Consider the following 164,807-nt stretch of genomic DNA (forward strand, 5'->3'; position numbering starts at 1 on the left):
AACGTGCTACTCCGAGTCGCTCACGGACTGGAGTGCTCCGACCAGGCTCAGATAGTCCAGTTCCACCGCCTTGCACATGTCCTTGAAGTGCTTGTGATCCGCGAGATGCATGAATTCGAGCGATGCGCAGAGTTCCTGCTCGATCGAGGGAAAGTCGAGCGCGGAGGTAGGGCACGGTTCCTCGCGGTGCGACATGCCGTGCAAGAACTTCACGATGCGGCGTGCAAGTACGGGGTCCAGATTCTCCGCCCGCTGGATCGCATCGACCTTCTGCTGGAAGTCATCAAAGGCCGGTGCCCGAAAGGAAATGAACCCTTCGAGTAGGCGTCGCGCCGCATTCCCCATCAGCGGGAGCGTCTCAGCATCACTGGTTAGGACAGAGTGTCCGACTCTGAAGAAGAGGTAGTGATACTCGCTCGGGTGCCGGATGAGACTACCGGGCATCGGGCGGAGGCCACTCGTGCGCTGACCGGTGGTGCGGTCGAGCGTGGCTACCATCTCCAGGACAGCGACGGCTGGGAAGGCAATTTCGTTCGCGTTGCCCTCTCGAATCCTCTGAGTCGAGGCCTTGCGCGCATTCCTGCGCTGACGAAGCTGCAAGCGGAAGTACTCGTAGTCATGAGTGAGAACCATGACTTGGGCGAAGTCCTTAGTGCGTTCCTCGGCGAGCGCGAAGCCAGCGAACAGCGATTCCTTATCCATGCTGGTTACGGGATCGTCGATTACGACGATGGACTTCGATGGGTCAACGCCGTCAGCGTCCAAAGTCCGCAGGAAATAGGCAAACGCGATGGCATTCCGCTCGCCTTCGCTGAGCCTGGTTGCGGGTGTGGAGTCTCGAAGCACGACGTACCCCTTGCCGTCGTCTGAGACTTCAATGCGCAGATGCTTGTGTCCGAAGTGGTTGCGAACGTCGGCATCGATTTCGATTGCCATCCGGGAGGTGTCGTCCTGTGACTGCTCTAGCCGTGTAATCGTGAGCCTGAGTGCGGCCGCTCGGCGCTCGACCGCCGCCTCAGCTCTTTCCACGCGCTTCAGACGGTCGAGTAGACGGCGATACGCGGGCCCTTCAACAGCTGAGTAGTGCTCTTCGACAGTCTTCTGTGCCAGTGCTTTGCGGTCGCCCTGCTCATCGCAGGCGTCACGATTCTCCTGGATGACCAGATCAAGCTCGACGGTATCGAAGGTTGTGAATTCATCGTGGAGTCGTTGTTCCGTTGGAAGCGGGACAAGCGGGTCAGCGAGCCGCGCCGCGATGCGCTCCATCGCGAGCTTGATCTGAGAGAGGGTTCGTTCGCTCGTCTGGAGGGCTGCGTCCTTTGCCAGCTCGTAGCGCGCGCGAAAGTCGCTGAGAAATGCGGCCGAATCCGGCAGAGCCGCGTTCCACTGAGCGATCTTGCTCGCCCTCTCGTCCAAATACTCCAACGCCTTCTGGAGTCGGGCGCGTAGGTTGTTCATTGCCTCACTGAAATGGAGGTGGTAAGACTCCAGCACTTCAGTTGTGAGCGTCCCCGCGCTGCAGAACTTGCATGTGTCCCCAGCACGGTGGACTTGAAGTCCGGCCTCCACCCAGGCCGATAGGAGACGGTCCTCGTTGAGGCGAGGAAGCACTTCCGACTCGACCGGCAGGCTAAGCAGTTCGTCATTGATCATGCGCCTTAGATCGCTGGCCAACGCGGGCCAGGGCACGAGCTTGTCGGTTGGCGACACGACGGCGGCGGATGCAGCAGCAACTTCCCGCACTAGATATTCATCCGTCAGCACCACGAGGGACGCGTCGGCGAGTAGAGTCCGTACTCTGGTGACCTGGAACGTGGTCGTGTTGTAGCGTGCTGGGTCGCTCGCGCTTAGCGCGGCGATGATGTCACCCTTGACCTGACGTTCTAGCGCGGTACGTTCGCGCTCCAGCGTTCTTCGAGTCGCGATGAGAGCATCCCCACGTCCTCGGAGCACATCCAGGTGCGCTCTCGCCGCGAAAAGCTCCGAGGTCGCCGCGACGTTCGCCGCGCCGATCTTCAGAATTGTCGGTGAACCACCGGAGCCATCAAGGAATAGGCCGAGGGAATCCTGCACATAGTGTCGGTTGTAGACGAACACACGCCATGGGAAGTTGCGTTCGTCAAGTCGAACCGACGAGTTCGCTCCATCCTTCCGTATCGCGGCAGTCACGACGGAACCATCAGCCTCACCACCGTGCGCGGCTAGCCTAAGAGCCTCCGAGAAAGTGGTCTTTCCGCTGCCGTTCCGGCCATAGATCACCGTCCGCTTGCCTAGAACACACGTTGGACTCGAGCCGGTAAATGGTTGGGTCGCCAGCGCCCTGAAAGTGGAATCGAGTGATATCGCTCGGAGCATCCCTGCGTCACCTACTCGATGATGTCCAGCGCGGGCAGTGACTTCACGATATTCACTGTCTCCACACTCACGGTCACGATCCGCGCGATCAGATCGAGGATGTATCGGGAGTCTCCCTGCTCCTCTGCCCAATCGTTAGGGTCGTTAACGATCCCAGATACCTTGTCAGTCTTGACCTGGTAACGCTCGACAATCCAGTCCAGTGCAGAGCGGGAGCCGAGCATGTACTCTTGCGCTTCCTCCGGGATACCGGAGATGGTGATGTCGGAGTTGTAGATGATCGTCGTCTTATCGGTTGTCCGCCCCTTCTTTAGGTAGCGCATCTTCTCGACTCGGTCGCTCGCGAAATCAGACCGCGACTCAACAATCGGATAAGGCTCGACTGTTTCGTAGTTGAGATGCAGATTTGCGAGCTTGCGACCAGCCTCGACGAACGCGGCAAAGTCCGCCACCTTCGGAATCCGCGGCAACGTCTTCGCAAGGTCCGCAGCGAACCGCGTCCGGTAGTCCGGGCTGTGCAGGACTCCGTAGATGTAGAAGAACACGTCGTCCTTCGTGACCGCCGCCCCAAAGGAGCGTCGGTAGTCAGCGAGAATGGCGTCGGTCAGGTTGTCCGCGCGATGCTCGTGATCGTGGTCTTCTCCCAGGCCAATGAAGAGCGAATCCTCGATGCTCGCCTCGTTGTAGGTGTACCTCGGAAAGAACTGGCCGCTGCCAGATCCCCAGAACGCCAGATCAGGGATAGAGCGCACCGCAAAAAGCGAGAAGGGATGGCCCGACCCTGGAGCAGTGAGATACATCCCCATGTTCTCCGCATCCGGTGTCGGGAACATGAGCGGAAGCCGACCCACAATGTGGTTAACCTGCCGGTCGAAGTAGACGTTGGTTCCGCTGAACGGCCGGTACTCGGCTCGAACGACCCGGGACTCGTCTACCTCTACCTTCCTCCCCGAAGCGAGTCGGTTCCTGAGACTGAGAGTCCAGCTAATCTTCTTGGGATCAGGGTCAAACACTGCAGCAGCAGCCTCCTTCGCGGATGCGCCCGGGTGATCCGCAACATAGGCCACCGCCTCGGTCACGAGACGGTTAAAGTGGCCCGCCAGGAGCCGCACGTTCCGAAGGAGAGCGGTACGTGCCTGGTTGTATACCCATGCGTCCCGACCCGTCTCCAAGCCTCGGCTGTAGCTTTCGAAGTAGGTGATGCCACCAGCGTCTTCCGCACGTTTCGACCCGATGGCCGGGAAAGAGGTGAAGTGGTCAGAACGCTGGTTGATCCAGTCGCCCGCCGCATTTGGGGTGATCTCCTCCCAGTCAACCGCCGCATAGGAACCCGCGGCCTTCACAATCTGCAGCTTCTCCTCACGGCTCAGGTAGTCTCCGATATCCCTATACTTCAGCGTTGTCGGACGGCCAGCATGTCGATTCTTGACGAAGAGGAACAGCGCGACCGTTGTCCTTGACCCCTGACCGAACACGTTGTCTTTCTCCTTGCGGCGCTGCTCGCCCGAAGTTCGAGCATTGCCACGCAGGTTGAAAACGTAGAGGCTAGAGAACTCCTTCATTAGGCGTTGACGCATCTCGGATGCTGTCGTGCCATCAATGAAGCCGCCATTCGAGACGAACGCCACAATGCCGTGGTGTCCGACTCGGTCCGACGCCCAACGGATCGCGCGAACGTAACTGTCGTATACGGCGTTGTTCCCACCTCGGCCGCGCTCAGATGAGTACGTCTCAGCTACTCGCGCGTCTAGGGTCGGATACCTGAGATTCTGATTGCTCTCATTGCCGGACTCTTGACCCTTGGAATACGGTGGGTTGCCGATAACCACACGGATGTCAAGAGCTTTCTGTGCCTCAACACGCTCGTTGTTCTCGGGGAAGATTCCGCCACCATCGAGTTCGTCGTCGTCCTCGTTCATCTGGAATGTGTCCGTCAAGACGATGCCGTTGAACGGCTCGTACTCCCCGCTGGTGAGGGCGTGGTACGTCTCCTCGATGTTGATGGCTGCGACGTAGTACGCCAGCAGGACAATCTCGTTGGCGTGTAGCTCGTACCGGTACTTGCGGGCGAGATCTTCCGGCTTGATCAGTCCTGACTGGAGCAGTCGGACGATGAAGGTGCCGGTTCCGGTGAACGGATCGAGGATGTGAACGCCTTCGTCAGATATTGACGCGCCGAACTCGGCCTTCAGCGCGTCGTCCACGGACTGGATGATGAAGTCCACGATCTCGTTAGGCGTGTAGACGATTCCGAGACGGTCGCTCGTGCCGCTGAAGGCCGTGCGGAAGAATTTCTCGTACAGTTCCTTGACGATGGTCTGCTTAGCAGCCGCGTCGGTGATCCCCTCCGCTCGGGTACGGACGGAGTCGTAGAACTTCGCGAGCCGTTTCGTCTCCTTCTCCACGTGCTGGCCTTCGAGGGCATCGATCATGCCTTGCATGACGAGGGAGACGGGGTTGTGATCCGAGAAGGAGTAGCCCTCGAAGAGCGCGTCGAAGACGGGCTTAGTGATGAGGTGCTGAGACAGCATTTCGATGGCGTCTCGCTCGGAGATGTAGGGGTTGAGGTTGTCCTGCAAGCCCTTGAGGAAGCGTTGGAACTCGACGCGGAGCGTCGCGTCTGATCCCTCCACGAGGGCAGTGATACGGGCGATATGGTCCTCAGCGATGCCTACGACATCCTTAGCCCAGGTCTCCCAATAGCGGCGCTCGCCAACGCGTTCAACGATCTTGGCGAGGATGGCTTCGCGCCACTGGTCCAGCTCGGGGAAGTCGAGCATGACCGCGCCGTGGTCGGTTCCGGTGGAGGAGGTGTCCCTCTCCTGCGAGGTGCCCTTCTTGCCGATGATCCCGACCTGGAGCTTGTCGGTCTTCTTCGTGAGGTCGATCTTGTTGACCTCAGCATCGAAGCGTTCGTCGTGCGCTCTGAGCGCCTGCAGCACCTGCCACACCACGCGGTACTTCTTGTTGTCAGAAAGAGCCGTCGCGGGGTCCACGTCGGCGGGGACACCGATCGGAAGGATCACGTAACCGTACTTCTTGCCTTCGAGCTTCCGCATGACGCGACCGACCGACTGGACCACGTCCACAACGGAGTCGCGAGGGTTCAGGAACATCACGGCATCGAGCGCAGGGACATCGACGCCCTCGGAGAGGCAGCGGGCGTTCGTCAGCAGGCGAGCGTTTCCCTCGCCGGGGTCTTCCTTCAGCCAGTCGAGCTTCTCGTTGCGCAGCAGCACGTTGTAGGTGCCATCGACGTGCTCGGCCTCGACAGTGACGAGGTTCTGAGAATCTTCTTCCCCGGAGTCGATCAGCTCGATTTCGCGGGAGACGACGTGCTCGAAGAGCTGCGAAATCTTCTTTGACTCCGCGATGTTCCGAGCGAACGCGACGGCGCGCTTCATCGGCTCCGGGTCCAGCTTGAACTCGTCCTGCGTGAGCGCGCGCTTGGAGAGGCCGTTCCAGCAGCCGACGATCTTGGCGGCGTCATCGAGGGTCAGCTCATTGTCCTCATCGGCGAGGAGACGCTGGAATCGCTTGGAGACGTAGCTCTCGTCTACGGCGAGCACGAGGACCTTGTAGTCGGTCAGTCTGCCGATGTTGACGGCCTCGCCGAACCCGAGCCGGTGGAACTCTTCCCCGTAGAACTCGGTGTTGTTCATGTCTGTCAGGACGGCTCCGGCTTCCTCGGCCTTGCTGCGGGACGAGTCGGCGTAGATCTTCGGCGTCGCGGTCATGTACAGGCGCTTCTTGCCGTGGATGTAGTCCTGGTCGTGGACGCGAACGAAGGCGGATTCTTCTTCACCAGCGAGAGTCACACCAGTGGTCCGGTGCGCCTCGTCGCACACGATGAGATCGAACTCGGGCAGCCCGAGCTTCTGCGCCTGCGCGACGACATCAATGCTCTGGTACGTGGAGAACACCACCGTCACCGTCTCGGGATCATCGGGGTGAACCTTGTACTTCGCGATAAGCCGCTCGGGGTTCGTGGTCGCCGGGTAGGCGAGATCCACCACCGGGGTATCTTCCTCGTTCTTGCGTTTCCCGACCGACACGTCGGAGCACACCGCGAACGACCGCAGCGGGCGCGACGCCTCGATCGTCCACTCTTTCAGCAGCTGCGAGAGCAACGCGATGGAGGGCACGAGGACCAGAACCGTGCCACCGGCAGGGACGAGCCGTTCCATGATGTTCAGGCTCGTATAGCTCTTCCCTGTTCCGCAGGCCATGATCAGCTTCCCGCGATTCGCCGTTCCGAATCTGTTGATCACATTGGTGATCGCCTTCTCCTGGTGAGGGAAAGGCTTCTTCTGCGGCTTCTTCGTCAGCTCGCCAGGACGCTGCAGAGAGAACTGCGACCAGTTGATGGATGAGTCGTCCAGGTCCTGCACGCGGAGGCGCGAGACGGGTGGATTCTGATTCTCGACCGCGTCTTCGGCGTTCCTGCCCCAGTTGTCTGAGGTCGAGACAACCATCCGTGCCGAGAACTCGGGAGCACCGTCATAGTTCTTGCTGGAGGCCGCAAGGAACGAGTCCAGCATCGGTTTCGTCACCTGGGTCGTCGGGGCGAAGAACTTCGCCTGAATGGCCGTGTGCGCCCCTGTGGCGCGCTCACGAGCCACCAGGTCGATCCCCGTGTCTGTGCGTCCGTCGCGACGCGGGTATTCGGCCCACAGCCACACTTCGTCGTACAGCTCGTAGTACTGCGGCTCGGTCTTCAGGTAGGCCTGCATCAACTTCTCGAAACGAGCACCCTTGTCGCGCTCGTCGTACGCAATTGAGCGCAGCTCATCGAGGACATCGTGAATAGTAGGCACGCAGGCGCTCCCTTGAAAGTTGACCACTTTCAACCTATCGGCGCTCTGAGCGGGATCGACGGAGCAAGACACGCGCGCCATGCACCGGACCGTGGGTCCAGGCTGGGGCAGGAACTGGCGGTCATTAGGCTCGTGCCATGGACTCCGACGACGAGTTGCCGCCACTCGATCCGGCGTACGCCAACGTTCCAGTAGATGCCGGAGCGCTCGACCGGCTCGATGGACCTCGGTGCGAGGCGTGCGGCTCACTGGAGCGCATGCGGCCTTCCGAGGGCATCAAAGGCCACTACTGGACATGCAGCGCGTGCGAGGCCGTGCGGCTCGCTTAGCGGCACTATGCGACCTCCAACCGACCGGTGACGTACGGGGACAGAACCGATTTCCCAAGATCCATCGTGACGGTGTTGTGAGGTGTCACGGCGCGTCTTGTACCTCGTGAACGTTGAGACTCGTCACGACCTTGTGAATGATGCGCCAACGGCGCGCACCGTACACCTTGGGTCCAAGCGGGAGCACTGTTATATCCAGCAGGGCGCGAACCAACTCGCGGCGTTGCTCAATCGGGAGCGCATCGAACGTCCGCCCCAGCTCTGCCCTGTATTCCGCGAACGCCGCGACATCTACGCGTCCCGCTCGGCGGACGCCGTGCCGGATGTCCGTCAGCATGGCCCCCTGGGCCTCGCTGGCCGCAGCCGTCCCGAGTTCCTGCAGCAACTTCGCCTTGCGCGCCTCTTGGCGTTTCAGGTTCGGCCCCACACTCGCGTACTTCGCTCCGTCCTCCAGCGCTAGGCCAATCTCTCGGATAGCCGCCTCTACGCGCTCTAGCTCGGCATAGACGGCGTTCGTCAGGTCGGGCGTGAACTGAGGGAACAGGTTCTCAGGGCCGAACGCGAACGCCGCCACAGCGGCCTCTCTCACCGCCCAATCCAGACCGCGCGAGATCCGAGGCTTTCCCGTAGCGGGGTCTTTCGTCGTCAGTTCGTGATCGGTGATTCGGGCGCTGACGTGCCGCTTGCCGGGGTCCGCCACGAACGCGAGCTTGGACACGCACCGATAGATCGGGATGCGCTCGTCGTGCTCGTCTCTCTTGCCTTGGATAGTGCTGGAGCGGAGCACATCGCCGCAGACGCCGCACTTGACGATGCCTGAGGCCAGATACGCCGACTTGCGCCCTGGAGCCGTGCGACGGGCGGCGCTCGTCAGCAGGGCGCGGGCCTCCAAGTAGACGGCCTCAGGCACGAGCGCTTCCCACTGGCCTCGGATGGGCTGGCCGTCGTCGTCGGCGCTCGTGAGCCACCCGCCCGCGCCGTCAGTTACGTATCCCGCGTTGGATGGGCGCAGCAGCGCAGCCCGCACGCTCGCGTAACTCCAGGCCTTGGCGCGCCGCACGGGCGTCAGAGCGGGGTCGCTGTTCCATCGCTGGATGATCGAGTAGAGCGATGCCGCCGTGCCGTTCTGGCGCTTCACGTAGTTGTCATCCAAGTTCAGTAGGTCACGATAGGCCCGCTGGATGGCGGCGCGCTCGACCGGCTCCGCGAGCATCGACCGCTCGGGCTTCCCTTTCTCCCACTGCCAGCCGAACGTCTTGGTCGTAGCGCGCAGCGTGCCCTTGGCCCTCATGCCTTCGTAGACGTTCCGCAGCGTCTCAGACTTCAGTGCGCTCTGGTACTCAGCGACGCTCTGCATCATCTGGAGGCTCAGCTTGCCGCCCGACTCGCCGGGGTCGATGATGCCGCCCGTCAGCAGATGGAACCGGACGCCCGCCTTCGTGGCCGCGATGCGGATTGCCGAGTTGTCCACGTCGTTGCGCCCGAGCCGGTCAACGGCCCGGCAGATGACGACATCGACGTGACCGCCAACGATGAGCCGCATGAGCTTGTCGAACCCGGCTCGCTCCGCTCCCTTGAACCCGGATACGCCGTCGTCAACGAGCGGTTCACACACGAGTTCGTATCCCGCGTGGTCGGCCAGCGCGAGGCCGGGAGTCACCTGGGACTCTATGGAGATCGACGCCTCGCGCGCCTGTTCTTCCTTGGTTCGCTTGCCCTTGCCGAAGTCATCGACTGAGACGCGGGCAGCTACGACGGCTCGGGGTCGCTGGGATGGCTTCACGTAAGGTTCTACGCCGCTCTGGGCTGTCTGAACAGGGGTCATTGCCAAATAGTGAAACACCGTCAGGGCCGTTGAGCCAGATCTCCTCGATCTCCGGGTCGTCGAGAAGCGGCTGCAGGGCGCCGAAACCCGAGACGGATGCCAGCACATCCCGCACGAGCGCCTGCTCGTCATCGATCATCGCCTCGCCGCGCTGCAGCGCCAGGTCGTTGTGCCTGCGCACCTCCAGCTGTGCGATCCGACGGGCCTCGTCAGGCCGGGCCGAGGGATCGGTGTTCTCCAGGCGCAGGCGCCGACGGACCCTCTCGGCGACGGCGACGGACGGATGACTCACGCGGGCATCCTGACAGAGATCGGCCATCCGGCGCGGAAGTTATCCACAGTGGACCAGTCCACGTTCCTATGGGCAGATCTACGGAAAACCCGACGGACCCGATCGCTAGACTCAGGAGCGCGCGGAAGTGGTGGAATCGGTAGACACGCAGGATTTAGGTTCCTGTGCCCCCGGGCGTGTGGGTTCAAGTCCCATCTTCCGCACAGCATCCCCCAAGCACTCCGCCGATATCGAACGACGGGAACTCACTTGCTTCACACCATGCTTCAGGCTCCGATGTCGCTGATCCCGTGGCTCGACCCGGCGAACATCATCGAGGGCGCGGGCGCCTGGGCGCTCGCGGTGGTCTGCTTCATCGTCTTCGCCGAGACGGGTCTGCTGGTGGGCTTCCTGCTTCCCGGTGACACGCTGCTCGTCATCTCGGGTCTGCTCACGCACACCAGCGACATCTTCGGCCTGAACATCTGGGTGGTCTCGCTGCTCATCGCCCTCGCCGCCTTCGTGGGCGGCGAGGTGGGCTACCTCATCGGGCACAAGGGCGGCCCGGCCGTGTTCGAGCGCAAGGAGTCGGGTCTGTTCAGCGTGAAGAACGTCGAGCGCACCAATGCGTTCTTCGACCGCTTCGGCGGCATCACGATCATCCTCGCCCGCTTCGTGCCGATCGTGCGCACCTTCGCCCCGGTCGCCGCGGGCGTGGGCCACATGCCGTGGAAGCGGTACTCGCTGTTCAACCTGATCGGCGCGCTGCTGTGGGGCTTCGGCCTGACGATGATGGGCTACGTGATCGCATACATCCCCTGGATCCGCGACCTCGTCGTCGACTACATCGACATCATCCTGCTGCTCGCCGTGGGCGGCACCGGGGTCGTGACGCTCTGGCACTACCTCGTCGAGCGGCACAAGGCGAAGAAGGCCGCCGCCCGCGGTGAGGACGTCGACACGGATGCTGCCGAGGCGAACGCGCTGAAACTGGACTCCGAGGTCTTCGACCGCGCACCCGACCTCGACGGCGACGGCAAGCACTGAGTCTGCGCGCCGGCTGAGGATCCCGCCGTCAGCCCGCCCTCTTCTTCGGAGCCGCCTTCTTCGCGGCTGCCTTCTTCGTCGCCGATGACTTCTTCTTCGACGCGGGCTTCTCGTCGTCCGCGTCCTCGTCCTCGGTCGCGTCCTCGGCGTCCTCCGCATCCGCCGCCGCCACCTTGCCGCCCTTCCTGGCCGCCTTGGTGCGCTCGACGCTGGCGCGCAGCGCCTCCATCAGGTCGATGACCTCGCCGCCCTTCTCGGGCTTGCCCTCGTCGCCGAAGGTCTCCGCGGCGTCGAAGCCCTCCCCCGCCTCGATCTTCGCGTCGATGAGGGTGCGCAGCTCCTTCTGGTACTCGTCGACGAACTCCTCCGGGTCGAAGTCGCTCGAATAGCTCTCGACGAGAGCCGCCGACATCTCGAGCTCCTTCTTGCTGATCCTCACGTCCTCGTCCAGCGCGGGGAACGCAGCCTCGCGCACCTCATCCGACCACAGCAGCGTCTGCAGCACGAGCACGTCGCCGCGCACGCGCAGAGCGGCGAGCCGGGTCTTCTGCCGCAGCGTGAAGCGCACGATCGCAGTGCGGTCGGTCTGCTCGAGGGTCTTGCGCAGCAGCACGTAGGCCTTCGGCGACTTCGAGTCGGGCTCGAGGTAGTACGCCTTGTCGAGCGTCAGCAGGTCGACCTGCTCGCTGGGCACGAACTCGACGACGTCGATCTCGCGGCTCTTCTCGGCCGGAAGGGAGGCCAGGTCGTCTTTGGTGAGCACGATCGTCTGCCCGTCCTCGACATACGCACGGTCGATGTCGGCGTACTCGACCGGCTGACCGTCGATCTCGCAGACGCGCTGGTAGCGGATGCGCCCGCCGTCCTCGTGGTGCACCTGATGCAGCGGCACGTCGTGATCCTCGGTCGCGGAGTACACCTTCACCGGGACGTTCACGAGTCCGAACGTCAGGGCGCCCTTCCAGATGCTTCTCATGCCCATAGTGAACACCAGGCCGCCCTGCTGCCGCGAGGGGCTTGCGGATGCCCAGTAGCCTGGCCCCATGGCATCCGGCGAGCAGGTCGTTCAGATCGACGGCCGTCGCCTGCGCATCACCAACCTCGACAAGGTGGTCTACCCGGAGACGGGCACGACCAAGGGCGAGGTGATCGCGTACTACTCGCAGATCGCGCCGCTCATGCTGCCGCACATGCGCGGCCGCCCCGTCACGCGCAAGCGGTGGGTAGACGGCGTCGGCACGGCGGATGCGCCGGGCGAGAGCTTCTTCACCAAGCAGCTCGAGCGCGGCGCCCCCGACTGGATCAGGCGGATGCCGATCGAGCACTCCGACGGGCCGAAGGAGTACCCGCTCGCCGATGACGTCGCCTCGCTGGTGTGGTTCGCGCAGATCGCGGCCCTCGAGCTGCACGTCCCGCAGTGGCGCTTCGCCCACTCGGGCGGACGCGGGATGCCCGACCGCCTCGTGCTCGACCTCGACCCCGGTCCGGGCGCGGACCTCGCGCAGTGCGCGGAGATCGCGCGGATCGCCCGCGGCATCCTGGGCGGGATGGGCCTCGAGCCGATGCCGGTCACGAGCGGCAGCAAGGGCATCCACCTCTACGCCCGCCTGCCCACCAGCGACGACGGCACGGGCCTGCAGTCGAGCGACGACGTCTCGGCGGTCGCGAAGGAGCTCGCCAGGCTGATCGAGGCCGACCACCCCGACCTCGCCACCCACGTCATGGCGAAGTCGCAGCGCGGCGGCAAGGTGTTCATCGACTGGAGTCAGAACAGCGCCTCGAAGACCACCATCGCCCCGTACTCGCTGCGCGGTCGCGCGCGCCCCTGGGTGGCGACTCCGCGCACCTGGGACGAACTCGACGACCCGGATCTGCGGCACCTCGAACTTCACGAGGTTCTGGAGCGGATGGAGGCCGGCGTCGATCCGCTCGCGGCTCTCGCACCGGCCAGCACCGCGCTCACCTCGTACCTGGCCAAACGCGACGCGAAGAAGACGCCGGAGCCCATGCCCAGCACGGCATATGCCGGCGCGGGCGGCGCGCCGCGCTTCGTGATCCAGGAGCATCACGCCAGCCGACTGCACTACGACCTGCGGATCGAACGCGACGGCGTGCTCATCAGCTGGGCCGTGCCGAAGGGCGTGCCCGAGACCGCTGATCGCAACCATCTCGCGGTGATGACCGAGCCGCACCCGCTCGAGTACCTCACCTTCGAGGGTGAGATCCCGACCGGCGAGTACGGTGCGGGTTCCATGACGGTGTGGGACACCGGCACGGTCTCCCTGGAGAAGTGGCGCGACAGCGAGGTGATCGGCACGTTCACCGGGCAGACCGGCGGCAGGCTCGGCTCGGCACGACTCGCGCTGATCCGCATGAACGGCGAGGGCGAGAAGTCGCAGTGGCTGCTGCACCGGATGAAGGATGCGGAGTCGCATCCTGACGCCGGTCACCGCTCCCCTCCTCGCCCCGAGAACCCGTCTCGCTCCGAGAAGCCGTCTCGCTCCGAGAAGCCGTCCCGCCCCGAGAAGCCGTCTCGCCCCGCACAGGACAAGAGCGCGGGAGCCGCCCCGCTCCCATCGTTCATCCCGCCGATGCTGTCCGAGTCCGGCACGCCGGGGCTCGCTCGTTCGCTCAGCGATCCGTCCTGGGCGGAGATCAAGTGGGACGGCATCCGCGCGGTCGGCACCTGGCAGCGCGGCGATGACGGGGTCGGCCGGTTCAGCCTGCGCGCCCGCAGCGGCACCGACATCACCGCACGCTATCCCGAGCTCACTGCCGACGGCGCCCCGCACCTGCCGGCCACCGACGCGGTGGTCGACGGCGAGATCGTCGCCTTCGACAGCGACGGCCGTCCGAGCTTCGCACGGCTGCAGAACCGGATGCACCTCACCAAAGGCCGCGAGATCGAGCGGGAGGTCGTGCGCACGCCGATCGTCTACATGCTCTTCGATCTGCTGCGCCTCGACGGATACGACGTCACCGGCATGCCGCTGCGTCAACGGCGCGAGCTGCTCGAGCAGCTCGCCGCCGACGTGGACGCGCCGGTGCAGGTGCCACCGGTGTTCGACAACCTCGAGGCGGCGATCGACGCGAGCCGGGAGTTCGGCCTGGAGGGCGTGGTCGCCAAAGACCCGGAGTCCCGGTACCGGCCGGGCCGCCGGTCGGGGTCGTGGCTGAAGCTCAAGCAGACGCACGCGCAGGAGGTCGTCATCGTCGGCATCCGCCCCGGTCAGGGCGCCCGTCGCAGCGGCATCGGCTCGCTGCTGCTCGCTGTCCCCTCACCGGAGTCGGAAGGCGGGCTGCGCTACGTCGGCCGGGTCGGTACCGGATTCACCGACCGGATGCTGCGCGACCTCTCCTCGCAGCTCGAGCCGCTGCGTGTGAAGAAGGCCGCACTGCAGGTCCCCGCCCCCGATTTCTCCGACGCGCTGTGGGTGCGGCCGGAGCTGGTCGGCGAGGTCGAGTTCGCGAACTGGTCGCCGGGCGGCATCCTGCGTCACTCCCGGTGGCGGGGGCTGCGGCCGGACAAGTCTCCTGACGAGGTGCGTCTCGAGAGCTGACCGCCCTCAGGCGTGCGCGCCCTCGCACTCCTCGTGATCGGCGGGTTCGAGCTGGAAGGTCGAGTGCTCGACGTCGAAGTGGTGCGCGAGGCAGCCCTGCAGCTCCTGCAGCAGCCACGATGACCCGCCCGACGCGAACACGGCGGACTCAACCTTCACGTGGGCGGTGAAGACGGGCGCGCCGCGGGTCAGCTGCCAGACGTGCACGTCGTGCACGTCGACCACACCGGGATACACCTTGAGGTGCTCGCGGATCTCGCTGACCGCCATGCCCTGCGGCGCCGACTCCGCGAGCACCGAGAACACCTCCCGCAGCAGCGAGATCGCGCGCGGCAGGATGAGCACTGCGATCAGCAGCGAGGCGATCGCGTCGGCGGGCATCCACCCGGTCGTGACGATCACGACGGCGGCGACGATGACCATCACCGATCCGATCAGGTCTCCGAGCACCTCGAGGTACGCGCCGCGCACGTTGATGCTCGTCTTCTGCGCACGGCTGAGCACCCACATCGCGATGGCGTTGGAGATCATGCCGATGACCGCGACGGTGAGCATGAGCGGGCCTGCCACCTCCGTCTCGCCCGGGTCGATCAGCCGCTGGATGCCCTGCACGGCGACCACGACCATCAGCACGATGAGGATGATGGCGTTGATCAGCGCGCCGAACACCTCCGCGCGCTGGTAGCCGAACGTGCGCCGGTCATCGGCGGGCCGGGCGGCGACCGCGGTCGCGATCAGGGCGATCACGAGGGCCGACGAGTCGGTGAACATGTGCGCGGCGTCGGCCAGCAGCGCCAGCGAGCCCGAGAGGATCGCGCCGATGACCTGCACCACCATGACGGTGGCGGTGAGCGTCAGCGAGATCGCCAGCACGCGCCGGTGGCCGGCGTCGCGGATCCCGCCTGCAGCGGGTGCGTGGTCGTGCATGCCTCCAGGCTAGGCCGGGTCGTCGCCGTCGAAGGCCCGTTCCGCTTACTCGGGAACGGTAACGCTTCTCAATAGCCGGGCGACCCGGGTGCTACAGCGCGGCGAGCAGCGGAATCAGCGCCTGGAAGGCGCGAGCGCGGTGCGACTGCGACTGCTTCTCGCCATCGGTGAACTCGCCGACCGAGCGCTCGGATGCCGGGTCCTGACCGTCCGGTATGAAGATCGGGTCGTATCCGAAGCCGCCCGAACCGGATGCCCGGTGCGCGAGGCGACCCGGCCAGATGCCCTCCACCGTGCGCTCTGCACCGTCCGCCGTCACCAGCGCGATGGTCGAGTGGAACTGCGCGGTGCGATGCGGGTCGGCGACGTCGCGGAGTTGATCGAGCAGCAGCTCGAGGTTGGCCGTGGCATCCTTCTTCTGCCCCGCCCAGTACGCCGAGAAGACACCGGGCGATCCGCCGAGCACGTCGACGCAGATGCCGGAGTCGTCCGCGAGCGACGGCAGGCCCGTGTGCGCGAACGCCGCGCGCGCCTTGATCAGCGCGTTCTGCGCGAACGTGACGCCGTCTTCGACCGGCTCGGGACCGTCATAGCCGATCACCTCGAGGTCGGGGCGGCTGGCGGCGACGATCTGCTGGAACTCCGCGACCTTGTGCGGGTTGTGGGTGGCGAGGACGACCCTCACTGCTGGACTCCTGAGCTCTCCTGGGTCCCTGAGCTCTCCTGGGTCCCTGTCCCTGGGCTCCCCTGGGTCCCTGTCCCTGGGCTCTCCTGGGTCCCTGTCCCTGGGCTCTCCTGGGTCCCTGAGCCTGTCGAAGGGCCCTCGCCCAGCGCGGCGAGCTGGTGCTGCTGCAGCGTGGCGCAGCCGTTCACACCGAGCTCGAGCAGGGCGTCGAGCTCGCGCTTGTCGAACGGAGCGCCCTCGGCGGTGCCCTGCACCTCGACGAAGAGCCCGCGGCCGGTGACGACGACGTTCATGTCGGTCTCGGCCCGCACGTCCTCGACGTATGCCAGGTCGAGCATCGGCTCGCCGTCGATGATGCCCACCGACACGGCGGCGACGGTGTCGAGCAGCGGCTTGGAGTTCTTGCCGATGAACTTCTTCTCGCGGCCCCACTCGATGGCGTCGGCGAGCGCGACGTACGCGCCGGTGATCGCGGCGGTGCGGGTGCCGCCATCAGCCTGCAGCACATCGCAGTCGATGACGATGGTGTTCTCGCCCAGCGCCTTCGTGTCGACGACGGCGCGCAGCGCACGGCCGATGAGCCGGGAGATCTCGTGCGTGCGACCGCCGATGCGGCCCTTCACGCTCTCGCGGTCGTTGCGGGAGTTGGTGGCCCTGGGCAGCATCGCGTACTCGGCAGTGACCCACCCCTTGCCCTTGCCGGTCAGCCAGCGCGGCACGCCGTTGGTGAACGAGGCGGTGCACAGCACCTTCGTGCCGCCGAAGCTGATCAGCGCCGAGCCCTCGGCGTGGGCGGACCAGCCGCGCTCGATGGTGATCTCGCGGAGCTGGTCGGTGCTGCGCCCATCGGCGCGGACGATGTCTGACATGGTGTCCTCTCGGAGCGGTTGGGGCTCAGCGACTCAGGGCGGAGCGGTTCAGGGCGGAGCGGTTCAGGGGCCGGCGATTCCGTGGCGACCGATTCAGGGGCGGCCGGGGCCGCGGTGACCGACCTCGTCGGCCTCGGCGTCGAGCAGATACGGCAGGTCGATCACGCCGGTCTGCACGAGCTGCACGTCGCGCACCTCGTGACCCATCAGCCGGTTCGCGAGGGCGGTGAAGTCCTCTGCCGAGTCGCCGGTCGCCTCGTACACGTAGCTCGCGACGGCTCCCTGCGAGGCGAGCTGGTCGTGCTTGACGAGCTGACGATAGACGTCGGCGGCGGTCTCGTCGTCGCTCGAGACGAGCGAGGCGCCCTCGCCCATCACGTAGCTGATCGCACCGCGCAGGAAGGGGTAGTGCGTGCATCCGAGCACGAGGGTGTCGACCTGGGCATCCCGCAGCGGCGCGAGGTACTCCTCGGCGACGGCCAGCACCTCCGGCGATCCGGTGATGCCGGCCTCGACGAACTCGACGAAGCGGGGGCACGCAGCGGTGAACACCTCGAGGCGCTCGTTCACCTCGAGCATGTCCTGGTACGCCCGCGACGCGATGGTGCCGACGGTGCCGATCACTCCGACGCGACCGTTGCGCGTCGTCGACACGGCGCGGCGCACGGCCGGGCCGATCACCTCGACGACGGGAACGTCGTACCGTTCGCGGGCATCGCGCAGCACGGCGGCGGATGCCGTGTTGCACGCGATCACGAGCATCTTCACGCCCTGCTCGACGAGCGCGTCGAGCACCTCGATGCTGTACCGCCGGACGTCCGCGATCGGCTTCGGCCCGTACGGGGAGTGCGCCGTGTCGCCGATGTAGACGAGTGATTCCTGCGGCAGCTGCGCGCGGATCGCCCTGGCCACCGTGAGCCCGCCGACGCCGGAGTCGAAGATGCCGATCGGTGCGTCGTTCATGATCCCACCAGCCTAGCCGCGCACCCCGCCGCGATTGCACGGCCGCGGCGCGGGTTCTAGGGTCGGACTGTGCCCGACTCCCCGCAGTTCCCCGTCGTCGTCATGGGCGAGGGGCTGATCGTCTTCGTTCCCGAGACCGACGGCCCGCTCGCCGAGGTGCCTCTCTTCCGGCGCTCGCTCGCCGGCGCGGAGTTGAACGTGGCGGTCGCGCTGTCGCACGTCGATGTTCCGGCCGCGGTCATCAGCCGGGTCGGAGAGGACGGCTTCGGCGAGTTCGTCGTCGCCGAGCTCGGCAGGCACGGCGTCGGCACGGATGCCATCGAGAAGGACCCGCATGCGGCCACCGGCCTCTATGTGAAGGAGCTCGCACCAGGTGCCGGGCGGCGCAGCACGCGTATGCACTACTACCGCTCCGCCTCCGCCGGCAGCCTGCTGTCCCCCGAGACGCTGCGCGCTCCCGCGGCATCCGCTCTGCTCGATGCGGCCCGGATCGTGCACACCACCGGGGTGACCTCGGCACTGTCCGACTCCTGCCTGAGCGCCCAGCGAGAGCTGTTCACCGAGCGACCAGGACAGCTGCGCTCGTTCAGCGCGCACTGGCGAGCCGCCCTCTGGCGCGGCCGCGAGGACGACGGGCAGCAGGTGGTCGCCGAGCTCGCGCGCAGCGCCGACATCGTGTTCGTCGACGTCGACGACGCGGCAGAGATCTTCGGCGCGCGGGGCGAGGATGAGCTGCGCGCTGCGGTGCCCGAGCCCCGTCTCCTCGTCATCACCCGCGCCGACGGGGCGACCGCCTTCGACGGCGCCGACCGCGCCGAGACGCCGCTCATCGACTTCACACTGGTCGAGCCCACCGGCGCGGCAGACGCGTTCGCCGCCGGCTTTCTCGCCGGCATCGTGAGCGGACTCTCACTCGCGGGCTCGCTGGCGCGCGCGAACCGCCTGGCGACCCGAGTGATGTCGAGCACCCGCGACCACGTCGGCTGAGCATGCCCTGATGCGGCGCCGTCAGGTCCCCGCAGCCCTGTTGTGTCCCTCGATGGCGTCTCGGGTGCGGCGCAGCACACCCCGGGACTGCTCGGCTCTGGACTGCACGATCCTCGTGAAGACGATGTCGACGACCGTCAGCTGGGCGGTGCGACTCGACATCGCCCCGATGCGGAATCTCGACTCGCGAGCCACCGTGCACAGCACATGGTCGGCGTGCGCGGTGAGGGGCGAATCCGGCACGTTCGTGATGGCGACCGTCGCCGCGCCGCCGGCTCGGGCGAGCTCGAGCAGCTCGACCGTCTCTCGCGTCGCGCCGCTGTGCGAGATCGCGACGACCACATCCCCGGGGCCCCGCGTCGCCGCCTGCACCAGCGCCAGATGCACGTCGGAGCCGAACCACGCCGGTGCCCCGATGCGCGCGAGCTTGAGATGCAGGTCCATCGCGGCGAGCGCCGAGGCGCCGACACCGAACAGGTCCACGCGCGCGGCGTCCGCGATGAGCGCGGCGACGGCATCGACGTCCTGCCCGCGCAGCGACTGCGCGGTCTGCGCGATGGCGCGGCCCTCCTGATACGCGACCTTCGCGATGACGCTCTCGATGCTGTCCCCGGCGACGACGTCATCATCGTCCAGACCGTGTCGCTCGCGATCGGCCTGTTCTCGGCTCAGCGCCTGCGCGAGCTCGAAGCGGAACTGCCGGTATCCGCTGAAGCCGATCTTCTGGGCGAAGCGCGCGATGGTCGCCGGCGATGTCTCGCAGAGCACCGCGAGGTCGGTTATCGACAGGTCGACCACGATGGTCGGGTCCGCGCTGATCCTGCGCAGCAGGCGCGCGTCGGCGGCGCTGACCCCGGCGGGGTCGATGCGCAGAGCGGCAAGCGGATCGGTCACGCCTGCTCGGTTCCGCTCATGTGCGACGCGAACGCCCGATCGGTCATGGGCGGATCTCGAGCCTGGCGAAGCCGCCTCGCGCAGCGGGAAGCACCAGTCCGTCCGGCGACGGGGTGAAGCGCCCGGCGATCCGCCGCGCCGGTCCCGCGATCTCGACGGGCACGCCGAACCACGACAGGATGCCGACGACGGCGAACATGAGATTCTCCCGACTGTCCGGGTCGAGGCCGTGTTCCGCCGTGGACGAGACGGGAACGGGGTCGAGCAGCGCGCGCAGTCGGTGCATGATCACAGGATTGCGCACTCCGCCACCCGACGCGAGCACGCGCCGCGCACCAGCGCCGCGCACGGCGTCTGCGATCGATATTGCGGTGACCTCCACAAGCGTGGCGGCGACATCGGCATCCGGAACCGATCCGCCGACCGCGGCGATCGCATCGTCCACGACGGAGAGGGAGAACTCGTGCCGGCCGGTCGTCTTCGGCGCGGGTCGCGAGAAGTAGGGATGCGCGAGCAGGCGCGCCAGCAGCGCGTCGTGCACGCGACCGGATGCGCTCAGCGCGCCGTCCGCGTCGAAGCGAGCGCGACCGTGAGAGCGTCGGGAGACGAACGCGTCGAGCAGCGCGTTGCCTGGTCCGGTGTCCCAGGCGCGCACGCCACCATCCGGCGTGATCACCTGGATGTTCGCGATGCCGCCCATGTTGACGGTCGCGACGGTCCCGCTCTGCACGGAGCTGCCGAGCCAGAGCCGGTCGAGCACGGCCATCAGCGGCGCACCCTCTCCCCCGGCGGCGATATCGGCGTGGCGCAGGTGGGAGACGACCGGGCATCCGGCGGCCTCCGCTATCAGCGAGGGCTCGCCGAGCTGCATGGTGCCGCGCACGCGCTCGCCGTCGATCCAGTGGTAGACCGTCTGCCCGTGCGAGACGACGAGGTCGAGCCCGTCGAGCGCTCGCACCGCGTCGGCGAAGGCCTCGCCGATGCGGGTGTCGAGCGCGCACCACGCGGCGGCGTCGAGCGGGGTGCCGTCCGCAGCGGCGAGGATCAGCCGGCGCAGTTCGTCATCCCAGGCGATGGTGTCGGCGTGTCCCGGCCGGACGATGAGCGTGTCGCCGCTGATCTCCGCGTCGACGATGAGCACGTCCACTCCGTCGGCCGAAGTGCCCGATTGCAGAGCGCACACTCTCACGGCGTCCGCCCCCTCATTCGCCGATCAGCATGCGACGCGCGCGCTGCGCCCCGAGCAGTCCTGCGCCGCGAACGCTGATCACCGCAACGCCGTCCAGCGGCGGTGAAGGAACTCCCACATCGACGACCGTGACGTTCGGAAGCTCACGGCCGATGCGATCGGCCAGCGTCCGCTGCGCCGACCCCGGTCCCAGCATGTCGGCGAGCACGAGCACGGGCGCATCGGCACAGGCGGCGACAGCGGTGCGCACCTCCTGATCCGAGATGCTCGTCGCGTCGAGTCGGATGACGGTCCCTCCGGCCGACAGCGCCCGCACGACGTGAGCGGCCGCGCTGTCGACGGCGAGACTGGAGCGACGGCGGATGTCGATGACGGCGGTCTCGGCATCCGGGATCGTGACGAACGAGCCCTCGACGGTCACCGCGCGCCGCACGACGGCATCCGGGTCGAACTCCTCGCGCGGCGCCACGCCGCGCGAGCGCACTCGCGCGGCCATCCTCGTCACGCGCGTCGCCGCCTGCTCGACCCTCGCGATCGGAAGCGACCCGTCTTCGAGTGCGGCGACGATGGCGTCGCGCACGGCATGGAAGTCACGTTCGTCCTGATCCGCGAGCATGGCGTCGCCCGGATTCGTCGGGTTGCCGACGCAGAGCAGGTCGGCTCCCGCGGCGAGCGCGGCGACCGCTCCCGGGCCGAGTCCCACGGTCTCGCGGATCGCCGCCATGTCGAGGGCGTCCGTGATGATCACCCCGTCGAAGCCGGCGTCGCGCAGCAGCCCGAGCACCTGCGGGTTGAGAGTCGCCGGCGCCTCGCCCCATGCGGGCACGACGATGTGGGCGGTCATGATCGCCATGGCCCCCGCACCGACCACCGCCGCGAACGGCGGCAGGTGCTGCGAGGTGATCTCGTAGATCGGCGCGTCCAGACGTGGCAGGTCGTGGTGCGAGTCGACGTGGGTGTCGCCATGGCCGGGGAAGTGCTTCGCGCACGCAGCCAGACCGACCTGTTGGATGCCTCGCACGGCGGCCGCCGCATGACGCGATACGAGTACGGTGCTGTCGCCGAACGAGCGCGTGCCGATCACCGGGTTGCGGGCGTCCGTGTTGACGTCGGCGACGGGGCCCAGCACGACATCGGCGCCGATCGCGTCGCAGCGGCGGGCGATCTCCGCGGCTGTCGCCCGCGTCGCCTCGAGGTCATCGACGGCGCCCAGCTGCGCGGCCCCGGGCACGGTCGATCCGGTCGCGGTCTCCAGACGCGTGACCGATCCGCCCTCCTCGTCGATGCCGATCAGCGCGGACGGTGCGACCTCGTGGATGCGCCGGCTCAGCTCGGCGGTGTCGCCCTGCAGGTTCTGGGCGAAGTAGACGACCCCGGCGAGTCCGTCGCCGAGCTCCTTCTCGAGCCATGCGGGCACCGTGCTGCCGAGGAAGCCGGGCCACACGACCCGGTTCGCGAGCCGTGTCAGGTCATCGGTCATGGTCATCCCTTCACCGCGCCCGCGACCAGGCCCTCGCTGAGACGGCGCTGCACGACCACGAAGAAGATCATCACGGGCACGGTGATCAGCGTCGACGCAGCCATGATGTAGCCCCACTCGTTGGAGTGCTCGCCGAAGAACTGGCGCAAACCGATCGACACGGTGTACTGCCCCTTCTCGCCGCCGAGAAGCGTCATCGCGAAGATGAACTCGTTCCACGCTGTGATGAACGAGAACACGCTGGTCGCGACGAGTCCGGGCATCACGAGCGGCAGCATCACCGAGCGGAACATCCGCGACCAGGACGCGCCGTCGATATAGGCCGCCTCCTCGAGCTCGACCGGGACTGCGGCGACGAAGCCGCGCAGCATCCAGATGCCGAAGGGCAGCGACAGAGCGACGTAGACGACCATGAGGCCCAGGATCGTGTTGAGCATGCCGAGGTTCTTCACCTGGATGAACAGCGGGATGACCAGCGCCTCGAGCGGCACCATCTGCACGATGAGGATCATCAGCAGCATCGAGGTGCGCAGCTTGAAGCGGAATCGGGTGACCGCGACCGACGCGAGCAGGGCGACGAGGGCGCTGACGAGCACGGTCACCAGGGCGACCACGGCGGAGTTGCGCAGGAAGACGTCGAACCCGCCCTCGGTGAGGACGTACGCGTAGTTGTCCCAGGTGAACTCACGCGGCAGCAGGCTGCCGCCGCCGCTGGATGCCTTCTTGTCGAAGGAGCTCATGATCATCCAGTAGACGGGGAACAGCGTGAATGCCAGCAGGGCGGCGACAGCGATCGCGATGCCCGTGCGGCGGAGAGGCGTGGACTTCCTCACAGCTGGTCCTCCTTGAGCAGGGTGCGGATGTAGACGATCGTGATGCCGAGCAGCACGAGTGTCAGCAGCACCGCGAGGGCCGATCCGAATCCGTAGCGGTTCTGGCCGAACGATTCCACATACGACCACACCCCGAGATTCAGCACCGACCTGTTCGATCCGGCACCGCCCGGCATGAGGAAGACCTGTGCGAACACCTTGAAGTCCCAGATCGTCGACAGGATGATGACGACCGAGAAGACCGGCTTCAGGGTCGGGAAGATGATCTGCCAGAAGCGTCGCCAGGCTCCTGCGCCGTCGATCTCGGCGGCCTCGATCATCTCCCTCGAGACGCCGAGGAGTCCCGCGAGCACGGTGATGGCGACGAACGGGAAGCCGTGGTGCACGACGTTCAGCAGCACGATGCCGTAGAAGGCCCAGCGGTTGGTGAACCAGTTGGTCGGCTCGTCCATGAACCCGGCGCCCTGCAGAACGCTGTTGAAGATGCCCCGGTCGGCGTCGAAGATCCACGTCCAGACGTAGGTGCCGGTGACGGCGGGCATGGCCCACGCGATCATGATCGCGCTGCCGACGATGGTGCGCCAGGCGAGATTCAGGCGCGCGAGCAGAAGCGCGACGAGGGTGCCGAACGCGACCGTGGTGAACACGGCGATGACGGCGAAGCCCACCGTGTTGGGGACCACGACGGTCCACAGCTGCGGGTCGGTGAGCGCTTCGACGTAGTTCTCGAACCCGATGAAGTTGGTGGATCCCTTGCGGATCTCACGGATGCCGTAGTCCTGGAACGACAGCAGCACCACCTGGATCAGCGGCCAGAGCAGCAGCACGCCGAGGATGACGAGGGCCGGTCCGAGCAGCAGCCATGGCCGGATGCGCGTGATGAGGGGGCGACGACGCGGAGAGACCGCGGCCGGGGAGGGGACGGTGCCCCTCCCCGGCGCGGGCTTCGCCGTGGAGATCACGGAGTGCACAGGTGTGCTCCTACTTGCTGTTGAGCAGATCGGTCATCTCGTCCGCAGCCGACTTCGCAGCCGCGTCGAGGTCCTTCTCTCCGCTGAGCACGGACTGCATCATCGTGTTGGTGGTCTGCTTCGCCTGCACGGCGCCGAACTGCGGGGTCACCGGCACCGAGGCACCGCCTTCGACCATCTGCTTCGCGAAGGGCGCGACCAGCGGGTCGGTCGACTTGAGCGCATCCGTCATGAGCGACTCCAGGCCCGGGAAGTATCCCGTCGAGTCTGCCCACTGGCTGGCCAGCTCACCGGTGGTCATGATCTTGACGAGCTCCCATGCCAGGTCGGGCTCCTTGGAGTCCTCGAAGACCGAGAGGTGCGATCCGCCGAGCACCGACGGGGCGATGCCGCCGTCCTGGCCGGGGATCACGGCGACGCCGATCTTGCCCTCGAGCTCGGGGTTGGCCTCGATGAGCGACTTCGGGGTCCACGAGCCGGAGATCATCGTCGCAACGGTGCCCTGCGTGAAGGCGTCGCGGACGTCGGTCTCCTTCCACGTGGTGGCGCCGGCCGTCGAGAAGCCGTGCTTCAGTGCGAGGTCGGTGTAGAAGGCGAGGCCCTCCTTGGACTCGTCGGAGTCGAGCTCCGACTTCCACTTGTCGCCGTCCTTGACGGCGACCTCTCCGCCCGCGGCCCAGACCCACGGGTAGACCTGGAACTCGGCGTTGCCCGGCACGGCGAAAGCCGCCATCTCGGGGTGAGCGGCCTTGATCTTCTCGCCGTTCGAGACGATCTCATCCCAGCTCGTGGGGGCCTCGAGACCCAGCTCCTCGTAGATGTCGGCACGGTAGACGATCGAGCGCACACCGGCGTACCACGGCATGCCGTACAGCTCGCCGTCGTACGTGCCGGCCTCCGCGAGACCCTTCACGAGGTCGTCGGCCAGGCCGTCCTCCTCGTCGATGTAGTCGTCGAGCGGCACGAGCGCGGCGGCATCGGCGAACTCCGGGGTCCACGTCGTGCCGGTCTCGGCGACGTCGGGCGAGGTTCCTCCGGCGATGGCGGTCACGAAGCGGTTGTGCGCATCGGCCCACTGCACCTCCTCGAACTTCACCTTGGCGCCCGTCTTCTCGGTGAACGCCTCCGAGACGGCGTCGAGGTAGGCCGACGAGTCGGGGTTGGTGCCCTGCATGATCCAGGCGGTGATGGTCTTGCCCTTGCCGTCGACGGGGTCGTCGCCATCGGCGGCGGAGCCGTTCGAGCACCCGGCGAGCGCCAGGGCGGCGATGGTGCCGAGGGCGAGGGTCGGCACGAGACGAGTGTTCATGTGCGTCCTTGTTCGTCATTGAAGAAGTGGTCCGGACGAGTTCCGAGCCTGCAAACAGCTTGCATCAAACGGGCATCCGGTGCAAATAACTTTCATGGGTTACGGCGACCGTAGACTGGCGCGATGAGCTCCGCGTTCCTCACCGACCGCTACGAACTGACAATGCTCGCCGCTTCATTGCGGGATGGCACCGCATCGCGGCCGAGCGTGTTCGAGTTGTTCTCCCGGCGCCTCTCCGGCGGCCGCCGCTTCGGCGTCGTGGCCGGCACCGGGCGCCTGCTGACGCTGCTGCGCGACTTCCGCTTCGGGGAGGACGAGTTGCGATACCTGCGCGACAACGACGTGGTGGATGCCGAGGCGGTGGCCTACCTCGAGAACTACCGCTTCACGGGAACGATCCGCGGCTACCGCGAGGGCGAGCTGTACTTCCCCGGCTCCCCCATCCTCACCGTCGAGGGCACCTTCGCCGACGCCGTCGTGCTGGAGACGCTCGCGCTGAGTGTGTTGAATCACGACTCGGCGGTCGCCACGGCAGCATCGCGCATGAGCATCGCCGCCGGTGAGCGTCCGCTCGCGGAGATGGGCTCGCGTCGCGCCGCGGAGCAGTCGGCGGTCGCCGCGGCTCGCGCCGCGTACATCGCGGGATTCGCGTCGACCAGCAACCTGGAAGCGGGGCGGCAGTGGGGCATTCCGACGATGGGCACCGCCGCGCACTCATGGACTCTACTGCACGACTCCGAGGAGGCGGCGTTCCGCTCGCAGATCGAGAGTCTGGGTACGGGCACCACCCTGCTCGTCGACACCTATGACATCCAGACGGGTGTCGAGACGGCGATTCGCATCGCCGGCACGGGCCTCGGGGGTGTGCGCCTCGACTCCGGAGATCTGCCGCTGGTCGCAGCGGCCGTCCGCCAGCAGCTCGACGAGCTCGGTGCGACCGAGACGAAGATCACCGTGACCAGCGACCTGGACGAATACGCGATCGCCGCTCTCGCGGCGTCTCCGGTCGACTTCTACGGAGTCGGCACATCTGTGGTGACCGGATCGGGCTATCCGACCGCGAGCATGGTCTACAAGCTCGTCGCCCGGCAGGACTCATCCGGCGGCTGGGTGGCCGTGGCCAAGGCATCCACCGACAAGGGCTCGAAGGGCGGCCGGAAGGCGGCGTTCCGCACCCTCGACGAAGGCGTCGCGACCTCCGAGACCGTGTCGGTCGCCGACGGCTTCGAGCAGGTCGACACGGCAGCCGAGCACCCTGACGCCCGCGCACTGCAGGTGGTTCTCGTCGACAACGGGGAGATCGACGCCGCGCACGAGTGTGCCGCGGGAACGGCATCCGCTCGCGAGCATCACCTGCGGGTGCGCGAGGAGCTGCCGGTGCGCGCGCTAGCGCTCAGCAAGTCCGATCCGGCGATCCCGACCCTGTTCGTCGACGCGCTGTAGCGGCCGCCCGGTCCCTGAGCAAGGAGCGCAGCGACGCACCGAAGGGTCGACGCGCGCTAGCGGCCGCCCGGCTGCGTCGCGTCAGGAGATCATGCTCTCGTAGATCTCTTTGCAGGTCGGGCAGATCGGGAACTTCTCCGGGTCGCGACCCGGGGTCCACTTCTTGCCGCAGAGAGCGCGCACCGGCTTGCCGGTGATGGCCGACTCGAGGATCTTGTCCTTCTTGACGTAGTGCGAGAAGCGCTCGTGGTCCCCCGGCTCGAGATGCTCTTCCTGCAGCAGCTCTTCGAGTTCGCGATCGAGCGTTGCCACGCCACCCTGATCGGGGCTGTCCAGCGGAGTACTCATGCCGAGATTCTATCCGCGTCTGCGGCGCAGGGGTCAGGTGGTCTCGACGAACTCCATCAGCCGTTCGCCGCTGCGCTCGAAGATCGCGGCGCCGACGGCCGCGCCTGCGAAGAGCACGACGACGCCGCTGATCATCCCGACCCAGAACGTCGTCGGCGCGTGCTGATCACCGTCGACGAGGGTCAGGGCGAACAGCCAGATCGTGGGCGTGCTGGCGAGCAGGGCGCCCACGAAGGTCAGCGCGGCACCGTACGAGCCGTGCGCCGATGAGCGCTGCGGCTGCTGGAACGGGCTGTCGCCGGGCCGCGAGACGGCGTAGGGGGCGACAACCGACGCGATGCTCGACATGCCCAGCCCGGTCAGGAGAAGGGCGGCTGTCACGCCGACCAGCGGCAGCATGAGATGCCAGTCCGTGGTCACCGCGAGGGTGACCGAGATTCCGATCGCGAGCACGGGGAGGGCGACGAGCAGCACGGGAACGAGCCGCCCGAGCCGGTCGGGCAGTCCGCGCACGCCGCTGGCGATGTGCATCCACAGCGCCGTGGAATCGTAGGCTGCGTCGTTGTGCGGCAGCCACCCGAAGAACAGGGCCATGAGCGGGACAGGGACGAGGGCGGCGAGCCACAGCGGCACTCCGGCCACGAGCAGCGGGAACACCGTCAGCACGCCGGCGATCGGCACGACGAGGAGGTTCACGATGTAGCGCCGGTCGCGCAGCCAGTACACCAGGCTGCGCGCGGCGACAGCGCCGAACGCGTTGGCCGGGAGCGATCCGAACCATCCCAGTCCCGACCGCTCGCGCGTCGCGTATGGCCGCTCGGACGCGGTGAGGAGGCGCCTGACCAGCATGTGCCACAGCAGCAGCATCCCGCCGATCGTCGCAGCCGCGACCAGGCCGCTCGCCCACGCCGCCCCCGTCTCGCCCGAGGCGACGTGGAACAGGAAGGCCTGCGGGGCCGCGAGCGGCGAGAAGCCGACGATGGTGGTGGCGGTGTGCACGGCCGGGGGAACCTGCCCGTCCCATCGCAGCGAGGCGAAGTACGCGGCGACGGGGAATGCGATGACGATCACCGGGAGCGCGAACAGGATGGTCAGCTCACGCGAGCGCCGCTCGGGCAGCATGATCGCACTCATCGCCATCCCGATGCGAGTGGCGAGCGAGATCGTCACCACGCCGATGACGCCGAAGAGCACCGCGGCCGCCCATGGCACCCCTGCCTGGATGACGACGATCACGACGCAGGCGGTGACGGCGACGAGGGCGAGGCTGGGCACGCTGATCAGTGAGGCGAGCACGAGAACCCAGCCGAGTCGATGCTCGTCGACGCCGAACGGCAAGAAGCGTCGTGGATCGAGCTGATCGGGTGTGCCCGTGAGCATGGGGCCGACGAAGAACGCCAGCATCAGCGCCGCAGCTCCGAGCACGATGACGGTCTGAGCCGTCGCCAGCGGCGCCGCCCCGAGGCCGAGGATGGCGATGCAGACGGCGACCGTCGCCGCGATGCAGGCCACGAGGGCCACGGCGGCGCGAATCGCACGCTCTCCGCGCAGCGCACCGACCAGCAGTGCGATCCTCAGTCGGAGAACGTGTGCAGCCACTCGAGCCCCTCCACTTCTCCGCCTGTGCCTGAGAGCTCGATGAACCGCTGGGTGAGCGTCTGCCCCGCACGGACCTCGTCGATCGTTCCCTCGGCGAGCACCTCTCCGCCCACGATCACGGCGACGCGCGAGCACACCCGCTCGACCAGATCCATGCCGTGGCTGGAGAGGATGACCGTTCCGCCGTGGGCGACGTACGAGCGCAGGATGTCGAGGATCACACCCGACGAGACCGGATCGACGGCCTCGAACGGCTCGTCGAGCACGAGAACGCGCGGCGAGTGGATCAGGGCGCCGGCGAGCATCACCTTCTTGGTCATACCCGCCGAGTAGTCCGAGACCACCCGGCTCAGCGCCTCGCTGAGGTCGAACGCGCGGGCGAGGTCGGCGGTGCGCTTCTCGATGACGGCGCGATCGAGTCCGCGCAGCTGACCGTAGTAGTACAGCAGCTGGCGTCCGGTGAGCCGGTCGAAGGTGCGCAGCCGGTCGGGCAGCACGCCCATGACGCGTTTCGCCTCGAGCGGCTTCTCGCGCTGATCGATTCCGCTGATGTGCACCGTGCCCGCGTCGGGGCGCAGCAGGCCGGCGATGATCGACAGGGTGGTGGTCTTGCCTGCGCCGTTCGGGCCGACGAGTCCGTAGAACGATCCGGCAGGGACGGTCAGGTCGACATCGTCGACGGCGTTCGTGTCGCCGAATCGCTTCACCAGACCGCGGATGCGGATGGCGTCGCGCGCCGCGGCGGGCTCATCGGCATCGCGGTCGTCGGCCGAGACGTCGCCGTCCGGATCAGCCAGCTCAGGCATCTCGAGGGCGGGGGCCGCGGCGATCTCATCCGCTGTGCGCGGTGGCTCGATCACTGTCCCGGCTGCTGCCGGAGCGCCCGATGCCGGCTCGTCGTATGCCGGAGTATCCGCTCCGACGACGACAGCGGATCCTGCGGCGCCGCCGCGCGGCGGTCGTGCCTCCGCCAGATCGGCGCTGTTCGACGCAGCGACCATCCGGCGCACCGGCTCGGAGTCGAGCGCGATGACCGCATCGGTGGTGACCTCGGGCATCACCCGAGCCAGCTCTGCGACCGCGTCATCCTCAGCAGCGGATGCCGTCTTCACCGCAGCCTTCGCGGTCGAGGCCTTCGAGGCGGATGGCGTCTTGGTGGACGACGTCTGGGTGGACGACGTCTTCGCGCCTGTCGTCTTCACGGCCGCCGTCTTCGCGGACGAAGGCTTCGCCGCTGCCGCCTTCCCAGTCGTCGTCTTCGCCGCCGCCGTCTTCGCGCCCGCTGTCTTCGAGGCCGTGGTCTTCGCGCCCGCCGACTTCGCAGCCGCCGTCTTCGACGCCGTGGTCTTCGCGCCCGCCGACTTCGCGCCTGCCGACTTCTCAGCCGTGGTCTTCGCGCCCGCCGTCTTCGCGCCCGCCGACTTCTCAGCCGTGGTCTTCGCGCCCGTCGTCTTCGCGCCCGCCGACTTCTCAGCCGTCGTCTTCGCAGACGTCCTCTTCGCCGCCGTGGGCGTCGACGATGCCCTGGCACCAGATGTCTTCGGGGATGCCCCCTTCGTCACGGACGTCTTCGTCGCGGCAGCGCCGGCCGGATCCAGAATCCCCGCCTGCTCCTCGATCGTCGAGTCAGCGGCCGAGTCCTTCTCCGCGTCTGCGGCCGCGTCCTTCGAGGCGGCTGCAGCCGCCTGGGCCTTCTTCGCCGTCTCGGCGCGCTTCGCCGCCGTGGTCTTCGCCGCCGTCGTCCGCGCGTCGGTCGTGCGGCTCGTCGTCTTCGTCGCGGCACCCTCGGCAGACGCCTTCTTCACTGCGGCTGTGCGACCGGCATCCGCCTGCGCCGCCTTCTTCGCTGCGGCCGACTTCGACGCCGCCGATGTGCTCGCGGCCTTCTTCACCGCCGCGGTCTTCGCAGCGCCACCACGCGATGCTGCGCCGCTGACAGTCTTGCTCGGGGTCCGCGCGGGCTTCTTCTGCTCGGCCGATGGCTCGGAGACAGCCTCGCCGGACCTCGTCGTGTCGTCGATTCGGGCGTCCTCGGGATCAAGCGGAGCAGTCACTCGTCTACGGTACCAATCGCCGCTGACAGCCTCCCGCGCTGCGAAACCGCGCGACATCGACGACGCAACCCCCTTGTGGCTCTCTGGGAGAAACGTGTGCAATCGATCACGAAAGGACAACGGGACCGCCTCCCCCCGGTGTCTCTCAGCAGCGGTCGGTAGCATTGCGGAGGCACGAAGAGGTGTCCCGTCGGTGAACCGACAGCGAACACAGTTCTTTCTTAGGAGATTCCGTGACTCTTCAGACCGTCATCCTCGCAGCCGGAATGGGCTCGCGCCTGGGTCGCGCCCTGCCGAAGCCGCTCACCGAGCTGAGCGACGGCCGCACGATCATGGGCCAGCAGCACGACAACATCCGCGCGGCCTTCGGCAAGAGCGCACGCATCACCACCGTCGTCGGCTATCGCGCCGAGACGATCATCGAGGCCTTCCCCGCCGCGAACTACGTGCACAACGAGCGCTACGACGTGACCAACACGTCGAAGAGCCTGCTGCGCGCGCTGAACGCCACCGGCAAGGGCGGCGTGCTCTGGATGAACGGCGACGTCGTGTTCGACCCGCGCATCCTCGGCCGTGCCATCGAGTTCATCGAGCGCGACCAGTCGTTCGTCACGGTGAACACCTCCAAGGTGAGCGACGAGGAAGTCAAGTACACCGTCACCGCCGAGGGCTACATCGACGAGCTGTCGAAGACCGTCAAGGGCGGCCTCGGCGAGGCGGTCGGCATCAACTACATCTCGTCGCGTGACAAGAAGGCGTTCATGCGCCAGCTGCAGCGCGTCGAGGATCAGGACTACTTCGAGCGCGGCCTCGAGCTCGCCATCGCCGAGGATGGCCTGCTGCTCGAGCCGATGGACGTCTCCGATCTGTACGCGGTCGAGGTCGACTTCGCGGAGGATCTGGAGCGCGCGAACCTCTTCGTGTGACCGGATTCGAGCAGAGTCGAAAGCCCCGCCCTGTCAAGGGGTCGGGGCTTTCGGCTTTCTCGCGGGCGCGGTGCATAGGATCGCCGCATGCGTGAGAAGGTCCACAAGATCCACTCGCTCCCCGAGGACTCCCCCTGGGACGGTCCCGTGCCGCCGGTCGGCTCGACGGAGCATCCGCTCAGTGTGCGCAGCCTTGATCGGGTGATGGGCGTGCAGCGCCCGCTGGTCGTGGCGCACATCCGCAGCATCCGTCGCCGTCATCCCGACGCGACACCCGAGCAGATCGTGCGAGCACTCGAGGCCCGGTACCTCGCCGCCGTCACGGCCGGCGGTGCCGCGGTGGGCGCCACAGCCGTGGTGCCCGGCATCGGCACGGGCATCACTCTCGCGCTGTCGGGCGTTGAGACCATCGGCTTCATGGAGTCGACGGCGCTGTTCGCGCAGTCGGTCGCCGAGGTGCACGGCATCGCGGTCGACAATCCCGAACGTGCGCGCGCGCTGGTCATGACGCTCATGCTCGGCAAGGAGGGCGTGGATCTGGTCTCGCAGCTCGCTCGGCAGGCGGCGGGAAGCGGCGGGACGCGCTCGTCGTACTGGGGTGAGATGGTGACGAAGTCGCTGCCGCGCGCAGCCATCGGCCCCATCGTCGATCGGCTGAAGTCAGCGTTCATCCGCCAGTTCGCCAAGCGCGGCGGCGCGTCCATCCTCGGCAAGGCGCTGCCGTTCGGTGTCGGCGCGGTCGTGGGCGGAGCGGGGAACCACCTTCTCGGGCGGCGGGTGCTGACGACCGCCCGTCGCGCCTTCGGCACCGCTCCCGCGACCCTCCCCGCAGAGCTCGAGCCGTCAGCGGGAAGCGAGAAGATCGAGACCCGGATGCTGAACGGCGCCCGGTTCCTCGGATCGAAGCTCCGTCGCTCGCCGCGAGAGGTCGAGTCACCCTCCACAGAGGAGTAGTGCGCGGCAGTTGCGCACAGCTCGGGCGCCGTCGTCGCGATCCGGAGTGCGGGGTCCGACCTCCTTCCTAGCGTGACGGGATGCTGCATCCCCTCGATCCGGAACAACCCGCTCCCCCGGTCGCGTACTGCGTGCCGTGGGTCATCAGCCGACGCGACCGCACGCACCCCGTGGTGCTCAACGCGGGTCGCGAGGCGGTCGACTTCGTGCGCGTCTTCCGCGACGACGTCGACCACCACCAGGTGGTCGACCTGTGGGGGCAGGTGCTGGCCGGCGAGACCGTCGAGCTGTGCCTGTGCGCGTCGGATCCAGACGAGGCAGTGGTCTCGATCGCCTGGTTCCGACAGCTGGACGGGCTGGAGTACGTGTGGCGATTCGTCGTGTGACGGCGGATGCCTGGTGGCTGGGCGGTCCGAGGCGAAGCGCCACAGTGGCAGGACAGTCAGACGCGGGTGCGAGCGGATCAGTTCTCGTCTTCGCGGCGGCGCAGCTCGCGACGGAAATCCGACTCGGAGTAGGGCTTGATCTCCTCGGGCAGGTCGGCTGCGGTGAGCCCTGCGAGAAAGCTCGACGCGTCCACCTCGAGCGCCGTGGCGAGCTGGATCAGCACGAACAGCGTGGGGTTGCCGGCTCCGCTCTCGATCCGCGCGAGGTGCGAGACATCCATGTCGGCGCGCTCCGCGAGCTTCGCGCGGCTGATCGTGCGCTTCGCTCGCAGCTCCCGCACGCGCATCCCGACCATCTCGGATGCTCGTGATCGGGCGGCTCTCATCCGTCCAGCATCCCGGCGCGGGGCATCTCGACCGCACGCATTTATGAACCAGCCTGCATGCGTACTCCGCTGTCGGCCCGCAGGAGCACAGGTTGACACCAAGACCACCGTCCACCATTCTCGCCAGAGTCAGACTTCTCCCCCAGGAAGGTCCTCATGCACGCATCGACCGAGACACCGCGCATCTCTCGACTCGCCCTGCTGGTGGGCGTCGCCGCCGCGACCGTCGGCATCATCTATGGCTACGACTCCTCGAACATCGGTGGCGCGCTGCTCTACCTGCGCGAGGACTTCGACCTCGACGCGACAGCCGAGGGCTGGGTCACGAGCACCGTCGTCTTCGGCGAGATCGCGGGAGCGCTGTTCGGCGGCGCGCTCGCCAACCGCATCGGCCGCAAGCCCACCATGGTGCTGGTCGCCGCGACGTTCACCCTGTTCTCGCTGCTCAGCGGCATCGCTCCGACCCTCCTGGTACTCGTGATCGCACGCTTCCTGCTCGGTGTCACGATCGGCGTCTCGGTGGTGGTCGTGCCGGTGTTCGTCGCCGAGTCCGCCCCCACCAAGCAGCGCGGCGCCTTCCTCGTGCTCTACCAGGTCGCGACGGTCGTCGGCATCATCCTCGGCTATCTGATCGCGATGGCTCTCGCACCGGCGCAGAGCTGGCGATGGATGCTGGGGGTCGCCGCGATCCCGGGATTGATCATCACGATCCTGCTGCTGCGGCTGCCCGACACCGCACGCTGGTACGTGATGAAGGGACGCCTCGCTGACGCCCGTCGGACCATCGCCCGCATCGAGGGGCCCGCCGTCGATGTCGATGAGGAGGTCGAGTCGATCACCGCCGGGTTCGCCAATGCGCGAGCATCCGGCTGGCGGGATCTGCTGCGCGGACCGTACCTGCGCGCCACGATCTTCGTCGTCGGCCTCGGATTCTTCGTGCAGATCACCGGGATCAACGCGATCGTGTACTACAGCCCGGCGATCTTCGAGTCGATGGGCTACACCGACGACGTCACCAAGCTCGGACTGTCCGCTCTCGTTCAGGTCGCCGGGCTCATCGCGGTGTTCATCTCGCTCGCGGTGATCGACCGGATGGGCCGCCGCCCCGTGCTGCTGATCGGCATCGCCGTGATGATCGTCGCCAACGCCCTGCTCATCGGCGTCTTCGCCGTCGGCGGCGGCTCGTTCGACGGCGCGCTCACTGTGCTCGGGTTCATCGGCCTCGTGCTCTTCACGGCGGGGTTCACGTTCGGGTTCGGGTCGCTGGTGTGGGTGTACGCCGGGGAGTCGATGCCCTCGCACCTCCGCTCGCTCGGCGCGAGCGTGATGCTCACGGCGAACCTCACCGCGAACGCCATCATCGGGGTCGCCTTCCGGCCCGTCCTCGAGCAGAGCGGCACCGTCGCGTTCGTGATCCTCGGCGCGATGGCCGTCGCCGCGTTCTTCTTCGTGCTGCGACTCGCCCCCGAGACGAAGGGGCGCCCGCTCGACGACATCAGCCAGTTCTGGCAGAACGGCGGCAGCTGGAGCCCCAAGGACTGACAGCGAGACCGCGCGCGCCGATACCCAAAGGATCTCCGGTTCCGTTGTGGCGAGCATCCAACAGCGGAACCGGCCCCGGCGCTAGTGTGGAATCCGTGACGGACACGCCAGACCTCTCGACCACCGCCGCCAAGATCGCGGATCTCCGCGCGCGCTTCACCGATGCGGTTCTCGAGCCCGAGAAGATCGCCCAGCAGAAGCAGCACGCGAAGGGCAAGATGACCGCCCGCGAGCGCATCGAGCTCCTGGTGGACACGGGCAGCTTCGTCGAGTTCGACGAGTACGTGCGTCACCGCACGACCTCGTTCGGCATGGATCGCAACCGTCCGTACGGCGACTCGGTCGTCACCGGCGTCGCCACCATTCACGGCCGCACCATCGCCGTCTACTCGCAGGACTTCACCACCTTCGGCGGCTCGCTGGGCGAGGTCGCCGGCGACAAGATCATCAAGATCATGGAGTTCGCGCTGAAGGGCGGGATGCCGATCATCGGCATCCTCGACTCGGGCGGAGCCCGCATCCAGGAGGGCGTGCTCGCGCTCAGCAAGTACGGCGAGATCTTCCGCCACAACACGCGCTCGTCGGGCGTCATCCCGCAGATCTCGATCATCATGGGCCCGGCGGCCGGCGGCGCCGTGTACGGCCCCGCGCTCACCGATTTCGTCATCATGGTCGACAAGACCAGCCAGATGTTCGTCACCGGCCCCGACGTCATCAAGACCGTCACGGGTGAGGACGTGGGCATGGAGGAACTCGGCGGCGCGCTCACGCACAACACCCGGTCCGGTGTCGCGCACTACCTGGCAGAGGACGAGGACGACGCTCTCGACTACGCGCGCACCCTGCTCAGCTACCTGCCCGACAACAACATGGCCGAGATCCCCGCCTACGACTCGCCCTTCGAGTGGGAGACGACGGATGCCGATCAGGTGCTGAACAAGATCATCCCCGACTCCCCCAACCAGCCCTACGACATCCACACCGTCATCCAGCACGTGGTCGACCCTTCGACAGGCTCAGGACAGGCGAAGGGTGAGTTCCTCGAGGTGCAGCCTCTGTTCGCGCCGAACATCGTGATCGGCTTCGGACGTGTCGAGGGCCGCTCTGTGGGCATCATCGCCAACCAGCCGTCGCAGATGGCCGGCACGCTCAACATCGAGGCGGGTGAGAAGGCCAGCCGCTTCGTGCGCTTCTGCGACTCGTTCTCGATCCCCATCGTCACGCTCGTCGACGTGCCCGGCTATCTGCCGGGCACGGACCAGGAGTGGACGGGTGTCATCCGCCGCGGAGCCAAGCTCATCTACGCGTACGCCGAGGCGACCGTGCCCATGGTCACCGTGATCCTCCGCAAGGCCTACGGCGGCGCGTACATCGTGATGGGTTCCAAGCAGCTCGGCGCCGACGTGAATCTCGCGTGGCCGACCGCGGAGATCGCGGTGATGGGCGGTCAGGGCGCCGTGAACATCCTCTACCGCGGCGAGATCAAGAAGGCCGAGGAGGCCGGCGAGGACGTCGCTGCCGTCCGCACGCGCCTCGCCAACGAGTACACCTACAGCGTCACCAGCCCCTTCCTCGCGGCCGAGCGCGGCGAGATCGACGGCATCATCGAGCCGGCGAGCACACGCGTCGCGATCGCGAAGTCGCTGCGCGCGCTGCGCGGCAAGCGCGCGGAGCTGCCGCCCAAGAAGCACGGGAACATCCCGCTGTGACCGACTCCGACGAGACCCCGCGCATGGAGATCGTCCGCGGCAACCCCACCGAGGAGGAGCTCGCGGCTCTCATCGCCGTCGTCGCCGAGGCGTACTCGCACGAGTCCGCCCAGGCCGTCGCCGATGTGCCGCGCGTCTCGGCGTGGCAGCGCACACAGCGCGGCATCCGCCGCCCGCTTCGCCGCGACATCCCCTGGGGCCGGTTCTCGGGCTGAGCCGGTTCTCGGCTGGGCGAAGCTCGGGCTGAGCGAAGCTCGCAGGACTGATATCTCGGAATGCGGGATAGCTTGTCCCCCGAAATACCTACAGACAGGCCGCTTGCGGGCCGAGACACTGATAGAGACGCTTCGCGTTAGGCGGCTGCTCTGTCCCCAGGGTAGACAGACGCAGCACCGCCCACCAGCGGACAGTTTTCGGGTAGCTGTTCCGCACCTGGCGAGGGGCCGGCAGACCTGCCGCCCCTCGCCTCTCTCATTCCGCCACGCGGCGGATCTCGTGCCAGAGGTCGACGGCGTCGTCGCTCGTGCCGTTCGCGCTGCGTCCGACGACCGTGACGGCGTTCGTGTCGTCACGGCCCGCTCGTATGATGACTCGATCAGAGTGCGCGCTGGCCAGTATGGCGGCGAGTTCATCGCGGATCTCGCCGACCCGCTCCTCGTCGATCCCCTCCAGGCCGCCTTCGTCGAATACGGTGACGGTCGAGCCGCGCCGGCGCACATCTTTGATCATCGACCTGACGGCATCGTTGATCAGGATCGCACCGCGCAGCTCGTCTCGGAGCGTCCCCTCGGCCAGACGAGCTTCGAGCCGCTCCTGCTCAGTGATCTCCCCCCGCGCCGCAACCGTTCGCGAGAGCACCGGGCCGGCGATGACCAGAGCGCGCTGAGTGCGCACTCTCCGCTCACGTTGACGCACGAGCTGCGAAGCGTGCCACGCGGACACTCCCCGCTGAACATCCGTCAGCCGATCGGTATCGCGAACCGCCCTGCCCCAGAACAGCACGAGCACCTGTGCGATGACCGCCCAGGTTATCGACCCCACCAGACCGAGCGTCAGCGCCTTCTCAAGGCCCATGTACATCCCCGCGGACAGGATCAAGATGCCCAGGGTGGTCCATCCGAGAAAGAAGCGCCGCCGTACGACGCAGGCCACGCTGAGCAGGCCTGTCGCGCCGATGTACCAGGTCGCGAACGGAGCGCCCCGCATCGACGGATCCAGCGACAGGCTGACCAGAGACGGCACGGCAGCGCCGGCGCCGACGACGAACGCTCCGGCCCAAAGGGGCATTCTCATACTCTGCGACGCACCAGAGAGCACAGCCACGAGCATCGCCGCGATGAACAGCAGGATTCCGGCGATCATCAGCAGCGGATTCGCCGGCTGATCAACCCACCAGATGCCGCGGGCAGCGAAATAGATGGCGAACCCGAGCGCGAGAGCAGTTGTCATGCTCCGGACTGTTCGCTTCATGATTCCTGCCAGCCCAGTTCGACGGTGGTTCCTGTGGAGTCCGTGATGATATTGGAGGTTCCAGCCACCGCCGCCATACGCGCGACGATGGACGCTCGGATTCCCAGCCGATCCTCACCGATGGCGCCGGGGTCGAACCCTGGTCCGGTGTCGGAGACGGCGATGGTCAGCCGACCCTCCTCGGGCGACTCGACAATGACGTGAAGGCCCCGCCCGTTCGCGTGCAGCACCGCGTTGTTGATCGCCTGTCGCGCGGCGAGGACCATGGCGCGTGCGACCCGGCCGGGAATCGTCACCGGTACGCCGCGTTCTTCCACGACAGCATCGGCGCCCTGCTCGGACAGAGTCCGTCGCAGCTCCGCCACGATCCGCGAGCGAGCAACGGGGGCGTCACTGCCCTCCTGTGCAATCGCGGCCTCGGTGTTCGCGAGTCTGGTGAGAGCCTCGCGCGCCATAGCGACCGCCAGCGCTCGTTCACGCGGGCTCTCGGCGCGCTCTGCGCTGATCAGCGCCGCGAGCACGCTGTCGTGCATCAGGGCCGACATCGCCATGCGCTCCTCCTCGGCGGCGGACGCGGCTGCCGCCTCCGCATATGTCTCGACAGCTCGCGCTCGCGCATCATCCACACCTGCGGCGACCTGGCGGAACATCCATCCCAGTGAGACGATCACCGAGCCCAGGATGAGCGTGAACGACACGTCGAACGCTGTCGTGATCCAGTAGCTCTGCTCGAAACCGCCCTGGACGAGACGAACGTAGCCGTAGACGAACGGCAGACCGATCGCCCAGAGGAACTGCAGCCGAGGCGAGAAAGCGAGCAGCGCCGCCACCACGCCGATGTTCACCAGAAAGAAGATCCATGGCTGACTCTCGGCTTCGTTCACGTTCAGATCGACCACGACCGGCCAGATCGCCAAGGCCACGACGTACAGCACCGCGAACGAACCGCACGCTTGACTGATCCACCGTCCTGAGAAGCATGCGACGATCATCCACAGCAGTGGTCCGAACACCATCACCATGACCGCCAGATGAGGCCCGTCCAGGAGGTCGATGCGGCTCAGAGCCCCCAAGAGCGCCTGCGCGCCCAGGGCCGTCGAACCGATTCCGCCGACCGTCGCCAGAATGCGCTCCATACGACGCCCGGTGAAGCGCTCCATACCGACGCCCACCTCCCCAGGCGACGGGAGGCTCGTCCATGCCTGGCTGATCGCGTCGCTGTCAGTGGACCTGTCAGCCGTCACTCGGCGCACCATCCGATTCGACGATCCCGTCCTCCATGGCGCGGCGCAGGAGATCCACCTTCGTGGGCGCCGGGCGCCCGACTTCGACGTACTTCACGCGGATGCGCGTGATGTTCTCCTTGGCGGTCGAGTACGCGACCCCGAGCCGCTCCGCGACGGCCTTCAGCGGCAGCCCGGCAGCGTACAGCCGCAGCACCTCGCGCTCCCGGGTCGACAGCTGCGCGTCGGCGAACTCGCGGTCACCATCGACGGCGCTGGCCCACTCGACGTTGTTCAGCGCCTCCCCCCGCGCGACGGTGCGGATGGCGTCGAGCACTTCACCGAGCGCCGACGACTTGCTGACCACCCCGGCGGCTCCTGCCGCGAGCGCCTCGCGCACCGAGGCGGGCCGATCGGCGACGCTGTGGATGACGACGCTCGCGCCGTCGGCTACCAGCGTCGCGACGTTCTCGGTGACGGTCGTGCCGTCACCGAGGGTCAGATCCAGCACGACGACGTCCACCGGCGGCGCGCCGGATGTCGAACGCCAGGTCAGGTACTCCTTGACCGTCCCGCCCGAGAAGACGACGCGCTGGTCGCCCTCGCGCAGGCATGCGGCTTCCAGGCCGAGGCGGACGGACTCGTGGTCGTCGATGAGGGCGACGGTGCTCATTCCGTCAGCCTACCGAGTGCAGGGGGGCGGGCCGTTCCCGAGCCCGTCAGCGGCTCAGCAGCGCGACGGCCTCGAAGTGGTGCGAGTGCGGGAAGAGGTCGAAGGCCCGCAGCGAGTCGACACCCCAGCCCAGCTGGCGGAAGGTGCCGAGATCGCGCGCGAGCGCGACCGGGTCGCAGGCGACGTACACGACAGCCTCAGGTCCGAGCGCGCTGATCGCCTCGACGACGCCGCGTCCCGCTCCGGCGCGCGGCGGATCGAGCACGACGGCGCCCGCGCGCGTCTCGTCCGGGATGCCGGAGAGGAAGCGGTCGACACGCGCGGTGACCGCGTGCACGTCGACGTCGGCGAGGTTGGCGGCCGCGTGCTCGGTCGCGCGCCGGTCCGATTCGACCGTGATGATGTCGCTCGCGCCGTGTGCGGCGAGTGTCGCCGCGAACAGCCCGACGCCTCCGTAGAGATCGAAGTGCGTGGCATCCGGATCCACCCGCCCGGCGAGCGCCTCGCCGACCGCGCCGTGCAGCGTCTCCGCGGCGCGGGGGTGCACCTGCCAGAATCCGGCCGCGTCGAGCTGGAACCGGCGCCCGCCCACCTGCTCGAACACCACCTCGGAGCGTCCGCGACGCGCGCCCTCGGGTCGCGGCAGGATCCGCACGCGTCCGTCGCCCGCCTCCACCAGGTCGACCCGGCCCGGCTTCTGCGAGCGCAGGCCGAAGGCGGCCGCCTCGACGGCCGAGCGCGCCAGCGGCAGTGTGGCGACGTCGATCACGCGGTGACTGCGCGCCGCGTACGGCCCCACGCGACCGTCGGCGTCGACGTGCAGCGAGACGCGGGTGCGCCAGCCGGTTCCATCGCCCTGGTCGACCGGCTCCACGGCGGGCGCGGTGATCCCGGTGCCGGCGAACTTGTCGAGCGCCTCCTGCAGCACCTGTCGCTTCAGCACCCGCTGATGGGCCAGATCGATGTGCCCGAGATCAGCGCCGCCCACCCGATCCGCCGGAGCGCGGGAGACGTCGGCCTCGGCCCAGACATGGTCGCGCCGGTGCGGCGATGCATGGAGCACCTCGCGGGTCTCGGCACGCCAGAACCGCTTGCCGTCCTCCCCCTCGGTGACCTCGGCGCGCACGCGCTCGCCGGGGATGGCGTCGGGCACGAACACGACGCGCCCCTCGTGGCGGGCGATGAAGGTGCCGCCGTGCGCGATGCCGGTGATGTCGAGGTCGAGCGTGCGCGCAGAAGAGGTCATCCCTCCAGGATTCCACACACCCCTGGGATCTCACCGGTTAGCGTGGGTGCATGCGCGTGTGCCTGGCATCCACCTCCCCCGCCCGTCTGATGCTGCTGCGGCAGGCGGGCATCGAACCGCTCATCGTGGCGCCTGCGGTCGACGAGGACGCCGTCGCCGCCGCTGCGACCGCCGAGAGGAGCGCGGCGCTCGCCCCGGATGAGCTGGTTCTTCTGCTCGCCCGCGCGAAGGCCGCCGATGTCGCGCACCGCATCCACGCCGAGCATCCGCGCTTCGACGGCATCGTGATCGGCGGCGACTCGATGTTCGCGATCGGCGGGCAGGTGCACGGCAAGCCGTACACGCCGGAGGCGGCGCGTGAGCGCTGGCAGCAGATGCGCGGCGCCACCGGCATCCTGCACTCCGGGCACTCGGTGTTCCGCGTCGGGCCGGACCTCGAGCCGGTCGAGGCGACCGCCGTCGCCGAGGCGGCGGTCACCTTCGCCGCCGATGTGACGGATGCCGAGCTCGAGGCGTACATCGACAGCGGCGAGCCGCTGCACGTGGCGGGCGCGTTCACCGTCGACAGTCTCGGCGGGCCGTTCATCACGCGCGTGGAGGGGGATCCGTCGACGGTCGTGGGCATGTCGCTGTCAACGCTGCGCCGGCTGGCACGCGAGCTCGGCGTCGTGTGGACCGATTTGTGGTCGCAGTCCTAACGGATAGCGGTATTTCTTGTGGAGAGTCGTCAAAAGGATCTGCGCCGACCTCGCTAGGCTGAAGCCCATGCCTGATATCGCCAAGGTGCTCATCGCGAACCGCGGCGAGATCGCCGTACGCATCATCCGTGCCGCCCGGGACTCCGGAATCTCCTCCGTCGCCGTGTACGCCGACCAGGACCGCGACGCCATGCACGCCCGTCTCGCCGATGAGGCCTACAGCCTCGACGGGGCGACGAGCGCAGCAACGTACCTGCAGATCGACAAGGTCCTCTCCGTCGCGCGTCGCGCCGGAGCCGACGCCGTGCACCCCGGATACGGATTCCTCGCCGAGAACGCGGAATTCGCGCGCGCCGTCATCGGCGCGGGCATGACCTGGATCGGCCCCTCCCCCGAGGCGATCGAAGCGCTCGGCGACAAGGTGACCGCCCGTCACGTCGCCGAGAAGGTGGGGGCACCGCTCGCCCCCGGCACCCCGGGACCGGTCGACGGCGCCGACGAGGTCATCGCCTTCGCCAAGGAGCACGGCCTGCCGATCGCCATCAAGGCGGCGTACGGCGGCGGCGGGCGCGGCCTCAAGGTCGCCCGCGAGCTCGACGAGGTCGCCGAGCTGTTCGAGTCCGCCACCCGCGAGGCGGTCGCGGCCTTCGGCCGTGGCGAGTGCTTCGTCGAGAAGTACCTCGACCAGCCCCGGCACGTCGAGACGCAGTGCCTGGCCGATGCCGAGGGCAATGTCGTGGTCATCTCCACTCGCGACTGCTCGCTGCAGCGCCGTCATCAGAAGCTCGTCGAGGAGGCGCCTGCGCCCTTCCTCACCGACGAGCAGAACGATCTGCTCTACTCGGCGTCCAAAGCCATCCTCAAGGAGGTCGGCTACGTCGGCGCCGGAACCTGCGAGTTCCTCATCGGCGCCGACGGCACCGTGTCGTTCCTGGAGGTGAACACGCGCCTCCAGGTCGAGCATCCTGTCTCCGAGGAGGTCACCGGAATCGACCTCGTGCGCGAGCAGTTCCGCATCGCCGCCGGCGGCACGATCGACTACGACGACCCGGCACCGCAGGGCCACTCGATCGAGTTCCGCATCAACGGCGAAGACCCCGGTCGCGGGTTCCTGCCGCAGCCCGGACCGATCAACGTCTTCAAGACCTTCGGCGGCCCCGGCATCCGTCTCGACTCCGGCGTCACCGCCGGCGACGCCGTGTCGGGGGCGTTCGACTCGCTGCTGGCGAAGATCATCGTCACCGGCCGCGACCGCGCCGAGGCGCTCGAGCGCTCGCGTCGGGCTCTCGACGAGTTCGAGGTGGCGGGCATGCCGACCGTGCTCCCCTTCCACCGCAAGGTCGTCAGAGACCCCGCGTTCGTCGCCGCCGACGGTGAGTTCGGCGTGTACACGCGCTGGATCGAGACGGAGTTCGTCAACGACATCCCCGCCTGGGACGGTGAGCTCGATGAGCCCGCCCCCGCGCCTGGCCGTCACACCGTCGTCGTCGAGGTCTCCGGCAAGCGCCTCGAGGTGAGCCTGCCCGACCGTGTCGTCGCCCCCGTCGCGGGAACCGCCGGTCGTCCGGCGGCGGTCCCGCCGTCGCGGCGCAGCCACACGGCGACCGCCAACGCCGGAGCGTCGGGCGACGCCGTCAAGTCGCCCATGCAGGCCACCGTCGTCAAGCTGGCCGTCGCAGAGGGCCAGCAGGTCGTCAAGGGCGACCTCGTGGTCGTGCTCGAGGCGATGAAGATGGAGCAGCCGCTGCAGGCGCATAAGGACGGCGTCGTCGGCAGCATCGACGCCACCCCGGGAACCACGGTGTCGGCGGGTCACCAGCTGCTGACGATCAGCTGACGACAACGGGCAGTCGGCGGCGCCGGGACGTCACGTCAGGCACTCGGCGCGGCCGCTGCCCACTCGTCGAGCAGCTGCTCACCCGCCGGTGTGCCGAGCACCGCGCGTGCCGAGGACGAATCGTGGAAGCCGCGCAGCACTGACCATACAAGCTGCGGGTGCGCCCTCAGCATCGCTGGGGCGACGGTGACCGTGGCAGGCACCCGCGTCCCGCCCGATGCGCGAACGCGGGCCGGATCGACGCGCAGGCGGATCAGCGGGAGCTGGTCCATCCCCCTGCGGGGCTCGGTCGGATCAGCCTCCACTCCGCGGAGGGCGCTCCACGGCAGATAGAGGGTCTCGGTCGCGCGAAGCAGGATGAGGCCGTGGGCGCCGATCCCCACCCCGAGCGGACGCCGCCCGAAAGAATCCGCGCGGTACTGGGTGATCGCCGCGCGAACGGCTGCGAAGACGAAGAGCGCAGCCGCTGCTGCGAGCACGGCGACTCCCAGGAAGGCCTCCGGCCGGCCGGACACCCCGATCCCGATCGCCACGACGGTCGCGGTCGTCAGCACGAGCGCCCAGATGACGCAGAGCAGGAGGATGACGACACCGGGGCGCCGCTCGAACAGGAAGTGCACGCGGACATCGAGCGTTCCCACGGACTCACGAGTCAGGCTCGCGGCGTCGACCAGTCTGGCGCGTCCCTTCAGGAACGGACGGCGAGCGGCCACGGCGAACGCCGTGAGCCCGAACAGGGCGACGACGGCGCCGGACCACAGTGGACCTTCGGCGCCCCTCGAGAATCCGATCATGGCGCCCGCGAGCACGAACAAGGCGAGGCCGAGCCCCAGCATGCCGGTGTTGCGCCGGCGCCGACTATCGCCCCATCTCGCCGGCCATTCCCGCAGCCGTGGCAGCGTGCTCGGGTCCGTCATAGGTCGTCTGCCGAGCGGAGTCAGACGACGCCGACCGCGTGCATCGCACGGGTCGCGTCGGTGATGCTGGTGGTGAGCGAGGGGTAGGCGGCGAACACCCGCGCGACCTGGTCGACGGTGAGCCGGCGCTCGATCGCCATCGCGATCGGGTAGATCAGCTCGGATGCCCGTGGCGCGACGATCACGCCGCCGACCACCGTTCCCGAACCGCGCAGGGCGATGATCTTCACGAAGCCGTCCTTGATGCCGAGCATCTTCGCGCGCGGGTTGGCCGCCAGGGGCAGCTTGTGGGCGATGCCGTCGGCCTGGCCGTTCGCGACGTCCTGCTCGGAGTAGCCGACCGTGGCGATCTCGGGTGCGGTGAAGATGTTGGCGGTGATCTTGCGCGTCTCGAGCGGGATCACGACGTCGCCCAGAGCGTGGAAGACCGCGGTGCGCCCCTGCATCGATGCGACGGATGCCAGCGGGAAGAAGTTCGTGCAGTCGCCGACGGCGTAGACGTTGGGCACCGAGGTGCGCGCCACTCGGTTGACGCGAACGTGACCGGCCTCGGTGAGCTCGATGCCCGCCTCCTCCAGGCCGATGCCGGCGGTGTTCGGGATCGATCCGACGGCCATCAGACAGTGGCTGCCCTCGACGGTGCGTCCGTCGGAGAGGGTGACCAGCACGCCGTCGTCGGTGCGCTGCACGCTGTCGGCGCGCGACTTGGAGAGCACCTGCATGCCGCCGCGCGTGAACACCTTCTCCAGCACCTTCGCGGCGTCCTCGTCCTCACCGGGCAGCACCTGGTCGCGGCTCGAGATGAGCGTGACCTTCGCGCCGAGGTTCATGTACGCCGACGCGAATTCGGCACCCGTGACGCCCGAGCCCACGACGATCAGGTGCTCGGGAAGCGCCTTCATGTCGTACAGCTGGGTCCAGGTCAGGATGCGCTCGCCGTCGGGCTTGGCCGAGGGCAGCTCGCGCGGCGAGGCGCCCACCGACACGATGACGGTGTCCGCCTCGACGCGGTCGAAGTCCGTGCCGCGGGGGCCCGTGGCGACGACGATGGCATTGGGGCCCTCGAGGCGGCCGTGTCCGGAGAGGATGCGCACGCCGGCCTCGAGCAGGGTGGCGCGCATGTCCTCCGACTGCTGACCGGCGAGCGCCAGCAGGCGCTTGTTGACGGCGGCCAGGTTGATGGCGATCTCGGGCTTGAGCGGCCTGTCGTCGGCGCCGCGCGCGTAGAACTGCACGCCGAGGTCGGTCGCGCCGGCGATGGCGACCGCCGCGTCGGCAGTGGCGATGAGGCTCTTCGACGGCACCACATCGGTGAGCACGGCAGATCCGCCCACGCCCACGCGCTCGACGAGCGTCACATCCGCTCCCAGCTGCGCGGCGGCGAGCGCCGCCTCGTACCCACCGGGGCCGCCGCCGAGGACGGCGACGCTCTGCCTGTTCGCGAAGGAAGTCTGAGACATGAACTCCATTCTTCCGCAATCCTGGCTCCCGCCCTGCCACCTTCCTAGAGTGGAGACATGCGTGACAACTCCCTCAACCCCCTGGACGACCCGACGGCCGATCCGTTCGCCGTGGCCGCCGACGCCGCCGCCGACATCGCTCGTCTGACCGGGGTCGACCATCACGACATCGCTCTGACCCTCGGCTCCGGCTGGGGCAAGGCCGCCGAGCTGATCGGCGAGACCGTCGCCACCATCCCCGCCACCGAGGTGACCGGCTTCTCCAAGCCCGCGCTCGAGGGGCATGTCGGCACGCTGCGCAGCATCCGCACCCCCGGCGGCAGGAACGTGCTGGTCATCGGCGCACGCACCCACTACTACGAAGACCACGGCGTGCGCCGGGTCGTGCACTCGGTGCGCACCGCCGCAGCCACGGGAGCGGCGATCATGGTGCTCACCAACGGCGCCGGCGGCATCCGCGAGACGTGGAAGCCGGGCCAGCCCGTGCTCATCAGCGATCACATCAACCTCACCGCCGACTCGCCGCTCGAGGGCGCGACCTTCGTCGACCTCACCGATCTGTACTCGATCCGCCTGCGCGAGATCGCCCGCACGATCGATCCCACCCTCGACGAGGGCGTCTACACGCAGTTCCGCGGTCCGCACTACGAGACGCCGGCAGAGGTGCAGATGGCGAAGGCGATCGGCGGCCACATCGTGGGCATGTCCACCGCTCTCGAGGCGATCGCGGCCCGGGAGGCCGGCATGGAGATCCTCGGCTTCTCGCTCATCACGAACCTCGCCGCGGGCATCCAGAAGACCCCGCTCAGCCACGGGGAGGTCATCGAGGCCGGCCGCGAGGCAGAGCCCGTGATCTCCGCGCTGCTCGCCCGAGTCATCGAGGCGCTGTGAGCGAGCGACTCTCCCAGGCGCGTGCCTGGCTGCGACAGGATCCGGATGCCGAGACCCGCGACGAGCTCGCCGGGATCATCACCCGCGCCGCCGGCGGTGACGCCGCGGCTCTGGCCGACATCGAGGACCGCTTCGGCCGACGGCTCGCCTTCGGCACCGCGGGCCTGCGCGGCGAGCTCGGTGCGGGCAGCAACCGCATGAACCGCGTGCTCGTCACTCAGGCGGCCGCCGGCTTCGCCGGCTACCTCCTGCAGCGCAGCACGACGAGGCCGACCGTGGTCATCGGCTACGACGGCCGGCGCAACTCCCGCCGCTTCGCCCTCGACTCCGCCGAGATCCTCGCCGGCGCCGGCCTGCGCGCGATCCTGCTGCCTCGGCTGCTGCCGACGCCGGTGCTCGCGTTCGCCGTGCGTCACCTGCAGGCTGATGCGGGGATCATGGTCACCGCGAGCCACAACCCCCCGAACGACAACGGGTACAAGGTGTACCTCGGCGGGGACGACGGCGGATCGCAGATCGTCGCGCCCGCGGATGCCGAGATCGCCGCGCACATCCAGCGCGTCGCCGATGCCGGCGACGTGGGTCTGCTCCCCCGGTCGGATGCCTACGAGCTCGCCGGCGAAGACGTCGTCGAGGCATACATCGCGGCAACCGCCGCCGTCGCTCCCGCGCCGTTCGGCGTGCAGGAGATGCGCTGGGTGTACACGGCCATGCACGGGGTGGGCTGGGAGACCTTCTCGCGCGTCGTGAAGGCGGCGGGCTACCCCGCACCGCGCATCGTCGACGCGCAGCGCGATCCCGACCCGACCTTCCGCACCGTCTCGTTCCCCAATCCGGAGGAGCCGGGCGCGATGGATCTCGCTTTCGCGCGAGCGCGGGAGGCGGATGCCGAGTTCGTCATCGCCAACGACCCCGACGCCGATCGTCTCGCGGTCGCCATCCCGGATGCTGCAGCCGTCGGCGGCTGGCGCCGGCTGACCGGGAACGAGATCGGACTGCTGCTCGGCTGGCGCGCGGCACGGTCCGCGCAGGGCACGGCGGGGGCATCCCTCGCCTGCTCGCTGGTCTCCTCCCCCGGGCTCGGCGCGGTCGCCGAGCGCTATGGACTCGACTTCCACGAGACGCTCACCGGCTTCAAGTGGATCTCCCGCGCGCCCGGGATGGTGTTCGGCTTCGAGGAGGCGCTCGGCTACCTGGTGAACCCCGACACCGTGCGCGACAAGGACGGCATCTCCGCTGCGATCGCGCTGCTCGGACTCGCCGCCGAGGCCAGGGTGCGCGGCACCGGCATCGCGGGTCTGCTCGACGAGCTCGGCGCTGAGATCGGTCACTTCGCGAGCGGCCAGGTGCCGGTGCGCGTCGATGACCTGGCGCTGATCGGCGCGACGATGGCGGCGATGCGTGCCCAGCCGCCTGCGGCGTTCGGCGCCCGCTCGGTCGCTTCGGCCGAGGACCTGGCTGCGGGTGCCGCAGGTGTGCCCGTCGGAGACGTGCTGCGCTACCGCCTCGACGACGGCTCGCGTGTGATCGTGCGTCCCAGCGGCACGGAGCCCAAGCTCAAGGTGTACATCGATGCCCGCGGCGACAGCTCTGCGGATGCCGCGGCCGCTGTCACCGACCTCGAAGCCGCCGTGCGGGATCTTCTCGCGGCGCGACGCTGAGTGCTGGCACTGATCGCGGCCGCGACGATCGTCGCGGCCGTCATCCAACGTGTCACCGGCTTGGCGTTCGTGCTGGTGCTGATCGGCCCGATCGTGCTCGCGTACGGCCCGGTCGAGGGCGTGACGATCGCCGTGTTCCTCGCGGTGATCGCCTCGCTCTTCGCCGTGCCCAGCGCATGGCGCGATGTCGACTGGCCTCGCACCCTGTGGCTGCTCGGTGCCGGGCTCGCCGCGGCTCCCCTCGGTGCGCTCACCGCGGCCGCGCTGCCTGAGACCGCGCTGCTGCTCCTCATCGGCGCGATGGGCGTGCTTGCGCTCAGCGCGCAGCACCTCGGAGCGGTCGCCCGCAACGTGCGCGGCCGTCCGGGCGCGATCGGAGCGGGACTCATCGCCGGATTCATGCACGCCTCCAGCGGGCTGTCCGGCCCGGCGCTGGCATCCTTCGCCCTGGGCGACGACTGGTCGCAGCGGCGCTTCGCGGCCAGCGCGCAGGTCATCTTCCTCGGCTACGGAGTCGCCTCGGTTCCGCTGCGCGGCCTGCCGGAGATCGCACCTCTGGAGCTGACCGTGCTCGCCGCGTGCACGGCCGCGGGGATCCTGCTCGGCGCCGTCGCCGCGCGGCGTGTGCCGCTCGCCCTCGCCCGCCGGGCGATGCTGCTGTGTGCCTGGGCGGGCACGCTCGTGATGCTCGGCCGCGCCACGGCGTCCCTGCTCACCTGACCTGCGTGCCGGCCGAGCGCTCAGCGCCGATAGCCTGGACGCATGCCCGTCACGCGCGCGAAGCGCATCCTCTCCCGGATCCTGTTGTCGCTGGCGGCCCTCGTCGTTCTGATCCTCGCGGGCACCCTCGTCTGGACGCAGGTCGGGGTGATGTCAGCGGAGTCGGATCCGCTGGCGCAGGCCGAGGCGAACCCGTCGATCAGGATCGAGGATGCGCCCGAGGGAATCGTCCTCTCCCCTGCCGAGGGCGGGTCGGAGATCGGCCTCGTGTTCATCCCCGGTGCGAAGGTGCAGCCAGAGGGATACATCGCGACGCTGCAGGATCTCGCCGCGGAGGACGGACTCACCGTCGTCATCACCCGCCCATGGCTGAACCTCGCGTTCTTCGATCCGCGCGGACTCGACGCATTCACCTCGGCCGCCCCGGACGTGGATTCATGGATGGTCGGCGGGCACTCGCTGGGCGGGGTGCGCGCCTGCCAGCTGGCGCCGGACGCCGATGCCCTGGTCCTGTTCGCCTCGTACTGCGCGAACGATCTGTCGGATTCCCGGATGCCGGTGCTGAGCCTGTCCGGGAGCGAGGACGGGCTGTCGACGCCCGACAAGATCGCGGATGCCAGGCATCTGCTGCCCGACGACGCCGAGCTCGTCGAGATCGCCGGCGCCTCGCACGCGTCGTTCGGCGCCTACGGCCCGCAGGCCGGTGACGGAGCGCCCACGGTCCCTGCCGACGTGGTGCGCGACCGGATCACCGATCGCATCGGCAGTCTCGCCGCCGCGCTGGGCTGACCGAGTCCGAGTCCAATCCGATTCAGTCGCGGTGCTCGCCACGTCGCAGCAGCAGCGCGCAGGACTCCTCGGTGATGAACGGCTCCAGCCGCTCGACCTCGAGCGGGCCGTCCACCTGCGCCAGCGTGTCACGCACCAGGCGCGCGTGCATGCCGCAGACCGTCGCCTGGTCCTGCGCGATCATGCCGCGATAGCGGCACGGCAGCATCTCGAAGCGCAGCGCCGACTCGTCGAGAACAGGGCTGAGGCCGGCGTCGTCGAGGTGCTCGTAGAGCACATCCAGCTGCGCTTCGGCATCCTCGTCCGCGTCCGTCGACGCCTCGCCGGGAGTCTGCGTGGTCACCGCGCGCAGCAGTGCACCGCGCCGACGGGCGCCGTCGACGCGACGGCGGGCAGCGGGGTTCGAATCCGCCTCGCGTACCGCGTGGTAGGCGATCGGCGGGCGGCCCCTGCTGCCCACCTGCAGTCGCTCCTCGCGCACGAGGCCCTCCTGCACCAGCACCCGCAGGTGGTCGCGCACGGTGTTGAGCGGCATCCCGCACCGTTCGGCGAGCTCGCCCACGCGCAGTCCGGGATGACTCTGCACGGCGCGCAGCAGACGCAGGCGGCTCGGCTGAGTGAGGCCGCGGTAATCGTCGACTCGACGTGGCACTCCTCCAGGCTACGAGCGTTTGATCGAAAGGGCGCCGAATAGAACCGGTGAAAACGCTGTCCTTCCATCGGAGACCGAGCGCAGACTCGAAGGGACGCAGACCCCACGAAAGGAACGTCATGAAGCTCTCGCCCGAGTCCGAAGCAGTCGTCGCCGCCACGGCCGGCGTCGTCGCCGAGCACGCCGAGCAGATCACGAAGGTGTTCTACCCCACCATGTTCGCCGCGCACCCCGAGCTGCTGCGGGTGTTCAACCAAGCCAACCAGGCCATCGGCGAGCAGCCCAAGGCGCTCGCGGCGTCGGTGGTCGCCTTCGCCGTGCAGCTCATCGACCCCGCCGCTCCGGACTTCACCCCCGTGATGCGCCGGATCGCCCACAAGCACGTCTCGCTGGGGATCAAGGCCCGCGAGTACACCATCGTCGGCCGGCATCTGCTCGACGCGGTGGGCACGGTCCTCGGCGACGCCATCACGGTGGAGGTGCGGGCGGCGTGGGACGAGGTGTACTGGCTGTTCGCCACCGCCCTGATCGCCGAGGAGGCACGCCTGTACGCGATGTCGGGCACCGACCCCGAGAACCCGTGGCGCGGCTACCGGGTGGTGGAGCGATTCGAGGAGTCGGAGGACATCTTCTCGCTGCTGCTCGCACCGGTCGACGGCCTCATCCCCTCGCATCGCACCGGTCAGTACGTCGCCATCGCGGTTGACCTGCCCGATGGCAGCCGCCAGCCGCGTCAGTACACGATCTCGTCGGGCCCGCGCGGAGACTCGATCAGAGTGACGATCAAGCGGGTGCACGGAGTGGGCGGGGCGCCCGACGGGCAGGTCTCGACGTGGCTGTGGCAGCACGCCCAGCCCGGCACGGTGCTCGATGTCTCTCAGCCCGCCGGCGACGTCGTGCTCGACGACGAGGACCACCCGCTCGTGCTCGTCTCGGCGGGCATCGGCATCACGCCGGTGGCGGCGATCATGGAGGACCTCTCGCGCCGTCAGCCCGCGCGCACGGTGCGGCTGTTCCACGCCGACCGCGCGCACGACACGCACGCGCTGTACGCGTCGCTGCGCCGCCAGGTGCTCGCGATGCCGGACGCCAAGGCGCAGAACTGGTACGAGCAGGACGCCGTCGGCGCACCGACCCTGCACCCGGCTCGTGACGGGTTCATGGACCTGACCGAGGTGGATCTGCCCGACGATGCGTCGGTGTTCATGTGCGGCCCGCTGCCGTTCATGCAGGCGATGCGCCGCACCCTCATCGCGCGGGGCGTGCCCGCCGACCGCATCCAGTACGAGGTGTTCGGCCCCGACCTGTGGGCGCAGAATCCGGAAGCCGCCTGAGCGTCATCAGGCGCAGGCGGCCGTTCGCCGGGGGCTTCAGCGCTCGAAGCCCTCGGCGATCATCTCCACGAGCTCCTCGCGCTCCTCGACCGGCAGGAAGGCCGCGGAGGCGGCGTTGAACTGGAAGGCCTCGAGGTCGTCGAGGTCGTACTCGAACGCGTCGACCAGCAGGGAGAGCTCGCGGGTCAGCGAGGTGCCGCTCATGGTGCGGTTGTCGACGTTCACCGTGACCGAGAAGCCGAGCTGGTAGAGCAGGTCGAACGGATGGTCGGCGAACTCCTCGCCCCACTGTGCGATCGCGCCGGTCTGCAGGTTCGACGACGGCGAGAGCTCGAGCGGGATCTCGCGGTCGCGCACCCAGCGGGCCAGGTCGCCGAACTGCACCTGCACCTCGTCGCCTTCGCGCTCGATCACCTGCAGGTCCTCCGCGATGCGCACACCGTGACCGAGACGCAGCGCGCGGGCGTCGAGCAGAGCGGACCGGATGGATGCCGGACCTGCGGCCTCTCCGGCGTGCACCGTGACGGGCAGGAACTCGCCGGCGAGATAGTCGAAGGCGGCACGGTGCTGCGAAGCGGGGAAGCCGTCCTCGGGGCCCGCGATGTCGAAGCCGACGACGCCGCTCTCGCGATGACGCACGGCTAGTTCGGCAATATCGCGCACGCGGTCGTTCTGGCGCATGGCCGAGATGATCTGACCGACCCGGATGCTGCGGCCCGCGGCATCCGCCTCGTCCTCGCCCTCTTCGATGCCGCGCTGCACGGCGCGCACGGCGTCGTCCAGGCTGAGGCCGCCGGAGACGTGCTGCTCCGGTGCCCAGCGCATCTCGCCGTAGATGACGCCGTCGGCGGCGAGATCGGCGACGAACTCCCGCGCGACACGGGTGAGCGCCCGCTCGGACTGCATGACGGAGGTCACCAGATCGAACGTCTTCAGGTACTGCACGAGAGAGCCGGCATCGCTCTGCTGCGCTATCCAGCGGCTCAGTCCCTTGGCGTCCTGCGCCGGAGTCGGGATGCCGGCCGCGTCGGCGAGCTCGAGGATCGTCCCCGGACGCACGCCACCGTCCAGATGGTCGTGCAGCGAGATCTTCGGCAGAGCGCGCAGTTCGTCGATCTTCATGGTGGTCCTCCTGGTCAGGCGGTGATGCGCTCGCGCACGATGGGCTGTGGGGCCGGCGTCGACGCGGCGTCCCCGATCTCATAGGCGCCGTCCAGTGCCTCGAGAGCGCGCGCGAAGCGCCCCTCGTCGTCGGCCGACAGGGTGAACAGCGGCTGCCCTGCGGTGACGGTCTCACCCGGCTTGACGGCGAGGTCGATGCCGGCGGCGAAGATCACCGGATCCTCGGCGCGCGCGCGTCCGGCGCCGAGGCGCCATGCCGCGATGCCGAACGGCAGCGCATCCATGCGGGTCACGACGCCGTCGCGGTCAGCGGTGACGACATGGGTCTCCCGTGCGGTCGGCAGCGGGGCATCCGGGTCGCCGTCCTGGGCGCGGATCATGGCCTTCCAGCTGTCCATGGCCCGGCCGTCGTCGAGCGCGGCCTCGACGTCGGCATCCGGCTGACCGGCCAGCGAGAGCATCTCGCGGGCGAGGGCGAGGGTCAGCTCGCGCACGTCTGCGGGGCCGCCGCCGGCGAGGATCTCGACCGACTCGCGCACCTCGTTGGCGTTGCCGATCGCGAGTCCGAGCGGGACGTTCATGTCGGTCAGCAGGGCTGTGGTCGCCACACCGGAGTCGGTGCCGAGCTCGACCATCGTGCGAGCGAGCTCTCTGGCGCGATCGATGTCCTGCATGAAGGCGCCGCCTCCGAACTTCACGTCCAGCACGAGAGCGTCCGTGCCCTCGGCGATCTTCTTCGACATGATGCTCGACGCGATCAGCGGGATCGCCTCGACCGTGCCGGTCACATCGCGCAGGGCGTAGAGCTTCTTGTCGGCGGGCGCGAGTCCGGAGCCGGCGGCGCAGATCACCGCGCCGACGTCCGACTGCATCTGCGCGAACATCTCGTCGTTGCTGAGAGCGGCGCGCCACCCGGGAATGGATTCGAGTTTGTCGAGCGTGCCACCGGTGTGGCCGAGGCCGCGGCCGCTGAGCTGCGGGACTGCGACGCCGAACACGGCCACCAGCGGAGCCAGCGGCAGGGTGATCTTGTCGCCCACCCCTCCGGTGGAGTGCTTGTCGACGGTGCGCTTGCCGAGGCTGGCGAAGCTCATCCGCTCCCCCGACGCGATCATCGCGTCGGTGAGCACGCGGATCTCGTCGCGCTGCATGCCGCGCTGGAAGATCGCCATGGCGAACGACGCCATCTGCGCGTCCGACACGTAGCCGCGCGTGTACGCGTCGATCATCCAGCGCAGGGCCGCGTCGGGCACCACTCCGCCGTCGCGCTTGGCGCGGATGACGTCGATCGCGTCGAACGCCTCGCTGGGTCCCTGAGCCTGTCGAAGGGTCATCGGGCATCCTCCAGATCGCGCGGACCGAAGGCGTCGGGCAGCACCTCGTCGATGGTGCGGATGCCCGAGACCGTCTCGAGCAGCATCTCCGGGCTGGAGTGCTCGAACAGCAGCTGACGGCAGCGGCCGCACGGCATGATCGTCTGCCCGTCGTTGTTCACGCAGACGAATGCGACCAGCCGGCCGCCGCCCGACATGTGCAGGCCGCCGACGAGAGCGCACTCGGCGCACAGGCCCACTCCGTACGAGGCGTTCTCGACGTTGCATCCCGCGACGATCCTTCCGTCGTCGACGAGCGCCGCCGCCCCCACCCGGTACCGCGAGTACGGCGCGTAGGCCTTGCGCATCGCCTCGGTGGCGACGTGCCTGAGCTCGTCCCAGTCGATGTCGGTCATCTGTTCTCCTAAGACTTGATGTACGGCTCGCCGTCGGCTGCCGGCGGGCGGGAGCGCCCGACGAGGCCGGCCACGGCGAAGATCGTGACGATGTACGGAAGCATGAGCATGAACTGGCTGGGCACCGGCGAGCCGATGACGCTGAGCACGCCCTGCAGGTTGCTGGCGAAGCCGAACAGAAGCGCGGCGAGCGTCGCGCGGATCGGATCCCACTTTCCGAAGATCACCGCCGCGAGGGCGATGAAGCCCGCGCCCGCCGTCATCTCCTGGTTGAACCTCGGCACCGAGACGAGCGTGTAGAACGCACCTCCCAGGCCCGCGACGGCGCCGCCGAGCAGCACCGCGCGGTAGCGGGTCGCCGCGACCTTGATGCCCACCGTGTCCGCCGCCTGCGGATGCTCGCCCACGGCACGCAGGCGCAGACCCCAGCGGGTGCGGTACAGCCCGAACCAGACCAGCGCGACGACCGCGTACATCAGGTACACGATGAAGGACTGCTGGAACAGGATCGGTCCGATCAGCGGGATCTCGCTGAGCAGCGGGATGGGAACGACCGAGAAGGTGTCCGGGCTGTTCATGGTCTCGGTGTTCGGGGTGAGCACCTGACGGAACAGGAACGTGGTGATGCCGATCACGAGCACGTTCAGCACGACGCCGACGATGACCTGGTCGACGTAGTACGTGATCGTGAAGACGCCCAGCACGAGGGCGACGAGCACGCCCGCGAGCATGGCTGCGACGAGTCCCGCCCACGGGGTGCCCGCGAGCGAACCGGCGATCGCGGCGCTGAACGCGCCGGCGAGCATCTGCGCTTCGATGGCGATGTTCACGACGCCCGCTCGCTCGCCGATCACGCCGCCGAGGGCGCCGAAGATCAGTGGGGTCGCGAGGGCGAGAGCGCCGGCCAGGAGGCCGATCATCGGCAGCGTCGCGCCGGCGCCGGCCCAGGCGAGGAATCCGATCAGCAGCACGGCGACGTAGACGACGATGAGCCAGAGGGGCAGACGGCGGTGCGCCATGACCGTCATCGCCGCGTATCCGGTGCACAGCGCCAGCAGCACCACGGCGATCCACGCGGTGGGTGTGGCCGGCAGCAGCACGTCGGGAACGGCGATGGCGGCGTTCTGCTCGGCGAGCCGGAAGGTCGTCGTCCCCGCGCGCGGCGCGAGCAGCGGCAGCAGGGCGAACAGCACCGTGAAGATGCCGAAGATGATCGGCGCCTTCCACGACACGACGGTCACGACACGCGGCTGGTCGATGTCGCCCTGCGGCGCATCGTTCACGGGCGTGGTGAGGCTCATGCCGACACCTTCTTTCCTTCAGCCGACTCTGCGCGACGGGTGCGTGCGGCCCTGCGGGCGCGACGGGACGGACGACCGGGCTGCGGCAGTCCGAAGATCGCGCGCACCAGCGGGGGTGCGGCGATGAAGAGCACGATCAGCGACTGCACCACGAGGATGATCTCGACCGGGATGCCCTGCGAGGACTGCATCGTGAATCCACCGGTCTTGAACGCGCCGAACAGCAGACCCGCGAACAGGATGCCGATCGGCGAGGACCGCCCGAGCAGCGCGACCGTGATCGCGTCGAAGCCGATGCCCGCGTCGATGCCGCCGCTGAAGCCGCGCACCTCGGTGCCCAGCACCTGGCTGACGCCGGCGATGCCGACGAGAGCGCCGGCGATGAGCATCACGACGAAGTACATGCGTCCCACATCGATTCCCGCGACCCGCGCCGCCGACGGGTTCTCGCCCACCGCCCGGAAGCGGAAGCCCAGAGACGAGCGCTCGAGCAGCCACCAGGTGAACGCGACGGCGACCAGCGCGAGCAGGAAGCCGGCGTGCAGCTTGTACGAGGGGCCCAGCAGCTGCGGCAGCACCGCGGTCTCCGCCATCGGCGCCGTCTTGGGGTTGCTCGACCCGGGCGCCTGGAGCAGGCCCTGGGTCGCCAGCATCCAGGCCAGCAGGTAGAACGCGATGTGGTTGAGCATGATCGTGGTGATCACCTCGTGCGCTCCGGTGCGCGCCTTCAGCAGGCCTGCGATGCCGGCCCAGAGGGCCGCGGCGATCAGGCCGGCGACGATCGCGACGATCAGGTGCAGTCCCATCGGCAGGTCCATCGCGGTGGCGACGTACCCGGCGGCGGCGGCGGCGAGGAGCATCTGCCCCTGGCCGCCGATGTTGAACAGGCCGGCGCGGAACGCGAGTCCCACACCGAGGCCTGCCGCGATCAGCGGAGTAGCGAACTTCAGGGTCTCGGTGAGCGGGCGGATGCCCTTCTCGAAGGTCTCGGCGTTGAAGTTGTACACCGCGCCGCGGAACAGCGCTGCGTAGGCCCCGGTCACCGCTTCCCAGATGGCGGCGAAGGTGTCGCCGGGCTGCGCGAAGAAGTACCCGGATGCGGCCTGCACCTCCTCGTTCGTGGCGGCGATCATGATCGATCCGACGATCACCGCGAGCAGCACGGCGAGCAGCGAGATGATGCCGTTGCCGGTGACGATCGCCTGCAGAGTGGTCTGCCAGCGGGACGGCGCGATCTTCGTCTCGGGCTCGGCGAGCGGGGCCTGCGACTGCGGCGCCGGTGTCTGGGTGGCGCTCACTTCGTCTCCCTCCGGTCGATCCGTGAATCCCATCCGCTCTCTCCGTTCGTGGCCGTGATGGGACGCGCACTCGTCGCGGCCTCCATCTCCGACATGCCTGCCATCATCAGACCGAGCTTCTCCCGGGATGTGTCTCCGGGCACGATGCCCATGATGCGGCCGCGGTACATCACCAGGATGCGATCGGCGAGCGCGGCGACCTCGTCGAGCTCGGTGGAGATGACGATCACCGGCACGCCCGCATCGCGCGTCTCGATGACGCGCTTGTGGATGAACTCGATGGACCCGACGTCGACGCCGCGAGTCGGCTGGGCGGCCACGAAGAGCGCGAGCTCGCGGCTCAGCTCGCGGGCCAGCACCACCTTCTGCTGGTTTCCGCCGGAGAGCCGCCCTGCCGCCTGATGCGGACCCTGGGTGCGGATGTCGAACTCGGCGATGCGGTCCTGGGCGAAGTCGTGCAGATCCGAGCGCTGCACCGTGCCGGCCTTGACGAACGGCGCGCCGTGGGAGCGGTCGAGCATGAGATTCTCGGCGATCGAGAACTCCTTCACCAGTCCGTCGACGCTGCGATCCTCGGGAACGAAGCCGACACCGGCATCCAGGATCTGCCGCACGGATCGACCGACCAGCTCCTGCCCGTCGAGACGGATGCTGCCGCGGACATTGTCCTGCAGACCCATGATCGCCTCGGTGAGCTCGGTCTGGCCGTTGCCCTGCACGCCGGCGATGGCGAGCACCTCGCCGCCGCGCACCTCGAACGACGCGCCGTCCACGACGACGATGCCCGTCGGGTCGGTGACGGTGAGATCGGTGACGGCGAGACCGTTGCCGCGCACGGCAGGAGCGCCCTTGTGCACGGTCAGCTCGACAGCGCGGCCGACCATGAGCGAGGCGAGCTCCTCATTCGGGGCGGTCGGCGACGCCTCGCCGACGACCTTGCCGAGGCGGATGACGGTGATGCGGTCGGCGACCTCGCGCACCTCGCGGAGCTTGTGGGTGATGAAGACGATCGAGGTGCCCTGCGCCTTGAGCTGACGCATCGTCGCCATCAGCTCGTCGGTCTCCTGCGGGGTGAGCACGGCCGTCGGCTCGTCGAACACCAGCACGCGCGCCTCACGCGAGAGCGCCTTGATGATCTCGACGCGCTGCTGCACGCCGACGGGGAGATCCTCGACGACGGCGTCGGGGTCGACGTCGAAGCCGAAGCGATCGGAGATCTCACGCACGCGCGCACGTGCGGCGTTCAGGTCGAGTCGTCCGCCGAAGGTGGTCTGCTCGTGGCCCAGCATGACGTTCTCGGCGACGGTGAAGACGGGGATGAGCATGAAGTGCTGATGCACCATGCCGATGCCGGCGCCCATCGCGTCGCCGGGTCCGTCGAAGTGCTGGACGACGTCGTCCAGCAGGATGTGACCCTCGTCGGCCTGGTACAGGCCGTAGAGCACGTTCATCAACGTCGACTTGCCGGCGCCGTTCTCACCGAGAAGGCAGTGGATCTCACCCGCCTCGACGGTGAGATCGATGTGGTCGTTGGCTGTCAGCGCGCCGAATCTCTTCGTGATGCCGCGCAGTTCAAGCTTCATGTTCTGATCCTATTCACGCAGGAACGGGCAGGCCGGCTTCGACCGAGTCCTGTTCAGGCAGAAACGGGGAGGCCGGCTTGCGCCGACCTCCCCGTTGCAGGAGCCTTACTTGCTCAGGTACGAGGTGACCTCGACCTTGCCGTCGATGATGTCCTTCTGCAGCTGCGTGACCTCGTCCTGCAGAGCCGAGTCCACCTTGTCGGCGAAGTTGTGCAGCTCGGCGATGCCGACGCCCTTGTTCTCGAGCGTGCCGATGTAGGCCTCGGCGTCGAACTCGCCCTCACCGCTGGAGAGCACGGCCTCGTAGGTCGAGAGATCCATGGCCTTCAGCACCGAGGTGAGCACCACGTCGGCGGTGGACGGGTCGGTCACGAACAGGTCGGCGTCCGCGCCGACCAGGGCGACGTCCTTGCCGGACTCCTTGATCGCCTGCTGAGCCGACTGGTAGATCGGGCCGCCGACGGGGAGGATCACGTCGACACCCTGGTTGAGGATGTTGACCGCGACCTGCTTGGCGTCGGGGTTCGCCTCGAAGCCGCCCGTGAACGAGCCGGTCTTGCCGTCCCAGCCGACGACCTGGACGTCCTTGCCCTTGACCTCGTTGTAGTGGTCGACGCCCTGCTTGAAGCCGTCCATGAAGATCGTCACGGTCGGGAACTCCATGCCGCCGAAGGTGCCGACCTTGCCGGTCTTCGAGTAGCCGGCGGAGAGGTAGCCGGCGAGGAACGCGGCCTCGGCCGTGTTGTACAGCAGCGGCTTGACGTTGTCGGCGTCCTTCTTGCCGTCGAAGTCGTTGTCGGCTGCATCGTCGACGAGGATGAAGTCGATGTCCTCGTTGGCGGTGGCGGCCTCCACGGTCGCCTGGGACAGCGCGAAGCCGACTGCGACGATCGCGTCGCAGCCCTCGTCGACGAGGTTCGTGACGTTCGGGGTGTACTCGGTCTCGGCGTTGGACTGCACGTCCTTGAGCTTGACGCCCAGCTCGTCAGCGGCCTTCTTCGCCCCCTCGAAGGAGAGCTGGTTGAAGGACTTGTCGTCGAAGCCGCCCATGTCGGAGACGATGCAGGGCAGGAAGTCGGACTCGCCCTTGCCGCCGCCGGCACCCGGCTTGTCTGCGGGAGCCTGGCCGCACGCGGCGAGACTGAGAACGACGCCGACCGCGACGGTGGCGCCGAGCAGCTTCTTGGTGATGGAGTTGGACACTCATGCCTCCCGGGTGATCTCCGCGGACATCGCGGATCGATCGAGGTTACCCAGTGTTACGCGCGTGACGCACGTGATGCTCAGGTGTGCTGGCGAAAGGTTACAAACCTGCAATGATGACCGCCCCTATGGCTTGGCCATCTGCAGCAGCGGACCTCAGAGCACGTCGCCCCGGCCGGTGAGCTTGAGCGACTCGACCACGCCCTTGACCCGCTGCGCGTGCTCGACCGTGGTCACCAGCAGTGCGTCGTCGGTGTCGACGACGACGATGTCCTGCACGCCGACCAGGCTGATCACGCGCGAGGTCTGGGATACGAGGATGCCGCTGGCGGCATCCGACAGCACGCGGGCCCTCGGGCCCAGCACGGCCAGATCGTTCTTGCGCCCGTTCGTGATCAGCTTGGTGAGCGAGGCGAAGTCGCCCACGTCGTCCCAGTCGAAGTGACCGGGCACGACCGCCAGGCGACCGCGCTCGGCGGCCGGCTCGGCCACCGCGTAGTCGATGGCGATCTTCTTCACGTTCGGCCAGATCCGGTCGACCGCGGGACCGCGCCGGTCACGGTCGTCCCATGCGTCGGCGAGCTCCATGAGTCCCGCGTGCAGCTCGGGCTCGTTGATCCTGAGCTCGTCGAGCAGCACGCTCGCCTTCGCGATGAACATGCCGGCGTTCCAGAGGTGCTCGCGATCGGCGACGTACGCCTTCGCCGTCTCGAGGTCGGGCTTCTCGACGAAGCGCTCCACGAGAGCCGCCTCGCGCGCCCCGTCGACGACGAGCTCCTCCCCCTTCTTGATGTACCCGAAGCCGATGGCAGGCTCCGTGGGGGTGATCCCGATCGTGCAGATGTAGCCCTCCCGCGCGACCTCCACGGCGTCGCGCACGGCGAATTCGAAGACGCGCGTTCCGCGGATCACGTGGTCGGCGCTGAACGAGCCGATGATGACGTCCGGATCGCGACGGTGCAGGATCGCGGCGGCGAGGCCGATCGCGGCAGCCGACTCGCGCGGCTCGGATTCGAGGAAGACGTTGGCGTCCGGGATGCCGGGCAGCTGAGCCTCCACGGCGGCGCGATGCGCCCGCCCCGTCACGACGGCGATGCGGTCCGCCCCGGCCAGCGGCTCCAGGCGGTCCCAGGTGTCGCGAAGCAGCGAATGACCCGAGCCGGTGAGGTCGTGGAGGAACTTCGGGGCATCCGCCCGCGACAGCGGCCAGAGCCTGCTGCCGATGCCGCCGGCCGGGATCACCGCGTAGAAGTCGTCGATTCGCGCCATGCGTCACACCTTAGCCGGGGAGGTTCCCGCCTCAGCCCAGCGATAAGGGTGCCCTTCGTCGCCCCCGGCCTTCTGACAGGAATAGGATGAATGAGGTCGGGCGTGCCCGGATGCATGCACGACGTCTCATCGATCAGGGAGGACGACGTGTCCACGAGCACACGCTTGACACCGTCGGTTTCGGAGACCACATCCCGGTCTCCGCGCGGCACACTCTATCGGGGCCGCGAAGGCATGTGGTCGTGGGTGCTGCATCGCATCACCGGCGTCGCGATCTTCTTCTTCCTTCTGGTGCACGTCCTCGACACGTCGCTCATCCGCGTCTCGCCCGAGGCGTACGACGCGGTGATCGGCACGTACAAGAACCCGATCATGGCCTTCGGCGAGGTCGTGCTGGTCGCGGGCATCGCGTTCCACGCGTTCAACGGCCTGCGCATCATCATCGTCGACTTCTGGTCGAAGGGCGCGAAGTACCAGCGCCAGCTGTTCTGGATCGTCATCGGGCTGTGGGCCGTGGTCATGGCGGGCTTCGTGCCGCGTCACCTCGCACTCGCATTCGCCGGATTCGGAGGAGGCAACTGATGTCCGCGCAGACCCTCGCACCCGCCCGCCGCCAGCGCGGCGTCAACCTCGAGAAGTGGGGCTGGCTGTTCATGCGCGGCTCGGGCGTGGTGCTCATCGTGCTGATCTTCGGCCACCTGTTCGTGAACCTGATGGTCGGCGACGGCATCCACGCCGTCGACTTCGGCTTCGTCGCCGGCAAGTACGCCACTCCGTTCTGGCAGTGGTGGGACGTGCTGATGCTGTGGCTCGCGCTGATCCACGGCTCCAACGGCATGCGCACGATCGTCAACGACTACGTCACCCACGAGAAGGCCCGCAAGGCTCTCGTCTGGGCGCTGGGCCTGGCGGCGGCGCTCCTCATCATCCTGGGCACCCTCGTGGTGTTCACGTTCGACCCCTGCGCGGGCGTCCTCGAGGACGGCTCGATGTGGGAGACCTGCCAGGCACTGGGCAAGTAAGCGAAGAAGGCAGATCATTGACTACGCAGACCTCTGACTCCGTCGTGCGCGACGGCGTGCATTACCACCAGTTCGACATCGTCATCGTGGGCGCCGGCGGCGCCGGCATGCGCGCGGCGATCGAGGCAGGTCCCGGCGCGAAGACCGCCGTGATCACCAAGCTGTACCCCACGCGCTCGCACACCGGTGCGGCGCAGGGCGGCATGGCCGCGGCCCTCGCGAACGTCGAGGACGACAACTGGGAGTGGCACACCTACGACACGGTCAAGGGCGGTGACTACCTCGTCGACCAGGATGCGGCGGAGATCCTCGCCAAGGAGGCCATCGACGCGGTCATCGACCTCGAGAACATGGGTCTGCCCTTCAACCGCACGCCCGACGGCAAGATCGACCAGCGCCGCTTCGGCGGCCACACCGCCGAGCACGGCAAGACCCCCGTGCGACGTGCCTGCTACGCGGCCGACCGCACCGGCCACATGATCCTGCAGACGCTGTTCCAGAACTGCGTCAAGCTGGGCATCAACTTCTTCAACGAGTTCTACGTGCTCGACCTGCTCACCGTGAAGGACGCCGCAGGCGCCACGCAGGTCGCGGGCGTCGTCGCGTACGACCTCGCCACCGGCGACCTGCACGTCTTCCAGTCGAAGGCCGTCATCTTCGCGACCGGCGGCTTCGGCAAGATCTTCAAGACCACGTCCAACGCGCACACTCTGACCGGCGACGGGGTGGGCATCGTCTGGCGCAAGGGGCTGCCGCTGGAGGACCTGGAGTTCTTCCAGTTCCACCCGACGGGCCTGGCCGGCCTCGGCATCCTCCTCACCGAGGGCGCCCGCGGTGAGGGCGCCATCCTGCGCAATGCCTCGGGTGAGCGCTTCATGGAGCGCTACGCCCCGACCATCAAGGACCTCGCTCCGCGCGACATCGTCGCCCGCAGCATGGTGCAGGAGGTGCTCGAGGGCCGCGGCGCAGGACCGCACAAGGACTACGTGCTGCTGGACTGCACGCACCTGGGCGCCGAGGTGCTCGAGACCAAGCTGCCCGACATCACGGAGTTCGCCCGCACGTACCTCGGCGTCGACCCGGTCGTCGAGCCCGTGCCGGTGATGCCCACCGCGCACTACGCGATGGGCGGCATCCCGACCAACAACGATGCCGAGGTCCTCGCCGACAACTCGACCGTCGTCCCCGGTCTGTACGCCGCCGGAGAGTGCGCGTGCGTCTCGGTGCACGGCTCGAACCGACTGGGCACCAACTCGCTGCTCGACATCAACGTGTTCGGCAAGCGCGCCGGCCGCAACGCCGTCGAGTACGTCAAGACCGCCGACTTCGTGCCGCTGCCCGAGAACCCCGCCGCGTTCGTCAAGGACATGATCGAGGGCCTGCGCAACAACCAGGGCACCGAGCGCATCGCCGTGCTGCGCAAGAAGCTGCAGGACGAGATGGACAAGGGCGCCCAGGTGTTCCGCACCGAGGAGTCGCTCACCCACGTGCTCGGCGTCATCGAGGAGCTGCGCGATCGCTACCGCAACATCCACGTCGACGACAAGGGCAAGCGGTTCAACACCGATCTGCTCGAGGCCGTCGAGCTGGGCTTCCTGCTCGACATCGCCGAGGTCGTCGTCTACGCCGCTCGCAACCGCAAGGAGAGCCGCGGCGGTCACATGCGCGACGACTTCCCGAAGCGCGACGACGAGAACTTCATGAAGCACACGATGGCGTACCTGGTGGGCGACGCGCACTCCTCCGACGCCGAGGACCACATCAAGCTGGACTGGAAGCCCGTGGTCATCACGAACTACCAGCCCATGGAGAGGAAGTACTGATCATGACCGATGTCGTAGAGGCACCCACCGACGCCGCGAACGATTCGGGAGTGCAGTCCTTCCTGGTCACCTTCAACATCCGCCGCTTCGACCCGGAGGTCGACGAGGAGCCGCGCTGGGTCGACTACGACGTCGAGCTGTACGCGACCGACCGCGTGCTCGACGCCCTGCACAAGATCAAGTGGGAGGTCGACGGCTCGCTGTCGTTCCGCCGCTCGTGCGCCCACGGCATCTGCGGCTCGGACGCAATGCGCATCAACGGCCGCAACCGTCTGGCCTGCAAGACGCTGATCAAGGACCTCGACATCTCGAAGCCGATCTACGTCGAGGCCATCAAGGGTCTGCCCCTCGAGAAGGACCTCATCGTCGACATGGAGCCGTTCTTCGCCTCCTACCGCGAGGTGCAGCCCTTCCTCATCGCGAACTCCACCCCCGAGAAGGGCAAGGAGCGCGTGCAGTCGATCACCGATCGGGCGATCTTCGACGACACCACCAAGTGCATCCTGTGCGCCGCGTGTACCTCGTCGTGCCCGATCTTCTGGACCGACGGACAGTACTTCGGTCCCGCCGCGATCGTGAACGCCCACCGCTTCATCTTCGACTCGCGCGACGACGCCGGCGATGTGCGTCTCGACATCCTCAACGACAAGGAGGGCGTGTGGCGCTGCCGCACGACCTTCAACTGCACCGAGGCATGCCCGCGCGGCATCGAGGTCACCAAGGCGATCGCCGAGGTCAAGCAGGCCGTCCTGCGCGGCGGCTCCCGCTGAGCGCAGACACCGACGTGCGCGCCCGACTGACTCGTTCAGCCGGGCGCGCTGCTGTGTGGGGGCGCCGCATCGCCGCTCTCTTCCCGGTGCGCGTGTGGCGGCACTTCCTGCGCCGCAACGGCTTCCTGCTGTCGGCTGGCATGGCGTACCAGGCGCTGTTCGCACTGTTCGCGCTGCTCTACGTCGCCTTCGCCGGTGCCGGGGTCTGGGTGGGCGGCAGCGATGTCGCGGTCGACGCCATGATCCGGGTCGTGAACGGCTACGTCCCCGGCTTCATCGGACCCGACGGCGTCGTCGCACCTGACGCGGTGCGGCAGGTGGCGAACTCCGCGACGGGCGCATTCACCCTGACCGGAGCCATCGCCGCGGTCGTCGTGGTGTGGACGGGAATCGGCGCGGTCACCTTCACCCGACGCGCGGTGCGCGGCATCTTCGGCCTGCCCTTCGACACCCGCAGCTACGTGCTGCTGAAGCTTCGCGATGCCGCTGCCGCGCTCGCGTTCGGAGTGAGCCTGCTCCTGGGCGCCGCGATCAGCTTCGGCGGCGTGTGGGCGCTGCGCGCGCTGCTCGAGGCATTCGGCCAGGAGGTGCCGAGTGCCACCGTCAGGACGCTCGTCTCGATCTCATCGGTGCTCGTCGTGATCGTGATCGACATCGCCGCCATCGCCGCGCTGGTGCGCTTCCTCACCGGCACGGTCATCCGGTGGCGTCGGATCCTGCCCGGCTCGGTGCTCGGCGGCGTCACGATGGCCGTGCTGCAGCTCGGCGCCGGTCTTCTGGCCGCGCACACGCCCGGCAACCCGCTGCTGGCGACCTTCGCGGTGATGGTGGGGCTGCTGCTGTGGTGCCGCGTGATCGCCGCCGTGATCCTGCTCGCGGCGTCGTGGATCGCCCTGAGCGCCGACGACCGCAACGAGCCACTGCGCGACAGCGGCCCCCTGCGCCCGCTGCGAGCGACGGCCGCACGCGGTCCGCGGCGGGGTGTCCGATCCCGTCGTTAGGCTGGATGCCATGCCCCACCTGCGTATCGCCTCTGTCAACGTCAACGGTGTCCGCGCGGCCGTCCGCAACGGGATGCACGCGTGGCTCGAGCAGGCCGACGTCGACATTCTCACGCTGCAGGAGGTGCGTGCCGACGACGAGCACCTCGCGACAGCCTTCCCCGACTGGCAGATCGTGCACGACAAGGCCACCGCGAAGGGCAGGGCCGGCGTCGCCGTGCTCAGCCGCACTCCCGCGCTGGCCTTCCGCACTGCACTCGGCGCCGACGACTTCGACTCCGCCGGCCGCTGGATCGAGGCGGACTTCCAGATCGGCGGGGCTCCGCTCACGGTCGTCAGCGCCTACGTGCACTCCGGTGAGGCCGACACCCCGAAGCAGGACGAGAAGTGGAAGTTCCTCGACGCGATGAGCGTGCGCATGGCGCAGCTGGGCACGGACGGCGCGCATGCGCTCGTCACGGGCGACCTCAACGTCGGACACCGCCCGTTCGACATCCTGAACTGGAAGGGGAACGTGAAGAAGTCCGGCTTCCTCGCGCGCGAGCGCGCCTACTTCGACCGCTTCCTCGGCGCCGTCGGCGAGAGCGTGGTGGGCCAGGAGGGCGTCGGCCGGGGCATGGCCGGGCAGCTCAGCGACACCCGCTCGTTCGCGTCGGAGGGCGGCGGCCTCGGACTCGGCTGGGTCGATGTGGGCCGCGCCCATCACGGCGAGGTGCCAGGGCCGTACACATGGTGGTCGATGCGGGGCAAGGCGTTCGACAACGACAGCGGATGGCGCATCGACTACCACCTCGCGACCCCTCCCCTGGCCGCCCGGGCCGTCGGGTACACCGTCGCCCGCGCGGCGACGTACGCGGAGCGCTGGAGCGACCACGCGCCCGTCATCGCCGACTACACCTACTGACCCTTCGACAGGCTCAGGGACCCAGGCGGCAGGCTCAGGGACCCAGGCGGCAGGCTCAGGGACCCAGGCGACAGGCTCAGGGACCCAGGCGGCAGGCTCAGGGATCCAGGCGGCAGGCGGCCAACGCGAGCCGCATAGGATTGCTTCGTGACCAAACCACGCCTCTACTCCGGAATGCAGCCCTCCGCCGACTCCCTCCAGGCCGGCAACTACATCGGGGCGCTCCTGCAGTGGCGTGACATGCAGACGTCGTACGACGCGTTCTTCTCCGTGGTCGACCTGCACGCGATCACCGTGCCGCAGAACCCGCAGGAGCTGCGCGAGAAGACCCGTCGCACAGCGGCGCAGTACATCGCCGCCGGCATCGAGCCGTCGAAGTCGACGCTGTACGTGCAGTCGCACGTGCGTGCGCACGCCGAGCTCGCATGGATCCTCAGCACCATCACAGGGTTCGGCGAGGCGGGCCGGATGACCCAGTTCAAGGACAAGTCGCAGCGCTATGGTCAGGACTCCACCTCGGTGGGGCTGTTCACCTACCCCGTGCTGATGGCAGCCGACATCCTGCTGTACCAGAGCGAGCTGGTGCCCGTGGGTGACGACCAGAAGCAGCATGTCGAGCTGACGCGCGACCTGGCCGAGCGGTTCAACAGCCGGTTCGGCACGACCTTCACGGTGCCGACCTCGGTGATCCAGAAGGACACCGCACGCATCTACGATCTGCAGAACCCGACCTCGAAGATGTCGAAGTCGGCCGAGAGCGACGCCGGTGTCCTGTGGCTGCTGGACGACCCGGCCAAGTCGGCGAAGAAGATCATGCGCGCCGTGACCGACAACGAGGGCTCGGTGCGCTTCGACCGCGAGAACAAGCCAGGTGTGTCGAACCTGCTCACGATCTACGCCGCCCTCACCGGCCGGCAGGTCGGCTCGATCGAGGACGAGTACGCCGGCCGCGGGTACGGCGACTTCAAGAAGGGGCTCGCCGAAGTCGTCGTGGACGAGTTCGGCCCCGTGCGCGATCGTGCGAACGCCCTGCTCGACGACCCGGCGGAGCTGGACAGGCTGCTGGCCGTGAACGCCGCCAAGGCCGACGAGGTCGCCGACGCGACGCTTGCGGACGTCTACGAGCGCGTCGGGCTGCTGCGCCGCGTCTGAGGAGCGAGATGACCGACCCCTTCGTCCCCCCTGGCGCTCCGGTCCCTCAGGGTCTGCCCGTTCCTCAGGCGCCGCCGCCCGGCGCGTACGGCGTGCCGGTGGGTGGCTATCAGGCACCTGTCGGCGGCTACTCGGCGCCCTCCGCTCCGGCGGCCTCCCGCGTGATGGGAGCCGTATCGCTCGTCGCCGCCCTGATCGCCGCTCTCGTCGCGCCCGCCGTGGCCGGCGTGCTCGCCCTGCAGATCGGGCTCGCCGTGTCGGTGGACGATCTCGTCGACCGCAGCGGCGACTTCGTGATCGCCGCCCTCTTCCCCGTGCGCATCGAGACGCTGTGGGCGGAGATCATGTTCTGGCTCGGCACGGTGCTCGGGCTGTTCGGCGTGATCGGCGGAATCGTGGCAGTGGCTCGCCGGCGCGGACGAGGGATGGGCATCGCCGCGATCGTGATCGCCGCACTCGGGCCCGGGATCTTCTTCCTCGCCGTCGCGATCATGTACGGCATCGGCAACGGCATCGCCTTCGACCCGATGGCCTGACGGCGATTGCGCGCTCAGCGCGAGTGGTGCCGCTGCTGCGCGGCCAGCAGCCCTTCGTCGACGAGCTGCTCCACGGCATCCGCCGCGTCGGAGATGAAGATCGGCAGCGTCTTCTGCTCGACGGACCCGAACGGTGCGAGCACCCAGTCCGCGGGATCCTGTCGCCCGGGCGGGCGGCCGATGCCCGCCCGCACCCGCAGGAAGTCGGGTGTGGTGAGGGTTCGGGCGATATCGCGGACGCCGTTGTGCCCGCCGTGCCCGCCGCCGATCTTCATGCGGATGCTGTCGAACGGGATGTCGAGCTCGTCGTGCACGACGATGACGTTCTCGGGCGCCACCGAGTAGAACCGCGCCAGAGCGGCGACCGGCGTGCCGGACGTGTTCATGAACGAGTTGGGCTTGGCCAGCACGATGCGATCTCCGCCGGGACGCACGCGGGTCTCGACCACCCGTGCGCCGGCCTTGTGCTCGCGGAAGCGCTCGCTGCGACGGTCGGCGAGCTCGTCGACGACCATCTGCCCGATGTTGTGGCGGGTCGTCGCGTAGCGGGGCCCGGGGTTGCCGAGGCCGACGATCAGCCAGGTGGTGGTCATTCGCTTCCCTCTCGAGCGGATATGACGGAGGGGACGCGATCAGCTCGCGCCCCCTCCGTGCAGATCGTCAGCGGATCACTCCGCGGCGGCCTCCTCGGCCGGAGCCTCGGCACCCTCGTCCTCGACCGGAGCGGCCGGGACGGAGATCGCGACCACGAGGGTCTCGGGGTCGGCGACGAGCGTGACGCCCTTGGGCAGCTTCACGTCGGCGGCGGTGATCTGCGCGCCCTCCTCGAGGCCCTCGACGGAGACCTCGACGTTCTCGGGGATGTCCGTGGCCTCGGCCTCGACCGACAGGGTCACGGCGTCGAGGGCCGCGATGGTGCCTGCGAACGACTCGCCGGTCAGGACGACGGGCAGATCGATGGCGACCTTCTCACCCTTCTTCACGACGAGCAGGTCGATGTGCTCGATGATCTGGTGCACCGGGTCCCTCTGCACGTCCTTGACGAGGGCGAGCTGCGAGGTGCCGTCGATCTCGAGGTCGAGCAGCGCGTTGGCGCGGCGGATGATGAGCGACACCTGGTGGCCGGGCAGGGCGACGTGCACCGGGTCGGTGCCGTGGCCGTAGATCACGGCGGGGATCTTGCCGGCGGCGCGCAGACGGCGGGCGAAGCCCTTGCCGAAGCTCGTGCGGGTCTCGGCGACGACCTTGTTCTCGTCAGACATGTTGTTCTCCTTCAGGCACGCGGGACGGGGCCGCGCGGTGGTCATGGTCTCGGAAGCCTCGGTGCGGACACGAGGAGGCGAGACGCTGCGCGACTGAAGGATTCAGCCGACCACCGGGCTCACGTCACCGCGTCGATCACGGATGCGCGCATGCGCGCGATCCCTCGCCGAGGAACTCCTCCATCGTACCCGAAAGCTCGATAGGCTGTGGGCATGCTCGATCCCGCTTTCCTCTCGCATGTCGTCTTCTGGGTCATCGGCGCGATCGCCGTCTGCGGCGTCGTGTCGTCGTTCGCCGCGATGTTCGCGATGGGACGCTCGGGCTACCGCGAGGACTGACCCCCTGGTGTCGCTCAGAAGAGCGACGCCAGCAGGTAGACCACCAGCACGATCGCGAACGCGAGCACCGACTGGATGCTCTGCTGCACGGTCCACGTCTTGAGCGTGGTCTTGACGTCCATCCCCATCAGGCGCCCGACCAGCCAGAACCCCGAGTCGTTCACGTGGCTGGCCATGACCGACCCCGCCGCCGTGGCGAGTGTGATCGCGACCACCTCGAGCGGGTTGAAGTCGCCGCCCAGCACCGCCGGCGCGATGAGGCCCGCCGCGGTGACCAGCGCCACGGTCGCAGAACCCTGCGCGATGCGCAGCACGGCGGCGATGACGTAGGCGGCCACCACCACCGGCAGTCCCATGCCGCTCAGCGTGTCCGAGAGCGCCTCGCCGATGCCCGACGAGCGCAGCACCCCTCCGAACATGCCGCCGGCGCCCGTGATCAGCACCACCGAGCAGATCGGACCCAGCGACGAGTCGACGATCTTCTCCAGGGCCGTGCCCTGTTCGCCGCGTCGCCAGCCGAGCACGACCAGGGCCACGAGCACCGTGATGGTCAGCGCCACGGGCGACTGGCCGATGAAGATGAGCGACTGCGACCACAGCTCGGTCGAGTCGATGACACCCGCACTGCCGAGCGTGCTGAGTCCCGTGTTGAGGAAGATGAGAAGCATGGGCAGGAGCAGCAGCATGATGATCGTCTTGACCTGCGGCGGGTTCGACGGCTGATCCTCGTCCTCGCTGCCGAACAGCGCAGGCACCGGCAGGATCCAGCGGCTGCCGACGAATCTCCCCCACAGGTAGCCGGAGAGGTACCAGACGGGGAGCGCGACGAGGAGTCCGACCAGCAGCACCAGGCCGATGTTCGTCTCGTACGCCGCCGAGGCGGTGACCGGACCGGGATGCGGCGGCAGGAAGACGTGCATCACTGAGAAAGCAGCCGCCGCGGGGATGCCGTACAGCAGCACGTTCGTGCCTGACACCCGGCGCGCGATGGCGAAGATGATCGGCAGCATCATGATCAGCCCCGCGTCGAAGAACATCGGGAAGCCGAGGATCAGCGAGGCCACACCGAGCGCGAAGGGCGCCCGCTTCTCTCCGAACACCCGCACGAAGCTGTCGGCGAGCGCGTGCGCGCCGCCGGAATGCTCGATGAGCCTGCCCAGCATGGCACCGAGTCCGACCAGCAGCGCGACGCTCGCGAGAGTGGTGCCGAAACCGCCGAGTGCGACCGTCAGCACCTGCTCGATCGGGATGCCCGCGACGATCGCGGTCAGCAGCGAGACGATCACGAGGGTGAGGAACGCGTGCAGCTTGAACCCGATGATCAGCACGAGGATCAGCGCGATCGCGCCGCCGGCGATGAGCAGAAGGGGTCCTGCGGCGAGGGTCTGGGTCCATTCGTCCATGTGACATCTCCCCTGCTTCCGTCGGCCACGGCGCGCGACCGATCGGTGGCCACACGCTAACAGAACGCCTCCGGTGGGGAACACCCCCGCGCGCGGCGACGCCCGCTCTGGCATCGGCTCGGCTGAAACGAAGGGATGCCGGGCCGTCGCGCACCGATAACCTGAGATCACGCCCTTCATCACCGAGGAGATCCCTGTGCCCACAGCCGCAGCCAACATCGGAGTCGTCGGACTCGCCGTCATGGGTTCGAACCTGGCCCGCAACCTCGCCAGCCGCGAGGGCAACACGGTGGCGGTGCTGAATCGCTCGCGCGCGAAGACCGACGAACTGGTCGCACTGCACGCCGACGCCGGCTTCGTGCCGACCTTCTCGTACGAGGAGTTCGCCGCCTCGCTGCAGAAGCCGCGCACCGCGATCATCATGGTCAAGGCAGGACTCGGCACCGACGCGGTGATCGACGAGCTCGTGCGCGTGTTCGAGCCGGGCGACATCATCGTCGACGGCGGCAACGCCTACTTCCCCGACACCATCCGCCGTGAGAAGGCGGTGCGCGAGACCGGCATCAACTTCGTCGGCGCCGGCATCTCCGGCGGCGAGGAGGGTGCGCTGCTGGGCCCGAGCATCATGCCGGGCGGATCCGACGAGTCGTGGGTGACCCTGGGCCCGATCCTGAAGTCGATCGCCGCGGTCGCCGAGGGCGAGCCGTGCGTCACGCACGTCGGGCACGGCGGTGCGGGCCACTTCGTGAAGATGGTGCACAACGGCATCGAGTACGCCGACATGCAGCTGATCGCCGAGGCGTACGACCTCATCCGTCGCGGCACGGGCAAGTCGCCGGCGGAGATCGCCGACGTCTTCGCCGAGTGGAACACCGGCGAGCTCGAGTCGTACCTCATCGAGATCACCGCCGAGGTGCTGCGCCAGATCGACGCGGAGACCGGCAAGCCGCTGGTCGACGTCATCGTCGACCAGGCCGGCGCCAAGGGCACCGGAGCATGGACCGTGCAGACGGCGCTCGCCCTGGGCGTCCCCGTCTCCGGCATCGCCGAGGCGACCTTCGCCCGCTCGCTGTCGTCGCACCCCGAGCAGCGCGCGGTCGCCGCTCACCTCCCCGGTCCTTCGACAGGGTCAGGAACCCAGGACTTCGTCGTCGACGACGTCGACGCCTTCATCGAGGACGTGCGCCTGGCGCTGTACGCGTCGAAGATCGTCGCCTACTCGCAGGGCTTCGACGAGATCCGCGCCGGCGCGGCCGAGTACGGCTGGAGCATCGACCTGGGCGCCGTGGCGAAGATCTGGCGCGCCGGCTGCATCATCCGCGCGCAGTTCCTCAACCGCATCGCCGAGGCCTACGCCGGCGAGCCCGACCTGCCTGCGCTGCTGACCGCACCGTACTTCGCCGAGGCGCTCTCGCGCGGTCAGGCCGCATGGCGCCGGGTCGTCATCGCCGCCGCGCAGGCTGGCATCCCCGCTCCGGCGTTCTCGTCGTCGCTGTCGTACTACGACGGCATCCGCGCCGAGCGTCTGCCCGCCGCCCTCATCCAGGGCCAGCGGGACTTCTTCGGCGCGCACACCTACCGCAGGATCGACAAGGAAGGCACCTTCCACACGCTGTGGTCGGGCGACCGCACCGAGATCCCCGCGGTCGACACGCACTGATCCCGGTCCCACAGGCCGCGCATAGGCAACTCAATGGATTCTCGGTGACGTCGGGCGCACAATGGAGCCATGAGCACCGAGCATCCCGACCTGCGACGCCCTGACGGAACCCCGCTGCGCATCCTCGCCGTCGACGACGAGCCCATGCTCACCGACCTGCTCGCCATGGCCCTGCGCATGGAGGGATGGGAGGTCCGCACGGCGGCATCCGGCCTGGAAGCCCTGCAGGTCGCCCGCGACTTCGAACCGGATGCCCTGGTGCTCGACGTCATGATGCCCGACCTCGACGGCATGAGCGTGCTGCGCCGACTGAGGGAGTCCGGCAATCTCGTGCCGGTCGTCTTCCTCACGGCGAAGGACGCCGTCGCCGACCGCATCGCCGGCCTCACCGCGGGTGGCGACGACTACGTCACCAAGCCGTTCAGTCTCGAAGAGGTCATCGCGCGGCTGCGGGCCGTGATCCGCCGTTCGGGTCAGGGGCAGGCCGACGACGAGCAGTCGATCCTGCGGGTCGCCGATCTCTCGCTCAATGAGGACAGCCACGAGGTGATCCGCGGAGACGACGAGATCGAGCTCACCGCGACCGAGTTCGAGCTGCTGCGCTTCCTCATGCGCAACGAGCGGCGCGTGCTGTCGAAGGCTCAGATCCTCGACCGGGTGTGGAGCTACGATTTCGGCGGCAAGTCGTCGGTGGTGGAGCTGTACATCTCGTACCTCCGCAAGAAGATCGATGCCGGCCGCACACCGTTGCTGCACACCGTGCGCGGTGTCGGCTACATGATCAAGTCACCGCAGTAGCCCATGCTCTCTCACCCGCTGAGCCTCCAGGCGCGGCTGATGGCCGCGGTGATCGGGTTCGTCTCGCTCATCCTCGTGATCGTCGCGATCATCACGAGTGCGACCCTGGGCAGGACGCTCGAGGACGATCTGCAGAGGAAGCTCAACGCCACCTCGAACGTCACCACGGCACTGGTCACCAACCAGGCCAAGGCCGCGGCCCTGCGCGGCGAGGCGCTCACCGCCGAGAAGGCGATCAGCGGCGGCATCGTCCAGACCGGCAGCCTGCTGCTCGCTGTGCTCCCCCCGGACGCGCCGGCGTCCGGCGTGATCGTCACACCCGACTCCAGCAGGACTCTTCCCGCTCACGATCTGCTGGAGCTGACCTCAGCGCTGCGGGAATCGGGATCGGCGACGGTCAGCCTGCACGCCGGCTCGTTCCGGGTGACGGCAGATCGCACCGACAACGACGTGGTGGTGATCACCGGACTTCCCCGCGCCGAGCTGCAGCACACCATGACCTCGCTGTTCACCGTGATCGCCCTCGCCACCCTGGGCGGGCTGATCCTGCTGGCCCTCACGACCGCCCTCACCATCAGCATGGGGCTGCGGCCCCTGCGCGCGGTCGCCGCGACGGCGTCGCGCGTAGCCGGCCAGCCCCTCGATCGCGGCGAGGTGAGCATCACGGAGCGGGTGCCGGACTACGAGGCCGATCCGCGCACGGAGGTGGGCAGGGTGGGAGTCGCGCTGAACACCCTGCTCGACCACGTCGACTCATCGCTCTCCGCACGCCAGCGCAACGAGGAGCGCATGCGCCGGTTCGTGGCGGACGCCAGCCACGAGCTGCGCACGCCGCTCGCTTCGATCCGCGGGTACTCCGAGCTGTCGCTGCGGGCGCTGCGGCAGTCGCAGGACGCGCCCACCCTCGAGAACACCACTTCCGCGCTGGAGCGCATCCAGGCGCAGTCGCTGCGGATGACGCGACTCGTGGAGGACCTGCTGCTGCTCGCCCGCCTCGACGAGGGCGCCGAGCTCGTGCACGGTGAGGTCGACCTGTCGCAGCTCGCCGTCGAGGCTCTCGCCGACGCACAGCCCACCGCCCCCGGCCACCACTGGAAGCTCGAGACCCCCGGTGAGCCCGTCATCGTCGCGGGCGACGTCGGGCGCCTGCACCAGGTGGTCGGCAACCTTCTCGCCAACGCCCGCACGCACACGCCGGAGGGCACGACCATCACGCTGTCGCTGTCGGCAACCGCTGAGGGTGCCGAGCTGCGCGTGCACGACGACGGGCCGGGCATCGATCCCGCCGTTCGCGACGAGCTGTTCGCCCGCTTCGCGCGCGGAGACGTGTCGCGGGCGCGGCAGACCGGCGGCACGGGGCTCGGTCTCGCGATCGCCAAGGCGATCATCGAAGGTCACGGCGGCGCCATCGCCGTCGAGAGCGCACCGGGCGACACGTCGTTCACCGTGCGCCTGCCGCGCGGCGAGCAGGCGGCCCCCGTGGAGTCCGCGGCAGGGCAGTGAGCCGCGAGCGTCCGGGTCAGTAGCCGGCGAACGCGTCGGTCGTGACGCCGCGCGCCTTCTGCAGCGCCGGCGCCAGGTCGGCGATGAGGCGCGGTGGCCCGGAGATGTACGCGTGCCGGCTCGCGAGGTCGGGCACGACGCACTGCAGGCCGTCGGCGTCGAGACGGATGCCCTGCGCCCACGTCCAGTGGGCAGGCAGATCCGCCGGCTCGTCGCGGGTGAACACGATCGTGCGGGCGCCGGTCGCGGCCAGCTCGTCGCGGAACGCGAGCTCGGCCGCCTCGGACGCCACGTAGACGAGCACGACGTCGCGCTCGCCACCCGTGGCCTGCAGCTGACGCAGCTGCGAGACGAACGGCGTCACGCCGATGCCGGCCGCGACCATGAGCACCGGCGTCCGCCCGCGCGGCAGCACGAAGTCTCCCCAGGTTCCGGTCACGGCCAGCACCGCCCCGGGTTCGGCCTCCTTCAGCGCTCGCTTGTAGCTCGAGGGATGCTTCTGATCGCCGTCCTTGTAGGCGATGCGCAGTGCGGGCAGGTCGGCGGGCGCCGAGACGATGCTGAACTCGCGGCGGGTGCCGCGGGCATCCGGATTGCGATGCGGCACCTCGAGCTCGAGGTACTGCCCCGCGACGAACTTCAGCCGCCCCTTGGTGCGGAACGTGAGCTCCTGCGCGGTCGGCGTGACGAAGCTGCGCTCGGTGAGCACGAGCCGCACCGAGCTGCGCAGGGCGAAGGCGAACGCGAGCAGGTTGCCGATCAGCAGCGCCCGCTCCTGACCCAGCGTGAACAGCGAGCCGATCGCGATCGGCCATCCGGCCAGCACGCCGACGAGCGCGGCGACGCTGTACTGCTGCCAGCGTCGAGGCGGGAGCGTGAGCGGCTCGGAGAGCATGAACGCACCGAGGAAGAGGTATGGCGTCTGCGTGAACGCCGCGAGCAGCGCGTCGGCCGCGTCGAACGGGATGCCGAACTCCTGCGACTGCACGGCCTGCCGGGCGACCGACACCGCGACGACCACGACGAGGAAGATGAGCACCAGACGCACCTTCTCGGTGCGCCACAGTACGATCAGACCGCTGAGAGCGACGAACAGCGCGAGCCAGGGGGTGCCCACCCACCAGGCCGAGAACGTGCCGAGGCCGAAGATCGTCACGACGGCCGCCCCGAACGCGGCGGGGTTGAGGATGTGCCGTCCGCGCCAGGCGATGAGGTACTTCGACAGACTCGCCAGCACACCGGCGAGCGCGCTCCCTCCCAGCCCCGCGGGAGTGACCGAGGGCTGCAGCACGAACAGGAGGATGAGTGCGGTCACCAGCGACGACTCGATGCGCCACGGCAGGCGCAGGATGCGCTGCGCGACCGCGTCGACGGCAAAGATGGCGAGGGCGAGCACCGCGAAGGATGCCAGGATCTCGCCGGCCGTCGGACCCACCAGCCCCGCGAGGGACAGCGCGAGTGCGATCGCCGCCAACGCGCCGAGGGCGAACAGCACGAGCCGGTACATGGAGATGGCGCCGAGGACGGCCAGCACACGCTGCCGCATGGCCAGGAACGCAGTGATCACGCTTCTACTCTTCCGTATCCTCAGCGGGCCGGCTCGGTGAACAGCTCGCCCGGGAGCCCGCGTGAGCGCTCGATCCGCCCGTCGCTCGACATCCGCACCCAGTCGGCGCCCCAGCGGTCGGCGAGCTCAGGACCGCCGGCGAAGAACAGGCCGCTCGCCGCGGCGTCGGCGTGCAGAGCGTCTGCCGCGAGAGCCCAGGTCGCGACCCAGGTGCGCACGGGAAGGCCCGTGCGTCCGTCGAGCACGTGATGCAGCCCGCTCCCCCACGCGCGCCGCGTGACCGCGGATGCGCAGAGGGCAGCATCCGTCACCTCCACCACCCCGATCGCGACGCTCGGATCGTACGGGTGCTCGAGTGCGACTCTCGCGGTGCCGCCGCGCACGCGGAGGTCACCGCTGCCGTCCACGGTCACTCTCCCTGGCAGGTGTGCGAGGGCGTCGGAGACGAGATCGACCAGCCGCCCCTTGCCGACGGCGCCGACGTCGATGACGGCCGGCTCATCGAGGGTCAGCGACATGTGGTCGGAACGCAGCATCCGCTCCCAGTTCTCCGGCGCCGCCCGCGGCGGTCCCGGGCGCAGCGTCAGCGCGGAATCGTAGCCGAGCGCTTCGAGCGCCGAGCCGATCAGCGGGCTGACGGCGCCTGCGGTGGCGCGACCGAGATCACGATAGATCTCGAGCATGGCCGCGGCGTCGGCGGCGGCATCCGGAGTGAGATCCGCCGTCCCGCCCTGCGAACGCAGCGACGAGATGACCGAGTCGCCCCGGAAGCGCGACCAGGTGGCGTCGAACGCCTCGATGATCGCGTCGACGCCCGCTCGAACCGCCCCGCTCAGAGTGTCGACGGTCTCGATCTCCCACTGCGTGCCGATGGCGTCGAACCGCCACGCGTGCATGCCGGGTCACTCGGCCGCAGTGGCGGCCTCGTCCTTGATCTTCACCACGGCCTGATCGAATCCGCCGCTGGTGAGCGACGATCCGGCGACGCGGTCGACCTGCAGCTCGTCGAGCTTCTTCCCGACCACGACATCCGAGATGCCCGCGATGAACTGGCCCTGGTAGTTCTTGGATTCCGGCGCCAGCGGGTCGCCGACCACCTCGACGGCGGTGACCGTGTCCTCCGCGATCGTCAGGGTGACCTCGATCGTCTCGACCGTCTCCGGCGTGCGATACGAACCCTCGGCCGTGTACGTGCCGTCGGCATAGGGGGCGGTCGCGTCGGTGCTGAGCGGGGACGGATCGCCCTTCCCCGCGTCGGCGTCCGCTGCCCCCGAGCACCCGGCGAGCACGAGCGCGCCGGCGAGGCCGAGCAGAGCGGATCCGGTGCGGGCTGCGGGGTGCGCGTTCATGCGTTCAGCTTCGGGCATCCGGCTATGAGAACTCCGGATGCCTCGTCGCGACTCAGTGAGAGATCAGGCGTCGCCGCCGAACATGCTCGTCACCGAGCCGTCTTCGAACACCTGCTTGATCGCGGTCGCGAGCAGCGGCGCGATGGGCAGGATCGTGAGTCCCTCCCACCGTCGCGACTCGGTGAGCGGGATGGTGTCGGTGATGACGACCTGGTCGATCGCGGCGTCCTGCAGGCGCTCGGATGCCGGGTCGCTGAAGACCGCGTGTGTCGCGGCGACGATGACCTTGCGCGCGCCGGCGCCCTTCAGCGCCTGCGCCGCCTTGACGATCGTGCCGCCGGTGTCGATCATGTCGTCGACGAGGAGGCAGGTGCGTCCCTCGACGGCGCCGACGATCTCGTGCACCGACACCTGGTTCGCGACCTTCGGGTCGCGGCGCTTGTGGATGATGGCCAGCGGCGCGCCGAGGCTGTCGGACCACGTGTCGGCGACGCGGACGCGGCCCATGTCGGGCGAGACGATCGTGAGCGTCTCACGGTCCTCGTCGGTCAGCGTGCCCTGGAAGTGCTCGAGCAGCACGGGCTTGGCGAAGAGGTGGTCGACGGGCCCGTCGAAGAAGCCCTGGATCTGCGCGGCGTGCAGGTCGACGCTCATCACGCGGTCGGCGCCGGCGGTCTTCAGCATGTCGGCCACCAGTCGGGCGGAGATCGGCTCGCGACCACGGCCCTTCTTGTCCTGGCGGGAGTACGGGTAGTAGGGGGCGACGACGGTGATGCGCTTGGCCGATGCGCGCTTGGCGGCATCGAGCATGATCAGCGTCTCCATCAGCCACTCGTTCACCGGCTCGCCGAACGACTGCACGATGAACAGGTCGCAGCCGCGGATCGAGACCTCGAAGCGCGCGTAGATCTCCCCCGAGGCGAAGGTGCGGTGCTCGACCGGGGCCGCCTCCTGGCCCAGGGCTGCGGCGACGGCGGCCGTGAGCTCGGGATGCGAGCGACCGCCGGCGACGACGAGCCGCTTCTTGGTCTTCGCGATGAGTCCAGGTGCGACGCCGTTCTCGCGCTCGAGTGCGGCCTTCTTCTTCTTGTTGCCCATGAGACCTACTCCGCCGATCGTTCGCGGGCCGCCGCATCGGCTGCGCCCGTGCCTGCTCTGTTCTTCTCGACCCACCCGTCGATGTTGCGCTGGGGGGCGACGCTCATGGCCAGGGCACCCGCGGGGACGTCCTTGCGGACGACAGCACCGGCACCGGTCTTCGCACCAGCTCCCAGCCTAACGGGCGCGACCAGCACGGTGTGCGACCCGGTGTGCACCTCGTCGCCGACAACCGTGCGGTGCTTGTTGACATCGTCGTAGTTGGCGGTGATCGTGCTGGCGCCGAGGTTGACGCCGCGTCCGATCGTGGCATCCCCCACGTACGACAGGTGCGGAACCTTGCTGCCTTCGCCGATCTCGGCGTTCTTCGTCTCGACGTATGCGCCGATCTTGCCGCCGGCTCCGAGCACGGTGCCGGCTCGCAGGTACGAGAACGGGCCGACCGTCGCGCCCGCGCCGATGACGGCGAGGTTCGCGTCCGTGCGCTTGACCACCGCATCCTCGCCGACCTCGCAGTCCACCAGCGTGGTGTCGGGTCCGACGGTGGCGCCTTCGGCTATGACGGTGGCGCGCAGGATCTGCGTGTTCGGCAGGATCGTCACGTCGGGCGAGAGCTTGGCATCGTCGTCGATCCACGTGGTCTCGGGGTCGACGATGGTGACGCCCTCACGCTGCCAGCGACGCACGATGCGCTGGTTGAGCAGGCGTCCGACGAGGGCGAGCTGGGCGCGGTCGTTGACGCCGAAGGTCACGGTGACGTCGGAGACGACCGATGCCGCCACGCGGTCACCGTCGCGGCGCAGCAGGCCAGGCACGTCGGTCAGGTACATCTCGCCCTGTGCGTTGTCGACGCCGATCTCGGGAAGGTAGCGGCGCAGCGTCGCGGAGCGGAACGCGTACATGCCGGCGTTGATCTCGCGCACCGACGCCTCGTCGGCGCTGGCGTCCTTCTGCTCGACGATGCGGTCGACCCCGCCGTCGGCATCGCGGATCACCCGCCCGTAGCCGGTGGGATCGTCGACGACGGCGGTCATCAGCGTGGCTGGGGCGCCCGATGCGCGGTGCTCGTCGAGGAACGACGAGAGGGTGCCGGCATCGGCCAGCGGGCAGTCGCCGGAGAGCACGAGGACGTCGCCGTCGAAATCCGCGGGCAGAGCGTCGATCGCCACCTGCACGGCCCGGCCGGTGCCTGGCACGTCGTCCTGGTCGACGAAGACCGCATCGGGGTAGTCGCCGGCGAGCGCGCTGACCACCTGCTCGCGCTCGTGCCGAACCACGACCTCGATGTGCGACGCGCCCAGCGAACGCGCCGTGGTGAGCACGTGACCGACCAGAGGGCGCCCGGCGATCTCATGCAGCACCTTGGGTCGGCGGGACTTCATGCGGGTGCCCTGGCCTGCGGCGAGCACGATGATGGCGAGATTGTTCTGCGTCATGCTCCGCCGCCAGGATTCGAACCTGAACCTCACAGCTCCAAAGGCTGTCGTGCTGCCGTTACACCACGGCGGACCACGGCCATCCGCCTCGCGAGGGGGCGACCGCGGGTCAATTCTGCCACGGCCGACCAGACCCTCCGTGCGGGCCGAGGTCCGGGCCGACACGGCGGACGCGGGATAATGGCGGGATGAGCGAGGCGGATGAGGTCGACCGGATCGTCGGCGCCTGGAACACCCAGCGCCCCGACCTGGACTTCTCGCCCCTCGAGGTGCTCTCGCGGATGGACCGCCTCTCGCGTCACCTCGACCGTGCGCGGCGCGAGGTGTTCCGTCGCAGCGACATCGAGCCGTGGGAGTGGGACGTGCTCTCGGCGCTGCGCCGTGCCGGCGCCCCCTTCCAGCTCTCGCCCAAGCAGCTGCTGCAGCAGACGCTGGTCTCGAGCGGCACGATGACCAACCGAATCGACCGCCTGGTGGGGCGTCGGTTCGTGCGGCGCGAGTCCGACCCGCAGGACGGGCGCAGCGTGCTCGTCACCCTCACCGACGACGGACGCGTGCGAGTGGATGCCGCGATCACGCGCCTCGTCGATGCCGAGGCCGTGCTGCTGCAGGCGCTCCCCCGCGCAGACCGCGAGCGGCTGGCCGGCCTGCTGCGCAAGCTCAGCCTGAGCTTCGACTCGTGAGCATCCCCATCCCAGGGGCCGGCCGCTGATGGCGATGCGCTCTCCGCTTCCCGTACGCGACGGCGTCGGCGCGACGCGGCTGCATCTGCCGCTGACCGGACCGTGGCCGACGGTCGGTGCGTACATGGCCGAGCGCTTCTTCCATCTCGAGCCCGAGCGGCTGCTGTCGCGCTTCGACCGCGCGGAGATCGTCGCGCGAGACGGCACGCCGCTCACCCGCGAGACTCCGCTGGGCGTGCACGAGTTCGTCTGGTACTACCGCGAGCCGCCGGTGGAGCGCGAGATCCCGTTCGACATCGAGGTGCTGCACCACGACCGCGATCTGGTCGTTGCGGACAAGCCGCACTTCCTGCCCACCACCCCGGGCGGCAAGTACCTGCAGAACTCGGCCCTTGTGCGGCTCCGCAACCTGCTCGGCATCCCGGAGCTCACTCCGATCCACCGCCTCGACCGCGCGACGGCCGGTCTGCTGATGTTCTCCACCCGACCCGAGACACGGGGCGCCTACCAGCTGCTCTTCGAGCGGCGGCAGGTCGAGAAGGTGTACGAGGCGGTGTCGGCGCTGCCCGGCGACTGGGATCCGGCATCTCCCGCTCTGGCCGGTCTGCCGTTCCCGATCGTGTATCGCAACCACATCGAGAAGCTGCGCGCGCACGTGTGCGTGCGAGTCGACGACGAGCGCGAGCCGAACTCCGAGACGCTCATCGAGATGCTCGCCTTCGACGACCACGTGGTGCACACGCTGCTTCGCCCGCACTCCGGTCGGATGCACCAGCTGCGTGTGCATCTGGCGTCGCTCGGCGCGGGCATCCTGAACGACGGCTTCTACCCCACGCTGCTGACCGAGAGACCCGACGACTTCGAGCGGCCACTGCAGCTCCTCGCGCGCGAGCTGCGCTTCCTCGATCCGCTGAGCGGGGAACCCCGTGACTTCATGACGCGACGAACCCTGCAGGACATCCCGGCCCAGGTCAGGCGGGAACCGCGCCCCGAGCGGCCCACGCGACCGCGGTGAGCGTGAACGGGCGATCCGGTTCATCGAGGTCCTCGCGGACGGCGGCACGCACGGCATCCAGCTGCTCGGCAGTCAGCGTCTGCACGTACTGTCCGATCGGCCCGATCCGCGCGGTGTAGCCCGACCATAGGTCGTCGACGTCCTCGTACCGGGCTGTCGCCGTGATCTCACTCGCGTGGATGTCGACGAGGCCGGCGCCGTCGAGCAGAGAGGCCAGCTCGCCTTCGCGGCGTCCCATCAGCTGGTCATCGACCGGAGTCACCCCGAGCACGCGGTGCACGGCCTTCCAGAAGTGCGCGAGGCCCTGCATGCGGGCGTGATCCCAGAAGCAGAGCGCCACGGCACCCTCCGCGCGGGTGACCCGAGCCATCTCGCGCACGCCCTGCTGTGCGTCGGACATGAATCCCACCGCGAGCGACGAGAGCGCGGCGTCGAACACGCCGTCCGGGAACGGCAGCGTCTCCGCCACCCCTTCGACGACCTCGGCCCCAGGCACCCGCTCGCGGCAGGCGGCGACGAACGGCGGCGAAGGGTCGATCGCCGCGACGTTCGCGGCTCCGATCCGACGAGCCAGCTCGATCGTGAGTCCGCCCGGTCCGCATCCGACGTCGAGTGCGCTGCCCGTGCGCACACCGGCGAAATCCGCGAAAGCCGGTGCCAGCGAGGGCAGGAAGCGACCGATCAGCCGGTCGTAGCCATCCGCAGCGTGGAACATCCCCGTATCCATGACATGCCTTTCACTCACCTGCTGCGAGGATGGCACTCTGCACGTCGCCGCGAAAGGTCTACCTGCGCATGATCCGGCGGGCGAGCCAGGTCCCGAGCGTCTGCGCGAAATGCACGAAGACGACGATCAGCAGCACCGCGGCCCACATCACGACCGGCTCGAACTGGCGGCGTCCGTAGGTGAGGGCGAAGTTGCCGAGGCCCCCGGCGCCGATGTACCCGGCCATCGCCGTCATGTCGATGAGCGCGACGATGACGAACGTGTAGCCCAGGACGAGCGGACCCAGCGCCTCCGGGATGACGACGGTGAACAGCGTGCGCCAGGGCCCGGCTCCCATCGCTCGCGCGGCCTCGATCACCCCCGGCGAGACGCCCACCAGATGCTGCTCGACGATGCGCCCGATGGCGAACATCGACGCGACCACCAGGGCCACGATCGCGGCGTTGGTGCCGATTCCGCTGCCCACGACCAGGCGCGAGAACGGGATCAGCACCGTGATGAGGATCACGAAGGGGATCGGCCGGAAGAAGTTGATGAACAGGTTCAGCACGAACGACACGGCACGGTTCTGCAGCATCCCGCCGGGGCGGGTGAGGTACAGGCCCACTCCGATCAGACCACCGAGGATCCCGCCGAAGAGCAGGGTCAGCGACACCATGTACAGGGTCTCGACAGCTGCCTGCCAGAATTCCGGAGCGAGTTCGACGAGACGATCCATCAGCGCTCCTCCTCCCGATCGATGTCGGTCACTTCGACGTGGCTGCCGATGCGCGCGAGGACGTCGTCGATGCGCTGCGTCTCGCCGCGGAGGGCGAGGGTCAGGTGGCCGAAAGCTCGTCCGCGGATGTCGTTGATGCCGCCGAACACGAGCTCGAACTCCAGCCCCGCCTCGGCGAGATCGACGAAGAGCTGGGCCTGCGATGGGCCGCCGTCCCGGAACGAGAACGTCACCAGCCGCCCGCTGTGCCGCTCACGCAGCACGGCCCGCTCGGCCGGTGACGGGATGCCCTTGACCACGGTGCCCACGAAGCGCTGCGAAGCCGGATGCCGGGGGGCTGAGAAGACCTCGAAGACATCCCCCTGCTCGATCACGCGCCCCCGGTCCATCACGGCGACCTTCGTCGCGATCGTCTGGATGACGTCCATCTCGTGGGTGATGACGACGATGGTGACCCCCTGCTCCTCGTTGACCCGTTTGAGCAGGGCGAGCACCTCGTGCGTGGTCTCGGGATCGAGAGCGCTGGTGGCCTCGTCGGCGAGCAGGATGGCGGGGCGGGTCGCGAGCGCACGGGCGATCCCGACGCGCTGCTTCTGACCGCCGGAGAGCTGCTCGGGGTACGAGCGCGCCTTGTCGCTGAGACCGACGAACGACAGCAGCTCGGTGACGCGGGCGTCGATGTCGGTCTTCGCCCAGCCGGCGAGCTTCAGCGGGTAGGCGATGTTGGCGCGCACCGTCTTGGCGGAGAAGAGGTTGAACTGCTGGAAGATCATGCCGATGCCGCTGCGCACCTCCCGCAGCTGGCGCTCGGAGAGCGCAGTGACCTCGATGTCATCGACGATGATCCGGCCCTGGGTGGCAGGTTCCAGGGCGTTGATGAGACGCACGAGGGTCGACTTGCCGGCCCCCGAATAGCCGATGATGCCGTAGACCTCCCCCTTCTCGATATGCAGGGTGACGTCGTCGACCGCGGTGACCTCCTCCCCCGCGCGCTGGGGGGACGGGTATCGCTTCGACACGTTCTCGAGCGAGACGATCGGCATGGGTGCACTCCGGCTTCGGGTGGGTGGGGATGATGGGCGTCGGCTGCCCCTGACAAGGAGAATCGGGCAGCGCACATGGCGCCGCCCGATTCTCTCAGATCCGTCCGGATCAGCTGTTGTCTGCGACGTCCTTCTGAACCGTCTTGAGCGTCTTCGCCAGCTCTTCCTGGGGGAGCTGAACCGTCACGCCGGTGCCGCCGGACGACTCCGCAAGCCCCTTCTGCACGGCCTCGTCGGTCTGGAAGATCTCGATGAGCTTCAGGTAGGTCTCGTTGTCGACATCGTCCGCACGTGAGGCGAAGATGTTCACGTAGGGGGCCGCCGCCGGGTCGGACGCGTCATCGGTGAACAGCGCGTCGTCGAACTCCAGACCGGCCTCTTCGACGAAGTCGTTGTTGATGATGGCGGCTGCGACGTCGGGCAGTGCCTCGGGAGTCAGCGCGGCCTCCAGTGCGGTCACCTTGACCTTGGACTTGGCCTCGTCGATGTCGGAGAGATCCGAGAACGGCGAGCCGCCGTCCTTGAGCTCGATGAGCCCGGCCGACTGGAGCACGAGCAGGCCACGGGCCTGATTGGATGCGTCGTCAGGGACGGCGACGGTCTCGCCGTCGGCGATGTCCTCGACGTCGTCGTACTTCGAGGAGTACAGGCCGAGCGGGTAGGTCTGCGTGGATCCGATGGCCACCAGGTCCTCCCCCGCCGCCTCGTTGTACTGAGCGAGGTAGATCACGTGCTGGAACTGGTTGAGGTCGATCTCGCCCTCGGTGAGCGCCGGGTTGGGAAGCTCGTACGATCCGAAGTCGACCAGCTCGACCTCGATGCCCTCGGCCTTGGCCGCCTTCTCGAACGCCGCCCACTGCGGGTCGCTCTTGCCGACCACGCCGATCTTGACGACGTCATCGGCGGCGCCGTCGGATCCGGCCTTCCCGGCGTCGGCGGATGCGCAGCCGGTGAGACCGGTGACGAGGAGGGCCGCTGCGGCGGCAGCGGCGAGGGTGGTGAAGCGACGTGACATTTTCGGGTTCTTCCTCTCGTGGGGGACTCCGAAAACGTACGCGGCGTCGAGCACTCGCTCAGAATCCGCTCGTCACACAGCGTCACGCTCGGCACTGGCCGCCATGGCGCCGAAGAAGTCGGCGACCGTGCGGCGCTGCTCGGGGGTCAGCTCGGCGATGACATCGAAGCGCCGAGCATGCTCGCGCCCCACCGTGGCACGTGCTGCACGGCGGGTCTCCTCGGTCACCTCGATGACCAGACTGCGGCGGTCGTCGGGATGCGCGCGACGCACGACGTGACCGCCGCGCTCCAGGCGGTCGAGGAGCTTCGTGGTGGACGCGCTGGAGATCCCGAGGTGTCCGGCCATCGCACTCGGCGTCATCGGGAGCTTCTGGTTGCCTGCGGCGATGAGCACTCGCAGCGCCCTCATGTCGCTCGCGCCGAGGCGCATGTACCGCTGCGACGCCTCGTTGTTCTCGCGCTCCGCTTCGCGCCAGCGGCGCATGGCCTCGAGCACCTCGAGCACGCTCTCCAGCTCGCCGGGCGTGAGGTCGCTCGTGGGCACGAGCTCCTGCTCAGGGTCGTTCAGGCGCGGATCGTGCATCACCACGGTCGGCGCGGAAGACGGAGTCATTTTCCGCATGAGGTTGATTTTACGTCAGATGTGGATATATCCACAGTTGAAAGCTAGCCTGTCTAGGGAATACACAGGAGGCCCAGTGACCCACTCCCCCGAGCGCGTGATCCTTCTCGACGACGACGGCAACCCCCGTGGCGTCGCCCGCAAGGACGAGGTGCACCATCAGGACACCCCGCTGCACCTCGCGTTCTCCTGCCACGTGCGCGACGACGAGGGGCGGCTCCTGCTGACCAGACGGGCGCTGACCAAGCGCGCCTGGCCTGGCACGTGGACCAACGCGTTCTGCGGTCACCCCGCGCCGTTCGAGGCGATTCCGGATGCCGTGCAGCGTCGCGCACGCGAGGAGCTCGGGCTCGAGATCGCCGATCTGCAGGTGGAGCTGCCCGACTTCCGGTACCGCGCGATCGACGCGTCCGGCATCGTCGAGAACGAGATCTGCCCCGTCTACACCGCGCGCGCCGTGCGCGAGCCGGAGCTGAACCCGGCCGAGGTGATGGACGCTCGCTGGGTCAGCGCTGAGGATCTCGCCGCCGCGCTGACAGCGGCGCCATGGGCGTTCAGCCCCTGGCTCGTGCTGCAGGCGCAGCAGCTCTCGGCCACCGCCGGGACCATTCATGCGACCGCGTGGCGGAGCGTCGCGTGAGGCTGGAGACGGCAGTCCATCCGCGACTGGACGAGATCATCGATCGGTTCTTCGCCGACCGGATCGCCCGAGCCGATGCGATGGGCGGGCGCTACGGCGATCTGTGGCGCCGGGCGGCGGATGCGACCCAGGGCGGAAAGCGCCTGCGGCCCCGACTGCTGCTGCTCGCCCACGAGAGCCTGGGCGGCGTGGAGGAGGACTCGGCACTGTGCGCCGCCGCGGCCTTCGAGGTGCTGCACACCGCTCTTCTCATGCACGACGACGTGCTCGACCGCGACCTGGTGCGCCGCGGCAAGCCGAACCTTGCCGGCCGGTTCGCGGCCGCTGCGCTCGACGACGGGCACGCCCCGCACACCGCCACCGCGTGGGGCGAGGCGTCAGCGCTGCTCGCGGGTGACCTGCTGATCAGCGGGGCACACGCACTCGTCGCCGATGTCACGCATCCGGTCGCCGCGACCCTGCACCGCGTTATCGACGACGCGCTCATCCTGACCGCGGCCGGAGAGCATGCCGACGTGGGTTTCGCCAAGGGGGTCATGCACGCCGATCAGGCCGACATCCTGCGGATGATCGAGCAGAAGACCGCCGCGTACTCGTTCGCCGCACCGCTGCGGGTGGGTGCGCTGCTGGCGGGCGCCACTGACCAGGTCGTGGACGCGCTGGAGTGGATCGGATCGCGCCTGGGCCTGCTGTATCAGCTGCGCGACGACGCGCTGGGCGTGTTCGGCGCCGAGAGCAGCACGGGCAAGAGCGTCATCGGAGATCTGCGCGAGGGCAAGCGCACGCTGCTCGTGGCCTTCGCCGAGGGCACCGCCGAGTGGGAGGCCGTGCGTCCCCTGTTCGGACGCGCCCCGCTCGACACGTCCGATGCCGACCGGCTGCGTGCCGCGCTGGTGGCCTGCGGTGCGGTCGAGCGGATGCAGCGGGTCATCGACGGGGTGCTGCACGACGTCCTGCACGCGATCGCCATCGCTCCCCTGCCCACCGGGCTGCGCGCGGAGCTGGCGCAGATCGCGGAGCGCTGCGCGGAGCGGCAGTCATGAGCGCCGAGCGCGCACTCGACCTGTACACGCGCACCGCCCACACTGCTGCGGCGCACGTGATCAGCGAATACTCGACGTCCTTCGGCTACGCGAGCCGGCTGCTGCCGCGCGACGTGCGCAGCGGGATCTCGGACGTGTACGCCCTCGTGCGTATCGCCGACGAGATCGTCGACGGCCCCGCCTCCGAAGCGGGATTGGCGGCGCCGGAGGTGCTCGCCATCCTCGACACCCTCGAACAGGACACCCTCCGGGCGATGGAGTGCGGCTTCAGCGCGAACCTCGTCGTGCACGCGTTCGCCGCCACCGCGCGGCGAACCGGGATCGGCGCCGAGCTCGTGCAGCCGTTCTTCGAGTCGATGAGGATGGATGCCACCGCGCACCCGCGCTACGACCTCGAGGAGTACCGGCGCTACATCCACGGCTCGGCCGAGGTGGTGGGTTCGATGTGCCTGCGGGTGTTCGCTCTCGAGCATCCGGGATTCACGCTCGACGACCAGCTCGAAGAGGGCGCGCGCCGCCTCGGTGCCGCGTTCCAGAAGGTGAACTTCCTGCGCGACCTCGCCGATGATGCCGGACGACTGGGCCGCTCGTACATCCCGGGCCTGGACCCGCAGACCTTCACCGACTGCGAGAAGGAGGCCGTCGTCGACGAGATCGCCGAGGACCTCGCTGTCGCACGCGAAGCCATCGCGCGGCTGCCGCGCGGATCGCGGCGGGCGACGACGGCCGCTGCTGCGCTGTTCGGACGACTCAATGAGCAGCTGCGCAGCACGCCGGCAGCCGAGCTGCGCACGAGACGGGTCTCGGTGCCGCTCGGGCGCAAGCTGGGCATCCTGGCGAACGCAGCAGCGGGAAGGACGACCGCATGAGGCGCGCCGTCGTCATCGGCGGAGGCATCTCCGGGCTCGCCACCGCCGCCCTGCTCGCCCGCGAGGGCGCATCGGTCACGCTCGTCGAGGCACGAGAGGATCTCGGCGGCCGCGCCGGCAGCTGGGAATCGGACGGCTTCCGCTTCGACACAGGACCCTCCTGGTACCTCATGCCCGAGGTGTTCGACCACTTCTTCCGGCTGCTCGGGACCTCGGCGGCCGAGCAGCTCGACCTCGTCCGCCTGGACCCTGCCTACCGGGTGTACTTCGAAGACGACGCCGAGCCGTTCGACCTGCCGGCCGAAGGAGCCAGGGACGCCCTCGTCGCCCTCGATCCGGATGCGGACCATAGCCTCGACCGCTACCTGGCATCCGCGGCGGACACCTACGACCTCGCCACCTCGACGTTCCTCTACAGCACGTACGAGTCGCTGCGCCCGCTACTGACCCCGCGCACCCTGCGCGGTCTGCCGACGCTCACCCGCCTGCTCGCGGAGCCTCTCGACCGGCGCATCCGCCGGCACAGCCGCGAGCCGCGCGTGCAGCAGGTGCTCGGGTATCCCGCGGTGTTCCTCGGCACGTCGCCCGCCAAGGCACCCGGCATGTACCACCTGATGAGCCACCTCGACATCGGTCAGGGAGTGCTGTATCCGCGCGGCGGCTTCGCTGCGGTGATCGCCGCGATCGCCCGCGTGGCGAGCGCGGAGGGCGTCGACATCCGCACCGGATGCCGCGCGACGCACATCACGGTCGACGCCGGTTCCGCGTCCGGGGTCGACGTCGAGCTCTCCGACGGCACGCGCGAGCACCTGCCCGCCGACGTCGTCGTGTCGACCGCGGACCTGCACGTGACCGAGCAGCAGCTGCTGGACCCCGAGCATCGCACGCGATCGGACGGCTGGTGGGACGGACGCGACCCAGGGCCCGGAGCCGTGCTCGCGCTGCTCGGGGTGCGCGGCGAGCTGCCCCAGCTCGCGCACCACACCCTGCTGTTCACCAGGGAGTGGGAGGAGGGATTCGACGCGATCTACGGCAGAGGCCGTCACGGTGAGGGCAAGCGCATCCCCGATCCGGCGTCCCTCTACGTCTGCCGTCCGAGCGCGACCGATGACGTCGCTCCCGAGGGACACGAGAACCTGTTCGTGCTCATCCCCGTTCCCGCCGACACGTCCATCGGGGCCGGCGGCATCGACGGCACCGGCGATGAGCGCGTCGAACGCGCGGCCGATGCGGCGATCGACCAGATCGCCGGCTGGTGCGGCATCCCCGACCTCCGGGAGCGCATCGTCGTGCGTCGCACCATCGGCCCCGCCGACTTCGAACGCGACTTCGGGGCGTGGCGCGGCGGGGCGCTCGGCCCCGCGCACACGCTGCGGCAGAGCGCCTTCCTGCGCGGCGCGAACATGTCGTCGAAGGTCGACGGGCTGCTGTACGCCGGCGCCACGACCATCCCCGGCATCGGCCTGCCGATGTGCCTGATCAGCGCCGAGCTGGTCGTCAAGCGCCTGCGCGGGGACGTCTCGGCGGGCCCCCTGGCGGAGCCGCTGTGAGCGCCGGCTACCTGATCGCCCTGCTCGTATCGCTCGCGGGCATGGTGCTGCTCGATGTGCGTCACCGGCTGTTCCTCGGCCGGGATCCGTGGCGGGCTGCGCTTGTGCTCGCGCTCGGCACCGCGTTCTTCCTGCTCTGGGATCTCGCTGGGATCGGGCTCGGGATCTTCTTCCGCGATGATGGGCAGTTCGCCACGGGCATCCTGCTCGCACCCGAGCTGCCGATCGAGGAGCCGATCTTCCTGCTGTTCCTGTGCCAGCTGACCATGGTGCTCGTCTGCGGCGCCGAGAAGGTGCTCACCGCACGACGGAGGGCGGACGCATGAGCTACGTGCTGCTGTGCGCGGGATTCCTCGCGGCGGCCGTCGTGGTCGCGCTGGTGGTGCGGCGACGCGACCGAATGCCGTCTGCGGCGTCACTGCTCATCGCGGCGGCCGCGCTCGTGGTGCTCACCGCCGTGTTCGACAACCTGATGATCGCCGTGGGGCTGTTCGACTACTCGAGCGCGCACATCTCGGGCATCCGGATCGGCGAGGCCCCGCTCGAGGACTTCGCCTACCCGCTCGCCGCGGTGATCCTGCTGCCGGCCCTGTGGTCACGCCTGCGGAGGGAGCGTGCCGATGATCGGTGACCTGCTGGCCGCGTCTCGGCCGCTCAGCTGGATCAACACCGCCTACCCGTTCGCGGCCGCCTACCTGCTCGTAGCCGGGGGCGTGGACGCGCAGTGGGTGATCGGCACGCTGTTCTTCCTCGTGCCGTACAACCTGGCGATGTACGGCATCAACGACGTGTTCGACTACGCCTCCGACCTCGCGAACCCCCGCAAGGGCGGGGTCGAGGGGGCGCTGCTGTCGCCGCAGCGGCACCGAACGGTGCTCGTGACGGCGATCGCTCTGTGCGCGCCCTTCGTCATCGCCCTCGTCGTGCTCGGCTCGCCGGTGTCGTGGCTGATCCTGGCGATCAGCCTGTTCGCCGTCGTGGCGTACTCGGCGCCGCCGTTCCGCTTCAAAGAGGTGCCGGTGCTCGACTCGGTCACCTCGAGCATCCACTTCGTGAGCCCCGCGGTGTACGGGTTCGCCCTCGCCGGGGGGACGGTCACGCTGGGACTCGTCGCGCTGCTGACCGCGTTCTTCCTCTGGGGTGTCGCGAGCCACGCGTTCGGGGCCGTGCAGGACGTGGTGCCCGACCGCGAGGGCGGCATCTCGTCGATCGCCACGGCGCTGGGTGCCGCCCGCACGGTGCGGCTGGCCCTCGCCTGCTGGGCCGCGGCGGGAGTGCTTATGCTGTTCACCGGGTTCCCCGGCGCGCTGGCCGCCGTGCTCGCCCTGCCGTACCTGTGGGCGGCAGCGCCGTATCGCTCGTTGTCAGACGCCGATTCGGGTGCGGCGAACCGCGGCTGGCGGCACTTCCTGTGGATCAACTACGCCTGCGGGTTCGTCGTCACGATGCTGCTGATCGTGTACGCGCTCGGTCGGTGATGCGCGCGGGGATGCCGCTCAGCCGAGCTCTTCGGTGAGCTCGAACCAGCGCAGCTCGAGCTCGTCGACCTCATCCTGCTGCGCCTGGATCTGCTGCATCCGCTCTCCCAGCCCCGCGTAGTCGGACTGGTCGTGATCGGCGAGAGCGTGCTTGGCCCGCTCGATCTGGTCGTTGAGCTTCTGCATGCGCCGCTCAAGGGCGGCGACCTCCTTCTCGGCCGTGCGGCGAGCAGCCCCCTCCAGCCCGGATGCCTGCGCCGGGGCCCCTTGAGCGGGCGCACCTCCGGAGTGCGACGCCGCCTGCTCGCGCTTCTCGAGTTCGCGCAGCCGCAGATACTCGTCGATCCCGCCGGGGAGGTGCCGCAGCCGCCCGCGCAGCACGGCGTACTGCTGATCGGTGACCCGCTCGAGGAAGTACCGGTCGTGGCTGACCACCAGCAGCGTGCCGGGCCAGGAGTCCAGGAGGTCCTCGATGGCGGCGAGCATGTCGGTGTCCATGTCGTTGGTGGGCTCGTCGAGGATGAGCACGTTCGGCTGGTCGAGCAGCACGAGCAGCAGCTGCAGTCGGCGCTGCTGACCGCCCGAGAGGTCCTTCACCGGGGTCGACAGCTGCGCCGAGGTGAAGCCGAGGCGTTCCAGCAGCTGCCCTGGCGTGAGCTCTGCCGCCTTGGAGGACTGGGTCCCTGAGCCTGCCGAAGGGCCGAAGGTGTACGAGGTGCGCAGGCCGTCGATGACTGTGCGCACCGGGTCGTTCCAGTGCTGCTCGAGCTCGTCGATCCCCTGCGTGAGGGTGCGCACCTGCACGGTCTTGCCGCGCTTGACGCGCCCGCTGGTGGGCTCGACGTCGCCCGAGACGAGACCGAGCAGGGTGGACTTGCCGGCGCCGTTGACACCGAGGATGCCCGTGCGCTCCCCTGGAGCGATGCGCCACTCGACATCCTGCAGGACGGTTTTGACCTGGGTCCCTGAGCCTGCTCCACCCTGGGTCCCTGAGCCTGCTCCACCCTGGGTCCCTGAGCCTGCTCCACCCTGGGTCCCTGAGCCTGCTCCACCCTGGGTCCCTGAGCCTGCCGAAGGGTACGAGACTCCGGCGTCAAGCAGGTCGACGACGTCCTTGCCCAGTCGCGACACCGCCAGCGACTGCAGCGAGACGGAGTCGCGGATCGGCGGCACGTCGGCGATCAGGGCGTTCGCGGCGTCGATGCGGAACTTCGGCTTGCTCGTGCGCGCGGGGGCACCGCGGCGCAGCCAGGCGAGCTCCTTGCGGGCGAGGTTCTGCCGCTTCGCCTCCGACGCCGCGGCCATCCGGTCGCGCTCGACGCGCTGCAGGATGTACGCGGCGTAGCCGCCCTCGAAGGGCTCGACGACGCGGTCGTGCACCTCCCACGTCGCCGTGCAGATCTCATCGAGGAACCAGCGATCGTGTGTGACGACCAGCAGCGCGCCGGCGTTCTTCGACCAGCGGCTCTTGAGATGCGCGGCGAGCCAGGTGATCGCCTCGACATCGAGATGGTTGGTGGGCTCATCGGCGAAGATCAGGTCCCAGTCCTGGATGAGCAGCTGCGCCAGCTGCACCCGACGACGCTGCCCGCCCGAGAGCGAGCCGATCTGCGCATCCCACGGGAGGTCGGTCAGCAGCCCCGCGATGACGTCCCGGGTGCGGGCATCACCCGCCCATTCGTGCTCGAGCCGATCGCCCACGACCACCTGGCCGATGGTCATCGCATCGTCGAGGCGGTCCTGCTGCTCCAGCACCCCCACCCGCAGCCCGCCGCGGCGGGTCACCCGTCCGGAGTCCGGTTCGAGGACGCCGGCGAGCAGCTTCATGAGGGAGGACTTGCCGTCGCCGTTGCGACCGACGATGCCGATGCGGTCGCCCTCGTCGACGCCGACCGTCACCGAATCGAAGACGACCTTGGTCGGGTACTCCAGGTGCAGGGCCTCGGCCCCCAGTAGATGTGCCATCACGTCAAGGCTATGCCGTAGCTGCTCTGCATCCGCCCAGCGTCGAGGGCGACGAGACCGCCCAGCTCGCGGCTCAGCGGATGCGGCCGCGGCGGCGCACGACGCTCTGCAGCGTGTCGCGCACCGGCGCACCGAGGACGAGACCGAGGGATGCTCCGGATGCCAGTGCCAGACCGATCGCGCCCGCCTGCAGCAGGTCGGCGAACCCGAGGATGAGCGCGATCGGATCGTCCTCCGCCTCCACGATCCCCAGCAGGCCGCGGTACACGACCGACCCTGGCACCATCGGGACGATGGCCGCGGTGGTCACCGCGATCGACGGAACGTGCAGGCGGTGCGCGATGAGCGACCCGACGAAACTCGCGATCAGCGCGCCGGCCGCGCTGGCGACGGGCACGCCGAACCCGCCGGCCGCGCCGGCGCTGAACCCGCCCCACGCGATCGCTCCGAGCACGGCTGAGACGAGGATCGTGCGCGACGTCGCGCCGTTCCATACGGCGACGGTCACGGCGATCAGCACGACTCCCGCCACCTGCATCGAACCGGGGCCGAGCGCCGGCGGCTCGGTCGAGAGCGTGAAGCCGATCCCCAGCCGCTGCGCGAGAGCCACGCCGCCCACGATGCCGACGACGACGCCGAGGGTGAGCAGCGCCAGATCCAGGATGCGTCCGCCCGCGGTGAGCGCGAAGCCGTCGATCGCGTCCTGCGCGGCTCCCACCACAGACATCCCCGCGAGCATGAGCACGATCCCGGCCGCCACGATCACGGCGATGCTGGCCTGGTCGAAGGGCGCGATGCCCTGACTGCGCAGCGAGTTGGCGGCGGCGGCGAACGCGGTGACCACGAGCGCGCCTGCGGCCTGGGCGAAGAAGAAGGGCAGGTGCATCCGAGTCATCCACCGCTGGGTCAGGGCGGCACCGCACGCGGCGAGAAAGGCGATGAGCGTGGTGATCCACGACGCACCGAAGAGCAGACAGACGCCGACGGCCAGCAGCCCCTGCGCGAGCACGATCACGGTCGGCCGATAGCGGAAGGGCATGCGCCGGATGGCATGGAAGCGCACCCGCGCCTCCGGCAGGGCCAGCCCCGCCTCGATGTCGACCACGAGGGCCTGCAGCTGCTGCAGCTTCGCGTGGTCGGGAACGGGGGCGCGCACCACGCGGATGGCCGTGAAGGGCGGGTCGGACTCGCCGCCCTGATACGACACGGCGATCGAGTTGAACGTGATGTCCACGTGCACCGGCCGGATGCCGAGGGCGGCGGCCACGCGCGTCGCCGAGAGCACCACCTCGTTCGCGGCCGCTCCGACCGCGATGAGGGCTTCGGCGATGCGCATCGCGAGCTCGATCACGCGGCGGGCATACATCTCGTCGACCGAGAGAATGGCCTGGGTCTCGGGGCGCGAGGCTGCGTCGACGCGGATCGCCTCGACCAGACGCGCACGCCAGTTCTTCTGTGCAGCCATCACTCCATCCTCACACGCGCCGAAGCGGGCAGAGCTCCACGATCAGAGCCGTGATGCCGCGGCGGAGGGGTCGTTCAGCACCGCCTCGAAGGCGAGCTCGGCGGGCGCGATCTGCATGAGGTGCGATCGCATGCGAGCGCGCTCGAGCCGCACGGTGCGACCCTCCGACCCCACCGGATGCAGGCGCACCGCTTCTGAGAGCCGCTCGCGGCTGGTCGCCAGCAGCACGCCCAGATAGCCCGAGAGCACGACCATCTCGGGCGCGAACGCGTTGACGAAGTTCGTCAGCGCCACCGAGAGCACGTCGACCTGCCTGGCGACCTCGGCGAGCACGACCGGGTCGCGCACGATGCCCAGCTCGATGTCGAGCTCGTCCTCGTCGAGCCCCCGGCGGCCGAGAAGGGCGAGCACGGTCGCCGGGTTCACCTCCACCTGCAGGCATCCACGGCGTCCGCAGCTGCACAGGGAGCCGGCGGGGTTGACCACGGTATGACCGAACTCCCCAGCGAAGCCCGAGGTGCCGCGCAGCAGTGATCCGTCGAAGACGAGGCCACCGCCGATGCCGTTCATCGAACCGCTCAGGTAGAGCACGTTCCCCACGCCGCGGGCCACACCGAAGTGCGTCTCGGCCATAGCACCGACGCTGGCATCGTTGCCGACGGCCACGGGCATCCTGAGGGCGTCGCTCAGGCGATGCGCGAGCTGCTCACGCCGCCAGTTCAGAGACGGCGACAGCAGCACCGTGCCCCGCGAGTCAACCAGTCCGGGTACCGCGACGCCTGCCCCGACGAGCCGATAATGGCGGTCGATGTCGGCCCGCATCCCGTCGACCAGGGACGACACCACCTGCGCGAACCGTCGCGGGTTCGGCGGGGATGCCAGGTCGTGTCGCACGCGCGAGTGCACGGCCGATCCGAGCCCGACCAGCGCCACCGAGACCGCACGCGGGTCGGCGACGATGCTCAGCGCCACGACGTCATCGTCAGCCGCGACACCGAGGGAGGGGCGCCCCACGCGACCGGTGGGCTTGACCGACTCCTCCCGCACCAGACGCAGATCGAGAAGCTCCTGCACGAGAGCGGTCACCGTGGAGCGGTTCAGACCCGTGACGGCGCCGATCTCGGACCGCGACTGGGCACCGGCCGCGTGCACGAGCTGCAGGACCGCCGAGAGGTTCTGCGCGCGCACATCCTCGTTCGTCGTGCGGGTGATGGCGACGGGCGAAGGCGATGCTCCGCGGCGCGCCGCAGGATGATCTGTGCTCATGCGCGCTCGACCGCCATATGCGACGTGAGCAGCTCCTGGGTGGCGTCCTGCCGGGTGATCTCTGCGGTGATCCGCCCGTGCGCCAGGGTGTAGATGCGGTCGGAGAGTCCGATCACCTCGGGCAGCTCGGACGAGATGACGATGATCGCCTTGCCCTGCGCCGCCAGCTCGTTGATGAACCCGTAGATCTCGTACTTCGCCCCCACATCGATCCCCCGGGTCGGCTCGTCGAGGATGAGGACGTCCGGGTTGGTGAAGATCCACTTGGACAGGACGATCTTCTGCTGGTTCCCGCCCGAGAGCGCCCCCGTCCGAGACGCGACGCTCGGCGCCTTGATGTTGAGCTTGTACCGGTACGCCTCGGCGACCTTGCGCTCGCGCACGTCGTCCACGAGTCCGTGCTGGGAGAGCCGTCCCAGCGCCGCCGCCGACACGTTCGACTGCACGCTGGCGAGCAGATTGAGCCCGTCGCGCCGACGGTCCTCGGGCGCGTAGACGATGCCGTTCCGGATCGCCTCGCGCACCGAACGCAGCTCGATGCGCTCCCCGCGTTTATATGCCGTCCCCGTTATGGCCGACCCGAACGACCTGCCGAACACGCTCATCGCGAGCTCCGTGCGACCGGCTCCCATCAGCCCCGCGATGCCGATGATCTCTCCGGAGCGCACGGTCAGGTTCACGTCGTCGACGACGAGACGCGTCGGGTCGGCCGGATGGCGAACGCTCCAGTTCTCCAGCCGGAAGAGCTCGTCGCCGATGTCCGGTTCACGCGGCGGAAACAGGTCGTCCAGCGGACGACCCACCATCGCGCGGATGATCCGCCGCTCGTCTGTCTCGGGATCGTCGGTGCGCATCGTCTCGATCGTCGCACCGTCGCGGATCACCGTGATGCGATCGGCGACGCCCAGCACCTCGCGAAGCCGATGCGAGATGAGCACGCAGGTGATGCCCTGGGTGCGCAGCTGCTGCACGAGCGCGAGCAGCCGGTCGGAATCGTCACGGCCCAGCGCCGCGGTGGGCTCGTCGAGGATCAGCAGGCGCACATCCTTGGCGAGCGCCTTCGCGATCTCCACGAGCTGCTGCTTGCCGATGCCCAGGTCACCGGCGCGCGCGGCGGGACTCTCGTGCAGTCCCACGCGTGCCATCAGCGCAGCGGCGCGCCGATTGACGGCATCCCGATCGAGCAGCCCGCGGCGGGTGATCTCATTGCCGAGGAAGATGTTCTCCGCGATCGTCAGCTGCGGCACGACCGCGAGCTCCTGATGAACGATGACGATCCCCTCGGCTTCGCTGTCCGCGAGGGAGCGGAATGCGACCTGACGCCCTTCCAGCTCGATCGTGCCATCAAAGCTGCCGTGCCGGTGGATGCCGCTGAGGATCTCCATCAGCGTGGACTTGCCGGCGCCGTTCTCACCGCAGATCGCGTGCACCTCCCCGCGATGAACGTCGAGGGAGACACCGGCGAGCGCGACGACGCCACGGAAGCGCTTCGTCACGCCCGTCATCCGCAGAAGCGGTTCAGCCATCGAGATCACCTCTGCGTTGCTCGGCTTCCCGAATGATATCGAATCGGTCAATTTGTCCGCAGGTTCGACAGATTTATTTGTCCGCAGGCACGTCAATATGCAATGCTCCCAGAACGGACGCGCGTTCGCGCCTCACCGAGACGACTCGGCAGTCCGCTGCATCAAGCCTTTCAAGGAAGAGAGATCGCAATGAGAAAGACCGTCCTGCGCACCTTCGCGGCCACCGGCGCCTTCGCCCTGGCGCTGGGCCTCGCCGCCTGCTCCGGCAACGAATCGGGCTCGGGTTCCGAGGGTGGCGGCACCGCCGCAGAGGACATCCTCGTCGGCGTCGCCATGCCGACCGAGACCTCCGAACGCTGGATCGCCGACGGCGACGCCGTCAAGTCCCAGCTCGAGGACCTCGGCTACGAGGTCGACCTCCAGTTCGCCAACGACGACATCCCCCGTCAGCAGCAGCAGCTCGACCAGATGATCACCAACGGCGCCGACATCCTCATCGTCGCGTCGATCGACGGCACGGCGCTGGCCACGCAGCTCGACAACGCCGCCAGCAAGGGCATCCCGGTCATCGCGTACGACCGACTGATCAACGGCACGAAGAACGTCGACTTCTACGTCACGTTCGACAACTACAACGTCGGCGTGCAGCAGGCGCAGAGCCTGCTGCAGGGACTCGGCTACCTCGACGCCGACGGCAAGGAGACCGACTCCGCCGACAAGAAGATCATCGAGGTGTTCGCCGGTTCGCCCGACGACAACAACGCCGGATTCTTCTTCGACGGAGCGATGGACACCCTGAAGCCCTACCTCGAGGACGGTCGCCTGACCATCGGATCCGGCCAGAAGGACTTCGACACCGTGTCGACGCTGCGCTGGGACCCGGCCGTGGCGCAGAAGCGCATGGAGGACCTGCTGACTAGCACCTATGACGGTGGCTCGAAGCAGCTCGACGGCGTGCTCTCCCCGTACGACGGGTTGTCGCGCGGCATCATCACCGCCCTCGAGAACGCGGGTTACGGCTCGACCATCGAGGAGGGCCTGCCGGTCGTCTCCGGTCAGGATGCCGAGATCGCCTCGGTGAAGATGATCGCCGACGGCGTCCAGTACGCGACGATCTTCAAGGACACCCGCAAGCTGGCCGCCCAGGCCGTGACCGCCGCGGAGTCCTTCGCCGACGGCGACAAGCCCGAGGCGAACGACACCGAGACGTACGACAACGGCGAGAAGGTCGTCCCGTCGTTCCTGCTCGAGTCCGACATCGTCGTCACCGACAACATCAAGTCCCTGCTGATCGAGTCGGGCTACTGGACCGAGGCCGAGGTCGCAGCCGGCGTCGCCGAGTAACACTCGCACGAGCACCACGGGATCCGCCGCGCCACAAGCGGTTCGGCGGGTCCCGTGGGTCCGCGGTTCCACAGACAGGAGCATCGATGTCCGACGTCATCCTCCAGATGCGCAACATCACCAAGAACTTCCCCGGCGTGAAGGTTCTCAAGAACGTGAACCTCAGCGTCGAGCGCGGCCGGATCCACGCCATCTGCGGCGAGAACGGCGCCGGCAAGTCCACCCTCATGAAGGTGCTGTCCGGTGTGTACCCGCACGGCACGTACGAGGGTGACATCATCTTCGACGGCGCCACGCAGGAGTTCGGAGCCATCAAGGACTCCGAGCGTGCCGGCATCGTCATCATCCACCAGGAGCTGGCGCTCGTCCCCTACCTCTCGGTAGCCGAGAACATCTTCCTGGGCAACGAGATCCTCGGTCGCGGCGGCCTCATCGACTGGCACGAGGTCAACGCCCAGGCCACTGCTCTGCTGGCCCGTGTGGGTCTGAACGAGAACCCGACGACGGCCGTCGGACAGCTCGGAGTCGGCAAGCAGCAGCTCATCGAGATCGCCAAGGCACTCACGAAGGACGTCAGGCTGCTCATTCTCGACGAGCCGACAGCCGCGCTGAACGACTCCGATTCCGAGCACCTGCTGAGCCTGCTGCGCGACCTGCGCGACCAGGGCATCACCAGCATCATCATCAGCCACAAGCTGGGCGAGATCGTCGACATCGCCGACTCGACCACCATCATCCGCGACGGCGAGACGATCGAGACGATCGACATGCACGGACCGGATGCCACGCAGGACCGGATCATCCGCGGCATGGTCGGGCGCTCGCTCGACAGCCGCTTCCCGGAGCGCACTCCCGACATCCACGAGGAGATCTTCCGCGTCGAGAACTGGTCCGTCATGCATCCGACGCAGGCTGGTCGAGTGATCGTGGACGACGCTTCGCTCTCCGTCCGTGCCGGCGAGATCGTCGGCATCGCCGGGCTGATGGGCGCTGGCCGCACCGAGTTCATGATGAGCGTCTTCGGCCGCAGCTACGGCCGGGATGCTTCAGGCAAGGTGTTCCTGCGCGGCAAGGAGATCTCCACTCGGAGCGTGCGGGCCGCGATCGACAACGGACTCGCCTACGTGTCAGAGGACCGCAAGCAGTACGGCCTCAATCTGATCACGGACATCAAGACGAACATCTCATCGTCGGCGCTGGGAAAGCTCGTCACCGGCGGCGTCTTCGTCGACGGCAACGAGGAGAGCAAGGTCGCGGAGCAGTATCGCCGCGATCTGAACATCAAGTCGCCGACAGTCGCGCAGATCGTCGGCAATCTATCGGGCGGAAACCAGCAGAAGGTCGTGCTCGCCAAGTGGCTGTACACCGACCCGGACGTGCTGATCCTCGACGAGCCCACCCGCGGCATCGATGTGGGCGCGAAGTACGAGATCTACGAGATCATCAACGCGCTCGCCGCCGCGGGCAAGGCCGTGATCGTGGTCTCGAGCGAGCTCCCCGAGCTGCTCGGACTCTCGGACCGCGTCTACACCCTCGCCTACGGGCGCATCACCGGTGAGCTTCCCGTCGCCGAGGCGACCCAGGAGAAGCTCATGTCGCTCATGACCATCGAACCGAACTCCACGAAGGAGGCAGCAGCGTGAACAACGTCTTCACCGAGGTGAAGGATCTGCTGACGCAGAATCTGCGCACGTCTGGCATCTACATCGCCTTCATCGCGATCATCGCGATCTTCACGATCACCACCGGGGGCAAGCTGCTCTCGCCGGAGAACGTGACGAACATCGTCCTGCAGAACGCTCACATCCTGATCATGGCGCTCGGCATGATCCTCGTCATCGTCGGCGGCCACATCGACCTGTCGGTGGGGTCGGTGCTCGCCTTCGCGTCCGCGGTCTCGGCCGTCCTCGTGATCAAGAACGGCATGCCCTGGTGGGTCGGCATCATCGCCGCCATCGTGGTCGGCATCATCGTCGGCGTCTGGCAGGGCTTCTGGGTGGCCATCGTCGGCATCCCGGCGTTCATCGTCACCCTGGCCGGCATGCTGCTGTTCCGCGGCCTCACCTGGCTGGTGCTGAACAACGTGTCGCTGTCGCCGTTCCCGCAGGACTACCGCAACGTCGCCAGCGGCTTCGTCGACAGCCTGTTCGGCTCGATCACCATCGGAGAGGGCCAGGGACTCAAGGCGCTGCCGCAGACCGTCGACATCTTCACCCTGGTCATCGGCCTCATCGCCGTGGTCGGAGTGGTCGTCAGCTCACTGCGCACCCGCCGCGCACGGCAGGGATACAACCAGCCGGTCGAGTCGCCGTTCCTGTTCATCCTCAAGCTCGTCGTCGTCTCGGCGGTGCTGCTTGCCTTCGCGTGGGCACTGGCCTACAACCGCGGCTTCCCGATCGTGCTCATCATCGTGGCCGTGCTGATCCTCGTGTACCAGGTCGTCACCAACCGCACGGTGTTCGGTCGTCACGTCTACGCTGTCGGCGGCAACCTCTCGGCTGCTCGCCTGTCGGGTGTGAACGTCAAGAGCGTGAACTTCTGGATCTTCGTGAACATGGGCTTCCTCACCGGAATCGCCGCCGCGGTGTTCTCATCGCGCTCCAACGGCGCGCAGCCGGGCATGGGCAACATGTTCGAGCTCGACGTGATCGCGGCCTGCTTCATCGGCGGCGCGTCGACCATGGGCGGTGTCGGCCGGGTGGGCGGCGCCCTCGTCGGTGGCCTGGTGATGGCCGTGATGTCGAACGGCATGCAGCTGATGGGCGTGCCGCAGGCCGCTCAGCAGATCGTCAAGGGTCTCGTGCTGCTGCTCGCGGTCGCGTTCGACATCTACAACAAGCGTCGCGCCGGCACGACCCGCTGATCTGCCGTCGCGCGTGAGAGAGGGATCCGTCCGTTCGGGCGGATCCCTCTCTGCGTCTCAGCCCATCACGCGGGCACCGGGCACCGGCCCGTGCACGTGCAGCGCGCGCCGACCGCTGGCGCTCAGCTGCTCCTGAACCGCGCGGGCGTGCTCGAGGCCCTCGCAGAGCAGCGCGATCGTCGGTCCGGATCCGGAGACGAGACCGCCGAGCGCACCGAAGCGGATGCCGTCGACGAGGGCGGCCCCGAGATCGGGCCGGTCGATCACGGCGGCGGCCTCGAGGTCGTTCAGCAGCACGGGGGCGAGGTCGCGGGCATCCCCGGACCGCAGCGCGTGCAGCACCGGAAGCGGCACGTCGAGCGACATCGGGGGGTCGTCGGCAACCGCTCCCTCCTGCGCCCGCAGCTGGTCGAGGCGGCCGTACACCTCGGGAGTGGACAGGCCCTGCTCGCTCAGCACGAGCACCCAGTCGAACCGCCCGCGTGCGAGCGCAGGCGTGAGCTCATCGCCGCGGCCCGCGCCGATCGCCGTCCCGCCGTGCAGGGCGAACGGCACGTCGGCACCGAGACGCGCCGCCAGCGCGTGCAGGCGGTGCGCACCCAGCTCGGTTCCCCACAGGGCGTCGCACGCGACGAGCGCCGCGGCCGCGTCCGCAGATCCGCCGCCCATGCCGCCGGCCACGGGCACGCCCTTGCGGATGCGCAGGTGCACCCCGGCATCCACCCCCGCGGTCTGCGCGAGCAGCTTAGCGGCCCTCATCGCCAGGTTGCGGTCGTCGAGGGGGACGCCAGAGACGTCGACGTCCCCCTCGACCTCGAGCGTGAATCCCTCGGCCGCGGACGCGTAGACGTCCTCGTACAGCGACACGGCCTGGAAGACGGTGGCCAGGGAGTGATAGCCGTCGTCGTGGCGCGGACCGACGCCCAGGTAGACGTTGATCTTGCCCGGAGCCCTGACATGCACGGCATCCGGTCTCCGCGCCATCACAGCTCCGACGACACGGACCAGAGGTTGACGTCGATGCCGTGCGCGATCGCATCGATCGCGGTGAGCTCGTCGTCGGTGAACGCGGGCCCGTCGATGGCCGCGATGTTCTCATCGATCTGCTCGGGCCGCGAGGCGCCGATCAGCGCCGAGACGACGACAGGATCACGCAGGGTCCACTGCAGCGCCATCTGAGCGAGCGTCTGCCCGCGGTCCGCGGCGATGTCGTTGAGCCCGCGCAGCACCGCGAGTCCCTCGTCGGAGACCGGACGCTCGGGCAGCGAGCGGCGCTTCTGGGCGCGGTCAGCCGTGCCGTCGCCCAGGTACTTGCCGGTGAGCAGCCCCTGGGCCAGCGGCGTGAAGGCGATCGCTCCCATGCCGGCCGCTCGCAGGGTGTCGGTCAAGCCGTCCTCGACCCAGCGGTTGAGGATCGAGTACGACGGCTGGTGGATCACCAGCGGGGTGCCCAGGTCGCGCGCCACAGCGAGCGCCGCTTCGGTGCGCTCGGCGCTGTATGACGAGATGCCGACGTAGAGCGCCTTGCCCTGCCGCACCAGCGTGTCGAGCGCCCCGATGGTCTCCTCCACCGGGGTGACCGGGTCGACGCGGTGCGAGTAGAAGATGTCGACATAGTCGAGGCGCATGCTCGTGAGCGATCGCTCGGCGCTGGCGAGGATGTACTTGCGGCTGCCGAGGTCGCCGTACGGCCCCGGCCACATGTCCCAGCCCGCCTTCGACGAGATGATCAGCTCGTCCCGGTACGGCGCGAGATCCTCCGACATGATGCGGCCGAAGTTCTTCTCTGCCGAACCGTAGGGGGGTCCGTAGTTGTTGGCCAGGTCCAAGTGCGTGATCCCGCTGTCGAAGGCGTGGCGCAGCAGCGCACGCTGGTTGTCGAGGGGGATGTTGTCGCCGAAGTTCCACCACAGGCCGAGCGAGATCGGCGGCAGGTAGAGGCCGCTTGTGCCGACCTGGCGGTAGGCGAAGCGCTGATAGCGCTCGGCGGCCGCGACATACGGCCGGTGGATCTCGGGAACGTCGGGGTTGAAGCGCGGTTCGGTCACGCTGTCAGGCTATCGGCACCGGTGTCGATTCGGACTGCACCAGCGCGATGCGGTGGTAGTCGTCGACCGTGAGGTCCTCGCCGCGTGCGGTGGGCGCGACGCCGGCGGCTTCGAGCACGGCGGATGCCGCGGCGGAGCTCCCGTAGAGACCGGACAGCGCCTGGCGCAGCATCTTCCGGCGCTGGTTGAAGGCTGCGTCGACGATCGCGAAGGTGCGCCGGCGCTCGTCCTCGCCGCCGCGGGGCGTCTCGTCGCGCTCGAAGCCGACCAGCAGGCTGTCGACGTTCGGCACCGGCCAGAACACCTGCCGCGACACGGTGCCGCACAGCCGCCACGGTCCGTACCAGGCGGCCTTCACACTCGGCGCACCGTAGATCTTCGATCCCGGCTTCGCCGCGAGTCGCTCGGCGACCTCCGCCTGCACCATCACGACGCCGCGCTCCAGGTACGCGAACGTCTCGAGGAAGTGCAGCAGCACCGGCACCGAGACGTTGTACGGCAGATTGGCGACGAGCACGGTGGGCTCACCGGGCAGCTCGGTGACGCGCATGGCATCGGCATCCACCACTGTCAGGGCGCCTTCGGCGACGCCGCGCTCGCGCGCCGTCTGCGGCAGCCGCTCGGCGAGGCGGTGGTCGATCTCGACTGCGGTGACCGAGGCGCCCGTCTCGAGGATCGCCAGGGTCAGCGACCCGAGGCCCGGACCGATCTCGACGACCCGCTCCCCCGCCTGCACGCCGGCGGCGTTCACGATCTTGCGCACGGTGTTGGCGTCGACGACGAAGTTCTGCCCCAGCTTCTTCGTGGGCGTGACGTCGAGCTCGGCGGCAAGACGACGGATCTCGGTGGCGCCGAGCAGGGAGACGGTCATGAGTCCATTCTCGCCCATCGCCCCCTGCCCCTAGGATCAGGCGGGTGACCGCACTGGGAGAGCTCATCGCACCGCGCCGGCTCGGCCGCGACTTCCCCTGGCTGATGTCCGCGGCGTGGACGAGCAACATCGGCGACGGCATCGCGCTGGCCGCGGCTCCGCTGCTGATCGCGTCGATGACCTCCTCTCCCCTACTCGTCGCCTCGGGTGCCATGCTGCAGTTCCTGCCGTGGCTGCTGTTCGGGCTGCATGCCGGCGCGATTGCGGATCGCGTGGAGCGGCGGATGCTCGTGATGCTCGCCCACGGCATCCGTGCTGTCATCGTCGCCGCTCTCGTGGTGCTGCTCGTGACCGGCACCGCGAACATCGCTATCGTGCTGGTCGTGTCGTTCCTGTACGGCACGGCCGAGGTCTTCGCCGACACGAGCACGAGCACGCTGCTGCCGATGATGGTGAAGCCCGCTGACCTCGGTATCGGCAACGCGCGGCTGCAGGCCGGCTTCCTCGTCGCCAACCAGCTGGCCGGCCCTCCGCTGGGTGCCTTCCTGTTCGCGGTGGGATCTTTCTGGCCGTTCCTGGCTCAGGTGCTCGCGGTGACCCTCGGGCTGATCCTCGTCTCCCGGATCGCGCGGCAGCCAGTGCCGCCGCGTGCGGAGCCCACCCGGGTTCGCCACGACATCGGGCAGGGGCTGCGCTGGGCGTGGCGCAACAAGCCGGTGCGGACGCTGATCGTGATCATCCTCGCGTTCAACATCACCTGGGCGGCGCCCTGGGGCATCCTCGTGCTCTACGCGACCGAGCACCTCGGCATGGGGCCGGTCGGCTTCGGCGCGCTCACCACCGCGTCGGCCGTCGGCGGGCTGCTGGGCACGCTGAGCTTCGGCTGGCTGGAGCGGCATGTCTCGTTCGCCACGATCATGAAGGTGTGCTTGACGCTCGAGGTGATCATGCATCTCGCCTTCGCGCTCACGACGAACGGCGTCGTCGCGCTGGTGATCATGTTCGGCTTCGGCGCCTACGCGTTCGTCTGGGGCACGATCTCGACGACCGTCCGCCAGAGACTGGTGCCGCACGATCTGCAGGGCCGCGTCGGGTCGGTGAACATGGTCGGCGTCTTCGGCGGCATGGTTCTCGGACAGGCGCTGGGCGGTTTGATCGCGCAGACGTGGGGGCTGACGGCGCCGTGGTGGTTCGCGTTCGCGGGCTCGGCGATCACGCTGCTGCTGATGTGGCGGCAGATCTCGCACATCGCCGCGGCCAAGCCGGCTCTCGACGGGGACGCGGTCGCGGTCTAGCTGGTCAGGCGGGCGTCCAGCCCGTTGCGAACGGCCGGCCACTCGTGCGGGAGGATCGAGTACGCGACGGTGTCCCGCAGCGATCCGTCCGGCATGATGCGGTGGTTGCGCAGAATGCCGTCGAGCTTCGCCCCCAGGCGCTCGATCGCGGCGCGGGACTGCCGGTTGTGGAAGTGCGTCATGAGCGACACCGCGATCGCGTCGCAGGTGTCGAAGGCGTGCGCGAGCAGCAGCCGCTTCATCGCGGGGTTGACCTCGGTGCGCTGCGCGGACGCACCGATCCAGGTGTAGCCGATCTCGACCCGGCGGTTCGGCTGGTCGATGTTGCAGAGCGTGGTCATACCGACGACTTCCTCGGTGGCCAGACGCCGCACGGCGAAGGGGTTCATCCCTCCCGCGTCGCGCAGGGCGAGACGCCGCTCGATCTCGGCCGGCACCTCTTCCGCGCTGGGCACGGAGGTGTACCAGGCGGAGCTCAGTGTCGCTGCAGCGCGGCGCAGATCGTCTGCGTGCTCATGGCCGAGCGGCTCGAGCCGTACGAACTCGTCCTGCAGGGTGATCTCGTCGAGAAGGCGCACCCGATAAGGCTACGGGTTAGTGCCCCGATGCAACGATGCAACGACGCGCCGCCCGGCACGGGGGGATCAAACTTGCGAGTCCGGTCTCGAGACGCTGGTGTCGATCGTCGTGAACCCCTCATCGTTGGCTGCGCGCAGAAGCATCCGGTCCCCCGACGCGAACAGCACGTCGCGCGCCCGGATGCGGGTGGCGGTCGCCAAGTGCGTCGCGTCATATCCACGAAGACTGTGCCGCACCGCGAGTTCGGCGGCCTGACCAACGATGTCCGAGTACGCCTCTATGAGCGTCATGTCACGGATCAGACGCGTGGCATTCTCCTGCAGCGCGTCGTGCTCGCTCTCAGAGAGACGGCCAGCCCTTCGTCCCATGGCGATTGCGGCAGCCGCCTCGACCACGACCAGTCGGGAGCAGGCCACTTGCGTCGCGTCACGCCATAGCCGCAGTGCGATCGGAGTTCCCGCCTCTTCCACAAGCAACGGCACGAGTGCCGAGGTGTCGAGATAGACGATCACCGGCGCTGCTCGGCGACGAGATCGCTGAGCCCCACGCCTGTGGCTCGTGGCCGCGGGCGAGAACGCCCCGCGTGCGCAGGCCGCGTGGCCAGGCCCTCATCGATTAGATCTTGCAGCAGGTCGTTGCCCTCGATCGGGACGATCTCGGCGACAGCGACACCTCGGTCTGTGATGACCACGCGATCTCCATTGCGCGCGGTGTTCACGTAGGCGCTCAGATTCGCCTTCAGCTGTCGGATCCCCACCTGCTCCACGACGCCTCCTTCAGAGTGACCACAATTCTACTCTGTTGAAACCACATTGGCATCGATGCTCAGCTGAACGCGCCGTACACCGCGAGAGTGTTCGCCGCGAGGTGCGCGCACAGCTCGTCGACCTCGAGGTCGAGCTGGGCGGCCATGAACCGCACCGTGATCGGCACGAGGTAGGGCGCGTTGGGACGTCCCCGCAGCGGCTCGGGGGTGAGGAAGGGTGCGTCGGTCTCGACGAGGATGCGATCGAGCGGCGTGACCGCGAGCGCGTCGCGCAGGTTCTGCGCGTTCTTGAACGTGACGTTGCCGGCGAACGACAGCCAGTACCCGGCATCCGCCGCGACCCGCGCCATCGCGTCGTCACCGGAGAAGCAGTGGAACACCGTCTTCTCGGGAGCGCCGACGCGCGTCAGCATCTCGAGCACGTCGTCGTGGGCATCGCGGTCGTGGATCTGCATCGCGATGCCGTGCTTCTTCGCCAGCGCGATGTGCGCCTCGAAGGATTCGTGCTGCGCAGGCCGCCCCGGCTCGTCGGTGCGGAAGTAGTCGAGTCCCGTCTCGCCGATGGCCCGCGTGCGCGGGTGCGCAGCGAGCTCGTCGATCACCGCGATGGCCTCCTCGAGGCGCCCTTCGGCTGCGTAGACGGGCGCGTCGTTCGGGTGGATGGCGACGGCCGCGAGCACGCGGGGGTCGGATGCCGCCGCGTCCACCGCCCAGCGCGAGGACTCGATGTCGCCTGATGCCTGCACGACGCCGGCGATGCCGACCTCTTCAGCACGGTCGAGCTGCTCAGAGAGCGTCAACCCCTGCTGGGTCGCTGAGCCCGTCGAAGGGCCGTCGGCGATCTCGAGGTGCGCGTGGTTGTCATACACCGGAACGGTCAGCGGCTCGGGAGCCGCGGGATAACGCAGATCCTTGCGCCCGTCGGCATCCCGGCGCTGCACGTACGTCTCGGCCATGCGTTCCCGTCCCTCGGTCCTTCCACCCCCGGTCGTCGAGCGAGCGAAGCGAGTCGAAACGCGCTCCGCAGCCCTCTGTCTAGGCGGTCTGCTCCACACGCGGGAACAGCGGCGCGAGCGGCGACACGATCGTCCCCGGCTGCAGCGCACCCCACGCACCGGCCTCGCGGATCGACTGCGCGGTGAGCCCGCCGAGTGAGCCCTGGGCCCCGAGGGCGTCCCACAGCTTCGCGGTCGACTGCGGCATCACGGGCGACAGCAGCACGGCGAGCGCGCGCAGTCCCTCTGCGCATGTGTACAGCACGGTGCCGAGACGCTCACGCTGCTTCTCGTCTCCGGCATCCGCCTGCTTGGCGAGAGCCCACGGCTCGTTCTCGGTGATGTAGAGGTTCAGGTCGTCGACGATCGTCCAGATCGCGTCGATCGCCTCGTCGATGCGGAAGCTCTCGATCGCGGCGTCCGCCGCGGTCGTGGCATCCGCGACCTTCTTCTGCACCACGAGATCGCGCTCGGTGTACCCCGCAGGCGCCGGCACGACGCCATCGAAGTACTTCTGGATCATCGCGACCGTGCGCGAGGCGAGGTTGCCGAAGCCGTTGGCGAGCTCGGCCTGGTAGCGGGCCGACAGGTCCTCCCACGAGAACGAGCCGTCCTGACCGAAGGCGATCGCCGAGAGGAAGTAGAAGCGGTACGCGTCGGAGCCGAAGACGTCGGTGATCTCGGTGGGCGCGATGCCGGTCAGCTTCGACTTCGACATCTTCTCGCCGCCGACCAGCAGCCAGCCGTGCGCGAAGACGCCCTTGGGCACATCCAGACCTGCGGCCATCAGCAGCGCCGGCCAGATGACGGCGTGGAAGCGCAGGATGTCCTTGCCGACCACGTGGTACCCGGGCCAGCGGCGGTCGAACGTGGTCCCTGAGCCTGTCGAAGGGTCGTCCGCACCGTAGCCGACGGCGGTGACGTAGTTGAGCAGCGCGTCGACCCACACGTAGATGACGTGCGACTCGTCCCACGGCAGCGGGATGCCCCAGTCGAACGTCGACCGGGAGATCGACAGGTCCTTGAGACCCTGGCTCACGAAGGAGATGACCTCGTTTCGCGCCGAATCGGGACGCACGAAGTCCGGCTCGGTCTTGTACAGCTCGAGCAGACGATCCTGGAACTCGCTCAGCTTGAAGAAGTAGTTCTTCTCCTGCAGCAACTCGAGCGGCTTCGAGTGGATCGCGCAGACCTTGAGGCCCTCGAAGGGCCCGGTGCCGTCGACGATCTCGGACTCGGGCTTGAACTCCTCACAGCCCACGCAGTACAGCGCTTCGTACTCGCCCGCGTAGATGTAGCCCGCGTCGTACAGCTTCTGGAAGAAGACCTGCACGTTCTTCTCGTGCCGCTCCTGCGTGGTGCGGATGAAGTCGTCGTTCGCGACGTCGAGCGTCTTCAGCAGCGGGAACCAGCTCTCGCCGACGAGCTTGTCGACCCACCCCTGCGGCGTGACGTTGTTCGCCGCGGCGGCGCGCAGCATCTTCTGACCGTGCTCGTCGGTTCCGGTGAGCATCCAGGTGTCGTCACCCGCCTGCCGGTGCCAGCGCGACAGGGTGTCGACGGCCACCGTCGTGTACCCGTGGCCGATGTGCGGCACGTCGGACGGGTAGTAGATGGGCGTGGTGATGTAGAAGGACTCGCCTGCGGGCATGGGATCGATTCTAGGCGGGAACGGTCAGTCGTTCTTCTTCGTGACCCGGGGGCGCGAACGTACGCCCACCGATTCCCGTCGAGAGCACGGGACCTCGCCGAACGAACGGGCTGTTCGCGTGAAAGAGCCGCTCACTCGCCGAGATCCCGTGCTCTCGACGAGGGCGAGGGCGAGGACGGGGGGGGGGGCGAGGACGGGGGGGGCAGCCCGTCATGACCTCGGGGTAAGTGGTAGTAGGGATGGGGCGTGGGATGCTCGGGGCATGGGGGTGGAGAAGCGCAGGGCAGCGGGACCTGCTGGCCCGGCTGGAGCGGAAGCTCACGGATTCAGGTCCGGAGCCGACCGATGAGGATGCCGTCGTCGCGACGCTCCGTCCCGTGCTGATCGCCCTGCGCGAGAGCGGGCTCAGCGTCAAGAGAATCGCTGACCACAGCTCCCTCCGCCCTGAGGGGATCGCGCGAATCCTGAGCTGATCATGCGTCAGCCCACCCGTCTCAGATGCGGACTGCGGTCACGGAGGCGTGCGGACGCGAGCTGACCTCGTCGACGGTCCGCTCGCGGCGCCGGGAGGAGGTGAGCGTGAAGCCGGCCTGCTCCAGCAGCGGTCGCAGCGCTTCCGGAGTCCAGAAGTAGGCGGTCGTGACGGCATGGTCGAACGGCTCGCGCGGGGTGCCGTCGAAGAAGCCGATCAGGATGCTGCCGCCGGAAGTCAGCACGCGCGCGAACTCCGCCAGGACGGCGGGTATCTCAGCCGGCGGAGTGTGGACGAGCGAATACCAGGCGAGGATTCCGCCGACCGATGCGTCGGGCAGTGGGAGCGCGGTGAATGAACCGTGATGGAACTCGAGCCCCGGGTGCGCGTGGCGGGCGTGCGCGATGAACTCCACCGAAAGGTCGACACCGAGCACGGCGCGATCATCGTCGTGCAGGAAGCGCGTCCAGAGGCCCGGGCCGCATCCGGCATCCAGCAGCCGCCCCGGCGTCGAATCGCGCCACGCGGAGATGAGATCCCGGTCACGGGCATCCGTCTGGGTGATGTCGCCGATCTGCGCGACGTACTCCGCCGCACGAGAGTCGTATGCGGCGGCGATCAGCGCATCGGTCACGCGTTCTTCGCGGCGAGCGCGGCCTGGTACAGGTCGCGGGAGCTGAGGCCGGTCGCCGCGGCGACCTCGGCGCACGCGTCTTTCAGGCGGGTTCGGGATGCCACGAGGGCCTGCACCTGCACCAGCGCATCGTCCGCGGAAACCGAGATCGGAGCCGCGCCCTCGACGACCACGACGATCTCGCCTTTCACGCCCTGCTCCGCCCACGCGACGAGCTCAGCGGCGGTGCCACGGCGCACCTCCTCGTACAGCTTGGTGAGCTCGCGGCACACCGCGATCCGACGCTCGGCGCCCAGCGCAACGCCCATGTCGGCGAGCGATGACGCAAGCCGAGAGGGCGACTCGAAGAAGACCATCGTGCGCGGCTCGGATGCGAGCATCCTGAGCGTCTGGCGACGATCCCCCGGCTTGCGCGGGAGGAATCCCTCGAAGGTGAACCGATCGGTGGGCAGGCCCGATATGGCGAGAGCCATGAGCACGGCGCTCGGGCCTGGGATGGCCGAGACGGTCACGCCGCGCTCGACGGCGGCAGCGACCAGGCCGTAGCCGGGGTCGCTCACCGCGGGCATCCCGGCGTCGCTGACGACCACGATGTCGTGCTGCTCGGCGAGCTCGGCGAGCTCGGCGGCCTTGTGCTTCTCGTTGTGGTCGTGCAGCGCGATCAGCCGCGGACGGTTCTCGATCTTCAGCGCCTGCAGCAGCCGCTGCGTGGTGCGGGTGTCCTCTGCAGCGACGATCTCGGCGTTCTCGAGCACCTCGATCAGGCGGCGGGACGCGTCGCCGAGGTTGCCGATCGGAGTCGCCGCGAGGATGATCACCCGACCAGCTTAGGCGGGTGGCGCCAGCCGTTCCGAAGCCGATTGCCTAGGCTGAGCTGGTGACCCTGCCCGCGCCCCTGACGCCGCCCGCCGCCGCGACGCGATGGGAGCGACTGGCAGCCTGGGGCGCCGGGAATCCAGCACGCGCGCGGGCGCTGGGCTGGCTCGCTCCGCTCTTCGTCACGCTGCTGGCCGCCGCCCTGCGGCTGACGAATCTCGCACACCCGCACGAGATCATGTTCGACGAGACGTACTACGTCAAGGACGCCTGGTCGCTGTGGAATCTCGGCTACGAAGGCAAGTGGGGCGACGGCGCGGACGAGCAGCTGCCCCGGGGCGACGACTCGGCGATGCAGACGACGGGGTCGTACGTCGTGCACCCGCCGCTCGGGAAGTGGATCATCGCGCTCGGCATGGCCCTGATGGGTCCAGGCTCGAGCGCGGGCTGGCGACTGGCGACCGCGATCCTCGGGTCTCTGACGGTGCTTGTGATCTATCTCATCGCACTGCATCTGACCCGCTCGCGAGTGTTCGCGACGATCGCCGGCGGTCTGCTGGCCATCGACGGCCTGGGCATCGTGATGAGCCGGATCGCCCTGCTCGACGGCGCTCTGACCTTCTTCATCCTGCTCGGCTTCCTGTTCGTGCTGCTCGACCGCGACCGTTCCCTGCCTCTGCTCGACGCACGGACGACCGCGCAGCGCCGATCTGATGCAGAAGACGCTCCCCTGCGGCTGGTCGGACCCGTGCTGTGGTCCCGGCCCTGGCTGATCGCAGCCGGCGCGACGCTGGGGGCGGCGTCGGCGGTGAAGTGGTCGGGGCTGTACGCGCTCGCAGTCTTCGGGCTGTACGCGGTGATCACCGACGCGCTCGCTCGCCGGCGAGCGAGGATTCCGCTGTGGCCGAGCGATGCGGTGCTGCGGCAGGGGCCCGTCTCGTTCCTGCTGATGGTGGGCCCGGCGATGATCACGTACCTCGTGTCGTGGACCGGCTGGCTGGTCACGCCGGGAGGCTACGACCGCGGGGCGGACGCGAATCCCCTGATCGCGCTGTGGAAGTACCACGAGTCGATGTACGGGTTCCACATCGGCCTGTCCAGCCCGCACGCCTATGCGAGCCCGGCGTGGCAGTGGCCGCTGCTGCTGCGCCCGACGGCGATCTGGGTGGACTCGGACCCGGTCGGCTGCGGCACGGACCACTGCATCGCGGTGGTCACCTCAGTGCCGAATCCGCTGATCTGGTACGGCGGAGTGGCCGCCGCCCTCTATCTGCTGTACCGCTTCGTACGGGGACTCATCGAGCGCCGGCCGGTCGGGCCGATGCACACCATCGCGCTGGTCGGACTGATCGCGACATACGTGCCCTGGCTTCTCGTGCCGAGTCGCACGATCTTCCAGTTCTACACGATCGTGATGGTGCCGTTCCTCATCCTCGCGCTGGTCGTAACGCTGCGCGAGCTTGCCGGAAGGCCCTCCGATCCTCTGCACCGGCGGACGGCGGGCCAGCGCACGGTCGCGGTGTACCTCGTGGTGGTGGTTCTCGTCTCGGCGTTCTTCTACCCGGTGTGGACCGGCACGAGCGTGCCTTACCCGCTCTGGCTCATCCACAACTGGCTCCCGGGCTGGATCTGACCCGCGCGCGCCTTCGCCCTACCCGACGCCATTCGCGCCCGCGATCCCACCATGACGGACCTCGGATCTCGGGCACACCAGCGCGCATGCGCACCTGCCACTCGGACAGATGCAGCGTGCGGTGATGATGCCAGCAGAGCGCCACGCCATTGTCGGTGTGCGTGGCTCCACCGGCCGCGTGCTCGATGACGTGATGGATCTCACACCAGGTCGCCGGGATCGTGCATCCCGGGATGATGCATCCTCCATCGCGAGCGATGATCGCTCGCCGCTGCAGGGCGTTGAAGATGCGTCCGGACGTGCCGAGCGACACGATCCGCCCGTGGTCGTCGAACAGGACCCGCTGGATGCCGCCCGCGCAGCCCACCTGCGCCGCGACGCGGATCGGGACGCCCATCTCGACGCCGTCACCGCCGTCGACACGCGCCCACCCGAAACCCGCGGCGTAGTCCGCGGCATCGACGGTGACGACCAGCGTCGGCGCCGCTCCCCCGAGGTCGGGCAGCTCACCGCCACGTGCGGCCGCGCTCAGGATGACCGCGAATGCGTCGTGCATCCTCTGAGCACGCGTGCGCGGATCGATCGGGTCGAGCCCGTCGTCCGGGCCCGACTCGGAATCGATGAAGTGCACACTCTGCGGCACCGGCACACCCTCGACGCGCGGATTGAGCAGGCTGTCGGTGAGTCTGGCCAGCTGCGAGGCGACCTCCGGCAGCAGCTCGCCTCGAAGCGGCACGCGTCCATCGCGAAGCCGGCCGATCCACAGGCCCCTCCCTCGTGATGCCGCGTCATCGGTCGGCTCCGCACCATCAGGATCGAGGTAGGCGGCGAGCACCTGTGCGAACTGGGCTATCTCTGCCGGGGTGGGCGCGGGCGCATCCGGCGCCGGAGCGCGCTCTCCATCGGCGTCCGCATCCGCTAGGCGCCCCCGTGCGAACGCGGCGATCTGCCGATCGGCCTCGGCGAGCGCATCCGGCGCCACCCGCCCTCGGCTCGCCTCGAGCGGCGCAGTCGCCGCCAGAAATCCATCGAGCCCGATGGTCGCATCGGCAAGTGCCCTGCGCAGCTCGTCGTACCGGGAAGGGAGGAACTCGCCGTCGGTGATGCCGCGCACCTGCGCTGTGAGACCGGCAGCCTTCACCAGGCGCGCCGCACTTCGGGCGTCCACCCGCAGCACCATCTGCAGCAGATCTGCCGGGCGGTCGCAGCCGTACGACGTCGTCATGCGCTCAGCGCGCAGACCCTCGGACCGTTCGCGGACCTGTGCCGTCGCCGCGACCTGCAGCGCATCGTTCGATCGAAGCATCCGGCCGCTCGCGTCGAGCAGGCGCATCACCTGTGCGTCGGGCAGGTCTGCGATATGCGGCAGCGCATCGCCGACGACTGCGGCGAAGTCCGCCTGCAGCTGTTCGAGTCGATCGATGACGTCGTCCATAGGATCATTCAACCGGGGGCCACCGACATTCGAACACACATTCAGGGCGAAGTCTCAACCCCAGGTTGAAGCGTTTTTCCCACTAGCCTCGACTGATGGTCACCATCGCTCCGCTGTCAGCCGCCGACCGCGACGACTGGCTGCCGCTCTGGCGCGGCTACCTCGACTTCTACGAGGCTGAGCTCGACGACGACACGACCGCGACGACGTTCGCCAGGCTGGTCGACCCCGTCGCCGGCATCCACGGCGCTCTGGCTCGCGATGATGACGGCGCGGCTCTGGGACTCGTGCACTGGCTCTGCCACCCGGCGACCTGGGCCACGGCCGACTACTGCTACCTCGAAGACCTGTATGTCGCGCCGGCTGCGAGGGAAGCAGGCGCGGGAGCGGCGCTCATCGAGCACGTTCGCGTTTGGGCCGAGCAGAACGGCGCGGCCAAGGTCTACTGGTTGACGGCCGAGACGAACGGCCGGGCGCGCGCCCTCTACGACCGCGTCTCCACGAGAACCGGCATGATCCACTACCAGATCACGCCGGCCTGAGTCAGGCGACCGACTCGGGCACCGAGTGCGCCTCAGGCCGCCGCGCTTCGTCGAACGTCGGGCGCTTGCCCAGCATCCGGCCGACGAGCAGCACGACGGCCACCACGACCAGACCGATCAGCATGCCGGCGACGGCCGACATCACCGTGTTGCCCAGCCAGACGACGAAGCCGCCGAACGAGGCGAGCAGCTCATCGACCCCGTGCAGCAGCTCGGCCGGCGCATGCAGGCCGACCTCACCTAGGTTGACGACGACGAGGTGACCGCCCACCCACAGCATGGCCACGGTGCCGACGACGCTGATCACCCGGAACACGTGGGGCATCGATCGCACGATTCGGGTGCCGGTGTGCCGCACGTTGCGCACCGGGTTCTTGGCCATCCGCAGCCCGATGTCGTCGAGCTTGACCAGCAGGGCCACCGCGCCGTACACGACGCCGGTCATGATGAGCGCGATCACGGCGAGCACGCCGAGCGTCTGCCAGATCCCGAGATCCGGATCGAGGCTGGCCAGCGAGATCAGCATGATCTCGGTCGACAGGATCAGATCGGTTCGGATCGCGCCCCACACCAACCGGCGTTCGTCACGCGCCCCCTCGTCCGCGTGACCGTGGGCGAAGCCGAACCACTCGAGCACCTTCTCGGCGCCCTCGAAGCACAGATACGTGCCGCCGATGATCAGCAGATACGGCAGCACCCAGGGGGCGAACGCGGTCAGCACCATCGCGATGGGGATGATGATGAGGAACTTGTTCGCGATCGAGCCGAGGGCGATCTTCCCCACCACCGGCAGCTCGCGCGCGGGTGTGAGCCCCTGCACGTACTGCGGGGTGACGGCTGCGTCGTCGATCACGACGCCCGCCGCCTTGGCGGATGCCTTCATCGCCGCGCTCAGGATGTCGTCGACGACCGCCAGCAGACCAACCGACATGGAAGTCCTCCCCCGCACGCCGTGTGCGCGCTCCGGCCTGCAAGACTACTGTGCGCGCGGAGGGCTCGTGGTGCGGCGAGCCGCCTACGACACGTTGGCGTCGATCTCGGTGGTCACGCCGTGCCGTGAGCGGCCGCGCGTCAGGCGCGCGAGGCCGAGCAGCGCCGCCGTCAGCGCCAGCGTCAGCAGCAGCTGGACGCGGGCGGCGGGATCGATCATCGCCAGCGCGACGATCACCGCGAGCAGCACGAGGGCGGACCACGACAGCCAGGGGAATCCCCACATGCGCATCGGCAGCGCCTCGCCGTCTCGGTCAGCGCGGCGGCGCAGGATGATCTGCGAGATCACCGTCGCCGTCCAGATCACGAGCACGGTCGAGCCCACGACGTTCAGCAGCAGACCGAGCACGGTCTCGGGGAACGCCCAGTTGAGCACCACCGTGACGAAGCCGAACGCGACCGACGCCAGCACAGCGACGTAGGGCACGCCCTTCTCGCTCGTGCGGGTGGATGCCAGGGGCGCGAGCCCGCGCTCACCCAGCGAGTAGGCCATGCGCGACGCGCCGTAGATGTTGGCATTCATCGCCGACAGCAGAGCCAGCACCACGATCAGCGACATGACCAGATCGACGCCGGGCACCTGCAGCGTGGCGAGCACGGCCGAGAACGGCCCCTCGAGCACCGCGGGCGAGTTCCACGGCAGCACCGCGACGATCACGAAGATCGAGCCGATGTAGAACACGAGGATGCGCACCATGACCTCTCGCACGATGCGCTTGATGTTGTGCGCCGGGTCATCCGACTCGGCTGCGGCGATCGCGACGACCTCGGTGCCGCCGAACGCGAACACGACGACCAGCAGAGCTGCGGCGACCCCCGCGACGCCGTGCGGGGCGAAGCCGTCGTGCGCGACGAGGTTGCCCACGCCGGTCGCCGGCACACCGGGGATGAGCCCGAGGATCGCGCAGGCGCCCACGATGAGGAACGCGATGATGGCGAACACCTTGATCGCGGCGAACCAGAACTCGAAGCGTCCGTAGTTGCGCACGCCGAAGAGGTTCACGGCGGTCAGTGCGGCGACGAAGATCAGCACCCACAGCCAGGCGGGGATGCCGGGCACCCACCCCTCGATGATCCCGGCAGCGCCGGTGGCCTCGGCGGCGATCACGACGACGAGCTGGATCCAGTACAGCCAGCCGACGGCGCTTCCGGCGCTGCGGCCCATCGCGCGCTGCGCGAACGAGCTGAACGCACCGGAGCTGGGGCGGGCCGCGACCATCTCGGCGAGCATCGCCATGACGAGGATGACGACGGTGCCGGCGATGAGGTACGAGACCAGCACGGCAGGGCCTGCGATGCCGATGGCCTGGCCCGAGCCGACGAACAGGCCGGCGCCGATCGCACCCCCGAGGCCCATCATCGAGATCTGCCGACGCGTGAGCCCGGGGTGCAGGCCCTTCGTGGTCGTCGTCGTCAGCGGCACCTCTGCCATGGCGGACCTCCTCGTCCGGTCGGGATGTGCCGCGAGTCGGCCGTCCGAAGCGCAACATTAGAGCGGCGCAGGGCATCTATGCAAAGTGCCGCGGAGTCGGCGGGCACCGTGCGCGCCGCGGCAGGGCATCCGCCGACTTCAGTGATCAGAATGCGCAGTGGTTGCGATCACCGACTGACGGACAGCTCCGTCGGATCGCCCGTCGGCAGACGGCACGCGAAGTCGCGACAGTCGTAGGCCACGCCCTCGGCCGCGTCCTTGCCCTCGAAGAGCGAGAAGCCGGCATCCGCGAAGGCGCGGGCCTGGGCCGGCGTCACCACGGCGATCACGTCGGCGTCCGTCGCGCGGGCGGCTTCGACGAGAGCCCCGTCACGAGCGACGACCGCGACCACCTGTCGCGGCGGCACGGCGAGCGCTGCCGCGAGGCGCAGCAGGGCGCCGTAGGCGAGCGGATGCTGCAGCGCGCGCTCGACGAGCGGGGCGCAGAGCGCCACCGCCTGCTCGCGGTGCTCCTCGCCCGCCCCCAGCAGCCAGGCGGACAGGTGGGCGGATGCCCGCGCAGCCGGCCCCGAGGGCAGATCGCCGTCGCTGTCGTCACCGACCGCGGTGAGGCCGCGTGCGGCCATGATCGGGTCATCGGCCAGCGGCTCCGCGAGCACGGCGAGCGCGCGCGTCGCCCATTCCGCGTCGCCGGTGGCGAGCGCCAGAGCGAGCAGTCCGTCGGCGAGCAGTCCGATGTCCGCGGCGGTCGCGACGGCGGTGGCGGGGGTCCCGTCCAGGGACGAGCGCACCAGCTCCCCGGCATCACCGCGGTTCACGCTCAGCACGTGCTCGGCTGCGGCGGCCGCCGCATCCACCCACGCCCGCTCGCCCAGCCGCGCCCCGGCGCGGGCGAGCGCGCCGATCGCGAGGCCGTTCCAGCCGGTGAGCACCTTGCCGTCGACCGCAGGAGGCTGGAGGGATGCCCGCGCCGCGGCGTCAGCGCGGTAGTAGCCGCCCTCGCTGCGGCGGCCGTCGATCCACGACTCGGAGTCCTGGGCCGCACCGAACGCGCCGCCCTCGCGGCGAAGCACGCCGATCAGGAACCCCGCGATGCCGCGCACGACGTCGTCCCGCCCGGCCGCGAGCGCCACATCCATCAGCTGGGCGTTGTCGATCAGCATCCGCTCGTAGTGCGGCACTGTCCAGTCGCCCTGGGTGGCGTAGCGGAAGAAGCCGCCGTCGACCCGGTCGCGCAGCTCCGACGCCGCCATCGCGTCGAGCGCCCGGCGGGCGGCATCAGCGGAGCCCGCGAGCGGATGCTGCAGGAACCGCAGCGTCGTCGCCATCGGGAACTTCGGCGCTCCGCCGAAGCCGCCGTGTCTGTGGTCCTCGCGCTGCAGGATCGCGGCGGCGGCCGCGGCGATCGCATCGGCATCGGGCATCCCGCCGGGTTGTGCGGCCGCCGCCTCACGCAGCGCATCGGCGACGGCGTCGGCCGACTGGACGACCTCGGCTCGCCGGTTCGTCCACGCCTCGTTCACCGCTGTCAGCACATCACGGAACGACGGCATCCCGCCGCGTGCCTCGGGCGGGAAGTACGTGCCCGCATAGAACGTGCGACCCGCCGGAGTGGTGAACACGGTCAGCGGCCAGCCGAGGCTGCGGGTGAAGGCGGAGGCGGCGGCCATGAAGGCCGTGTCGACCTCGGGATGCTCCTCGCGGTCGATCTTCACCGGCACGAAATGCTCGTTGATCTGCGCCGCGGTCACCTCGTCGGTGAACGACTCCCGCGCCATCACGTGGCACCAGTGACAGGTCGAGTAGCCGATCGAGATGAGCAGCGGCACGTCGCGGCGCTGCGCCTCGGCGAAGGCCTCCTCACCCCACGGATGCCAGTCGACGGGGTTGTCGGCGTGAGCGCGCAGGTAAGGGCTGAGCGTGTCGGCGAGCCGGTTGGTCATGTCTCCACGGTACGCCGAGACCCCCTGCCGCGGGCCGGTGCGCCGGCGACAGGGGGTCTCAGGGGTGCGTCAGTTCAGGTCGTTCGGGTGCGTGCCGACCCGGCCCGAGCCGTCGAGCGGGTCGAGTCCGTCGATGGCGGCCATCTGCGCGTCGTCGAGCTCGAAGCCGAAGACGTCGAGGTTCTCGCGCATGCGCTCGGGGCGCACCGACTTCGGGAAGACGATGAAGCCCTTCTGCAGGTGCCAGCGCAGCACGACCTGCGCGGGGGTGCGGCCGGTCGCCGACGCGGCGTCGGCGACGGCCGCGGTGCCGAACAGGTCGTACTTGCCCTGGCCCAGCGGGCCCCACGACTCGATGCGCACGCCGTGCTCTCCGGCCCAGTCGGTGATCTCGCGCTGCTGGTACGCGGGGTGCAGCTCGATCTGGTTGACGGCAGGGGTCACACCGGTCTCGGCGACGAGGCGCTCGAGGTGCGGCACGAGGTGGTTCGAGACGCCGATCGAGCGGGCGAGGCCGCGCTCGCGGATGCCGATCATCTTCTGCCACGCGTGCACGTAGTTGTCGTTGGCGGGCGTCGGCCAGTGCACCAGGTACAGGTCGACGGCGTCGAGGCCGAGCTTCTCGAGGCTCTCGTCGATCGCCCGGTCGGGCTCGTCGCCGTCGTGCCGGTCGTTCCACAGCTTCGTGGTGATGAAGAGCTCGTCACGCGGGACGCCGCTCTTGGCGATGGCGGCACCGACCCCCTCTTCGTTCTTGTAGATCGCCGCCGTGTCGATGTGCCGGTAGCCGGCCTCGAGCGCCTCGGTGACCGCGCGCTCGGCGTCGTCTGCCGGCACGAGGAAGACGCCGTAGCCGAGCTGGGGAATCGTGTTTCCGTCGTTCAGTTCGAGAGTGGGGATCGTCATGGCTCCAGCGTAGGGCCGCTCAGCGCGACCGGGGCGAAACGGCGGCGGGCGAGACGGCGGCTGAGAGCCGCGCCAGGAGGGCCTCGAGGGGCCCCCGCCCGCGCAGGATCGACCACAGCGTCGAGGCGACGAGCAGGACCACCGCCGACGACACCCACACGTCGAACGAGTCGAGGAAGACGCCGGGTCCGGCGATGAGCGCGTACGAGAGCACATGGGCGCTGTACGCCGAGAGCGGCATGGAGCCGAGCGCGGCGAACGGCAGCAGCACCCACCGCAGCGGCGCGCTCAGCAGAAGGCACAGCGCGATCACCGCCACGGCGAAGCCGCCCGATCCGATGATCTCGGCGGTGCCTCCGGAGTGCGGTTCGACGGCGAACAGCGCGAACAGCGCGCTGCCCAGCGGATCCTGAGCGGCGAGCTCGACGAAGTACGACTCCCAGCCGGATGTCTGGGTCTGCGCCTCCTCGTCCTGCACGCCGGCGTCGAGCGGGTAGCAGCTGATGTAGGCGTCGCCGTAGTCGTCGCAGAGGGTGCCAGTGAAGTCGATCTGGTCGGGGCTGACGCCCAGGAGCGAGCCCGATCCGGCATCGCTCTCACTGAGCGAAGCGGATCCGCCGCTCGATCCGCCGCTCACTGACGAGCCCTCGTCAGCGTACGACGACTCCGCGTCCGGGCGGGCGGCAGCGCCCAGCGTCCCGAGTCCGTACCCCACCATCGCCAGCAGCACGCCGATGACGAGCAGGCGCACGCGGTCGCGGGTGCGCTCGAGCCCCGCACGGCCGATCGCCATTCCCGCCAACAGCAGCGCCAGCCACACTGTCAGCGGATACGTGCCGAACAGCACGAGCCCGGCGCCCGGCCCGTTGGAGTGGAAGGTCAGCGCCTGCAGCAGGGCGAGCAGGGGCGGCCCGGCGACCGCGAGCACGCCCGCAGCGATCAGCAGGTGCGACCCGCGCCATCGCACGAACGCGGCCGCGACGATGTACAGCGCCCCGTAGAAGGTGAGGATGACGGCGATCGGTGTGCCGAGCAGCTCGAGCACGAGCCCGATGGCGAAGATGGCCGCGCCGCGGACGACGAGGGTGAGCCTGATCGCGGGCAGCTCGGCGGTCTCCGGCAGGCGAGTGCGTCCTGTCATCAGCGAGATGGAGACGCCCGCCAGCACAGCGAAGAGGATCGCCGATCGGCCGTGCACCAGAGCACCCCACGTCGACGGATCCAGCAACGACAGCTCGGGCGTGGTCAGCAGGTGAGCCCCCATCATGCCCAGCACGGCGAGCGCGCGGGCGATGTCGAGCCCCATGAGGCGCGGTGGTTGCCCGAAGCCGGTGAACCAGGCGCGCAGCTTCGAGACCGGGCGCGGCGGGGCGATGTCGCCCTGGATCGTCGTCACTCGCCGAGTCTAAGCAAGCGCGCGACGAGCACGCGTGCGCGCAATACGATGAAGGGTCATGTCCTCGCCCGTCATCACCTACCCGCCGGAGCTGCCGGTCAGCGCAGCGCGCGATGAGATCGCCGCGGCGATCCGCGACAGCCAGGTCGTGATCGTCGCCGGCGCCACCGGGTCGGGCAAGACCACGCAGCTGCCGAAGATCTGCCTCGAGCTCGGGCGCGAGCGCATCGCGCACACGCAGCCTCGTCGGCTCGCAGCCCGCACCATCGCCGAGCGCGTGGCCGAGGAGCTGCACGTCGAGCTCGGCGACCTGGTGGGCTACAAGGTCCGCTTCACCGACCAGGTGTCGGATGCCACGCGCATCGCACTGATGACCGACGGCATCCTGCTCAACGAGATCCACCGCGACCGGCTGCTGCGCCGCTACGACACGATCATCATCGACGAGGCGCACGAGCGCTCGCTCAACGTCGACTTCCTGCTCGGCTACCTGCGGCGGATCCTGCCTGAGCGCCCCGACCTGAAGGTCATCATCACCTCGGCGACCATCGACCCCCAGAGCTTCGCGGCGCACTTCGCCGCCCCGGGCGTCGGTCCGGATGCCGAGGGGGTCCCGGCGCCGATCATCGAGGTCTCCGGACGCACGTACCCGGTCGAGATCCGGTACCGGCCGCTCGTCGACGAGACGGCGACTCCGGAGGAACCCGGCGGATCGAGCGCGAAACGACCCGACCAGGGCGGTTCGTCGAAGAATTCCCGGAGTTCTGACCGCGCCGGGGCGGAGCCGGAGGATGAGGTGACAGCGATCGTCGCCGCCCTGCGCGAGCTCGAGCGCGAGGCGCCCGGAGATGTCCTGATCTTCCTGCCCGGCGAGGCGGAGATCCGCGACGCGGCGGATGCCGTGCGCGGCGCGTACCGATCGACGACCTCCCCGGTCGAAGTGCTGCCGCTGTACGGCCGGCTGTCCGCCGCCGAGCAGCACCGCGTGTTCGAGCCCTCGAAGGTCGCCGGCGTCCGCCGCCGCGTGGTGCTCGCCACGAACGTCGCCGAGACGAGCCTCACGGTGCCGGGCATCAAGTACGTGATCGACACCGGCACCGCGCGCATCTCCCGCTACAGCGCGCGCTCCAAGGTCCAGCGCCTTCCCATCGAGGCGGTGTCGCAGGCATCCGCCAGCCAGCGCTCCGGACGCGCCGGCCGCACCAGCGACGGGATCGCGATCCGCCTCTACAGCGAGGACGACTTCGACAAGCGCCCGGAGTTCACCGAGCCCGAGATCCTGCGGACCTCCCTCGCATCCGTGGTGCTGCAGATGCTCTCGCTCGGCTTCGGCGACATCACCGAGTTCCCCTTCCTCACGCCTCCCGACTCGCGCGGCGTGAAGGCGGCCGTCGATCTGCTCACCGAGATCGGCGCCGTCGATGCCGTCAGAGGCGACCACCCCCGACTGACGAAGATCGGGCGGGAGATCTCCCGGATGCCCATGGACCCGCGCTTCGCCCGGATGCTGGTCGCCGCCTCCTCAGCCGCAGGCGGCGTGCTGGCCGACGTCATGGCGATCGTCGCAGGGCTGTCGATCCAGGATGTGCGCGAGCGCCCCAGCGCTGACGCACCGCAGTCGGTGCGCGACGAGGCGGACCGCATGCACGCGCGCTTCCTCGATCCGACCAGCGACTTCCTCAGCCTGCTGAACCTCTGGAACCACCTGCGCGAGCAGCAGAAGGAGCTCGGCTCGAGCGCGTTCCGGCGGATGTGCCGCAGCGAGCACCTCAACTATGTGCGCGTGCGCGAATGGTTCGACGTGCACCGGCAGCTGCGCACGCTCGTGAAGACGCAGAAGAGCGCCGGCGGCGGTGCGTCGGACCCGGATGCCATCCACCGCGCGATCCTCACCGGTCTGCTCTCGCAGATCGGCATCCTCGACGAGCGCACGAAACCCGCTGGGTCCCTGCGGCCTGTCCTGAGCTTGTCGAAGGGCCTGTCGAAGGGCGCGAGGGGGACGGAGAAGAAGGGCCGCCGCATCGCGGAGTACCGCGGCGCCCGCGGCATACGCTTCTCGATCTTCCCCGGATCGGGCCTGCGCAAGAAGTCACCCCCGGCGGTGATGGCCGCCGAGGTCGTCGAGACCTCGCGCACCTTCGCCCGCACGGTCGCCGCCATCGACCCGGCCTGGGCCGAGGGAATCGCCGGCGATCTCGCCAAGCGGCAGGTCACCGAACCGCACTGGTCGAAGGATGCCGGCGCCGCCGTCGCCTACGAGAAGGTGACCCTGTTCGGCGTCGAGATCATCCCGAAGCGCCGGGTGCAGTTCGCGCGCATCGACAGTGCCGGCGCGCGCGAGCTCTTCCTGCGGCACGCGCTCGTCGAGGGCGAGTGGGACCCGTCGCGCATCGACAAGCGGGTCAGCGCGTTCTGGCGCGCCAACGCCGAGCTGCGCCGCCGGCTCGAGAAGCTCGAGGAGCGCGAGCGCCGCCGTGACATCCTCGCCGGCGACGAGGCCGTGTTCACCTTCTACGACGAGCGCATCCCGCGCGATGTGTTCGACGTGCGCTCGTTCGAGAAGTGGTGGCGCGACGCGCTGCAGACGACGCCGAAGCTTCTCGTGATGCGCGAGAGCGACCTGATCGACGACGACGGCCGCACGGATCAGCGAGAATTCCCGACGCGCTGGCAGCAGGACGACCAGGTGCTCGGGCTCGCGTATCGCTTCGAACCCGGCGCCGAAGACGACGGCGTGAGCGTGGTGGTGCCGCTGGCACTGCTGCAGCAGATCCGCGACACGGGCTTCGACTGGCAGGTGCCCGGCCTGCGCGCAGAGCTGATCACCGCACTGCTGCGCGCCCTTCCGAAGGCGATCCGCCGTCACGTCGTGCCCGCGGCCGACTGGGCCGAGAAGTTCGGCGAGCAGCTGTCGGCGGAGGGTCCCGAGCACCACTCCGGGGTGCCCGCCCGGTCTCTCAAGGAGGCGCTGGCAAAGCTCATCCAGCCGCTCGCCAATCAGCCCGTCTCCGCCTCGGACTTCGACGACGCCCGCGTGCCAGGCCATCTGCTGGTCAACTTCCGCGCGGTCGACGAGAGGGGGCGCGTCGCCGGATCCGACCGCGACCTCACAACCCTGCAGCAGCGGCTGTCCGACCGGTCCCGGCAGAGTGTGACCCGCTCACTCAACCGGCCCGAGCAGCGGCGCACGCCCGGCGGACGGGCTGAGCGCGTGGCCGAGGCATCCGTCCGGGGTCCGATCGAACGCGACGACCTGACCGACTGGACCTTCGGCGACCTGCCCCAGCTGCTGGACACGAAGGTCGCCGGCGGCACCGTGCGCGGCTATCCGGCGATCGTGGATCGCGGCAGGTCGGTCTCGGTGCGGGTCGAGGCGACGGCGGATGCCGCAGCCGCCGCCACCCGTGACGGGGTGCTGCGTCTCGTGCTGCTGAACGTCCCCTCCCCCGCGTCGTACGTGCAGAACCACCTCACCGCACCCGAGAAGCTCGCGCTCGCCGCCTCGCCCTACCCGAACGTCGCGAACCTCATCGAAGACGCCCGTACAGCGGTGGTGCGCGCGCTCATCGACGAGCGTGTGCCGGACGGGGTGATCCGCACCGAGGCGGAGTTCCGGCGCGTGCGCGACGAGGTGAACGCCCAGCTCGTCGACCGCCTCTTCGCGTGCGTGTCGCTCGTCGCGAAGATCCTGGCGAAGAGCCGCGATGTCGAGCGCGGCATCAGGTCGCGGAACTCACTCGCCCTGCTCGGCCCGCTGAACGACATCCGCTCGCAGCTGAGCGGGCTGATCCACCAGGGCTTCATCTCGGCGACGGGGATCGAACGGCTCGCGCACCTGCCGCGGTACCTCGACGGGATGCTCGAGCGGCTGAAGACCCTCGCCAACGAGCCCGGCAAGGACCGCACGCGGATGACCGAGTACGAGCGGGTCGCGAAGGCGTTCTACGACGCCGGCGGCAGGATCCCGCTCGGCCCGGATGCCCCGGGGAACCTCGTCGAGGTGCGCTGGCTGCTCGAGGAGTACCGGATCAGCGTCTTCGCGCAGCGCCTCGGCACCGCGCAGCCGGTCTCACCGCAGCGCATCATGAAGGCGCTCACCACCACGAGCGCCTCCTGACGAGTCCGGGTAGCGTGGGCCGCATGGCTCACGCAATCGTCTACACCGAGATCGGCACCCCTGACGTCCTGCGGCTGACCGAGATCCCGGATCCGGTCGCCGGTCCCGGCGAGGTCGTCGTGCGCATCGAGGCCGCCGGAGTGAACCCGCTGGATGCCAAGCTGCGCCGCGGCGCGCGCCCCTCGGGGCCCATCGTCGAGCCCCGCCGCGTGGGCTTCGACGGCGCGGGGGTCGTGGCCGGCCTCGGCGATGGCGTCGCCGGCTTCGCGATCGGCGACCGCGTCGTCGTCGACAACGTGCTGGGCACCTATGCGAGCGCACTCGCCGTGCCCGTGTCGAAGCTGTTCCGTCTCTCCGACGGCGTCACGATGGCGGAGGGCGCGAGCCTCGGCATCCCGGTCGGCACTGCGTACCAGTGCCTGCGCTCGCTGGGCGTCGCGAAGGGCGACACGCTGCTCGTGCACGCGGGATCGGGTGCGGTCGGGCAGGCGGCCGTGCAGTTCGCCGTGCTCTGGGGTGCGCGGGTCATCGCGACGGGAAGCGCCGAGCGCTTCGATCAGCTGCGCTCGCTGGGGGCCGAGCCGGTCGCCTACGGCGACGGGCCCAACGAGCGCGTGCGCGACCTCGCCCCGGAAGGCGTGACAGTCGCCCTCGACTGCGCCGGGACCGACGAGGCGATTCACACCTCCCTCGCTCTCGTCGACGACCGCGAGCGCATCGCCACGATCGTCCGCGGTCCGGATGCCGCCGATTTCGGCATCCGGGCGTTCTCCGGCGGCAGCCCCGTCCCGCTCACCGACGAGGAGCAGGGCTGGCGGCAGGAGGCCATCCCGCTGGCGATCAACCTCATCGAGGCCGGCGACTTCCAGGTCGAGCTGGGTCCCGAGCTTCCCCTCGCCGACGCCGCCAGGGCGCATGAGCTGATCGAGCGGCACGCGGCGAACGGCAAGATCATCCTCGTTCCCTGATCCGGCCCGCCGCCTCGCCGCGGGCAGCCGCCTGCGCCGCAACAGTTCGACACACGAGGGGCGCCGGCGTCGACGCTCGGAGCATCATGAGCACATGACTTCCCCGTGTACCGTGACGCCCCAGGGTTTCGCGACCGCCCAGGTGCAGGCCGGCTACCAGCCCACCGGCGTGATCAGCGCCGTACCGCCGATCCACCAGACCGCCGCGTACGAATTCGCGTCTCTCGCCGAGGCGGCCGATCTGTTCGCCCTGCGCCGGCCCGGCATCATCTACGGGCGCAACGCCAACCCCACCCAGCAGATCCTCGAGGAGCGGGTCGCGCTGCTCGAGGGCGGGGCGAGCGCCGTGGCCGTCGCCTCGGGTCAGGCCGCGGTCGCGGTCACCATCCTCGCCCTCGCGCACCGCGGCGGGCACGTGGTCGCCGCAGACCAGCTGTACGGCGGCACCATCGATCTGCTGCAGGAGACGCTCGACGACTTCGGCATCTCGGTGACCTTCGTCGATCAGGACGACCTTGACGCCTGGCGCGATGCCATCACGCCGCGCACCCGGCTGCTGTTCGCCGAGTCGGTCGCGAACCCGATCGCCCAGGTGCTCGACATCCGCGCGGTCGCCGACGTCGCGCACGCCGCGGGCGTCCCGCTCGTCATCGACAACACCGTCGGCACACCGCACCTGGTGCGCCCGGGCGAGCACGGCGCGGATTTCGTCGTGCACTCCGCCACCAAGTTCCTCTCCGGGCACGGCAGCTCGCTGGGCGGTGTGGTGGTCGATCAGGGCAGCTTCGATTTCGGTGCGGAGCCCGCACGATGGCCGCAGTTCACCGCGCCGTACACCCGCTTCGGCGATCTCGTGCTGTGGGACCGGTTCGGGAAGGGTCAGGCATTCGCCGCGCTCGTGAAGTCGAAGTACGTGCACGACCTGGGTCCGTCCCTGTCGCCGTTCAACGCGTGGCAGATCCTGCAGGGCATCGAGACGCTCGATCTCAGGGTCTCCCGCCAGTCGGCGACGGCGCGGCTGATCGCCGAGCACCTGGCCGGGCATCCGGCCGTCGCCCGCGTGCACCACCCGTCGCTCGACGACAACCCGTGGCACAGCACCGCAGCCCGGTACCTCCCGAACGGCGCCCCCTCGGTGTTCTCGTTCGACATCGTCGGCGCCGAAGACGACGGAGCCTTCGAACGCGTCGCCGCGGTCGTCGACGAGCTGCGGGTGTTCCGCCTCGTCGCCAACATCGGCGATGCCCGCAGCATGGTCGCGCACCCGGCGTCGATGACCCACTCGCACCTCACCGCCGAGCAGCGCGCCGCTGCCGGCATCTCGCTGAACACCGTTCGGGTCTCGGCGGGACTCGAGGATCCGGCCGACCTCATCGCCGACCTCGACCGCGTGCTCGCGCCGCTGCTCGAAGACGCACTGGTCGGCGCCCGCTGAGCTGAGCGTCTCCTGGTCGTCGATGTCGTACGCCCCGATACGCTGATGCCATGACCGGACTTCGATGGGGCATCCTCGCCACCGGCGGCATCGCGACCGCCTTCGCATCCGACCTGCGCACCGCAGGCCTCGACGTCGTCGCGGTGGGCTCGCGCACGCAGGAATCCGCCGACGAATTCGCCGCGCGCTTCGACATCCCCCGCGCACACGGATCGTACGTCGACCTCGCCGAAGATCCCGAGGTCGACATCATCTACGTCGCGACCCCGCACCCCATGCACCATGAGGATGCCCGCCTCGCGCTACAGAACGGCAAGCACGTGCTCGTCGAGAAGGCGTTCACGCTCAACAGCGCCGAGGCGGAGGACCTGCAGAAGCTCGCTGCCGAGAAGGGCCTCCTCGCCATGGAGGCGATGTGGACCAGGTATCTGCCGCACATGGTGCGACTGCGCGAGATCATCGCCGCTGGCACCCTCGGCGAGATCCGATCGGTGTCCGCCGATCACACCCAGAGCCTTCCGACCGACCCCGAGCACCGCATCAACGCCCTGCCGCTCGGCGGCGGCGCACTGCTCGACCTCGGGATCTACCCGATCTCGTTCGTCTGCGATGTGCTGGGCAATCCCACCGACATCAAGGCCACCGCACGCCTGGGCGAGACCGGTGCGGATGCCGAGGTCGCCACCATCATGACCCACGCGGGCGGCGCGATCTCGACGTCGCTCTCCTCGTCGCGCACCGTAGGACCGAACACGGCAGTGGTGCTCGGCACCGACGCGCGGATCGAGATAGACCGCGTCTGGTACACCCCGACGTCCTTCCGCGTGATCGCCGCCGACGGAGCGGTGATCGAGACGTACGAGTCGCAGGTCGACGGCCGAGGCATGCAGTACCAGGCGTTCGCCGCCGAAGGCGCCGTCGCCCACGGCGACCCGGCAGGCACGCTGCTGGCCCTGCCGATCGCCGAGTCCGTCGAGATCATGGGCACCCTCGATGAGATCCGCCGCCAGGTCGGCGTCGTCTACCCGAGCGAGAGCTGAGCATGCCAGACACCACCGGCCGCGTCGCGGTCTACCTCGACTTCGACAACATCGTCATCTCCTGGTACGACCGGGTGCATGGCCGCAACGCCTACGGCAAAGACCGCCAGCGCATCACCGACGACCCCAACGACGCCGAGGTCGCCGAGCGTCTCAAGCAGGCCACGATCGAGGTCGGTGCCATCATCGACTACGCCTCATCGTTCGGAACGCTCGTGCTCACCCGTGCGTACGCCGACTGGTCGTCTCCGGTGAACGCCGAGTACCGCTCGCAGCTCGTCGCCCGTGCGGTCGATCTCGTCCAGCTGTTCCCGGCGGCGGCGTATGCGAAGAACGGCGCCGACATCCGTCTGGCTGTGGATGCCGTCGAGGACATGTTCCGCCTCCCCGACCTCACGCACGTGGTGATCGTCGCCGGCGACAGTGACTACGTGCCGCTGGCGCAGCGCTGCAAGCGCCTGGGCCGATACGTGATCGGGGTGGGCGTCGCCGGATCCACGGCGAAGTCGCTCGCCGCGGCCTGCGACGAGTTCGAGTCGTACGATTCGCTGCCCGGTGTCGTCCGCCCCACCAGCGAGGTCGAGGCCGCGGCCACGACGACCGCGAAGGGCAAGGCCGAGCCGAAGAGCACCGCCAAGACACGCCGCACTCGCACCGTCGCTCCCAAGCAGGACGACCAGTCGGAGGCGACCGCCCTGCTCGTGCGGGCACTGCGCCTCGGGCACGACAAGGCAGACGCCGACGAATGGCTGCACGCCTCCGCGGTGAAGACGCAGATGCGCAGAATGGACCCGTCCTTCAGCGAGAAGGCGCTCGGGTACCGGTCGTTCAACGACTTCCTGCGCTCGCGCGACGACGTCGCCGCGCTGGAGGAGAGCGGCCACGAGCGTCTGGTCCGGCTGCAGGAGAGCTGACCCGCGCTCAGGCGGTCCAGCGCACAGCAAGTAGTCTCGAAGCATGGATCACGTGCCCCAGTCCCCGTATCTGCGGGCTCTGGGCGAGCAGCGGCCGGGACTTCATCCGGCCCTGAAGACCTACTTCTCGCCGGTGCCGCGCGGCAGCGTCGGCATCGGAGAGGGCGTGTTCGAGCGGGTCGGAACGCCCCGTCGGTGGCTGTGGCCGGCTCTGCGGATGCTGCAGGGCAGCGGTGCGGTGCTTTCGGGTTGGCACGAGCAGGTTCCGTTCACCGTCCGCAATCGCACGATCGCCGGTCGCGCGGTCAGCGTGCGCACACTGCACCTGCCCGGCGGCGACTGGGTCATGAAGGACGCCGTGTCCGCGCGTCCCGGCGGCCGGGTGGTCGACCAGATCGGCGAGCCGATCGCCCTCGCGGTGGCTTTCGATGTCGGAGTCGAAGAGCACGCGCTCACGCTGCGCAGCACGGCGATCGGCGTTCGCCTCGCCGGAATCCGCGTCCGCGTTCCGAGGATCTTCGCGCCGGTCGTGCGACTGCGGGAGAGCGCTGAGAAGCAGGCGGGCGTGCAGCGCGTCGAGCTCACCGTCGACGCGCCCCTGATCGGGCGGCTCTATGAGTACGCCGGCACGTTCACCTTCCGCGTCGAACAGGAGCAGGCATGACTCACGTCGTCATCGGCGGTTCCACGGGCTTCATCGGGCGGCACCTGCAGCAGAAGTACCGCGCCGAGGGCCGCGATGTCGTCACGATCTCCCGCTCCGGTGCGGATCTGAGCTGGAGCGACCAGTCGGGCATCGACGCCGCCGTCGACGGTGCCGCGCTCGTCGTGGGGCTGGCCGGCAAGAGCGTCAGCTGCCGGTACACGCCCGACAACAGGTCCGAGATCTTCCGCTCACGACTCGAGACCACCGCCGCGCTCAGCACGGCGATCAGCAGGGCGAGCGCGCCGCCGGCGCTGTGGGTGAACTCGTCGACCGCGACGATCTACCGCCACGCGGAGGATCGGGCGATGACCGAATCGACCGGCGAACTCGGCACGGGCTTCTCCGTCGAGGTCGCGAAGGTATGGGAGCGAGCACTGATGGCGGATGCCCTGCCCGCCACCCGCCGAGTGGCTCTGCGCACGGCAATCGTGCTGGGCGACGACGGCGTGCTCGGGCCGCTGCAGCGTCTCGCCCGCATCGGGCTCGGGGGCACCCAGCTCGACGGATGGTGGCCGGTGAGCGCCTCGCGGCGCGCCGCAGGCACCGCGCACCTGCCGGGTGCACGCGGCGGCAGGCAGCGGTTCAGCTGGATCCACGTCGACGATGTGCTCGGGATCATCGACTTCCTCGAGGGGCATCCGGAGCTCGACGGACCCGTCAACGCCTGCACGACGCATCCGGTCGACAACCGCACCTTCATGGCGGCCGTGCGGCGGGCCGTCGGTGCGCGCATGGGTCCGCCGATGCCGCGATGGATGCTCGAGCTCGGCGCCATGGGCATCCGGACCGAGACCGAGCTGATCCTGAAGAGCCGATGGGTGCTGCCGGAGAAGCTGGTCGCCGCAGGATATCGATTCAGGCATCCGGATCTCGACGAGGCGCTGCGCGCATCGCTCACCGCCTGACGGCGCGCTCAGTCCTCGCTGCCGCTGTCGCCGCGTTCCTTCTTGCGCTTCTCGATCTCCTGCCGCAGCCGCCATTCCTCGATCTCACGATCCAGGTCGGCGATCTGCTGCTCGGTGGAGCGCGTGTCCGCCGGCGGGGCGGTCATGACCGGCGACGCGGGGGCGGTCTCGCGTCGCGCCGGGCGCCCGAGCCGGATGCCACCCTCGGGGTACTCCCGACCGAGGGCGAACCACAGCACGCTGCCCAGAAGTGGCAGCAGCACCACGAGCAGCAGCCAGACGAACTTCGGCATGAACCGCACCTGGCCGTCGTCGCGACGGATGATGTCGACGAGCGCGAACACCATCAGCGCGATGGTGATCAGGGTGAACAGGAACGGCATGGTCTCAGAGTAGACGACCGGTGAGATCGCGGCGTCGTCACTCCGCGCCGGTGGCGACCGGCCGTCCCGGGGTGTTCGACCACGCGCTCCACGAGCCGGGAAACACGAGGACCTCGCGGCCGGCGATGGTGCCGGCGAGCGCGAGCTGCGCGGCGGTGATGCCCGAACCGCAGTAGGCAGCGATCGGCGTGCCCGCCGTCGCCCCGACCCCATCGAATGCCGCCGCGATGTCGGATGCAGGTCGGAACCTGCCGTCGTCGGTGAGCACGCAGGCGATCGGGAGGTTCTTCGCACCGGGGATGTGACCCGCGACCGGATCGATCGGCTCGGTCTCGCCGCGGTAGCGCTCGGCGGCGCGTGCGTCGAGCAGCACCCCGGCATCCGGCCAGGTCGCCGCGGATCGAGTGTCGATCACCCCGGCATCCCCCGGTGCCCCGAGCGTGACATCGCCCTCCTGCGGCGTCCTGCGCCCCGTCTCGACCTCGCCGCCCACCGCGAGCCACGCCTGCCAGCCGCCGTCCAGCACGCGCACGTCGAGGCCCGCCCGCCGCAGCGCCCACCAGGCGCGTGACGCCGGCAGCATCCGGTCATCGTCGTAGACCACCACGGGTGCGCCCCGGCTGACTCCCCAGCGGCGCGCGGCCGCGGCGAGCGCCGCATCATCCGGCAGCGGATGACGGCCTTCGTGCGGTTGGCCGTGACGGGTCAGGTCGCGCTCGACATCCACGAACACGGCCCCAGGGATGTGACCGGCCACGTACCGCTCGTGCCCGTCGGTGCGGCCGAGTGCCCAGCGGGCATCGAGCAGGTGCGTCTCGGCGAGCTGATCGCGCAGTTCGGAGGCGGAGATGAGCGGATGCATGGCAGTCTGCTCTCGTCAGGGGACGATGTGGCCGCCGAGGCGGAACAGCTCGTACCACTCGGCGCGGGTCAGCTCGATGTCGGCGCCGGCGGCGGCATCCGCGACCCGCTGCGGTGTCGTCGTGCCGAGCACGACCTGCATGCGGGCTGGGTGCCGGGTGATCCACGCGGTGGCGATCGCGGTCGGCGTGACGTCGTACTTCGCCGCGAGCCGGTCGATGACCTCGTTGAGGTCGGCGTAGTCCGGGTTGCCGAGGAACACGCCGTCGAAGAATCCGGCCTGATAGGGCGACCAGGCCTGCACGGTGATGTTGTTGACGCGGCAGTAGTCGACGATCCCGCCGCCATCGAGGACGACGCTCTGCTGCTCGCCGGTCATGTTCGACGCGATGCCCTGGGCGATGATCGGCGAGTGCGTGATCGACAGCTGCAGCTGGTTCGCCACCAGCGGCTGGGTGACCGCGGTGCGCAGCAGGTCGATCTGGCGTGGCGTGTGATTCGAGACGCCGAAGGCGCGCACCTTCCCGGCGGCCTCGAGCTCGTCGAACGCGCGAGCCACCTCGTCCGGCTCGACCAGCGCATCGGGGCGGTGCAGCAGCAGCACGTCGATGTAGTCGGTGCGCAGCGCCTTCAGCGAGCCCTCGACCTGCGTCGTGATGTGCTCATACGAGAAGTCGAACATCTGCTGCGACGGCACGATGCCGCACTTCGTCTGCAGCACGATCTCCTCCCGCTCTGCCGCGCTGAGCTGAAGGGCGGCCGCGAAGCGGTCTTCGCAGACGTGCATGGCGCCGCCGTAGATGTCGGCGTGGTCGAAGAAGTCGATTCCCGCCGAGCGGGCGGTGTCGTACAGCTCGCGCACCTCGGCATCCGTCTTGTCGGGGATGCGCATCATCCCCGCGATCACTGCGGGCGCGGTGCGGGTTCCGAACGGGATGGTCTTCATCGTTCCTCCTGGGTCGCTGACCACGCTACCGGCAGCACGCCGTGGCGTCATCGGTGGCGCCGAGATGCGGTCACGGCGCTAACGTTGCTTGCATGAGCGCACCGATCGACCCCACCTCCACGTCCGCCTGGGCTGAGCTGTCGGCCATCCGGGACTCGTTCTCGCCCGACCTGCGCGGCTGGTTCGCCGAGGATGCGACGCGCGTCGAGCGCCTGTCGCTGCCGCTCGCCGACCTGCACGTGGACCTGTCGAAGAACCTCGTGACCGACGAGATCGTGGGCGCGCTGGTGCGCCTGGCCGAGCAGACCGGCGTCGCCGAGCGCTACGCGGCGATGCTCGAAGGACAGCACATCAACACCACCGAGGACCGGGCGGTGCTGCACACGGCTCTGCGCCGCCCCGGGGGCGCATCGCTCGAGCTGGTCGTCGACGGACAGGACGTGGATGCCGATGTGCAGGACGTGCTGGGGTCGCTCTCCGCGTTCGCCGACCGGGTGCGCTCGGGCGGCTGGCTCGGCGTCACCGGCAAGAAGGTCACCCACGTCGTGAACATCGGCATCGGCGGATCGGACCTCGGGCCGGTGATGGTCTACGAGGCGCTCAAGCCCTACGCCGATGCCGGGATCGAGGCACGCTTCGTGTCGAACATCGACCCGACCGACATCGCGCAGAAGACCGCCGACCTCGACCCCGAGACGACGCTGTTCATCGTCGCGTCGAAGACGTTCACCACCCTCGAGACGCTGACCAACGCGCGCCTCGCCCGTGACTGGCTGTGGGCGGGCCTGGGGGCATCCGGAGCGATGGAGGATGACGACGCGAGCCGCAAGGGCGCTGTCGCACACCACTTCGTCGCGGTGTCGACCGCGCTCGACAAGGTCGAGGCGTTCGGCATCGACCCGAAGAACGCGTTCGGGTTCTGGGATTGGGTCGGCGGCCGCTACTCGGTCGACTCGGCGATCGGGCTGTCGCTCGCGGTCGTGTTCGGTCCGTCGGTGTTCCGTGAGCTGCTCGAGGGCTTCCACGCCGTCGACGAGCACGTGCGCACCACCCCGCTCGCGCAGAACGTGCCGGTGCTGATGGGCCTCTTCAACGTCTGGTACACGAACTTCCTCGACGCGCAGACTCACGCGGTGCTGCCGTACGCCCAGCAGTTGAGCCGCTTCGCCGCGTACCTGCAGCAGCTGACCATGGAGTCGAACGGCAAGTCGGTGCGCTGGGACGGCACACCGGTCACGACCGACACCGGCGAGGTCTTCTGGGGAGAGCCCGGCACCAACGGCCAGCACGCGTTCTACCAGCTGATCCACCAGGGCACCCGGCTGATCCCTGCCGATTTCATCGCCTTCGTCAATCCGGCGTATCCGCTCACCGATGACGGTCGGGACGTGCACGGTCTCTTCCTGGCGAACTTCCTCGCGCAGACAAAGGCGCTCGCCTTCGGCAAGACCGCCGAAGAGGTCGAGGAGGAGGGCACTACGGGCGCCCTCGTCGCCGCGCGCACGTTCCCCGGCAACCGTCCGACGACGTCGATCTTCGCGCCGTCGCTGACGCCGGCCGTGCTCGGCCAGCTCATCGCGCTGTACGAGCACATCACCTTCACGCAGGGCACGGTCTGGGGCATCAACTCGTTCGACCAGTGGGGCGTCGAGCTGGGCAAGCAGCTGGCGCTGCAGATCGCCCCGGCTCTCGAGGGCGATGCGGATGCCCTGACCGCGCAGGACCCGTCGACGAAGGCACTGCTGGCGTACTACCAGGCCAACCGCAGGTACTGAGCCTCAGCTGGTCGCGTCGTCTTGTCGAGCGAGTCGCTCGAGGAACCGGGCGACGACCTCGCGCTCAGCGGGGTCGAGTTCGGCGACCGCGGCGAACCGGTCCGCGTGCACCCTGCCGACGCTGTCGCGCACCTGCTCGTGCGTGTGCGGCGTGATGCTCACCGTCACCGCTCGGCGATCCGTCGGGTGCGGGGTGCGGGCGACGTGCCCCGCTCTGGCGAGCCGGTCGAGCATCTTCGTCGTCGAGCTCGTCGAGATGCGCAGATGATCGGCGAGCATGCCGGCGGTGACGAGGATGCCGTTGTTGAGCGACGCGACGAGGAAGCGCAGCGCTTCCATGTCGGTCTCGTTGAGCTTCATCTCGGTTCGCGACCGCCAGCTGATGCGCTGCTCGGTCTCACGCCACGTGCGCAAGGCGGCCAGCACGCGTACGACCTGGTCGATCTCGATGTCGGCCATGCCGCGAAAGCTGACCAGCTGCTGCCCGGGGTCGATCACGCGCGGGTCGATCATGGCGTCGCCGCGGGCGGCATGACCTTCCCTGCGCGTGTTCATCCGCACAGCATATCCCTGCGCTTTTCAGGGACCCCGGCTGCTGTCGGCGGCAGGGATGCTGGCGGCGACGACGAACCTGCTCGGGACGTCTAGCCCATCGCTCCCCGGCACGAAAGCCCCTCCCCTGCTGCACGGATGGGTGGTTACGTGCCGCTCATGGATCAACAGCTCAGCGCTCTGCTCATCAATTGCACCCTCAAGCCCTCGCCCGCCGGATCGAGCACCGATGTGCTCGGCGAGCAGGTGCTGAACGCCCTGGCCGAGCACGGCGTGACCGCCGACCGCATCCGCGCGGTCGATCACGACATCCGTCCCGGTGTGCAGACCGACATGGGAGACGGCGATCAGTGGCCGTCGCTGCGCGAGCGCGTGCTCGCGGCCGACATCCTCGTGTTCGCGACGCCGACCTGGATGGGGCAGCACTCCAGCGTCGCGCAGCGGGTGCTCGAGCGGCTCGACGCCGAGCTCAGCGAGACCGACGAGCAGGGCCGCCCGATCCTGTTCGACAAGGTCGCGCTCGCCGTCGTGGTCGGCAACGAGGACGGGGCGCACCACATCGCCGCGATCGTGTTCCAGTCGCTGAACGACGTCGGCTACACGATCCCCGCGCAGGGCTCGATCTACTGGAACGGCGAGGCGATGGGGTCGACCGACTACAAGGATCTCCCCGAGACGCCCGAGAAGGTCGCGCAGACGATCACGACCGCCGCGGCGAACGCCGCGCATCTGGCTCGCACGTTGAAGACCGCGGGGTATCCGAAAGCCTGACGGTCTGAGCGCGCGAAGGAAAGAGAAGGCGGATGCCCTAGGGCATCCGCCTTCTCTGCGTCATGCGCCGAACGTCAGGCGCGGCGGAGACTCGTGGCCGCGGGGCAGTCGAACGGATCCCCGCCGGCCGCGAGGCCGACCCGGTTCAGGTACTCGATCACGATCGCGTAAGAACGACCGAGGCTGGTCTCGGTGTACGGCACATTGTTCGACGCGCAGTAGTCGCGCACGATCTCCCGAGCCTTGGCGAGGTGCGGGCGCGGCATGCTCGGGAACAGGTGGTGCTCGACCTGGTAGTTGAGACCGCCCATGAGCGCCGTCGCCCACCAGCCGCCGCGGATGTTGCGCGAGGTGCGCACCTGCTTCGAGAAGAAGTCCAGGCGCGCGCTCGGGTCGATGATCGGCATCCCCTTGTGGTTGGGTGCGAACGACGCGCCCATGTACACGCCGAACACAGCCAGCTGCACTCCCAGGAACGCGAACGCCATACCGAGCGGCAGCATCATGAACACAGGGATCAGGAGGATCGCGAAGCGGACGGCGATGATGCCGAGCTCGGTCCAGCGTCCCTTGACCTTCTTCTTCGTGAGCAGGTGCTTGAGCCCGATGTAGTGGAGGTTCAGTCCCTCGAGGGTGAGCAGCGGGAAGAACAGCCAGCCCTGCTTGCGGGTGATCAGGCGGATCAGGCCGCGCGACTTGGCCGCGTCCTCATCGAGGAAGGAGATGGTGTCGACCTCGATGTCCGGGTCCTTGCCCACCTGGTTGGGGTTGCCGTGATGCTTGGTGTGCTTCGAGTCCCACCACGAATAGCTCATGCCGATGCTGCCCGCGAGGATGCGGGCGAGCTTGAAGTTCGCGGGCCCCGACGACAGGATCTGCCGGTGGGCCGCCTCGTGCGAGAGAAAGGCGATCTGCGTGAAGATGATGCCGAGGGCTGCGGCGATCAGCAGTTGGAACCAGCTGTCGCCGAGCAGGATGAATCCCGTGACCGCTCCGCCGAGGGCGAGCACGATGCCGGCTGCGACCGAGAGGTAGAACCACGAGGTGCGCTGCAGGAGTCCGGTCTCGCGCACGACCTGCGACACCTGCTTGTAGGCATGCGCCATCGGTGGGAACTCCGCGTTGCCCGCATAGGTCTGCCGGATCGGTCCGAGGGTGGCTGCGCCGGTGTCGACGCCGGTGTCGATGTGCGTGGAACTGATGATGCTCTCCTGCCGATCGGATGCCCTTGAGCTGTGGTAGCCAAAGGCGGATGCCGATCGCTGGTGCCCACGCTACGCGGGGCTGTATGCGGCGGGCGGCATGTGCCGGTGGGTGCGGGTGCGGTGGGTCAGCGTAGCGTGACCGCGGGAGCGCACTCCCGCCATCGCGCGGAAGGCGCAGAAAATCGACTGGAAGATCGAGCTCATCTTCCTACCGGTCGTAGATGTCGACCGCTCGAAAAACCTCTACGTGAAGATCGGGTTCAATGCCGACCACGATCAGCAGGTGAGTGCCGAGCTACGCTTCCTGCAGATAACCCCGCCGGGGTCTGCATGCTCCATCGCCTTCGGCACCGGCCTCGGCATTGATCTCGAGCCGGGCCAGCAGAACACGATCCAGGTCGTCGTACCGGATGCCGATAAGGCTCTCGCGCACCTGCAGTCGGTCGGCGTCGAGGCCCGAGGAGTCGAGGATCTCGCGTGGGAAAAACTTCGTCACCTTCGACGATCCCGATGGCAATACCTGGAGCCTGCAGCAGCTGTCGAACTACGGCGCGCAGGGCTGTGATCATTCAGGGCTGACGGATGCTGCATAGCATCCGTCCTTTACACACGCGAGCGCTCGGTCGGGAGGCTATATGAACAAGTTGCCAGACTTCAGGGAAGAGACTAGATGAGATAGGTCTTTTCGACTGCAGCGTGCTGTATCTGATCCGCCACATCTCGCATGATTGCAAGAACCGCCGCGCTTAGCTCTACCCACTCGGGCAAAGCGATGGTCTCATTCTCACCGTGAACTATACGGTTCCTGACTGCTACAAGTTCAGCGTCAATCAGATCCCGATGGCTCTCATGTATCGAAGAATCTAGCCCGATCGATGAGAGGATCGCCGCAAAGACCCGAAACGAAAGATTGGATTCGGTACGAATGGCGGCTTTGTCGTTCGGGATCTTGGCCCTCTTGGCACTGTCATCCCGAAGCGATCGGACAATTTTCGTATGCAAATCTGGATTTCGCGACTCAGCCGCTGCGACCATCTCCGACCACATCGATAAGCCAGCTATCTCCGCCCGCAACTGTTCGGTTTTCAGACGCTTCGAAGCTAGAAAGCATAAGTAGTAGTACGCAGCTTCTTTGACAAAGCCCTCCCAGTGAGCGTACAAGAGGGCAACACTACCGCGAAGCAACGCGGTCTGGACAATTCGTGAGGCGCTCGCGGCCGCTCCATAAAATGCTGTGAGTTCAGCCCGACGCCAAACAAGATCAGAATCGATACGATCGACCAATTCCTCGGAGGTTCGAATTTTCACTCGGTCGTACTAAAGTAATCGCGCGCCCAAGGCGTGACCTTGGGCACTCGAGAGTTGGCTGCAATGCCCGTGCCTGACATCGAAGCGAATTCCGTCGACCACATGTCCTGAATACGCGTTGTGAGTTGTTCAGCCGTGCTCGATTCCCACAGAGGCAGATTCACCCACAATCCTGTGGTGATCGCCTCGAACGATGCAACCGAGAACGGTCCAAGAAACTTCGCCTTATTTGCGTCGTATCTCCGGAAGGCGTCATCACCAGCGGCCGCTGCCACAAGTTTGGCGACCCGCTCAAACGTATTGGCGGTCGATTCCCGATCAAAGTCCGCATGGCTCGCGAGCGCCAAGAGTTTGGTCGTAAGAAAGCGGTCCATATTTCCGAGATCTCGAAGCATCTCGTCTGTTGAGGAATTGATTGCTACGGCACGGCTGACTAGTTCGAGGTCATACTGTTCCAGACTCTTACGATTCGATATGTCAACAATCTGCCCAAATTCGGGTAAATCACGGAGAGCAACCAGCCAGTCATACATCGTCCGGTCTCGCATAATCAGTTGCGCGTTGCGAACTTCTTGGGGCGTGGGAGGGGCACCGCCAGTGTTGAGACGGTCAAAAAGCTCGTACTTCGCTTTTTCGTCACTTTCAGGAAGTAAGATTTTCACGTCCAGCTTCGCCCTTTTCAACGCAATGCGTTGTCCAGCCGACAACGACGCCTCCTCCTCCTCGGAATCGAAGGTGTGCCCTGCTAAGGACGGGAGGTAGTCTGTCGCCTCCAAAACAGAACGAGGTTTCAGTTCTCCTGTATCCTCGTCGCGGAGCAGGCCCATGAATTCCAGGATTGTGCTCACACGCTGGAGTCCATCGATCACCTCCCAGACACCATCATGCCGCTGCATCACAAAAATGGATGGCAACGGGATACCAAGAAGGATGCTCTCGATGAGCCGGGATTTCTGCTCGATGCCCCACCGGAAGAATCTCTGAAATTCGGGGCGGATGACGAGCTCCTCGCTGGCGTACAAGTTCGCCAACTCGCCGATCGACATCGAGTATCCTTCGGCTCGAACGGTAGTGCGACCGTCCTCAATCTCCCTCTGCAGTTCGCTCATCTCAGAAGTCCCAGTCGTCATCCTCGGTGGCCTCGGCCTTGCCGATCACGTAAGACGAACCCGACCCCGAGAAGAAGTCGTGGTTCTCGTCGGCGTTCGGCGACAGGGCCGAGAGGATGGCCGGGTTCACGTTTGTGACGGTCGAGGGGAACATCGGCTCGTAGCCGAGGTTCATCAGCGCCTTGTTGGCGTTGTAGTGCAGGAACTTCTTGACGTCCTCGGTCAGGCCGACGCCGTCGTAGAGGTCCTGCGTGTACTGCACCTCGTTCTCGTAGAGCTCGAACAGCAGGTTGAAGGTGTAGTCCTTCAGCTCCTGGCGACGCTCTTCGGTCTCGTTCTCGAGGCCCTTCTGGAACTTGTAGCCGATGTAGTACCCGTGCACGGCCTCGTCGCGGATGATGAGGCGGATGAGGTCGGCCGTGTTCGTGAGCTTCGCCTTCGACGACCAGTAGATCGGCAGGTAGAAGCCCGAATAGAACAGGAACGACTCGAGCAGCGTCGAGGCGATCTTGCGCTTGAGCGGGTCGTCGCCACGGTAGTAGTCGACGATGATCTGCGCCTTCTTCTGAAGGTTCTGGTTCTCGACCGACCAGCGGAAGGCCTCGTCGATCTCCTTCGTCGAGCACAGCGTCGAGAAGATCGACGAGTAGCTCTTCGCGTGCACCGACTCCATGAACGCGATGTTGGTGTACACCGCCTCCTCGTGCGGGGTGATCGCATCGGGGATGAGCGAGACGGCTCCGACCGTGCCCTGAATGGTATCGAGCAGGGTGAGACCCGTGAACACGCGCATCGTGAGCAGCTGCTCGTCGGGGGTGAGCGTGTTCCACGACTGCACATCGTTCGACAGCGGCACCTTCTCGGGCAGCCAGAAGTTGTTCACGAGGCGGTTCCACACCTCGAGGTCCTTCTCATCCTCGATGCGGTTCCAGTTGATCGCCTGCACGTGGTCGACCAGCGTGAGCTTAGGAGACGGGGTCATTCTTGTTTCCTCTTCGAGTCGTAGATCGGGCCGTCACAGCGTGCAGGAGACGCAGGTGTCGAGCTCGGTGCCTTCGAGGGCCATCTGGCGCAGCCGGATGTAGTAGATCGTCTTGATGCCCTGGCGCCATGCGTAGATCTGCGCCTTGTTGATGTCGCGGGTGGTGGCGGTGTCCTTGAAGAACAGCGTCAGCGACAGGCCCTGGTCGACGTGCTGGGTGGCGGCGGCGTAGGTGTCGATGACCTTCTCGTAGCCGATCTCGTACGCGTCCTGGTAGTACTCCAGGTTGTCGTTCGTCATGAACGGCGCCGGGTAGTACACGCGACCGAGCTTGCCCTCCTTGCGGATCTCGACCTTCGACGCGATCGGGTGGATCGACGACGTGGAGTTGTTGATGTACGAGATCGAGCCGGTCGGCGGCACCGCCTGCAGGTTCTGGTTGAAGATGCCGTGATTCTGGATGCTCTCGCGCAGCTCGACCCAGTCCTGCTGCGCAGGGATGAACTTGTCGGCGAAGAGCTCCTTGACCTTCTCGGTCGCGGGCACCCATGCCTGGTCGATGTACTTGTCGAAGAACTCACCCGACGCGTAGGTCGAGTCCTCGAAGCCGTCGAAGGTCTCGCCGCGCTCGATGGCGAGCTGGTTCGACGCCTTCAGCGCGTGGAACAGCACCGTGTAGAAGTAGATGTTCGTGAAGTCGATGCCCTCTTCCGAACCGTAGAAGATGCGCTCACGAGAGAGGTAGCCGTGCAGGTTCATCTGGCCGAGGCCGATGGCGTGCGAGCGATCGTTGCCGTCTTCGATCGAGCGCACCGAGTTGATGTGGCTCTGCGTGCTGACGGCGGTCAGCGCGCGGATCGCGGTCTCGACGGTCTTGCCCAGGTCATCGGCATCCATCGACAGCGCGATGTTCATCGAGCCGAGGTTGCACGAGATGTCCTTGCCGATCTGATCGTAAGACAGGTCGTCGTTGTACGTGGTCGGCGTGTTCACCTGCAGGATCTCGCTGCACAGGTTCGACATGTTGATGCGACCCTTGATCGGGTTCGCCTTGTTCACCGTGTCCTCGAACATGATGTACGGGTAGCCCGACTCGAACTGGATCTCGGCGAGAGTCTGGAAGAACTCGCGCGCGTTGATCTTCGTCTTCTTGATGCGCGAGTCATCGACCATCTCGTGGTACTTCTCGGACACCGAGATGTCGCCGAAGGGCACGCCGTAGACGCGCTCGACGTCGTACGGCGAGAACAGGTACATGTCCTCGCCCTTCTTGGCGAGCTCGAACGTGATGTCGGGCACGACGACACCCAGCGAGAGCGTCTTGATGCGGATCTTCTCGTCCGCGTTCTCGCGCTTGGTGTCGAGGAATCGCATGATGTCGGGGTGGTGCGCGTTGAGGTACACCGCGCCCGCGCCCTGACGCGCACCGAGCTGGTTCGCGTAGCTGAAGCTGTCTTCGAGCAGCTTCATCACGGGGATGATGCCGGACGACTGGTTCTCGATCTGCTTGATCGGCGCGCCCGACTCGCGGATGTTCGACAGCAGCAGCGCGACGCCGCCGCCGCGCTTCGACAGCTGCAGCGACGAGTTGATGCCGCGGGCGATCGACTCCATGTTGTCTTCGATGCGCAGCAGGAAGCAGCTGACGAGCTCGCCGCGCTGCGCCTTGCCCGCATTGAGGAAGGTGGGGGTGGCCGGCTGGAAGCGACCCGAGATGATCTCCTCGACGAGGTCGATCGCGACCTGCTCGTCGCCCTCGGCGAGCGCGAGCGCGGTCATCACGACGCGGTCCTCGAAGCGCTCGAGGTAGCGCTTGCCGTCGAAGGTCTTCAGCGTGTAGCTCGTGTAGTACTTGAACGCGCCGAGGAAGGTCTCGAAGCGGAACTTCTTCGAGTACGCGAGGTCGTTGAGCTTCTGGACGAAGTCGAACGAGTACTGCTCGATGACCGCGCCCTCGTAGTACTCCTTCTCGACGAGGTAGTCCAGACGCTCCTTGAGGGAGTGGAAGAACACCGTGTTCTGGTTGACGTGCTGCAGGAAGTATTCGCGTGCGGCGCGCTTGTCGGCGTCGAACTGGATCTTGCCGTCCGCGTCGTACAGGTTGAGCATCGCGTTGAGGGCGTGATAGTCGAGCCCCTCGTACGCGGGGTTCACCTTGAACTCGACTGCATCGGTCACTGTCGCTTCCACCATCGTTCCAATCCGTCGCTCACGCGATCGACATCGTCTTGTGTGCCGAATACCTCGAAGCGATACAAGTGGGGCACGTCGCACTTGCGGCTGATGATCTCTCCGGCGAGGCAGAACGCCTCGCCGAAATTCGTGTTGCCCGCGGAGATGACCCCGCGGATGTGGCGCCGGTTGCGCTCGTCGTTGAGGAACCGGATGACCTGCTTGGGCACGGCGCCCTTCTCCTCACCGCGCCCCTGTCCGCCCCCGTACGTCGGGGTGACGAGCACGAACGGCTCGTCGATGAGGAGTGGCTCCTCGGTGCGGAGCAGGGGGATGCGCCGGGCAGGAAGGCCGAGCTTCTCGATGAAACGGGCGGTGTTCCCCGACGCGCTCGAGAAGTAGACCAGGAGCGGCACCGCGGTCGCGACTGCGCTCACCTCGCCACCCCCTCCGGACTATGCGAGACGGGCAGCGAGCTCGTCGATCTTGTCGGGGCGGAAGCCCGACCAGTGACCGTCGTCGGTGATGACGACCGGTGCCTGCATGTACCCGAGCGCCTTGACCTGCTCGAGCGCCGAGGCGTCTTCCGAGAGGTCGGTGATCTGGTACTCGATGCCCTTGGCGTCGAGGGCGCGGTAGGTCGCGTTGCACTGCACGCAGGAAGGCTTGGTGTAGACCGTGATCGACATGGTGATGTCTGATTCCCCTCTGTTCCAGGTGGTTTCTCCGGCAGACCCCCGCCGGGACTTCAATACTACATATGGGGACGGACATTGGAAGCGACCACAAGGGGTAGTAGTTACATCCGTGTAGTTTTCCACTGCTCTCCCCAGATACAACACAGCTTGTCCACCGTTTCTTCCACAGCCCGCAGCCGCCGGGGAGGGCGCTCCGAGCGCGGATTCACGCGGCTCTCGTGACCCCCTTCCGGATCCATCCACAGGCAGGACGCTACGCCGGGTCACCGACACCCGATTCGCTGTGGAGAACCGCCTCCGGCGTGTCGCGGCGTGTCGTCGCTCCTCCGCATCGCGTACCCGCCCGCGCGCCGGATAACCTCTTCTGATGGCGGGATATCGGGACCTTCTTCGCACGCCCGGCGTGGCTCGGATGATCGCCGCACAGCTCGTGGCGCGCTTCCCCAACGGCATGACGAGTCTCGCGATCCTGCTGCACGTCGAGCAGCAGACCGGATCGTACGGCGCGGCGGGCATCGTGCTCGCCGCCGCATCCGTCGGCCAGGCGATCGCCGGCCCGGTCACCAGCCGCTGGATGGGCGCCTGGGGCATGCGCCGGGTGCTCACTCTCACCCTCGCCGTCTGCGTGCTGGCGGTGCTGGGGCTCGCGCTGCTCCCGCTCGAGCTTCCCGGCTACATGGTCTTCGCCCTGCTCGCGGGGCTGTCGACTCCCCCGGTGCAGGCGGCGGTGCGCACCATCTACCCCAAGCTCGTGAACGCCGGCCAGCTCACTCCCCTCTTCTCCCTCGACGCGTCACTGCAGGAGATCATCTGGATCGTCGCGCCCGTGGTGATCACCGTCGTCTCCACGCAGGTCGGCACCATGCAGGGTCTGCTGCTGGTCGCGGTGATCCTCGTGCTGGGCGGCGCGTGGTTCATCCTCTCCCCCGAGGTCGGTCGCGTGCGCATCCCGCGCAGCCGTCGCGCGTTCGGCCGCGTGGTGCTCAAGCCGCCGGTGATGCTCGCCACGGTCATCGGCTTCCTGCTCATCGGCGCCTGCTCGGCCGTCGAGGTGGGCGTCGTCGCGACCTTCGGACACGGCGGGCTGGAGGCAGGGCTTGTGCTCGCGGTCTTCTCTGTCGGCAGCCTGGCGGGCGGGCTCGCATTCGGGCACATTCCGATCGGTCCATGGGCCATGGCCAGGCGCCTGCTGATCGTGACCATCGGCCTCGGCCTCACGATGGTCTCGCTGAACATCTTCTGGCTCGGCGGCACCCTCGTGCTGGCCGGCGTCGGCATCGCGCCTGCCCTGGCCGTGCTCTTCGCGATCACCACCGCGAGCGTGAAGTTCAGCGAGACGGCGGAGGCGTTCGGCTGGGCGGGCACGGGTCAGCTGATCGGCGCTGCCGCCGGCTCAGCCGTCGCCGGCATCCTCATCGACCAGTCCGGCCCGACGGGTGCGTACCTCGCCGCCGCCCTGTTCGCGTTCGTCGGCTTGGTGGTCTCGATCGTGTTCGTCCGCTCGTTCCCCGACCTGCGTCATCGCGACCCCTCGCCCTATCCAGACACCGAGCCGATCCAGACCGCCCGGCTCTAGGCTGGTGGCGTGCCCGCACCCCTCACGCTCCCCCGCCTGGTGTGGGGCGACGGCCCGCGCCGCGCCCTCCTCGTCCACGGTCTCGGATCGTCCGCCGCACTGATGTGGCGGATCGGCACTGCGCTGGCGGATGCCGGATGGCAGGCCACCGCGGTCGACCTGCGCGGCCACGGCGACGCCCCCCGCGCCCTCGACTACTCCGTCGCGGCATACGGCGCCGACGTCGGTGCCGTCCGTCCGGACGACGGCGGAGAGTGGGATGCCGTGATCGGCCACTCTCTGGGCGGCGCCGCCACCGTGGTCGCGGCGACCACGGCATCCGGATGGGCGCGACGTCTTGTGCTGATCGACCCGGCGATCCACGTCGCCGGACGCGACCAGGGGATCATCCGCCGCAGCCAGCAGCGCGCCTTCGCGTCCCCCGACATCGCGTCGGTGCGCGCCGAGCATCCGGATTGGCATCCGCAGGACGTGGAGCTGAAGGTGGATGCCGTGCTGCGCGCCAGCCGGTGGGCCATCGAGCAGACCAGCGTGCAGAACGAGCCGTGGGACGTGCGCACGCAGGCAGCGCGGCTCGGCATCCCGACCCACATCGTCGGAGCCGACCCCGAGGTGTACAGCCTGTTCACCGGCGAGCTGGCCGACTCCGTGGTCGAGAACCCGCACGTCACCATGTCGGTCGTGTCCGGCGCCGGCCACTCGCCGCACCGGGATCGTCCTGATGAGACGACCCGTCAGATCCTGGAGGCCCTCTCTTGAGCGCGTTCGACCCCGCCCGCCACCTGCCCGACGACCTGCTCGAGCGCATCAGCGAGCGCGCCGCGGTGCACGATCGTGAGAACACGTTCCCGCAGCAGGACCTCGACGAGCTGCGCGAGGCCGGGTACCTGTCGATCCTCGTCCCCCGCGAGCGCGGCGGTGCCGGCCTCGGGCTCGCCGAAGCGGCGGTGCTGCAGCAGCGCCTCGCTTCCGCGGCTCCCGCCACGGCGCTCGCGATCAACATGCACCTGGTGTGGACGGGTGTGGCGAAGGTGTTCAGCGATCGCGGGGTGCCCGGACTGGAGTTCGTGCAGGACGGCGCGGCGACTGGCGAGGTGTTCGCGTTCGGCATCAGCGAGGGCGGCAACGATCTGGTCCTGTTCGGCAGCGACACGGATGCCCTGCCGCAGGGCGACGGGGGCTACGCCTTCACCGGCACCAAGATCTTCACCTCGCTCGCACCGGTGTGGACGAAGCTCGGTCTGCACGGCCTCGACACCACGAGTCCGGATGCCCCGAAGCTGGTGTTCGCGTTCATCGAGCGCACAGACGCCGTCGTCACGAGCGACGACTGGGACACCCTCGGCATGCGCGGCACGCAGAGCCGCACCACGCGCCTGAACGGCGCGGTCGCGGCACCCGAGCACGTGGTCCGGCGCATCGACCCCGGCCCGAACCCGGATCCGATCGTGTTCGGCATCTTCAGCGTCTTCGAGATCCTGCTCGCCTCCGTCTACACCGGCATCGCGCGACGCGGGCTCGACCTCGCGGTCGCCACAGCGAAGGCCCGGCGCTCCAAGAAGACCGGGGCGGCGTACAGCCAGGATCCCGACATCCGCTGGCGGATTGCCGACATGGCACTCGCGTACGACGCCTTGCCGCCGCAGATCGCCGCACTCGCGCGAGATGTCGACGAGCTCGCCGATCACGGGGCGCGCTGGTTCACGCTGCTTTCGGGACTGAAGCACCGAGCCGTCGTGATGGCGAAGCAGGTCGTCGACGAGGCGATGCTCGTCGCCGGCGGCGGATCCTACTTCTCGTCGAATGAGCTCTCGCGGCTGTACCGCGACGTGCTCGCGGGCATGTTCCACCCGTCGGATCCGGAGTCGGCGCACTCCACGGCGGCATCCGCCTGGCTGGGACCGCTGCAGAGCTGACAGCCTTCGGATTCTGTTGTCTTCGCGCCGCTTCGGTGTCAATATCGACACATGAGCATAGAACTGCAGCGGAAAGCGAAGGAACACCTCTGGATGCACTTCACCCGTCAATCGACGATGGCGTCGTCCGATGTTCCGGTGATCGTCAAGGGCGAGGGTCATCACATCTGGGATGCGACGGGCAGGAAGTACATCGACGGGCTCGCGGGACTCTTCGTCGTCAACGCCGGCCACGGCAGGCGCCGACTCGCCGAGGCCGCCGCCGCGCAGGCGCAGGAACTGGCGTTCTTCCCGCTCTGGTCGTACGCGCACCCGGCCGCGATCGAGCTCGCCGAGCGGCTCGCCGCCGAAGCGCCGGGAGACCTCGACCGGGTGTTCTTCTCGACCAGCGGCAGCGAGGCCGTCGAGACGGCGTTCAAGCTCGCCAAGCAGTACTGGCGACTGCGCGGCCGCCCCGGCAAGCACAAGGTGCTCTCGCGCGCGATCGCCTATCACGGCACGACGCAGGGGGCGCTGGCCATCACCGGCATCCCGGCGATGAAGGAGATGTTCGAACCGGTCACCCCGGGCGGATTCCGGGTGCCGAACACGAACATCTACCGGGCAGCCGAGATGGGCGCTCCGTCCGACCCCGACGCCTTCGCGAAGTGGTCGGCGGACCGGATCGAGGAGATGATCCTGTTCGAAGGGCCTGACACGGTCGCCGCGATCTTCCTCGAGCCCGTGCAGAACTCCGGCGGATGCTTCCCTCCCCCACCCGGATACTTCCAGCGCGTGCGCGAGATCTGCGACCGTCACGACGTGCTGCTCGTCTCGGATGAGGTCATCTGCGCGTTCGGGCGCCTCGGTCACACCTTCGCCTGCGACGCCTTCGATTACGTCCCCGACATGATCACCTGCGCCAAGGGGATGACCAGCGGCTACTCCCCCATCGGCGCCACGATCATCTCCAGCCGCATCTACGAGCCGTTCGCGCAGGGTGACACCTTCTTCCCGCACGGGTACACCTTCGGCGGGCATCCGGTCTCGGCCGCCGTCGCGCTCGAGAACCTCGCGATCTTCGACGAGGAGGGGCTGAACGCACGCGTGCGCGAGAACTCGCCGCTGTTCCGCGCCGAACTCGAGACGCTGCTGGACCTGCCGATCGTGGGCGATGTGCGCGGCGACGGCTACTTCTTCGGCATCGAGCTCGTGAAGGACAAGGCGACCAAGCAGACCTTCGACGCCGAGGAGTCCGAGCGGCTGCTGCGCGGCTTCCTCTCCAAGGCGCTCTTCGACGCCGGGCTCTACTGCCGCGCCGACGACCGCGGCGACCCGGTCATCCAGCTCGCACCGCCGCTGACGATCGGCCCTGCGGAGTTCCGCGAGATCGGCGACATCCTGCGCGGCGTGCTCGGCGAGGCCGCCCGCATCCTCTGACGCCGAGACCTGCACTTCCCGCCGAGACCTGCAGCAGCTGCTGCAGGTCTCGGCGGGAACTGTGCGCAGAGGCGGGTCAGCCGCCGCCCATGGTGCGGGCGATGTCGGATGCCGAGTCGCCGGCGCGCTTGAGCACGAAGGCGACAAGCGCGAGCGATGCCAGCGTCAGCACCAGCATGATCGTCGACACCGCGGCGATCTCGGGGCGAAGGCCGCTGCGCAGCGCGCTGAGCACGTACACGGGCCACGGCGTCGTCCCCGAGACCTGCACGAACGCCGAGACGACCGTGTTGTCGAGGCCGAGAGTGAACGAGAGCAGGAATCCTGCCAGCACTGCGGGCATGGCGAGGGGAAGCGTGACCTTCAGGAATGTGCGCAGCGGCGGCGCGTACAGATCTGCCGACGCCTCTTCGAGGCTCTCATCGAGGCCGACCAGTCGCGCGCGCACGATGTACGAGACGATCGCTATCGAGAAGAGCGACTGGCCGATGACCAGGCGGACGCTGCCGTCGTTGAACACGCTCATCCCCGCATCCTGCCCGAGGAACACCATCCACGGCAGCAGGGCGACGGCGTCGACGATCTCGGGCGTGACGGCGATCAGCAGCAGGATGCCCAGGAACCAGTACACCCACTTGCCGGGGTTGCGCGCCATCGCGATCCCCGCCAGCGTGCCCAGGAAGGTGGCCAGCACCGCGGCCATCAGCCCGGTGCGCACCGACACGAGCACGGCGTCGCGGATGGCGGGCTTCGTGACGATCGCGGTGAACGAGTCGAAACCGAAGTGGTCCCACGAGACGAGCAGCCGACCGACGTTGAAGGAGTAGATGATGATCACGACGATCGGCAGGAACAGGAAGACGAACACCAGCGTCGACCACACCGGCAGGATCCAGCGGCTCATGATTCAGCTCCCAGCCTCAGAGTGTGACGTCGTCGCATCGGGATCGTGACCAGCCACAGCAGCAGCGCCGCCAGCGCGATGGAGATGCCGATCATCACGATCAGCAGCACCGCCATGGCCGACCCGAGCGCCCAGTTCTGCGCGGTCTGGAACTGACTGGCGACGAGCTGACCGACCATGGCTCCCTTCGCACCGCCCAGCACCGTCGCGGTGATGTAGTCGCCCATGAGCGGGATGTAGACCAGCAGCACGCCGGCGATGATGCCGGGACGGGCGAGCGGGATCGTGACGCGGGCGAACGTGACGATGCTGTTCGCGCCGAGGTCCTTGCTCGCCTCGCGCAGTGGTCCGCTGACTCTGTCGAACGCCACGTACAGCGGCAGGATCATCAGCGGCAGGTAGTTGTAGACGACACCGAGCAGCACCGCACCTCGCGTGTTCAGCGCGTCGAGCGGACCGGGGATGACCCCGATGAACTGCAGCATTCCCGACAGCCATCCTTCTGGCGCGAGGATCACCTGCCAGCCGATCGTGCGCACGAGGAAGTTCGTCCAGAACGGCACCATCACCAGTGCGAGCAGCATGCCGCGTCGCGACGGCGGCGCCTTCACGGCGATCCAGTATGCGACGGGGGCCCCGATGATGAGGCACAGCAGGGTGCCCAGCACTCCCACCCACAGCGTGTTCTGGAATGTGACCAGGAACGTGGGCGAGAGTGCCTCGACGTATCTGTCGAAGGACAGGATGTCGTTCGAGTTCGTCGAGAAGATGCTCGGCTTGTAGCCGAAGCTGTACCAGACCACGACGCCGATCGGCACGATGAAGAAGATCGCGAGCCACACCCAGGCGGGCAGGGCCAGCGCATACGGCAGTCTGACTCTACGCACCGGCGGCCACCTTCACCCTGTTCCAGATCGACACGATGCGCTCCTGCGCCTCGGTGAACTTCTGCTCGTGCATCGTCTTCACCTGCTCGTCGCTGAAGTAGACCATGTCGAGGCGGTCGAGCTCGGCCTCCTCGGCCTTCTGCTGCGTGCCCTGCACCCCGGTGTCGTATCCGATGTAGTCGACCTGCTGCACCTGGATGTCGGGGGAGATCATGTAGTCGATGAACGCGTGCGCGGCCTCAGGATGCCGCGCTCCCTTGGCGATCGCCCAGTTGTCCATCCACAGCTCCGTGTCCGGGGCGCCGAGCACCCACTGCCAGCGCTCGGGGTCGTCGGACTCGTCGATGCCGATCCGCGCGTCGCCGCTGTAGGACTGCACCAGTGCGGCCGTCGCCTGCGGGATGACCTGGCCGCCGGGCGCGGAGTCGAAGATCGAGATGTGCGGTGCGAGCTCGTTCACGAGGAACTTCTCGCAGGCATCCAGATCCTTCTTCCTCGTCGTATTCCAGTCGATGCCGTGCGACCAGTGGTAGATCCCGCAGAGCGGCGCGGGATCGTCGAGCACCGACGTCCGGCCGGATGCCTCGTTCTGCGCCGCATCGATGAAATCGGACCAGTCGGTGAGCTCGCGGTTGATCACTCGCTTGTCGTACACGAAGCCGGTGGTGCCCCACGCCTTGCAGATCGAGTACGAATTGTCGGGGTCGAACGTACGGTGGATGAACGCGGGATTCATCGTCGAGAAGTTCGGGATGAGGTCGAGGTCGAGCTTCTCGAGCAGCCCGTTCTCAGCCATCGGCATGACGAACAGCCCGCTGGGCACGACGATGTCGTAGCCCGAGGTGCCCCGGGCGGCGACCAGCTTCGCGATCAGCTCCTCATTGGAGTTGAAGGCGTCGACGACGATCCTCGGCCCTGCCTGCGAGGTGAACTCGGAGAGGATCTCAGGGTCGTCGTAGTCGCTCCAGGTGTAGATCGAGAGGCGATCCTCAAGCGGGCCGCCCTTCGCCTGGGGCGCCATTCCCACCTGCCCGGGCGCGCACGCGGTGAACAGCATCGTGCCTCCCGCGGCGAGCGCGGTCGCCAGGAAGCCGCGTCGGGTGAGCTCGCTGCGCAGGATGCCCGCCGCGCCGCGGTGGGCGAGCACCCGCACCGGTTCGGGCCTCATCGCGCGACCTTCGGCAGGGCGATCACATGCGTGGCCGCGGTCGGCGCCCCGTCGGCGGCGAACAGTCGGACGTCGGATGTCGACCAGAGGCAGCGCACATCGTCACCGACCGCGACGCGGGCGGCCGTCGGCGCCGGCGTGCGCACGAGCAGCGTCTGCCCTTCGCCCGCACTCACGACGACCTGCAGCGTCTCGCCCAGGTACGACACGCTGAGCACGCGCCCGTCCGCTCCCGCTCCTGGCGCGCCGGGCGCGGCGAGCCGGATGAGCTCAGGACGGATCGTCGCCACGGCGGCCGTCCCTCTTCCGACGCGGTCGCGGCCCCACCGCCCGTCGATCGTCCCCAGCCCGGTCTCGAGGCTGTCGGGGACGTCGGCGACTGTGCCGGCGATGAAGTTCTGCTGGCCGATGAAGGAGGCCACGTATGCGGAGGCGGGCTCGCTGTAGACGGCATCGGGCGCATCGAGCTGCTCGATCCGACCTGCGCGCATGACGGCGATGCGATCGCTCATCGACAGGGCCTCGCCCTGGTCATGGGTGACGAAGACGAACGTGATCCCGAGGCGCGCCTGCAGCAGCTTCAGCTCGACCTGCATGTCCTCACGCAGCTGACGGTCGAGCGCGGCGAGCGGCTCGTCGAGCAGCAGCACGCTGGGGCGGTTGATGAGGGCACGGGAGAGCGCGATGCGCTGCTGCTGCCCTCCCGAGAGCATGGTGGGCTTGCGGTCGGCGAACCGGCGCAGCTGCACCATGTCGAGCGCCTCTATGACGCGCTCGCGCTGCTCTGCTTTGGGAACCCTGCGCTGCTGAAGGCCGTAGGCGACGTTCTCGGCGACGGTCATGTGCGGGAACAGTGCATACGCCTGGAAGACGGTGTTCACCTCGCGTCGGTGCGGCGGCAGTCCGAGAACGCTGCGGCCCGAGATGCGGATGTCGCCGCTGTCGGGATGCTCGAATCCGGCGATCATGCGCAGGGTGGTGGTCTTGCCGCATCCTGAGGGACCGAGGAGCGAGAGGAACTCGCCGGCGCGGACGGACAGGTCGAGGTCGTCGACGGCGATGCTGTCGCCGTACCGCTTGGTGACGCCGACGATCTCGACGCCTCCGTTCGCTGTGCCGGAGTCGGGTGCGGTCGCCGCGGGTGCGGAATCGGTCATGGAACCTCCACGGTGAGATCTGACTGTCGTCAGTCAAGCACAGGAGGAGGCCCAGGTACAGCGAAAAACGAAGAATGGGGCGAATAGCGCGACGATATCCGTCGTCAATTGCCGGATGGACAGTGGATATGACTCACTTGCGGTCGAAGTCGAAGGCCTTGAGCAGTTCCCCGACCGCGGTCTCGCGCTCGTCGCCGCCCTCTTCGAACATGTGCGTGACATGCGTGCGCAGGTGGTTCTCGAGCAGCAGGCGATTGAGCGACTCGAGCGAGCGCTGCACGGCGCGCGACTGCGTGATGATGTCCATGCAGTACTCCTCGCTCTCGATCATCCGCGCGATGCCGCGCAGCTGACCCTCGAGGATGCTGGTGCGGTGCAGTGCACGCTTTTTGATGTCGTCGATCACCCTTCCAGCGTAGTCACCGTGAAAGGATGTCGGCATGTCGCGAACACCGATGGCGCTGCTCTCGCCCGCCGATCAGGAGCGGCTGCGCGGCCTGCGCCGGATGAAGGCGGTGGCCCTCGGTGCACTGATCTTCATGGCCGTCGTGTTCGTCTTCTCCTTCTGGCTCGAATCCCGGCTTCCCTGGCTCGGCTACGTGCGGGCGGCCGCCGAGGGAGGCATGGTCGGCGCGCTCGCCGACTGGTTCGCCGTGACGGCGCTGTTCCGCCGCCCGCTCGGGCTGCCGATCCCGCACACCGCGATCATCCCCAACCGCAAGGACGAGATCGGGCGCACGCTCGGCGAGTTCATCGAGACGAACTTCCTCGCTGGCGACGTCGTGCGCGCGAAGCTGTCGACGACCGCACTCTCGCAGCGCCTCGGCGAATGGCTCACCGACGAGGCGCATGCCCAGCGCGTGGCGTCCGAAGCCTCGACGGCGGCGTCCGCTGTGCTGCGCGCGCTGAGCGACGACGACGTGCAGAGCCTGATCGCCGACCTCGCTCGCGAGCATCTCATCGAGCCCGACTGGGCGCCGTCCGCCGGCACCTGGCTGCAGCGCATCGTCGAGGCCGACGCGCATCGCGGGGCCGTCGACCTCGCCGTCGACAGTCTCGGCGCGTGGCTCGAGAACAACGCCACGGCCTTCCAGGGCCTCATCTCCCGCCGCCTGCCGTCGTGGGTGCCCCGTCTGGCGCACCGCTTCGTCGACGAGACGGCGTACAGCGAGGCGCTGAAGTTCGTGCGCGCCGTGCACGCCGACCCCCGGCATCCGGCCCGAATCGCCCTCGACGGCTACCTCGGGCGCCTCGCCGACGGTCTGCAGCACGACGAGGCCATGCGCGACCGACTGGAGAGCGCGAAGACGACGCTCTTCGACAGCCCCCGCGTGGGCGAGCTCGCTGCGCAGGTCTGGAACACCGCGAAGACCGGGCTGCTCGACGCCCTGGCCGAGCCCGAGAGCGGGCTGCGCCGTCGGGCCGCTGCTGCGATCGCCGAGATCGGGCAGCGGCTGGCCACCGACCCGGCACTGCAGGCGCGGGTCGACGGCTGGGCGACGGACGCCGCCGTGTTCCTCGTCGACCGGTATCGCCACGACATCGCATCGATCATCACCGACACCGTCGAGAAGTGGGACCCGGCCGAGACCACCGAGAAGATCGAGCTCATGGTCGGGCGCGACCTGCAGTACATCCGGCTCAACGGCACCGTGGTGGGTGCGCTGGCGGGACTGGCGATCTACGCCATCGCGCACGCCCTCATCCCCGGCGCCTGATCCGGCGCCGGGGATGAGGGCGTGTCTCAGGCGCGCAGCGCCTCGGCGATCGGCGTATCCCCGTCATTGAAGAGGATGGTCCGGCCGATGGTGGCGTCCTCGACGAGCACCTGCGCGATGACCTGAGCGACGTTCGCGCGCGACACCTGGTCCGACTCACTCGAGGTGACGTCGATGCGCCCCGTTCCCTCCTCGAGGGTGAGTCCGCTCGGGCCCAGCACCGTCCAGTCGAGCTGCGACGAGCGCAGGTGCTCGTCTGCCGCGGCCTTCGCCTCGGCATAGGTGTGGAAGGGGTTGTCCTCCGGGATGCCGTGATCGGGCGATGCCCCGAAGTACGACACCATCACGTAGCGGCGCACCCCGGCATCCGCCGCCGCGTCCATCGACCGCACGGCCGCGTCGTGATCGACGGCGCGCGTGCGCGCGGCATCCCCACCCCCGGCACCCGCCGACCACACCACGGCGTCGTGCCCGGCGAGCAGTTCGGCGATCGCCGCCTGGTCCTGATGCTCGACGTCGAAGACGACCGGCTCAGCGCCTGCCGCACGGACGTCGTCGGCGTGGTCGGGATTGCGGATCACGGCCTTCACCTCGTCACCACGTGCTGAGAGAAGAGGAGCAAGCAGCAGGGCGACCTTTCCGTGGCCGCCGAAGATCAGGATTCGAGTCATGGCTCCACGCTACGCCGTCGTCATCCGCCGCGGGCCGGCGCGGCCGTGCCCGTGAGAAACCACAACGCGCATGAGAAACACGCACAGGGGTGCTTTCTCACGCGGGATGTGGTTTCTCGCCGATGAAAGCGCGACCGGGCCAGGGCTCAGCGGGCGGCGAGACCCGCGAGCAGCTCCAGCACGCAGAGCGCCGCGAGGCGCACGGTGCGCGCGTCGTCGGCATCCGCGGTGGCATCCACCTCTGCGATGTCGGCGCTGACCACCTTCTCATCCGCGGCAATGGCGCGCACCAGCGCGCGCAGCTCCCCCGCGGCGAGGCCGCCGGGGACGCTGGCCGGGCAGCCGGGCGCGGCGGCGCGGTCAACGACATCGACATCGATGTCGAGATGGATGCGGGAGCCCGCGCCGGCGACGGCGAGCGCCTCCGCCACCACCGCGGGGATGCCCTTCTCGCGCACCTCGTCGAGCGTGATCACGCGGATCCCCCACTCGGCGGCGCGTTCCGCGTAGGCGGCGGAATTCGCGAAGTCCGCGATGCCGATCTGGACGATGCGGGTCGGGTCGATGCGCTCACCCTCGGGAGCGTCTTCGACCAGGCGACGCACCGGTGAGCCGTTGGAGACGTCGTCGCGCAGGTCGAAGTGCGCGTCCAGCGTGATCAGCCCGTCGGCTCCGGCGCCGCGGGCGACAGGGTACGTGAGCGAGTTGTCGCCGCCGAGTGCGATGACGAGGCGGGTCTGCTCGGCGAGTTCGCGCACCCTCACGACGCCGCGCTGCACGCCCTCGTCCCCGTCTGGTTCGTGCACGTCGCCAGCGTCGACGATGCGCAGGGTCTCGTTCAGGTCGACCATCGGCGGCCCCATCAGCGTGGCGCTGTAGCGCGGCAGCGCATCGCGGATCGCCGCCGGCGTCGCGTGCGCGCCGGTCGGTGACAGCGACGTGCGCCAGGTCGGGATGCCGATGAGCGCGGCATCCGCCCGTTGCCCGGCCTTCGGCGCGGGCCACGACCCCGCGCGGGGCCAGAGTTCGTCGTGCGAGAGTGCCATGCTCATCCCTTCCGCCAGACGGACGCGCCGTCCTTCCACACCTGCTGCACGAGCGGGACGCCAGGCCGATACGCCAGATGCACCCGCGTCGGAGCATCCAGCAGGACCAGATCGGCCCGCGCGCCGGGTGCGACCACGCCGATGTCGGAGCGCTGCAGCGCGGCCGCTCCCCCGGCGGTCGCGGCCCAGATCGCTTCGCCCGGCGTCATCCCCATGTCGCGCACGGCGAGCGCGATGCAGAACGGCATCGACGAGGTGAAGCTCGAGCCGGGGTTCGTGTCGCACGCGATGGCGACCGTGACCCCGGCGTCGATCAGGCGGCGGGCGTCGGGGTACGGCTGCCGGGTCGAGAACTCCACACCTGGCAGCAGGGTGAGCACGGTGTCGGATGCGGCGAGCGCCGCGACGTCATCGTCGGTCAGGTAGGTGCCGTGATCGACCGAGGCGGCACCGAGCTCGATCGCGAGCTGCACCCCCTCGCCGGGCCCGAGCTGGCTGGCGTGCACCCGCGGCCTCAGGCCGCGGGTGATGCCTGCCTCGAGCACCCGCCGCGACTGCGCGACGCTGAACGCGCCGGTCTCGCAGAACACGTCGATCCATTTCGCGTGCGGGGCGCAGGCATCCAGCATCTCGCCGATCACCAGATCGACGTAGGCGTCGCTCCGGTCGGCGTACTCCGCGGGCACGACGTGCGCGCCGAGGTAGGTGACCTCGTCGGTCACCTCGGCCGCGAGACGCACCAGGCGCTGCTCGGTCTCGACGTCGAGCCCGTAGCCGCTTTTGATCTCGACGGTCGTCGTGCCCTGGGCGAGCATCTCGTCGAGAAAACCGCGCACCCGTGCTCGCAGCTCGTCGTCGCTCGCCCGCCGGGTGGCGGCGACGGTGGAACGGATGCCGCCTGCGGCGTACTTCTGTCCGGCCATGCGCGCCTCGAACTCGGCTGCCCGATCGCCGCCGAACACGATGTGGCTGTGGCTGTCGACGAAGCCGGGGATGACAGCGCGTCCTCCGGCGTCCACGATCTCGTCGGCGGCCGGCGTTGACTGGGCCCCTGAGCCGCTTTGGGCTCCTGAGCTTGCCGAAGGACCGACCCAGGAGATCAGTCCGTCCTCGATGAGAACGGCGGCGTCCTGCACCGTGCCGTCCTCATGCGTCTGGGTTCCTGAGCCTGTCGAAGGACCGACGTTCGTCGTCAGCTCCCCGATGTTCGTGATGAGCGTGGTGGTCACAGCATCGGCACCTTGAGTCCGCGTTCGCGGGCGATGTCGCGCGCGTGCTCGTAGCCGGCATCGACGTGGCGCATCACTCCGGTGCCCGGGTCGTTGGTGAGCACGCGCTCGAGCTTCTGGGCCGCGAGTTCCGAGCCGTCGGCGACGGTCACCTGACCCGCGTGGATCGAGCGGCCGATGCCCACGCCGCCGCCGTGGTGCAGCGAGACCCAGCTGGCGCCCGACGAGGTGTTCAGCAGCGCGTTGAGCAGCGGCCAGTCGGCGACGGCGTCAGAGCCGTCCTTCATGGCCTCGGTCTCACGGTACGGAGATGCGACGGAGCCCGAGTCGAGGTGGTCGCGGCCGATCACGATGGGCGCCGAGAGCTCGCCCGAGGCGACCATCTCGTTGAACTTCAGCCCGGCGAGGTGACGCTCCTTGTATCCGAGCCAGCAGATGCGAGCAGGAAGGCCCTCGAAGTGCACCTTCTCGCCGGCCTTGGCGAGCCAGCGGTGCAGCGCCTTGTCGTCGGGGAACAGCTCGGCGATGGCGCGGTCGGTCCGGTAGATGTCCTCGGGGTCGCCGGAGAGTGCGACCCAGCGGAAGGGCCCGCGGCCCTCTTCGAACTGCGGACGGATGTAAGCCGGCACGAACCCGGGGAAGTCGAAGGCGCGATCGAAGCCGCCCAGCTGCGCTTCGGCGCGGATCGAGTTGCCGTAGTCGAAGACGGCCGCCCCGGCGTCCTGGAACGCGACCATGGCAGCGACGTGCGCGGCCATCGCCTCGCGCGCGCGCCGGGTGAAGTCCTCGGCGTCGCGCTCCGCCTCGGCCTTCCAGTCCGCCACCGAGACACCGAGCGGCAGGTATGCGAGCGGGTCGTGCGCGCTGGTCTGGTCGGTCACGACGTCGAAGGTCAGCTCACCGGCATCCTGACGGCGCTTGAGCTCGGGGAAGATCTCCGCGGCGTTGCCGACGACACCGACCGAGAGCGCCTCACCGGCCTGCTTGGCGGCGACGACGCGAGTGACAGCCGCATCGAGGTCGGTGGTGTACTCGTCGAGGTAGCCGTGGTCGACGCGGCGCGCGAGGCGCGACTCGTCGACATCGACGATCAGCACGACGCCGTCGTTGAGGGTGACCGCGAGCGGCTGCGCGCCGCCCATGCCGCCGGCGCCGGCGGTGAGGGTGAGGGTGCCCTTGAGGGACTCCCTGCCCAGCGAGCGGGCGACGGCCGCGAAGGTCTCGTAGGTGCCCTGCAGGATGCCCTGCGTGCCGATGTAGATCCACGAGCCGGCGGTCATCTGGCCGTACATCATCAGTCCCTCGGCCTCGAGCCGGCGGAACTCGGGCCAGGTCGCCCAGTCGCCCACGAGGTTGGAGTTCGCGATGAGCACGCGCGGCGCCCACTCGTGGGTGCGGAACACCCCGACCGGCTTGCCGGACTGCACCAGCAGCGTCTCATCCGCCTCGAGCTCGTCGAGGGTGCGCACGATCGCGTCGTACGCCTCCCAGCTGCGGGCGGCTCGTCCCGTGCCGCCGTAGACGACGAGATCCTCCGGATGCTCGGCGACCTCGGGGTCGAGGTTGTTCATCAGCATCCGCTTGGCCGCCTCGGCGCCCCAGCTCTTCGCCGTGCGCTCGTTGCCGCGGGCCGCGCGGATCTTGCGGCTGGGGTCGTGCGGGGCGTGTTCAGACATGCGCATGCTCCTTCGCAGTGCGGAGGACGGCGCCCGAGCGGACGAGCTCGGTCACGGCCTCCATGTCGGGTGAGAGGAAGTGGTCGGGCCCGGGGCCCGCGGCCACGGTGCGGACGAGGTCGCGGACGGCACCCGTCGCGGGCCCGGCCTGCAGGGGTGCGCGCAGGTCGAGGGCACGGGCGCCGGTGAGGATCTCGATGGCGAGCACGCGCGTGAGGCCGTCGATGGCACGCCGCAGCTTGCGCGCACCGGACCAGCCCATCGACACGTGGTCCTCCTGCATGGCGGAGGACGGGATCGAGTCGACCGATGCCGGCACGGCGAGGCGCTTGAGCTCGGAGACGATGCCGGCGGCGGCGTATTGGGCGATCATCAGACCCGAGTCCACGCCCACCTCGTGGGCGAGGAAAGGCGGCAGCCCGTGACTGCGGGCAGGGTCGAGAGCGCGGTCGGTGCGGCGCTCGGAGACGGATGCCACATCCGCGACCGAGATCGCGAGGAAGTCGAGCACCGCGGCGATGGGCGCTCCGTGGAAGTTGCCGTTCGACTCGATGCGGCCGTCGCTGGTGATCACCGGGTTGTCGATCACGGATGCCAGCTCCCGCTCGGCGACCAACGCCGCGTGCGCCATCGTGTCGCGGGCCGCGCCGTGCACCTGGGGCGAGCAGCGCAGCGAATAGGCGTCCTGCACACGCCCGTCCTCGGGCCCCTTGTGGCTGTGCACCATGGGCGAGTCGCCGAGGAAGGCGCGCAGATTCGCAGCCGAGGTGCCCTGACCCAGCTGCGGACGCAGCGCCATCAGGTCGGCCGCGAACACCGCATCAGTGCCCAGCTGCGACTCGATCGACATCGCGGCGGCGAGGTCCGCCGTCGTGAGGAGGTTGTCCAGGTCGTGCAGGGCCAGCAGCAGCATCCCGAGCATCCCGTCGGTGCCGTTGATGAGCGCGAGGCCCTCCTTCTCGACGAGCACGAGCGGGTCGATGCCGGCGGCGGCGAGAGCGTCGGCGGCGGGGACGAGCGCACCATCGGCATCCCGCACATCGCCTTCACCCATCGACGCGAGCGCGACGTGGGCGAGCGGGGCGAGGTCGCCCGAGCAGCCGAGCGAGCCGTACTCGCGGACGACCGGGGTGATGCGGGCGTTGAGCATGGCCGCGTACGTGTCGACGACGACGGGACGCACGCCCGTGTGCCCGGATGCCAGGGTCTGCAGGCGAAGCAGCTGCAGCGCGCGCACGACCTCGGTCTCGATTTCGGCTCCCGTGCCGGCGGCGTGGGAGCGGATCAGGCTGACCTGCAGCTGTCGACGCCGCTCCGGCGCGATGAAGGTCGTGGCGAGGGCACCGAAGCCGGTCGATACCCCGTAGTGCGGATCGGGGTCGGCGGCCAGGCCGTCGATGACGGTGCGCGCGGCCGCGACACGGTCGCGGGCAGAGCCGGCGATCTCCACGCGGGCAGAGCGGCGGGCGACGGCGACGACATCGGCGGGGGACAGAGGAGCGGCGCCGACGACCACGGGTGAGGAATGCTGCATGTCTCGATTCCACACCGTCCCCGCTTCTGATGGGGAGCGGAATGGCAGACTGTGTCTGTGATCCCAGACCCACCGGATGCCCAGACGGCCCGTCCGCAGGTGCCGGCAGCCGACCAGACGCTGCGCATCCTGCGTCACCTGGCCCGGCGTCCCGCACCGATCGCGGCGACAGCGCTCGCACGGGAGCTCGGGATCCCGCGTTCCACCGTCTATCACCTCCTCGCGACGCTCGAGGAGCACGGCTTCGTCGTCCACCTTCCGCAGGAGCGGCGATGGGGGCTGGGCACCAGCGCGTTCGAACTCGCGGGGGGCTACGCCAGACAGGAGCCGCTGGCGCGGCTCGGACGGCCGATCCTCGCCGCTCTCGCCGACCGCGTCGGCGAGAACGCCCATCTGGCGGTGATGAGCGGGCGGGATGTGCTGTACATCGTCGAGGAGCGCGCTGCACGCCGGCCCGCCCTGGTGACCGACGTCGGCGTCCGGCTGCCCGCGCATCTGACCGCGACCGGGCGAGCGATGCTGGCGGCGCTCCCCCGCGCGCAGGTCCGGGCGCTGTATCCGGATGCCGATGCCTTCACCGACCGGACAGGCAGCGGCCCCATGCGCCCATCCGAACTGCGTGAGGTGCTCCGTGAGGCGCGACAGACCGGTCTCGCCACAGAGGATGGCGAGGTGACGCCTGGTTTCCGGTCTGTAGCCGCGGCAGTGCACGACCGTGGCGGATGGCCCATCGCGGCGGTCGCGGTGACGTGGGAGGGCGTGCGCGATGCCCCTGCCGTGACGGAGGTGCAGGAGGCGGCGCGGATTCTGCAGACCAGGCTGGGATACGACCGCCGCTGAGACGACGAAGGGCGTCGGGAGGCTGCGGTACACAGTCTCCACGACGCCCTCGACGAGTCGGGGTCAGCCCGATGCGCCCTTGCGGGGCTTGAGGAAGGACTCCGGTTCGCGCCTCGCGCGCTTCTCCGCTCTCTTCTCCTTGAGTGAGAGCTGGGGTGCCTTCTTCCCGGCTCGTGACTGCGGTGTCTTTCCAGACATGTACTCGCTTCCCCTCTTTCGGCTGGCGGGTTCGGTAACCACTGACCATAGCCCGTCCGCAGGGGAAGTCAAATCATGCGCACTTAACGCAAAAGAGCCACCCAACAATGGGTGGCTCTTTCACAGAAGAAGTCCGGCGGTGTCCTACTCTCCCACAGGGTCCCCCCTGCAGTACCATCGGCGCTGTGAGGCTTAGCTTCCGGGTTCGGAATGTGACCGGGCGTTTCCCTCACGCTATGGCCGCCGTAACACTATTGACGTTTCGGCAACGCACACGTTGAGTGTGGTTGTTCGGTTCCGACCGTACGTCGAGAACCACAAAGTGGACGCTTTCATCTCGCAGAAAGGAGTGTTATCAAGTCATCGGCTTATTAGTACCAGTCAGCTGCACGTGTTGCCACGCTTCCACATCTGGCCTATCAACCC

General features: G+C 68.5%; 146 protein-coding genes, 2 tRNA genes, 2 rRNA genes and 2 pseudogenes. 61 read left to right on the top strand and 91 right to left on the bottom strand.

Annotation, left to right across the window (positions count from 1 at the left end):
• Positions 1 to 6: 6 nt before the first annotated feature.
• From ACIPV2_RS13145 to ACIPV2_RS13160, 4 genes are all read right to left on the bottom strand, one after another.
• A complete protein-coding gene (locus tag ACIPV2_RS13145) occupies positions 7 to 2,355 on the bottom strand; it encodes an AAA family ATPase (RefSeq protein WP_400841951.1) in 2,349 nt (782 codons plus the stop codon).
• Positions 2,356 to 2,366: 11 nt separating this feature from the next.
• Positions 2,367 to 7,172 carry a DEAD/DEAH box helicase gene (locus ACIPV2_RS13150; RefSeq protein ID WP_400841956.1) on the bottom strand — a complete coding sequence of 1,602 codons (4,806 nt, stop codon included), beginning with the start codon at positions 7,170 to 7,172 and terminating at the stop codon, positions 2,367 to 2,369.
• A gap of 414 nt (positions 7,173 to 7,586) precedes the next feature.
• Positions 7,587 to 9,284 carry a recombinase family protein gene (locus ACIPV2_RS13155; protein ID WP_400841958.1) on the bottom strand — a complete coding sequence of 566 codons (1,698 nt, stop codon included), beginning with the start codon at positions 9,282 to 9,284 and terminating at the stop codon, positions 7,587 to 7,589.
• Positions 9,229 to 9,618: a hypothetical protein gene (locus ACIPV2_RS13160; protein ID WP_400841960.1), complete on the bottom strand. Its 390-nt coding sequence runs from the start codon at positions 9,616 to 9,618 to the stop codon at positions 9,229 to 9,231. The genes ACIPV2_RS13155 and ACIPV2_RS13160 overlap by 56 nt, the downstream gene beginning before the upstream one ends.
• 121 nt (positions 9,619 to 9,739) lie before the next feature.
• Between ACIPV2_RS13160 and ACIPV2_RS13165 the strand changes: the two genes are divergently transcribed.
• Positions 9,740 to 9,821 (top strand) — tRNA-Leu (locus ACIPV2_RS13165).
• Between the two features lie 58 nt (positions 9,822 to 9,879).
• Positions 9,880 to 10,644, top strand: coding sequence for a DedA family protein (locus ACIPV2_RS13170; RefSeq protein ID WP_400841962.1), 765 nt, complete (start codon positions 9,880 to 9,882; stop codon positions 10,642 to 10,644).
• A gap of 28 nt (positions 10,645 to 10,672) precedes the next feature.
• Here ACIPV2_RS13170 and ACIPV2_RS13175 read toward each other — a convergent pair whose 3' ends face one another.
• Positions 10,673 to 11,620 carry a Ku protein gene (locus ACIPV2_RS13175; RefSeq protein ID WP_400841964.1) on the bottom strand — a complete coding sequence of 316 codons (948 nt, stop codon included), beginning with the start codon at positions 11,618 to 11,620 and terminating at the stop codon, positions 10,673 to 10,675.
• Positions 11,621 to 11,687: 67 nt separating this feature from the next.
• Between ACIPV2_RS13175 and ACIPV2_RS13180 the strand changes: the two genes are divergently transcribed.
• On the top strand, positions 11,688 to 14,204 hold the full coding sequence (locus ACIPV2_RS13180) for an ATP-dependent DNA ligase (protein WP_400841966.1): 2,517 nt from the start codon (positions 11,688 to 11,690) through the stop codon (positions 14,202 to 14,204).
• Positions 14,205 to 14,210: 6 nt separating this feature from the next.
• On the opposite strand, the gene ACIPV2_RS13185 is transcribed toward ACIPV2_RS13180, so the two are convergent.
• The 4 genes and pseudogenes from ACIPV2_RS13185 to murI form a co-directional block, all read right to left on the bottom strand.
• Entirely contained in the window at positions 14,211 to 15,131 is a 921-nt protein-coding gene (locus ACIPV2_RS13185) for a cation diffusion facilitator family transporter (RefSeq protein WP_400841968.1), read from the bottom strand.
• 91 nt (positions 15,132 to 15,222) lie between these two features.
• The gene (gene rdgB / locus ACIPV2_RS13190) at positions 15,223 to 15,816 is read right to left on the bottom strand and encodes an RdgB/HAM1 family non-canonical purine NTP pyrophosphatase (protein ID WP_400841969.1); all 594 of its coding nucleotides are present in this window, start codon (positions 15,814 to 15,816) and stop codon (positions 15,223 to 15,225) included.
• 143 nt (positions 15,817 to 15,959) lie between these two features.
• A pseudogene (gene rph / locus ACIPV2_RS13195) lies at positions 15,960 to 16,685 on the bottom strand (ribonuclease PH); the annotation flags it as partial.
• 93 nt (positions 16,686 to 16,778) lie between these two features.
• Positions 16,779 to 17,648 (bottom strand): glutamate racemase, encoded by an 870-nt coding sequence (murI, locus tag ACIPV2_RS13200; protein ID WP_101188283.1) that lies wholly within the window; start codon positions 17,646 to 17,648, stop codon positions 16,779 to 16,781.
• 69 nt (positions 17,649 to 17,717) lie between these two features.
• Between murI and ACIPV2_RS13205 the strand changes: the two genes are divergently transcribed.
• Positions 17,718 to 18,635, top strand: coding sequence for a sugar kinase (locus ACIPV2_RS13205; protein ID WP_400841972.1), 918 nt, complete (start codon positions 17,718 to 17,720; stop codon positions 18,633 to 18,635).
• A gap of 21 nt (positions 18,636 to 18,656) precedes the next feature.
• Here ACIPV2_RS13205 and ACIPV2_RS13210 read toward each other — a convergent pair whose 3' ends face one another.
• From ACIPV2_RS13210 to ACIPV2_RS13235, 6 genes are all read right to left on the bottom strand, one after another.
• A complete protein-coding gene (locus ACIPV2_RS13210; protein WP_101188285.1) occupies positions 18,657 to 19,529 on the bottom strand; it encodes a MurR/RpiR family transcriptional regulator in 873 nt (290 codons plus the stop codon).
• A 43-nt stretch (positions 19,530 to 19,572) separates the two neighbouring features.
• A complete protein-coding gene (locus ACIPV2_RS13215) occupies positions 19,573 to 20,718 on the bottom strand; it encodes an anhydro-N-acetylmuramic acid kinase (RefSeq protein WP_400841974.1) in 1,146 nt (381 codons plus the stop codon).
• A gap of 13 nt (positions 20,719 to 20,731) precedes the next feature.
• Positions 20,732 to 22,198, bottom strand: coding sequence for a glycoside hydrolase family 3 N-terminal domain-containing protein (locus tag ACIPV2_RS13220; RefSeq protein ID WP_400841976.1), 1,467 nt, complete (start codon positions 22,196 to 22,198; stop codon positions 20,732 to 20,734).
• Between the two features lie 2 nt (positions 22,199 to 22,200).
• Entirely contained in the window at positions 22,201 to 23,031 is an 831-nt protein-coding gene (locus ACIPV2_RS13225; protein ID WP_400841978.1) for a carbohydrate ABC transporter permease, read from the bottom strand.
• Positions 23,028 to 23,912, bottom strand: a complete 885-nt coding sequence (locus ACIPV2_RS13230) for a carbohydrate ABC transporter permease (protein WP_400842208.1) — start codon at positions 23,910 to 23,912, stop codon at positions 23,028 to 23,030. Before ACIPV2_RS13230 ends, ACIPV2_RS13225 begins: the two co-directional genes overlap by 4 nt.
• A 100-nt stretch (positions 23,913 to 24,012) precedes the next feature.
• Positions 24,013 to 25,311, bottom strand: a complete 1,299-nt coding sequence (locus ACIPV2_RS13235) for a sugar ABC transporter substrate-binding protein (RefSeq protein ID WP_400841980.1) — start codon at positions 25,309 to 25,311, stop codon at positions 24,013 to 24,015.
• A 123-nt stretch (positions 25,312 to 25,434) separates the two neighbouring features.
• On the opposite strand from ACIPV2_RS13235, the gene ACIPV2_RS13240 reads away from it, so the two are divergent.
• Positions 25,435 to 26,754 carry a nicotinate phosphoribosyltransferase gene (locus tag ACIPV2_RS13240; protein ID WP_400841982.1) on the top strand — a complete coding sequence of 440 codons (1,320 nt, stop codon included), beginning with the start codon at positions 25,435 to 25,437 and terminating at the stop codon, positions 26,752 to 26,754.
• An 81-nt stretch (positions 26,755 to 26,835) separates the two neighbouring features.
• Here the strand turns inward: ACIPV2_RS13240 and ACIPV2_RS13245 are convergent, their stop codons facing one another.
• The 3 genes from ACIPV2_RS13245 to ACIPV2_RS13255 are packed head-to-tail and all read right to left on the bottom strand — an operon-like array spanning position 26,836 to position 30,755.
• Positions 26,836 to 27,102, bottom strand: coding sequence for a DUF3039 domain-containing protein (locus ACIPV2_RS13245; protein WP_101188290.1), 267 nt, complete (start codon positions 27,100 to 27,102; stop codon positions 26,836 to 26,838).
• A 33-nt stretch (positions 27,103 to 27,135) separates the two neighbouring features.
• A complete protein-coding gene (locus tag ACIPV2_RS13250) occupies positions 27,136 to 28,701 on the bottom strand; it encodes a hypothetical protein (protein WP_400841985.1) in 1,566 nt (521 codons plus the stop codon).
• Positions 28,677 to 30,755: an ATP-binding cassette domain-containing protein gene (locus tag ACIPV2_RS13255; RefSeq protein WP_400841987.1), complete on the bottom strand. Its 2,079-nt coding sequence runs from the start codon at positions 30,753 to 30,755 to the stop codon at positions 28,677 to 28,679. The genes ACIPV2_RS13250 and ACIPV2_RS13255 overlap by 25 nt, the downstream gene beginning before the upstream one ends.
• A 233-nt stretch (positions 30,756 to 30,988) precedes the next feature.
• Between ACIPV2_RS13255 and ACIPV2_RS13260 the strand changes: the two genes are divergently transcribed.
• From ACIPV2_RS13260 to ACIPV2_RS13270, 3 genes are all read left to right on the top strand, one after another.
• Entirely contained in the window at positions 30,989 to 31,681 is a 693-nt protein-coding gene (locus ACIPV2_RS13260; protein ID WP_101188292.1) for an NTP transferase domain-containing protein, read from the top strand.
• Positions 31,682 to 31,768: 87 nt separating this feature from the next.
• Positions 31,769 to 32,635: a hypothetical protein gene (locus tag ACIPV2_RS13265; protein ID WP_400841989.1), complete on the top strand. Its 867-nt coding sequence runs from the start codon at positions 31,769 to 31,771 to the stop codon at positions 32,633 to 32,635.
• An 80-nt stretch (positions 32,636 to 32,715) separates the two neighbouring features.
• Positions 32,716 to 33,021, top strand: coding sequence for a hypothetical protein (locus ACIPV2_RS13270; protein ID WP_400841991.1), 306 nt, complete (start codon positions 32,716 to 32,718; stop codon positions 33,019 to 33,021).
• Between the two features lie 77 nt (positions 33,022 to 33,098).
• Here ACIPV2_RS13270 and ACIPV2_RS13275 read toward each other — a convergent pair whose 3' ends face one another.
• Positions 33,099 to 33,407: a helix-turn-helix domain-containing protein gene (locus ACIPV2_RS13275; protein WP_101188294.1), complete on the bottom strand. Its 309-nt coding sequence runs from the start codon at positions 33,405 to 33,407 to the stop codon at positions 33,099 to 33,101.
• Between the two features lie 156 nt (positions 33,408 to 33,563).
• Here ACIPV2_RS13275 and ACIPV2_RS13280 point away from each other — a divergent pair, with 156 nt between their 5' ends.
• The 3 genes from ACIPV2_RS13280 (at position 33,564) to ACIPV2_RS13290 (ending at position 36,873) form a co-directional block, all read left to right on the top strand.
• The gene (locus tag ACIPV2_RS13280) at positions 33,564 to 34,949 is read left to right on the top strand and encodes a sugar porter family MFS transporter (RefSeq protein ID WP_400841993.1); all 1,386 of its coding nucleotides are present in this window, start codon (positions 33,564 to 33,566) and stop codon (positions 34,947 to 34,949) included.
• Positions 34,950 to 35,035: 86 nt separating this feature from the next.
• Entirely contained in the window at positions 35,036 to 36,658 is a 1,623-nt protein-coding gene (locus tag ACIPV2_RS13285) for an acyl-CoA carboxylase subunit beta (RefSeq protein ID WP_400841995.1), read from the top strand.
• 23 nt (positions 36,659 to 36,681) lie between these two features.
• Positions 36,682 to 36,873, top strand: a complete 192-nt coding sequence (locus ACIPV2_RS13290; protein ID WP_400842210.1) for an acyl-CoA carboxylase subunit epsilon — start codon at positions 36,682 to 36,684, stop codon at positions 36,871 to 36,873.
• A 256-nt stretch (positions 36,874 to 37,129) separates the two neighbouring features.
• Here ACIPV2_RS13290 and ACIPV2_RS13295 read toward each other — a convergent pair whose 3' ends face one another.
• The 4 genes from ACIPV2_RS13295 to ACIPV2_RS13310 all read right to left on the bottom strand — a co-directional run bounded on the left by ACIPV2_RS13295 (position 37,130) and on the right by ACIPV2_RS13310 (position 41,270).
• Positions 37,130 to 38,107 (bottom strand): hypothetical protein, encoded by a 978-nt coding sequence (locus tag ACIPV2_RS13295; RefSeq protein WP_400841997.1) that lies wholly within the window; start codon positions 38,105 to 38,107, stop codon positions 37,130 to 37,132.
• A 17-nt stretch (positions 38,108 to 38,124) separates the two neighbouring features.
• Complete coding sequence (locus tag ACIPV2_RS13300; RefSeq protein WP_400841999.1) at positions 38,125 to 39,300, bottom strand: sensor histidine kinase; 1,176 nt, start codon at positions 39,298 to 39,300, stop codon at positions 38,125 to 38,127.
• Between the two features lie 61 nt (positions 39,301 to 39,361).
• Positions 39,362 to 40,024 (bottom strand): response regulator, encoded by a 663-nt coding sequence (locus ACIPV2_RS13305; RefSeq protein ID WP_400842001.1) that lies wholly within the window; start codon positions 40,022 to 40,024, stop codon positions 39,362 to 39,364.
• Positions 40,025 to 40,070: 46 nt separating this feature from the next.
• The gene (locus tag ACIPV2_RS13310; protein ID WP_400842003.1) at positions 40,071 to 41,270 is read right to left on the bottom strand and encodes a class I SAM-dependent RNA methyltransferase; all 1,200 of its coding nucleotides are present in this window, start codon (positions 41,268 to 41,270) and stop codon (positions 40,071 to 40,073) included.
• Between the two features lie 50 nt (positions 41,271 to 41,320).
• Between ACIPV2_RS13310 and ACIPV2_RS13315 the strand changes: the two genes are divergently transcribed.
• Both ACIPV2_RS13315 and ACIPV2_RS13320 read left to right on the top strand, forming a co-directional pair.
• Entirely contained in the window at positions 41,321 to 41,968 is a 648-nt protein-coding gene (locus ACIPV2_RS13315) for a Maf family protein (RefSeq protein WP_400842005.1), read from the top strand.
• 67 nt (positions 41,969 to 42,035) lie between these two features.
• Positions 42,036 to 43,805, top strand: coding sequence for an acetyl/propionyl/methylcrotonyl-CoA carboxylase subunit alpha (locus ACIPV2_RS13320; protein ID WP_400842007.1), 1,770 nt, complete (start codon positions 42,036 to 42,038; stop codon positions 43,803 to 43,805).
• Between the two features lie 35 nt (positions 43,806 to 43,840).
• On the opposite strand, the gene ACIPV2_RS13325 is transcribed toward ACIPV2_RS13320, so the two are convergent.
• Positions 43,841 to 44,722 (bottom strand): hypothetical protein, encoded by an 882-nt coding sequence (locus tag ACIPV2_RS13325; protein ID WP_400842008.1) that lies wholly within the window; start codon positions 44,720 to 44,722, stop codon positions 43,841 to 43,843.
• Positions 44,723 to 44,742: 20 nt separating this feature from the next.
• Complete coding sequence (locus ACIPV2_RS13330) at positions 44,743 to 46,191, bottom strand: NAD(P)H-quinone dehydrogenase (RefSeq protein WP_400842010.1); 1,449 nt, start codon at positions 46,189 to 46,191, stop codon at positions 44,743 to 44,745.
• A gap of 48 nt (positions 46,192 to 46,239) precedes the next feature.
• On the opposite strand from ACIPV2_RS13330, the gene ACIPV2_RS13335 reads away from it, so the two are divergent.
• The 4 genes from ACIPV2_RS13335 to ACIPV2_RS13350 are packed head-to-tail and all read left to right on the top strand — an operon-like array spanning position 46,240 to position 50,243.
• Complete coding sequence (locus ACIPV2_RS13335; protein ID WP_400842012.1) at positions 46,240 to 47,073, top strand: purine-nucleoside phosphorylase; 834 nt, start codon at positions 46,240 to 46,242, stop codon at positions 47,071 to 47,073.
• Entirely contained in the window at positions 47,070 to 48,734 is a 1,665-nt protein-coding gene (locus ACIPV2_RS13340; RefSeq protein ID WP_400842014.1) for a phospho-sugar mutase, read from the top strand. The genes ACIPV2_RS13335 and ACIPV2_RS13340 overlap by 4 nt, the downstream gene beginning before the upstream one ends.
• A complete protein-coding gene (locus ACIPV2_RS13345) occupies positions 48,735 to 49,454 on the top strand; it encodes a TSUP family transporter (protein WP_400842016.1) in 720 nt (239 codons plus the stop codon).
• 42 nt (positions 49,455 to 49,496) lie between these two features.
• Positions 49,497 to 50,243 (top strand): alpha/beta hydrolase, encoded by a 747-nt coding sequence (locus ACIPV2_RS13350; protein WP_400842018.1) that lies wholly within the window; start codon positions 49,497 to 49,499, stop codon positions 50,241 to 50,243.
• Between the two features lie 22 nt (positions 50,244 to 50,265).
• On the opposite strand, the gene ACIPV2_RS13355 is transcribed toward ACIPV2_RS13350, so the two are convergent.
• On the bottom strand, positions 50,266 to 50,895 hold the full coding sequence (locus ACIPV2_RS13355) for a helix-turn-helix domain-containing protein (RefSeq protein WP_400842020.1): 630 nt from the start codon (positions 50,893 to 50,895) through the stop codon (positions 50,266 to 50,268).
• Positions 50,896 to 51,014: 119 nt separating this feature from the next.
• Between ACIPV2_RS13355 and ACIPV2_RS13360 the strand changes: the two genes are divergently transcribed.
• Entirely contained in the window at positions 51,015 to 52,229 is a 1,215-nt protein-coding gene (locus ACIPV2_RS13360) for a globin domain-containing protein (protein WP_400842022.1), read from the top strand.
• 36 nt (positions 52,230 to 52,265) lie between these two features.
• Here ACIPV2_RS13360 and ACIPV2_RS13365 read toward each other — a convergent pair whose 3' ends face one another.
• The 8 genes from ACIPV2_RS13365 to ACIPV2_RS13400 form a co-directional block, all read right to left on the bottom strand.
• Positions 52,266 to 53,351 (bottom strand): adenosine deaminase, encoded by a 1,086-nt coding sequence (locus ACIPV2_RS13365; RefSeq protein ID WP_400842024.1) that lies wholly within the window; start codon positions 53,349 to 53,351, stop codon positions 52,266 to 52,268.
• A gap of 14 nt (positions 53,352 to 53,365) precedes the next feature.
• Positions 53,366 to 54,685: a thymidine phosphorylase gene (locus ACIPV2_RS13370; RefSeq protein ID WP_400842026.1), complete on the bottom strand. Its 1,320-nt coding sequence runs from the start codon at positions 54,683 to 54,685 to the stop codon at positions 53,366 to 53,368.
• Positions 54,682 to 55,080 carry a cytidine deaminase gene (locus ACIPV2_RS13375; RefSeq protein ID WP_400842028.1) on the bottom strand — a complete coding sequence of 133 codons (399 nt, stop codon included), beginning with the start codon at positions 55,078 to 55,080 and terminating at the stop codon, positions 54,682 to 54,684. Before ACIPV2_RS13375 ends, ACIPV2_RS13370 begins: the two co-directional genes overlap by 4 nt.
• Before the next feature lie 8 nt (positions 55,081 to 55,088).
• A complete protein-coding gene (locus ACIPV2_RS13380) occupies positions 55,089 to 56,381 on the bottom strand; it encodes an ABC transporter permease (protein WP_101188312.1) in 1,293 nt (430 codons plus the stop codon).
• On the bottom strand, positions 56,378 to 57,712 hold the full coding sequence (locus ACIPV2_RS13385) for an ABC transporter permease (RefSeq protein WP_400842030.1): 1,335 nt from the start codon (positions 57,710 to 57,712) through the stop codon (positions 56,378 to 56,380). The genes ACIPV2_RS13380 and ACIPV2_RS13385 overlap by 4 nt, the downstream gene beginning before the upstream one ends.
• The gene (locus tag ACIPV2_RS13390) at positions 57,676 to 59,262 is read right to left on the bottom strand and encodes an ABC transporter ATP-binding protein (RefSeq protein WP_400842032.1); all 1,587 of its coding nucleotides are present in this window, start codon (positions 59,260 to 59,262) and stop codon (positions 57,676 to 57,678) included. Before ACIPV2_RS13390 ends, ACIPV2_RS13385 begins: the two co-directional genes overlap by 37 nt.
• A gap of 105 nt (positions 59,263 to 59,367) precedes the next feature.
• A complete protein-coding gene (locus tag ACIPV2_RS13395) occupies positions 59,368 to 60,465 on the bottom strand; it encodes a BMP family protein (RefSeq protein ID WP_400842034.1) in 1,098 nt (365 codons plus the stop codon).
• A gap of 156 nt (positions 60,466 to 60,621) precedes the next feature.
• Positions 60,622 to 61,734, bottom strand: a complete 1,113-nt coding sequence (locus ACIPV2_RS13400; RefSeq protein ID WP_400842036.1) for a mannose-1-phosphate guanylyltransferase — start codon at positions 61,732 to 61,734, stop codon at positions 60,622 to 60,624.
• A 147-nt stretch (positions 61,735 to 61,881) separates the two neighbouring features.
• Between ACIPV2_RS13400 and sdhC the strand changes: the two genes are divergently transcribed.
• From sdhC to ACIPV2_RS13440, 8 genes are all read left to right on the top strand, one after another.
• Positions 61,882 to 62,316 (top strand): succinate dehydrogenase, cytochrome b556 subunit, encoded by a 435-nt coding sequence (gene sdhC, locus ACIPV2_RS13405; RefSeq protein WP_400842038.1) that lies wholly within the window; start codon positions 61,882 to 61,884, stop codon positions 62,314 to 62,316.
• Entirely contained in the window at positions 62,316 to 62,756 is a 441-nt protein-coding gene (locus ACIPV2_RS13410; RefSeq protein ID WP_400842040.1) for a succinate dehydrogenase hydrophobic membrane anchor subunit, read from the top strand. The genes sdhC and ACIPV2_RS13410 overlap by 1 nt, the downstream gene beginning before the upstream one ends.
• A gap of 17 nt (positions 62,757 to 62,773) precedes the next feature.
• The gene (gene sdhA, locus ACIPV2_RS13415; RefSeq protein ID WP_101188319.1) at positions 62,774 to 64,579 is read left to right on the top strand and encodes a succinate dehydrogenase flavoprotein subunit; all 1,806 of its coding nucleotides are present in this window, start codon (positions 62,774 to 62,776) and stop codon (positions 64,577 to 64,579) included.
• A gap of 2 nt (positions 64,580 to 64,581) precedes the next feature.
• On the top strand, positions 64,582 to 65,349 hold the full coding sequence (locus ACIPV2_RS13420; protein ID WP_400842042.1) for a succinate dehydrogenase iron-sulfur subunit: 768 nt from the start codon (positions 64,582 to 64,584) through the stop codon (positions 65,347 to 65,349).
• A gap of 14 nt (positions 65,350 to 65,363) precedes the next feature.
• Positions 65,364 to 66,350, top strand: coding sequence for a YihY/virulence factor BrkB family protein (locus tag ACIPV2_RS13425; protein ID WP_400842044.1), 987 nt, complete (start codon positions 65,364 to 65,366; stop codon positions 66,348 to 66,350).
• Between the two features lie 10 nt (positions 66,351 to 66,360).
• Positions 66,361 to 67,254 (top strand): exodeoxyribonuclease III, encoded by an 894-nt coding sequence (locus ACIPV2_RS13430; RefSeq protein ID WP_400842046.1) that lies wholly within the window; start codon positions 66,361 to 66,363, stop codon positions 67,252 to 67,254.
• A gap of 147 nt (positions 67,255 to 67,401) precedes the next feature.
• Positions 67,402 to 68,406 (top strand): tryptophan--tRNA ligase, encoded by a 1,005-nt coding sequence (gene trpS / locus ACIPV2_RS13435; RefSeq protein ID WP_101188323.1) that lies wholly within the window; start codon positions 67,402 to 67,404, stop codon positions 68,404 to 68,406.
• Between the two features lie 8 nt (positions 68,407 to 68,414).
• Entirely contained in the window at positions 68,415 to 68,942 is a 528-nt protein-coding gene (locus ACIPV2_RS13440; protein WP_400842049.1) for a hypothetical protein, read from the top strand.
• A gap of 14 nt (positions 68,943 to 68,956) precedes the next feature.
• On the opposite strand, the gene pth is transcribed toward ACIPV2_RS13440, so the two are convergent.
• Complete coding sequence (gene pth, locus ACIPV2_RS13445; protein ID WP_400842051.1) at positions 68,957 to 69,535, bottom strand: aminoacyl-tRNA hydrolase; 579 nt, start codon at positions 69,533 to 69,535, stop codon at positions 68,957 to 68,959.
• A 75-nt stretch (positions 69,536 to 69,610) separates the two neighbouring features.
• Positions 69,611 to 70,204, bottom strand: a complete 594-nt coding sequence (locus ACIPV2_RS13450) for a 50S ribosomal protein L25/general stress protein Ctc (RefSeq protein WP_101188326.1) — start codon at positions 70,202 to 70,204, stop codon at positions 69,611 to 69,613.
• A 213-nt stretch (positions 70,205 to 70,417) separates the two neighbouring features.
• Here ACIPV2_RS13450 and ACIPV2_RS13455 point away from each other — a divergent pair, with 213 nt between their 5' ends.
• Positions 70,418 to 70,543, top strand: coding sequence for a hypothetical protein (locus ACIPV2_RS13455; RefSeq protein ID WP_400842053.1), 126 nt, complete (start codon positions 70,418 to 70,420; stop codon positions 70,541 to 70,543).
• Positions 70,544 to 70,557: 14 nt separating this feature from the next.
• Here ACIPV2_RS13455 and ACIPV2_RS13460 read toward each other — a convergent pair whose 3' ends face one another.
• Positions 70,558 to 71,946 carry a GntP family permease gene (locus tag ACIPV2_RS13460; protein WP_400842055.1) on the bottom strand — a complete coding sequence of 463 codons (1,389 nt, stop codon included), beginning with the start codon at positions 71,944 to 71,946 and terminating at the stop codon, positions 70,558 to 70,560.
• 196 nt (positions 71,947 to 72,142) lie between these two features.
• Between ACIPV2_RS13460 and gndA the strand changes: the two genes are divergently transcribed.
• From gndA to ACIPV2_RS13475, 3 genes are all read left to right on the top strand, one after another.
• Entirely contained in the window at positions 72,143 to 73,606 is a 1,464-nt protein-coding gene (gndA, locus tag ACIPV2_RS13465; RefSeq protein ID WP_400842057.1) for an NADP-dependent phosphogluconate dehydrogenase, read from the top strand.
• A 69-nt stretch (positions 73,607 to 73,675) separates the two neighbouring features.
• On the top strand, positions 73,676 to 74,404 hold the full coding sequence (locus ACIPV2_RS13470) for a response regulator transcription factor (RefSeq protein ID WP_101188329.1): 729 nt from the start codon (positions 73,676 to 73,678) through the stop codon (positions 74,402 to 74,404).
• 3 nt (positions 74,405 to 74,407) lie between these two features.
• Entirely contained in the window at positions 74,408 to 75,907 is a 1,500-nt protein-coding gene (locus tag ACIPV2_RS13475; RefSeq protein WP_400842058.1) for a sensor histidine kinase, read from the top strand.
• 16 nt (positions 75,908 to 75,923) lie between these two features.
• Here the strand turns inward: ACIPV2_RS13475 and ACIPV2_RS13480 are convergent, their stop codons facing one another.
• The 6 genes from ACIPV2_RS13480 to ACIPV2_RS13505 form a co-directional block, all read right to left on the bottom strand.
• Positions 75,924 to 77,474, bottom strand: a complete 1,551-nt coding sequence (locus ACIPV2_RS13480; RefSeq protein ID WP_400842060.1) for an FAD-dependent oxidoreductase — start codon at positions 77,472 to 77,474, stop codon at positions 75,924 to 75,926.
• 20 nt (positions 77,475 to 77,494) lie between these two features.
• Entirely contained in the window at positions 77,495 to 78,370 is an 876-nt protein-coding gene (locus ACIPV2_RS13485; protein WP_400842062.1) for an FAD:protein FMN transferase, read from the bottom strand.
• 6 nt (positions 78,371 to 78,376) lie between these two features.
• Positions 78,377 to 78,841 carry a hypothetical protein gene (locus ACIPV2_RS13490; protein ID WP_400842064.1) on the bottom strand — a complete coding sequence of 155 codons (465 nt, stop codon included), beginning with the start codon at positions 78,839 to 78,841 and terminating at the stop codon, positions 78,377 to 78,379.
• A 45-nt stretch (positions 78,842 to 78,886) separates the two neighbouring features.
• Positions 78,887 to 79,921, bottom strand: a complete 1,035-nt coding sequence (locus tag ACIPV2_RS13495; RefSeq protein ID WP_101188334.1) for a ribose-phosphate diphosphokinase — start codon at positions 79,919 to 79,921, stop codon at positions 78,887 to 78,889.
• A gap of 5 nt (positions 79,922 to 79,926) precedes the next feature.
• On the bottom strand, positions 79,927 to 81,357 hold the full coding sequence (gene glmU, locus ACIPV2_RS13500; protein WP_400842067.1) for a bifunctional UDP-N-acetylglucosamine diphosphorylase/glucosamine-1-phosphate N-acetyltransferase GlmU: 1,431 nt from the start codon (positions 81,355 to 81,357) through the stop codon (positions 79,927 to 79,929).
• A 1-nt stretch (position 81,358) separates the two neighbouring features.
• Positions 81,359 to 81,430: transfer RNA gene (locus ACIPV2_RS13505), tRNA-Gln, on the bottom strand.
• A gap of 115 nt (positions 81,431 to 81,545) precedes the next feature.
• Between ACIPV2_RS13505 and ACIPV2_RS13510 the strand changes: the two genes are divergently transcribed.
• Positions 81,546 to 82,040 carry a MarR family winged helix-turn-helix transcriptional regulator gene (locus tag ACIPV2_RS13510; RefSeq protein ID WP_101188336.1) on the top strand — a complete coding sequence of 165 codons (495 nt, stop codon included), beginning with the start codon at positions 81,546 to 81,548 and terminating at the stop codon, positions 82,038 to 82,040.
• A gap of 34 nt (positions 82,041 to 82,074) precedes the next feature.
• A complete protein-coding gene (locus ACIPV2_RS13515) occupies positions 82,075 to 83,055 on the top strand; it encodes a pseudouridine synthase (RefSeq protein ID WP_400842212.1) in 981 nt (326 codons plus the stop codon).
• Here the strand turns inward: ACIPV2_RS13515 and ACIPV2_RS13520 are convergent.
• From ACIPV2_RS13520 to ACIPV2_RS13540, 5 genes are all read right to left on the bottom strand, one after another.
• Positions 83,012 to 83,770 carry a class I SAM-dependent methyltransferase gene (locus ACIPV2_RS13520; protein ID WP_400842070.1) on the bottom strand — a complete coding sequence of 253 codons (759 nt, stop codon included), beginning with the start codon at positions 83,768 to 83,770 and terminating at the stop codon, positions 83,012 to 83,014. The two genes, ACIPV2_RS13515 and ACIPV2_RS13520, sit on opposite strands and share 44 nt — an antisense overlap.
• A 70-nt stretch (positions 83,771 to 83,840) precedes the next feature.
• On the bottom strand, positions 83,841 to 84,500 hold the full coding sequence (locus ACIPV2_RS13525) for a methionine ABC transporter permease (protein ID WP_400842072.1): 660 nt from the start codon (positions 84,498 to 84,500) through the stop codon (positions 83,841 to 83,843).
• Positions 84,500 to 85,543 carry a methionine ABC transporter ATP-binding protein gene (locus ACIPV2_RS13530; RefSeq protein WP_400842074.1) on the bottom strand — a complete coding sequence of 348 codons (1,044 nt, stop codon included), beginning with the start codon at positions 85,541 to 85,543 and terminating at the stop codon, positions 84,500 to 84,502. The genes ACIPV2_RS13525 and ACIPV2_RS13530 overlap by 1 nt, the downstream gene beginning before the upstream one ends.
• Before the next feature lie 109 nt (positions 85,544 to 85,652).
• Positions 85,653 to 86,558: a MetQ/NlpA family ABC transporter substrate-binding protein gene (locus tag ACIPV2_RS13535; RefSeq protein WP_400842076.1), complete on the bottom strand. Its 906-nt coding sequence runs from the start codon at positions 86,556 to 86,558 to the stop codon at positions 85,653 to 85,655.
• Positions 86,559 to 86,630: 72 nt separating this feature from the next.
• Positions 86,631 to 87,182 (bottom strand): MarR family winged helix-turn-helix transcriptional regulator, encoded by a 552-nt coding sequence (locus tag ACIPV2_RS13540; protein WP_400842078.1) that lies wholly within the window; start codon positions 87,180 to 87,182, stop codon positions 86,631 to 86,633.
• A 76-nt stretch (positions 87,183 to 87,258) separates the two neighbouring features.
• On the opposite strand from ACIPV2_RS13540, the gene idi reads away from it, so the two are divergent.
• The 7 genes from idi to ACIPV2_RS13575 are packed head-to-tail and all read left to right on the top strand — an operon-like array spanning position 87,259 to position 92,762.
• The gene (gene idi / locus ACIPV2_RS13545) at positions 87,259 to 87,822 is read left to right on the top strand and encodes an isopentenyl-diphosphate Delta-isomerase (protein WP_400842080.1); all 564 of its coding nucleotides are present in this window, start codon (positions 87,259 to 87,261) and stop codon (positions 87,820 to 87,822) included.
• Positions 87,819 to 88,865, top strand: a complete 1,047-nt coding sequence (locus tag ACIPV2_RS13550) for a polyprenyl synthetase family protein (protein WP_101188343.1) — start codon at positions 87,819 to 87,821, stop codon at positions 88,863 to 88,865. The genes idi and ACIPV2_RS13550 overlap by 4 nt, the downstream gene beginning before the upstream one ends.
• Complete coding sequence (locus ACIPV2_RS13555; protein ID WP_400842083.1) at positions 88,862 to 89,734, top strand: phytoene/squalene synthase family protein; 873 nt, start codon at positions 88,862 to 88,864, stop codon at positions 89,732 to 89,734. Before ACIPV2_RS13550 ends, ACIPV2_RS13555 begins: the two co-directional genes overlap by 4 nt.
• Complete coding sequence (gene crtI / locus ACIPV2_RS13560; RefSeq protein WP_400842084.1) at positions 89,731 to 91,284, top strand: phytoene desaturase family protein; 1,554 nt, start codon at positions 89,731 to 89,733, stop codon at positions 91,282 to 91,284. The genes ACIPV2_RS13555 and crtI overlap by 4 nt, the downstream gene beginning before the upstream one ends.
• Complete coding sequence (locus ACIPV2_RS13565) at positions 91,281 to 91,610, top strand: lycopene cyclase domain-containing protein (protein ID WP_400842086.1); 330 nt, start codon at positions 91,281 to 91,283, stop codon at positions 91,608 to 91,610. The genes crtI and ACIPV2_RS13565 overlap by 4 nt, the downstream gene beginning before the upstream one ends.
• Positions 91,607 to 91,915 carry a lycopene cyclase domain-containing protein gene (locus tag ACIPV2_RS13570; protein ID WP_400842088.1) on the top strand — a complete coding sequence of 103 codons (309 nt, stop codon included), beginning with the start codon at positions 91,607 to 91,609 and terminating at the stop codon, positions 91,913 to 91,915. The genes ACIPV2_RS13565 and ACIPV2_RS13570 overlap by 4 nt, the downstream gene beginning before the upstream one ends.
• A complete protein-coding gene (locus tag ACIPV2_RS13575; RefSeq protein WP_400842090.1) occupies positions 91,905 to 92,762 on the top strand; it encodes a prenyltransferase in 858 nt (285 codons plus the stop codon). Before ACIPV2_RS13570 ends, ACIPV2_RS13575 begins: the two co-directional genes overlap by 11 nt.
• An 18-nt stretch (positions 92,763 to 92,780) precedes the next feature.
• Here the strand turns inward: ACIPV2_RS13575 and ACIPV2_RS13580 are convergent, their stop codons facing one another.
• The 4 genes from ACIPV2_RS13580 to ACIPV2_RS13595 form a co-directional block, all read right to left on the bottom strand.
• Positions 92,781 to 94,727: an ABC-F family ATP-binding cassette domain-containing protein gene (locus tag ACIPV2_RS13580; RefSeq protein WP_400842092.1), complete on the bottom strand. Its 1,947-nt coding sequence runs from the start codon at positions 94,725 to 94,727 to the stop codon at positions 92,781 to 92,783.
• A gap of 73 nt (positions 94,728 to 94,800) precedes the next feature.
• A complete protein-coding gene (locus ACIPV2_RS13585; protein ID WP_101188349.1) occupies positions 94,801 to 96,192 on the bottom strand; it encodes a threonine/serine exporter ThrE family protein in 1,392 nt (463 codons plus the stop codon).
• Positions 96,193 to 96,234: 42 nt separating this feature from the next.
• On the bottom strand, positions 96,235 to 97,458 hold the full coding sequence (locus ACIPV2_RS13590; protein WP_400842094.1) for an ROK family protein: 1,224 nt from the start codon (positions 97,456 to 97,458) through the stop codon (positions 96,235 to 96,237).
• On the bottom strand, positions 97,455 to 98,984 hold the full coding sequence (locus ACIPV2_RS13595; RefSeq protein WP_400842096.1) for an ATP-binding cassette domain-containing protein: 1,530 nt from the start codon (positions 98,982 to 98,984) through the stop codon (positions 97,455 to 97,457). The genes ACIPV2_RS13590 and ACIPV2_RS13595 overlap by 4 nt, the downstream gene beginning before the upstream one ends.
• A gap of 189 nt (positions 98,985 to 99,173) precedes the next feature.
• Between ACIPV2_RS13595 and chvE the strand changes: the two genes are divergently transcribed.
• The 3 genes from chvE (at position 99,174) to mmsB (ending at position 103,191) form a co-directional block, all read left to right on the top strand.
• Entirely contained in the window at positions 99,174 to 100,328 is a 1,155-nt protein-coding gene (gene chvE, locus ACIPV2_RS13600) for a multiple monosaccharide ABC transporter substrate-binding protein (RefSeq protein WP_400842098.1), read from the top strand.
• A gap of 86 nt (positions 100,329 to 100,414) precedes the next feature.
• On the top strand, positions 100,415 to 101,971 hold the full coding sequence (gene mmsA / locus ACIPV2_RS13605; protein WP_400842100.1) for a multiple monosaccharide ABC transporter ATP-binding protein: 1,557 nt from the start codon (positions 100,415 to 100,417) through the stop codon (positions 101,969 to 101,971).
• On the top strand, positions 101,968 to 103,191 hold the full coding sequence (gene mmsB, locus ACIPV2_RS13610; protein WP_400842102.1) for a multiple monosaccharide ABC transporter permease: 1,224 nt from the start codon (positions 101,968 to 101,970) through the stop codon (positions 103,189 to 103,191). Before mmsA ends, mmsB begins: the two co-directional genes overlap by 4 nt.
• A 57-nt stretch (positions 103,192 to 103,248) precedes the next feature.
• Here mmsB and ACIPV2_RS13615 read toward each other — a convergent pair whose 3' ends face one another.
• The 3 genes from ACIPV2_RS13615 to rsmA are packed head-to-tail and all read right to left on the bottom strand — an operon-like array spanning position 103,249 to position 106,110.
• The gene (locus tag ACIPV2_RS13615) at positions 103,249 to 104,175 is read right to left on the bottom strand and encodes a 4-(cytidine 5'-diphospho)-2-C-methyl-D-erythritol kinase (RefSeq protein WP_400842104.1); all 927 of its coding nucleotides are present in this window, start codon (positions 104,173 to 104,175) and stop codon (positions 103,249 to 103,251) included.
• Positions 104,175 to 105,239, bottom strand: a complete 1,065-nt coding sequence (locus tag ACIPV2_RS13620; protein WP_400842105.1) for an aldo/keto reductase — start codon at positions 105,237 to 105,239, stop codon at positions 104,175 to 104,177. The genes ACIPV2_RS13615 and ACIPV2_RS13620 overlap by 1 nt, the downstream gene beginning before the upstream one ends.
• Before the next feature lie 4 nt (positions 105,240 to 105,243).
• Positions 105,244 to 106,110, bottom strand: a complete 867-nt coding sequence (gene rsmA / locus ACIPV2_RS13625) for a 16S rRNA (adenine(1518)-N(6)/adenine(1519)-N(6))-dimethyltransferase RsmA (RefSeq protein WP_400842107.1) — start codon at positions 106,108 to 106,110, stop codon at positions 105,244 to 105,246.
• A gap of 44 nt (positions 106,111 to 106,154) precedes the next feature.
• On the opposite strand from rsmA, the gene ACIPV2_RS13630 reads away from it, so the two are divergent.
• A complete protein-coding gene (locus tag ACIPV2_RS13630) occupies positions 106,155 to 107,405 on the top strand; it encodes an MFS transporter (RefSeq protein WP_400842109.1) in 1,251 nt (416 codons plus the stop codon).
• Here ACIPV2_RS13630 and ACIPV2_RS13635 read toward each other — a convergent pair.
• From ACIPV2_RS13635 to rsmI, 7 genes are all read right to left on the bottom strand, one after another.
• On the bottom strand, positions 107,402 to 107,983 hold the full coding sequence (locus ACIPV2_RS13635) for a GNAT family N-acetyltransferase (RefSeq protein WP_400842111.1): 582 nt from the start codon (positions 107,981 to 107,983) through the stop codon (positions 107,402 to 107,404). The genes ACIPV2_RS13630 and ACIPV2_RS13635 overlap by 4 nt on opposite strands.
• A 66-nt stretch (positions 107,984 to 108,049) precedes the next feature.
• Positions 108,050 to 108,496, bottom strand: coding sequence for a type II toxin-antitoxin system VapC family toxin (locus tag ACIPV2_RS13640; protein WP_400842113.1), 447 nt, complete (start codon positions 108,494 to 108,496; stop codon positions 108,050 to 108,052).
• Entirely contained in the window at positions 108,493 to 108,750 is a 258-nt protein-coding gene (locus tag ACIPV2_RS13645) for a type II toxin-antitoxin system Phd/YefM family antitoxin (RefSeq protein WP_400842115.1), read from the bottom strand. Before ACIPV2_RS13645 ends, ACIPV2_RS13640 begins: the two co-directional genes overlap by 4 nt.
• Positions 108,751 to 108,809: 59 nt before the next feature.
• Positions 108,810 to 109,706, bottom strand: coding sequence for a TatD family hydrolase (locus ACIPV2_RS13650; protein WP_400842117.1), 897 nt, complete (start codon positions 109,704 to 109,706; stop codon positions 108,810 to 108,812).
• A gap of 79 nt (positions 109,707 to 109,785) precedes the next feature.
• Positions 109,786 to 111,396 (bottom strand): methionine--tRNA ligase, encoded by a 1,611-nt coding sequence (metG, locus tag ACIPV2_RS13655; protein ID WP_400842119.1) that lies wholly within the window; start codon positions 111,394 to 111,396, stop codon positions 109,786 to 109,788.
• Between the two features lie 494 nt (positions 111,397 to 111,890).
• The gene (locus ACIPV2_RS13660; RefSeq protein WP_400842121.1) at positions 111,891 to 112,502 is read right to left on the bottom strand and encodes a class I SAM-dependent methyltransferase; all 612 of its coding nucleotides are present in this window, start codon (positions 112,500 to 112,502) and stop codon (positions 111,891 to 111,893) included.
• On the bottom strand, positions 112,499 to 113,320 hold the full coding sequence (gene rsmI, locus ACIPV2_RS13665) for a 16S rRNA (cytidine(1402)-2'-O)-methyltransferase (protein ID WP_400842123.1): 822 nt from the start codon (positions 113,318 to 113,320) through the stop codon (positions 112,499 to 112,501). Before rsmI ends, ACIPV2_RS13660 begins: the two co-directional genes overlap by 4 nt.
• Positions 113,321 to 113,379: 59 nt before the next feature.
• Between rsmI and ACIPV2_RS13670 the strand changes: the two genes are divergently transcribed.
• Positions 113,380 to 114,951, top strand: a complete 1,572-nt coding sequence (locus ACIPV2_RS13670) for a dolichyl-phosphate-mannose--protein mannosyltransferase (RefSeq protein WP_400842125.1) — start codon at positions 113,380 to 113,382, stop codon at positions 114,949 to 114,951.
• On the opposite strand, the gene ACIPV2_RS13675 is transcribed toward ACIPV2_RS13670, so the two are convergent.
• Complete coding sequence (locus ACIPV2_RS13675; RefSeq protein WP_400842127.1) at positions 114,920 to 116,386, bottom strand: DUF222 domain-containing protein; 1,467 nt, start codon at positions 116,384 to 116,386, stop codon at positions 114,920 to 114,922. The genes ACIPV2_RS13670 and ACIPV2_RS13675 overlap by 32 nt on opposite strands.
• Before the next feature lie 95 nt (positions 116,387 to 116,481).
• Between ACIPV2_RS13675 and ACIPV2_RS13680 the strand changes: the two genes are divergently transcribed.
• A complete protein-coding gene (locus ACIPV2_RS13680) occupies positions 116,482 to 116,928 on the top strand; it encodes a GNAT family N-acetyltransferase (RefSeq protein WP_400842129.1) in 447 nt (148 codons plus the stop codon).
• A 1-nt stretch (position 116,929) separates the two neighbouring features.
• Here the strand turns inward: ACIPV2_RS13680 and ACIPV2_RS13685 are convergent, their stop codons facing one another.
• The 5 genes from ACIPV2_RS13685 to ACIPV2_RS13705 form a co-directional block, all read right to left on the bottom strand.
• On the bottom strand, positions 116,930 to 117,859 hold the full coding sequence (locus ACIPV2_RS13685; protein ID WP_400842130.1) for a DUF808 domain-containing protein: 930 nt from the start codon (positions 117,857 to 117,859) through the stop codon (positions 116,930 to 116,932).
• Between the two features lie 84 nt (positions 117,860 to 117,943).
• Positions 117,944 to 119,350: an amino acid permease gene (locus tag ACIPV2_RS13690; RefSeq protein WP_400842131.1), complete on the bottom strand. Its 1,407-nt coding sequence runs from the start codon at positions 119,348 to 119,350 to the stop codon at positions 117,944 to 117,946.
• 167 nt (positions 119,351 to 119,517) lie between these two features.
• Positions 119,518 to 121,293 carry a thioredoxin domain-containing protein gene (locus tag ACIPV2_RS13695; RefSeq protein WP_400842133.1) on the bottom strand — a complete coding sequence of 592 codons (1,776 nt, stop codon included), beginning with the start codon at positions 121,291 to 121,293 and terminating at the stop codon, positions 119,518 to 119,520.
• A gap of 69 nt (positions 121,294 to 121,362) precedes the next feature.
• The gene (locus ACIPV2_RS13700) at positions 121,363 to 122,199 is read right to left on the bottom strand and encodes an aldo/keto reductase (RefSeq protein ID WP_400842135.1); all 837 of its coding nucleotides are present in this window, start codon (positions 122,197 to 122,199) and stop codon (positions 121,363 to 121,365) included.
• 19 nt (positions 122,200 to 122,218) lie between these two features.
• On the bottom strand, positions 122,219 to 123,595 hold the full coding sequence (locus tag ACIPV2_RS13705; RefSeq protein ID WP_400842137.1) for a heparan-alpha-glucosaminide N-acetyltransferase domain-containing protein: 1,377 nt from the start codon (positions 123,593 to 123,595) through the stop codon (positions 122,219 to 122,221).
• A 58-nt stretch (positions 123,596 to 123,653) separates the two neighbouring features.
• Here ACIPV2_RS13705 and hrpA point away from each other — a divergent pair, with 58 nt between their 5' ends.
• From hrpA to ACIPV2_RS13740, 7 genes are all read left to right on the top strand, one after another.
• Positions 123,654 to 127,712 (top strand): ATP-dependent RNA helicase HrpA, encoded by a 4,059-nt coding sequence (gene hrpA, locus ACIPV2_RS13710; protein WP_400842139.1) that lies wholly within the window; start codon positions 123,654 to 123,656, stop codon positions 127,710 to 127,712.
• A gap of 23 nt (positions 127,713 to 127,735) precedes the next feature.
• A complete protein-coding gene (locus ACIPV2_RS13715; RefSeq protein ID WP_400842141.1) occupies positions 127,736 to 128,680 on the top strand; it encodes a zinc-binding alcohol dehydrogenase family protein in 945 nt (314 codons plus the stop codon).
• A 94-nt stretch (positions 128,681 to 128,774) separates the two neighbouring features.
• A complete protein-coding gene (locus tag ACIPV2_RS13720) occupies positions 128,775 to 130,115 on the top strand; it encodes an O-acetylhomoserine aminocarboxypropyltransferase/cysteine synthase family protein (RefSeq protein ID WP_400842143.1) in 1,341 nt (446 codons plus the stop codon).
• A 50-nt stretch (positions 130,116 to 130,165) separates the two neighbouring features.
• A complete protein-coding gene (locus tag ACIPV2_RS13725) occupies positions 130,166 to 131,155 on the top strand; it encodes a Gfo/Idh/MocA family protein (protein WP_400842145.1) in 990 nt (329 codons plus the stop codon).
• Between the two features lie 2 nt (positions 131,156 to 131,157).
• Positions 131,158 to 132,069: an NYN domain-containing protein gene (locus tag ACIPV2_RS13730; RefSeq protein WP_400842147.1), complete on the top strand. Its 912-nt coding sequence runs from the start codon at positions 131,158 to 131,160 to the stop codon at positions 132,067 to 132,069.
• 43 nt (positions 132,070 to 132,112) lie between these two features.
• A complete protein-coding gene (locus tag ACIPV2_RS13735; protein ID WP_400842149.1) occupies positions 132,113 to 132,733 on the top strand; it encodes a DUF4166 domain-containing protein in 621 nt (206 codons plus the stop codon).
• Positions 132,730 to 133,680, top strand: a complete 951-nt coding sequence (locus ACIPV2_RS13740; protein ID WP_400842151.1) for an epimerase — start codon at positions 132,730 to 132,732, stop codon at positions 133,678 to 133,680. The genes ACIPV2_RS13735 and ACIPV2_RS13740 overlap by 4 nt, the downstream gene beginning before the upstream one ends.
• An 8-nt stretch (positions 133,681 to 133,688) precedes the next feature.
• Here the strand turns inward: ACIPV2_RS13740 and ACIPV2_RS13745 are convergent, their stop codons facing one another.
• The 3 genes from ACIPV2_RS13745 to ACIPV2_RS13755 are packed head-to-tail and all read right to left on the bottom strand — an operon-like array spanning position 133,689 to position 135,870.
• Positions 133,689 to 134,063 (bottom strand): PLDc N-terminal domain-containing protein, encoded by a 375-nt coding sequence (locus tag ACIPV2_RS13745; RefSeq protein ID WP_400842153.1) that lies wholly within the window; start codon positions 134,061 to 134,063, stop codon positions 133,689 to 133,691.
• Positions 134,064 to 134,100: 37 nt separating this feature from the next.
• Complete coding sequence (locus ACIPV2_RS13750) at positions 134,101 to 134,925, bottom strand: sulfurtransferase (RefSeq protein ID WP_400842154.1); 825 nt, start codon at positions 134,923 to 134,925, stop codon at positions 134,101 to 134,103.
• A 15-nt stretch (positions 134,926 to 134,940) separates the two neighbouring features.
• On the bottom strand, positions 134,941 to 135,870 hold the full coding sequence (locus tag ACIPV2_RS13755; protein WP_400842156.1) for an aldo/keto reductase family oxidoreductase: 930 nt from the start codon (positions 135,868 to 135,870) through the stop codon (positions 134,941 to 134,943).
• Positions 135,871 to 135,962: 92 nt separating this feature from the next.
• Here ACIPV2_RS13755 and pgi point away from each other — a divergent pair, with 92 nt between their 5' ends.
• Positions 135,963 to 137,645, top strand: a complete 1,683-nt coding sequence (pgi, locus tag ACIPV2_RS13760; RefSeq protein WP_400842158.1) for a glucose-6-phosphate isomerase — start codon at positions 135,963 to 135,965, stop codon at positions 137,643 to 137,645.
• Positions 137,646 to 137,648: 3 nt separating this feature from the next.
• Here pgi and ACIPV2_RS13765 read toward each other — a convergent pair whose 3' ends face one another.
• Positions 137,649 to 138,200 carry a MarR family winged helix-turn-helix transcriptional regulator gene (locus ACIPV2_RS13765; RefSeq protein WP_400842160.1) on the bottom strand — a complete coding sequence of 184 codons (552 nt, stop codon included), beginning with the start codon at positions 138,198 to 138,200 and terminating at the stop codon, positions 137,649 to 137,651.
• A 156-nt stretch (positions 138,201 to 138,356) separates the two neighbouring features.
• Between ACIPV2_RS13765 and ACIPV2_RS13770 the strand changes: the two genes are divergently transcribed.
• Positions 138,357 to 138,968, top strand: a complete 612-nt coding sequence (locus tag ACIPV2_RS13770; protein ID WP_400842162.1) for a flavodoxin family protein — start codon at positions 138,357 to 138,359, stop codon at positions 138,966 to 138,968.
• Between the two features lie 74 nt (positions 138,969 to 139,042).
• On the opposite strand, the gene ACIPV2_RS13775 is transcribed toward ACIPV2_RS13770, so the two are convergent.
• Complete coding sequence (locus tag ACIPV2_RS13775) at positions 139,043 to 140,074, bottom strand: fatty acid desaturase family protein (RefSeq protein ID WP_400842165.1); 1,032 nt, start codon at positions 140,072 to 140,074, stop codon at positions 139,043 to 139,045.
• Positions 140,075 to 140,354: 280 nt separating this feature from the next.
• On the opposite strand from ACIPV2_RS13775, the pseudogene ACIPV2_RS13780 reads away from it, so the two are divergent.
• A pseudogene (locus tag ACIPV2_RS13780) lies at positions 140,355 to 140,766 on the top strand (VOC family protein).
• Positions 140,767 to 140,839: 73 nt separating this feature from the next.
• Here ACIPV2_RS13780 and ACIPV2_RS13785 read toward each other — a convergent pair.
• The 6 genes from ACIPV2_RS13785 to nrdH all read right to left on the bottom strand — a co-directional run bounded on the left by ACIPV2_RS13785 (position 140,840) and on the right by nrdH (position 146,433).
• Positions 140,840 to 141,481, bottom strand: coding sequence for an MAE_28990/MAE_18760 family HEPN-like nuclease (locus tag ACIPV2_RS13785; RefSeq protein ID WP_400842167.1), 642 nt, complete (start codon positions 141,479 to 141,481; stop codon positions 140,840 to 140,842).
• Positions 141,478 to 142,527, bottom strand: a complete 1,050-nt coding sequence (locus ACIPV2_RS13790; protein WP_400842169.1) for a DUF262 domain-containing protein — start codon at positions 142,525 to 142,527, stop codon at positions 141,478 to 141,480. The genes ACIPV2_RS13785 and ACIPV2_RS13790 overlap by 4 nt, the downstream gene beginning before the upstream one ends.
• A gap of 64 nt (positions 142,528 to 142,591) precedes the next feature.
• Entirely contained in the window at positions 142,592 to 143,572 is a 981-nt protein-coding gene (nrdF, locus tag ACIPV2_RS13795) for a class 1b ribonucleoside-diphosphate reductase subunit beta (protein WP_101188904.1), read from the bottom strand.
• Positions 143,573 to 143,605: 33 nt separating this feature from the next.
• Positions 143,606 to 145,765: a class 1b ribonucleoside-diphosphate reductase subunit alpha gene (nrdE, locus tag ACIPV2_RS13800; RefSeq protein WP_400842171.1), complete on the bottom strand. Its 2,160-nt coding sequence runs from the start codon at positions 145,763 to 145,765 to the stop codon at positions 143,606 to 143,608.
• A complete protein-coding gene (nrdI, locus tag ACIPV2_RS13805; protein WP_400842173.1) occupies positions 145,747 to 146,181 on the bottom strand; it encodes a class Ib ribonucleoside-diphosphate reductase assembly flavoprotein NrdI in 435 nt (144 codons plus the stop codon). Before nrdI ends, nrdE begins: the two co-directional genes overlap by 19 nt.
• Before the next feature lie 18 nt (positions 146,182 to 146,199).
• Positions 146,200 to 146,433, bottom strand: a complete 234-nt coding sequence (gene nrdH / locus ACIPV2_RS13810) for a glutaredoxin-like protein NrdH (RefSeq protein WP_400842175.1) — start codon at positions 146,431 to 146,433, stop codon at positions 146,200 to 146,202.
• Between the two features lie 376 nt (positions 146,434 to 146,809).
• On the opposite strand from nrdH, the gene ACIPV2_RS13815 reads away from it, so the two are divergent.
• The 4 genes from ACIPV2_RS13815 to ACIPV2_RS13830 are packed head-to-tail and all read left to right on the top strand — an operon-like array spanning position 146,810 to position 151,353.
• Positions 146,810 to 148,018, top strand: coding sequence for an MFS transporter (locus tag ACIPV2_RS13815; RefSeq protein ID WP_101188906.1), 1,209 nt, complete (start codon positions 146,810 to 146,812; stop codon positions 148,016 to 148,018).
• 9 nt (positions 148,019 to 148,027) lie between these two features.
• Entirely contained in the window at positions 148,028 to 148,777 is a 750-nt protein-coding gene (locus ACIPV2_RS13820; RefSeq protein WP_400842178.1) for an alpha/beta fold hydrolase, read from the top strand.
• A complete protein-coding gene (locus ACIPV2_RS13825) occupies positions 148,774 to 149,934 on the top strand; it encodes an acyl-CoA dehydrogenase family protein (protein ID WP_400842180.1) in 1,161 nt (386 codons plus the stop codon). Before ACIPV2_RS13820 ends, ACIPV2_RS13825 begins: the two co-directional genes overlap by 4 nt.
• A 51-nt stretch (positions 149,935 to 149,985) precedes the next feature.
• Positions 149,986 to 151,353, top strand: a complete 1,368-nt coding sequence (locus ACIPV2_RS13830; protein WP_400842182.1) for an aspartate aminotransferase family protein — start codon at positions 149,986 to 149,988, stop codon at positions 151,351 to 151,353.
• 76 nt (positions 151,354 to 151,429) lie between these two features.
• Here ACIPV2_RS13830 and ACIPV2_RS13835 read toward each other — a convergent pair whose 3' ends face one another.
• The 5 genes from ACIPV2_RS13835 to ACIPV2_RS13855 all read right to left on the bottom strand — a co-directional run bounded on the left by ACIPV2_RS13835 (position 151,430) and on the right by ACIPV2_RS13855 (position 155,875).
• Positions 151,430 to 152,257, bottom strand: a complete 828-nt coding sequence (locus ACIPV2_RS13835) for an ABC transporter permease (RefSeq protein ID WP_101188910.1) — start codon at positions 152,255 to 152,257, stop codon at positions 151,430 to 151,432.
• On the bottom strand, positions 152,254 to 153,144 hold the full coding sequence (locus tag ACIPV2_RS13840) for an ABC transporter permease (RefSeq protein ID WP_400842185.1): 891 nt from the start codon (positions 153,142 to 153,144) through the stop codon (positions 152,254 to 152,256). Before ACIPV2_RS13840 ends, ACIPV2_RS13835 begins: the two co-directional genes overlap by 4 nt.
• Positions 153,137 to 154,312, bottom strand: a complete 1,176-nt coding sequence (locus ACIPV2_RS13845; protein WP_400842186.1) for an extracellular solute-binding protein — start codon at positions 154,310 to 154,312, stop codon at positions 153,137 to 153,139. The genes ACIPV2_RS13840 and ACIPV2_RS13845 overlap by 8 nt, the downstream gene beginning before the upstream one ends.
• Entirely contained in the window at positions 154,309 to 155,469 is a 1,161-nt protein-coding gene (locus ACIPV2_RS13850) for an ABC transporter ATP-binding protein (protein ID WP_400842188.1), read from the bottom strand. The genes ACIPV2_RS13845 and ACIPV2_RS13850 overlap by 4 nt, the downstream gene beginning before the upstream one ends.
• Before the next feature lie 133 nt (positions 155,470 to 155,602).
• The gene (locus tag ACIPV2_RS13855; protein ID WP_400842190.1) at positions 155,603 to 155,875 is read right to left on the bottom strand and encodes a metal-sensitive transcriptional regulator; all 273 of its coding nucleotides are present in this window, start codon (positions 155,873 to 155,875) and stop codon (positions 155,603 to 155,605) included.
• Positions 155,876 to 155,909: 34 nt separating this feature from the next.
• On the opposite strand from ACIPV2_RS13855, the gene ACIPV2_RS13860 reads away from it, so the two are divergent.
• A complete protein-coding gene (locus ACIPV2_RS13860; protein WP_400842192.1) occupies positions 155,910 to 157,187 on the top strand; it encodes a DUF445 domain-containing protein in 1,278 nt (425 codons plus the stop codon).
• A 26-nt stretch (positions 157,188 to 157,213) separates the two neighbouring features.
• Here ACIPV2_RS13860 and ACIPV2_RS13865 read toward each other — a convergent pair whose 3' ends face one another.
• From ACIPV2_RS13865 to hutH, 5 genes are all read right to left on the bottom strand, one after another.
• Positions 157,214 to 157,858, bottom strand: a complete 645-nt coding sequence (locus tag ACIPV2_RS13865) for an SDR family oxidoreductase (RefSeq protein WP_400842194.1) — start codon at positions 157,856 to 157,858, stop codon at positions 157,214 to 157,216.
• A 146-nt stretch (positions 157,859 to 158,004) separates the two neighbouring features.
• Entirely contained in the window at positions 158,005 to 158,910 is a 906-nt protein-coding gene (locus tag ACIPV2_RS13870; protein ID WP_400842196.1) for an arginase family protein, read from the bottom strand.
• Entirely contained in the window at positions 158,907 to 160,133 is a 1,227-nt protein-coding gene (gene hutI / locus ACIPV2_RS13875; protein ID WP_400842198.1) for an imidazolonepropionase, read from the bottom strand. The genes ACIPV2_RS13870 and hutI overlap by 4 nt, the downstream gene beginning before the upstream one ends.
• Positions 160,130 to 161,809, bottom strand: a complete 1,680-nt coding sequence (hutU, locus tag ACIPV2_RS13880; protein ID WP_400842200.1) for a urocanate hydratase — start codon at positions 161,807 to 161,809, stop codon at positions 160,130 to 160,132. Before hutU ends, hutI begins: the two co-directional genes overlap by 4 nt.
• The gene (hutH, locus tag ACIPV2_RS13885) at positions 161,802 to 163,343 is read right to left on the bottom strand and encodes a histidine ammonia-lyase (RefSeq protein WP_400842202.1); all 1,542 of its coding nucleotides are present in this window, start codon (positions 163,341 to 163,343) and stop codon (positions 161,802 to 161,804) included. The genes hutU and hutH overlap by 8 nt, the downstream gene beginning before the upstream one ends.
• A 51-nt stretch (positions 163,344 to 163,394) precedes the next feature.
• Between hutH and ACIPV2_RS13890 the strand changes: the two genes are divergently transcribed.
• The gene (locus tag ACIPV2_RS13890) at positions 163,395 to 164,183 is read left to right on the top strand and encodes an IclR family transcriptional regulator (protein WP_400842204.1); all 789 of its coding nucleotides are present in this window, start codon (positions 163,395 to 163,397) and stop codon (positions 164,181 to 164,183) included.
• Between the two features lie 329 nt (positions 164,184 to 164,512).
• On the opposite strand, the gene rrf is transcribed toward ACIPV2_RS13890, so the two are convergent.
• Positions 164,513 to 164,629, bottom strand: a 5S ribosomal RNA gene (rrf, locus tag ACIPV2_RS13895).
• A 103-nt stretch (positions 164,630 to 164,732) separates the two neighbouring features.
• A 23S ribosomal RNA gene (locus ACIPV2_RS13900) occupies positions 164,733 to 164,807 on the bottom strand; the annotation flags it as partial.

Origin of the sequence: Microbacterium sp. NPDC089987 (genome assembly GCF_044748505.1) — a bacterium.
Classification (GTDB): Bacteria; Actinomycetota; Actinomycetes; order Actinomycetales; family Microbacteriaceae; genus Microbacterium.

What these genes read in the sequence shown, in the direction of transcription:
- ACIPV2_RS13145 (WP_400841951.1), bottom strand. Translation starts at nt 2,355, where the DNA reads ATGCTCCGAGCGATATCACTCGATTCCACTTTCAGGGCGCTGGCGACC.
- ACIPV2_RS13170 (WP_400841962.1), top strand. Translation starts at nt 9,880, where the DNA reads ATGCTTCAGGCTCCGATGTCGCTGATCCCGTGGCTCGACCCGGCGAAC.
- ACIPV2_RS13175 (WP_400841964.1), bottom strand. Translation starts at nt 11,620, where the DNA reads ATGAGAAGCATCTGGAAGGGCGCCCTGACGTTCGGACTCGTGAACGTC.
- ACIPV2_RS13180 (WP_400841966.1), top strand. Translation starts at nt 11,688, where the DNA reads ATGGCATCCGGCGAGCAGGTCGTTCAGATCGACGGCCGTCGCCTGCGC.
- ACIPV2_RS13185 (WP_400841968.1), bottom strand. Translation starts at nt 15,131, where the DNA reads ATGCACGACCACGCACCCGCTGCAGGCGGGATCCGCGACGCCGGCCAC.
- murI (WP_101188283.1), bottom strand. Translation starts at nt 17,648, where the DNA reads ATGAACGACGCACCGATCGGCATCTTCGACTCCGGCGTCGGCGGGCTC.
- ACIPV2_RS13220 (WP_400841976.1), bottom strand. Translation starts at nt 22,198, where the DNA reads ATGACCGATGACCTGACACGGCTCGCGAACCGGGTCGTGTGGCCCGGC.
- ACIPV2_RS13235 (WP_400841980.1), bottom strand. Translation starts at nt 25,311, where the DNA reads ATGAACACTCGTCTCGTGCCGACCCTCGCCCTCGGCACCATCGCCGCC.
- ACIPV2_RS13240 (WP_400841982.1), top strand. Translation starts at nt 25,435, where the DNA reads ATGAGCTCCGCGTTCCTCACCGACCGCTACGAACTGACAATGCTCGCC.
- ACIPV2_RS13245 (WP_101188290.1), bottom strand. Translation starts at nt 27,102, where the DNA reads ATGAGTACTCCGCTGGACAGCCCCGATCAGGGTGGCGTGGCAACGCTC.
- ACIPV2_RS13265 (WP_400841989.1), top strand. Translation starts at nt 31,769, where the DNA reads ATGCGTGAGAAGGTCCACAAGATCCACTCGCTCCCCGAGGACTCCCCC.
- ACIPV2_RS13270 (WP_400841991.1), top strand. Translation starts at nt 32,716, where the DNA reads ATGCTGCATCCCCTCGATCCGGAACAACCCGCTCCCCCGGTCGCGTAC.
- ACIPV2_RS13275 (WP_101188294.1), bottom strand. Translation starts at nt 33,407, where the DNA reads ATGAGAGCCGCCCGATCACGAGCATCCGAGATGGTCGGGATGCGCGTG.
- ACIPV2_RS13280 (WP_400841993.1), top strand. Translation starts at nt 33,564, where the DNA reads ATGCACGCATCGACCGAGACACCGCGCATCTCTCGACTCGCCCTGCTG.
- ACIPV2_RS13290 (WP_400842210.1), top strand. Translation starts at nt 36,682, where the DNA reads ATGGAGATCGTCCGCGGCAACCCCACCGAGGAGGAGCTCGCGGCTCTC.
- ACIPV2_RS13295 (WP_400841997.1), bottom strand. Translation starts at nt 38,107, where the DNA reads ATGACAACTGCTCTCGCGCTCGGGTTCGCCATCTATTTCGCTGCCCGC.
- ACIPV2_RS13305 (WP_400842001.1), bottom strand. Translation starts at nt 40,024, where the DNA reads ATGAGCACCGTCGCCCTCATCGACGACCACGAGTCCGTCCGCCTCGGC.
- ACIPV2_RS13310 (WP_400842003.1), bottom strand. Translation starts at nt 41,270, where the DNA reads ATGACCTCTTCTGCGCGCACGCTCGACCTCGACATCACCGGCATCGCG.
- ACIPV2_RS13315 (WP_400842005.1), top strand. Translation starts at nt 41,321, where the DNA reads ATGCGCGTGTGCCTGGCATCCACCTCCCCCGCCCGTCTGATGCTGCTG.
- ACIPV2_RS13320 (WP_400842007.1), top strand. Translation starts at nt 42,036, where the DNA reads ATGCCTGATATCGCCAAGGTGCTCATCGCGAACCGCGGCGAGATCGCC.
- ACIPV2_RS13325 (WP_400842008.1), bottom strand. Translation starts at nt 44,722, where the DNA reads ATGACGGACCCGAGCACGCTGCCACGGCTGCGGGAATGGCCGGCGAGA.
- ACIPV2_RS13330 (WP_400842010.1), bottom strand. Translation starts at nt 46,191, where the DNA reads ATGGAGTTCATGTCTCAGACTTCCTTCGCGAACAGGCAGAGCGTCGCC.
- ACIPV2_RS13335 (WP_400842012.1), top strand. Translation starts at nt 46,240, where the DNA reads ATGCGTGACAACTCCCTCAACCCCCTGGACGACCCGACGGCCGATCCG.
- ACIPV2_RS13350 (WP_400842018.1), top strand. Translation starts at nt 49,497, where the DNA reads ATGCCCGTCACGCGCGCGAAGCGCATCCTCTCCCGGATCCTGTTGTCG.
- ACIPV2_RS13360 (WP_400842022.1), top strand. Translation starts at nt 51,015, where the DNA reads ATGAAGCTCTCGCCCGAGTCCGAAGCAGTCGTCGCCGCCACGGCCGGC.
- ACIPV2_RS13365 (WP_400842024.1), bottom strand. Translation starts at nt 53,351, where the DNA reads ATGAAGATCGACGAACTGCGCGCTCTGCCGAAGATCTCGCTGCACGAC.
- ACIPV2_RS13370 (WP_400842026.1), bottom strand. Translation starts at nt 54,685, where the DNA reads ATGACCCTTCGACAGGCTCAGGGACCCAGCGAGGCGTTCGACGCGATC.
- ACIPV2_RS13375 (WP_400842028.1), bottom strand. Translation starts at nt 55,080, where the DNA reads ATGACCGACATCGACTGGGACGAGCTCAGGCACGTCGCCACCGAGGCG.
- ACIPV2_RS13380 (WP_101188312.1), bottom strand. Translation starts at nt 56,381, where the DNA reads ATGAGCCTCACCACGCCCGTGAACGATGCGCCGCAGGGCGACATCGAC.
- ACIPV2_RS13385 (WP_400842030.1), bottom strand. Translation starts at nt 57,712, where the DNA reads ATGGGATTCACGGATCGACCGGAGGGAGACGAAGTGAGCGCCACCCAG.
- ACIPV2_RS13390 (WP_400842032.1), bottom strand. Translation starts at nt 59,262, where the DNA reads ATGAAGCTTGAACTGCGCGGCATCACGAAGAGATTCGGCGCGCTGACA.
- ACIPV2_RS13400 (WP_400842036.1), bottom strand. Translation starts at nt 61,734, where the DNA reads ATGGCGCGAATCGACGACTTCTACGCGGTGATCCCGGCCGGCGGCATC.
- ACIPV2_RS13410 (WP_400842040.1), top strand. Translation starts at nt 62,316, where the DNA reads ATGTCCGCGCAGACCCTCGCACCCGCCCGCCGCCAGCGCGGCGTCAAC.
- ACIPV2_RS13420 (WP_400842042.1), top strand. Translation starts at nt 64,582, where the DNA reads ATGACCGATGTCGTAGAGGCACCCACCGACGCCGCGAACGATTCGGGA.
- ACIPV2_RS13430 (WP_400842046.1), top strand. Translation starts at nt 66,361, where the DNA reads ATGCCCCACCTGCGTATCGCCTCTGTCAACGTCAACGGTGTCCGCGCG.
- ACIPV2_RS13440 (WP_400842049.1), top strand. Translation starts at nt 68,415, where the DNA reads ATGACCGACCCCTTCGTCCCCCCTGGCGCTCCGGTCCCTCAGGGTCTG.
- pth (WP_400842051.1), bottom strand. Translation starts at nt 69,535, where the DNA reads ATGACCACCACCTGGCTGATCGTCGGCCTCGGCAACCCCGGGCCCCGC.
- ACIPV2_RS13450 (WP_101188326.1), bottom strand. Translation starts at nt 70,204, where the DNA reads ATGTCTGACGAGAACAAGGTCGTCGCCGAGACCCGCACGAGCTTCGGC.
- ACIPV2_RS13455 (WP_400842053.1), top strand. Translation starts at nt 70,418, where the DNA reads ATGCTCGATCCCGCTTTCCTCTCGCATGTCGTCTTCTGGGTCATCGGC.
- ACIPV2_RS13460 (WP_400842055.1), bottom strand. Translation starts at nt 71,946, where the DNA reads ATGGACGAATGGACCCAGACCCTCGCCGCAGGACCCCTTCTGCTCATC.
- ACIPV2_RS13470 (WP_101188329.1), top strand. Translation starts at nt 73,676, where the DNA reads ATGAGCACCGAGCATCCCGACCTGCGACGCCCTGACGGAACCCCGCTG.
- ACIPV2_RS13475 (WP_400842058.1), top strand. Translation starts at nt 74,408, where the DNA reads ATGCTCTCTCACCCGCTGAGCCTCCAGGCGCGGCTGATGGCCGCGGTG.
- ACIPV2_RS13485 (WP_400842062.1), bottom strand. Translation starts at nt 78,370, where the DNA reads ATGCACGCGTGGCGGTTCGACGCCATCGGCACGCAGTGGGAGATCGAG.
- ACIPV2_RS13490 (WP_400842064.1), bottom strand. Translation starts at nt 78,841, where the DNA reads ATGCCCGAAGCTGAACGCATGAACGCGCACCCCGCAGCCCGCACCGGA.
- ACIPV2_RS13495 (WP_101188334.1), bottom strand. Translation starts at nt 79,921, where the DNA reads ATGGGCAACAAGAAGAAGAAGGCCGCACTCGAGCGCGAGAACGGCGTC.
- glmU (WP_400842067.1), bottom strand. Translation starts at nt 81,357, where the DNA reads ATGACGCAGAACAATCTCGCCATCATCGTGCTCGCCGCAGGCCAGGGC.
- ACIPV2_RS13510 (WP_101188336.1), top strand. Translation starts at nt 81,546, where the DNA reads ATGAGCGAGGCGGATGAGGTCGACCGGATCGTCGGCGCCTGGAACACC.
- ACIPV2_RS13515 (WP_400842212.1), top strand. Translation starts at nt 82,075, where the DNA reads ATGCGCTCTCCGCTTCCCGTACGCGACGGCGTCGGCGCGACGCGGCTG.
- ACIPV2_RS13520 (WP_400842070.1), bottom strand. Translation starts at nt 83,770, where the DNA reads ATGTTCCACGCTGCGGATGGCTACGACCGGCTGATCGGTCGCTTCCTG.
- ACIPV2_RS13525 (WP_400842072.1), bottom strand. Translation starts at nt 84,500, where the DNA reads ATGGATCGTCTCGTCGAACTCGCTCCGGAATTCTGGCAGGCAGCTGTC.
- ACIPV2_RS13530 (WP_400842074.1), bottom strand. Translation starts at nt 85,543, where the DNA reads ATGCCGATCGTCTCGCTCGAGAACGTGTCGAAGCGATACCCGTCCCCC.
- ACIPV2_RS13535 (WP_400842076.1), bottom strand. Translation starts at nt 86,558, where the DNA reads ATGTCACGTCGCTTCACCACCCTCGCCGCTGCCGCCGCAGCGGCCCTC.
- ACIPV2_RS13540 (WP_400842078.1), bottom strand. Translation starts at nt 87,182, where the DNA reads ATGCGGAAAATGACTCCGTCTTCCGCGCCGACCGTGGTGATGCACGAT.
- ACIPV2_RS13555 (WP_400842083.1), top strand. Translation starts at nt 88,862, where the DNA reads ATGAGCGCCGAGCGCGCACTCGACCTGTACACGCGCACCGCCCACACT.
- crtI (WP_400842084.1), top strand. Translation starts at nt 89,731, where the DNA reads ATGAGGCGCGCCGTCGTCATCGGCGGAGGCATCTCCGGGCTCGCCACC.
- ACIPV2_RS13570 (WP_400842088.1), top strand. Translation starts at nt 91,607, where the DNA reads ATGAGCTACGTGCTGCTGTGCGCGGGATTCCTCGCGGCGGCCGTCGTG.
- ACIPV2_RS13575 (WP_400842090.1), top strand. Translation starts at nt 91,905, where the DNA reads ATGATCGGTGACCTGCTGGCCGCGTCTCGGCCGCTCAGCTGGATCAAC.
- ACIPV2_RS13580 (WP_400842092.1), bottom strand. Translation starts at nt 94,727, where the DNA reads ATGGCACATCTACTGGGGGCCGAGGCCCTGCACCTGGAGTACCCGACC.
- ACIPV2_RS13585 (WP_101188349.1), bottom strand. Translation starts at nt 96,192, where the DNA reads ATGGCTGCACAGAAGAACTGGCGTGCGCGTCTGGTCGAGGCGATCCGC.
- ACIPV2_RS13590 (WP_400842094.1), bottom strand. Translation starts at nt 97,458, where the DNA reads ATGAGCACAGATCATCCTGCGGCGCGCCGCGGAGCATCGCCTTCGCCC.
- ACIPV2_RS13595 (WP_400842096.1), bottom strand. Translation starts at nt 98,984, where the DNA reads ATGGCTGAACCGCTTCTGCGGATGACGGGCGTGACGAAGCGCTTCCGT.
- chvE (WP_400842098.1), top strand. Translation starts at nt 99,174, where the DNA reads ATGAGAAAGACCGTCCTGCGCACCTTCGCGGCCACCGGCGCCTTCGCC.
- mmsA (WP_400842100.1), top strand. Translation starts at nt 100,415, where the DNA reads ATGTCCGACGTCATCCTCCAGATGCGCAACATCACCAAGAACTTCCCC.
- ACIPV2_RS13615 (WP_400842104.1), bottom strand. Translation starts at nt 104,175, where the DNA reads ATGGCGCGGAGACCGGATGCCGTGCATGTCAGGGCTCCGGGCAAGATC.
- rsmA (WP_400842107.1), bottom strand. Translation starts at nt 106,110, where the DNA reads ATGACCGTCTCCCTGCTCGGCGCCACCGAGATCCGTCGTCTTGCCGCC.
- ACIPV2_RS13650 (WP_400842117.1), bottom strand. Translation starts at nt 109,706, where the DNA reads ATGGCCGAGACGTACGTGCAGCGCCGGGATGCCGACGGGCGCAAGGAT.
- metG (WP_400842119.1), bottom strand. Translation starts at nt 111,396, where the DNA reads ATGCCCGCAGGCGAGTCCTTCTACATCACCACGCCCATCTACTACCCG.
- ACIPV2_RS13675 (WP_400842127.1), bottom strand. Translation starts at nt 116,386, where the DNA reads ATGGACGACGTCATCGATCGACTCGAACAGCTGCAGGCGGACTTCGCC.
- ACIPV2_RS13680 (WP_400842129.1), top strand. Translation starts at nt 116,482, where the DNA reads ATGGTCACCATCGCTCCGCTGTCAGCCGCCGACCGCGACGACTGGCTG.
- ACIPV2_RS13685 (WP_400842130.1), bottom strand. Translation starts at nt 117,859, where the DNA reads ATGTCGGTTGGTCTGCTGGCGGTCGTCGACGACATCCTGAGCGCGGCG.
- ACIPV2_RS13690 (WP_400842131.1), bottom strand. Translation starts at nt 119,350, where the DNA reads ATGGCAGAGGTGCCGCTGACGACGACGACCACGAAGGGCCTGCACCCC.
- ACIPV2_RS13695 (WP_400842133.1), bottom strand. Translation starts at nt 121,293, where the DNA reads ATGACCAACCGGCTCGCCGACACGCTCAGCCCTTACCTGCGCGCTCAC.
- ACIPV2_RS13700 (WP_400842135.1), bottom strand. Translation starts at nt 122,199, where the DNA reads ATGACGATCCCCACTCTCGAACTGAACGACGGAAACACGATTCCCCAG.
- hrpA (WP_400842139.1), top strand. Translation starts at nt 123,654, where the DNA reads ATGTCCTCGCCCGTCATCACCTACCCGCCGGAGCTGCCGGTCAGCGCA.
- ACIPV2_RS13715 (WP_400842141.1), top strand. Translation starts at nt 127,736, where the DNA reads ATGGCTCACGCAATCGTCTACACCGAGATCGGCACCCCTGACGTCCTG.
- ACIPV2_RS13720 (WP_400842143.1), top strand. Translation starts at nt 128,775, where the DNA reads ATGACTTCCCCGTGTACCGTGACGCCCCAGGGTTTCGCGACCGCCCAG.
- ACIPV2_RS13725 (WP_400842145.1), top strand. Translation starts at nt 130,166, where the DNA reads ATGACCGGACTTCGATGGGGCATCCTCGCCACCGGCGGCATCGCGACC.
- ACIPV2_RS13730 (WP_400842147.1), top strand. Translation starts at nt 131,158, where the DNA reads ATGCCAGACACCACCGGCCGCGTCGCGGTCTACCTCGACTTCGACAAC.
- ACIPV2_RS13735 (WP_400842149.1), top strand. Translation starts at nt 132,113, where the DNA reads ATGGATCACGTGCCCCAGTCCCCGTATCTGCGGGCTCTGGGCGAGCAG.
- ACIPV2_RS13740 (WP_400842151.1), top strand. Translation starts at nt 132,730, where the DNA reads ATGACTCACGTCGTCATCGGCGGTTCCACGGGCTTCATCGGGCGGCAC.
- ACIPV2_RS13745 (WP_400842153.1), bottom strand. Translation starts at nt 134,063, where the DNA reads ATGCCGTTCCTGTTCACCCTGATCACCATCGCGCTGATGGTGTTCGCG.
- ACIPV2_RS13750 (WP_400842154.1), bottom strand. Translation starts at nt 134,925, where the DNA reads ATGCATCCGCTCATCTCCGCCTCCGAACTGCGCGATCAGCTCGCCGAG.
- ACIPV2_RS13755 (WP_400842156.1), bottom strand. Translation starts at nt 135,870, where the DNA reads ATGAAGACCATCCCGTTCGGAACCCGCACCGCGCCCGCAGTGATCGCG.
- pgi (WP_400842158.1), top strand. Translation starts at nt 135,963, where the DNA reads ATGAGCGCACCGATCGACCCCACCTCCACGTCCGCCTGGGCTGAGCTG.
- ACIPV2_RS13765 (WP_400842160.1), bottom strand. Translation starts at nt 138,200, where the DNA reads ATGAACACGCGCAGGGAAGGTCATGCCGCCCGCGGCGACGCCATGATC.
- ACIPV2_RS13770 (WP_400842162.1), top strand. Translation starts at nt 138,357, where the DNA reads ATGGATCAACAGCTCAGCGCTCTGCTCATCAATTGCACCCTCAAGCCC.
- ACIPV2_RS13775 (WP_400842165.1), bottom strand. Translation starts at nt 140,074, where the DNA reads ATGGCGCATGCCTACAAGCAGGTGTCGCAGGTCGTGCGCGAGACCGGA.
- ACIPV2_RS13790 (WP_400842169.1), bottom strand. Translation starts at nt 142,527, where the DNA reads ATGTCGATCGGCGAGTTGGCGAACTTGTACGCCAGCGAGGAGCTCGTC.
- nrdF (WP_101188904.1), bottom strand. Translation starts at nt 143,572, where the DNA reads ATGACCCCGTCTCCTAAGCTCACGCTGGTCGACCACGTGCAGGCGATC.
- nrdE (WP_400842171.1), bottom strand. Translation starts at nt 145,765, where the DNA reads ATGGTGGAAGCGACAGTGACCGATGCAGTCGAGTTCAAGGTGAACCCC.
- nrdH (WP_400842175.1), bottom strand. Translation starts at nt 146,433, where the DNA reads ATGTCGATCACGGTCTACACCAAGCCTTCCTGCGTGCAGTGCAACGCG.
- ACIPV2_RS13815 (WP_101188906.1), top strand. Translation starts at nt 146,810, where the DNA reads ATGGCGGGATATCGGGACCTTCTTCGCACGCCCGGCGTGGCTCGGATG.
- ACIPV2_RS13830 (WP_400842182.1), top strand. Translation starts at nt 149,986, where the DNA reads ATGAGCATAGAACTGCAGCGGAAAGCGAAGGAACACCTCTGGATGCAC.
- ACIPV2_RS13835 (WP_101188910.1), bottom strand. Translation starts at nt 152,257, where the DNA reads ATGAGCCGCTGGATCCTGCCGGTGTGGTCGACGCTGGTGTTCGTCTTC.
- ACIPV2_RS13845 (WP_400842186.1), bottom strand. Translation starts at nt 154,312, where the DNA reads ATGAGGCCCGAACCGGTGCGGGTGCTCGCCCACCGCGGCGCGGCGGGC.
- ACIPV2_RS13850 (WP_400842188.1), bottom strand. Translation starts at nt 155,469, where the DNA reads ATGACCGATTCCGCACCCGCGGCGACCGCACCCGACTCCGGCACAGCG.
- ACIPV2_RS13860 (WP_400842192.1), top strand. Translation starts at nt 155,910, where the DNA reads ATGTCGCGAACACCGATGGCGCTGCTCTCGCCCGCCGATCAGGAGCGG.
- ACIPV2_RS13865 (WP_400842194.1), bottom strand. Translation starts at nt 157,858, where the DNA reads ATGACTCGAATCCTGATCTTCGGCGGCCACGGAAAGGTCGCCCTGCTG.
- ACIPV2_RS13870 (WP_400842196.1), bottom strand. Translation starts at nt 158,910, where the DNA reads ATGAGCATGGCACTCTCGCACGACGAACTCTGGCCCCGCGCGGGGTCG.
- hutU (WP_400842200.1), bottom strand. Translation starts at nt 161,809, where the DNA reads ATGTCTGAACACGCCCCGCACGACCCCAGCCGCAAGATCCGCGCGGCC.
- hutH (WP_400842202.1), bottom strand. Translation starts at nt 163,343, where the DNA reads ATGCAGCATTCCTCACCCGTGGTCGTCGGCGCCGCTCCTCTGTCCCCC.